Here is a 225,915-nt window from a genome sequence, read left to right as displayed (position 1 = left end):
GATCGTGATGGGCAAGACCAACCTCGAGGCCGAGACCCACCGTCAGCAGTCGATGATGGTCGTCCCGATCGACACCCCCGGCGTGACCGTGGTGCGTGGCCTGCCCGTGTTCGGCTACCTGGACCGCGAGGGCCACGCCGAGATCCTGTTCGAGGACGTCCGCGTCCCCAAGACGGCGCTGCTGGCCGGTGAGGGTGACGGCTTCATGATCAGCCAGGCCCGCCTCGGGCCCGGACGCATCCACCACTGCATGCGCTCGATCGGCATGGCCGAGCGTGCACTTGACCTGATGATCGACCGGGCGCAGTCGCGGACCACGTTCGGTCAGCCGGTCGCGGACCGGTCGAACATCCAGGACTGGATCGCCGAGGCCCGCATCGAGATCGAGGCGACCCGCCTGCTGGTGCTGAAGACGGCGTGGCTGATGGACACCGTGGGCAACCAGAAGGCCCGCGTCGAGATCGCCGCGATCAAGGTCAAGGCGCCCGAGATCGCGCTGAAGATCATCGACCGCGCGATCCAGGTCCACGGCGGCGGCGGCGTCACCGACGACTTCCCGCTCGCGTCGTTCTACGCCCACCAGCGGACCCTGCGGATCGCCGACGGACCCGACGAGGTCCACAAGCGCACCCTCGCCCGCGTCGAGCTGCGCCGCCGCGCTTCGGAGCGTGGTCTCTGATGGATCTCGGACTCGCCGGTCGTACCGCCGTGGTGACGGGCGCGTCGCGAGGCATCGGCCTCGCGATCGCCCACGCCCTGCACGAGGAGGGCGCCAACGTCGTCCTGACCGCACGCAAGCAGGAGGACGCCGAGTCGGCCGCCCGTGAGGTGGGCGAGCGCGCCCTCGGCATCGGGGCCCACGTCACCGACGAGGACGCGTCCCGGGCCTGCCTCGAGCGCACGCTCGAGCAGTTCGGCAGCATCGACGTCCTCGTCAACAACGCCGGCACCAACCCGGCGTTCGGCTCCCTCGTCGAGCAGCAGCACTCGCGGTTCGCCAAGACGCTCGACGTGAACCTGTGGGGCCCGACGCTGTGGACCCAGCTGGCGTACGAGCTCTGGATGGGCGAGCACGGCGGCTCGGTGGTGCACACCGCGTCGCTCGGCGCGTTCGCCGTGGGCCCGAACCTCGCGGTCTACCACGCCTCGAAGGCCGCCCTGGTCCACCTGACCCGCCACCAGGCGCAGGAGCTGGGCCCGGGCATCAGGGTCAACGCGGTCGCCCCAGGCGTCGTGCGGACCCGCCTGGCCGAGGAGCTGTGGAAGGAGCACGAGGAGGCCGTCGCGGCGAACACGCCGCTGCGCCGGATCGGCGAGCCGGAGGACATCGGCTCGGCCGTCGCGTTCCTCGCGGGCTCGACCGCGAGCTGGATCACGGGCGAGACCCTCGTGATCGACGGCGGACAGCGCTTCGGGAGCGGTAAGTGACGGTCGCACTCGACCTGACCGCCCTCGGCGGCTGGATGCGTGGCCGCGGCGTCGACGTGGGCGGGACGATCTCCGCGACCCGCGTCGGCCGCGGCCAGTCCAACCTGACGTACCGCCTCGAGGACGAGGGGGGCCGGACGTGGATCGCGCGCCGGCCCCCGCTCGGCGAGCTGCTCGCGTCGGCGCACGACGTGGTGCGCGAGCACCGCATCCTCGCTGCGCTGCAGGACACTCCCGTCCCCGTCCCCGGGCTCGTCGGGGTGTGCGAGGACGAGCGGGTCGCCGACGTGCCCGTCGTCGTGATGGAGCACGTCGACGGCATCGTGCTGGACCAGATGGAGATCGCCGAGTCGCTCACTCTCGACGCCCGTCGCCGGCTGGGACTCGAGATCGCCCGCACGCTCGCGGCGATCCACGCGGTCGACGTCGACGCGGTCGGGCTCGGCGACCTGGCGTCGCGCTCGCCCTATGCGGAGCGCCAGCTCAAGCGCTGGTCCCGCCAGTTCGAGGCGAGCAGAACCGTCGAGCGACCCGACCTCGACGCGCTGACCGCGCTGCTGCACGACCACGTCCCGCCGCCGGGCGACCTGTCCCTCGTGCACGGGGACTTCCACATCCGCAACGTGATCGTCGACGGCGAGGACGGCACGGTGCGCACCGTCCTGGACTGGGAGCTGTCGACCCTGGGCGACCCGATGGCCGACATCGGCAGCACCCTGGCGTACTGGCCCGAGGCCGGCGAGGCCCCCAGCGGGCTGTTCGCGGCCTCGACCCTGCCGGGCTTCCCGACCCGCGACGAGCTGGCACAGGCCTACCTCGACGCCTCCGGGCGGGACGGCGGGACGCTCGCCTTCTGGCACGTCCTGGGCATCTGGAAGGTCGCGATCATCAGCGAGGGCGTCTACCGGCGCACCCTCGACAACCCGGCGAACACCGCCGAGGGCGGCGCACCCACCCCCGAACGCATCCAGGGCGTCATCGACCACGCCTGGCACGTCGCCGAGACGACCGGACTCGCCGGTCGCCTCACCACCCCGAGAGGACGTCCATGACCGAGAACGCCGCCCCCGACACCGAGGCCGTCCTGGCCGACTCGCCCAAGAACTGGGGCAAGTGGGGCCCCGACGACGAGGTGGGCTCGCTGAACTACCTCGGCCCGCAGGAGGCCGTCCGCGGCGCGGCGGCCATCGTCTCGGGCGAGAGCTTCACGCTGCAGGTCCCGATGGGCGACCCCGGTGGCGATCCCGTGTGGCCGGGGCGCGAGCCGATCCAGCGCCAGAACATCATGGACGAGGGATTCTTCCAGCGAGGCGAGGGCGACGAGACGCCCGGCGGCGCGCACTACGCCGACGACAAGGCGACGATCTTCCTGCAGGCGTCCACGCAGTACGACGCCCTCGGCCACGTCTGGATCGGCGGCAAGATCTGGAACGGCTTCGACGCCACCGAGACCGTCGGCGAGATGCGCAAGGCCTCGGTGCTGCCCATCGCGCAGAAGGGCATCGTCGGTCGCGGCATCCTCATCGACATGGCCCGCCACCGCGGGAAGGCGCACCTGGACAAGGGCGAGACGTTCACGCACGAGGACCTCCTCGAGGCAGCGAAGGCCCAGGGTCAGGAGATCGAGCCGCGTGACGTCCTGCTGATCCGGACCGGTTTCATCGGGCACTGGTACGAGACGACCCCCGAGGACTTCTACGCCGACTTCTGCGAGCCGGGCCTGACCTACTCGCCCGAGCTCGTCGAGTGGTTCCAGCAGATGGAGATCCCCAACCTCGTCACCGACACGATCGCGAACGAGGTCACGATGGATCCGAACCACGGCGTGGTGCTGCCGCTGCACAGTGCGCTGATGCGGAACCTCGGCGTCACCTTCACCGAGATCGCCTGGCTGGACGACCTCGCCGCCGCGTGCGCGGCGGACGGACGGTGGACGTTCCTCTACACGGCCGCGCCGCTCAAGGTGGTCGGCGGCACCGGTGCCCCCGTGAACCCGGTGGTGATCCGGTGAGCCCGGTCACGTCGAGCACTACCGCACAGTAGGATCGGTGACGTCATGAGCGAAGTGGAAGCAGAGGACGTCGTCCGCGAGCTGCCGACCCTGGTCGACACCTCCCGCGTCCGGGAGATGCCCACCACGGCCCGCGGCGTGCGCACGCGCGCCGCCCTGGTCGCCACCGCCCGGAGCGTGTTCGAGCGGGACGGGTTCATCAACTCGCGCCTCGCCGACATCACCGCCGGGGCGAACTGCTCGATCGGCACGTTCTACACCTACTTCGACAGCAAGGAGGAGATCTTCACCGCTGTCATGCAGGCGGCGGCCGACGACATGCTCCACCCCGGGCTGCCGCGGGTGGACGACGACCTCAGCAACGTGGCGGCGATCCTCGACGCCAGCAACCGGGCGTACGTCGAGGCGTACAAGCGCAACGCCAAGCTGAACCTGCTGCTCGAGCAGGTCGCGACGATCGACCCGAACTTCCGCCAGCTGCGCCTCGAGCGGGCCAAGGCGTTCGCCGAGCGCAACGCGCGGTGGATCAAGCGGCTCCAGGACGCGGGCTACGCCAACCCCGAGCTCGATCCGTACATGACGGCGCGGGCGCTCTCGCCCATCCTCGGCCGCCTGGCGTACCACGTGTACGCCCTCGAGGAGCCGGGCATGAGCGACGACGCGATCGTCCAGACCGCGACGCGGGTCTGGCTCGACGCGCTGGGCGTCCCGCTCGACGGCTCCAAGCGGGCCTGACGCGGCTCGGTCGAATCCGACGCTCAGTCGAATCCGACGAACCTGGCGACGTCGTCCACGGACTCTCGCGCCGAGCGCACGTGGTTGGCGGCGAAGTCCTCGTCGGGGTAGCCCAGGGCGACGGCCGTGAAGATCACGTGGTCGTCGGGGATGCCGGCCTCGCGGCGGACCGCGGCGCCCTGCATGATGCCCTGGCTGTTGATGACGGTGCCGAGCCCGCGCGACCACGCCGACAGCACGAGGGCGTGGACGACGGCGCCGAGGTCGAAGTGCGCGATGGGGCTCACGGCCTCGAGGCTGCGATCGTGCGCGATGACGATCGACACGGGCGCGTCGAACTGACGGAACCCCCGCATCGTCCAGTCGAGGCGGGCCTCCTGGTCCTCGCGGGCGATCCCCATCGCGCCGAAGAGGCGCTTGGCGATGTCGACCTGGCGGTCGCGGTGCACCCCCTCGTAGCGCTCGGCCACGGTCACGTCGCGCTGGATCGGGGCGCCGGCCAGCATGAGCCGCGTGTTCTCCTCGCGGATGCGGTCGAGGACATCGCCGGTCAGGACGTGGAACTTCCACGGCTGGGTGTTCATCGACGACGGCGAGAGGACGGCCTCCGCGAGGATCTCGCGGATGACCTCGCGGGGCACGGGGTCGGGACGGTAGCCGCGGATGCTGCGCCGGCTGCGCAGCAGCTCGCCCAGGGAGGCGTCCGTTCCGGCGCCGGTGCTGCCCTCGAGGAGGGATGAGGGCGCGCGGGTGGCCGAGGCCGCTTCGGAAGTCATAGGTGAAATCATATTCGGTTTCAGGTTAGTGTGGCGCGAGACAGTGACGCAGGTCACACGAGAGGATCCCCCCACATGACGACGATCAACGCAGCAGGCACGACCTTCAACGTCGAGGACACCGGAGAGGACGACCTCCCCGTGGTGGTCTGCCTCCACTCGCTCTTCCTCGACCACCGCATGTTCGACGGCCTGGTGGAGGCCGGCCGTGGCCGGTTCCGGTTCGTCCGCCCGGAGTTTCGCGGCCAGGGCGCGAGCGCGCCGGCGGAGTCCGACGAGGTCACGATGGAACAGGCCGCGGGTGACACGGCCGCCGTGATGGACGCGCTCGGCCTGCAGGACTCCCTCGTGGTGGCGTCGTCCATGGGCGGCGACGTCGCGGCCCGGCTGGCCGCCTACCGGCCCGACCTGGTGCGGGCGCTCGTCTTCGTCGGCTCGTCCGTCCGCGGCGAGCCCGCCGAGAAGGTCGAGGAGTACGTGGCGTTCGCGACGAACGCCGCGCAGCAGGGCTTCGCCGACGACCGGCTGGAGTTTCTCCAGCAGGTCATGCTCGGCCGGTCGACGCTGGCGGACCCGCAGAAGAAGGACGTCGTGGACCTGTGGTCCGGGCGGATGAGCGAGCTCCCGCCCGAGCTGCTGCCCGCGATGGTGGGGGTCATGCGGCGCAAGGACGCCACACCGTTGCTGCCCTCGATCGGCGTCCCGGCCCTCGTGGTGTCGGGCGAGGAGTGCCCGGTGCGGCCGCCGGACTGGGCCGCCGAGCTGGCCGACGGCCTGCCCGACTCGGAGCTGGTGATGGTGCCGCGGTGCGGGCACAGCCCGCTGCTCGAGGCGCCCGACACGGTGGAGCCGAAGGTGCTGGACTTCCTCGCCGCCCACGCCTGACGCAGGACGGCGCCGGAGCGAACTCTCGCTCCGGCGCCGTTCGCGGGGGTCGGTCAGGCGACCTGGAGGACCAGCTTGCCGGTGTTGCGACCCTCGAAGAGGCCGAGCAGCGTCTCGCCGAACTTCTCGACGCCACCCTCCACGACCGTCTCGCGGGCGACGAGCTTGCCCGAGGAGATCAGCTCGGACATGTCGGCGATGGCCGCCGCGTCCTTCTCCGGGTAGTCGAACACGAGGAAGCCCTGCATCTTCGCGCGGAAGACCAGCAGCGACATGTAGCGCTTCGGGCCGGGCGCCAGCTTCTCGTCGTTGTAGGTCGAGACGGCGCCGCAGATGATCACGCGGGCACCGTGGCGCAGGTTCGCCAGCGCGGCGTCGAGGATGTCGCCACCGACGTTGTCGAAGAAGATGTCGATGCCCTTCGGAGCGATCTCGCGCAGGCGCTTGAGCACGTTCTCGTTCTTGTAGTCGATCGCCTCGTCGAAGCCGATCTCCTTGAGCCACGCGCACTTCTCGGCGCCACCGGCGATGCCGATGACGGTGCAGCCCTTGGCCTTGGCCAGCTGGCCGGCCACGCTGCCGACCGCGCCTGCGGCGGCGGAGATGACGACGATGTCGCCCTCCTTCATCTCGCCGACCTCGTGGAGGCCGTGGTAGGCCGTGAGGCCGGGCATGCCCAGGGCGCCGAGCCACGTGGCGGGACCCACCTGCGAGGTGTCGATCTTCTGGACGCCGTCGCCGTTGCTGATGGCGTACTCGGTGACGCCGAAGGTGCCGGTGACGGCGTCGCCCACCGCGAAGTCGGGGTGGTTCGACTCGACGACCGTGCCGGTGCCGGCCGCGCGCATGACCTCACCGATCTGGACGGGAGGCACGTACGAGCGCACGTCGTTCAGCCAGCCGCGCATCGCGGGGTCGAGCGAGATGTGGTCGATCTTCACCAGGAACTCGCCGTCCGCGGGTGCGGGGAGGTCGACCTCCTCGGTCGCCCAGGTGCTGTCGTCGGGCAGTCCCGAGGGGCGCTGGGCGAGGGTGGTGCGCTTGGTGGTGGTCATGCTTCACGACCGTACTCGGTCGCACGGACGGGGCCCATGGGAGTGGAAATAGCAGGCGTTGCGCGGGGTCGCAGCGCGGAGGAGGCGGCCATCGGGAATTCCTCTCGAAAGACAGTTGAAACCGGACTCAAATTCAGTACGCTGTGATCCTAAGGGTGTGACACAAGCCACATCAACTGATCATCCAAGGAGTGCGCATGGCGACTGTCCAGACCGTCAAGGGTCCGATCGACAGCTCTGAGCTGGGCCGGACCCTGGTCCACGAGCACGTCTTCGTCCTGGGCGAGGAGTTCCGCATCAACTACGCCGGGGACTGGGACGAGGACCAGAAGGTCGCCGATGCCGTGCGCGACCTCAACGACCTCAAGTCGGCGGGGATCGACACGATCTTCGATCCCACCGTGCTCGGCCTGGGCCGGTACATCCCGCGCATCCAGAAGGTCGCCGCCCAGACCGACCTCAACATCGTCGTGGCGACCGGCCTCTACACCTACAACGACCTCCCGCACCAGTTCGAGCACCGCGGCCCCGGCCTGCTGTTCGACCAGCCGGAGCCCCTCGTCGAGATGTTCCTCAAGGACATCAACGAGGGCATCGCCGACACAGGCGTGAAGGCGGCGTTCCTCAAGTGCGTCATCGAGGAGCCCGGCCTGACGCCGGGCGTCGAGCGCGTCATGCGCGCCGTCGGGCAGACCAGCTCGCAGACCGGCGCCCCCGTCACGGTGCACACCAACCCGCACACCCGCTCGGGCCTCGTGGCCCAGAAGGTCCTGGGGGAGGAGGGCGTCGATCCCAGCAAGATCGTGCTCGGCCACTCCGGTGACTCCGACGACGTCGACTACCTGTCGGAGCTGGCGGAGAACGGCTCGCTGCTGGGCATGGACCGCTTCGGCCTGGACGTCTACCTGTCCACCGAGAAGCGCGTCGACACGATCGTCGAGCTGGTGCGCCGCGGCTACGTCGAGAAGATCACGCTCGCCCACGACGCGTCGTGCTACATCGACTACTTCAAGCCCGAGGACAAGGTCGAGATGCAGCCGAACTGGAACTTCCGGCACATCCCCGACGACGTCGTGCCGATGCTGCTGGAGAAGGGCCTCAGCGAGGACGACGTCGACACGATGCTGGTGAAGAACCCGCGCCGCTACTTCGAGTGATCCTCCCACTCGGATCGGCAGGGCCCCGGCGACGAGCCGGGGCCCTGCTGTGCGGGGAGTCGAGGGTCACGTCGTCAGGATGGGGCCTCCGGGGCGCCCGGCTGCTAGGCTCGAAAGGTGAACGCGCCCTTCGCGCGCTGTTCCGGCCCGACGATGTAGCGCGGAAATCGCGTCCCTGGCAAGCGGGCACCCTTCAGTGATTGAGACCCCTTGACCCAGATTGACCGCAGCCCTGCGCTGCCCACGTTCAACGACTTCAACCTCCCCGACGGCCTCGTGCGCAAGCTCGCACAGCAGGAGATCGTCAACCCCAGCCCCATCCAGCAGGCCGTCCTCCCGGCCGCACTCGAGGGCCGCAACGTCCTCGGCCGCGCCCGTACGGGCTCGGGCAAGACGCTCGCGTTCGGCCTGCCCGTGCTGGCTCGCCTCGCCGGCCGCACGAGCCGCCCCAAGGCGCCGCGCGCGCTGATCCTGCTGCCCACCCGTGAGCTCGCGATCCAGGTGCACACCGCCCTGCTGCCGCTGGCGCAGAAGATGGGCCTGAAGCACACCACCGTCTACGGCGGCGTGCCGATCAACAAGCAGATCAACGCGCTCAAGGGCGGCATCGACATCGTCATCGCCACCCCGGGCCGCCTCACCGACCTGCTCGACCGTCGCTGCCTGACGCTCGACGGCATCGAGATCACCGTCCTCGACGAGGCCGACCACCTGTGCGACCTCGGCTTCTTCAAGCCGATCGACGCGCTACTCGCCCGCACCCCGGCGAACAGCCAGCGCCTGCTGCTCTCGGCCACGCTCGACGGCGACGTCGACAAGCTGGTGCGCCGTCACCTGCCCCAGCACGCGCTGTTCGAGGTCGACTCGACCGACGACAACGTCGAGACGATGGAGCACCACGTGCTCGTCACCGAGGCCACCGAGAAGACGCGCGCCGCGTACGACCTGCTCAGCGTGAACCCGCGCAGCATCGTCTTCACGCGCACCCGCCGCGGCGCCACGCGCCTGGCGAAGCAGCTCACGCAGAAGGGCGTCTCCGCGGTCGACATGCACGGCGACCTCTCGCAGCGCAACCGTGAGCGGAACCTGGCCCAGTTCACCCGTGGCGAGGCCACCGTCATCGTCGCCACCGACGTCGCCGCCCGCGGCATCCACGTCGACGGCATCGGCCTGGTCGTGCACTACGACGCGCCCGCCGAGCACAAGGCGTACCTCCACCGCTCGGGCCGCACCGCCCGCGCCGGCGAGTCGGGCTCGGTCGTCACGATGACCACCCCCGACGCGCTCAAGGAGGTCATGACCCTCCAGCGCAAGGCGGGCGTGACCGCTCGTCACCACTACGCGTCCTCGGCCCCGTCGCCGATGACCGTGGCGTCGCTGACGACCGCGGGCACCGAGGCGCCCGAGCTGCCGGCCGACGGACGCTCGCGCTCCGGCTCCGGCCAGGGTCGCGGCGGTCGCGGTCGCGGTCAGGGCGCCGGTGGCCAGGGCCGTGGTGGTCAGGGTCGCGGTGGCCAGGGTCGCGGTGGGCCGGGCGGACGCCCGCAGGGCTCGCGCAGTCCCGGTCGTCGCCGTGATGGTGCGCCCACGAGCGCGCCCACCAGCTCGCGGAGCAACTGACCTCCGACGCACGACATCCACGAGGGCCCCGGCATCGCGCCGGGGCCCTCGTGTCATGTCCTGGTCAGACCGGTGCGACCTCGGCGAGGTGACGCTCGAGGACCTCGTTGACCGCCTCGGGGTTCTCCAGCGCGTGCACGTGGCCGGTGTGCTCCATCCGGATCAGCTGGGCGTGCGGCACGCCGGCGACGATCTGCTCGGACTTCTCGGGCGGGTAGGTCGCGTCCTCCGTTCCGGCCACCACGACCAGCGGGACGCGGATGTCGCCGAGCTCGTCGAGCACACCGGGGCGGTGGGCGATGTTCCAGGCGGCGTCGGCGTACTCCGGGCCGCGGCTCAGCAGGAGCTCGCGCACACCGGCCAGGACGTCGGCCCGGGCCGGGTCGGTCAGCGTGGTGGTGCCCATCATGAACTGCAGCACGCCGTCGAGCACCGGCTCCATCCCGTGCTCGGCCAGGACCTCGATCAGCTGGTCCATCTGGTCGGCCTGCTCCTCCACGTCCGCCGAGGTGCCCATCACGACGGCCGAGCTCAGCAGGTCGCCGTGGCGGGCGGCCAGGCGCAGGCCGATGAAGCCGCCCATCGAGTTCCCGACGAAGACGACGGGGGCCAGGTCCAGCGCGTCGATCAGGGCCACGACGTCGGCGGTGTGGGTGTCGTAGTCGAGCTGCTCACGCGGCGCGCGAGCACTGCGTCCCTGTCCCCGGTGGTCGTAGCGGACCACGCGGTAGCGGTCGGCGAAGCGGTCCGCCTGCGCCTGGAACATCCGCGCGTCGAAGAACATCGAGGCGCTCATGAGCAGGGCCGGCGCGTCGCGTGGGCCCTCGTCCTCGTAGTGCAGGGTCGTGCCGTTGACATCGATCGTGGGCATGGGGGGACTCCCGTCATTTCCTGAAATTGAACTCACCTTAACGGAATGTGGCGTGGCTCACATTCACCTCTTGACAGGAGGTGTCGGCGTCACGCATCGTGAGGGCACCAACTATCCGCACAAGGTGTGCAGATACCTTGGATCGGCCCGTCATCGGGGGGCAAGCCGCTGCGTTTGGACGAGCTCGTCCCAACGGTTCGATCCAGACCGTCGAAGGAGACGAGCATGAAACTGTCCAGACTGATCGCGATGGCATTCGCCGGCGCGGCACTCACCGTCGGCGCCGCGACCCAGCCGGTCGTCGCCGCCGACAACCCGTACGAGCGGGGGCCGGCTCCCACGAACAGCAGCATTGAGGCGACCCGCGGCCCGTACGCGGTGAGCTCCAAGACGATCTCGTCGCTGTCGGCGCGCGGCTTCGGTGGTGGCACGATCTACTACCCGACCTCCACGGCCGACGGCACGTTCGGCGTGATCGCGGTGTCGCCGGGCTACACGGCGGCGCAGTCGACGATCTCGTGGCTGGGCCCGCGGATCGCCTCGCAGGGCTTCGTCGTCATCACGATCGACACCAACAGCCGGTTCGACCAGCCGGGCTCGCGCGGCACGCAGCTGCTCGCGGCGCTCGACCAGACGATCGCCGACACGACCGTCCGCAGCCGCATCGACGCCTCGCGCCAGGCCGTGATCGGTCACTCGATGGGTGGCGGTGGAACGCTCGAGGCCGCCAAGACGCGTCGCTCCCTGGAGGCGACGATCGGCCTGACGCCGTGGAACCTCGACAAGTCGTGGCCCGAGGTCGAGGCCGCCTCGCTCGAGATCGGTGCGCAGAACGACACGGTGGCGCCCCCCGGATCGCACGCCATCCCGTTCTACAACTCGCTGACGAACGCCGAGCGGCGCTCGTACCTGGAGCTGCGCGGCGCGAGCCACTTCGCTCCGAACACCAGCAACACGACGATCGCGAAGTACTCGATCGCCTGGCTCAAGCGCTACGTCGACAACGACACGCGCTACGAGCAGTTCATCAGCCCCGGGCCGAGCCCGTCGCTGACGAACGGCATCTCGGACTACCGCATCAACTGACCGAGGACCTCGGGGCCGGCCTTCGGGCCGGTCCCGAGGCACGTCAGGAGTTGCGCAGGGAGTCGATCAGCTCGGACTTCCTCTGGCTGGAGTAGCCGGACAGGCCGATCTCCTTGGCGCGCTTGCGCAGGTCGGCGACGGTCCAGTCCTCGTAGGCCGGCGACTTCCCGCCGCGCTTGCCGACGGTCTTCTTGCCGTCGCGGGCCGCGGCGTTCGAGATGCGCGCCGCCTTCGACTTCGATGCGCCGTCGTCGCGGAGCTCCTCGTAGAGGTCGGGATTCTTCAGGCTCGACGGTGCCTTCTTCTTCGGTGCCATGGGATCTCCTCTCGATCCCACGACACCACGAACCGCGCGCTGTCGCGACCGGACGGGCTCAGTGCTCTAGGAGCTCCCGGGCGAGCGCGCCCACTTGCTCGTGTTCGATGAGGAAGCCGTCGTGCCCGTGCGGCGAGCGCACCACGGCGAGCGGCTCGGCCGTGGGGATGAGGTCGGCCAGCTCCTGCTGCTGGTACGGCGGGTACAGCCGGTCGGAGTCGATCGCGGCGACGACGGTGCGTGCCGTGACCCGGCCGAGGGCCGCCTCGAGGCCACCGCGGTCGCGCCCCACGTCGTGGCTGTTCATGGCGTCGCCGAGGGCGATGTACGACCACGCGTCGAAGCGCTTGACCAGCTTGTCGCCGTGGTGCTGCAGGTACGACTGCACCGCGAAGCGGCCGTCGGACTGCACCGTGCGACCGAACCGCTCCGCCAGCTCGGCCTCGCTGCGGTAGGTCGTGTGGGCGATCCGCCGCGCCAGCTCGAGGCCCGCCTCGGGGCCCGCGGCGCGGATGATGTCGGCCTGCGTGGACGTCCAGGCGATCTGCTCGGCCGACGCGTAGGCCGACGAGGCGAGCAGGAAGAGGCGCTCCACGCGCTCGGGGTGCGTGACGGCCCACTCGACCGCGCGCATCCCGCCCGCCGAGCCGCCGATCACGGCGTGCCAGCGGTCGATGCCGAGGTGGTCGGCCAGCATCGCCTCGGCGGCCACCTGGTCGCGGACGGTGATGGCGGGGAAGCGGTTGCCCCAGACGCGACCGTCGGGGCCGGCGGAGGCCGGGCCGGTGGTGCCCTTGCACCCACCCAGGATGTTGGCGGCGACGACGAAGAACCGGTCGGTGTCGATACCCAGGCCGGGTCCGACGACCTCGTTCCACCAGCCGTCGGGGCCGGCGACGATCGAGTCTCCGGTGAGGGCGTGCAGCACGAGCACGGCGTTGTCGCCGGTGAACTCTCCCCACGTGTCGTACGCGACCTCCAGACGCGGGAGGACCTCACCCCCTTCGAGGGTGAGGTCTCCCAGCGGCTGAACGGTGGTCACGGCTTACTTGGCCGCCCGGAACCCGGCGTCGAGGTCGGCGAGGATGTCGTCGATGCCCTCGATGCCGACCGCGAGGCGGACGAGTCCGGGAGTGACGCCGGTGGCGGCATGCTCCTCGGGCGTGCCCTGCGAGTGGGTGGTGCTGGCCGGGTGGATCGCCAGCGAGCGGACGTCGCCGATGTTCGCGACGTGGCTGAACAGCTCCAGCGCGTCGATGAAGCGGCGGCCGGCGTCGACGCCTCCGGGCAGCTCGAACGTGAGCACCGCGCCCGAGCCGCGGGGCGTGTACTTGTCGGCCAGCTCCTTGTAGGGGTTGCCGTCGAGCGACGCCCAGGTGACCTTCGCGACGTCCTCGCGCGCCTGGAGCCACTCGGCCACCTTGCGGGTGTTCTCGATGTGGCGCTCGAGGCGCAGGCTCAGGGTCTCGAGGCCCTGGGCGATGAGGAACGCGTTGAAGGGGGAGACGGCCGGGCCGACGTTGCGCAGGTACTGCACCCGCAGCTTGGCGATGTACGCCGCCGGGCCGAGGGCCTCGCTGAAGACCAGGCCGTGGTAGCTCGCGTCGGGGGTGGTGAAGCCCGGGAACTTGTCGCCGTGGGCGGCGTAGTCGAACGTGCCGCCGTCGATCACGACGCCCGCGATCGCGGTGCCGTGGCCGCCGATGTACTTCGTGGCCGAGTGGACCACGGTGTCGGCGCCGTGCTTGAGCGGGTTCAGCAGGTACGGCGTGGCGACGGTGTTGTCGACGATGAACGGGACGCCGACCTCCTTCGCGACCGCGCTGATGGCCTCGAGGTCGAGGATGTCGCCCTTCGGGTTGCCGATGGTCTCGCCGAAGAACACCTTCGTGTTCTCGCGAGCCGCGGCACGCCATGCGTCGGGGTTGTTGCTGTCCTCGACGAATGTGACCTCGATGCCGAGCTTGGGGAACGTGTGGCGCAGCAGCGAGTCGGTGCCGCCGTAGAGGCTGGCCGACGCGACGATGTGGTCGCCGGCCTCGGCCACGTTGGTGAGAGCGCCGGTGGTGGCGGCCTGGCCCGAGGCCACGAGCAGCGCACCCACGCCACCCTCGAGCGCGGCGAGTCGCTGCTCGACGACGTCCTGCGTCGGGTTCATGATGCGCGTGTAGATGTTGCCCGGCTCGGCGAGCGCGAACAGGTCGGCGGCGTGCTGGGTGTCCCGGAACTGGTACGAGGTCGTCTGGTAGATCGGCAGCGCGCGCGCACCCGTGGCGGGGTCGGGCGTCTGGCCGGCGTGGATCTGCTTGGTCTCGAACGACCAGTGCTCGCTCATGGGTGCTCCTTCGGCATCGGGTGTCAGTGCGAGCCTGTCACCGTTCGGCGCGTCCTTCCGGCCGTCTCACCATGCGAGAGTCGCGTCCGCGATCAGGACATGTTGAAGGGCTGCGCCGTCGATTCGAGCACCGAGAGCCACAGGTCGCCGTCGGGATTGACGTTCTGCGTGTTCTTGACGACCACCGAGATGGGCACATGGGCGAAGCGGTGCCGGGGGCGGCCGATCACCATGTCGGTGCGGCCCGCCATCGCGGCGTGGACGGCGGCCTGGGCCAGCCGGGTGCAGTAGACCGAGTCGGCGGCGTCGGCCGGGACCGAGCGGATCATGTAGCCGGGGTCGAAGTACCGCAGCGTGAGCGGCTCGTCGTGGTCCTTGAAGTCACGGGCGATCTGGGCGCGCAGGAAGCCCGCGAAGTCGCCCAGCACGGTGTTGCCGCTGGCGTCGGTGCGACGGCTGGCGGGGATGAGGTGCTGCCCTGCCCCCTCGGCCAGCACGATGACGGCGCTGCCGCGCTCCTTCACGCGCTTGCGCAACGTGGCGAGCAGGCCGTTCTCCCCCTGGAGGTTGAACGGCACCTCGGGGATCAGCACGAAGTCGGCGTCGTGGTTGGCCAGGGCGGCGTAGCAGGCGATGAACCCGGCGGCGCGACCCATGACCTTGACGACGCCGACGCCGCCGATGGCCGCCTCGACCTCGACGCGGGCGCCCTTGATCGACTCGGCGGCCTTCGCGTAGGCCGTCTGGAAGCCGAAGCTGGTGCCGATCAGTGGGATGTCGTTGTCGATCGTCTTCGGGACCCCGACGACCGCGATCGGCAGCTCGCGCGCGAGGGCCTCCTCGGCGATTGCGTGGGCACCGCGCATCGAGCCGTCGCCGCCGATGACGAAGAGGATGTCGATCTCGCGGTGCACGAGGTTGTCGACGATCTGCGGGATGTTCTGGCTGCCGCGGGATGAGCCGAGCACGGTGCCGCCACGGTCGGTGATGGTCTCGACGAAGGCCGGCGTCAGGGTGATGGGGTCGGGCGCCTTGCCGGGCACGAGTCCCGCGTAGCCGTTCTTGAAGCCGGTGATGTCGGTGACGCCGTAGTGCTCGAACAGCTCGAGGACGATCGCGCGGATCACGTCGTTGAGGCCGGGGCACAGGCCGCCGCACGTGACGATGCCGACCTTGGTCTTCTTGGGATCGAAGAAGATCTTGCGGCGCGGCCCGCCGGGCTCGAACGAGGGGACCTCGGTCAAGGGGGTGTCGCCGCGCGCCGACAGCAAGGAGATCGTGTCGTCGATGAGGACGCGATCGGTCTCGGCGACGTAGTAGGCGTTGGTGGCGCGAGCCGCGACATAGTCGGACAGCGGCGAGTCGTACCTGCACTCGCCGAGGGTGCGAACCTGCAGTTCCTCGAGCGTCACCACGCTGACAGGCTATCGGAGCCCAGGATCTGCGATCGGCACGCGGATGTCCGCCCGGTCGTTAAACTCGGGGCGTGGACACGCAGGCCGGTTCCCGATCCGGACGCGGGCGCCGCCGCCCGATGCGGGCGGTGCACACCGCGGCGGTCCTGCACGACAGTCCCACGCCCCTCGCCCGCATGGTCGGTCGCGGCGCGCGGATGACCGTGAAGCCACTGCTGAGGATGGCCCCGGTCGACGTCCGCACCATCCGCCGCATCCAGCGGTTCTCCGAGGTCGTGAACCGTGGCGCGTCGGAGGACATCGCGGTCGAGGTGTGCGAGATCGGCGGCGTCCCGGGCGAGGTGATGACGCCCGGCGACGGGCCCACCACGGGGCTGCACCTGCTCTACCTGCACGGAGGCGGCTTCTTCACCGGCAGCGTCCACTCCTACCGCTCGATGCTCGAGGAGATCGTGCGCGCCACCGGCGGCACGATCTACGCGATCGACTACCGCCAGCTGCCCGAGGCCGGGATCGCCGAGTCGGTGCAGGACGCGATCGCCGCGTACGCCGGTGTGCTCGACCGCGCGGCCGACGCCTCGAAGGTGGTCGTCGCGGGCGACTCCGCCGGTGGCTACCTCACGATGAAGGTGGCCGAGCTGGCCACGCGCCGTGGACTGCCCGCGCCCGCCGCGCTCGTCGCGTTCTCTCCGCTGCTCAGCCTCGAGCCCGACCGCCAGGACAAGAACGTCATGCGCGTCGACAAGGTGCGCGAGGCCGTGCTGCCGATCGCGCGAGTCGCCGCGCTGCGCCGGCTGTGGCTGCCCGAGGACGGCGAGGCCATCGAGGGCTTCGCCGACCCGCTCCACGCGAGTGCCTACATCCACTCGCCCACGCAGCTGGTGGCCGTCGAGGACGAGTTCCTGCGCCCCGAGGTGGAGGCGTTCGCGCTGCTGCTCGACGACAAGGGCGTCGAGGTTGACGTGCACCTGTGGCGCGGGCAGTTGCACGCCTTCCCGATCATGGCCGGGCACCTGCCCGACGCCGACCTCGCGATCGAGCTCGCCGCCGAGTTCGCCCTCACCCACATCGGCGAGCCCCCGGCCGTCGAGGTCGAGGACGCCGACGCGCGTCCCGAGACCCTCGAGGGCGAGATGGCCTGACGGTTTCCCCGGTTAACCGGGGAAACCGTCACTTCGCGAGGTTCGCGAACCTCGCGAAGTGACAGGAAACCTCCGTCAGTGAGTGGCGGTCAGCCGACGACCTTCACCTTGATCACGTGCAACTTGCCGTGCTGCGTGTAGCCGAGGTTCCACGAGCGGGTACGGCTCGTCGTCATCGACATCTTCACGCCGAGGGCCCAGCGGTCCTTCCCGGCCTTCTTGAATGGGACCGAGCCGCGGTGCGGCTTGCCGGGCGCCGGCGTCGCGTAGACGTAGCGGGCCTTCGAGCCGCGGACGACGATCGTGTAGGTCTCGCCGTGGCGGACCTGGTAGACGCCGTTCTTCAGCTTCGCGCCCTCGATCTTGTAGCCCGCGAGGCGGTACGCGACGCGCTTCGTGCGGACGTTGTCCGCGACGTCGGTGGCCTTGGCGGTGACGACGACCCGGCTGCCGCTGCGCTTCGTGGTGACCTTGCAGGTCTTCACGCCCGAGAGCGAGTCCTTCGCCGAGCAGGTCGGCTTCGCTGCGTCGAAGTAGCTGCGACCGGACTTCACGCCGCGGATGCCGACGCTCGGCGCGCTGCGATCGAGCTTGACCGAGGCGGTGACGGTGGCGACGCCGCCGTCGGCGGTGTGGATGGTGCGGGTCACGCTGCTGGCGCCCTGGCGGGACACCGTGACGGGCTTCGGGCAGGCGGTGGCCAGCTCGGCGCCCTTGGCGTCGCAGGTGAACGAGACCGTGACCGGCGTGCGGTACCAGCCGCCGCGCGACTTCTGGGCCGAGCTCACGCGGCTCGTGATGGTCGGGTTCGAGCGCGAGGTCGACGCGGAGGAGGCGTTGAAGTCCGTGCTGCCGGTGTACTCGGCCGAGACGCCGTGCGCCGTGTCGGTCGGCACGGTGAAGTCGAGCTTCGCGATGCCGTCCGCGAGGGCGGCGGTGCCGACCTTCGTGCCGTCGACGCGGAACGTGACGTCACCGGTGGGGGTGCCAGCGCCAGGCGCGACCGGGGCGACGGTGGCCGAGAGCTCGGTCGGCTTCACCGAGACCTTCGTGGTGGTGTTCGCGGCCGCGACGGTCAGCGAGGCGCTGCTCGTGGAGCCGAGGTGGTGAGCGCTCGCGGGGACGTAGGTGGCGGTGACCTGGTGCGAGCCGACGCCCGCGCCGAGCTCGGGGCTGGACGCGAGGCCGTCGGAGTCGATGGCGACCGGGGCACCGACGTCGGTGCCGTCGACCGCGAACTGGACCGAGCCGCCCGCCGCGGCGACCGTGCCCGCGACGACGTCGACGGTGGCCCGTGCGGTGGTGGTCTGGCCGGTCACGACGGCGGCGTCAGCGAGGTCGAGTGCGACCGAGCTGGCGATCGCGCTGACGGCGATGTCCTGGCTCACCGTCGGGGCGGCCGAGTAGCCCGTGGCCGCGGCCTGGTTCGCGTCGATCGTGCAGGTGCCGACGGCGTCGAACGTCACCGTGGTGCCGTCGACCGAGCAGACGTCGGAGGTCGCCGACGAGAAGCTGACCGCGTTCTCGGACGCGCCGCCGGTCGCCGCGACCGTGTACGTCTGGCCGGGGTACGCGGGGCTCGGCGCAGACGAGGTGAACGTGATGGCTTGCGCTTCATCGACCTGCACGAGACCGGAGCAGGCCTCACCGAGGCGCAAGGTGGCCTGGCGCGCCATCGAGAACTCGTTCGCCACGGCAGCGAAGTTGGGGGTGAGGGAGATGAAGTACTCGTGCCCGAACGTGTGGGCCGTCATGTCCAGGACGGTGAGGTCATCGCGCACGTAGGCCGCGGAGAGATCCATCGTGGCCGGATCGACCGACCAGATCGCGCTCTGACGCCGCGCGACCGACGGTGAACCCGCGGCGAGGGGCTCCTGCATGCTGAGGAAGGTGTACTGCGGATCCGTCCCGGTCATCGGGTAGGCGGCCGCGGAGTCGTCCACGCCGAGCACGCTTCCGTCCCGACCCTCGATCGCCATCTGCTGCTGGGTCCCTGCCGAGACGGAGACGCGCAGTGCTCCGTCGGTGGACTGGCTGATCCCCGGGAGGTCGCCGTAGGCCTGGATCTGGGTGGACGCGCAGCCGATGATGGTGTCGCCGACGATCACCTGGACGCGTCCGGTGAACGTCTCGGGGGCCGCTTGGGCGCTGGCGGGCATGAGGGCCACAGCGGCAGCGAGGCCGACGGCCGCACTGGTCGCGACGGAGGTGACGCGTCGATACATGGAGATTCGCTCTCGAGTGGGGGTACGGAGCGCTCACCCCGCGTGTGCGACTCTAGGTTTCCCCGCCGGCCCCAGAAGGTTGTATACGTATCAACCGTCACAAGTGACTACGCCTCCAGTCCGGGGAGGGAAGAAACCAACAGGCTTGACTGTAAGTGAGGGGTCGAGGATGCTGGGCCAGTGACCGAAAGCCCCACGAGGACCCCGCAGCCCGAGCGCACGCGGCTCATGCGCCAGCGGCTCCTCGAGGCCACGGTCGACTCGCTGGTGGAGGTCGGCTGGGCCGGCACGTCCACGACGGTCGTGAGTCAGCGCGCCGGGGTCAGTCGCGGTGCGCAGCTGCACCACTTCCCCAGCAAGCAGGACCTCGTCGTCGCGGCCGTGGAGTACATCGCCGAGCGCCGCCGCGAGGAGCTGGCGATCGACCCGGACGAGCTGCCCGAGAGCGGTCGCACCCGGGTGGTCCTGGGCCTGCTGTCCCACCTCGTCACCTCGCCGGCGTTCCTCGCTGCACTGGAGCTGTGGGTCGCGGCGCGGACCGACCCCGACCTGCTGGAGAAGGTGGCGCCGTTCGAGCGCCGGCTGGGCCGCGAGACGCACGCGCGCGCCGTGGAGCTGCTGGAGGTCGACGAGTCGCGCGGCCGCAACCGCCAGCTGGTCCAGGCCACGCTCGACCTCCTGCGCGGCTTGGGCCTGGCCGCCACCCTCACCGACGACTCCGCACGCCGGGCCTCGATCCTCGACGCCTGGGCCGACACCCTCGACCGAGAACTGGAACGATGAGCAAACTCGACACTGTCCTGGACGATCTCGCCGCGGAATCGCTGCAGCTGGACGGGTGGGTCGCCGGCCTGACGCCCGACCAGTGGGGCACCGTCACCACGCCTGAGGGCTGGACCGTCGCCCACCAGGTGGCTCACCTGCACTGGACCGACGTCACCTCGACCTACGCGATCAACGACAAGGCTGCGTTCGACGCTTTGATCGTGGCGGCGCTGGAGGATCCCGAGGGCTACATCGACCAGGCCACCGACGAGCTGGCGCAGGAGCCGCCGGAGTCGCTGCTGCCGGCGTGGCGCCAGGGTCGCAGCGACCTCGTCGATGCCCTGCAGTCGGTCCCCGACGGCAACAAGATCCCGTGGTTCGGGCCGCCGATGAGTCCGGTCTCGATGGCCACCGCGCGGCTGATGGAGACGTGGGCCCACGGGCACGACGTCGCCGAGGCCCTCGGCATCGCGGTGCCGCGCACCGACCGCGCCAAGCACGTCTGCCACATCGGCGTGCGCACGTTCGCCTTCACGCACCAGATGCGCGGCGAGGAGCCGCCGGCCGTCGAGCCGCGCGTCGAACTGACCGGGCCGTCGGGCGAGCTGTGGACGTGGGGCCCCGAGGACTCCGAGGAGCGGGTCACCGGCGACGGCTGGGACTTCGCCCTCCTGGCCACCCGGCGCCGCCACCGCTCCGACGTCGACGTCACCGCCACCGGCCCCGCCGCCGACCACTGGCTCGACATCGTCCAGGCCTTCGCCGGCCTCCCGGGCAACGACCCCCGGCCGCTGGCCGAGCGCTGAAGTTTCCCCCCATAGTCAGGGGAAGCCCCGCTCGTTTGGCGACCTCGTCAGGCGGAGGCCTTCTTGACCTTCTTCACGGCGGTGCGCGCCACGGCCTCGAACTCCTGGGTTCCCGTGCCGCCGCCCAGCTGGAATGTCGCCAGCATGACCAAGGTGTGGTCGACCCGGACGATCGCCATCGGCAGGTCGATGGTCTGCCCCTCCGTGGTGGCGCGCATCGTCAGCGCCACCGTGTCGTCGCCCAGGTCAGGGAAGGGCAGGTCGGAGATCACGTAGTCGGTCCTCACGCCTCCGGCGCCGTCGATCATGGTGTAGAAGTCGCAGCCCTTCAGCGCGCTCTTGAACGACTTCATCGACTTCACCGCGTCGTCACCGCCCTTCGAGCGGATCGTCTGGGTGAGGAAGGGGCCGTACTCGCTCTTGGAGAAGGTGACCTCGGCCTCGCCGGCTGTCAGGGTGCCGTCGGTGTTGGTCAGGCCGGCCGTGAACTCCTCGCACCCGGGGTCCTCCGAGGTCGTGCGCGAATCGTCCTCGCCGCCACCCTCGAAGTCGGAGTTGAAGCTCCATCCGTCGGGAAGGTCGTTGACGGTGAGCAGCGCCTTCTGGATCTGGGCCTCCGTCAGCAGTTCGGAGGGCGCTTCCTCGACGACGGCTCCGTAGTCGTCCGGGTCGACGCCCGGGCCCGAGGGTCCGCACCCCGCGAGGACCAGCGCGGACGAGACGACGAGGGCGAGGACAACGGACCTCACGTACGAGAGCCTAGGCAACCAGCGTCCGCTCGTTCGCGGATTGCGCCGTTCCGCACGAGGGCCCGACCGATGGCCGGGCCCTCGTGCTTCTGCGGGGTCAGCTCCGCGAGTACTTCACCCACGGCGTGAACTTGCCCTTGTACGGCAGGTGGTCGACGCGGGCCGGCGTGAACGGCTCGTAGCCACTGGCGTCGATGTAGCCGGACTGGATGGTCCGCACGTTGACGCGCACGTGCTTCGGGTGGAAGAGGCAGCCCTTCTTGGGCTTGACGTGGACGACGACCAGGCCGTGCTCGAGGTCGTACCGCTCGCGCACCGTCTTGCCGCACGTTCCGGGGAACGGGTACGTCACCCAGCTCTTGCGGTGCTTCTTCGACCCCTTGAGCGCACGGAAGCCGCCGTCGCCCGGGATGCCGACCTCTTCGGCGAACTCCGCGCCGGGCGACGAGGCGTTCGTGTCGAGCAGCAGACGGAACTCGCCGACGGGTGTCGACTCCGCCTCCCAGTCGACGGCCTTCATCCTCACGGTGATCCGCACGCCCTTGGCGTTGTTGACGACCTTGACCTTGTGGAGGTCGAGTGCGCTGGAGCCGCCGCCTGCGGGATCCGGTGTGGTGGCCTCGCGCGCCTGGGCGCCCGGCGCCGCGGCGAGCAGGCCAACCACCAGCCCGAGGGACAGCAGGAGTCCGCGGGCGCGACGGTTCCTCCCGGAGACGTGGTGGGTGTTCGTGGTCGTTCGATCCCTGGGCATGGGTCTCTCCATCTGTCGAGCCGCTGGTTCTCCAGTGGAGAGCGGCGGACGGTCGAATCCGTACCTGGGTCGCGTGACGACTTTCGCCGCCGAGCAGGACTGGCGAGATGCTCGGCGCGTTGACAGAGTGCCGTCCATGACCACCCAGACCCGGCTCGAGGTCCTCGACCGCTATCTGGAGGGCTTTCGTCGCAGCGACCACGCGATGGTGCTCGGCTGCCTGACGGACGACGTGGTGTGGCACGTGCACGGCCTGCGCACCACGCGCGGCAGGGCTGAGTTCGACACCGAGATCGAGAACCCGGACTTCGAGGGCAGCCCGGAGCTGACCGTGAACCGGACGACCGAGGCGGGCGACGTCCTCGTGATCACCGGGACGGGAGCCGGCCGTCACCGGCAGGCCGGGCGGTTCTCCTTCGTCTTCTGTGACCTGTTCACGTTCCGCGGCGACCTCATCGCCGAGGTCGAGTCGTACGTCGTCCCGGTCGGCTGAGCATGGTCGACATCCTCCCCACGAGCGAAGCGGATCGGCTGCGGGCCGCTCCGTTCACCTATGCGCCCGTGGGCGCGACGCCCGAGCCGCAGCCGGGCTTCCACCACTTCACGAGGCAGCGCACGCTGGCTCGGCGGGACTTCGCCGGAGCCGTCGAGGACCTCATGGCGTGGCGCGTGCAGGAGCGGTCGGGGCTCCACGTGAGGGCGTCCGACGCCCGAGCGCAGGTCGGAACGGTCGTGCAGATGACCCTGGGCCTCGGCACGGTCGGCGTGAAGATCCCCTGCCGCGTGGTCCATGTCATCGAGGAGCCCGACCGCGTGGGCTTCGCCTACGGATCCCTGCCGGGACACCCGGAGTCGGGGGAGGAGTCCTTCGTCGTGGAGCGCCGCACGGACGGATCGCTGACCTTCACGATCGCTGCCTACTCACGGCCCGCCACCCGGCTGGCGCGGCTGGGCGGGCCCCTGACGACGGCGGTCCAGACCGCGATGACGCGCCGGTACCTCCGGGTCCTCGACCGGGTCTGAGCCCGGCGTCCCGCGGTCGGTAGCCTGCTGGCCCATGGACCCAGTGAGCGACGCGACGGCCTCCTCCTCGAGGATGCGCACGCTCCTGGTGGACGACATCGGCGCGCCGATCGAGGGGACCATCGTCAGCGCGGCGACCGTGACCGTGGCCGGCGCGCACGCCGAGCACACCTCCGGAGTCTTCCTCGCGTGGGCGGTCGTGCTCGTCGTCTACTGGCTCACCCACGTCTACCTGCATGCGCTGCGCGACCAGCTCCGCCGCCAGGCCGACCCGCTGCACCGGCGCCTCGCCCGCCACGCCGGGCTCCAGGCCGGCGTCCTGCTCGGCGGCGTGCCGGTGATCGTCGCCTACCTGCTGGCCGTCGCCCTCGGTGCCTCAGGCAGCACCGCGATCTACCTGTGCCTGATCTGGACGATCCTGCAGCTGGGCGTGGGAGTGCTGCTCGCCTCGCTGAGCGCGGGGCTGAGCGTTCGCCGCGCGTCGGTCGAGGCCTTCATGGCCGGCCTGCTGGGGTTGTTCCTGGTGGCGGCAAAGGCCCTGCTGCACTGAGCGCGGCTCAGGAGACCGGGACGAGCGCGGGCACCTTCCACGTGCCGTCGTGGATCTCGGGGCGGGGCCGATAGAGGCGCACGAGGAAGTTCCAGCCCTCCGGCGTGGGGATCGCGTTCGGCACGTCGGGTCCGAAGTCGCCGAAGCGCACGGTCACGGACCCGTCCTCGTTCGGGACGCCGACGATGTTGTTGATGCTGTAGGAGTCGCGGTCGTTCTGGGCGAAGAAGCCCTTCGCGTCGTAGACCGAGATCGACCAGAAGCCGTCGACGGGCACGTCGGCCATCGTGAGCTCGTACGGGCCGTCGCCGTCGGGCTGCACGCCCACGTAGGCCGCTTCGGAGGACGGCAGGCCACCCCAGCCGGCGGCCGTGCCGATGAGGTGTCGGACGGGGTCGACCTCGTCGGGCCGGCCGAACGTCCGATCGAAGCTGGAGAGCCCGGCGGCGAGCTTCAGGAGCGCGTCACGGGTGGCGTCGAAGCTGGCCTTGTCGTAGTCGTCGAGCGCGAAGGGCACCGCCGAGCCGGCCTGGATCGAGAGCGTGTCCTGCAGGCGGTTGACCTCGGCGACGTCATCGGGGTCCTGCGAGTCGACGAGGATCCGGATCGCGAGCGCCGCGTAGCGGCTCCCGACCTCGTTCTGGGCGAGCCGGTGCGGGCCGGCGGCGTGCAGCACGAGCGGGACGAAGTGACCCTCGTTCACGAGCATCGCCGACAGGTAGCGCTCGCCGCAGTCGGGCAGGGTGAGCACCACGTCCTGCGCGAGATCGACGACCGCGAAGCTGTAGAGCGTGTCGCGGTTGAGCCGCACCACGAGCTGGTTCTCGATGGGGGAGGGCTCCCGCACGTGCGAGAACACGTTGACCGCACCGGCCTCCGCCTGGAAGTCGTGGAACATGCGGGCGGTCTCGGCGCCGACGAAGTTGTCGGCGTTCACGTGGAGGGCCATGGTGGCTCCGGCGATCAGGCGCGGCGCGTGGAGAGCGCGCCCCAGGCCGCGGTGACGACGATGGCGCCGAGGAAGGAGCCGATCAGTCCGCTCGCGCGGAGCTCCAGGCCGTCGCCCGCGATCAGGCTGGCGACGAGTCCGCCGAGCAGCGAGCCGATGAGGCCGGCAGCGATCGCCAGGGTCCAGTTCACCGACTCCATGCGGCGGCCGAGCGCCATCTGGGCGAGGCCGCCGACGAGGATTCCGAACACGATGATCGCGAGGATGAGCATGGCGCAAGGCTAGGGCCTCCCCGGGGTCCAGGGACAGAGGGCCGTGTTCCGCGGTTCTCCGGCGCTCGACGGCTCGTCGTCGAACCCTCGCGGACCTACGCTGAACGCATGTCCCACGCGCCGGTGGAAGCTCCCGGGCCGGTGCTGACGCGCTCGGCGCGGATCGGCGGTGTCGTCGTCGGAATGCTCGTCCTGGTGGCCGGCGGCGTGGCCGTGTTCCTCACCGACAACGAGCTCGGCTCCACCGCCCTGGTCGCGGCGGGCGTCGCGATCTGCGCGCTGTCGGTGTTCGGCAACCGGCTCGAGGCGATCGAGGCAGCAGGCGTCCGCTTCGAGCTGGAGCGCCGTGCGCGCAGCGTGCGTCAGCAGGCGGCCCGGGCCCGGGCGGCCGGCGACGCCGAGCAGGCGCAACAGCTCGAGCGGCGTGCGGAAGGACTCCTCGCGGCGGCCTCCCTGGTGGGGTCGCGCTACGAGCGCCTTCGGGAGACCGAGCCGTCCGGGTGGGACCGCACCTCCCGCATGGAGGGCATCCTGCGCGAGGCCCGCGCCCTCGACACCGACGCGCTCTCGGCCGACGACGTGGCTCGGATCTTCGCGAGCGGCTCCGACGGCGACCGGATCACCGCCCTGGCGCTCATCGAGGCCGACCCACGGCTGGCGAGCGCCGGCGTCCTGGCCGACGCGATCGGGGACAGCCGCTCGACCTTCGAGCAATACCACGCACTGGTCGCGACCGAGCGCGCGCTGACGCACCTGTCGTCGGCGGAGCGGACGCGCCTCGGCGCCGCGGTGGAGACCCTGCTGGCGGGCCCAGTCGGAGAGCGGACCTCCGACCGCCGCACGGTCGCGCGACGCATCCTCGAGGACCTCCGCCCGGCTGACGACCGCTGATATAGGCATTTTCCAGCCGTAGCGAGTATTGCCGGAGTAACGACGCACGTCACCCTGTCGAACAGCTCGAACGTCTTCAGTCGCGTGTTGCCAGAGGCAAGGACGCCCCGACGTATCTCAATCGTCTGCGGAGTCGCCCCTGCAGCGTCGCTTGGCGGGAACCCACTCAGAGTTCGCGTCGATGTCGTGAGCCCCACCGGGAATCCCCGGCCTGAGGCACGCGCACCGTAGCCCCGCATGTGCTCGGACGAGTGATGCCGGCTCGAACCATGGGCGAGCAGGTCGATCGAGACGGTCGAGGTCGCCCCGCAGTCATGGTTCGGACGACCGCAAAGTACCCCTTTGCGTGTGCCTCAAAGAACATGTGCTGCTCAAGCGGGCACAGGCGCGGATCCCCAGAAGTCGAGGTCAAACCCCTCGGCCTCCACATATGATCCATGTGCGAGCGAAGCCGCTTCGCTTGGATGAGCGGTTGTTCCAGGCAGTACTGATAAGCGGGCCAAGTGCCTACGTCCGGAGCGAGAGCATCGGCGAAGAGCTCCACCAATTGGGGTTGAGATAGACAGCAGAGTTCCTAGGAGGAATAAGTGGCTTCGCCCGCACCCACGCCAGATCAGTTGATGAAAAGGCTCGAGGATAACGCTTACACCACGTATAAGTCCCGACTGGAAGCGTACGAGCGGATTCGGGGCCGTGCAGTTGCTTGGAATCTTGCGCTCGTCTCGCTTGCAGTCGCGACGACAATTGCCTCGGTAGGTCTTCTGGTGGATGGCGCGATGTACGGCACTTCGGGGGAGACCCTTCTGGTCGCTTGCGCTGTCCTATCTCTAGCGCTTTCCCTGCTGGTCTCGTCCCTTGCCTACCCGTCTCGGGCCGTTGCTATGGAGAACTCTTATAAAGAGTGCCAGCGACTGTCTTATGAGATGGAAGCTACGCGCACTACGTCCGTTAGCCAAGACATCTACGAAAAGCACCTGCGCCGGTTCACGGCGTACCTTAGGGATTCCGAAAACCATACGACTGCCGATTTTCATGCGTACCGGCACCAGTTTAGTTCTGTATGGTTGAAGAGCGTAATGACTTCCTGGCTGCCATACGCATTCCTCCTCGTTCCTCTGTGGTTTCTGATCCGTTTCATCAACTGGATAATTGTGGGGTTGTGACCTCCGATGTCCGAATTGAGCGCATCGGCCCCCTTGGGCGCCTGGAGGGGAGGAAAAAGGAAACGAGTCAGCGCATCCTCGGCATTCCGCTCCGCGACGAGCAAGCGCAACTTGCGGAGGATCTTCCGTGAGCGCTTCGAGTCCACGAACGTCCGCGGTCGCGACGGGGTCGCGGGGAAACATTTTGCCGCTGATTTGGAGCGGGAACTCGCGCTAATCCAAACTCGCGCTAGGGCGGGGACGTATCGATTCTCAATGTACCGCGAGAGGCTCGTCCTTAAGGGAGCGAGAAAGCATCCTCGGCAGTTGTCCGTTCCGACGTTGCGAGACCGGCTTGCGCTTAGAGTCCTCGCGGACGTCCTCGGGGCGGCATTCCCGGAGTGCCAGCCAAAATTGCCGCAATCCGTCGTTCAAGCTGTCGCCGGTGATCTTTCGCGGTCTGTCTTTAGTGCTTTCGTGCGAGTGGATGTTCAAGACTTCTATGGTTCTGTGGACCACAGCCTCCTGGCCCTTGAACTACGAAAGCGAGTGAGAAAGCGGGAAGTTCACAGGCTCATTGACTCCGCGGTAACAACGCCAACTGTTCCGGACGGACGAGCTCATAACGCGGAAATCCTCCGTACAGGAGTGCCGCAAGGTTTGCCAATCTCGAACGTTCTCGCTGAGATATATATGCGCTCGGTCGACGAGGAGCTCCGGTCGATGTCAGTGGCCGCCCCGGAAAGGGGCCAATCGTCCGATGCGGGCGGGGCCGCCAAGTCGATCGCGTATCACCGGTACGTGGACGACATCCTGATCCTCTGCGACTCTGTGGCCGTCGATCAAGTGAAAGAGGCGTGCCGTGAGGTGTTGGGCAAGATGGCGCTCTCACCCCATCCGGATGACGTCCCGGGAAAGTCTGGGCATGGCGCACTTGACGGAGGGTTCGAGTACCTGGGGTACGCCTTCAAGGGAACGCGGGTCAGCGTCAAGGTTGAAAGCGTTGCACGACTGGAGGCTCGGCTCGCTCGACATTTTGCGAACTGGAGAGCGGATCGTGCAAGCCCCTACGCCGATCAGCGTCTAGAGTGGCACTTAAACTTGACGATAACTGGGTGCATCTTTGACAACCGTGCTTATGGATGGCTCCAGTACTTCCGCGAATTGAACGATCGAACCCTCCTAAAGAAGCTTGATTGGACTGTGGCTCGACTCCAAGCGCGGTTCGGCGCACCCGTCGGCCTTCAGCCTAAGAAATTCATGCGCGCTCACTGGTCAGTGACCCGACCTACGTCACGCAACAGCCGGTACGTTCCGAACTTCGACTTGATGGACGTATCGAAGCAAAGGTTGGTGCTTCAAGACCTAGGTACCCCGGGCATTCAGAAGATGTCGGATGCGGACGTACGCACCAGCTTCGTACATGTTGTGAGCAAGGCCGTTCGAGAACTGGAGGCCGATATTGGCGACCTTTCGTAGTTCTTTTCGATTCGATCGCTTTGCAATAACACCGAAGAAGTTGGACCGAGCTGTGCACATCCTCGAGGAACTCCAACCGGCCCACGACCGCTGAAGCCGTCCAGATCCGCGAGACTGCCGTCGCCAGCCGCGCGCCTCCCGCGGTAGCGTCCAGCGAGCAGACGTGGCTGATCGACGAGGAGCAGAAGTGAAGATTCGTGGCGCCGTCCTGGAGACCATCGGGGCATCGAGCCCCTTCGAGCAGTCCCGGCCCCTGCGGGTGGCCGAGCTCGACCTTGCCGAGCCCGGGCCCACCGAGGTGCTCGTGCGGGTCGAGGCGGCGGGGGTGTGCCACTCCGACCTCTCGGTCGTCGACGGCAAGCGCCCGCGCCCCGTGCCGATGCTGCTCGGGCACGAGGCCGCCGGTCGGGTCGAGCAGGTCGGCGCCGACGTCACCGACCTCGCCGTGGGCCAGCGGGTCATCATGACGTTCCTGCCGCGCTGCGGCGAGTGCGCGGGCTGCGCCACCGACGGCATGGCTCCGTGCGTGCCGGGCTCGGTGGCCAACGGTGGCGGCGAGCTGCTCGCCGGTGGCAGCCGGCTCACCCGCGACGGCTCGCCCGTCACGCACCACCTCGGCGTCTCGGCGTTCGCCACCCACGCCGTCGTGGACCATCGCTCGCTCGTCCCCGTCGACGACGACGTGCCGCCGAACATGGCCGCCGTCCTCGGCTGCGCGGTGCTCACCGGCGGCGGTGCGATCATCAACGTCGCGAAGCCGACGCCCGGCCAGACCGTGGCCGTGGTCGGCCTCGGCGGTGTCGGCCTGGCGGCCGCGCTGACCGCGCTGTCGTATGAGGGCGTGCGCGTCGTCGGCATCGACCCGCTCGAGCACAAGCGCGCCGCCGCGCTGCAGGCCGGCGTGCACGAGGCGCTCACGCCAGCAGAGGCGGCCGAGTCGGGCTTCAAGGCCGACGCCGTGATCGAGGCCGTCGGCAGTGGCCGCGTCTTCGCCGCCGCGATCGCCCTCACTGCGCCGGGCGGCAAGACGATCACCGTGGGACTGCCCGCGCCCGACGACACGATCGAGCTCTCGCCGCTGGCCCTGGTGGCCGAGGGCAAGACGCTGGTCGGCAGCTACCTCGGCTCGGCCGTGCCGAAGCGTGACATCCCCGTGTTCGTCGAGCTGTGGCGTGCCGGACGCCTGCAGCTGGAGCACCTCGTCAGCTCCACGATCGCGCTGGACGACATCAACCGCGCCATGGATGACCTGGCCGACGGGTCCGAGCTGCGCCAGATCATCGACTTCACGAAGGAGTGAGCGTGAGCGTCGCCGACTTCATCGAGTCCCTGCTCTCCGGCCACCCGGCCGACCTCTACCTCGACGGGCGCTGGACCCCGGCCTCGGGCGGTGCCACCTTCGCCGTCGAGGACCCCGCCACGGGCAAGGTCATCACCGAGGTCGCCGAGGGCACCCCCGCCGACGGCCAGGCTGCACTCGCCGCGGCCGACGCGGCCCAGGAGTCGTGGGGCGCCACCACGCCGCGCGAGCGGGCCGACCTGCTGCGCGGCGCGTTCGACCTCATCACCGCGCACGCCGACGACTTCGCCCGGCTGATCACCGCCGAGATGGGCAAGTCGCTGGCCGAGGCGCGCGGCGAGGTCACGTACGGCGCGGAGTTCCTGCGCTGGTTCTCCGAGGAGGCCGTGCGCATCGACGGCCGCTACGGCACGCTGCCGTCCGGCAAGCTGCAGATGATGGTCGACCGGCGTCCGGTCGGGCCGTCGCTGCTGATCACGCCGTGGAACTTCCCGCTGGCGATGGCCACCCGCAAGCTCGGCCCCGCCCTCGCCGCCGGCTGCACCTCGATCGTGAAGCCGGCCGAGCTGACGCCCCTGACCACCCTCGCCGTGGCGAAGGTGTTCGAGGAGGTCGGCGTACCGGCCGGCGTGATCAACGTGCTCACCACCACCGATCCCGCGGCCACGACCGGGCCGCTGCTGTCCGATCCGCGCCTGCGCAAGCTCTCGTTCACCGGCTCCACGCCCGTGGGCAAGGCGCTGCTGGCCCAGGCCGCCGCGGGGGTGCTGCGGTGCTCGATGGAGCTCGGTGGCAGCGCCCCGTTCATCGTGTTCGAGGACGCCGATCTCGACGCGGCCGTGGACGGCGCGATCGCCGCCAAGACCCGCAACATCGGCGAGGCCTGCACCGCGGCCAACCGCTTCCTCGTGCACCGCGACGTGCACGACGAGTTCGTCACGCGCTTCGCCGCGCGCATGGGCGACCTGCGCGTGGGTGCCGGCGACGAGCCCGGAACCGACCTCGGTCCCTTGATCGACGACCGCAGCCGCGAGCGCGTGCACGGCCTGGTCTCCGACGCGGTCGAGCGCGGGGCGCGGGTCGTCGTGGGCGGCGAGCTGCCCGACGGCCCCGGTCACTTCTACCCCGCGACGGTCCTGTCGGGTGTGGATGCGCGGTCCCGCGTCGTCACCGAGGAGATCTTCGGCCCGGTCGCGCCCGTGCAGTCGTTCGCCGACGAGGACGAGGCCGTCGCGCTGGCGAACTCCACCGAGTACGGACTGGTCGGCTACGTCTACGCGAAGGACCTCGACCGGGTCATGCGGATCGCGCCCCGGCTGCAGTTCGGGATGCTCGGCGTCAACGCCGGCGTCGTGTCCGACCCGGCCGCCCCGTTCGGTGGCGTGAAGCACTCCGGTCTCGGCCGCGAGGGCGGTCGCGAGGGCATCGACGAGTACCTCGAGTACCAGTACGTGGGCATCGCCCGCTGACTCAGGACAGGGCGACGACGCCCGACAGCAGGGCCAGGACGACGCAGGCCGGCGCCATCACCAGGCGCTCTGGCCGGCTGCGCGATGCGAGGTTCATGGCGATGCCCAGGGTGAAGTAGCCCGTCACTACCCAGGCCGCGATCTCGACGGTGCGGTCGGAGACGCCGAGCGAGATCAACCCCGCCCGCGCCAGCAGGATCGCGCCGATCACGACGTAGATCGCGACCGAGAGCGCGCTGCCCACGCGCAGTGAGGTCGGCAGCACGGTGTGCTGGCCGCCCCACGCGAACCGGCCCCACGGCGCCCCGAGGGCGAGCGCGACCTGGAAGGCGGCCAGGGCTGCGAGCAGGAGGCAGGCCGCGAGCGCGGCGGTGGTCACCATGGCGCGAGCCTAGAGGTGGCCGGGGGACGGCGGCTGCGACGACTCCTCGATGAACTTACAATCAGGCTTGACTGTTTCTATGTGAGGCACGACACTGGTCAGGTGCGTACCCTTCGTGTCGGCAACTGCTCGGGCTTCTACGGCGACCGCCTCTCCGCGATGCGCGAGATGCTCGAAGGCGGCGAGCTCGACTACCTGACCGGCGACTACCTCGCCGAGCTGACGATGCTGATCCTTGGCCGCGACCGGATGAAGAGCGCCGACCTGGGCTACGCGAAGACCTTCCTCACGCAGGTCACCGAGAACCTCGCGCTGGCGAAGGAGCGCGGGGTGAGGATCGTCGCGAACGCAGGCGGTCTCAACCCCGCCGGTCTCGCCGCCGCGATCCGCGAGGTGGCCGCCGAGCAGGGCGTCGAGGTCTCCGTCGCGAACGTCGAGGGTGACGATCTCGTCGCCCGGGCGGCCGAGCTCGGCTTCGGCGACGCGCTCACCGCCAACGCCTACCTCGGAGCGTTCGGCATCGCCGAGGCGCTGCGGGCCGGTGCAGACATCGTGGTCACCGGCCGCGTCACCGACGCCTCCGTGGTGGTCGGCCCCGCGATTGCCGAGTTCGGCTGGGACCGCGAGGACCACGACCGGCTCGCCGGCGCCGTGGTCGCGGGACACGTGATCGAGTGCGGCGCCCAGGCCACCGGCGGCAACTTCAGCGGCTTCCGCGACATCGACACCTCGCGACCCCTCGGCTTCCCGATCGCCGAGATCGCCGAGGACGGCGGGGTCGTGGTCACCAAGCACGAGGGCACCGGCGGCGCGGTCACCGTGGACACCGTCACGGCCCAGCTGGTCTACGAGATCCAGGACCAGCGGTACCTGAACCCTGACGTCATCGTCGACCTGACCAGCATCGACCTCGCCCCCGACGGCGATGACCGGGTGCGGATCTCGGGCGTCCGCGGCACCGCGCCGCCGGCCACCACGAAGGTCTGCCTCAACGCGTTCGGTGGCTTCCGCAACAGCGTCGAGTTCGTGCTGACCGGCCTCGACATCGAGGACAAGGCCGCGTGGGTGCGGGCGCAGATCGAGTCCGCTCTCGCGCCGAGCCCGCCGGCCGAGATCGTGTGGGACCTCGCCCGCACCGACAAGGCCGACCCCGCCTCGCAGCCCGAGGCCGCGGCGATCCTGCGCTGCCACGTGAAGGACGCCGACCAGAACGCGGTGGGCCGCGCGTTCAGCGGCGCCGCCGTCGAGATCGCCCTCGCGTCGTACCCCGGCTTCACGATGACCGCCCCTCCCGGCCGCGGCGCCCCCTACGGCATCTACCGCGCCGCCCACGTGCCCCAGGCCGAGGTGCCTCACGTCGTCGTCCACGCCGACGGCTCGCGGGCCGAGGTCGCGCCGCCGGCCGTGACCGCTGATCTCGATACGTCGTCTCGCAAGCTCGCCGACACTCGATCGGCGGTCCCCGGTGATCGAGTAGCACGCGACGAAGGAGCGGCGTATCGAGATCACGTCGAGATCCCCCTCGGACGCCTCGTCCACGCGCGCTCGGGCGACAAGGGCGGCAACGCGAACGTCGGCGTGTGGATCCCGGCGGCGCACCCGCGACGCGACGAGGCCTACGTCTGGCTCGAGGAGCTCCTCACCGAGGAGCGGATCCGCGAGCTGCTCCCCGAGGCGGCCGACCTGGAGATCGACGTCCACCCGCTGCCGAACCTGGCGGGCGTGAACGTGATCCTGCACGGACTGCTCGGCGAGGGCGTCGCCTCGTCCACCCGCTTCGACCCGCAGGCCAAGGCGCTCGGTGAGTGGCTGCGCGCCCGCGTCGTGCCCATCCCCGAGGAGCTGCTCGCATGAACGCCTGGAACACGCCCGAGCGCGACGCGCTCCGCACCGCGGTCGAGGACTTCACCCGCGCCGAGATCGCGCCGCACCTGCCGCAGTGGGAGGACGACGGCGAGCTCCCGCGCGAGCTGCACCGCCGCACCGCGAAGGCGGGGTTCCTGGCGATCGGCTTCCCGGAGGAGGTCGGCGGCGACGGCGGCGACATGATCGACTCGGTCATCGCCACCGAGGCGATCATGGCCGCCGGCGGCTCGACCGGCCTGCAGGCCAGCCTGTTCACCCACTCGATCGCGACGCCGCACATCATCGACTCGGGCGATACCGACCTCATCGACCGGTACGTCCGGCCCACGCTGGCCGGCGAGATGATCGGCTCGCTCGGCGTCACCGAGCCCGGCGGCGGGTCGGACGTGGCTAACATCCGCACCCGCGCCGTGCGCGACGGCGACCACTACGTCGTCAACGGCGCGAAGACGTTCATCACCAGCGGCGTCCGCGCCGACTTCGTGACCACCGCCGTCCGCACGGGCGGCGAGGGCCACGGCGGCATCAGCCTGCTCGTCGTCGAGAAGGGCACGCCGGGCTTCACGGTGGGCCGCAGCCTGCGCAAGATGGGCTGGCACTGCTCCGACACCGCCGAGCTCTCCTTCGAGGACGTGCGGGTGCCGGCCGAGAACCTCGTCGGCGAAGAGAACGCCGGCTTCTACTACATCGCGCAGCAGTTCGTCGGCGAGCGCATCAACCTCGCCACCCAGGCCTACGCCACGGCGCAGCGCGCCCTCGACCTCGCCGTCGCGTACGCGAAGGAGCGCGAGACGTTCGGGAAGCCGCTCATCGCGCGCCAGGTGATCCGCCACAAGCTCGTGGAGATGCACTCGCGCACGGCCGCCGCACGGGCCCTCACCCGCCAGGTCGTCGAGCGCTCGCTCGACACCCCGAAGTCCGATCCCACGCTGATCCTCGACGCCGTCGTCGCGAAGAACGAGGCCGTCGCGTGCGTGGAGTTCGTCGTGCACGAGGCCGTGCAGATCTTCGGCGGCATGGGCTACATGCGCGAGTCCGAGATCGACCGCCACTACCGCGACGCCCGCATCCTCGGCATCGGCGGCGGCGCCACGGAGGTCATGAAAGACCTCGCCGCGAAGCTGCTGGGGTACTGACGTGACCCGCACCCGGCCGCCCTCGTGCGACTTTTGGAAACGGATGCACGCAATTTCGTCCGCGGACGGTGCAACGCTCTCCAAAAGTGGAGAGGGGTGGCGGTCATGAGCCCAGCACAGGTCCGCGGCGAGCGGATGGCGCGCCAGCGGCTGATCGGTGAGCCGTTCCCCGACCTGATCTCGTGCGTCAGCGCGCTGGGCGCGGTGCAGTTCCAGGAGTTCGAGGACTCGCTGTGGTCGCTCGCGCGCCGCACGCAGGACCGCCCCGCGCGGGAGGCCATCGCAGCCGAGATCGCGGAGGGCGACCTCGTGCGCCACCACGTGCTGCGCCCGACCTGGCACGTGGTCCGCACGCAGGACCTCGACTGGATGCTCGACCTCACCGCCGACCGGATCCGGGCGCAGTCCCGCCCGCAGCTGCGCACGACCGGACTGCTCGAGGACCGCGACCGCTTCGTCGCGATGGTCGGCGAGATCGTCGAGGCGGCGCAGGCGCCGCTGACCCGCAAGGAGATCGGCGAGGCCCTCGCCCTGCGCGGGGTCGACCTCAAGGGTCAGGCCCTCGGGCACGTCACCGTCAGCGCCGAGCTCGACAAGGTGGTCACCACCGGAGCGCGCCGAGGTCACTGGGACACCTTCGTCCCCTACGCGTCCCGCATCCCCACGGTCGAGCTCGACCATGAGGAGGCGCTCCTGCGGCTGGCCACGATGTACCTCGCCGGCCACGCCCCCGCCACGGCGCACGACTTCGCGTGGTGGGCCGGGATCACCGTCACCGACGCGAAGCGCGCCTACGAGGTGGCGGAGGTCGAGCCGGTCGCGCCGGTCTCCTCCGACGGCACGGCCCTCATCCTGAGCCTCTTCGACGAGCTCGTCATCGCCTACGCGGACCGCTCGCACTACGAGGTGCCCATCGCGGAGCGCGGCACGATCGACGTCTGGGGCGGCAACCTCGTCCTGCTCGACGGCGTCGTCGCGGCCACCTGGCGCAGCCTCAAGGCGAAGCGCAAGGACGGCCCGGGCCTCTTCGAGATCACCCCCGTGCGACCCCTCGCACCCTCCGACCGCGACCGCATCCACGCCGATGCCGCCGCCTTCATCGAACACCTCGACACCCCCGTCGAACTGCAGTGGAAGGACCGAGCATGACCGGAGCCAGGACGGCCGTCGACCCGACGACGGGCGCGTACGCCGAGAACCGGGAGGCGGCGCTCGCGCGCGTCGCCGACCTCGCCGAGCAGCACGCGAAGGCGCTGGCCGGCGGCGGCGAGAAGTACGTCGCCCGTCACCACGGCCGCGGCAAGCTGACCGCCCGGGAGCGCATCGAGCTGCTCGTCGACCAGGACTCGCCGTTCCTCGAGCTGGGCGCCCTGGCCGGCTGGGGCACCGACTTCACGGTGGGCGGATCGATCATCACGGGCATCGGCGTCGTCGAGGGCGTCGAGTGCATGATCATCGCGAACGACCCCACGGTGAAGGGCGGCTCATCGAACCCCGTCACGGTCAAGAAGGGGTTCCGCGCGGCGCAGGTCGCGGCCGAGAACCGGCTGCCCACGATCAACCTCGTGGAGTCCGGCGGCGCCGACCTCCCGACCCAGAAGGACATCTTCATCCCCGGCGGGGCCAGCTTCCGCAACATCACGCAGGCCAGCGAGGACCGCCGCCCGACGGTGGCCCTCGTCTTCGGCAACTCCACCGCCGGCGGCGCCTACGTGCCGGGCATGAGCGACTACGTCGTCATGGTCGACGGCGGCGCGAAGGTCTTCCTCGGCGGTCCGCCGCTGGTGAAGATGGCCACGGGCGAGGAGTCCGACGACGAGTCGCTCGGTGGCGCGCAGATGCACGCGAAGCAGTCCGGCCTGGCCGACTACCTCGCCGTGGACGAGCGCGACGCGATCCGCCTCGGCCGCCAGATCATCCGGCGCATCAACTGGCGCAAGGCCGGCCCCGTGCCGGCCTCCGTCTACGCCGAGCCGGTGCTCGACGCCGAGGAGCTGCTGGGCATCGTCCCGACCGACCTCAAGGTGCCGTTCGACCCGCGCGAGGTCATCGCGAGGCTCGTCGACGGCAGCGAGTTCGACGAGTTCAAGCCGCTGTACGGCCAGAGCCTCGTCACCGGCTTCGCGCAGCTGCACGGCTACCCGATCGGCATCCTCGCCAACGCGCAGGGCGTGCTGTTCAGCCAGGAGGCGCAGAAGGCCGCGCAGTTCATCCAGCTGGCGAACCAGACCGACACGCCACTGCTGTTCCTGCACAACACCACCGGCTACATGGTCGGCGCGGAGTACGAGCAGGGCGGCATCATCAAGCACGGCGCCCAGATGATCAACGCGGTCTCGAACAGCAAGGTGCCGCACATCTCGATCGTGATGGGCGCGTCCTACGGCGCGGGCCACTACGGGATGAGCGGCCGCGCGTACGACCCGCGCTTCATGTTCAGCTGGACGGGCGCGAAGTCGGCCGTGATGGGCCCGGCGCAGCTGGCCGGCGTGATGGAGATCGTCGCGCGCCAGTCGTCGGAGTCGAAGGGCATCCCGTTCGACGCCGAGGGGTTCCAAGGCATCAAGGACCTCGTCGAGGCCCAGATCGAGGAGCAGTCGCTGGCGTACTTCACCAGCGGCCTGGGCTACGACGACGGGGTCATCGACCCGCGCGACACCCGCACCATCCTGGGCATCTGCCTGTCCGCGATCGCCAACGCACCCGTCGAGGGCGCCCGCGGCTACGGGGTGTTCCGCCTGTGACGGATCTGCGCGCGAAGAGGAGCGATCTTGATACGCCCTCTCGCTCCGCTCGGCGGCACTCGATCAACGAGCGCACCGGTGGTCGAGTAGCTCGCGAGCGCAGCGAGCGGCGTATCGAGACCACAGCCAATCAAGGAGCCACCGCATGACCATCAAGAGAGTCCTGGTCGCCAACCGCGGCGAGATCGCGCGGCGGATCTTCCGCACGTGCCGCGACCTCGGCATCGAGACGGTGGCGGTGTTCTCCGACGCCGACGCCGGCATGCCGTTCGTGGCCGAGGCCGACGTGTCGGTGCGGCTGCCCGGCAGCGCCCCGTCGGACACGTACCTGCGCGGCGACCTCGTGATCGAGGCGGCCCGCCGCAGTGGCGCTGACGCGATCCACCCCGGCTACGGCTTCCTGTCCGAGAACGCTGGCTTCGCCCGGGACGTGGAGAGCGCCGGACTGGTCTGGATCGGGCCGAGCCCCGAGTCCATCGACGAGATGGGCAGCAAGATCCGCGCGAAGGAGATCATGGCCGCCGCGGGCGTGCCGATCCTCGCGGTCGACCTCGACGGCGTCACGCCCGGTGAGCTGCCGCTGCTCGTCAAGGCCAGTGCCGGCGGCGGCGGTCGCGGCATGCGCGTCGTGGAGCGGCTCGACGACCTCGACGCCGAGCTCGCGAAGGCCCGGGCGGAGGCCGAGTCCGCGTTCGGCGACGGCACGGTGTTCGTCGAGCCCTACCTGCCCCGGGCCCGTCACGTCGAGGTGCAGATCCTCGCGGACACCCACGGCACGGTGTGGGCCGTCGGCGATCGCGACTGCTCGATCCAGCGCCGCCACCAGAAGGTCGTGGAGGAGGCGCCGGCGCCCGGGCTCTCCGACCGCGCCCGGACGACGCTGCACATCGCCGCCCGCGAGGCCGCGAAGGCCGTGAGCTACCGCGGCGCCGGCACCGTGGAGTTCCTCGTCGACGGCGACCGCGTGTTCTTCCTGGAGATGAACACCCGTCTGCAGGTGGAGCACCCGGTCACGGAGGAGGTGCACGGGCTCGACCTGGTCGCGGAGCAGATCCGCATCGCCGAGGGTGGCGCACTGGTGGGCAGCGTCCCCGAGCCGAACGGCCACGCGATCGAGGTCCGCCTCTACGCCGAGGACCCCGCCGAGGACTGGTCGCCCCAGACCGGCACGATCCGCGCGTTCGACTTCCCCGACTCGGTGCGCGTCGACTCGGCCGTCGAGGTGGGCAGCGTCGTGGGCATCCACTACGACGCGATGATCGCCAAGGTCATCGCCCACGGTCCCGACCGGGCCACGGCCCTGCGCACGCTGGTCGATGCACTGCGTCGGTCCCGCGTGCACGGCGTCACGACGAACCGGTCGGCGCTGCGGCAGATCCTCGAGGCGCCGCAGGTGCGGGACGCCGACCTGTGGACCTCGATGCTGGAGGAGCACGCCGACGACTGGTTCGGTGCCGAGAAGCCGGACCCGCTGGTGCCGGTCGCGGCCGCGCTGGCCGAGGCCACGCTCGCGGCCTCCTCGGCGAGGGTGCTGTCCCGCATCCCCGCCGGCTTCCGCAACGTGCCCAGTCAGCCCCTCACGCGCGAGTACGAGGGCCACGAGCCCGTCGCGTACCGCAGCGCCCAGGGTCGCCTGGTGGTCGACGGAGTCGACGTCGTCTCCGTCGCGGTCGACGGCTCCACCGTCGAGATCATGCTCGAGGTCGAGGGCGTCACCCGCCGCTACCGCGTCGCGGTGGCGCCGGGCCACGTCGACGTGGACGGCCCGGACGGCTCGACGAGCCTCGTCCCCGTGCCCCGCTTCGTCGACCCGGCGGACGTGGTGGCCGAGGGCTCGCTGCTGGCGCCCATGCCGGCGGCGGTCACGGCGGTGAAGGTCGCCGACGGCGATCGCGTCGCGAAGGGCGACCCCGTGGTCGTCCTCGAGGCGATGAAGATGCAGCACACGATCGCGGCGCCCTCCGACGGCGTCGTCAGCGGCCTGGCCGTGAGCGTCGGGCAACAGGTCGAGGCCGGAGCGGTCCTCGCCGTCATCGAGGAGGAGACCGAATGAGCAACTTTGTGGAGTCCGAGGAGCGACGCGAGCTGCGCAAGGCGGTCGCGTCGCTCGGCGCCAAGTACGGCGAGCACTACTTCTACGACGCCGCGAAGGAGGGCCGCAAGACCACGGAGCTGTGGTCCGAGGCCGGCAAGCTCGGCTACCTCGGCGTCTCGATCCCCGAGGAGTTCGGCGGCGGGGGCGGCGACATCGGCGACCTCGCGGCGGTATGCGAGGAGCTCGCGATCGCCGGCTGCCCGCTGCTGCTGATGGTGGTCTCGCCCGCGATCGTCGGCACGGTCATCGCCCAGTACGGGACGCAGGAGCAGAAGCAGCGCTGGCTGCCCGGCCTGGCCGACGGCACTGCGACCTACGCGTTCAGCATCACCGAGCCGGACGCCGGGTCGAACTCGCACCACCTGGTCACGACGGCCACGAAGTCCGAGGACGGCTGGATCCTCAAGGGCGGCAAGACCTACATCTCGGGCGTGGACGAGGCCAGCCACGTGCTGGTCGTGGGCCGCACCGCCGACTCCCGCAGCGGCAAGCTCAAGCCCGCGCTGTTCATGGTGCCCACCGACGCCGAGGGCTTCAGCGCCCAGGAGATCGACATGGGCCTCACCAGCCCGGAGAAGCAGTTCACGCTGTTCTTCGACGACATTCGGCTGCCGGCCGACGCGCTGGTCGGCAGCGAGGACGCCGGGCTCGAGCAGCTTTTCGCGGGCCTGAACCCCGAGCGGATCATGGCCGCGTCCATGGGCACGGGCACCGCGCGCTGGGCGCTGAACAAGGCCGTCGCCTACGCCAAGGAGCGCGACGTCTGGGGCAAGCCGATCGGCGCGCACCAGGCCATCGCCCACCCGCTCGCGCAGCTGCACATCGACATCGAGATGACGCGCCTGCTCACCCAGAAGGCCGCCGCGCTCTACGCCGCGGGCGACCTGATGGGTGCGGGTGAGGCGGCCAACATGGCCAAGGTCGCCGCCGGCGACGCCGCCGCCAAGGCCGTCGACACCGCCATCCAGACGCACGGCGGCAACGGTCTGGCGAACGAGTACGGTCTGGTGCAGGCGCTCGCCTCGTCGCGACTGTCGAACATCGCGCCCGTCAGCAAGCAGATGGCCCTCAACTTCGTCGCCCAGTTCTCGCTGGGCCTGCCGAAGTCCTACTGATCTCGATACGCCGTCTCGCTTCGCTCGCCGCCACTCGATCACCGAGCCCGGTGGTTGAGTAGCGGGCGAGGCACGAGCCGCGTATCGAAACCACCGCAGCGGAACGGAGCACCATGACCGAACTCGTCCATCTGGACGTCGCCGACGGCGTCGCGACGATCACGCTCGACAGCGAGCACAACCGCAACGCGCTCAGCCGCCAGCTCGTGACGGAGCTGGGGGCGCACCTGGGCACCGCGGAGGCCGACGCCGACGCCAAGGTGATCGTGCTGCGCTCGGCCCACCGGGTGTTCTGCTCGGGCGCCGACCTGTCCGAGGCCGCGGAGGGGGCGATGCAGGAGGGCGCCAGCGCCCTGGTCGACCTGCAGCGCCGCATCGCGACGAGCGCCAAGCCCGTCGTGGTCGTGCTGGGCGGCCCGGTCCGCGCGGGCGGCCTGGGGCTCGTGGGCGCAGCCGACATCGTGCTCGCCACGGCGTCGGTCACGTTCGCGCTGACCGAGGTCCGGCTGGCGCTCGCGCCGGCCGTCATCAGCCTGTCGCTGCTGCCGCGACTCGCGCCGCGAGCGGCGTCCGATCTCTTCCTCACCGGCCGGAAGTTCGACGCCGACGAGGCCCAGCGCATCGGCCTGGTCACGCGGGTCGTGGAGGACGACGGGCTCGACGCCGGACTGGAAGCGGTGCTCGCCGACCTCGCGCAGGGCTACCCGCAGGGGTTCCGCGAGACGAAGGCCCTGCTCAACCACGACCTCGTGGCGCGCATCGACGCACTCGGCGACCAGGTGGCCCAGCAGTCGGCTCAGCTGTTCGGCAGCGACGAGGCGCGCGAGGCGATGCTCGCGTTCCTGTCTCGCCCCCGCTGAACGACGAACGCCCCTCCCCGGCGGGGAGGGGCGTTCGTCGTGGTGGTCAGCGCGGAAGCGCGAAGGACGGGAGCGAGTTCGTCCGGCACAGCACCTGCGGCGACACGGCGGCGACGGAGCCTCCGCCGAACGCGATCACCTGGGATCCCGCGACGGACGTGCGCAGCGGCAGCGGAGCCGCGTCCTGCCGGACGTCCAGCTCGATGAGGGTCGGCTCGTCGGAGAGGTCGGCCTTCTTGAACTCGAGGAAGCTCAGGCCGCCGTCGAAGCTCTCGGTGTCAGGAACGCCGACGCTCGTGCGGAAGGTGCTGCAGGCACCGTTCGTCTTGAAGTAGCGACCGCCCGCGAAGCGGATGGCCTTCGGGTACGTCCGGCCGGCGATGCTGACGGAGCCGACCGAGTTCGTGCCCTCGTCGGCGTGGCCCTGCGTGGTCAGGTCGATCCAGCGCCATCCGGTGAAGCCGCGGACCCGGCTGCTGCCGGCGCGGGCCTTCGAGGACTTCGGCGCCACGACGCGCAGCGAGTGCTTCCCGGCGGTCCTGACCTTGACGCGCACGGCGTACTTGCGGCTCTTCGTGGTGCGGACCTTGGCGACGGTCGTCCAGCGGCCGGCGCCGACCTTGCGCTGGACGAGCAGGCGCTTCTTCGCGGCCTTGGGTCCCTTGACCTTGCCGGTGACCTTGACGGTCGCGCCGACGGTCGGGTTGGCCGTGCTGGTGGAGATCGAGACCTTGTAGGCCGGCTTCCTGGCCGCCTCGGCCGCGGTGGCCGGTGCCAGGGTGAGCACCAGGCCGGTGGCCGTGGCGAGGGCGAGAGCGCGCAGGCGCATGGGACGGTCCTTCGGTTCGGGGGATTCGGCCCGGCCAGCGTAGTGGCTGGAGTGGCTGGTGGTACGTGAATCGACCCAAGCGGGGCGCCTTCGTCCGGCGTCAGAGCGAGGGCAGGACCATCCTCGGCAGGGCGTTGACCGAGCAGCGCAGCTTCGGCGCGACCATCGAGACGCGCTTCCGGCTGTTGTCGTCGCCGAACGCGACCACCTTCCGGCCCGTGACGGGGTAGCTGACCGCCTTCGGAGCGGCACCGGCCGCGGCGTGGGCGTGGTACTCGCGCTCGTCGTCGAAGTCGGCGTTGGCGGCCGTGAGGACCACGAGGCGGCCGGCGGCGTTGTCCGGCGTGCCGACCGAGCCGCGGAGCGTCGTGCACTTCCCGCCGGTGTTGAAGTAGACGCCGGAGTCGCGGAACGTGAAGGCCTTGCGGTACCGCTTCCCCGCGATGGTGACGGGGCCGTTCACGGGCTCACCGCCCGTCGCGTGGCGCTGCTTGGTGAGGTCGAGCCAGCGGAAGCCCGTGTAGCGGCGCGCGGGACTCGTGCCGGCGCCTGCCGACGACGACCTCGGCGCGACGACGCGCACGTACTGCCGGCCGGCGGTGGTCACCTTCACCCGTGCCGCGTAGGTGCGCCGTGCCGTGGTGCGCACCTTCGCCACCGTCCTCCACGCTCCGCTGCCGATCTTGCGCTGCACGAGCAGCTGCTTCCCGGCCGCCTGCGGACCGGAGACCGTTCCGGAGAGCTTGAGCTTCGTGCCGACCGTCGGCCTGCTGGCGTTGATGGAGAGGGACACGGAGTAGGTCGATGCCGCCTGAGCCGCGAGGGGCGCCAGGGCGAGGACCAGTCCGGTCGCCACGGCGATGGCGATGACGCGCACGCGCATGCGGTTCTTCCTTACGTCGTCGAAATGGCGGCCACGTCAGCGTAGTGGCGCAGGAGTGGCTGATGTTGCGCGAAACGGTAGTCACTTCTGACCACTTGTGGCCGTTCGGCCACCAGGACGCGAAGGCGACCCTCGTGGTCGGAACCGTCGGTGCCGGTGCCGGTGCCTTCGGCGAGTCGCCGACGGTGACGATCCCGGGCTGGACCGCGGTCGGCGTGGAGGCGTCCGCCTCCGTGACCGGTGGCGACCCGGCGGATGCCGAGCGCACCTACCAGTGGAACCTCGACGGCGAGCCGATCGAGGGCGCCACGGCCACGACCTACACGCCGAAGGGCGCGCAGCGCGGTCACGACCTCTCGGTCACCGTGACGTCCACGGCCCGCGGCTACGTCGCCGACGTGACGACCTCCGGCGAGGTCGAGATCGGCTCGGGCTCGCTGCAGGTGAACGAGCCCGCGTTCAGCACGGTTCGCCCGACGGTGGGCGAGGAGATCTCGCTGCCGCTCGACCTGTCCGAGGCGCCCGAGGGCGCCGAGGGTCACTGGCAGTGGGGAGTGCAGCAGGGTGAGGTCTGTGTCGCCATCTCGGGTGCGACGTCGGACTCCTTCACGCCCACGGCCGCTGAGGTCGGCGAGGTGCTGTGTGTCGAGGTGGGCGTCACGGCCGAGGGCTATGAGTCCCTCTCCGGGACGTTCCTCCACGAGCACCCGGTCCTGCGCGGCACGCTGCCCGTCCTGCGGGGGGTGCTCAGCAGCACGAGCCCGAAGATCGGCGCCACCCTGACGGCGTCGCTGCTCTCGGGCCCGCTGCCCGAGGGTGCGAAGACGACCACCACGTGGGGCTTCGCCCCCGCCGCGGCCGACTGCCGTCCGTCGAAGGTCGCGAGCTCGTTCCGTGTCACCGCGGGCATGGTCGGACGCGTGGTCTGCGCACGGATCACCGTCACGGCGCCGGGTCACACCGAGTGGTCGACGACCCTGCGGACGAACGTGATCAAGGAGACGGCGAAGGCCACGGCCTCGCGCCTGACCGTTCGTGGCACGCAGGCCTTCACGATCCGTGCCCAGGGCCTGGCCTCGGGCCAGCGCTACCGGATCTCGCTGCGCCACCAGATGGTGACCGGCAAGGCCGACTCGTACGGCCGCGTGGTGCGCAAGGTCCGGTACGACAAGGGCCTGCGGTCGGCGAAGCGGACGATCGTGGTCCGCGGCTTCGACGGCAAGGGCAAGGTCACGTACCTGAAGAAGCTCAAGGTCACGTACCGGGCCCGCTGAATCGCTGGACGCACCCGCGGGCGCCGGCCGACCCCCGTTTGGCGGTCGGCGCCCGCGCGGCGCTTGCGTCGGCCGCGAACGGCCGACGCCCCCCACGAGCCGCCTGGCCACGCCCTGATACATCCGCCGGCGAGGGGTTCTCGGAGGCGCCCTGCGCGTGTAGGTTCCGGTGTGTAACTCACAGTGACAGGTGGGCTCGGGGGCCTGCGGAGCCAGGGGGCCGTCATGCCACGCTTCATTCCATCCGTCGCGGTCGCGACGTCGGTCGGCGCCCTCGTGGCCGCCCTCGTCGTCGCGTCGCCGGCGTTCGCCGAGTCCACCGATCCGACCGTGGTCCCCACCACGGCGCCGACGTCGACTCCGGTTGCCTCGGTGCCCGTCGGGCCGGGCGAGCTCGAGCGGACCTTCGCTTACCAGTGCGAGAGCATCTTCTGGGGCCTGAACCTCGGAACGCACTCCGTGAGCGTCCGGGCGACTGCGGACTACCCCGAGGTGGCTGCGCCGGGTGATGTCCTCGCGCCGCGCTCTGCCTCGGTCGAGCTCGAGTTGTCCGAGCTGCTGCGCCAGTCGGTCCACCTCCTCCTCAACGGCACGTCCTACGAGGGGACGGCCGACGCCGACTGGACGCTCACCACGGCGGGCCGCGCCACCGCCTGGGACACCGGGGACCTCGTCTTCCCCCGCGCAGCGGTCCCCGAGGGGATGAACGAGTCGTGGCGGCTGCCGGGTCGGGTCGACCTGCCCGCGGTGACGGTGCCCGACGACGCCGAGGGAGCGCTGTGGCTGAGTCTTCCCCAGCGCTTCACCCTGGCGGGCCAGATGCACACGACAAGCGGCGAGACCCACGACGGCGAGTTCACCTGCACGGCACCGGCCGACCGCGTCCTCGGGGGAGTCGCCCTCGAGGGCTCGACGGATCCCACCCCGCCCACGCCCGACCCCACGACGGACCCCACGCCCGACCCCGATCCGACGACGGACCCCACGCCGGATCCGACGCCCGACCCGACCGATCCCACCCCCGATCCGACGTTCGGCCCGTTCCCCGACCCCTCGTCCCCGGCCCCTGCAGGGCCGGGAACCCTGACGAGGACCGTGACCTACTGGTGCGCCACCGTCACCGGGGGGCTCGGCCTGGGCGTGCAGCGGGTGGACGTCCGGGCGACCGTCGACTACCCCGAGGTGGCAGCGCCCGGTGACGTGCTTCCCGCCCGCCCGGCAGAGCTGGTGCTGAGGCCGCAGGAGCTGCTCCGCCAGAGCACGACCCTGCTGCTGGGCGCCCGGGAGTTCGAGGCCTCCTCGCAGGGCAGCGCGTGGTCGCTCACGACAGCGGACCGGACCACCGCCCTGCAGGCCGGCGACATCGTCGCGCCGCGCAGCGGGATCCCGCAGGAAGCCGGCCGCGTCTGGAACTTCGGGGCACAGGTCGCGCTGCCGGCCCTCACCGTCCCGGGCGACGTCGCGGGAGGCCTCTGGCTGAACGCACCCGACCAGTTCAGGCTCGACGGCACGTTCCGCAAGGCCGACCACAGCACGATCCCGGCCACGATGGACTGCACCGCCTCCGGCGACAGAAGGGTGGGTGGCATAGCGCTGGAGGGCTGGACGTACCCGACCCATCCGCCCACCACGATCCCGACGACTCCGACGCCGCCCACCGCGCCCGTGCCAACGGACCCGACCGACCCGACGGAGCCGACGGACCCGACGAGCAACCCCTACCCCGACCCCGCCGGGCCCGCCCCGATCGGTCCCGGAGTGCTCTCGAGGTCCTTCGAGTACGCCTGCCGGGTGAACACCGGTGGGATCGACCTCGGCGTCCAGCGCGTGGTCGCCGACGTGAGCGCGGAATATGAGGACGTCGGCCGGCCCGGGTGGGCCCTGCCTCCCCGCTCGGCCAAGTTCGCGCTGACGGTCGACGAAATCCTGCGCGACGCGGTCTTCGACCTGATCGGGGCCCGCCAGTTCGACGGCTCCACCACGTCGGGCACCGAGTGGGAGCTGGAGAACGCCGGTGGCGAGACGGCCCTGGCCGCCGGTGGCCTCTTCGTCGAGCGCGGTCCGGTGCCGCAGGAGGCGAACGTGCCGTGGGTGATGCGTGGACAGGTCGAGCTGCCCGAGATCGTGGTGGGGCTCGACGCAAACCCCCTGGATCCGCTGTGGCTGAGCGTTCCTGAGCGGTTCACGCTGCGAGGCTCGCTGGAGAAGGCGGACCACACCCTGATCCCCACCTCGCTGCAGTGCCTCGCCCCGGGTGACCACCGTCTCGGTGGCATCGCGCTGGGGTTCGTGCCGAGTCCGCCCACCACCCTTCCGACCACGACGCCGACGGCCGGGCCCACCGTCGAGCCGACGACCCAGCCGACGGTCGAGCCGACCACCGCGCCCACGACCGGACCCGTCCTGCTCCAACCGTCGGTGAAGGTGGGCGCGCTGGGCCTGTGGCGCTCGGCGGTGTTCACCGTCGGGGTGTCCGCCAAGGGCACGTTGCCCAGCGGGAACGTCACGGTCCGCCTGGGGGACAGGACCGTCGCGAAGGGGCGGCTGTTCCTCGGCGTCACCGTCCTCACGGCGTCGAACCTGCCCAAGGGACAGCACACGTTCACGATCACCTACGAGGGGGACGCGAAGGTCGCGGGGAGGACGGTGACGAAGGTCCTGCGCATCAACTGAGCCCGAAGCGTGGCGATGGGGCGTACCGGCTGGTGTCCGGTGCCTAGAATGGAGAGTTCCCCCACGCCACCGAAGGACGTCGATGAGCAAGCCCTCGCCCGATGAACGCGAGCTCCAGCACGAGCAGGCGTATGTCGACACGGTCTACGAGCGACTGGAGGAGTCCACCAAGGTGGCCAAGTCCCTCGTCGCCGAGGGGCTGGCGCGCGGGCACATCGGCCACGAGGGCGGACTCGTCGAGCGCGACGCGATGGTCTACCAGGCCTCGCGCCGGCTGAGCGCGCTGCACGCCGCCCACGACGGTCTCGTGTTCGGTCGCCTCGACCTCGGCACCGGCGACGCCCGCTACATCGGCCGCATCGGCGTGCGCGACGAGGACCGCGAGATCATCCTCATCGACTGGCGCGCCCCGGCCGCCGCCGTCTTCTACCAGGCCACCGCGCAGGACCCGGCCGGCGTCGTGCGCCGTCGGGTGCTGCGCTGCCGCGGCGACCGCGTGATCGGCATCGAGGACGAGCTGCTCGACGCCGACGCGGCCCCCGACGACATGGTCGTGATCGGCGAGGGCGCGCTGCTGGCCAGCCTGAGCCGGGCCCGCGACAGCTCGATGCACTCGGTCGTGGCCACGATCCAGAAGGAGCAGGACGAGGCCATCCGCGCGCCCGCGCGCGGCGCCACGATCATCGGCGGCGGTCCCGGCACCGGCAAGACGGTCGTCGCGCTGCACCGCGCGGCCTTCCTGCTCTACACCGACCGGCGCCGCTTCGAGTCCGGCGGCGTGCTCGTCGTCGGCCCGTCCGGCGTCTTCATGAACTACATCGAGCGCGTGCTGCCCAGCCTCGGCGAGACCAGCGTGGTGCTGCGCTCGATCGGCGAGGTCGTCAACGGCATCCGCGCCACGCAGCACGCCGTGCCCGAGGCCGCCGCGCTGCTCGGCTCGGCCAACATGGCCAAGGCGCTGGCCCGCATCGCCAAGTCGCCGCAGCCGGGTACGCCGAACCGGTTCGACCTGTTCTACCGTGACGACCGGCTCGTGCTCGAGGCCTCCGACCTCGCGCGGATCCGCCGCAAGGTGCTGTCGAACGGCCTGCCCAACACCACGCTGGGAGTCGTGCGCGAGGAGCTCGTGAAGGCGTTGTGGGAGCGTGTCACCGGCGACCGCGGGCTCGATCGCGGCGAGGAGGCGTTCGCCGACCACCTCGACGGCGACCTGACGTTCGAGACCTTCGTCGACGCGTGGTGGCCCGAGCTCGACCCGGTGGAGGTCTGGCGCACCGTCCCGTCCCGCCTCGGCGAGGTGGCCTCCGACCTGTTCACCTCGTTCGAGCAACAGGTGCTGCGCCGCGAGTGGGCCGACCAGCCCACGATCGAGGACATCCCGCTGATCGACGAGCTGCGGCACCTCCTGGGCGAGGCGCCGGTCCGCACCGAGGACGACTGGGCCACGCCGAAGCAGATGATGAGCTTCGAGGAGCGTGAGCGCGAGGACCGGGTTCACGCCACCGGCAGCATCGACGACGAGGGCTTCGCCCACGTGCTCGTCGACGAGGCACAGGACCTCTCGCCCATGCAGTGGCGGATGCTCGGCCGTCGCGGTCGCACCGCCAGCTGGACGATCGTCGGCGACGAGGCCCAGTCCTCGTGGCCCGTCCCGGCCGAGTCGGCCGCGGCGCGCGACGAGGCGCTCGGCACGATGCCCGTCCACCGCTTCCGGCTGTCCACGAACTACCGCAACTCCGCCGAGATCTACGAGTTCGCCGCGCAGGTGGCTCGCCAGGCGATCGCGAATCCCGACCTCGCCGAGGCCGTGCGGCGCACCGGCGTCGACCCGCGCCACGAGGCCGTCGAGGGCGACCGGCTGGTCGAGCGGGCCGTCGCCGAGGCCACCGAGATGCTGGAGCAGGTGGAGGGCACGGTCGCCGTGGTCGCCCCCGCGAGCCGGCTCGCCGCGCTGGCGGAGGCGATGCCGGCCGACGACCGGCTCCGTGTGCTCGACCCGCTCGACACCAAGGGACTCGAGTTCGACGGCGTCGTGCTCGTGGACGCCGACGGCGTCGTCGGCGAGTCCGCGGCGGGCTGGCGCACCCTCTACGTCGTGCTCACCCGCGCCACGCAGGGCCTCGTCACCGTCGGTACGAGCCGTTCGTGGCTCGATAGGGTCGACGGGTGAGACGACTCCCCGCCGCGATCGGCCTCGTGCTGGTCGGGCTGGCCGTCGCCGTGCCCGTCGCCGCGACCACGTTCGTCGACACCGAGCGCACCGTCACGATCGGTGCCCACAACGCCACGGCGCGGCCCACCTTCGACGGGCACGTCAGGATCGTGGCCGGTCCGCTGCTGCCCGAGCTGCGCATGCCGTCGGACGCGCTGCTGGGCATCGGGGCCGAGGTCGTGCTGCGCGACAGCCCCGACACCGACCTCGAGCGGGTGCTCGCCCAGGACGCGGCGATCGCCAGCCAGCCCGAGGGCGAGATCGCGGCGATGACGTCGGAGATCACTGAGATGGGCCTCGCGGCGCTGCAACGCGGCGTCGCCGCCGGAGTCATCGCGATGGTCGTGGTGGGCGTCGGCTGGTGGGCGGTCGGCCCGCGCCGGCGGCGCGAGCTGCGCGAGCAGTGGCCGCCCGAGCCGCGCACTGCGCTCGTCGGCGGCGTGCTCGCCGTCGTGGTGCTGGGCGCCGTGATGGCCTACGCGCCCGACCCCGGAACGAAGCGCGAGGTCGCCTGGGTGCCGCTGCGCCAGGAGTTCCCCGAGCTGCCCGACGAGCCGCGGCTCGCGAAGGTGGAGATCTCGCGCGGTGCCGCGACGGCCACCAGCAAGGCGATCGTGCAGGGCGCCTTCGACACCTACGAGGAGTCGCTGGAGTTCTACACCGCACTCGCCGAGAAGACCAAGGACGTCCCGGTGCGCGCGCCCGAGGACGGCCAGACCACCGCGCTGGTCGTCACCGACCGCCACAACAACGTGGGCATGGACCCGGTCGCCCGCGAGGTGGCTCGCGCCGCCGACGCGTCCTTCGTGCTGGACCTCGGCGACGACACCTCGAACGGCGCCTCGTGGGAGGCCTTCAGCATCAAGTCGCTGCGTGAGACCTTCGAGGACCTGCCGATCGTCGCGGTCGCGGGCAACCACGACACCGGCCGCTACATCCGGCGCGAGATGGAGCGCAACGACTTCACCGTGCTCGACGGCGAGCCCACCGAGATCGAGGGTGTGCGCATGCTCGGCGAGAGCGACCCGCGCAGCTCGGGCCTCACGGCCGGCTACAACGGCAACGAGGGCGACAACATCGCCGCGATCACCGACCAGAGCGAGGCCCTCGCCGAGGCGGCGTGCGAGGACGGCGAGGTCAGTCTGCTGGCCACCCACAGCGCGGCGTCGGCCAAGCAGGCCGTCGCGCAGGGCTGCGTCGACCTGGCGATCAGCGGGCACCTGCACCGCCAGGTGGGCCCCACCAGCACCGAGGGCCCGAACGGCACCTCCACCGAGGTCTCGATCGGCTCCACCGGTGGCGCCGTCTACGCCTTCGCGCTCGGCACGAAGCTGCGCCGCGACGCCCAGGTGGCCGTGCTGACCTTCGAGGCCGGCCGCGTGGTCGGCCTGCAGATCGTCACCTTCAAGCCCGGCAGCGTCATCGACGTCGGCGACTACACGACCCTGCCGGTCCCGGTCGCCGCCGGCTGACCCTGATCTCGATACGCGTCTCGCAAGCTCGCCAGCTACTCGATCACCGAGGCCGGTGGTCGAGTGCCGGCGAGCGCAGCGAGACGGTGTATCGAGACCACACGAGCGTGATCTCGATACGTGTCTCGCAAGCTCGCCGACTACTCGATCACCGGGGCCGGTGGTCGAGTGCCGGCGAGCGCAGCGAGACGGTGTATCGAGACCATGGCGCACTCGATCCCGAACCCGCCCGCTACGCTGTGCGCATGTCGACGACCAGCACCTGGTGGCCCCTCCGCTGAGGAGGACTGTCGACGTACCCACGCCCAGACCCCCACATGGCGGTCTGGGCGTTGCTCGTCCGACCGCGGGAAGAAGACCACGATGACGCAAGAGCTCCTCGACGACGTGCTGGCCCAGCCCGCGTTCGCGCTGATCCGCGGACGCGAGGCCGACCGGGTCGCGCTCATCGGCGGCCCCCGGTCCGACATCGAGAGGCTCGCGGACATCCCGCTGGCCGAGGGTTCCGGACCGGCGTGGGACCACCTCGTGCTCGTGCCGTTCGCGCAGGTCGCCGAGCGCGGCTTCGAGGCCCACCAGGACGGCACGCCCCTCTCGGTGATCGAGGCACGCTCGAACCACGACGTCGCCCTCGCCGATCTGCTCGAGGTGCTGCCCGACGGCCCGATCGATCTCGCCGACCGCGGCGGCTTCGAGACCTCCGACGAGGACTACGCGGCCATGGTGCGCCGCATCATCGACGACGAGATCGGCCAGGGCGAGGGCGCGAACCTCGTCATCGGTCGCCGCTACCGCGCCACCGTCGCCGACTGGGACCACACGAAGGCGCTAGCCGTCTTCCGCCGCCTGCTCGAGCGCGAGCGCGGCGCGTTCTGGACCTTCTGCATCTTCACCGGCGACCGCTACCTCATCGGCGCCAGCCCCGAGCGGCACGTCAGCCTCGACGACGGCCAGCTGCGGATGAACCCGATCAGCGGCACGTTCCGCATGCGCGGTCTCGAGACCCACGCCGACCGCAAGCGCGAGCTGCTGAAGTTCCTCTCCGACGAGAAGGAGATCTACGAGCTCTTCATGGTCGTGGACGAGGAGCTCAAGATGATGTGCGACCTGTGCCACGAGGGTGGCCTGGTCCTGGGCCCGTACCTCAAGCCGATGAGCCACCTCGTGCACACCGAGTACCTGCTGGCCGGCCGCACGGATCGCGACCCGCGCGAGATCCTGCGCGACTCGATGTTTGCCGCCACGGTCACGGGCAGCCCCGTGGAGAACGCCTGCCGTCTGATCAAGCAGTACGAGCCGCAGGGTCGCGGCTACTACGCCAGTGTGGCGGCGCTCGTCGGCCGCGACGAGAACGGCACGCCCCGCCTCGACGCGCCCATCCTCATTCGCACGGCCGACGTCGACCTCGAGGGCAACCTCACGGTCACCGCCGGTGCCACGCTCGTGCGCGACTCCGACGCCGAGTACGAGACGAACGAGACCTGGGCCAAGGCGTCGGGCGTGCTCAGCGCGTTCGGCCTGGTCGCGGCCGCCCCCGAGCCGGTGGAGGGCTTCGACGCCTTCACCCGCGAGGACGACGTGCTCATCGCGCTCGGCTCACGCAACCAGCGACTGAGCCAGTTCTGGCTGAGCGACCAGTCCGGCACGCGCCCGACGCCCGCCCTGGAGGCCAAGCGCGTCGTGGTGCTCGACGGCGAGGACGACTTCGTCAACATGCTGTCCCACGTCTTCGGCGTGATGGGCATGACCACCGACGTGATCCGCCACGACGAGTGGACCGAGTCCGCACTCGACGGCCATGACCTCGTGGTGATCGGTCCCGGCCCGGGTGATCCGCGCGACGGCGACGACGCGAAGATCGCCACCCTGCGGGCCGCCACGCGTCGGCTGCTCGACCGCGGCCAGTCGTTCCTCGCGATCTGCCTGGGCCACCAGACGCTGTGCCACGAGCTCGGCCTCGACCTGGGCTACAAGGACATCGTCTTCCAGGGCACGCAGAGCGCCCTTCCAGTCCTGGACCGCACAGAGACCGTGGGCTTCTACAACACCTTCGTCGGCCGGGTCCCGGAGTCGGGCCTGCCGGACGGGGTGACGGTGCAGACGGACCCGGCCACCGGTGACATCCACCTGGTGGCCGGGCCTCACTACCGCGGGATCCAGTTCCACGCCGAGTCGGTGCTCACCCAGAACGGCTACGCCATCCTGCGCGATCTCACCGAGGCGCTGCTGGGCTGACGCTCAGTTCTGCTCGCGGGCGAGGGCGCCCTCGTCGCTGCCGAGCTCGACCTTGATCTCCTGGGTCTTGTCGCCGCGCAGCACGGTCAGCGTGATCGTGTCGCCCGGCTTGTAGCCGCGCACCGTCGCGACGAGCGCGTCGTTGCTGGAGATCGGGTTGCCGTCGACCTGGGTGACGATGTCGCCGGCCTTGAGGCCCGCCTTCTCGCCCGCCGTGCCTGCGCGAACTTCGCCGATCTCGGCGCCGATCGAGGTCACCTGGTCGTCGCCCGTGGCGTTGCGGACCTGGACGCCGATCTGGGCGTGCTCGACCGTCTGGTCGTCGAGGATCTGCTTCGCGACGTTGTTGACCAGGTTGATCGGGATGGCGAAGCCGAGGCCGACCGAGCCGTTGCCGTTGCCGCCGGTGTTGATCGCCGAGTTGATGCCGATGACCTGCCCCTCGAGGTTGACCAGCGGGCCGCCGGAGTTGCCGGGGTTGATCGCGGCGTCGGTCTGGATCGCGGGGAACGTGGTGGCGCCACCGTCGGAGCCGTCGCCGGGGGAGACCGGGCGGTTGAGCGCGGACACGATGCCGGTGGTCACGGTGGACTCCAGGCCGAACGGCGAGCCGATCGCGACGACGGTCTGTCCGACCTTGACGTCCTTGGAGTTGCCGAGCGTCGCCGCCGGGAGGTCGCTGACGCCCTCGGCCTTGATCACGGCGACGTCGGTGGCGACGTCACGGCCCAGGATCTCGGCCTTGGCGATCTTGCCGTCGTTGAACGCGACGGTGATCGAGCCGCCGTCGGCCGCGGCCTCGATGACGTGGTTGTTCGTCAGGATGGTGCCGTCCTTGCTGATCACGACGCCGGTGCCCGTGCCGGACTCGCCGCCGCCGGTGACGTTGATCTTCACCGTGGCGGGAAGGACCGCCGTGGCGACCGCGGAGACGTCGCTCTGCGAGCCCGACGAGGACGCCGGCCGGTCGAGGGACGTGCCGGTGACCGTGGTGCCCGTGCTCTGGTCGTCCTGCATCGCGTCGTAGATCGCGGCGCCGCCGGCGGCGGAGGCGCCCGCCAGCAGGACGATGCCGGTGGCGGCGGCCACGAGGCGGCCGGCGCGGCGCTTCTTGCGCGGCTGGGGCGCCGGGGTGGTCCCGTAGAACGGCGTCGTGGGTCCGCCCGGGTCGCCCGGGCCACCGGCGAACGTGCGGGTGGGCTCGTTCACGGCCACGGTGGGCTCGGTGTCCGAGCTGGGGGCGTCGGCGTACGACGGACGCTCTTCGGCGCGCGGCTCGGAGAACGGCCAACCGCTCTCGGCCTGCGCGGGCTGCTGCGGCTCGTGCGGCGACGTCGGGGGCACGTAGGGGCGGTCGGCGTACGGATCACGCTGGTCTGTCATGGTTCAACCTTCCCGCGAGGACCTGAGAATCGCTTGTGAACAGGCTGGAGGAGCGCCCAGAAGCGCCCGCCGAACGACCGGATTCTCGACCACAGCCTTCTCGGTTTCACACCCAGATGTGTCACGTGAGTGACACGCTACGGTGACGGTCGTCATGTGAGGGTTCGAGGGGAGCTGCTGGTGTCCGCTGGCTTCAGCGTCCGTGACGTGCTCGACGTCCTGGGTGGCGTTGCCGAGTGGTCCGACGACGGCTCCACCGTCGTCATACGAAACTCGCCCTCGTCTGGTCGAACCTTCGAGGTGCGCCTTCCGGGCGCGGTGGACTATCTCGCGACTTTCGCTTCGACGCCGCTCGACGCGCGTCCCGAGGCGAAGAGTGATGCGATCTCCTACTTCGACCTCGACATCCTGGAGTTCACCGGAACGACCCGCAGAGAGGGTGATCCGATCATCATCGATGAACTTGGTCCGCGGTTGACCATCAACGTCCCCAACGAGTACCCGCCCGGGGTGTTGGAGGGTACGGCGGAGATCTACGCGATCAGGCCGGAGCCGGGCGCCACCACGCAGTGACGTCCCGCGAGATGGATCACGGCTCGTCGAGGGGGACGCTGAACGTGAACGTCGCACCCCGTCCGGGCTCGGAGGTGACGTCCACGGTGCCGCCGTGGCGGTCGGCCGCGCGCCGGACGATGGCCAGGCCGAGACCGGAGCCGGGCAGCGTCCGGGCCTCGGTGGAGCGGTAGAAGCGGTCGAAGACGTGGGGGAGGTCCTCCGCGGCGATGCCCGGTCCCTCGTCGGCGACGGTCACGGAGCCGTTGTGCAGGCGGACCCGCACCGTGCCGCCGGGAGGGCTCCACTTCACGGCGTTGTCGAGCAGGTTGGTCACCGCGCGCTCGAGCAGCAGGCTGTCGCCGATGATCCACGTGGGCTCGAGCAGCACGTCGAACGTGGCGTTCGCCGCGCGCAGCTCGACCCGCTCCACCGCGCGCCGCACCACGTCGGCGAGGTCGAGCGGCTCCGGGTCGCGGTGCAGCGGCTCGTCCCGGGCCAGCTCGGTGAGGTCGCTGACGAGGGTCGTGAGCTCGTCGAGCTGGGCGCCGACGTCGTCGAGCAGCTCGCGATGGGCGGTGGCGTCGAGCTGCCGCTCCGGCTGGCTGCTGGCCTGGCGCAGCAGGTCGATGTTGGTGCGCAGACTCGTGAGGGGAGTGCGCAGCTCGTGGCCGGCGTCGGCGATCAGCTGGCGCTCGCGGCGCTGGGCGTCGGACAGGGCCAGCAGCATCGCGTTGAAGGAGCGGGTCAGCCGGGCCAGCTCGTCCTCCTTGCCGCTCACGTGGATCGGCGTCAGCTCGCGGGTGACCGCCACCCGCTCGATGGCGCTGGTGAGCCGCCGCACGGGTCGCAGTCCGTTGCTGGCCACCGCCCAGCCCGCCACGCCCGCCAGGATCATGCCGGACAGGGTGGAGAGGATCAGTACGACCGTGAGCCGCTCCAGGGCGCGCCGCGTGGACTCCATCGACTGCGCCAGCATGAACGCCTGCCCGGGCCCGGCCTGGACCGCCACGACGCGGTAGGTCACGCCGTCGACGTGGGCGGTGCGGGCCGAGTTCTCCTCGATGCCCAGCGCCACCTCGCGCTCGCGGTTGTCGTAGGGGAACGCGTCGTCGGAGTGGACGAGGAACTCGCCGCCGCCGCTCTTGATCGAGAGCAGCTGGATCCCCGCGAAGGCCAGCAGGTTGGCCTCGTCGGGGGTGAGGTTCTGCGGTGTGTAGCCGGCGTCTACGGCCTGGTTCGCCCGCTTCAGCATCGAGTCGTCGAGCGCGCCCACGATCTCCTGGCGCACCAGCACGAAGATGCTGATGCTGATGATCGTCAGGACGGTGGCCACGGCCGCGGTCGTCAGCAGGGCGACCCGGCCGGCCAGCGACAGCCGCTTGGTGATCGGCTCGAGCAGCGTGTGAGCGACTGCGTGGACCCGATCGACGAGCATCACGGAGGCGTCTCCCGCAGCACGTAGCCCACGCCCCGCACGGTGTGCAGCAGGCGGGACTCGCCCTCGGCCTCGAGCTTGCGCCGCACGTAGCCGACGTAGACCTCGAGCGAGTTCGCGGTGGTGGGAAAGTCGAAGCCCCAGACCTCCTCGAGGATGAACGAGCGCTCCAGCACGCGCTTGGGACGCTGCATGAACAGCTCGAGCAGGGCGAACTCGGTGCGGGTCAACGAGATGGAGCGCTCGCCGCGCCGCACCTCGCGGGTGTTCGGGTCGAGCGTGAGGTCGGCGAACGTGAGCGCGGGCTCGTCGTCGAGCTCGTCGCGCGCCCGGCCACCGCGGCGCAAGAGGGCGCGCACGCGCGCCAGCAGCTCCTCGAGGGCGAAGGGCTTCGTCAGGTAGTCGTCGGCGCCGGCGTCGAGTCCGTCGACCCGGTCGCTCACGGCGTCGCGGGCGGTGAGCACGAGGATCGGCACGTCGTTGCCGGCCGCGCGCAGCGCGCGGGTGGCGTCGAGGCCGCCGAGCCGCGGCATCATCACGTCCATGACGATCGCGTCGGGGCCGGACTGGGCCACCTTCGCCAGGGCCTCGGCGCCGTCGCCGGCCACCTCCACCGTGTAGCCGTTGAACTCCAGCGACCGCCGCAGGGAGTCGCGCACCGCGCGGTCGTCGTCGACGACGAGGATTCGCATGCCCGGCCGCCCCTACGCCGCGCCGTCGAGCAGGCTCTGGGCCGCGGCCGCCGCGCGCGCACCGTAGGCGCCGCCGAACATCACGGCGTGGACGAGCAGCGGGTGCAGCTGGTGCAGCGGCACGCGGTCGAGCCAGCCGTCCTGCAGCGGCGCGGCCTCGTGGTAGGCGTCGAGGATGCGCTGGAGGTGGGGCGCGCCGAACAGGGCGAGCATCGCCAGGTCGGTCTCGCGGTGACCGCCGTGCGCGGCCGGGTCGACCAGGTGCACCCCCTCGGTGGACCAGACGAGGTTTCCTGACCAGAGGTCGCCGTGCAGCAGGGACGGGGGCTCGGGGTCGGGCGTGAGCGAGGGCAGCCGCTTCATGACCTGCTCGATGACGCGCGCCTGCTCGAGGGAGAGCGAGCCGCGGTCGGCGGCGGCCTTGACGTAGGGCATCACGCGGCGGCTCGCGTAGAACTCCTCCCACGTCGGGGAGGGACGGTTGGGCAGCGGCGCCAGGCCGATCCAGCCGTCGTGGTCGGCGCCGAACCCGCCGGTGCCGGAGGCGTGCAGGGCCGCGAGACCGCGGCCGAACGACTCGGCCAGGTCGACCGAGGGCTTGGTGGGCTCGACCCACGCCAGGATGATGCACTCGTCGTCGGCCGCGAGGACCTCGGGCACCTTGACCCCGCCGGCCGCGCGCAGGCGGCGCAGCCCCTCGGCCTCGGTGGTGAAGAAGCCCGCGGGGGCCTGGGGCCGGGTCTTGATGATGGCGGAGCGGCCGTCGGTCAGCCGCAGCCGCGTGGTGGTGCAGATGTCGCCGCCGGCCACCGACGTGGTCGACACCACGGCGACATCCAGCAGCTTCTCCGCGAGCGCTGCGGTCCCCGCCATTCGTGCCATGTCCCTGAACTTACCGGCTGGAGTCCAGTGGGCGGACGACAGCGGTCACGTCACGGAGTCGCCGGATCGCGGAAGGCGTTGAAGAGCAGGTGGTCCTCGGCGTCGTCGGCAGTGGTGAGGCGGAGGCTGCGCGCGGTCACGAGTCGTCGGAGAGGTGCCGGACGATCTCGCGGGTGGTGCGCTCGACCATGGCCAGGACCTCGTCGAAGCCCTCGGGTCCGCCGTACCAGGGGTCGGGCACCTCGGCGTCCGGGGCGTCGGCCTCCGGGTCGAACGAGCGGTACATGCGAACCTTGGCGCGCTGCTCGTCGGAGGTGGCCAGCGCCAGCACGTCGCTGTGGTTCGACGCGTCCATCACGAGGATGAGGTCCTGCTCGTCGAACCAGTCGGGCGTGAACGTGCGGGCCCGGTGGCGCGTGGCGTCGTAGCCCGCGGCGGTCAGGGTGGCGGCCGCGCGCTCGTCCATCGGCTGGCCGACGTGCCAGTCGCCGGTGCCCGACGAGGACACCTCGACGTCGTCGATGCCGGCCTGCGCCAGCTGGTGCTCCAGCACGACGTCGGCCATGGGGGAGCGGCAGATGTTGCCCAGGCAGACCAGGGCGACGCGGCGGGACATCAGTCGATGATCGCCGAGAGGATCGACTGGCACACCGAGATGACGACGGCGCCCAGGATCGCCCACCAGAACCCGTCGACGCCGAACTCGACGCCGAACGCCGAGGTGATCCACTCGGTCAGCAGCAGAAGCAGGGCGTTGATGACGACGAGCAGGATGCCGAGCGTCAGGACGATGAACGGCAGCGCGATGAGCTTGACGACCTGACCCACGAACAGGTGGACGATCGTGAAGACCAAGCCGACGATCGCCAGGGCCAGGACACGGTTCAGGGTCGTCTCGTCGGCGTCGCCGATGGTCATGTGGCTGCCCAGCAGGAGAGCCGCGAGCGCGAGCGCGACGCTGCTGACGAACCAGGAGGACAGGAAGCGTTCCATGCGTCTCACCCTAGAGGGGCGGCGGCAGCTCGTCGGCCGGGACGTGCCGGGCCGTCTGCGCCAGGACGATGCCGGCCAGCACCGCCAGGACGCCGATCACCTGCACCGCGTCGAGGGTCTCGGAGAACCACAGCCACCCCACGATCACCGCGACGACGGGCTCGAGCATGGCCGTCACCGAGGCCTTCGAGCTGGACAGGTCGCGCAGCGAGGCGAGGTACAGGAAGAAGGGCAGCACCGTGCCGAGCAGTACGACCGACGCCATCGCGAGCCAGGCCGGCACGGTGAACTCCGCGAGGCGCCCCAGCATCGAGGCGTCGTTCGCCAGGGCGCTCGTGCCCTCCCAGCCGCCGAGGACGTTCATCACGATGGCGCCCACGCCGAACGACCAGACCACGGTGCGCAGGGCGGTCAGCGGCTCGGCCGCCGAGGATGTCAGCTCCTCGCCGAGCAGGAAGTAGGCGGCGAAGCAGACGGCCGCAGCGAGGGCCATCAGCACGCCGATCCCGTCGAGGCTCAGCCCGTCCCAGACCTGTCCCACGAGTGCGAGGCCCAGCAGCGCCAGCGCGATCGCGGGCCACACGCGCGGGTGCACGGGCTCGCGGCGCACGAACCTCACCCACAGCACCACCAGCACCGGCGCCAGGTACTCCAGCAGCAGCGCGACGCCGATCGGCAGCCGCATGATCGCGATGTTGTAGGTCCACTGGACGAACGCGACGCCCACGACGCCGAGCGCGAGGACGAGCAGCAGGTCGCGTCCCCGCGGCCGGCGCAGCGCCGACCGGTCGAACGCGACCGCGATCAGGAGGAAGGTCAGGAACGCGAACGTGACGCGGATGGTCGTGTACGTCGCGGTCGGCAGGCCCGCCTCCATCGGTATCCGGGTGACCCCGGCGTTGATCCCGAAGAAGACCGCGGCGGTGACGACGAGCGCGTAGCCGCGGCGCACGTGGGGCTGGGGCACCGAACGATCATCGCACCGCCGGTCGTCAGGGGCCGGACGGCCCGGCGGTCGTACGCTCGAGCCATGACCGACCCCCGTCCTCGACACGTGCTGGCCGCGATCCCCGCCTACCGGCCGGGCCGGCCCGCGCACGCCGAGAGCCACAAGCTCTCCAGCAACGAGAACCCGTTCGAGCCCCTGCCCGGGGTCGTGGAGCGCGCGGCCGCCGGGCTGCTGCGGATGAACCGGTACCCCGACCCGGGCGTCACCGCGCTGGGCGAGGCGCTGGCGAAGCGGACGGGCCTCACGACCGACCACTTCGCGTTCGGCACCGGCTCGGTCTCGGTGCTGTTCGGCCTGCTCGACGCGTGGTGCGGCCCCGGCGACGAGGTCGTCTACCCGTGGCGCTCGTTCGAGGCCTACCCGATCGCGGTGGACCTGCCCGGCGCGACCTCGGTGCGCGTGCCGCTGACGGCCGATCACCGGCACGACCTCCCGGCGATGGCCGACGCGATCACCGAACGCACGAAGGTCGTGCTCGTCTGCACGCCCAACAACCCCACCGGGCCGATCGTCACCGACGCCGAGTTCGAGGCGTTCATGGCGCGCGTCCCGTCGCGCGTGCTCGTGGTGGTGGACGAGGCCTACCTCGAGTTCGTCCGCGACCCCGAGGCGCTGTCGGGTGCCGCGGCGCTGGAGCGCCACCCGAACGTCGTGGTGCTGCGCACGTTCTCGAAGGCCTACGGTCTCGCGGGGCTGCGGATCGGCTACTCGATGGCGCACCCGGCGATCACCGAGGCGATCCGCAAGGCGCTGCCGCCGTTCGGCGTCACCGACGTCGCGCAGGCGGCCGCGCTGGCCTCCCTCGACGCCATCGACGCGCTGACCGAGCGGGTGGAGGCGATCGTCGCCGAGCGCACCCGCGTGTTCGACGCGCTGCGCGAGCAGGGCTGGGACGTCCCGGCGACCCACGCGAACTTCGTCTGGCTCCCGCTGGGCGACCGCTCCGCCGAGTTCGCCGACCACGCGCACCCGATCTCGGTGCGCCCCTTCCCCGAGGGCGTCCGCGTCACCATCGGCTCCCCGGAGATCAACGACGCCTTCCTGGCCCGCGCGGCGGCGTTCCGGCACTGAGTACGGCGCCGGACACTCCGGCCGCCTGATAGCCTCTGAACAGATGTGATGCCTGTCACATCGACGGCCCTACGCTCACCACCCCGAGCCGCGGCCGTGTCACTGGGGCGGTGATCCCGCCCCCGGCAAGGAGGCAGTCATGGGCCTACCCATCTCCCAGACCCTGGCGCCCGACGGCGAGCTCGTCGCGGCGCACGACTTCACCCCCGAGGAGCTGCGCGGGTTCCACCGAGACCTCGTGCTCGCCCGGCGCATCGACTCCGAGGCGTTCGCGCTGCAGCGGCACGGCGAGCTGGGCCTGTGGGCCCCGATGCTCGGCCAGGAGGCCGCCCAGATCGGCAGCGGACGCGCGCTGGCCCCGAACGACTTCGTCTTCCCGTCCTACCGCGAGCACGCCGTCGCGTGGTGCCGCGGACTCGACCCCGCCCTGCTGCTCAGCCTGTTCCGCGGCACGAGCCTCGGCGGCTGGGACCCCGCCAAGTACGGGTACGCGCTGCCCGCGATCATCATCGGCGCGCAGACCCTGCACGCGGTCGGCTACGGCATCGGCCTGACCCTGGAGGGCAAGGAGGACGCGGTCGTCACGTACTTCGGCGACGGCGCCACCAGCCAGGGCGACACGAACGAGGCGTTCGCGTGGGCCGCGTCCTACAACGCGCCGGTCGTCTTCTTCTGCCAGAACAACCACTACGCGATCAGCATCCCGCTCGAGCGCCAGACCCGGGTGCCGATCGCCCAGCGCGCCGCCGGCTTCGGGTTCCCCGGCGTCCGTGTGGACGGCAACGACGTGCTGGCCGTGCACCAGGTCACCAGCGAGGCGCTCGCGAAGGCGCGCTCGGGTGGCGGGCCCACCCTCATCGAGGCGATCACCTACCGGATGGGCGCGCACACCACGTCCGACGACCCCAGCCGCTACCGCGACCCGCACGAGGCCGACGAGTGGGCCGAGCGCGATCCGCTGCTGCGCCTGCGGATCCTGCTCGAGCGCACCGATCCGGGCTTCGCGGAGTTCGACGCCGAGGTCAAGGCCGAGGCCGACGAGCTCGGCGCCCACCTGCGCGAGGTCTGCGGCAACCTGCCCGATCCCGACCTCGCCGACCTGTTCGAGCACGTGTACGCCGACCTGCCACCGGAGCTGGTGGCCCAGCGCGAGGAGGTGCGGTCATGGAGCTGAGCATCGGCAAGGCCCTCAACGCGGGCCTGCGAGCAGCCATGGACGACGACGCGAAGGTCGTCCTGATGGGCGAGGACATCGGCCGTCTCGGCGGCGTCTTCCGGGTCACCGACGGACTGCAGAAGGACTTCGGCGACCAGCGGGTCATGGACACGCCGCTGGCGGAGTCCGCCATCGTCGGCGCGGCGGTCGGCATGGCCTACCGCGGCTTCCGGCCGGTGGTCGAGATCCAGTTCGATGGGTTCGTCTACCCGGCCTACGACCAGATCGTGAACCAGGTGGCGCGGCTGCGCTTCCGCAGCAGCGGCTTCGTCAAGGTTCCGATGGTCATCCGCATCCCCTACGGCGGCGGCATCGGTGCAGTGGAGCACCACTCGGAGAGCCCCGAGGCGCAGTTCGTCATGACGCCCGGCCTCACGGTGGTGACGCCGTCGAACGCGCACGACGCGTTCTGGATGATGCGCCAGGCCATCGCGTCGGACGACCCGGTGATCTTCCTGGAGCCGAAGCAGCGCTACTGGGACACCAGCGAGGTGCGCGACGAGGCGGACCTGGGCCTGCACGAGAGCCGCGTCGCGCGGCAGGGGGACGACGTGACGGTCGTCGGTTACGGCCCGGTCGTCAAGACGTGCCTGGCCGCGGCCGACGAGGCCGATGCGTCGCTGGAGGTCATCGACCTGCGCTCGCTGTCGCCGCTGGACCTCGGTCCGGTGATGGAGTCGGTCAAGCGCACCGGTCGTGTCGTGGTGGTGCACGAGGCCGCGCGGACCCTCGGCCTCGGTGCCGAGCTGGCCACGCGGATCACGCAGGAGTGCTTCTACTCGCTGGAGGCGCCAGTGCAGCGCGTCACGGGCTACGACATGCCCTACCCGCCGTGCCGCGTGGAGCACGACCACCTGCCGAGCGTCGAGCGGATCCTCGACGCCGTCGACGTCACGGGGGAGTTCTGATGAGCACGGTCACGAGCGGCGAGTTCCGCCTGCCCGACGTCGGCGAGGGCCTCACCGAGGCCGAGATCGTCTCCTGGCACGTCAGCGTCGGTGACGAGATCGAGGTCAACGCGCCGCTGGTCGACATCGAGACGGCCAAGTCGATCGTCGAGCTGCCCAGCCCGTTCGCGGGCCGCGTGGAGGAGCTGCTCGTCTCCGAGGGCGACACCGTCGCCGTGGGCAGCCCTATCGTCCGGATCGGGTCCGGTGACGCATCGGCCTCGGCCCCGGCGAAGGTCGCCGACCGCGAGCCGGCCCCCGAGGTCCCGGAGAAGAAGCTCGAGGTTCTCGTCGGCTACGGCCCCAGCACGGGCCGGCGCCGCACGCGGAACCGAGCGGCCCCGGTGGACGCCGGCGCCGCCCGCGCCGCGGTCCGCGTGCTGGCGAAGCCGCCGGTGCGCAAGCTCGCCAAGGACCTCGGCATCGACCTCTCGAAGGTCCCGGCCAGCGGCGACGTGGTGACGCGCGCCGAGGTCGAGGCCTTCGCCCGCGGTCACGGCGCGGACGCCGTCACCGCGGCGCCAGTTTCGGGGGTGCGGCGGGCGACGGCCGAGGCGATGATCGCCTCGGTCGCCGTTCCGCAGGCCACCGAGTGGATCACGGTCGACGTCTCGGCCTCGGTCGACCTGGTCGAGCGGCTCAAGCGCGACCGGCGCTTCGAGGGCGTCCGGGTCACCACGACGCTGCTCACGGCACGGGCGATCTGCCTCGCGCTGCGGCGCACGCCCGACCTGCACGCGCGCTGGAACGAGTCGACGATCGAGCACCCGGCGTCCGTGGGCCTGGGCATCGCCGCCGCCACCGAGCGCGGCCTGGTCGTCCCGGTCGTGCGCGAGGCGGAGGGGCTGTCGCTGCCCGACCTGGGGCGGGCGATCGACGACCTCGTGGCCACGGCGCGCGCCGGTCGCATCCAGCCCGACCAGATGTCCGGCGGCACGTTCACGCTGACGAACATCGGCGTGTTCGGGATCGATGGCGGGACGCCGATCCTGCCGCCCGGCCAGTCGGGGATCCTCGCGCTCGGCCAGGTCGCCCGGCGGCCGTGGGTCGTGGGCGACGAGGTCGTGCCGCGCTGGGTCACCACGCTGGCGGTCACGTTCGACCACCGCGTGGCCGACGGCGAGCAGGCGTCGAGGTTCCTGGCGGACGTCGCGGCGATCCTCGAGGACCCCGCGATGGCGCTGGCGTTCTGAAACGCTGGCAGTGACGTTCGCGGGGTCGACACGCCGTTTCATGCCCCCCGAACGTCACTGCCAGCGCTGCAGGGGCACACTGGATCGGTGAACGACCAGGGCCAGCAGTACCGCGGCGCCTGGACCGTCTGGATCGTCGGGCTGGCGGCCTACCTGCTGGCGGTCTTCCATCGATCGTCCCTCGCGGTCGCGGGCCTGGTGGCCGGCGAGCGGTTCGACATCAGTGCCGCCCAGCTCTCCACGTTCGTGATGCTGCAGCTGCTGGTCTACGCCGGCATGCAGATCCCCGTGGGCCTGGCGGTCGACCGGTTCGGCCCGCGCGCGGTGATGCTCGCCGGCGCCGCGGTGCTGACGCTGTCGCAGGCCGGGTTCGCGTTCGCGGAGTCCTACGCCACGGCGCTGACCGCGCGCTTCTTCGTCGGCATGGGCGACGCGATGACGTTCGTGTGCCTGCTGCGCCTCGTCAACGCGTGGTTCTCGCCCGGTCGGATCCCGCAGATCACGCTGCTCACGGGGCCGATCGGCCAGCTCGGCGGGATCATCGCCGCGGTGCCCATGACGTGGGCCTTCAGCAACCTGGGCTGGACCAAGGCCTACCTGGTCGCCGCGGGGCTCGGTCTGATCGTGACGATCGCAGTGCTCCTGCTGGTGCGCGACGAGCCGCACGCGCGGTCGGTCCGCGGGCCGGCCCTGTCGTGGACCCGCATCCGGACGTCACTGGCCGCGTCCTGGGAGCACCCCGGCACGCGGCTCGGCTTCTGGATGCACTTCGTGACCCAGTTCAGCTCCACCGTCCTGGGCCTGCTGTGGGGGTATCCGTTCTTCGTTCGCGGCGAGCACACCTCCGAGGCCTTCGCGGGCACGCTGCTGACGCTGATGGTCGTCGCAGTCATGTTCGCCGGGCCCGTGCTCGGCCGGCTCATCGGCAACCATCCGTGGCACCGCTCCACGATCGTGCTGACGATCGTGTCATCGATCGTGGTGGCCTGGACGGCCGTGCTGGCGTGGCCAGGCGACGCGCCGGGCTGGCTGCTGGTGGTCCTGGTGATCGTCGTCGGGGTGGGAGGACCGGCCTCGATGATCGGGTTCGACCTCGTGCGCACGTCGAACCCGATCGACCGCCTCTCCACCGCCACGGGCATCGTCAACCAGGCGGGCTTCCTCGCGAGCCTCATCACCGTGATCGCGGTGGGCGTGATCCTCGACGCCACCGGCCAGAACTTCAAGGCCGCGATGAGCTTCCAGTACGTGCTGTGGGCCCTCGGCCTCGCCCAGGTGTGGCGCTACCGCGTGAAGACCCGCGCCCGCCTCGTGCGCGACGACCCTGACCGCTGGGCGCGCCACGCCGGCCTCGGCTGATTCCGGCAGGGACGGCGGTCAGGAGACGTCGAAGACCACCCCGGTGGCGGTCTCGCTGGCGGCCCAGACCTCGGCCGCGAGGCGCGGGTCGCGGGCCGCGGAGGTCATGCCGACCTTGGTCGGGCGCCCGCGGGTCTGGCGCAGGCCGGCCGGCCCGATGTACTCACCACCGGTGAGGGTGGGGTCCGAGGCGGCCCGCAACGTGGGCCACGCCCCTGCGTGAGCGGGCTGGCTGAACGCGCCGCCGAGGAAGTGCAGGGCACCGCTCGAGCGAGTCAGGTTCGTCGCGCTGAGTCCCGGGTGCGCCGCCACCGAGACCAGGCCGAGTCCGGCCGTCTTGGCGCGCCGGTCGAGCTCCTTCATGAAGAGCAGGTTGGCCAGCTTCGACTCCGCGTACGAGCGCCAGCGCCTGTACCGCCGCGGATCCCCGTTCGGATCGAGGGACCTCAGGTCGACCCCCTTCGTCATCGAGTGGGCGAGTGAGGAGACCGTGACGACGCGCGTGGCGCCCTCGCGCAGGAGCGGCCACAGCGTGGCCGTCCAGGCGAAGTGGCCGAGGTGGTTCGTCGCGATCTGCAGCTCGAAGCCGTCCATCGTGCGGGTGAACGGCGGCACCATCACACCGGCGTTGTTGATCACGATGTCGAAGCGCTCACCCACGTCCACCACGCCCTGGGCCGCGGCGATCGTGCCGGGCAGGTCGGCCAGGTCGAGGGTGATCACGTCGACGTCGCCGAGGTCGGCCACGGTGTCCGCCGCCTTGCGCTCGTCGCGCGCGGTGATGACCACTTCCGCCCCGTGCCGCAGCAGCACGCGCGCGGTCTCGGTGCCGATGCCGCTCGTGGCGCCCGTGACGAGGGCGCGCTTTCCGGTCAGGTCGCCGATGGCCGACGTCTCCCAGCCCATGTGTCCTCCGATCTCAGCGGGGCAGCACCGCGAACCACGGCACCGACCAACCACCGAGCCTGAACCTACCGGCGGCGAACGCGTCGCGCCCGACGCGAACCATCCGGCCGGCGCTCGGCTCGAAGAGCTCGAGCTGCTCCCCGCTGGTCCGCACGGCGAGTACGACGTGGGCCGGGCGCACCTCGTCGCCGACGTAGAGCGGCACGGTGTGACCCGCCTGCACGGCCGCCAGCACGAGGTCGAACTCGCCGGCGAGGTCGTCGGGGTCGAGCGTGCGCGCCTCGTACTCGTGACCCGGCAAGCCCGATCCGCCGGCTCCTGTCATCTGCCGGGCGGCGCCCCACGGCGAGGTCCCGAAGAGTCGCAACCACGGCCACTGCAGGTCGCCGTCGTGGTCGCGCAGGCCCGTCACGCGCCGGTGCATCCTGACGACCTCGGCCTTCCACCGCTCGGCGAAGCTGGTCGAGTCCGAGGAGTCGGCCGCGGCGTCATAGCCGGTGGTCAGCCACAGCGCGTAGGGGTCGTCGTGGAGCATCCGAGAGACCGCCAGCGAGGCCGCACCGCACGAGGTGTCGTCCGGCTGGCGGAAGTCGCGAGGGTGGGACGTCGGATCGAGCACTCGACGCTCGGCCGGTGACATCGCGCCGGTCCGGGCCTCGAGCCGCAGGGCGACCTCCGTCGGAACGGTTGCGGCCACCGCGGCGGTGAACGTGCGCGGACCGGTCCGCCGCTGAAGCCGGGCGAGACCGCGTCGTGCCAGGCGGACGAGCCGCACGACGGGGACTGCCGGCCCGGGGCGCATCAGGTGGTGACGGCCATGGCGCGCAGCACGCGCTCGGCCAGCTCCCGGTCTCCCTCGATCTCGACCTCGACATCGTCGGGCGTGCGTCGCCCGGCGCCGAGGATCGTGAACGCGGCGGTGTCCATGCGGACGGTGGCTGTCGGGTCGGCCTCGGTGGGGCGGGCGCGGCCGTCGTCGCCGACCCCGATCGTGCTGTCGAGCGGGACCGGCCCGGTGACGACCCAGCGCACCACGGTGCCCGCCGGCGCTTTGACCTTGCGCCCCAGCACGTAGGGCAGGGCCGCCGCGAAGGTGGCGGTGGTGACGTGCGCGCCGAGCGCGTCGAGCCCGCCGGGCAGCCCGGTGGCGCGACGGATGTCCTGCTCGTGCGACCAGAGGTCGATCACCCGGTTCCGCAGTCCGACCTCCCAGGTCCACTCGACCCCGGCGGGCGTGTTCACGGCGGGCGCCTGCGGGTCGGGCAGGTCGGCGAGTGTCTCGGCGCGGCGGGCGACCAGGTCGGCGAGATCGGCGCGCAGCTGGTCGACCGGCACGCCGCGCAGCGCCGCGACGCCGGCATTCGTGTACTCGGCCGGGACGGCGCCGCCGCCGACAGGCTCCGGCTCGCCCTCGACCATGACGCGCTCGAGGTGCACGAGGTGCGCGAGGACGTCGCGAGCCGTCCAGCCGGGCAGGTCGGTGGGCACCTCCCAGTCGTCGGGCTCGAGGGCGAGGACGGCGTCGGCCGACTCGCGCCACGCGTCGATGTAGAGCTTCAGGTCAGTCATGGGCAAGGATCCTGCGCGTTCGGGCGGTCAGGGTGGCACCTGCCAGCCCCAGTCCCGCGACGAGTCCGGTCCAGGCGATCGCCCGTCCGGTTCCGGCTCGGCTCGACAGGTCCACCAAGGCGGTCCCGTAGCGAGCGGTGTCGGTCTGCTTGTCCGCCGGACGGCACACGATGCGCGTCTCGTCGGGGGCGTCGGGAAGGACGCCGATGAGGTGCCAGCGGCTGCCGTCGCTGTCGACGACGATGTCGACCGTGGCGGCGGGCACGGGGGTGCGCTTCTTTCCGTTGCGCGCGGCGCACGTGACGGCGCGCTCGGGTTGCGGCAGGTCGGTGAGGACGGCGAGGTCGTCGGTGCCGTTGGTCTGGATCGGCTGGCCAACGGGAACCACCTCAGCCTCGCGCAGCGGGTCCCACGCCGAGGCGGCGAACGCGGTGCCGGCGACCCATGCGAGTGCGGCCACGAACGCGGCGACGAGGTACCAGCGTCGTCGGGTCAGGTCCACCCCGACAGCCTAGACGCGCGCGTGCGCCGACGGCCGGAGCCTCCGCCACCGCCGGCCACTTTTGGAAACGGTTGCACCGTCTGACGTCGTATCGACGTGCATCCGTTTCCAAAAGTGGAGCTGGGGGGCGGGCGTGAACGCACGAACGGCGCGGACCCAGCCGGGTCCGCGCCGCTCGAGAGTGAGTCAGCGACTCAGAAGGCAGCCTCGTCGAGCTCCATGACGTCGAGGTCGACGGCCTCGGCCATCGCGCGCTCGGCGGCCAGGCGGGGCAGGACGTTCTTGGCGAAGAAGGACGCCGCGGCGACCTTGCCCTCGTAGAACGACTTGTCCGCACCCGAGGCACCGGCGTCGAGCTTGGCCTGCGCCACCTCGGCGCCGCGCAGCAGCAGCCACGAGACGACCAGGTCGCCGAGGACGTACACGAGGCGCGTCGTGTTCAGCGCGACCTTGTAGACGTTGCGGGCGTCGCCGTTCTCGTCGGCCGGGTTGGAGGCCATGAGGTCGTTGAACATCGCGGTGATGACGGCGGTCGCGTCGTCGAGGCCGCGGGCGAGCAGGTCGCGCTCGACCTTCAGGCGACCGTTGCCGGCCTCGTTGTCGATGAACGACTTGATCTGCTCGGACAGGTAGCCCAGCGCACGGCCCTGGTCCTTCACGATCTTGCGGAAGAACAGGTCCTGGCCCTGGATCGCCGTGGTGCCCTCGTAGAGCGTGTCGATCTTCGCGTCGCGGACGTACTGCTCCAGCGGGTACTCCTGCAGGAAGCCCGAGCCGCCGAACGTCTGCAGCGCCTCGGTGCCCAGCAGGACCCACGAGCGCTCGGAGCCGTAGCCCTTGACGAGCGGCAGCAGCAGGTCGTTGACCGAGGCCGCGAGGCTGGCGTCCTCGCCCGAGACCTTCTTGATCTGTACCTCGTCCTGGAACGTGGCCGCGTAGATCATCAGCGAGCGCAGGCCCTCGGCGAACGCCTTCTGCGTGAGCAGCGAGCGACGCACGTCGGGGTGGTGCGTGATCGTGACGCGCGGCGCGTCCTTCGCGGGGTTGGTCAGGTCGGCGCCCTGCACGCGCTCCTTGGCGTACTCCAGCGCGTTGAGGTAGCCGGTCGACAGCGTCGCGATGGCCTTGGCGCCCACCATCATGCGGGCGTTCTCGATGACACGGAACATCTGGTTGATGCCGTCGTGCACCTCGCCGAGCAGCCAGCCGGTGGCCGGGCCGCCGAGCTGCGCGTCGCCGAAGGTGACCTCGCACGTGGCCGAGACCTTGATGCCCATCTTCTTCTCGACGTTCGTCACGTAGACGCCGTTGCGCTCGCCGGTCAGCTCGCCGGTCTCGAGGTCGAAGTGGTGCTCGGGGACCAGGAAGAGCGACAGGCCCTTCGTGCCCGGGCCGCCGGCGCCCTCGACGCCCACCGGACGGGCCAGCACCAGGTGCATGGTGTTCTCGCCGAGGTCGCTCACGGCGGAGGTGATGAAGCGCTTGACGCCCTCGATGCGCCACGTGCCGTCCTCGTTCGGGAAGGCCTTGGTGCGGCCGGCGCCGACGTCGGAGCCCGCGTCGGGCTCGGTGAGCACCATCGTGGTCAGCCACTGGCGCTCGATCATGATCTCGGCGATCTTCTGGTCGCGGTCGGTGCCGTTCTCCCACACGACGCGGCTGAAGGCCGGGCCGGCGCCATACATCCAGATGGCGGGGTTGGCGCCGAGGACGAACTCGCCCATGGACCACACGAGGGAGGAGGGGGCGGGCTGGCCGCCGAGCTCGGTCGGCAGCTGCAGGCGCCACCACTCGGCGTCCATCCAGGCCTTGTAGCTCTTGGCGAAGGCGGGGTTCTGCTGCAGCGAGTGCGTGGCGGGGTCGTAGACCGGCGGGTTGCGGTCGGCGTCGGCGAAGGACGCGGCGAGGTCCTCGCGCGACAGGCGCTCGACCTCGGAGAGGATGCTCTTCGCCGTGTCGACGTCGACCTCGTCGAACGGGCCGGTGCCCAGGACGGACTGCCGGTCGAACAGCTCGAAGAGGTTGAACTCGACGTCGCGCAGGTTGCTCTTGTAGTGGCTCATGGGCCGTGGGACCTCCGGGAAAGGGGACTGCCAGTGTTACTGGCGGGTTCTACTGGCCAGTAACTAGATACTACTCCAGCCACCGTCGAGCACAAAGGCCGTTCGGGGAAAAGAAAAACGACCCGCTCCTCAGGGGGAGGCGGGTCGGTTCCGTGAAGGGGTTCAGGCGCGACGGGCGGGGATGCGCGTCAGGCCGTCGGTGGCGACCAGGTAGGCCGTGTGGATCGTGCCGGCGGCGACGGCGACGATGCCGGAGAGTGCGAGGAAGGTCATGAGCGTGCTCCTTTCGTTCCCTTCCATTGTGAGACGTTCAACTGTCAAGGACAATCCAACGGAACTACGCCCAACGTGTAGTTTGACTACATGGACACCCGACGCCTTGCGATGCTGCGCGAATTGGCCGAGCGGGGCACCGTCGGCGCGGTCGCCGACGAGATGAACGTCACACCCTCCGCGGTGTCGCAGCAGCTGAAACTGCTGGAGGCGGAGGCGGGTGTGCCCCTGCTGGAGCCCGCCGGCCGCGGCGTGCGCCTCACCGCGGCCGGGCGTGCCCTGGCCGAGACGGCCACCGAGGTCGCCGTCGCGCTCGAACGGGCCGAGTCCCGGTGGCGCGAGTACCTCGGCGGCCCCGCAGGAGACGTCACCCTGACGGTCTTTCCCACGGGCGGCGAGATGCTGCTGCCCGGACTGCTCACGCGCGTGGTCGCCGAGCCCGCCGTGAACCTCATCTGCACCGACCGCGACCCCACCCAGCGGTTCGACGTGCTCGACATGGTGGCGAACTTCGACATCGTGGTCGCCGACTCGCCCGCCGCGACCGAGGAGTGGCACGACCGCGGGCTCCAGCTCGTGTCGCTGCTGCGCGAGCCCCTCGACGTGGCACTGCCGGAGAGCCACCGCCTCGCGGCGAAGCAGAGCCTGTCGCCGAAGGACGTCATCGGCGAGACGTGGATCGGGGCGCCGCACGGCTATCCCTACGACCGGGTGCTGCAGCAGCTCGTGGCGGTGACCGGCGAGTCGGTGCGGATCGCACAGCGCTTCGACGACAACGGCGTGGTCGAGGCCGTCGTCGCCGCTGGCCACGGCATCGCGATCCTGCCGCGCTTCACGACGCGGACGCGCGACAACGGGCTCGTGACCCGCCCGCTCGTCGGCATCCGGGCGCGACGCGACATCACGGCGGTGCTGCGGCCCGACCGGTTCGAGCGACCCAGCGTGCGCTTCTGCGTCCAGGCTCTGCGCGAGGAGGCCCGCACGGTCGCCGACCGGCACGCCGCCGTCTGAGCCCTTGCGCCGGGCGCCGTGGCGATTACGCTGAGCCCACTCACGCCATCGGGGGCAGCAGAGTGCCGACCCCCGCGTCTCGTTCAGGGGGAACAGATGACGACTGTCCACGACCGTCCCACCCACCGCCGCGCTCGCCGCCGACTGCGCCTCGCCCTCGCCGCGGCCGCCGTGCTCACGATCGGAGCCGTCGCCCCGGCGCACGCGGCCAGGATCACCGGCACCGAAGGGCCGGACTGGCTCGACGGCACGACCGGGAACGACAGCATCTTCCTGTTCGGAGGGGACGACCACGTGACCGCGCTCGATGGCGACGACTTCGTCGACGGAGGACCGGGCCACGACACGCTCGTGGGCGACGCCGACAGCGACGCGGTCGTGGGTGGCAGCGACCGGCTGTACGGCGGTGACGGGAACGACGCGCTCCTGGGCAGTGGCGGTGGGGACGTGCTCCACGGCGATGGCGGCAACGACAGCATCGGCGGTGAGCACGGCGACGACGACATCTGGGGCGACGAGGGTGACGACTGGCTGCGCGGCGACGCGGGCCACGACATGATCGACGGGGGTCGTGGCAACGACTCCATCTCCGGTGGTCCCGGCAACGACGAGATCGGCGGGGGCATCGGCGTGGACACCCTGAGCGGCGGCGAGGGGAACGACCTGATCGGTGTCACCGACTCCGACCGCGCCGACGCCGGATCGGGCGACGACGAGGTGCTCATCAGCCAGGTGGCGAGCGGCGCCTCCGTCTACTGCGGCGACGGCTACGACTCCGTGACCTTCCTGACCTACGGCTGGCTCGTCGGCAGCGCCCAGGTCGATGCCTCCTGCGAGCGGGTCACGTCGAGGCCGCTCAAGGGCGACACCTCCTACCCGACCCCGCCCGGACCGGAGGCCAGCTGAGCGCGGTCAGCGCAGCGCGTCGACCAGCAGCCACGCCGCGACGAGCGTGATCGCCACGAGGTAGATCCGGTCGAAGCGGCGCTCGGGCATCCGGTCGAGGACGCGACTGCCCACCCAGGTCCCGGTGATGACGCCGACGATGCCGACGGCGGCCGCCGGGGCCTGGGCGGCGGGTAGCAGCCCGACCGCGCCGAAGATCACGAGCTTGGCGGCGTGACCCGCCACCTGCGACGCGGCGAAGGTGCCGACGAACCCCATCCGGTCCTTGGTGCCGGCCCGGAAGAACGGGGCGGCCAGCGTGCCGGTCGCCCCGACCACCGGGTTCAGGGCACCGAGCACGCCGCCCATCGCGATCCACCCGCCCGGGCTCGGCGCGGGCAGCGGACGCGAGAGCCACTCGGGCAGCCACGTCGCCACGAGGACCGCGATGGCGATGGCTGCCTGCAGCGCGGCGTCCGGTGCCTGGCGCGCCAGCGACAGGGTCAGCGCGCCCGCGGGCAGCAGGAGCAGGGAGGTGCGCCACACGATCCGCCAGTCGACGTCACGGCGGCGGACCAGCGTCCGGGTGCCGTTCGACACCACCTGGATGGCGGCGTGCAGCGGCAGCGCGACGAGCGGGTCGAGGAACGCGACGAGCACGGCCAGCAGGACGACGCCGCCGCCGAAGCCCAGCACCGCGGTGAGTGCCGACGTCGCGAACGCGCACGCGCCGACGAGCAGCACCAGGGTGGGATCCACCCGCCCATGTCTACAGGGTCAGGCTCCCGGGTCGACGCTCTCGGTGGCCACCTCGGCGTCGGGATCGCGCTGGACGATCCGCATCACGTGGTAGATCACGATCGCGGCGACCGAGCCCAGCGTGATGCCTGACAGCGACACGTCGCCGCGCGTGATCGTGAGGTTGCCGATGCCGATGATGAGAGCCGCGGCAGCCGTGTAGAGGTTGATCGGGTTGGCGAAGTCGACGTGGTGGTCCATCCAGATGCGCACGCCGATCAGGCCGATGAGGCCGTAGAGCGCGACCGTGACGCCCCCGATGACGCCCTCGGGGATCGTCCCCAGGAGTGCCCCGAACTTGGGGGAGAGGCTCAGCAGCATCGCCACGACGCCGGCCACCACATAGGCGGCGCTGGAGAAGACACGGGTCGCGGTCATGACGCCGATGTTCTCGCCGTAGGTGGTGGTCGCCGAGCCGCCGAAGCCGCCGGCGATCGTGGTGGCCAGGCCGTCGGCGATGAGGGCGCGGCCGGTCTCCTCGTTGATGGCCGGCCGGTCGGTGAGGTGGGCGACGCTGCGGACGTGGCCGATGTTCTCGGCGATCAGTGCGAGCACGATCGGCAGGAACATCGGCAGCACGGACCACTCGACCGTGGGGGTGTGGAACTCGGGAAAGCCGACCCAGTCGGCCTTCTCGACCTTGCTGAAGTCGATCTCCCCCGAGGCGAGTGCCACGAGGTAGCCCGCGACGATGCCGAAGAGGATCGACAGCCGCGCGGCGAACCCGGTGAGCAGCACGGCCGAGAGGCAGATGACCGCCAGGGTGATCGTGGCGAGCCACGGCGCCTTCGCGAAGTTGTCGGTGGCGGCGCCGGCCAGCGCGAAGCCGATGAGCGCGACGATCGCGCCCGTGACGACCGGGGGCATCAGCGTCTCGAGCCACGCCCGTCCGGTGGCCTGCACGAGGAAGCCGAACGCGGCCAGCGTGATGCCCGTGCACATGATGCCGAACAGGGCGGCGCCCATGTTGTCGTCGAGGACGAGCGCGTGGACCGGGGAGATGAACGCGAACGACGACCCGAGGTAGCTGGGCAGCCGGCCGCGGGTGATCGCCAGGAAGAGCAGGGTGCCGAAGCCGGAGAAGAACAGCGTCGTCGTCGGCGGCATCTCGGTGAGCAGCGGCACGAGGAACGTCGCGCCGAACATCGCCACGACGTGCTGGGCGCCGAAGCCCAGGGTGCGCGGCCAGGAGAGGCGCTCTTCGGGCAGGACGATCGCGCCGGGGGAGACGTTCGAGCCGTCACCATGCAGGGTCCACATGGGAACTGACCTTCTCACGCCCCTCGGCCGGAGTCGACGGGCGTCCGGTGTCAGCGTGAGGCGTCAGCGTCCGGCGAACCTCGCGGCGAACGCCGCGAACTCCGGGCTGCTGAGCGACTCGGCCTGCGCCCACGACTCGAAGTTGAGCGACTCGTGGAGGTCGTCGCGCGCCGCGATCGCGACCGACTTCTTGATGTCGGACATCAACTTGGGGTTGCGTATGCTCCACGACGCGGCGAGTTCGGCGGCACGGGCCTTCGGGTCGTCGGCGATCTCCTGGGCGATGCCCAGCCGCAGGGCGGCCTCGGCCTTGATGATGTCGCCGTTGAAGAGGGCTGCGGCCGTGTTGGCCGAGCCGATGCGCTGGGTGAGCATCCACGTGCAGCCGCCGCCGGGGTGCAGGCCGATCTTGCTGAAGGTGGGCCCGAAGCCGCCCTCGGGTCCCGCCACGATGACGTCGCACGCGAGGGCGATGTTCAGCCCGGCGCCGACCGCCGCGCCGTGCACTGCTGCGACCGTGGGGATCGAGAGGTTCCGGATGCCCAGGAACGAGGCGTAGACGTTCATCAGGTGCTCGCGCAGGACGTCGGCCGGGCGGCCGGTGTCGCCGAAGAGGCTCTCGAGATTGGCGCCCGAGCAGAAGGCCTTGCCGGCGCCCGTGACCACGAGGGCGCGGGCCTCGTCGTCGGCGGCGACGGACTCGACGGCCGCGCGCAGCTCCTCCAATAGCGGCCAGTCGAGGGCGTTGAGGCGCTCGGGGGCGTTCAGCGTGATCGTGCGGACGGAGTCTTCGCGCGTGAGCTCGACGAGTGTCATGCGGATCACCCTACGATCAATCCATGACCGAACGGACCCTGCCTGTGGTGCCCGGAGTCGAGCACCGGTGGATCGATGTCGACGGCGTGAGCCTGCACGTGGCGGAGGCCGGAACGGCTCACCGATCGGCCGACCGTCCCACCCTCGTCCTGCTGCACGGCTGGCCGCAGCACTGGTTCTGCTGGCGTCACGTGATGCCGGCCCTGGCGGAGACCCACCACGTCATCGCGCTCGACCTGCGCGGTGCGGGCTGGAGCGACGTGCCGGAAGGAACGGACGCCTACGACAAGCGCGTCATCGCCGACGAGGTCGCCCGCGCCCTCGAGGTCCTCGGGCTCGAACGGCCGGTGCTCGTCGGTCACGACTGGGGCGCCTGGACCTCGCTGCTCGTCGCGAGCCGCCACCCGGGTTCCGTGCGGGGCGTCGTCGCCGCCGCGATCGTCGCGCCGTGGCAGGACGTGCCGCTGCACCAGATGTGGCGCTTCGCGTACCAGCCGATCGCCGGTGGTCCCGGTGGTGCGTTCCTGCAGCGCCGCGCGGGCCAGGTGCTGCTGAAGACGGTCTTCCGCGCCGGTGCGACCCGACGCTTCCACTGGCCGCGCTCCGTGCGCGAGGAGTACCTGGCGCGGTTCCGCGACCCGGCGCGCGCCCGCGCCGGCCAGGCGATGTACCGCTCCTTCCTGCTGAAGGAGATCCCGAAGATCGGCCGCGGTTACGCCCGCCGGGTCGACGACGTGCCGCTGCTCTTCCTGCCGGGCACGGGCGACCTCGTGCTGGCGCCCAGCCTCGTGCGCCGCGTGGAGGGCCCGCCGAACGTCACGGTCACCGAGATCTCGGGCACCGGCCACTGGATCCCCGAGGAGCGCCCCGCCGAGCTGGTGGGCCAGGTCCGCGAGTTCCTGCGCCAGTTCTGAGGCCGCGCTGCGTCATACGATGCGGTCGCTCCAGCAGCCGTTCCGTATGACGTTGCGAGGCCGGCGAGCGTGCCTAGTACGATCGGGGCACACCGCCGGTGTAGCTCAATGGCAGAGCGCTTGCTTCCCAAGCAAGATACGCGGGTTCGATTCCCGTCACCGGCTCCACCAGCGGCGTTCGCTCCCGCTCAGACCGTCTTCACGATGTACACGTCGCAGGGCGCGTGGTGCGCCACGTCGGTGGCCACGCTGCCGAGCAGGCGGCTGATCCCCTGCACGCGACGGTTGCCCACCACGATGAGGTCGGCGCCGATCTCCTTCGCGACGTGCACGAGGGCGTCGGCGGGCTTCCCGGGCGCGGGGCTCGCCTCGACGGTCCCTTGGTAGGAGAGGCCCTCGGCGACCTGGCGCGCGATGGCCTCGGCCCGTTCGCCCGGGCTCAGGGGGTGCATGCCCGGAGGCAGGTCGGTGGCCGCGGCGGCCTTCTCGTCGACCGCCGTGACGATGTGGAGCGCGGCGCCGGTGGCGGAGGCGAGCCCGGCCGCGACCTCCGCGGCGCGGGACGCGGTGTCGCTGCCGTCGACGCCGACGAGGATGGTCTTGTACACGTCTGACTCCTCAGGGTTGGCTTGCCAGCACCCTCGCACACGAAAGGGCCAGGCGTCACCGGTCAGAACGGCTCCGCGACCAGGGCGGCAGGCGTGCGTTAGGTTCTACTCGTGCTGCTTTCGGACCGCGACATCCTCGCCGAGATCGACGCCGGACGGGTCGCGCTCGACCCCTACGAGCCCTCGATGATCCAGCCGTCGAGCATCGACGTGCGCCTCGACAAGTTCTTCCGCGTCTTCGACAACCACAAGTACCCGCACATCGACCCGGCGCAGGACCAGTCCGACCTGACGCGCGAGGTCGAGGTCAACGGCGAGGACGCGTTCATCCTGCACCCGGGAGAGTTCGTGCTCGGCTCCACGTACGAGTACGTGACGCTGCCCGACGACGTGGCCGCCCGGCTCGAGGGCAAGTCCTCGCTCGGCCGTCTCGGCCTGATGACGCACTCGACCGCCGGCTTCATCGACCCCGGCTTCCAGGGCCACATCACGCTCGAGCTCGCCAACGTCGCGACGCTGCCCATCAAGCTCTACCCCGGCATGAAGATCGGCCAGCTGTGCTTCTTCCGGCTGACGTCGGCCGCGGAGAACCCCTACGGCTCGGAGAAGTACGGGTCCCGTTATCAGGGCCAGCGCGGACCGACGGCATCGCGGTCCCACGCGAACTTCCACCGGAGTGTGATCGACTGAGGGCATGACCGCGCCCGACATCAAGCTCGTCGTGGCCGACCTGGACGGCACCCTCCTCGACGAGCGCAAGCAGATGCCCGCCGAGACCTTCGGCCTCATTCGCGAGCTGCAGGCGGCCGGCGTCGCCTTCGCTCCCGCCAGCGGACGCCAGTGGGCGACCATCGAGTCGATGTTCCACGAGGTCGCCGACGAGCTCGTCATCATCGCCGAGAACGGCGCCTACGTGACCCACCGAGGCGTCGAGGTGGCAGTGCACCCGCTGGACCCGGCCTGGGTGTCCACGGCCGTCGCGAAGACGCAGGGACTGCTCGACCGGGGCGTCGACCTCGGCATCGTGGTCTGCGGCGTCGAGTCGGCGTGGATCGACCGCACCGACCAGCCCTTCCTCGACCAGGTCGAGCCGTACTACCGGCGGCTCAAGGTGGTCGACGACCTCACCGCCGTCGACGACACGATCATCAAGCTGGCCGTGCACGACTTCGGCGACCTCGAGGCCGTCACCGCACCGTTCCTCATCGAGCACGCGGAGAAGAACCCGGTCGCGCTCTCGGGCGCCCACTGGGTCGACGTGATGGCCGAGGGCGTCAACAAGGGCCTGGCCGTCCGAGAACTCCAGTCCGAGATGGGTATCGACGCCACCCAGACGATGGTGTTCGGCGACTACCTCAACGACTACGAGATGCTCGAGGCGGCCGACTGGTCGTTCGCGATGGGCAACGCCCACCCGGACATCCTCGACCTGGCGAACTACACCGCCCCGCCGAACTCCGAGAACGGCGTCATCACCACCGTGCGCGCCGTCCTCGGGCTCTGAGCCAACCTCTCCGGCACCACCTGACCCATCAGCGGTCGCAGGTCACGAATTCGCTGGTAAGTGAACGTTTTCCATCACGCGCTCCGACCGCGGGTGTGACCCTGAGGATCTTGGGGGGTCGTTCGCGGAGGTGTGGCGATGACTCGGTCGGTCCGGTGGGTGCTCGGCGCGATCCTCGCGCTCGTGTTGGGCCTCGTGGCGGCTCCGGCCGTGGCGGCTCCGCCCGAGCCGTACCGCGTGGCGACGGGCCTCGAGGGTGGGACGAGCGCGGCTCACGTCGCGATCGGCGATCGGATCTTCTGGGTCAATCACGGCAACAGCGGGACCAGCTCGAACGACAGTGAGCTGTGGACCTCCGACGGCACCAGCGAGGGAACGCACGAGTTCTTCGACCCGAACCCGGGCGGGCGTGGCCTGGTGGGCTCGCTCCTGAAGTTCGGCAGCGGCTTCGTCTTCACCGCCACGGGCCCGGCAGGTGGCGCGGAGGTCTGGTACTCCGACGGGACGACCGAGGGCACGGAGATGATCGCCGACCTCACGGTCGACGACGCCGGTTCGACATGGCTGCTCGAGGCAGGGCCCGGAGCGGTCTACCTCGCGGCCGACGACGGCGCGCACGGGCGTGAGCTGTACCGGTGGACCGGACCCGGGGCGGCGCCCCAGCTGCTGGACGTCAACCCGACGGCGCGCATGACCTCCGACGAGGAGCTGCAGGACCAGTGGCGGACGGACTGGACGGACTCCAGCCCGGTCGCACTGGGGATGGTCGGCGACGCGTTCGTGTTCACGGCCGACCAGACGATCAGGACCGCGGACGCCAGCGAGTGGGGCGATCACTACGTCGCGACGTCCGGAACGGGGAGAGAGCTGTGGAGGGTCGGCCCCACCGGCCCTCCGCAGCTCGTCAAGGACATCTCGCAGACCGATGCCTGGGGCGACCCGTCGCCGCAGCAGAGCACGCCGTTCGCCGAGCGGACCGGGACGGCGGTGATGGGGGGATCGCTGTACTTCCTCCTCGACAGCACCGAGCCCGGCGTCGCCGAGCCCGAGCTGTGGAGGACGAACGGCGTCTCTGAGGGGACCACCAAGGTCGCGCACCTGCCGCTCGCGTACCTCGACGACCAGTGGGACTTCGAACCCGCCGTCGCAGGCGGCCGGCTGTTCTACCGGGCCTGGAGCGGTGACTGGGACGGGATGTGGGCGACCGATGGCACGGGCGCTGGTCAGCGCGTGAGCCCGGCGGGAGACGCCACCGATCCGGTGACGCTGGGCTCCGGGGTGGTCTTCGGGCTCGAGCAGGACGACACCGGCCGGGAGCCGTGGTTCTCCGGCGGGACGTCCTCGGTCCGCCTCGGGGACCTGCGTGCCGGGGCGGCCGGGGCGCATCCGTTCCCGATCACCACGTGGGGCTCCCACGCGTACTTCGGGGCCAACGGCGGCTCGGGTCGCGACCTCTACCGGACCGACGGCACTCCCGCCGGGACCGAGCGGGTGATGGACCTGCCGAACGCGGCGGGAGCGGTGCTCGACGGACCGATGGTGTTCTACGGCACGGAAGGGGTGCTCTACTTCGTCAACAGTCCCGATGACGACCGCAACGTCGGGAACGAGCTGTGGGCGTTCGACCCGAACCGAGCCGTCACGGCCACCTCGACCGTGCTGCGCGCGCCAGCCACCGTCGCCTACGGTGCCGCGGCGACCGTCACGATCGCGGTCACGGGCGCGGGTGGACCGCCCACGGGGACCGTGACGATCCGCGACGGCCAGCGCGTACTCGGCACGGCCGAGCTGGCGAACGGCGCCGCGACCTTCGCCCTGCCCCGCAACCTCGCCCTGGGTGACCACGTGCTGACCGCCACCTACAGCGGAGACGCACAGTTCTCGTCCTCGACCTCGGCGCCGGTCACCGTGCGGGTCAAGGCCGCGACGAGGCTCGGGGGCCGGGTCAACGACCTCACCTTCCTCACGACGGAGCGCATCCGCGTCACCGCCACCCTCAGGACGACGCCGGCGATCAACGCGACAGGGCGCCTCCAGCTCCTCGTGGACGGTCGCGTGCGGGCCACGGCCACCCTCGCCGCACGGCACCGGAACACCCTGACGCTCGTCAGCCCGCCCCTCGCGCGGGGCCGGCACCGGCTCCAGGTCGTCTTCTCCCAGTCACCCAACGCCATGGACGCACGGACCGGCGTCGTCACGATCACGGTCTACCGATGAGAGGAAGCCCCATGAGGACGAGACGCATCACGCTGGTCGTGACCCTGCTCGCGGCGCTGATCCTGGGATTCGCGCCGGCTGCGCAGGCCGGCACGTTCCGGATCACCACGCGGTGGAAGAGCTGCGACACCTTCAAGTCGGCCATCGCCGTGCGGGTGACCTTCAAGGATCCCGCCTACCTGTACGGCTCCGGCAAGTACATGGTGAAGCGCTGGATCGAGTGGGAGGTCTACAAGAGCGGGATGTGGAGGGAGGAGGATCGCTACTACTCCGAGTCCAACTGGGTCAAGGTCACCAACAAGAACTACGACTGGACCACGACCCCGGGCGACAGGACCGGATGGGGAAACACGGGCCTCTACTACAGCCACTGGCGCGCGAAGGTCACCGTGAAGCTGATCAAGAACCGCAAGGGCCCCCGTGACAAGAAGGTCGACGAGGTCCAGATCTTCCCGATGAAGGGCTCGTTCCGGGAGATCGGCTCGAACTGCGGCTACGAGTTCTGACGTCGCGCCTCGATAGAGTCGCCGGGTGAGAGTCCAGTCGTCCCCCGAAGTCGCCGCTGCCCTGGACGAGGGGCGGCCCGTCGTCGCCCTCGAGTCCACGATCATCAGCCACGGCCTGCCCCGTCCCGACAACCTCGAGGCGGCGCAGGAGTTCGAGGAGATCCTGCGGTCGCAGGGCGTCACGCCCGCGACGATCGCGGTGCTCGACGGTGAGCTCAAGGCCGGGCTCACCGCCGACGAGCTCGCCCGGATCGCGAACGAGGACGTCCCGAAGCTCACGGTGCGCGACCTGCCCGTGGTGCTCGGCATGGCCGGCAGCGGCGCCACCACGGTGGCCGCCACGTCGTGGATCGCCGACCGCGCCGGGATCCGCGTCTTCGCGACCGGCGGCCTGGGCGGCGTGCACCGCGGGGCATCGGAGTCGTTCGACGAGTCCGCCGACCTCACGGTGCTGGGCCAGGTGCCGATCACGGTCGTGTCGGCGGGCGTGAAGTCGATCCTCGACATCCCCGCCACGCTCGAGCGTCTCGAGACGCTCGGCGTCATCGTCCTGGGCTTCCGCACGAAGGACTTCCCCAGCTTCTGGCTGACGTCGTCGGGCCACGAGCTCGACTGGCGGGCCGAGGACGCGTTCGCCGTGGCCGCCGTCATGCACAGCCGCGACGAGCTGGGCCTGAAGTCGGGCATTGTCGTGGCCAACCCGCTGCCGGAGGAGAAGCAGCTCGACCCCGTGGTCCACGACGAGGCGCTCGAGCGCGCACTGGCCGAGGCCGACGCGAAGGGCCTGTCGGGCAAGGAGGTCACGCCGTTCCTCCTGCAGCGCATCGTCGAGCTGACCGGCGGCGACAGCCTCGCGGTCAACCTCGACATCGCGCGCAACAACATCGCGGTCGCCGCGCGCATCGCGATCGCCGCGGCGGAGTACCCGTGATCCTCGTCGTGGGTGACGTGGTCGACGACATCGGCGTGCTGCCGCTCGAGCCCGTCGCGCCGCGCAGTGACACCCGCGCCCAGATCCGGATGACACCCGGCGGCTCGGCCGCGAACACCGCGGCGTGGCTGGGGTTCCTCGGCGCCGACACCCGGTTCTTCGGCAAGGTCGGCAACGACGGGGTGCAGCGGCACGGCGCCGCTCTGCGCGACCATCAGGTGGAGCCGCGGCTCGTCGCCGACCCGCTGCTGCCCACGGCCACGATCGTGCTGACCCTCGATGACGACGCCGACCGCACGATGTACGTCGACCGCGCCGCGAACGGCACCCTGGCCTCCGCCGACCTGCCCGAGGACCTGTGGGACGGGGTCGACTGGCTGCACCTCACCGGCTACACGTTCTTCGACCCGCAGACGCGCGACGTCGCGATCGAGCTGATCGCCGAGGCCAAGCGGCGCGGAGCCGGCGTGAGCGTCGACCCGAGCACCACCGCGTTCCTGCGCGAGGTCACGCCCGACGCGTTCGCCGCGTGGACCCGCGGTGTCGACCTGCTGGTGCCCAACCTCGACGAGGCGCGCCTGCTGGTGGGGGCCACCGGCCCGTTCGTCGACTTCGACACCCTCACGGCCATGTACCCGCACGTCGTCGTGACGCTCGGCTCGATGGGAGCCGCCTACGTGGCCGGGAGCGCGCGCGAGCAGGTGGCGGCGCCGCGCGTGCAGGTGGTCGACACCACCGGCGCCGGCGACGCGTTCACCGCGGGGTTCCTGGCCTCGTGGCTGGAGACGAAGGATGCCCGCGCCGCGCTCACCGGCGGCATCGGTGCGGCCAGCCGCTGCGTGCAGCAGCGCGGTGCCCGTCCGTAGGTCCTCCCCGCGGAGACGACGACGCGCCAGCACCCGTGAGGGGGCTGGCGCGTCGTCGTGAGTGAGGGCCGTCAGGCCTTCGTGTCGTCGGCCTCGTCGTCCTGGGCGGCCTGCTGGGCGGACTCGCTCAGCTCGGCGCCCGAGGGGTTGGCGTCGCTGAGCGGGACCGCGTCGTCCGAGACCGGATCCGGGGCGGGGGCGTCCTCGACCGGCGTGATCGCGGCGAGCTCCTCCTGCTCCGAGGACGGCTCGGCGTGCTTCTCGGCCGGCAGCTCGGGCTCGGAGTCGTCGTACACGACGGACTCGGCGTCCGGGTTCGTCGTGTCACCGCTCTCGGGGTGCGGCTCCGGCTTGGGCTCGTCCTCGGCCGCCGTGTGCGGCTTCGGCTCGTCGTCCTCCAGCGCGTCGAGCAGCGACGGCTGCTCGTTCGCGGCGGGGGCGTCCTCGGTGGCCTCGGGCTCGGTGGCCTCCGGCTCCTCGGCGGCGGGCTCGGCCTCGGCGGGCTCGGCCTCGGTCTCGGGCGCCTCGGCGGGAGCCTCGGACACCTCGGCCACTGCGTCGGCGTCAGGCTGGCCGAGGCCCTCCTGGCGCTCGTTCTGGGCCGGACCGTCCTCGGACTCCGAGCCGAGCTCCGGGTTCGACACCGCATCGCCCGTGGCCTCGGGCTCGGGGTCGGACTGGGCCGGCTCGTCCTCGGGCTCGGTGGCCACGGAGACCGGCTTGGTGCCCTCGTGGTCGGCCGCGCCCTCCGGCGTGGCGTCGCCCTTCTCGAAGATGCCGCCGGCGGTGCCCTTGTCGTCGACCGCGATGTTGTGCTTCGCGGCCATCTCGGCGTCCTCGGCGCGGCTGTCGCCCTCGGGGTTGTCGAGGTCGTCGCCGGCGTCCGTGGGAGCCTCGGCCGAGTCGTGCGCGTCCGCGGCGGCGCCCACCGACTCGGTGTCGGTCAGCGTGCCGGGATCGGCCTCGGCCGCGGGGCCGGGCTCGGCGTCCTCGGGCTCGTCACCGGAGGCGTGCGACTCCTCGGCCGCCATGACCAGGGCCTCCGCCTCGGCCACGACGTCCTCCTCGGAGCGCTTGACCGCCTGCAGCAGCAGCTGCGCGACGTCGAGCACCTCGACGTTGACCAGGGACTCGTCCTCGGCCTGCTTCGCCGTGAGGCCGTCGGCCAGCATGACGCGGCAGAACGGGCAGCCCACGGCGATCTTCTCCGCGCCCGTGCCGATGGCCTCCTCGGTGCGGTTGATGTTGATGCGGGAGCCGATCTTCTCCTCCATCCACATGCGGGCGCCGCCGGCGCCACAGCAGAAGGAGGTCTCCTTGCTGCGGTCCATCTCGACGTAGTCCGCGCCCGTCGCACCGATCAGCTCGCGCGGCGGCGAGTAGACCTGGTTGTGACGGCCCAGGAAGCAGGGGTCGTGGTACGTGACCTTGGCGGCCGGAGCGGCGGGCGCGACCGGCTTGAGCTTCTTCTCGCGCACGAGGCGGTTGAGCAGCTGCGTGTGGTGCACGACCTCGAGCTCGATGCCGAGCTCCTTGTACTCGTTCTTGAGCGTGTTGAAGCAGTGGGCGCAGGTCGAGACGACCTTCTTGACCTTGGTCTCCTGGAAGACCGCGACGTTCTCCATCGCGAGCTGCTTGAAGACGATCTCGTTGCCGGCACGGCGGGCGGAGTCGCCCGAGCAGGTCTCACCGTCACCGAGGACGGCGAAGGTGACGCCGGCGATGTCCAGCAGCTCGGCGACCGCCTGCGTGGTCTTCTTGGCGCGGTCCTCGAAGGCACCGGCGCAGCCGACCCAGAACAGCCACTCGACCTCGTCGAGGGACTCCACGTCGACGCCGACCTGCTTGACCTCGAAGTCGAGGTCCTCGGCCCACTTCATGCGGTCGCGCGGGTTCATGCCCCACGGGTTCCCCTTGCGCTCGAGGCCCTTGAAGATGTTGTTGAGCTCGGCGGGGAAGTTGGACTCGACGAGCACTTGGTAGCGGCGCATGTTGTCGATGTGGTCGACGTGCTCGATGTCGACCGGGCACTGCTGGACGCAGGCGCCACAGTTGGTGCACGACCACAGGACGTCGGGGTCGATGACGCCGAAGAGGTCCTCGCTCCCGATCAGCGGACGCTCCAGCTCGCGCTGCTGCTCCTCGGTGAGGGTCTCGGGATCGGCGCCGAGCAGCGGCACCTTCGCGTAGGCGTGCTCACGCAGGCCCATCATGAGCAGCTTCGGCGAGAGCGGCTTCTCGGTGTTCCACGCGGGGCACTGGCTCTGGCAGCGACCGCACTCGGTGCAGGTGGAGAAGTCCAGGATGGACTTCCAGCTGAAGTCCTCGACCTTGCCGACGCCGAGCTTCTCGAACTCCTCCTCCTCCATGTCCTCCATGGTCTCGAGGTCGAGCGGCTTGCCGGCGACGTAGAGCGGGACGAGGGCACCGAGGGCGGTGCCGCCGTCGGCCTCGCGCTTGAAGTAGATGTTGAACCAGGCCAGGAAGCGGTGCCAGGCGACGCCCATCGTGAGGTTCTTGCCGATCACCATCAGCCAGACGGTGGCCGAGACGACCTTGACGACGGCCAGGATGGTGATGGTGGCCTCGAGGCCGGTGACCGACAGGCCCGACCACAGCGTCTCGCCGATCCAGGCGGTGGTGGGGAAGTGGAAGGCACTCGCGTTGCTGTCGCCCTGGAGGCTCATCAGCTGGTACTCGGCGCCGCGGATCAGGATGCCGGCGGCGCACTCGAGCGCGACCATCGCCTCGACGAAGTAGGCCTGGCCGAAGCGCGAGCCGAAGAAGCGGCTCTTGCGGCCCAGGGTGCGCGGGTGGTTGCGCTGGCGGATCACGACGAGCGCGGCGATGCCGATCAGGCCGAGCCAGGCGATGAGCTCGCTGACCCACTCGAACAGGAAGAAGTGGCCGATCAGCGGCAGCACGAGGTGCGGGTTCCAGACCTGCAGGTACGCCGTCGCGACCGCCGTGCTGAGGATGATGAAGCTGAAGAAGACGGCCCAGTGCAGGATGCCGACCCACTGCCACTGGAGCATGCGCGTGTGGCCGAGCGTCTCGACCAGCATGTTCTTCGTGCGGCTCTTGGGGTTGTCGGTGCGCCCGTAGGCCGGCGTGCCGGCGCGGATGACTCCGAGCATCCGCTTGATCCCGGGTGCCAGGTAGTACACCGCCAACGCCGTGGAGACCAGCGTGATCACTCCGGCGATGATGTTGATCGGTTCCATGCCGATTCCTCTCGCGGTTCAAGCAGTTTGTGCTGACCCTAATCTGCGGCGAAGCGGGCTGCTCAGTTAGGCCAGCCAAAGCCGTGCCTTGATGTTACCTACGAGTAGCAACGGGCACGCAGGCGATGGCTGCGAGGGGGAAGACCGCCGCGGCCGCGAACGCCCAGCCGTAGCCCGCGTACTGCACGATCGCGCCCACCACGGGAGGGACGGCGGCCGATGTGAGGTACTGCCCGGTGTTCTGGATCCCGAACGCCCGGCCCGACCAGCGCGACCCGGCGATCTCGGCCACCGCCGTGAAGGCCAGCCCGTTGTCGGCCACTGTGATCATCGTCGCCGCGACCATGATGGCGACCGCGACGGGCGAGCCCTCGAGGAGCGCCAGCAGCAGCATCACCGCGGTGGCCGCGACCGCGACCTGTCGCATGGGACCGAGCCGGTCGCCGACGCGGTCGGACCACCAGCCGGCCCCGATGCGGCCGGCGGCGCCGAGCACCTGCGAGACGGCGTAGAGGACGCCCGCGGCGGCGGCGCTCCAGCCGTGCCGGTCGATCAGCCACAGCAGCATGAACGTCCACACCACGTACTGCGGGATGACGAGCAGTGCGGAGGCGGCGTGGATCCGGGCCAGCCGTCGATCGCCTCGGTAGGGGTTGGCGCCGCCGCTCGGGTCCTCGCTCGCGTGGCGGGGCGGGTCGACCACGGTCACGGCGATGAAGACGGTGGCGACGGCCGCGACGACGAGACACAGCGTGACGATCCACGCGACGCCGCGGGTCTGCACCGCCGCCGGCACGACGAGGGCGGCGAGCCCGACGCCCAGCGGGAGACCGGTCTGACGGATGCCCATCGCGAGTCCGCGCCGGTGGGCCGGGAACCAGCCCACGACGAGGCGGCCGCTGGCCGAGTTGGAACTGGCGGCGGCCACGCCGCAGAGGCCGAAGCCGAGAGCCAGGACGATCGCGTCGTCGGCACGGGCGCCCGCGAGCGCCACGGCGCACCCCGCCACGAGGAGGGCGAGACCGGAGGACAGGGCGATCCGCTCACCGACGCGGTCGACGATCGCTCCCCACGCCACGAGGGTGAGCAGCGTGCCCACCAGGGGCGCGGCGGCGAGCGCGCCGCTGGCCACGAGGGAGAGGCCCTCGTCGAGGTGCAGGTGGGGAATGAGGAGCAGCGGCGTGCTCACGACGGCGGTGGCGGTGACCTGGGCCACCATCGCCGCGACGAGCATGAGCCACGGGCTCGGGTGACGGGTCCCCGGCGGGGCCGCCCGGCGGCTCACGCCAGGGCGCCGACGTGCGCCATCGCCTGCTGGAGCAGGACGCCACGGCCTCCCTCGAGCTCGTCGAGGACCGCCGGGGCGAGGGCCTCGCGCGGGGTCAGCCACGAGAGCTCGAGCGCGTCCTGGCGGGGGTCGCACTCACCCGTGACCGCCACGACGTAGGCCAGCGCGACGGCGTGCTGGCGCGCGTCGTGCAAGGGCGTCACGCCGGGCAACGGAAAGTACTCGGCCACCGTGAACGGCACGATGTCGGCGGGCAGCTGCGGGAACGCGGTGGGGCCGAGGTCCTTCTCCAGGTTGCGCATCAGCGCGGTGCGGATGGGCTCGCCGTGCAGCACGCGTCCCGAGACGAACGACCGCGCCATGGTGCCGGTGGTGGCGGACCCACGCAGCAGCAGACCGACCTGCTCGACCTGGCCGAGACTGTCCAGGCGGACCGGGATCGCCTCCACGTAGAGGATCGGGACGCGGCCGCGGGTCTCCTCCAGTTCAAACTCGGAGAGCCAGCCGGGGTTCGGGTCGGGGGTGCGCACGGAGGGCATGGGCCCATTGTGGTCGATGGGCGGTCGTCGGCAGCGCAAGTCGTTCGCGAACACCGGTTGTCACTACGAGTTACAGCACTTAGGGTGAGGTGGATCACACGCAGGTCGGCGTGCGCCAGATGGAGTGCTCGCCACAACGAGGGGAACCATCTGTGCGCTTCACACGTCTACCGTCCCGACGCGCGACCGCCGCTGTCGCCGCCCTGGGCCTGGCCGCCGCCGGCGTCGTCGGTGCCGGCTTCCTCAGCCCGGCGGCCGCCGACCAGACGCTCGAGAAGGACTTCCCCTTCAAGTGCGAGGTCATCGCCGGCGGTCTGAATCTCGGCATCCAGGACATCGGCGTCAAGGCCACGACGGTGGTCCCGGACTCGGTGACTCCCGGCGAGACCATCCCCTCCACCGCCGTGAGCATCACGCTCACGATGCCGGAGCTCCTGCGCCAGTCCACCGCGCTGCTGCTCGGAGGACGTGAGGCAGCGGGTGCGTCCACCGACTCCGCCGTCACCCTCACCTCGGGCGGTCAGACGATGACGGTCGCGATCCCCGAGCTGGGCTCGGCCCGCACGCCGATCCCGCAGGTGGCGAACGAGCCGTGGCTCATCCCGGCCACCGGCATGGTGCCGCCCATCACGGTGCCGGACTACGCCACCGACACGGTGGTCGTGGGCATGCCCCAGGCCTTCAACATCACCGCCACCATCTACAAGGCGGACGACTCCACGATCCCGTCGACGCTCTCGTGCACCGGTCCCGCTGACCTGGCCCTGGGTTCGATCGCGGTGACCGAGCCGACGACGGAGCCGACGACCGAGCCGACCACGGAGCCGACGACGGAGCCGACGACGGAGCCGACGACGGAGCCGACGACCGAGCCGACCACGGAACCGACGACGGAGCCGACGACGGAGCCGACGACCGAGCCGACGACGGAGCCGACGACGGAGCCGACGACGGAGCCGACGACGGAGCCGACGACGGAGCCGACCACGGAACCGACGACGGAGCCCACCACGGAGCCGACGACGGAGCCCACCACGGAGCCGACGACGGAGCCGACCGAGCCCACGCCGACTGAGCCGGTCGACCTCTCGAAGAGCTTCACGTACGTGTGCGAGGTCGTCGCTGGCGGACTCAACCTGGGCAACCACGACATCGGCGTCCTGGCCGAGACGACGGTTCCCGGCTCAGTGCGCCCCGGTGAGACCATCGCGGAGCGCGGGGTCAGCATCACGCTGACGATGCCGGAGCTGCTGCGCGAGTCGACCGTGCTCCTGTTGGGTGGCCGGTCGGCCGAGGGCGGCTCGACCGATGCCGCCATCACGCTCACCACCGGCGGTCAGACGTCGACGGTCGCGATCCCGAACCTGAGCTCCCCCCGCACGGACATCCCGCAGCAGGCCGGCTCCCCGTGGCTGATCCCGGCCTCGGGCACGGTGCCCTCGATCACCGTCCCGGCCTACGCGGCCGAGTCGGTGGCGCTGGGCATGCCGCAGGACTTCACCATTGCGGCGACGATCCACACCACGAGCACCACGCTGCCGGCGGCACTGACCTGCGCGGGTCCGTCCGCGCTGGATCTCGGCAGCATCCCGGTCTCGGGCGACCCCGTCACCAACCCGACGACCGAGCCGACCTCGGAGCCGACGACCGAGCCGACTTCGGAGCCAACCTCGGAGCCGACGAGCGAACCGACCTCGGAGCCGACGAGCGAACCGACCGCGGAGCCGACGTCCGAGCCCACGACCGACCCGGGCGAGGAGCCCGCCGACGATGAGGTCGAGCTGCTCAGCTCCGACGTGCTGTCGCCCGGCGACACGATCACCTTCGCGTTCGGGCCGGACTGGATCGGCAAGGAGCTGGCCTTCGAGCTGCACTCCGACCCGATCGCGATGGGCACGCGAGTGGTGAGCACCTCGGGCGAGGCCTCGGTGCGCATCCCGACCAACGCGCCGCTGGGCTCCCACACGGTGAAGGTGCTCAGCCGGGGCGTCGTCATCGCCGAGGTCCCGGTGGAGATCGTCGCCGCCGACGCCGGCGGCGACGCGTCGGACGACGACTGGGCCAGCGACGACTACCTGGCCGCCGCCGGTGGCCCAGGGCTCGGTGTCGCAGTCCTCGGCGGTGCCCTGGTCGTGGCTGGTGCAGCCGTGATGCTGCAACGTCGCCGCACGCGTCGCGACTGAGTGCCGCCGGGGGAGCGGGGGCGGGTCTCTGCGGACCCGCCCCCGCCCTTGGCGTGCCCGGGGGTTGAGAGGATCCTCCGGTGCCCACCGTCGAGATCCCCATGCTCCCCGTGCTGATCCCGGCGACGATCGCCGCGATCGCCGCGTCGCTCGGGTGGCTGCACCGTCGCGGGCGCCTCACACCGCTGCGCGCCGCGGTCGGCGTGGTCGCGTGCGTCTACGGCGCCGCCGTCCTGGCGCACGTGCTCCTGCCGTTCCCCGTCGCCACGGAGGACCCGCGGCCGTGGCGCGTCCTGGTCCACCTCACGCCGTTCATCGATGTCCTGGACGACCCCGCCGGGATGCTCCTGAACATCCTGCTCTTCGTGCCCCTCGGAATGCTCCTGCCGCTCGTCACCCGAGTCCGGACGGTGCGCCGGGCGGCGGCCGTGGGTTTGCTGGTCAGCGTGGCCATCGAGGCGGTGCAGCTGGCCGGAGTGCTCGTGGTGGGCACCGGCCGGATCGCCGATGTCGACGACCTCGTCGGCAACACCCTGGGCACCGCGATCGGCTGGACCGCCTGCGTGCTGCTGATGCAGCTCCCACCGCTGGGCCGGCTCGCGGCTCGGGCCTCCTGGGCAGAGGACGGAATCGCCTCGGGGGCCGCCCCCGGTGCCGCGCCCGCCACGGGAGGCTAGGCTGGCTGCACACGACAGGGGAGCGCCATGCAGAGGGCGCTGAGAGTGCGGAACAGCCGCAGACCCTTGAACCTGCTCCGGTTAGCACCGGCGAAGGGAGTCACGATGACATCTGCTGTCCGTTCCACCACGAGGTATCGCACGCTCGACCTGGTGACCATCACGATGCTCGGCGTCGCGTTCGGCGTCGTCTTCTGGGGCTGGGGGAAGCTCTACGCCCTCGTCGACATCGGTGCGGCCGTGGGATTCAAGCCGGCTGCGGCCCTCCTCGCCGGGATGTGGCTCATCGCCGGCGTCGTCGGCGGCCTGATCGTCCGCCGCCCAGGTGCGGCGCTCGCCACCGAGCTCGTCGCCGCGCTCGTGTCCACGATCGTCCTCGGCGGCACCGAGTGGGGCAGCGCGGTGCTGATCTCGGGCCTCGTCCAAGGGCTCGGGGCCGAGCTCGCGTTCGCGATCTTCCTGTACCGGAGGTTCGACCTGCCGACTGCCGTCCTCGCGGGCGCGTTGTCGGCGGTCTTCGCAGCCTTCTACGAATGGAACTACTACTACGCGGACTGGGACCTGACGTGGCGGCTGTTCCACCTGGGCTTCTTCGTCACGTCCGGCATCATCATCGCCGGGTTGGGTGGCTGGCTCCTGGTGCGTGCGCTCGCACAGGCAGGTGCGCTCGACTCGTTCGCTGCCGGCCGGCAGTGACGGTCGCGTTCCACGACTACTCCTGGACGCCGCTGCACGCCCGCCGCCCGGCGCTCGACCGGCTTGACCTGCGCATCGACCCCGGTGAGCGCGTCCTGCTGGTCGGGCCCAGCGGCAGTGGCAAGTCGACCGCCCTGCATGCGATCGCCGGCGCACTCGGCACGACGCTGGTCGGCGAGGCCAGCGGATCGGTCGAGGTGCACGGGCGCATCGGGATGGTCACCCAGAACCCGTCCTCGTCGATCGTCGCGGACCGGATCGGGCGCGACGTGGCGTTCGGCCCGGAGAACCTGGGTCTGCCGCGCGAGGAGATCTGGCGACGGGTCGACGCCGCGCTCGAGGCGGTGGGCCTGGATCAGGGGCGTGAGCGCTTCACCAGTGCACTGTCGGGCGGAGAGCGGCACCGTCTCGCGCTCGCGGGCGCCCTGGCGACGGAGCCGGACCTGCTCCTGCTGGACGAGCCGACGTCCATGCTGGACGCCGAGCTGGCGGCGGAGGTCCGCGACGCCGTCCTGCGCGTCGTCGGTGACCGCTCGCTCCTCGTGGTCGAGCACCGCTTCGAGCTCTGGCTCGACCATGTCGACCGGGTCGTCGTGCTCGAGGAGGGGCGACCGGTCTTCGACGGGTCCGTGCCGTCGTTCCGTGGCGCTGCCGTGCCGGAGGCGCTATGGATGCCGGGGCGCCCGGCGCCCGAGCCGGCCTGGATCCCTGAGGAACTGGTGCACCCGTTCGCCCCGGCCGGCGTCACCGCGCGTGCGCTGGTGATCGACCGGGTCACGCGCACGCTGCGGGGCACCGAGCGCACGCGGGCGGTCGACGGGCTGACGCTCGAGCTGGCACCCGGCACCCTGACAGCGCTCGTGGGCCGCAGCGGAGCGGGCAAGTCCACGGCGCTGCTGGCGCTGGGCGGACTCCTGGAGCCCGTCTCGGGGGAAGTCGACGCACCGGCCGAGCTCGGCTGGTGCCCCCAGGACCCCGAGCTCGGCTTCGTCGCGCGGACGGTGCGCGAGGAGCTGGAGGCCAGCCCTGCGGCGTTCGGGCGCACCGTCGACGTCGACGCGGTGCTCGAGGTCATCGGCCTGGTCGGCCGTGGTGACGATCACCCCTACCGGCTGTCGGGCGGAGAGCAGCGCCGGCTGGCGCTCGCGGCCAGCTGCGCGCACCGGCCGGGGCTGGTCCTCGCGGACGAGCCCACCGTCGGACAGGACCGAGGCACGTGGGCGACCGTCGCCGGCTGGCTGGGGGCGTCGGCGCAGGCAGGTGCCACGGTGGCCGTCTCCACGCACGATCCGGACCTGCCGCGCGACCGCGACGTGGTCCTGCATGAGGGAGTCGTCGTGCGATGACTGGCCTGATCACGCGACTCAACCCGCTCGTCCTGCTGGCGATCGGCGTCGCCGCGGCCCTCGGCTCACCGGCGATCCGCACGATGCCGATCGCCGTGACGTGCGCCGCCGTCTACGTCGTGGCGGTCGTGGCGGTGGTGCCCTCGTGGCGGTATCCGGTGGTGTGCCTGGCCTTCGTGGCGCTCCCGGTCGCCACGATCGTGTGGAGCACGTGGCTGTTCGGCGGTCGCGACCTCGAGGTCGCGGCGGTCGCGGGAGTGCGGACCTTCGTCATGGCGTGGCCGGGCGCCGTGGCCGCCGGCTACATCGACGTCGCGCGCCTCGGCGACTACCTGGCCCAGACGCTGCACGTTCCCAGTCGGTTCGCCGCTGCGCTGTCCGCCGCGCTGCAACGGGTCGGCGGGGCGTGGCAGGCCTGGCACGACCTCGACCGGGCCCGCAGGGCGCGCGGGCTGCGGCGCCGCCCGTGGCCGATGGCCTTCGCGCTGCTGGTCCACACGATGAGGGACGCGAGCCGAACGTCGATCGCGATGGACGCCCGCGGCTTCGCCACGGCCGGGCGTCGGACGTGGGCCGAGGCGGCGACCTGGCCGCCGATCGACCTGCTCGCGCTGGCCTTCGCGGCCGCCGCAGGCGCCCTTCCCGTGCTCTTGTTACTCGCGAGTCGGGTGTGATCCCTCGACGGACGAGAGTGGCTTGCATCACAGTGCAACTAGAGGTTACAGTCGACGCGATTGCGACCCGGGGGTGGCAATCAGCCGGGTCTGTCCAGTCGTGAAGCGAGGAAACCATGCGCTTGAGCGCTCATGTACGTCGAGGCCTTCGCCTCGCGGTGGCCAGTGCCGTGGTCGGTGGCGGCGCCATCGCCTTCTCCGCGCCCGCGCAGGCCGTGCCGGCCAGCATCGACCGTGTCCCCTACGTCTGCAAGGCGCTGAACTCCACGATCGACCTCTCGCTCCAAGGGCCCAAGCAGTTCTACGTGACGTCGCAGACCGATCTGCCTGCGAGCGTCGAAGCCGGTGCAACTGTGCCCGCGACCGAGACGTCGCTGACGCTCGCGCTGTCGACCGCGCTCGTCGATCGGCTCTACGGACCGATGAAGGTGCGCCGGGTCAAGGGTTCCTCGACCACGAAGGTCGACCTTCAGGCCGTGGCGCCCGGGGGCGAGCTCGTCGAGACGATGAGCCCCGACGTCAAGGGACCCAACGGCGAGCCGGGACCCCTGGTCAACGACTGGGTCGACCTGACCGAGGGCAGCGAGGTGTCGATCGTCGCTCGCGGCAGGGTCGACGCCGTCGACGTGCCGCAGGCCGCTGACGGCAACGGCCTCATCTACGTCCAGATGCCCCTCAGCTTCACGCTCCACTCGGAGATGGACCCGCCGGTCGTCGGATCGATCTCCAAGGCCGACCTGCGGTGCACCCGCGGAGTGTTGAACTCGGCCGGGGACGGCGTCGTTCCCGACAAGGAGCAGCGCATCATCGGCACCATCGCGGTCGGAGCGGGCTGCTCCCAGACCGAGTGCCCGCCGCCGCCTGTCGGGTCCGGGACCGAGACACCTGAAGATCCCGACGTTCCCGACGGAAGCGGAACCGACCCCGAGGTGATCGACCCGGTCAACCCCGACGATCCCACCGACGTCAGCGACAGCGGGTACACCTGGGAGGACAGCGACGGCGACGGCGTGGCGGACACCACGACCAGCGTCTCCGCCGAGACGGCCGAGCTCCCTGCGACCGGGTCCCCGTTCGCTGCCGGCCTGGCCGCCCTCTTCGGCCTTCTCGTGGCGATCCGCCTGGCGCTCGCGGTGAGGGAGCGGCGCGCCGGCGCGTGATCCGGACGAGTTCCTCCAGGTGCCCGCGAACGCGCGGGCTCCGTCCCCCTGACAAGGAGCCCCATGGGTGTCGAAGTTCGCGTCGAAGGCCTGACCAAGACGTTCGGTCAGCAGACGATCTGGCGTGACGTGTCGCTGACGCTGCCCGCCGGGCAGATCAGCGTCATGCTCGGCCCGTCGGGCACCGGCAAGTCGGTGTTCCTCAAGGCGCTCATCGGCCTGCTCAAGCCCGACGAGGGACACATCTTCATCGAGGGCACCGACATCGCCACCTGCAGCGAGCGCGAGCTCTACGAGATCCGCAAGCTGTTCGGCGTGCTGTTCCAGGACGGGGCCATGTTCGGGTCGATGACCCTGTTCGACAACGTGGCCTTCCCCCTGCGCGAGCACACCCGCAAGAACGAGACCGAGATTCGCGACATCGTCATGGAGAAGATGTCGATGGTCGGCCTCGTGGGCGCCGAGATGAAGCTCCCCGGTGAGATCTCCGGCGGTATGCGCAAGCGAGCCGGCCTCGCTCGTGCGCTGGTGCTCGAGCCCGAGATCATCCTGTTCGACGAGCCGGACTCCGGCCTGGATCCGGTGCGCACCGCGTTCATCAACCAGCTCATGGTCGACCTGAACGCCCAGACCGAGGCCACCTTCCTCATCGTCACCCACGACATCAACACCGCGCGCACGGTGCCCGACAACATCGGCCTGCTCTACCACCGCCACCTCTCGATGTTCGGTCCCCGCGAGATGCTGCTCTCGAGCGAGGAGCCGGCGGTGCGCCAGTTCCTCAACGCCCAGACCGTGGGGCCCATCGGCATGAGCGAGGAGAAGGACGCAGACGAGCTCGCCGCCGAGGACCACACCACGCTGCCGCCGCTGCCGCCCATCCCGCTCCAGCTCTTCCCGTCGGACGGCCGCCCTCGCGCCACGCAGGCCGAGCCGGGGGCCTGGTGCGCCGCCCACGGTGTCATCCCGCCGCCGGGCTCCTTCGAGAACGACGGCTCGGGGTTCATGTCCCCGTCGCCGCAGTCCGTCGGCGGTGCCCGTTGAGCCTGATCGCCACCGTCACGGCGCCGCTGGCGACCGCAGGACGACTCTTCGCCTTCGGCACTGACGTGCTGATCGCCGTCTTCCGCCGGCCGTTCCAGTTCCGCGAGTTCATCCAGCAGGCGTGGTTCATCGCCTCGATCACGATCATCCCGATCGCCCTGGTGGCCATCCCGTTCGGTGCCGTCGTGGCGCTGCAGACCGGCAGCCTCGTCCAGCAGTTCGGCGCGCAGTCGTTCGTGGGCTCGGCCGCGGTCCTGGCGGTGCTGCGCGAGGCTGCCCCGATCGCCACGGCGCTGCTGGTGGCGGGTGCCGGTGGGTCCGCGATCGCTGCCGACCTCGGAGCCCGCAAGATCCGTGAGGAACTCGACGCGATGATGGTGCTGGGTATCGACCCGATCCAGCGTCTCGTCGTGCCGCGGGTCCTGGCCTGCATGCTCGTGGCCGTCTTCCTCAACGGACTGGTCAGCGTCGTCGGCGTGCTCGGCGGCTACATCTTCAACGTCGTGCTCCAAGGGGGCACCCCGGGCGCCTACCTGGCCTCGTTCACGGCGCTCGCCCAGACGCCCGACCTCTACCAGGGCATGGCGAAGGCCCTCGTGTTCGGCCTGATCGCCGCGCTCGTGTCCACCTACATGGGGATGCACGCCGACGGCGGTCCGCAGGGCGTCGGCCAGGCCGTCATGGAGTCGGTCGTCATCACCTTCCTCCTCCTGTTCATGGCGAACTTCGTCATGAGCGCGCTGTACTTCCAGCTCGTCCCGGCGAAGGCGTTGTGACGTGGTCGACGTCAAGAGCGCCTACCGGCGGCCCCTGAGCACGCTGGACGACCTCGGACTCCAGCTCGCGTTCTACATCCGCACGATCGCGTGGATGCCCCGCGTGGTCATGAGGTACCCGCGGGAGATCCTGCGCCTGCTCTCCGAGGTCACCTTCGGGCGCGGCTCGCTCGCAGTGATCGGCGGCACGGTCGGCGTCATCACGACGATGTCGTTCTTCACCGGCGTCGAGGTCGGCATGCAGGGCCACAGTGCCCTGGAGCAGCTGGGCACCAGTGCGTTCTCCGGCTTCTTCTCGGCGTACTTCAACACGCGCGAGATCGCGCCGCTCGTCGCCGGCATCGCGCTGGCCGCCACCGTGGGCTGCGGCTTCACGGCGCAGCTGGGCGCCATGCGGATCTCCGAGGAGGTCGACGCGCTCGAGGTCATGGCCATCCCGTCGCTCCCCTACCTGGTGACGACGCGCGTGATCGCCGGGCTCATCGCGATCATCCCGCTGTACATGCTCGGACTGATGGCCTCGTACTTCGCGACCAAGCTCACGGTGACGGCCATCTATGGTCAGAGCGAGGGCACCTACGACCACTACTTCAACCTGTTCCTCCCGCCGGAGGACGTGCTCTGGTCGTTCTTCAAGGTGCTGGTGTTCGCGTTCCTCGTGATCCTCATCCACTGCTACTACGGCTACTACGCCAGCGGTGGCCCCGTCGGCGTCGGCGTGGCGGTGGGTCGCGCCGTCCGCACGTCGATCGTCGTCATCAACGTCGCGGACCTCATGATGTCGATGGCGATCTGGGGCACCACCACGACCGTCAGGCTGGCCGGCTGATGCCCCGCGTCTCGACGATGGACCGTCCTGCCGTGGTCCGCGGCCTCGGCGTCGTCATGGTCGCCCTGGTCGCCGGGTCGGTGTTCCTCACCTACGCGATGTTCACGAAGCTGTTCTCCGACGACGTCCCCGTCACGATCCGCAGCTCGAGCGCCGGCCTGCAGCTCAATGCCAACGCCGACGTCAAGCTGCGCGGGGTGATCGTCGGCCGGGTCGACGAGATCACCTCGGAAGAGGGCCAAGCGGTGATCCACCTGGCACTCGATCCCGAGCAGCAGCCACTGATCGCCGCCGACGTCCAGGCGTTCGTCGTCCCCAAGACGCTGTTCGGCGAGAAGTACGTCGACCTGCAACCGGTCGCTCAGTCGTCGGGACAGCCGATCGAGGCGGGGGACGAGATCGTCCAGGCGGCGCTGCCGTCGGACGTGGAGAACCTGCTGACCGACCTCGACCCCCTGCTGACGGCACTCAATCCCGAAGACCTGTCGTACGTTCTCACGGCGCTGTCCGACGCGCTCTCCGGCCAGGGCGAGACGCTCGGCACGGGCCTGGAGACGCTGTCGGCCTACCTGCAGAAGATGACCCCACTGGCTCCCGAGCTCGTCGAGGACATCACGCTGCTCGGCGACACGGCAAGGACGTATGCCGACGCGATGCCCGAGATCGGCACGACCCTGCGCAACGCCGTGGTCACGGGCAACACGCTCACGGCTCGCCGGGCGCAGCTGCAGTCCCTGTTCGTGGAGACCGCCGCCTTCGCGACGTCGGCCGAAGCGCTCTTCGACCGCTCGGGCGACGACTTCATCACGCTCGCGCGTGACTCCCGGCCCACGCTCGAGCTGCTGGCCGACTACTCGCCGACCATCGGCTGCGTGCTCCAGGGCATCGACCGGCTCATGCCCGCCATCGACAGCACGTTCCGCAACAACCGCGCCAACGTGTCGATCGAGTTCGCGCCGCGTTCGCCGCGCGAGTACGACGGCCGTGACACGCCGCGCCTGCCCGCCGCCACCGGCGGCCCGGGCTCCTTGTCTCCCAGTTGCGCCACGCTGCCGGGCACGCGGTACACGAAGAAGCGCCCCGCGCCGGGCATGAGCGACTCACTGCTCGAGGAGCTCGGCGTGGGCGGCGACCTCGGAAAGCGAGCGCCGCTGACGGCGCCGACCGTCGTACGCTCCGGCGGCAGTGCCGCCGAGGCCGAACAGGTCAAGGCGATCGTGGCGGCGTCCCTCGGCGTCGAGCCGAAGGACGTTCCCGATGTGGCGACCGCGCTCTACGGGCCGGTCCTGCGCGGAGCGGAGGTGAGCCTCGGATGAGCCGTACCGGACTCGACCGCGCGACCGCGCGCTCGTTCGTGAAGCTGATGGTCTTCCTGGTCGTCACCGGGCTCCTGACGGCCCTGCTGGCGGCGGTCATCGGGAATCGCTCGTTCAGTCGCACGCACGAGTACCGCGCCGTCTTCAGCGACGTCACCAGCCTCGTGGTGGGCGACGACGTGCGCATCGCGGGGGTGCGCGTCGGCAACGTCTCCGACGTCGAGGTGCACTCGGGCAACTCGGCGATCGTGACGCTCAACGTCGACACCGACATCGCGCTCACCCAGGGGACACAGGCCTCCCTGCGCTACCGCAACATGATCGGCCAGCGCTACATCTCGCTCAGCGAGGGCGACGGCCCCGCCGCGCGACTGAAGGAAGGCGAGACGATCGGCCTCGACCGCACCACCCCCGCGCTGGACTTGACCGACCTGTTCGGCGGCTTCCAGCCGCTGTTCGAGGCGCTGTCGCCCGAGGACACGAACCAGCTCGCCTACGAGCTGATCCAGGTGTTCCAGGGTGAGAGCGGCACGGTCGAGTCGCTGTTGGCGCACACCGCCTCCCTCACCGGCACCCTGGCCGAGCGCGACGAGCTGATCGGGTCGGTGATCGACAACCTCACGGTCGTCCTGACCTCGTTCAACGAGCGCGATGACGAGCTGTCCACCGCGATCTCCACCCTGCAACAGCTGATCACCGGGCTGAAGGACGACCGCGGTGTGCTGACCGGGTCGCTCGACGACATCGCCGTGCTGACCGGTGAGACGGCCGGCCTGCTCGACGACGCGGGCCCCGCGATGACGGCGGACATCAAGAACCTGCGCAAGCTGACATCCCAGATCGGCACCCAGAAGGCTCGACGCGACCTGGATCGCACGCTCGGAATCCTGCCGATCAAGATCGATCGCATCGGCCGCACGGGTCAGTACGGGTCCTTCTTCAACTTCTACGTGTGCGAACTCGGGGTCAACGGCAAGGTTCCCTCGCTCAGCGGGGTGCCCGGATGGGAGAAGACCCGTCCGTTCAAGACCACCAGGCGCGTCACCGTGACCGGAGCGGGGGTGAGTCGATGCCGTTGAGGGACATGAAGCCGTTCCGCGAGCGCAATCCTGTGATCGTGGGCGCCGTCTCGTTGGCGATCATCGCCGCGATCCTGCTGCTCGCCAGCCAGGCCGCGCGGCTGCCGATCATCGGTGGCGGCGCCGAGTACGCCGCCGAGTTCACCGAGGTCGGTGGCCTCAAGAAGGGCGACGACGTGCGGCTGGCCGGCGTGCGCGTGGGCGAGGTCGCGGACCTGGAGCTGCACGGCGACAAGGTGCGGGTGGTCTTCCGCGTGAAGAAGGACCGCGATCGGCTCGGCAGCCAGACCGGCGCGTCCGTGCGGATCAAGTCCCTGCTCGGGACGATGTACGTCAGCCTTGAACCCGATGGCTCAGGCACCCTGGCGAAGGGCGCGGTCATCCCGGTCACGCGCACGCAGGCTCCGTACGACATCGTCCAGGCGTTCTCCGGCCTCACCGAGACCACGCAGCAGATCGACAACGACCAACTCGCGCAGGCGCTGGACACGATCAACGACGTGGCCGCGAAGACGCCGGACGAGTTCCGCGAGGCCGTCACCAGTGTCACCGCGCTGTCCAACAGCCTCGCCTCGCGCGATGCCGAGATCAAGACGCTGCTCGAGAACATCGACGGCATCTCCACGGTCCTGGCCGATCGCAACACCGAGTTCGCCAAGCTGTTCGAGGACGGCTCGGTGCTGTTCGAGGCGCTCACCGCACGGCGCGACGCGATCCATGCCGTGCTGGTCGGCGTCACGGACATGTCCCAGGAGATCTCGACCCTGGTCACCGAGACCCGTGCCGACCTCAAGCCTGCCCTCGACCGGCTCGCCGGCGTGGTGGCGGTGCTGCGCAAGAACGAGGCCAACATCACCAGCGCCATCGACCAGCTGCCCGCGTACTACGCGATGGTCGCGAACAACAGCTCCAACGGCCCGTGGCTGGACGCGTACGTCTACAACCTGCTGAGCATCTTCGGCCTGGAGGAGGGTCTGTGAGCGCCTCGACCCGGAACCGCGTCCCGCGCGCCGTCCTCGCCGTCGTCCTCGCCGCGGTGGTCCTGGCGGTCGTGATCGTGCTCGCGATCGTCGGGGGGTCGCGTGCCGAGACCAAGACGATCACGGTCGACTTCGAGCGGTCCGTCTCGCTGTACGAGGGTTCCAAGGTTCGCATCCTCGGCGTCGACGTCGGCACGGTCGAGAAGCTCACCCCGCGCGGTCAGAACGTTCGGGCGCGGATCGCGTGGGACGGCGACTACGACGTGCCGGCCGACGCCCAGGCGGTCATCGTCTCGCCGTCGGTCGTCGGCGACCGCTTCGTGCAACTCGTGCCGGCCTACACCGGAGGAGCCAAGATGCCGGACGGTGCGCACCTCGATCAGTCGAGGACGGGCACGCCGACCGAGCTCGACGAGACGTTCGCGGCGCTCGATCGCGTGGCCACCACGCTGGGGCCCGACGGCCTCAACGAGGACGGCGCCGTGAGCGACCTGCTGGCGAGCTCGGCCAAGAACCTCGACGGGAAGGGTGCCGAGATCCGAGAGAGCATCGAGGCGCTGTCGAAGCTGACGAAGACCGCCGACGGCTCGAAGGACGAGCTGTTCGCCTCGGTCGAGCAGATCGAGCGCTTCGTCTCGGCGCTCGAGGCCAACGACGCCAGCGTCCAGCGGTTCAACGCCAGCCTGGCGGGGGTCTCGGACGTCCTGGCCGACGAAGGCGACGACCTGCAGCTCGCCGTGCGGGAGCTGGCGAGCGCACTCCAGCAGGTCCAGTCGTACGTCGCCGAGAACCGCACGGGACTGCGCCGGAACGTCGATGGGCTCAGCAAGGTCACCAGGTCGCTGGCCAAGCAGCGCAAGGAGCTGGCCGACATCCTCGAGTCCGGGCCGAAGGCACTGTCGAACCTCGCCACGGCGTACAACCCCACCACCGGCACGCTCGATTCACGGACGTCGCTCAAGGGTGCCCGGGACGGGAAGTTCACCGTGATGACCACGCCCGAGCAGGTGGCCGCCTTCTGCGCGCCCGCCAGCGAGCAGAACTCCAAGTACACCTCGGCGTGCTATGCCATGGCCGACGTGCTCACGTGGCTCGGCCGGCAGGCCGACCCGTCCTCGGGAGCCGCGACGAGCGCGCCGACCTCGCTCTCGGACCTGATGGGGGTGGCGTGATGAGTCGGGTCCGCCTCCTCCACGCAGCGGTGGGCACCCTCGGCTCACTCGCCCTGGTGTCCGGCTGTGTGTCGAGCGTCGGCGACCTGCCGCTGCCGGGCGGAGCCGACCTGGGTGACGATCCCTACACGGTCGTCATCGAGTTCGCCGACGTCCTGGACCTCGTGCCCCAGAGCGCGGTCAAGGTCAACGACGTCTCGGTCGGCCGCGTCACGAAGGTCGAGCTCGAGGGCTGGCGCGCGCAGGTCACGGTCAAGATGAACCGCGACGTCGACCTGCCCGACCAGGCCACGGCGTCGATCCGTCAGACCTCGATCCTGGGCGAGAAGTTCGTGTCCCTGGCCGCGCCGGTCGAGGGCGGCGGCGGCCGGCTCGACGAGGGCGACGTCATCCCGATCGAACGGACCGGCAACGCGCCCGAGATCGAGAAGGTCCTGGGGTCGCTCTCGCTCGTCCTCAACGGCGGTGCGCTGAGCAAGGCGCAGGTGATCAGTCGCGAGCTCAACACGGCACTGTCCGGTCGCGAGGCCGACATGCGCACGCTGGTGCGCCGGCTCGACGAGTTCGTCGAGGTCGCCGACGACTCCAAGGACGACATCGTCGAGGCGATCGAGCAGATCGACCGCCTCGCCCGCACCACGAACGACCAGAAGCAGGCGATCGACGCCGCGCTCGACGACCTCCCGGCCGCGCTGGCCACGGTCAACGAGCAGCGGGCCAACCTGGTGAAGATGCTCGCCGCCCTCTCCGAGCTCGGCGACGTCGGCTCCGACGTGATCATCGCCAGCAAGGACGCGCTCACCGCCGACCTCCAGGCACTCGCGCCGGTCCTGGACAGTCTCGGCTCGGCGGGCGACGCGCTCATCACCTCCCTGGAGGTCCTGCCGACCTTCCCGTTCCCGGACTCCCTGCTGGGCGAGACGCCGAAGGAAGCGCGGAACTACCAGATGGGCAACTTCCTCAACGTGTCGATCGACTTCGAGACCGACTTCGCCAAGACGGTCGGGCTCATGACCGAGCGCGAGCGCGCGGCTCTCAAGGAGAGCCTGCGCGAGGAGGACGTCTCCGGCGTCCTGGCCCGAACGGTGGTGACGCCGTGATCACCCGCCGTGTTCGCATCCAGCTGGTGCTCTTCGTGGTGGGCACCCTCATCGCCGCGACCTACATCGGCGCCAACTACGCCCGCGTCGACCGGCTGTTCGGCAGCGGCTACACCGTGACGGTCGAGATGGCCGAGTCCGGCGGCATCTTCACGACCGCCGACGTCACGTACCGCGGCGTCAGCGTCGGTCGAGTGACGGACATGTGGCTCGACGGGGACGGAGTCAAGGTCGAGGTCCACATCGACGAGAAGTCCACGGAGATCCCGGCCGACACCAAGGTGGTCATCGCCAACCGCTCCGCCGTCGGCGAGCAGTTCCTGGACTTCCAGCCACGCAGCGACCGGGGGCCGTTCCTCGACGACGACGCGGTCGTCGCGCGCGAGAACACCGAGGTGCCCATCGACACTCGCACGCTGCTCACGAACGTCAGCGAGCTGCTGTCCTCGGTGAATCCCGAGGACCTCAGCACGGTCATCGCCGAGCTGGGCGACGCCTTCGAGGGCTCCGGCGACGACCTCCGCACGATCATCGACAGCGGCAACTCGTTCATCACGGAGGCCGATCAGAAGTACGAGGTCACCGCGGCGCTCATCCGCAGCTCCTCCACCGTGCTGCAGACCCAGGTCGACTCGCAGGACGACATCCGCACCTTCGCCACCAACCTGCGAGAGCTGTCGACAGCCGTGCGGGCCTCCGACGCCGACCTGCGCCGGGTGATCGACGTCGGAGCGCCCACGGCCACGACGCTGCGCACGGTCGTCGACGAGAACTCGGACCAGATCTCGGCGCTCGTGGAGGACGCCATCACCCTCAACGCCACGGTGAAGGCGAATCTCGGCGGTGTCCGTGGCGTCCTGGTGATCGCGCCCCACGGCGTCGAGAGCGCCTACTCCATCATTGCGAAGGACTCGCGCACCGGTCAGTACGCCGCCCGACTCAGCCTCTCGCTCGAGCCCGAGAACGCGCCGTGCCTCAGCGGCTACGTCCCGTCGGGCCGGCAGCGCACCCCCTTCGATCGCACGGTCGAGAAGTGGGACCGCTCCAAGACCTGCGCCGCGACCAGTCCGCGTGGATCCAAGGCCGGGCCCGCCCGCGTCTCGGGAGCGTCCACGAACTCCACGCCGGACCAGCCCTTGGTCCTGGGCACGTACGATGTGGCGACCAACCGGCTTGAGGTGGGCGATGCGCAGTCGACGATCCCTCAGGCGCTCGATCTCGGCGAGGAGTCGTGGAAATGGATGATGCTCGGGCCCGCGGTGGCGCAGTGACGCGGGGTCGTCTCCTCGATGCCGCCCTGGTCGTCATCGCCGTGCTCGGGCTCGTGGCGGGCATCGCCGTCCTGGCCCGGGGAGCCGAGGTGCCCGCGTACGCCGACACCTCGGCCCGGCAGGACGTGCGGGCCGCGACCGAGCGGTTCGCCGCGGGGATCAACACCTACGACGTCACCGATCTCGACCCCTACGTCGAGCGCATGACCCCGCTCATGACCGACGACCTCGCCGAGCAGTTCGAGGTCTCGACGCAGGATCTGCTGGCCCGCTTCGCCGAGGCGAAGATCGTCACCAAGGGCACCGTCGACCAGGTCGCGATCGACAGCATCGACGCCGACAGCGCCGAGTCCCTCGCCGCGATCACGGTCACCACGAAGCCTGAGAACGTGGCCTACGGCAAGCCACGCCTGCGGTGGCGCGTGTCGCTCGTGCGCGAGGACGGCGAGTGGCTCGTCGACAGCTTCGCCGACGTCGCCGTCGAGGACGAGCCGGCCCAGGACGGGAGTGATCAGTGAGGATCCGCCGCCCCGCGCGCCGCACCGCACTGGTGTGCCTGGCACTTGCCGCTGTCGTGTTCGCCCTCGTGGTGGTGCTGGTGATCCAGCGCGAGGAGGCGTCGGCCGTCGAGCAGTTCGACGTCCAGGACGCCGCCACCGCCGCTGCTTCCGAGGCCATCCCGCGCATGCTGGGCTATGAGCACGCCACGATCGCGGCCGACCTGGACGACGCCACCGAGGTCATGACCAAGCGGTTCGCCAAGAAGTACTCCGAGCTCACGCCGCAGCTCACCGCGACGGCACAGCAGCGCAAGATCGACGTGACCGCGACGGTGCGCATGATCGCCGCCCTGGAGTGCGGTCAGGAGTGCTCCACCACCTCGGTCCGGCTGCTGGCCTTCGTCGACCAGAACCGCACCATCGCGACGAAGCCCGCCTCGCCCGCGGCGCTCTCGATCGTGGTGCGGATGAAGCAGGTCGACGGCGACTGGCTGGTCGACGACCTCACCACCAGCTGATCGAGGTGCCCCTGGGGCGCCCCGATCAGCCGCTGGGTGCCTACGAGATCGTCTCGCAGTTCTGCGGGTCGACGATCGTGTCGCCGGGGTCGGCGCTCACCCAGTCGTCGCCGCCTCCGCACGTGATGCGGTCTCCGGCGGCTCGTCCTTGGCGAAGAACCAGTCCACCCCCGACCCGCCGACGAGGTGGTCGTTCCCCGGTCCGCCCTCGAAGTAGTTGTTGGGCCCGCGCGCGAGCAGCTGGTCGTTGCCGGTGCCGCCGACCAGCGCCGAGCCGTTCGGGCCTCCGCCCAGCGTGTCGTCGCCGGCGGCGCCGTCGACCCGGCCGAGTGGGTGGGCGCCGCCGATCAGGACGTCAGCCGCCGACCCACCGAGGAGGTTCTCGACGTCCGCGTTGATCGAGCCGCTCGTGCCACCGCTGATCCCTGCGCTGCTGCCGATGGCGGCCGACACGGACTTCGTCACACCGGCGTAGGACACGGTGTCGTTCCCGGCTCCGCCCATGAAGGTGGACTTGCTCGTCCCCACGGAACGAAGGAGGTCATCGCCGGTGTTGCCGGCGAGGACCACGGGCATCGAGACCGTCACGCTGACGGAGTCGTTCCCGTCCCTCGCGTCGATGATCACCGAACCACTGGTGACCTGGCACAGCGTGACGTCCGCTGACGTGCCGCAGAGGGGAGTGCCCGCCGGAACGGAGAAGGGCGCCCCAGACGCGTCCTTGAACGTGACCAGGGTCGAGGTTCCGCTGGCGAGGACGGTGTACGAGTTCGCGACACCACTTCCGGCGGTGAGGAAGGTGTCGTCGGTCGACTGTCGCAGCGTGCTGGGGGCGCCGGCGGCGTGGGCGACGCCAGACGTCGAGACGGCGAGGCCGAGTGCGAGCGCAGCGCCGGACGCGAGCACGAGACGGTGATGTGGGTGGTTCATGTCTTCTCCCCGATCGGTATGGAACGGGCGAAAAGTAACACGGAGTTACACCATGCGTCGTGGAGCGGTCTCGGACGCTGGGATCAGACGTGCTCGGTCTTCACGAGCGTCCCGAACACCGCTGAGCGGTTGTCGGTGTGGAAGATCTCCGAGCACGTGGTGAGGGTCAGCAGTGACTCGGTGGGGCGGGCCTTCGTCCTCTGGTCCTTCGACTCCCGGGCCTTCTCGGGCACGGGCTGGACCACCCAGATGTCGGTGAAGTCGACGATGGTGTCGGTGCCGGAGTTCTGCAGCTCGTACGTGTAGACGTGCGTGCGCGTCTCGACCTCGACGAGGTCCCCGGCGCGCAGCTTCGGGAAGTCCTTGAACGGCTGGCCGTTCGTGACGCGGTGGCCGGCGACGGCGAAGTTGCCCTTCTGGCCCGGGCGCTGGGTGTCGGTGAACCAGCCCACGCCCGAGGTGAGCGCGGTGTCGTCGATGCCGGCCACCACCGGCACCTCGAAGTCGTCGCCCCACCGCGGGGCGCGCAGCACGGCGAACACCTGGCCCATGCGGATCTCGTCGCGGGTGGCGTCGCCCTCGCGGTTGCCCTTCCAGTCGTCGGCCAGCGCGACCGCCATCTCGCCCTGGCGCTGCTTCGCGACGATGTTGGTGCCGATGTAGTTCCACGCGGCCCAGCCGAGCCCGAGCACCAGCACGAGGCTCAGCAGGCTCGCCACGAGGCGCGCCGGCCGCAGCTGCGGGGTCGGCTTCAGCTCGGGACGCTCGCGGCGCGGCGGGCCGACGGGGGCGTTCATGTAACCGAGTGTCACATCTGCGCGGCGGCGCGACAATCGAGTCCGCCGAACCCGCGCACCACGGGTCGAGCAGGACCGTTGCCGGTGACCTCGTCCTCGCGGTACGGTGCAGACTAAGCAAGCGCTTAGTCACCCCAGGAGACCCCGATGACCCGTGAGTTCGAGACGATCGCCGACCTGAAGGCCGCCACCGGCCAGGAGCTGGGCACCAGCGACTGGGTCACGGTGACCCAGGAGAAGATCAACCTCTTCGCCGATGCCACCGGCGACCACCAGTGGATCCACGTCGACCCCGACGCGGCCGCGAAGGGCCCCTTCGGCAAGCCGATCGCCCACGGGTACCTCACGCTGAGCCTGCTGCCGGTGTTCACCGCGCAGATCTACAGCGTCAAGAGCGCGGTCATGGGCGTCAACTACGGCGCCAACAAGGTGCGCTTCCCGCACCCCGTGCCCGTCGACTCCCGCGTGCGCGCCACCGCCACGCTGAAGGAGACGCAGGACATCTCGATCGGCACCCAGGTCGTGCTCACCGTCGTCGTCGAGATCGACGGCGTCGAGAAGCCGGCCTGCATCGCCGACGTCGTCTACGTCATCGCCGAGGGCTGATCCGATGGACTTCGCCTTCGACGACAGGACCCAGGACCTCATCGCGCAGATGCGTGCCTTCATGGACGAGGTCGTCCACCCGGCCGAGGCGCTCGCGCACGAGCAGATCGAGGCCAACTACGCGAACGACTCGTGGGACATCCCCGCGGTCATCGAGGACCTGAAGGTCGAGGCGAAGAAGCGCGGGCTGTGGAACCTGTTCCTGCCCGGCGAGGGGGGAGCAGGGCTGTCCAACCTCCAGTACGCGCCGCTGGCCGAGATCCAGGGCCGCAGCATCCAGCTGGCCCCGCCGGCCACGAACTGCGCGGCCCCGGACACCGGCAACATGGAGGTGCTGAACGAGTTCGGCACCGACGAGCAGAAGAAGCAGTGGCTCGAGCCGCTGCTGGCCGGCGAGATCCGCTCGGCGTTCGCGATGACCGAGCCCGACGTGGCCTCCAGCGACGCCACCAACATCGAGACCTCGATCGTGCGCGACGGTGACGAGTACGTCATCAACGGCCGCAAGTGGTGGATCACCGGCGCGATGAACCCGAACGCCAAGGTCTTCATCGTCATGGGCAAGACCGATCCGACGGCCGCCCGCCACCGCCAGCAGTCGCAGATCCTCGTGCCGCGGGACACCCCGGGCCTGGAGATCGTGCGCGGCATGCACGTGTTCGGCTACCACGACCGCGACCACGGCGGCCACGCCGAGCTGCGGTTCACCGACGTGCGCGTGCCGGTCACGAACCTCATCGCCGGCGAGGGCGACGGGTTCGCGATCGCCCAGGCGCGTCTCGGGCCGGGCCGGATCCACCACTGCATGCGCTCGATCGGCATCGCCGAGCGAGCCATCGAGCTGATGTGCCAGCGCGCGCAGGACCGCACCGCGTTCGGCAAGCCGCTGGCCGACCAGGGCGTCGTGCGCGACTGGATCGCCGAGTCGCGGGTGCGGATCGAGCAGCTGCGCCTCCTCGTGCTGAAGACCGCGTGGCTGATGGACACGGTGGGCAACAAGGGCGCGCACACCGAGATCCAGGCGATCAAGATCGCCACGCCGCAGACCGTGCAGTGGATCCTCGACAAGGCGATCCAGGTCCACGGCGGCGGAGGCCTCAGCCAGGACTTCCCGCTCGCGGAGATGTACGCCGGGATCCGCACGCTGCGGTTCGCCGACGGTCCCGACGAGGTGCACAAGAACTCCTTGGCCAAGGCCGAGCTGAAGAGGCAGGGACTCCGATGACCGGGCGTCGTTGCGTCGTCACCGGTGCGGCCGGTGGCATCGGCCTGGCGATCGCGGAGGCCCTGGTCGAGCGCGGTGACCGCGTCCTGCTGGCCGACCTCGACGAGCAGCGCGTGTCCGAGGCCGGCGAGCGGCTCGGGCACCCGTGGTTCGCCGGCGACGTGGCGTCCGAGGCGGGCGTCACCGACCTCATCGCCCGCGCGGACGAGGAGCTGGGCGGCGTCGACGTCTTCGTCGCCAACGCCGGCATCTTCCGCGGCTTCGGTCTCGACGCCGACGAGTTCGACTGGTCGCTGTCGCTGGACGTCAACCTCATGGCGCACGTGCGTGCAGCCCGTGCGCTCGTGCCTCGGTGGAGCGTCGATAACCCCGGCGTCTTCGCGGTCACGGCGTCGGCGGCGGGCCTGCTGACACAGCTCGGCTCGCCGACCTACTCGGTCTCCAAGCGGGCCGCCGTGGGCTTCGCCGAGTGGCTCGCCGCCACGTACGGCGACCGTGGCGTCAGGGTCACGGCGCTGTGCCCCATGGGGGTCGCGACGCCGATGGCCGAGGCCGGCGAGACGGCCACCGAGCCCGACGCGCGGCTGGCCCACGCGTCGGTCGCGGCGGCGGGCGAGACGCTGGCGCCGAGCGAGGCCGCGCGGGTCCTGCTCGAGGCCATCGACGAGGGCCGCTTTATCGCGCTCCCTCACGAGTCCGTCGGCACGATGTACGGCCGCAAGGCCCAGGACACCGACCACTGGCTGTCGGGGATGCAGCGCTTCCGGACGTCGCTCGGAGGCTGATTCGGGTATCACCCCCGGTGGGACGGACTCTGTGGATACGATCATCCGACTCAAGTCCTTCAACCGGGGGTACCCGATGCATCGTCCGACCCTGCGCTGGCTGTCCGCCGCCGCCATCAGCGGCGTGGCCGCGACCGCGCTGGTCGCCCCCGCCTCGCCCGCCGTCGCGGCTCCCGCGGCGTTCTGCTCCGACGGCAGCGTGCCGATGATCACCCAGGACGAGGTGGTCGACACGTTCGACGAGAACACCGCCGTCACGGGCCTCACGGTCGTCAAGGGCACGCAGCCCGTGCAGTTCACGGGCCGCTACACCGGCCACCTGGAGAACGCGCTCGGCCAGGGCGTCGACATGCTCCTCTTCGAGCTCTCGGGCGCCGGGATCGACACGGGCAGCCCGAGGGCCGGCATCTGGTCGGGCATGTCGGGCTCGCCCGTCTACGCCCAGGACGGCCGCCTCATCGGTGCGGTCGCGTACGGCCTCAACGCCGACAACATCCCGATCGCGGGCGTGACCCCGGCCGACCACATGAAGCGCACGGGCGTCGACCGCCTGGGCCCGGCGGCGGTCCCGATCACCCGCCGCGGCCTGAGCGGCGTCTCGGCCGCCACCGAGGTGGACCTCGCGGGTGCGACGCTGCCCCTGCTCAGGACGCGCAAGGTCGTGGCGGGCGGCGCCAAGGCCAACCGCCTCGCGAACCGCACGCTGGCCCGGGTCCCGGGCGCCTCGCCGGCCGCCCGCTCGGCGCGCGCCGGTGGCTTCGCGGCGGTCGCGACGCCCACGGTCATCGACGACCCGCTCGTCCCGGGCGGCAACATCGCGGTCGGCTACTCCACCGGCGACCTGTTCTCCGGCGGCGTCGGCACGGTCACGGCGATCTGCGGCTCCACGGTGTGGGCCTTCGGCCACCCGATGGACTTCGCCGGTGAGACCTCGCTGTCGATCCACAACGCCTCGGCGGCGCTCATCGTCCCCGACGCCACGGGCGAGGTCGGCTCGTACAAGCAGGTCTCGCGGATCGGTCAGCAGATCGGCACGATCACGCACGACGGCTACGCGGCCATCCGCGGCGAGCTCGGCCTGATCAAGGGCTTCGGCGTGACCACCCACGTCTACAACGCGTCCGCCCAGCGCATCCGCACGTACAGCGGCACGGTCGTCAACCCCGACATGGCGGCGTTCGCCGCGAGCTACGCGCCCGCCTTCGCCGCCGTCGACACGCTCGACAACCTCGGCATCGGCACGGCGCGTCACGTCTGGCGGATCTCGTACCGCCTGCGCGACGGCCGTACGGGCACCCTGACGAACGAGCAGGTCTACTCCGATCGCGGCGAGCTGGGCGACCAGCTGGCCGGTGACATCGGTGGCGACGTCGCCTCCATCGTGGGCACCGACCTGGCCGACGCGACCATCACCTCGGTCACCTCGCACCTCACGCTGCGCAGCGCGAAGGCGATCGAGTACCGGTTCAGCGGTGCCCAGAAGTGGAACGGCAAGGCCTGGGTGACGCTCGGCGGCTCGTCGGTCAAGGCCGGCCGCGGCGTGCTCGTGCGTCCCGTCTACCGCGAGTACGTGAACGGCAAGCCGCAGGGCCTGCGCACCGGCCCGTCGAAGAAGTTCACGATCGGCAGGAACGCGGTGGGTCGCGGCAAGGTCACCTACGCGCCGAAGGCTGCGGCCTCGAAGCCGGAGTGCATGGAGGACGAGGACGGCGAGATCTACTGCCCCGAGTTCGGTGGCGACGACGACGGGCCCCGGACGTTCGCGGCCCTGCTCGAGCAGCTGGACGCCTTGATTCCCTCCGACCGCGCCGCCGTGACGGCGGGCTGGAAGTGGAAGGTCGGCCGGTCCAAGGGAGCCTCGCAGCGCCGTGGTGCGCTGGTCGCCCCCGGCAAGGTCAGCGGGTCGTACACCGCGACCTTCCGGGTCCGCCGCTGACGCGGGTCCGTAGGCTGGCCGCATGGCGATCGAGCTGCTGAACCCCACCCAACTCGACGAGATGCGGCCGGCCGGCCGGTTCGTCGCGGAGGTCCTCACGACCCTGGCCGAGACGGCCGACGTCGGGATGGACCTGCTCGAGCTCGACGCCCTGGCCCACCGGATGATCAAGGACCGCGGCGCCGAGTCCTGCTACATCGACTACGCGCCCTCGTTCGGCCGTGGCCCGTTCGGCAAGGTGCTGTGCACGAGCGTCAACGACGCGGTGCTGCACGGCCTCCCGCACCGGTACAAGCTGCGCGACGGCGACCTCGTCAGCCTGGACTTCGCGGTCAGCGTCGACGGGTGGGTGTGCGACTCGGCCCTGAGCGTCGTCGTCGGCGCGCCGCGCGACGAGGACCTGCGCCTCATCGAGGCCACCGAGGTGGCCCTCGCACGGGCGATCGAGGTGGCCCGTCCCGGTGGGAAGATCGGCGACATCAGCGCCACGATCGGCGAGACCGCCCGCGAGTACGGCTACACGGTCAACACGCAGTTCGGCGGCCACGGCGTCGGCCGCACGATGCACGGCGACCCGCACATCTCGAACGACGGCGTGGCGGGTCGTGGCTTCCCGCTGAAGCCTGGCCTGGTCATCGCGATCGAGCCGTGGCTGCTGGCCTCGACCGACGAGATCCGCATGGACGACGACGGCTGGACGATCCGCAGCGCCGACGGCTCCCGCGGCGCCCACAGCGAGCACACCATCGCCATCACCGACGGTGACCCCATCGTCATGACCGCCCGCTGACCTCCATCAGCTGATCGACGGCGCGCAGGACGAGGGCGTCGGCGCCCACGTGGCCGGCCAGCATGACGCCCACGGGCAGGCCGTCGTGCACGTGGCCCGGCACGCTCGCGGCCGGCTGGCCGCTCATGTTCATGAGTGCCGTGTAGGGCGTGAAGAGCAGCTCGCGCCGGTGGTCCTCGGTGGGGTCGCCCGACTCCGTGAACCACGCGTGGGGCTGCGGCGGCAGGGCCAGGGTCGGCGTGAGGAACAGGTCGAACGACGCCAGTGAGGCGTTGACCGCCGCCGTGGTCAGCTCGAGGAACGTCAGCGCCGCGGCGAGTGCCGGGGCGGACGCCTGCCCGCCGCGCTCGTACCAGTAGCGCGTGGTCGGGCGCAGCGTCCCGATCGCCTCCGGGGGGAGCGGCACCGAGGCCATGCCCGCGGACCAGACCACGTTGAACTGCGGCTCGAGCTCGGCCGGCCACGGGTTCGCGATCTCGACCACCTCGTGGCCCAGCCCGGCGAGGGCCTCGCGCGCGGCGGCGACCGCGGCCACCGAGCCGGGCGACGCGTCGACGAAGTCGAGGTACGGGTCGGTCCAGGTGGCGATCCGGAGCCGGCCGGTCTCGCGGCGGATCTCCTCGGCGAACGGTGTCGCCGGAGCCGGCCACACGCGCGACGAGCCGGGGACCGGACGGGCGAGCAGGTCGAGGACCGCGGCGACGTCGCGCACCGAGCGCGCGAGCACTCCGTCGGTGGCGAGACCGCTCCAGGTGGGGGAGTCCGGTCCGGCCCCGACGCGCCCGCGCGAGGGCTTGAACCCGAGCACACCGCAGCACGACGCCGGGATCCGGATCGAGCCGCCGCCGTCGCTGCCCGGAGCGAGGGGCAGCAGCTGCGCGGCCACGGCCGCGGCGGCGCCACCGCTGGAGCCCCCGGCGTTGAGCGCCGGATCGGCTGGGGTCCCGGTGGGCCCGACGACGTCGTTGTCGGTGTAGGAGCTCAGGCCGAACTCGGGCGTGTTCGTCTTGCCGAGGCTGATGAACCCGGCCTCCTCGACGAGACCGACCAGGTCGGCGCTGTGGTCGGGGACCTGGTCGGCCAGCAGGCGCGAGCCCATCGTGGTGCGGACGCCCGCGGTGGGCGTGAGGTCCTTGAAGGCGGTAGGAACGCCGGCGAAGGGCGGGCGCTCGTCGAGGGAGTCCAGCTCGGCGGCGCGGGCGAGCGCGCGCTCGGGTGTCACGGTGACGAACGCGCCGAGGTGGTCGGCCTCGACGCGATCGAGGAAGTGGTGCGTCACCTCGACGCACGACACCTCGCGGGCGGCGATCGTGGCAGCGAGGTCGTGGGCGTCCAGCTCGTGCAGTGCGGTCACCCCGCCACCGTCTCGTGCACGCGGGTGGTTCGACAACCCGGGTCCTCGCCGCCCTTGACGCCGCGGAGGGGGAGCGGTCGACTGGGAGCCTCGTGTCGTCGACCGTCGGAGGATCCGTGTCCGCATCTCATCCCGGGGCGTCGAAGCCCCTGGCCGAACGCCATGCCCGCGTCACCGACGGGTTCACGTCCGTGGTCGACCGCGTCGCGGACTGGGACGCGCCCACGCCGGTACCCGAGTGGGCGGCGCGCGACGTCGTGGAGCACCTGGTCACGTGGTCGCAGGGCTTTCTCGCCTCCGGGGGCGTCCACCTCCGTCGCGAAGTCGACCTCGCGGATCCCGTCGCGGCCTGGCGCGCCCACGCCGCCGAGATCCAGGAGCTGCTCGACTCGCCGGCGACCGAGGACGACTTCACGCACCCGCAGCTGGGCACCGAGCCGCTGGGCGGCATCATCGACCGGTTCTACTCGACCGACGTCCTCATGCACACGTGGGACCTGGCCGAGTCGGCCGGCGTGCCGTCGGGCCTGGACCCGCAGGAGTGCGAGAACCTGCTGCAGGGGATGAGCCTGCACGAGCAGATCCTGCGCGACTCCGGTCAGTACGGGCCGGCTGTCCCGGTGCCGCCCGACGCCGACGGGGTGCTCAGGCTGATGGGCTTCATCGGTCGCGACCCCGAGTGGAGGGCGAGCCGATGAGCGGCCGGGAGACCAGCCTGCGCTACCTGCAGCGGGGCCACCGCGCCGTGCTCCGTGCCGTGCACGGCGTGGACGAGTACGACGCGCGGCGGCCGTTGACGCCGACGGGGACGAACCTGCTGGGCCTGGTCAAGCACCTGGCCATCGTCGAGCTCGAGTACGTCGCGAGCTGCTGCGGCTTCCCGAGCGACCTCGGGACCCCGTGGGAGACCACCACGGGTGAGGAGGACAACTCCGACCTGTGGCTGACGGCCGACGAGAGCGCCCAGTCGGTGGTCGACCTCTACGTCGCCGTGGGCGAGCACACCGCGCGAGCCTGCGCGGAGCTGCCGGCGGACTCACCGGCGAAGGTGCCGTGGTGGGGCGAGCCCGACACGTCCTTCGACTACCTGCTCGTCCACCTGGTGTCCGAGACCGCGCAGCACGCCGGGCACCTGGAGATCCTGCGCGAGGGCCTCGACGGCCAGGGCGACACGTGGGACGAGTCGCGCTCCGAGCGCGATGCGGCCTGGTGGGCTGCGCTGAACGAGCGGATCACCGCTGCCGCCGAGCCGTTCCGCGGGTCCGGCTGCGTGGTGACGGCGCCCGCGGGCGCGTTCTGACGCACCCCTCACGCCACTTGTGGAACGGGATCCACCTTCCGAAGCGTGTTCGGCGTGGATCCCGTTCCACAAGTGGGCTGGTGGTGCGGAGCGTCAGGAGTCGATCGAGACGATCTCCACCACGAACAGCAGCGTCTTGCCGCCGAGCTCGTTGCCCTCGGAGGCCTCGGTGCCGTAGCCGTACTCGGCGGGGATGTTGATCAGCACCGTGGAGCCCTCCTTCTGGCCCACGACGCCGGCCTTGAAGCCCTGGACGACCTGGTCGGTGGACAGCTGCGCGGGCTGACCGTCCTTGCCGAACGTCTGCTGGAAGACCTTGCCCTTGTCCTCCCAGGTGCTGCCCTGGTAGTTCACGGTGAGGGCGTCACCCGCCTTGACGGTCTTGCCGTCGCCCTCCTCGAGGACCTTGACCAGGACGTCCTTCGGCGGGTCGGTCTTCGGCAGCTCGACCTTGGGCTCGTCGCCCTCGAGGCTCACCTCCGGGACGTCCTTCTTCCAGTCCTTGGCCTTGACCTCCTCGCGCACGTCGACGACGTCGGTCACGATCACGAGCGAGTCGGTGCCCTTGATGGCGAGGTCGGCGTAGCCCTCGGCGCCGTAGACGTCGGACGCGGCCACCGTGGTGACGACGCGCGAGCCGGTGGGGACGCACTCGATGCCGGCGCGGAAGGCCTCGAAGGTCTTGTCGTCGCCGGCGGTCAGGGTGGCCTGCTCGCTGAGCGCCTGCTTGCCGTCACGACCGTTGAAGACCGTGATGACGGCCTCGACCTGGTCGCCCTTCGAGGTGTCGTCGCCGTCACCGTCGTCGACGACGGTGCGCTGCAGGTCGTCGGCCTTCGCGGCCAACGGCGAGGTGAAGGTGGCCTTGGGGCCGGTCTTGCCGAACTCGCCCGAGACCTTCACGGCGTCGCTCGAGGCGCCCGAGTCGTACTCCGTGCAGCTCTCCTTCTTCGAGTCCTTCGCGTCGTCGTCGCCGGAGCCGCAGGCCGCCAGGGGCGCCACGGACAGCAGCAGGACGAGGGGCAGGGTCTTCAGGTTCCGCATGGTTCTCATTTCGTCGAGGGAGTCGCCCGGACAGTCTGCCGAGCGTACCTGTCCGTTTCCTGAGAGCCTCCGATGAGCCCGCCGTGCCGGGACGCTCGCGCGCTTGGCAGGATGGGGACCCGTGACGACTACCCTCGATCGCTACTTCAAGATCTCGCAGCGCGGCTCGTCGGTCGGACAGGAGGTCCGCGGCGGCGTCGTGACCTTCCTGACGATGGCGTACATCATCGTCCTCAACCCGATCATCCTCAGCGGGGTGGCCGACGCGGACGGCAAGTTCCTCGGCGGAGGCACCGAGCCGGGCTCGGGCTTCGCGACGATCGCGGCCTGCACCGCGCTCGTGGCCGGCGTGCTGACGATCCTGATGGGCGTGGTCGCGAACTTCCCGATCGCGCTGGCGACCGGCCTGGGCCTGAACGCCTTCGTCGCGTTCTCCGTGGCCACCCAGATGACGTGGGCCGACGCGATGGGTCTGGTCGTGCTCGAGGGCATCGTGATCCTCGTGCTGGTGCTGACCGGCTTCCGCAAGGCGGTCTTCGACGCGGTGCCCGGGCAGCTGAAGACCGCGATCGCGGTGGGCATCGGCCTCTTCCTGACCCTGATCGGCCTGATCGACGCGGGCTTCGTGCGTGCCACCGGCAACGCCGCCCCGCCCATCGGCATGGGCATCGCCGGCGAGCTGTCGGGCTGGCCCGTGCTGGTGTTCTGCTTCGGCCTGCTGCTGATGATCAGCCTGCACACGCGCCGGGTCCCCGGAGCGATCCTCATCGGCATCGTCGTGACCACGATCGTGGCGATCGTCGTCCAGGCGATCACCGACACCCCGGGCTCCGGCGGCGACCCGACGTCGAAGGGCTGGAACCTCAACGTCCCCGCGTGGCCCGACAAGATCGTCGAGACGCCCGACCTCTCGCTGCTCGGCGACTTCAACCTGCTCGGCTCGTTCGACCGCGTCGGCGTCGTCGCGGCGGTGCTGCTCGTCTTCACCCTCATGCTCGCGGACTTCTTCGACACGATGGGCACGATGACGGCCGTCGGCGCCGAGGCCGGCCTGAACGACGAGGACGGCGCGCCCGAGGGCGCGCAGCGCATCCTCATCGTCGACTCCGTCGCCGCCGCGGTGGGCGGTGCCGCCGGCGTCTCGAGCAACACGTCCTACGTGGAGTCCACGGCCGGCGTCGCCGACGGCGCGCGCACCGGCCTGGCCAGTGTGGTCACGGGCCTGTGCTTCCTGCTGGCCACGATCTTCACGCCCGTCGTGCAGATCATCCCGAACGAGGCCGCCGTGGCCGCGCTCGTGCTCGTGGGCTTCCTGATGATGACGCAGGTGACCGAGATCGACTGGAAGGACCCCGAGATCGCGATCCCGGCGTTCCTGACGATCGCCTTCATGCCGTTCACGTACTCGATCACGGCCGGCATCGGCGCGGGCTTCCTGGCCTACGTCGTGCTCAAGGTCGTGATGGGCCGCATCCGCGAGGTCCACGTCCTGCTGTGGATCATCGCGGCGCTGTTCGTCGTCTACTTCGCGATCGACCCGATCACGCGCGCGCTCACCTGAGCCGAAGAACCGCACGCCCGACTTTTGTGACGCCCTTCGGCTTCTGAGCCTCGATCCGGCCGACTCCCGTCACAAAAGTGGGGCGTGCGCGGGTCCGCGGGGGTCAGCTGGTGGGCGGGCCCACCACGAGGGCCGCGCCGGTGAGGGCCACGACGGCCAGCACGCCGACGGCCAGGCCCTGCAGGGGCTTGCGCACGAGCCACGCGACGAGGCGGTCAAGGGTGCCGGCCGGCTCGCCGGTCGTCAGGCGCCACCGCTCGGGCAGCGCGCCCTGGCGCTCGCTGACGACGTCGAACCAGATCGTGAAGAACGGCGGCACGGCGGCGAGCAGGCCGAGCGCCGAGCGCTTGAGGCTCCACTGCGCGTCGATCGCGACGACCACGGTGGTGACCACGTAGGCCACGAAGACGACGCCGTGCAGCATGCCGCCGATCCGCACCCCCAGCTCGGTGGTCTCGGTGACGTACTTGAGGAACATGCCAGTCAGCAGCAGGGCCCAGGTGATGGCCTCGGCGACGGCGACGATGCGGAACAGGCGGCGGGGGGACATGCCTCCATTGTCCCCGCCCGGCTCAACCTCCGGCACGGCGGCTCAGGCCCACGCGAAGTCCTCGTCGTGCACCTGCGAGACCACGCTCTCGTACGCCCACGTGCCGCCGGGCCAGTTCGAGGTGATGCGACCGGTCTCGGGATGGCGGTACCAGCTGGAGCACGACGCCCAGGCCGACCGGGCGAGGTGGTCCTGCACCCGTGCGTCCCACCGCTGCTCCGCCTCGGGCCGGGCCTGGACCTGCTGCGCCCCGCGGTCCCGCATCCGGTCGAGGGTCGCGCGGATGTGGCGGGCCTGCGCCTCGAGCATCGTGATGATCGACCCGCCGCCGAGGTTGGTGTTGGGGCCGTAGGCCAGGAAGAGGTTCGGGAAGCCGGGCACGTGGATCCCGAGGTGCGCGCGGGCACCGTCGCGCCACTGCTCGTGGAGACTGCCTCCCGGACCGGTGACCTCGATCCCGTGCAGGAAGTCCTGCGTGTCGAAACCGGTGGCGAAGCACATCGCGTCCACGTCGTGCCAGGTGCCGTCGGCGGTGCGGACCGACTCCGGACGCACCTCGGTGAGCGCGTGCGGCACGAGGCGCACGTGGTCGCGCATCAGGGCGGGGTAGTACTCGTTGGAGAAGAGGATCCGCTTGCAGCCCACCTGGTGGCGCGGGACGAGGTCGCGCCGCAGGCCCGCGTCGCGCACCTGCACGCGGCGGTGCGTGGCGGCCAGGCGCTCGATGAACGTGGCGACCCCCGACTCGGGATCGAGCCCGCGCGAGAACTGCTGGGTGATCCAGTCGATCGGCCGCCGTTCGCGGGCGGCGAGGTCGCGGTACCAGGCCGGGTACGCGCCGTCGAGCTTCGGCAGCACGTGCTGGGCGGACCGCTGCACCACGACGAGCTCGCGCGCGACCTCGGCCAGCCGCGGCACCAGCTGCACGGCGGACGCGCCCGTGCCCACCACGGCCACGCGCCGACCGGCGAGGTCCACCGAGGCGTCCCACGAGCCGGCGTGCAGCACCGGTCCGGCGAAGGACTCCCAGCCCGGGACCTGGGGCGCACTCGGCTCGGACAACTGGCCCACCGCGCTCACCAGGACGTCGACGGTCTCGGCGGTGCCGTCGTCGAAGGCGACGCGCCAGCCGCTCGCGTCCCGGTGCGCGGACACGACCCGCGCGCCGAAGCGGCACCGCGGGGCGACGCCGAACCGGTCGGCGACGTCGCGCAGGTAGGCGAGAATCTCGGCCTGCACGGGGTAGCGGCGCGACCACCGGTCGCTCGGCGCGAAGGAGAAGGAGTAGAGCGGGGCCGGCACGTCGCAGCCCGAGCCCGGGTAGGTGTTGTCGCGCCACACGCCGCCGAGCTCGTCGGCCCGCTCCCACAGCCGCACGTCGTCGTACCCGTGCGTGAGCAGCTCGACCGCCGTGCCGATGCCGCCGAAGCCGGTGCCGATGATCCCGATCGACGTCATGGCGCCGTCACCGTGAGGACGGCCGCGCACACGTCGGCGTGGACGTCCTCGCGCTCGAGCGTGCCCTGCACCAGCCACTCGCGGCACAGCGCCTTCACGTAGGCCGCCACAGGGCGGAGCCGCGCGCGCAGGGCGGCGTCGTCGGGCAGCGCCAGCGCGTCGAGCACGAGGCGGGCAGCGCGGTCGTCGGCCTCGTCGACGATCGCCTGGACGTCGGAGGGGCCGTGGAGGTTCGCCGCTCCCGAGGCCGCGACCCACGCCTGCCCGTAGGTGGTCGCCGCGTCCAGGATCCAGTCGATCGTGCGGCTCACGCGCTCGGGCAGCGGCAGGCCGGAGAGGTCGGGGAGCGCGGCCTCGGGCATCTGCACCGACTCGCGCATGACCGCCAGGAACAGCGCGCGCTTGCTGCCGAAGTAGTGGTGGACGAGGCCGCGCGTCACGCCCGCCGCGCGGGCCAGCTCGGTGGTCGAGACCTGGTCGTACGGGCGGGAGGCGTAGAGCACGGCCGCGGCGTCGAGGATCGACCGGCGTCGGAAGTCGGGGGCGAGGCGGGTGCGCGCCGCTGGAGTCATGAGGACAGTGTCGGCGGCCTATTGGCAGACTGTCAACAGTCCCCTACGGTGAGGTCGCGTGAGCGATTTCGACTACGACGTGGCGATCGTCGGATCCGGGTTCGGCGGCAGCGTCACGGCACTGCGGCTGCGCGAGAAGGGCTACTCCGTCGTCGTGCTCGAGGCCGGCCGCCGGTTCGCCGACGCCGAGTTCGCCACCTCGTCGTGGGACGTGCGCCGCTACCTGTGGGCGCCGTGGGCCCGGTGCTTCGGGATCCTGCGGCTCACCCCGCTGCGTGACGTGCTCATCGCCAGCGGCGTGGGCGTGGGCGGCGGCTCGCTGGTCTACGCCAACACGCTCTACCAGCCGGGCGACGAGTACTTCCAGGACTCGCGCTGGGCCCACATCACCGATTGGAGGGCCGAGCTGGAGCCGCACTTCGACCAGGCGAGGCGGATGCTGGGCGTCGTCACCTACCCCGGCTCGACGGCGGCCGACCGGTTGTTGGCCGAGGTCGCCGACGAGCTGGGCGTGGCCGAGACGGTGCACCCGGCCGACGTCGGCGTGCTGTTCGCCGACCGGCCCTCCCTGCCGCTGGCCGATCCGTTCTTCGGAGGCCGGGGCCCGGACCGCACGTCGTGCACCCAGTGCGGCGCCTGCCTGACGGGGTGCCGGATCGGCGCGAAGAACACCCTCGTGAAGAACTACCTGCACTTGGCCGAGCAGGCCGGGGCCGAGGTTCGCCCGCTGACGACCGTGACCGACGTGCGCCCGCGCGGACGCGGCTACCGGGTGTCCACTCGAGGGACCGGGACCCCGTGGAAGCGGGGTGGCCTCACCGCCGAGCAGGTGGTCTTCTCGGGCAACTCGCTCAACACGCAGGACCTGCTCCACCGCCTGCGGCGCCGCTCGCTGCCCCGGATCTCGCCGCTGCTTGGCACGCTGGCGCGCACCAACTCCGAGTCCGTGCTGTCCGCGCGCGACGGCGACCGCCGCGCCGACCACACGCCGGGGCTCGCGATCACCTCGTCCTTCCATCCCGACCCGCAGACGCACGTCGAGCCCGTCCGGTACGGCCCCGGCTCCGGGCTGATCGGGCTGCTCAACGCGCACCTGGTCGATCCGGTCGAGGGGATGCCGCGGTGGCGCGCCACGCTGCGGACCTACCGTCGGCTGGGCGTGCGGAGAGCGTTCCGCCTCCACGACCCGCGGCGCTGGGCCGAGCAGTCGATCGTGATCCTGACGATGCAGACCCTCGACAACTCGGTCACGACCTTCCTCCGGCGCCGTCCGTGGGGCCTGCGAATGACCACGCGCGAGGGGATCGGCGAGCCGAATCCCGAGTGGATCCCCGTCTCGCACCGTGTGGCCAGGAGCCTCGCCCGGCGCGTGGGCGGCGTGGCCGGAGGCTCGGTGGCCGACCTGGTGGGCGTGCCGGTCACGGCCCACTTCATCGGCGGCTGTGTCATCGGAGCGACGCCCGAGGAGGGCGTGGTCGACCCGTACCAGCGACTCTTCGGGCACCCCGGCCTGCACGTGGTCGACGGATCGACGATCAGCGCCAACCTCGGCGTGAACCCCTCGCTGACGATCACCGCGCAGGCCGAGCGCGCGCTGTCGCTCTGGCCCAATCGCGGCGAGCCCGACGCCCGGCCGGCGCTCGGCGAGCCCTACCGCCGGCTCCCCGCCGTGCCCCCACGGGACCCGCAGGTGCCGGTCGGCGCTCCCGGTGAGCTGCGCTGGGCCCGCTGATCCAGGGTCCCTGACGCCGAGTGGCGCAAAGACGCCCGCCACTCGGTGAGTGGCGGGCGAATCTGCGCCACTCGCCGAACCGGGGGAGTGGCGGGCGCGACTCAGTCGAGCGTCAGCCCCTCGGCCGGCATGACCCGCGCGCCCCGGCGGGCCGGGAGGGTGGCCGCGGCCAGCCCGGCGGCCGTCGCGACGACCAGCACGGCGGCCAGCTGGCCCCACGGCACCACGAGGCGCGCGTCGGGCATGACGTCGGCCACCACCGTGGCCACGCCGAACGTCGCGTAGACCGTGCCGAGCACGACCCCCATGACCGACGCGACGAGCGCCAGCAGCATCCCCTCGGCGGCCAGCACGCGGCTCAGGCCGCGGCGGGTCAGCCCGAGGGCACGCATCAGGGCGTGCTCGCGGGACCGCTCCAGGATGGAGAGCCCGACCGTGTTCGCGATCCCCACCAGGGCGATGAGGATGCCGACGCCCAGCAGGCCGAGGACCGCCCACACCAGCACGTCCAGCTGCGTCGCGACCCACTGCTGGTCCTTCAGGTTGTTGGCCACCTCGCCGTCGGCGTCGCGGGTGAGCGCGCCGAGCGCCCCGGCGAGGTCGTCCGCGTCGGCGCCGTCCTCGGCCAGGACCCAGAGCACGCGCACGGCGGCGTCCGGTGCCACCTGCTCGAGGGCGTCAGTCGGGACAATCGCCGCCTGACCCCACTCGGAGCCGACGACGCGGGTCGCGAGGGTGACCGCGCCGTCGCCGGTCCGCAGGGTGAGCTCCTCGGGCACGCCGTCGGCGAACTCCTGGGCCACCGCGGCGGGGATGAGCACCTCGTCGCCCTTCGGGCTGATGGCGGCCGGGTCCAGCGTCGCGGCCCGGTCGGCCTCGCTCGCGGCGATCACCGTGAGCCGTCCGGCCTCCGACGAGACGGTCGCACCCTTCACGCCCCGGACGTCGGCGACGTCGGGGATCCCACCGACCGCCTCGACCAGGTCGGGGTCGAAGGCGCGCGCTCCGCTGACGGCGAAGTCGACGGGGTACTCCGCGTCCATCTCGGTCGTGACGGCGTCGCGGGCGCTGGCCATGCCGGTGAGGATCGCCGTCGCCAGCGTGACGCCGACGAGCAGCGACGCCGTGGTCGCGGCACTGCGACGTGGGTGACGCACGGCGTTGGCCGCGGCGACCCGGAACGGCCCGCCGGCGCGGCCGACCCGTCCGAAGAGCCGCAGCAGTCGCGGCACGACGACGGGTCCGAGCAGGAGCACGCCGATGAACGAGACCATCCCGCCGGCGAGCATGAGCGGCATCGAGGACCCCCACGCGGCCAGGCCGAGCGCTGCGAATCCCGCGAGCGTCGTCAGGACGCCGACGGCGATGCGGACCCGGCCCGCGGTCGTGCGGGCGGTCGGGTCGGCGGCGGGCCGCAGGGCCGCGAGCGGGCTGACGCGCACCACGGCCCGCGTCGGCAGCCAGGCCGCGACGATCGTCGTGAGCACGCCGCCGACGAACGCGGCCACGAGCCAGGTTGGGGAGTGGCTGACGGGCCCGAAGGCCTCCTCCCCGGCGAAGGCGCGGATCACCCAGCCGAGCACCTGCCCCGTGACGATGCCCGCCGCGACGCCGGTCGCCCCGGCGACGAGCGCCAGCACGAGCGCCTCGGCGCGCACCGACCTCAGGACCTGGCGCCCCGTGGCGCCGACGCACCGCAGCAGGGCGAAGTCGCGACTGCGCTGGGCGAACAGGATCGTGAAGGTGTTCGCGATGACGAGCACGGCGACGAAGCCGGCGATCGCCGCGAAGAGCAGCAGCAGGTAGGACAGGACGTCGGCGCCCTGGTTCATCAGCACGATGCGGGCCTGCACGTACTCGTCGCGGGTCTGCACCGGCGACTCGGTCACCGCGGTGAGCGCCTCCTGCGCCCCGGCCACGTCGTCGCGCGCGTCGTAGGCGACGGCGTCGGGGATCGCCAGGCCGACCGCGGCCATGGCTGGCCACGTGATGTCGACGTCCGCGTCGAGGTAGCTGGAGGAGCCGGCGAGGCCGACGACGGTGACGTCCACCGTCTCGCGGCCGACCCCCACGGTCAGGCTGTCGCCGAGGGCGATGCCTTCCGCCTTCGCGGTGTCGGTGGAGACGAGCGCCTCGCGGTCGGAGCTCGGGGCGCGGCCGCTCGCGATCTCCTGCGAGCGCAGCTGCGGATCGAGCGCGACGGTGCCGACCCGGACGTCGTCCCCGATCGCCCCGTCGGGCCCTTCCACCGTGGTCCACGTGGAGGCGATCACGGCGGCCCGGTCGCCCCGGCTCTCGGCCACCCGCAGGACGCGGTCGGGATCGGACTCGGCGATCCCGTACTCCTCGCCCACGACGAGTTCGGCCTCCGGGTAGGCCGCCTCCACGCTCGCGGCGATGCCGCTGCGAGCACCCGAGCCGATGGCGTCGATCACGACGACGAACGCCACCGCGATCGCGACGGCGACGAGCGCCGAGACGTAGCGCCGCGTGTGAGTCCGCAGCGACGCGAACAGGACGGTCCTCATCGGGCACCGCCCTCGAGGGCGTGGACGATCTCGTCGCGCGACGGGGTGTCGAGGTGGGCCCGGACGCGACCGTCGGCCAGCACGACCACGTCGTCGGCGTAGGCGGCTGCGTCGAGCTCGTGCGTGACCATGACGACCGTGTGGCCCATCTCGATGACGCTGCGGCGCAGGTAGGACAGCACCTCGGAGGACGCGGTGCTGTCGAGGTTGCCGGTGGGCTCGTCGGCGAAGACCACGTCGGCGTCCGCGGCGAGCGCCCGGGCGATCGCGACGCGCTGCTGCTGACCGCCCGAGAGCTCGCCGGGGCGGTGGTCGAGTCGGTCGCGCAGCCCGAGGACGTCGATGACCTGCTCGATCCGCTCGGTGGCACCCGGCTCGAGGCGGCGGCCGGCCAGCTCGAACGGCAGCATGATGTTCTGCCGCGCCGTCAGCATCGGCAGCAGGTTGAACGCCTGGAACACGAAGCCGAGGTGGTCGCGGCGGAAGTGCGTCAGCCGGTCGTCGTCGAGCGCGGTGATGTCGGTGCCCGCGATCGCGACCGTGCCCTCGGTGGGGCGGTCGAGACCCGCGAGGCAGTGCATCAGCGTCGACTTGCCCGAGCCGGACGGTCCCATGATCGCGGTGAACCGGCCGGGCGCCAGGTCGAGGTCGACCGAGCGCAGCGCGTGCACGGTGGTGTCGCCGTGGCCGTAGGTCTTGGACAGGCCGCGCACGGACGCGGCGGGCATGACGCCGCGCTCGGTGGCGGCGCCGGGAAGGGAGGTCGAAGTCATGCCTCGACGCTATTTCCGGGGCGGGGCCCGGGGCGTCGCCTCACGGGCGGATCTTCGGCGTCCGCCCACGGTATGACGCGGGGCGGGAAGCCCCGCACGGTCAGCCGACGAGGCCCGCCTCGAAGGCCAGCAGCACGAGGTGCACGCGGTCGCGCGACCCGGTCTTCGCGAGCAGTCGGCTCACGTGCGTCTTGACCGTCGCCTCCGACACGACGAGCGTCGTGGCGATCTCGGGGTTGCTCAGGCCGCGGGCGATCAGGCCGAGGACCTCGAGCTCGCGCTCCGTGACGCCGGACAGGCGCCGGTCGGCGGCGGCCGAGGCCCGTGGGGCGGACGGTGCCGCGAGGAAGTGGTCGAGCAGTCGCCGAGTGGTCGACGGGGCGACCACGGCGTCGCCGGCGTGCACGGCGCGGATCGCCGCGAGCAGGTCCGGGGGAGCGGCGTCCTTCAGCAGGAAGGCCGAGGCGCCGGCGCGGAGCGCGGCGAACGCGTACTCGTCGAGGTCGAAGGTGGTCAGCACGATGACGCGGGGGCCGTCGTCGCCGGGCGCGATCCGGCGCGTGGCCTCCACGCCGTCGAGGCGCGGCATGCGCACGTCCATCAGGACGACGTCGGCCTCCACCTCGGCGAGCAGCCGCAGCGCCTCCTCGCCGTCGCCGGCCTCACCCACCACCGTGAGGTCGTCCTGGCTCTCCACGAGCATGCGGAACCCGGCGCGCACCATCTGCTGGTCGTCGACGAGCGCCACCCGGATCACGTGGGGATCCTCGCACGCACGGCCCATCCGCCGCCGGGCGCGGGCCCGACCTCGAGCGTGCCGTCGTGGACCTCCACCCGTTCGCGCATGCCCAGCAGGCCGAGGCCGCCGGAGCCGTCGGCGGAGGAGCCGCGGCCGTCGTCGACGACCTCGATGTCCAGGGCGTCGTCGCTCGCCGCGAGGCGCACGACCGCACGCGCCTGCGGGCCCGCGTGCTTCCGGACGTTGGTGAGGGACTCCTGCACGAGGCGGTAGGCGGTCAGCGCGACGCCGGCCGGAACCGAGGGGACGGGGTCGGGGAGGACGAGATCGACCCGGTCGTCCGCCGTGACGAGTGAGGGGATGTCCTCGAGCCGTGGCTGCGGCGTGAGCGCGGGGTCTTCGGTGCCGCGCAGCAGGCCGAGCAGCCGCCGCATCTCGGTGAGCGCTTCCCGGCCGACCGAGGCGACGGCGCCGAGGGTCGCGACCGCGACCTGCGGGTCCTTCGCCGCCGCGTAGCGCGCGCCGTCGGCCTGCACGATCACCACGGAGAGGCCGTGCGCGACGACGTCGTGCATCTCGCGGGCGATCCGGGTGCGCTCCTCGGCGGCGGCCAGCACCGCGCGCTGCTCGGCCTCGAGAGCCAGCTGCCGCCCACGCTCCACCAGGCTCGCCTCGTAGGCCCGCCGGATCCGTGCCTGGCTGCCGAGCGCCCACGCGGCCAGGACGATCGCGGCGATGCTGAAGAAGTAGGGCGACAGGTCGTCGAGGCCGATGTCGTAGTCGACGTACTCGAGGCCCGGCGGGTACGCGGCGATCGACGAGGAGGTCCACACCCAGGAGGCGACGGCCGCTCCACAGATGCCCACGCCGAGGCCCACGAGGGCCGCCCGGCCCGAGCTGTACCGCGCGAGGGCGTACAGCGCGGCGGGGAACGCCACCTGTCCCCACGTCGGGATGTCGTACGTCGCGGCCTGCAGCACGCTGGCCGCGGCGACGAGCCCGAACACGAGCGCGGAGTGCCGCCGGCGCCAGAACAGTGGCACGGTCTGCAGCAGCGAGAGCGTCAGCGCCCACAGCGACTGCCCCGCCAGCACGGCGAACGGGAAGGACGGCAGCACCAGCGCCGAGGCGAGGGCGAGGTCGAAGAGCCGCGTCGCGCGCGGGCCCAGGCGCCACGGCCCCGCGGGCGCGATCCGGCTGTCCTCCATGGGCCCGAGCCTAGGGGCGCCCCGGACGCGCGTCGTCAGACCAGGGTCTGGTCCTGCAGATCGATGGCGGGAGGGGGAATGGAACGGCCTTGATCGAAGTTGATAACGTATGACTCAAGTCTTTTGACCCACAGTTTTCAAGGCACAGATCTCAAGCAGAGACACTGCGATCCCCAGGAGGAACCATGGCCCGTGCAGTCGGCATCGACCTCGGCACGACGAACTCCGTCGTGGCCGTGCTCGAAGGTGGAGAGCCCACCGTCATCGCGAACGCCGAAGGCGCTCGCACCACCCCGTCCGTCGTCGCGTTCGCGAAGGACGGTGAGGTCCTGACCGGCGAGGTCGCCAAGCGTCAGGGCGTCACCAACGTCGACCGCACCATCCGCTCGGTCAAGCGCCACATGGGCACGGACTGGTCGGTGGAGATCGACGACAAGAAGTTCAACCCCCAGCAGATCAGCGCGTTCGTGCTGCAGAAGCTCAAGCGCGACGCCGAGGCCTACCTGGGCGAGCCGGTCACCGACGCGGTCATCACCGTGCCGGCGTACTTCAACGACCACCAGCGCCAGGCCACCAAGGAGGCCGGCGAGATCGCGGGCCTCAACGTCAGCCGCATCATCAACGAGCCCACCGCGGCCGCGCTGGCCTACGGCCTGGACAAGGGCGACGACCAGACGATCCTGGTGTTCGACCTCGGCGGCGGCACGTTCGACGTGTCCCTGCTCGAGATCGGCGAGGGCGTCATCGAGGTCAAGGCCACCAGCGGTGACAACCACCTCGGCGGCGACGACTGGGACAACGCGGTCGTCGACTGGCTGGTCAACAAGTTCAAGGCGTCCACGGGCGTCGACCTGACCAAGGACAAGATGGCCATGCCCCGCATCCGCGAGGCCGCCGAGCGCGCGAAGATCGAGCTCTCCAGCTCGTCCTCGACGTCGATCAACCTGCCCTACATCACGGTCGTCGACGGCAACCCCGTCTTCCTCGACGAGACGCTGACCCGCGCGGAGTTCGAGAAGATCACCGCCGACCTGCTCGAGCGCACGAAGGCGCCGTTCAACAACGTCATCCGTGACGCGGGCGTCACCGTCAAGGAGATCGACCACGTCGTGCTGGTGGGCGGCTCCACCCGCATGCCCGCGGTCTCCGAGCTCGTGAAGAGCCTCACCGGTGGACAGGAGCCCAACAAGGGCGTCAACCCCGACGAGGTCGTCGCCATCGGCGCCAGCCTGCAGGCCGGCGTGCTGAAGGGCGAGGTCAAGGACGTCCTGCTGCTCGACGTGACCCCGCTGTCGCTGGGCATCGAGACCAAGGGCGGCGTCATGACGAAGCTCATCGAGCGCAACACGACGATCCCGACCAAGCGCTCCGAGGTCTTCACGACGGCCGACGACAACCAGCCGTCCGTGGCGATCCAGGTCTACCAGGGCGAGCGCGAGATGGCCGCCGGCAACCAGCTGCTGGCGACGTTCGAGCTCACCGGCCTGCCGCCGGCGCCCCGCGGCGTCCCGCAGATCGAGGTCACGTTCGACATCGATGCCAACGGCATCGTGAACGTCTCGGCGAAGGACCGCGGCACCGGCAAGGAGCAGTCGATGACGATCACCGGCGGCTCCGCGCTGTCGAAGGACGACATCGACAAGATGGTCAAGGACGCCGAGCAGTACGCCGAGGAGGACCGCAAGCGCCGCGAGTCCGTCGAGGTCCGCAACCAGGCCGAGACGCTCGTCCACTCGACCGAGAAGTTCCTCGCCGAGAACGGCGACAAGGTCGGCGACGACGTCAAGACCGAGGTCCAGGCCGACGTCGACGCGCTGAAGTCGGCCCTCGAGGGCGACGACACCGACGCCATCCAGGCGGCCGTCACGAAGCTCGGCACGTCCAGCTCGAAGATGGGCGAGGCGATGTACGCCGCCGCCGCGGCCGAGGCCGGCGCCGAGGGCGCGGCCCCGACCGGCGACGCCCCGGCCGATGACGACGACGTCGTCGAGGCCGAGATCGTCGACGACGAGGGTGAGCAGAAGTGACCGAGAAGCCGTTCGACGACGAGGCGACCTCCCCCGAGGGGGAGGCGCCCGCCGCCGGCGCGGAGCAGGAGCAGGCCTCCGAGGAGGCCGCTCCCGACCCGGTCGCCGAGCTCGAGGCGAAGGTCGCCGAGCTGACGAACGACCTCCAGCGCAAGCAGGCGGAGTTCATCAACTACAAGCGACGGGTCGAGGACGATCGCGTCCGCGCGGTCGAGACGGGCAAGCAGAAGGTCCTCACGGAGCTGCTGACGGTGCTCGACGACCTCGGCCGCGCCGAGGAGCACGGTGAGCTGACCGGTGGCTTCAAGGCCGTGGCCGACCAGCTGCGCGGCACGCTGGGCAAGTTCGACCTGGTCTCGTTCGGCGAGGCCGGCGAGCCGTTCGACCCGAACCTGCACGAGGCCGTCTTCCACGCGGGCGAGGACCCGAACGTGGCGGTGCAGAGCATCGCGCAGGTGATGCGCACCGGCTACCGCGTCGGCGACCGCGTCCTGCGGCCGGCCGTGGTCGGCGTCGTCGACCCCGGTGCCGCCGCCGCGGCCACCGAGCAGCCGACGACGCAGGACTGAATCACTGGGAACACGAGAGGGAGGAGGGGTGAATGAGCGCACCGACTGACTGGGCGACGAAGGACTTCTACGCGGTCCTGGGCGTCAAGAAGGATGCCTCGGCCGACGAGATCAAGAAGGCGTACCGGAAGCTGGCGCGGGACAACCACCCCGACTCCAACCCCGGCAACACCCAGGCCGAGGAGCGCTTCAAGGCGATCTCCGAGGCCTACGGGGTCGTCGGCAACGCCGAGAAGCGCAAGCAGTACGACGAGCAGCGCTCGCTGTTCGGCCAGTTCAAGGGCGGCTTCCCGCCCGGCGGTGGCGGCGGCTCGTACCCGAACGGCGGGGTCGACTTCGACCTCAGCGACATCCTCGGCGGCATCTTCGGCGGGGGTGCCCGCGGCGGTCGCCGCCGCGCGCCCCAGCCGCGCCGCGGTGACGACCTCGAGACCGAGGCGACGATCACCTTCCGGCAGGCCGTCGAGGGCGTCACGCTCCCGCTGCGGCTCACCAGCGACGAGCCGTGCACGATGTGCCACGGCACGGGCGCGAAGCCCGGCACCGTCCCGAAGGTGTGCGGCAACTGCCAGGGCAGCGGCATGCAGACCAGTGCCTCGGGCGGCGTCTTCGCGATGACCGAGCCCTGCGCGCAGTGCCGAGGTCGCGGGCTGATCGTCGAGCACCCGTGCGAGGTCTGCACGGGGACCGGCCGCGCGCCGTCGAGCCGCACCATCAACGTCAAGGTGCCGGCCGGCGTCAAGGACGGCCAGCGGATCAAGATCCGCGGCAAGGGCGCGAAGGGCGACACCGGAGCTCCCGCGGGCGACCTGTTCCTGCTGGTGCACGTCGAGGGTGACGAGCGCTTCGGGCGCAAGGGCGACGACCTCACGGTCACCGTGCCGCTGCCGTTCGACGACGCGGTGCTCGGCGGCGAGGTCAGCGCGCCCACGATCGACGGTCCGTCGGTCAAGCTCAAGGTGCCGCCGGGCACGCCCAACGGCCGTACGTTCCGCGCGCGCGGCAAGGGCGGCACGCGGCGCGACGGGTCGCGCGGCGACCTGCTGATCACGGTCGAGGTGCAGGTGCCCCACGAGCCGTCGCCCGAGGAACGGGCCGCGGTGGAGGCGTTCCGCGCCGCGAGAACGGGGAGCGCCTGATGAACGAGTTCGTCCCCCCGGGCCCGGAGGCGAAGGTCTTCGTGATCAGCGTCGCCGCCGAGCTGTCGGGACTGCACCCGCAGACCCTGCGCACGTACGACCGGATGGGCCTGGTCGAGGCCGGTCGCACCTCCGGCGGGGGCCGCCGCTACTCGCTGCGCGACGTCGAGCTGCTCCGGATGGTCGCGCACCTGACCGCCGAGGGCCTGGGCCTCGAGGGCGTCAAGCGCGTCATCGCCCTGGAGAACCAGGTGGCGGCACTGCAGGCGAAGGTCGCCGAGCTGCAGGCCGAGCTGGTGCAGGCGCGCACGCCGCAGAACCTGCCCGCGCTCTACGGCGGCCGTCAGGTCACCATCTGGCGCCGCCAGCCCTGACCCAATCCCCTCGCCGTCCGCCCCGGTTCGCCGAGTGGCGCAGAATCGCCCGCCACTCGCCGAGTGGCGGGCGTTCTTGCGCCACTCGCGACCCCGGTTTGCGCCACTCGACGTCAGTCGACGCCGAGGCCGCCCCTCACTCGTCGTCGGTGCGCTCCTCGCGCTCCTTGCGGGCGCGGTGCTTCTCGTACTCGCCCCACGCGATGCCGCTGGCCACGACGAGCGGGACGATGATGCCCCACGGCAGGTCGGCGAACCAGCCCAGATCCCAGTCCGGGGTGATTCGCCGCAGCCAGTAGAACGGGTTCAGGTACCGGAGCCAGTCCGGCGGATCGATGTCCGGTGGGTCGACGTCGGGCAGCCACGACCAGTCGACGGCGGGCAGCAGCCGACCGAGGATCGCCGACACGGCCGCGCCGATGCCCAGGAAGCCGACGAGCGTGAACACCACGTGCCGTGCCGCGTAGAGCTTCGGGTGGGACTCCTTGAGCTCGTACAGCCGGCGGGCGCGGGTGTTGGGCGGTGGGACGAACGGCACCCGGACGGGGCTCAGGTCGCGCTGCTCCACGAGGGTGACGGCCCGCAGGCGCTTCAGTCCGTTCGCGACCTTGACGTGCTCCACGGGGTCGCCGTCGCCGGGGAGGTCGAACTTCGCGTCGTCGAGGGTGCCGAGCGTCCTGGATCCCACCTCGGTGCCGTCGATGGTGAGCGTCACGGTGTGGTCGGCGTCCTCGTGCACGGCCAGGTCGCGACCGCGGTCGCGCAGGGTCCAGGAGGGCATGCCGGCACGCTAACCGGTGAGTCGGCGTCCTCGGGACGACCGAACGGCTACTTCCGGTGGCCGGATGGCGCGCCTCGTCTCACGTGGCAGTCGTCGCCGCGCGCGATGTCGGTGCCGGGCCCTACGGTCGGGGCATGGAAACGATTCGGGGGATCGTCCCGCCCTACCTGCTCCGTCAGATCGCCTCGCTGGAGGACGACCGCTACGCCACGGCCGCCCGCGCGGCCCAGCACGCGCTGTCCGAGCGGCCCGGGCACGGCGGCCACAGGCACCCGTCGGCGCGCCCGCCGGCGGTCGACACGCCCCTACGGCGCCGGGTGAGCGATGCCGAGAACCGCACCGAGCTGCCGGGTCGCGTGGTCCGCTCCGAAGGTGATCCGCCCACGGGCGACGTCGCCGTCGACGAGGCCTACGACGGCTTCGGAGCCACGGACGGGCTGCTCCGCTCCGTGTACGGACGGCAGTCGATCGACGACGCCGGGCTCACGCTGGCGGGCACCGTGCACTACGGCGTCGCCTACGACAACGCCTTCTGGGACGGCTCCCAGATGGTCTTCGGCGACGGCGACGGTGAGATCTTCGGGCGCTTCACGGCCTCCCTCTCGGTCATCGGCCACGAGCTGGCGCACGGGGTGGTCGAGTACACGGCCGGGCTGGTCTACCGCGACCAGTCCGGGGCGCTCAACGAGTCCGTCGCCGACGTCTTCGGCGCCCTGGTCGAGCAGCATGCCGCGGGGCAGAGTGCCGACGAGGCGTCGTGGCTCATCGGCGAGGGCCTGTTCACCGAGGCGGTCCAGGGCCGGGCCCTGCGGTCGATGAGTGCCCCGGGCACCGCCTACGACGACGACGTCCTGGGCAAGGACCCGCAGCCGGCCCACATGGACGACTTCGTCGAGACCACGCAGGACAGCGGCGGCGTGCACCTCAACTCCGGGATCCCCAACAAGGCGTTCCACCTCGTCGCCACCGGGCTCGGTGGCAACGCCTGGGAGGTCGCCGGCCGGATCTGGTACGAGACCCTGCTCGGCGACCTGTCCCCGCGGGCGACGTTCGAGCAGTTCGCCCGGGCCACGGTGGCGGTCGCCGAGAATCACGACGCTGCTGACGTGGTGCGCTCCGCGTGGCAGTCTGTGGGGGTATGGACGGAATCGACCAGCCCCTCCTCGTCGTCCGGGTGACCCGCACCGGCGGCTTCGCCGGGCTGCGCCGGCAGTGGGAGGTCGAGGCCACGTCCGAGGACGAGGCGCAGGCCTGGTGGCCGCTCGTCGAGGCGTGCCCGTGGGACGCCACTCCCGGCGACGGCTACCCCGACGGCTTCGTCTACGAGCTGCAGGCCAACGACCGCGAGGCCACCCTGCCCGAGCGCCAGGTCGACGGCCCGTGGCGCGAGCTCGTCGACGCCGTCGTCCACCATGCGCCCTGAGCCGCGCGTCACTCCCACGCCGCCGCGGATCTGACTAGGCTGGTCGCGGGCAACGGCGCCCCACGACTTTCGCCAGCCGAGGGGAGCTCCATGACCGACTCCGAGTTCGATGCCATTGCCCGATCCAAGGACGAGTCGCTGCGCACCGACGTGCGCCGCGTCGGCGACCTGCTGGGCCAGACGCTGCGGCGCCTGGAGGGCCAGCACCTCTTCGACCAGGTCGAGCTCGTGCGCGCCCAGGGCAAGGTCATCGAGGAGTCCGACGACCCCGACGAGCGCCACGAGGCCGCCTCGCGGATCCGCGCGCTGCTCGCCGATCTCGACGCGCCCACCGTGGGCAAGCTCGTGCGGGCGTTCAGCGTCTACTTCAACCTCGCCAACGTGGCCGAGCAGGTGGCCCGCGTGCGCGGCATCGAGGCCCGCCCCGACGACCAGGGCTGGCTGGCCCGCGCGATCGACGACATCGTCGCCGAGCAGGGCGTCGACGCGCTGCGCGAGGGGGTCGAGCGGATCGACGTCCGCGCGATCTTCACCGCCCACCCCACGGAGGTCAGCCGCCGCACCGTGCTGACGAAGCTGCGCCGGATCGCCGACATCCTCGTCGACTCCGCCGAGCCCGGCACCCGCCGCCGCGCCGCGCAGGACCGCGACCTGGCCCAGCTGATCGACCTCATCTGGCAGACCGATGCCGTCCGCCGCACGCGTCCCACGCCGCTCGACGAGGCGCGCCACCTCGTGTTCTTCCTCCAGCAGATCCTCGAGGAGGCGCTGCCCGACATCGGCACCGACCTCGCGGACCGGCTCGCCGAGCACGGCATCTCGCTCGACCCCGCCCGGCGGCCGCTGTCGTTCGGCACCTGGATCGGCGGCGACCGCGACGGCAACCCGAACGTCACGCCCGAGGTCACGCTCAGCATCCTGCAGCTGCAGAATCGCATCGCCACCCGCATCGTCGACACCAATCTCGACCTGCTGATCCGCGAGCTGTCGTCGTCCGACGAGCTGGTCGAGGTCAGTGCCGAGCTGACCAAGTCGCTGCAGGCCGACCTCGTGGCGCTGCCCGATCTCGACCCCCGGTTGCTGAACGTCAACGCGCACGAGCCCTACCGGCTCAAGCTGTCGTGCGTGAAGCTGAAGGTCGCCAACTCGGCGGCGCGCGTCGCCGAGGGCACCCCCCACGTCCCGGGGCGCGACTACGCCAATCGCGACGAGCTGCTGGCCGACCTGGCCGTGGTCGACACGTCGCTGCGCGAGCACGGTGGCGAGCTCATCGCCGACCGGATGCTGGCGCGGGGGATCCGCGCCATCTCGTCGGTCGGCCTGCACCTGGCCACGATGGACATCCGCGAGCACGCCGAGGCTCACCACCATGCGCTCGGGCTCCTCTTCGACCGTCTCGACGAGTCCGAGACCTCCTACGACGACCTCAGCCGCGACGAGCGGTTCGCCCTGCTCTCGCGCGAGCTCGGCCGGCTGCGCCCGCTGGCCGCCGACCCGCCGTCGCTCGACGAGTGGGGCGCGCGCACCTACGGCGTCTTCGCCGCGGTCCGTGAGCTGAAGGAGGCCTTCGGCGAGGACGTCATCGAGTCCTACATCGTCTCGATGACCGTCAGCGGCGACGACCTGCTCGCGCCGGTCGTCCTCGCCCGACAGGCCGGGCTGGTCGACCTCGTCGGCAGCGAGGAGACGCCGCCGTTCGCGCGCCTGGGCTTCGTGCCGCTGCTGGAGACCGTCGAAGAGATCCGCCGGGCCGGCGACGTCCTCGACGAGCTGCTCTCCGACGACCACTACCGCTCGCTGGTCCGCCTGCGCGACGACCGGCAGGAGGTCATGCTCGGCTACTCCGACTCCAACAAGGCCGGCGGCATCACCACCTCGCAGTGGGAGCTGCACCGCGCGCAGCGGGCGCTGCGCGACGTGGCGCAGAAGCACGGCGTCACCCTGCGGCTCTTCCACGGCCGCGGCGGCACGGTGGGCCGCGGTGGCGGACCCACCTACGATGCGATCCTGGCCCAGCCGTACGGGGTGCTCACCGGTGACATCAAGTTCACCGAGCAGGGCGAGGTCATCAGCGACAAGTACTCGCTGCCGCGCCTCGGCCACGAGAACCTGGAGCTGTCGTTCGCGGCGGTGCTGGAGGCCTCCACGCTGCACCTGGAGGCCCGCACGCCCGCCGAGTCGATGCAGCAGTGGGACGACACGATGACCCAGGTCAGCGACGCCGCCTACGCCGCCTACCGGCGCCTGATCGACGCGCCGGGGCTCTTCGAGTACTTCCTCGCGTCCACCCCGGTCGACCAGCTCGGCGACCTCAACATCGGCTCGCGCCCGTCGCGCCGCCCCGAGACCGGCGGCGGCATCGACGGCCTGCGCGCGATCCCCTGGGTGTTCGGCTGGACCCAGAGCCGCCAGATCGTGCCGGGCTGGTTCGGTGTCGGCAGCGGCCTGCGCGCCGCCCGCCTCGCCGGCAAGGGCGACGTGCTGGCCGAGATGCTCGACCAGTGGCACTTCTTCCGCACGTTCATCTCGAACGTGGAGATGACGCTCGCGAAGACCGACCTCGACGTCGCCGGACACTACGTGAACACGCTCGTGCCGGCCGACCTGCGCCCGATCTTCGACCGGATCCGCGCCGAGCACGCAGTCACGGTGGAGGAGGTGCTGCGGGTCACCGGCGAGCGCCACGTGCTCGACGACCAGCCCGGCCTGCGCCGCACGCTGGAGGTCCGCGACGCCTACCTGCAGCCGATCTCGTTCGCCCAGGTCGACCTGCTGGCCCGCTACCGCGAGGACCCCGACGCCGTCGACGAGGACATGCGCGCCGCGCTGCTGCAGACCGTCAACGGCATCGCCAACGGCCTGCGCAACACCGGCTGAGCAGGATCTCGATACGCCGCGACTCCGTCGCGAGCTACTCGATCACCGACCCGGTGATCGAGTAGCGGGGCGAGGAACGAGCCCGCGTATCGAGATCACGCACGCAGTTCCGTCGCCGGTGGACCGGTGATCGAGTAGCGGGGCGAGGAACGAGCCCGCGTATCGAGATCAGTTGACCTGGCGGTCGCGGCCCTCCCAGTAGGCCTCGCGGAGCTTGAACTTCTGCAGCTTGCCGGTGGCGGTGCGGGCCAGCTCCTCGCGGAACTCGACGCGCTTCGGCACCTTGTAGCCCGCGAGGCGCTCGCGCGCGTGAGCGCGCAGGTCGTCCTCGGTGACGTCGCCGTCGACCACGACGAGGGCCAGGACGAGCTCGCCCCACCTGTCGTCGGGGATGCCGATCACCGCGACCTCGCGCACGGCCGGGTGCGAGGCCAGCACGTCCTCGACCTCGATCGACGACACGTTCTCGCCGCCGGAGACGATGACGTCCTTCTTGCGGTCGGCGATCGTGACGTAGCCGTCCTCGTAGACGCCGCCGTCGCCGGTGTGGAACCAGCCGCCGGCCAGCGCGTCCTCGGTGGCCTCCGGGTTCTCCCAGTACGACTCGAGCACGGTGTTGCTGCGCACGAGGATCTCGCCCTGGTCGTCGATCATCACGCGCGTGCCGATCGTGGGGGCGCCGGCCCGGGCCAGCAGGCGCGCCTGCTCCTCGCCCTCGAGGTCGTCCCACTCCTCGCGCATGCGGCTCATCGTGAGCAGCGGCGAGGTCTCGGTGAGGCCGTAGATCTGGATGAACTCCCAGCCGAGCTCCTCGCGGACCCGCTGGATGGTGCGGGTCGGCGGGGGAGCCCCGGCGACGATGCAGCGCACCCGGTCGCGGCCCGTGTCGCCCGTCCAGTCCTCGAGCGCGTCGAGCGTCGCATTGAGTACGGCAGGAGCGCACGCCAGCACCGTGACGCCGTGCTCCTCGATGCGCCTCAGGATCTCGGTGCCGTCGATCTGGCGGATCACGACCTGCTTCGCGCCGACGCCCGTGGCCGAGTAGAGCAGCCCCCAGCCGTCGCAGTGGAACATCGGCAGCGTGTGCAGGTAGACGTCGCGGTCGGTGAGCGTGGCGTGCCAGCCGAAGGTGGTGGCGTTGACCCAGCGGGCGCGGTGCGTCTGCTGCACGCCCTTGGGCCGGGCGGTCGTGCCCGAGGTGTAGTTGATCGTGGCGGTGGCGTTCTCGTCGGGCTCCCACTCGGCCGGCTCGGCCTTCGACGCCCAGATCTTGTCGTCGTCGCGGCCCAGGACGAACACGTGCTTGGCCGACGTGCAGGACTCCGCGAGGTGCTCCAGCTCGGGATCGAGCATGACCACCTCGGCGCCGCAGTGCTCCACGATGTACTGGACCTCGGCCGGCGCCAGCCGGAAGTTCACCGGCACGAAGACGCGGCCCCAGTTGGCCACGCCGTAGAACGAGGCCAGCAGTCGCGCCGCGTTGTGCGAGACCATCGCGACCCGCGCGCCCTGCGGCACGCCGAGCTCGTCGAGCGTCGCGGCCTGGCTGCGCGCCCTCGCGTACAGCTGGGCGTAGGTCACCTCGCCCCACGAGTCCGCCACCTGGTTCGGCTCGTCGACCACGGCGACGCGGTCGGGGTAGACGGTGCGGGCGCGGTCGAGGAAGTCGCGCAGGGTGAGCGGGACGATCATGGGGCCTCCGGCGGGGTCGAAAGGTGCGTGTGGGTCACGTCACGCTGCCATTGTGTCGACTCCCGGTGGTGCCGTGCACCCCGAGTCCGGGTACGAGCGACCAGCGGTCGGCGCCTCCCGACGAGCGGAGCCGGGGGGAGCGGTGGAGGGCGTCACCCGGCGCGCTGGGTAGCCTCGGCCCGGTGAGCTGGGAAGAGATGTTCAAGGGTGACTTCGCCGCGGACGACGTCCGCGCCTACGGCGAGCTGGTGCGGAACCTGCACGCGGTGCAGGACGCGCTGGCCGCGATGCCGATGGACCGCGAGGCGATCGACGGCCTCTCCGCCGACCTCGCGCGGTGGCGCGAGCGCCTCGAGCCGTCGGTCACCGACGAGCAGCACCAGGTGAACGGTCGCGTCGCCGAGCTGCCCGTGCGCGGCCACGCGATGCTGCCCGAGCTGGACGTCACCTCACGCACCACCGACCGCGTCGAGGGGACCGTGCGCTTCGGCCGTTGGTTCATGGGCGGCGGGATGGCCGTGCACGGCGGAGCCGTCAGCCTGCTGTTCGACGAGGTGCTCGGGATCATCGCGTCGCTCGCGGCGGGCGGCATCACCCGCACCGCCTACCTCCACACCGACTACCGCGCCCTCACCCCGATCGACACCGAGCTCGAGACGATCGCGTGGATCGACCGGGTCGAGGGCCGCAAGTGGTTCATCCGCGGCGAGATCCGCCACGGCGACGTCGTGTGCGCCGAGGCCGAGGGCCTCTTCCTGCACCTGCTGCCCGACCAAGGGCTCGGCAAGCGCACCACCGACTGAGGGTCAGGGGTAGGGGTAGAAGCCCTGCCCCGACTTCTTGCCCATCAGGCCCGCGTCGACCATGCGGTCGAGCAGCGGCGGCGGCGAGTAGAGGGGCTCCTTGAACTCCTCGTACATCGACTCGCCGATCGCCTTGATCGTGTCCAGCCCGATGAGGTCGCTCAGCGCGAGCGGCCCCATCGGGTGGCCACAGCCCAGCACCATGCCGTTGTCGATGTCCTTCGCCGAGGCGTACCCGGCCTCGTACATCCGGATCGCCGACAGCAGGTACGGCACCAGGAGCGAGTTGACGATGAAGCCCGCGCGGTCGGTCGCGTCGATGGGCTGCTTGCCGAGCGTCTCCGAGACGTAGGAGCGCATCCGGTCGAGCGTTTTGTCCGAGGTCGTCAGCGACGGGATGAGCTCGACGAGCTTCATGACGGGCGCCGGGTTGAAGAAGTGCACGCCCATGACGCGGTCGGCGCGGCCGGACGCGGCGCCCAGCTTCACGATCGGGATCGACGACGTGTTGGAGGCCAGGATCGCGTCGGGGTCCTGCAGGATCTTCCCGATGCGGGTGAAGAGGTCGAGCTTGATCGACTCCTTCTCGCTCGCCGCCTCGACCACCAGCTGGCGGTCGGCGAGATCGTCGAGGTCGGTCGTGACCTTGATCGCCTCGAGGGTCACGTCGCGGTCCTGCTCGGTGAGCTTGCCGCGGTCGACGGCACGCTGCAGCGAGGTCTCGATCCGGCCGTGCGCGGCGGCTGCGGCCTCCTCGGTGACCTCGACGACGACGACCGAGATGCCGGCGCGCGCGTTCACCTCTGCGATGCCGGAGCCCATGAGGCCACCTCCGACGACTCCGATGCGTTCGATGGTCACGCGACCTCCCGGTAAAGATGATGGATTCCTCACCTTCGATCGTAACGGTCGCCGGGTGAGCCTCCGCAAGCGCTTCGAGGAGGCGTGATGGGATGGCCCCATGCGTGCGTGGCTCCCGGTGGTGCTCGTCCTCGCCCTGGCCGGCTGCGGCGGGAGCGATGATGCCCCGACCCCGTCGGCGAGCTCGGCCTCCACCACCCCCGGGAAGGTCGCCACCGAGGCCTCGGGCACGGTCGATCCGCTGGCGATCACCTCGTACGTCTGCCGCCGGAACGCCAAGGGCGTCTGGAAGGTGCAGGGCACGCTCGAGAACACCGGCAAGCAGGCCCGCGACTACAGCGTCACGGCGTTCATCGGGCAGCAGACCGGACCGGCGCGCGTCGTGGAGCTCGACCGGGTGCGGGCGGGCGCCAGCGTGCCGTTCACGATGGACCCGATCGTCGCCGCGCCCGAGGGCCCGTGCCGGCTCCGGGCGGTCATCTCCCTCTGACGCCGCGGCGCCCACGAGGCGCCCCCGACCTTTTGCCGCGTCTTAACCAAAATGTCATGGTCCGTCCGGTCTCTTGGCTGATTCTCAGGGTTACGGTGTGCCAAACCGGTTCCCCTGCGACAAAGGACACAGACCTTGAAGTCCCGACGTTCCCTCTCGGCTGTTGCGATCGGAGCGCTGCTGAGCGCACCGATCGTCGTGGCCCCGTCGGCCACCGCGGCCGACCCCGTCGACATCACCCTCGTCGACATCAACGACTTCCACGGCCGCATCGACTCGAACACCACGAAGTTCGCGACGACGGTGGAGCAGATCCGACAGACGGCGGGAGAGGCGAACACGCTCTTCCTCTCCGTCGGTGACAGCATCGGCGCCTCGCCGTTCGCCTCCTCGACGCAGCAGGACGAGCCGACGATCGACGTCCTCAACGCGCTCGACCTCGACGTCTCGTCCGTGGGCAACCACGAGTTCGACCGCGGCTTCGACGACCTCGTGGGCCGCGTCACCGACCGGGCCGACTTCCCGTACCTCGGTGCGAACGTGAAGCTCCGGGCCACCGGCGCCGCGGCACTGCCCGCGTCGGCCACCTTCACCGTCGGCGGCCTCGAGGTCGCCGTCATCGGTGCGGTCACCGACGAGACCCCGTCGCTCGTGACGCCCTCGGGCATCTCGACCCTGACGTTCACCGACCCGGTCGAGGCCGTCAACACCGAGGTCGACCGCCTGGAGGCGCTGCCGGAGGTCGACCGGCCCGACGTCATCGTCGCGGCGTTCCACGAGGGCGCCGGCGCCGGCACCCCCGACGGCTCGAGCCTGGCCGAGGAGGTCGCCCACGGCGGCGCCTTCGCCGACATCGTGAACAACACCGACGCCTCGGTGGACGCGATCTTCACCGGCCACACGCACAAGGCCTACGCGTGGGACGCCCCGATCCCCGGCCAGGCCGCCAAGACCCGCCCGATCATCCAGACGGGCAGCTACGGCGAGAACATCGGCAAGGTCACGCTGTCGGTCGATCCCGACACCGGCGACGTCGCCTCGCACACGGTCGCGAACGTCCCGCGCGTCGCCACCGCGAACGAGCAGCTGCCCCGCGTCGCCGCGGTCAAGACCATCGTCGACAACGCCCTCGCGTACGCCGCCACGATCGGCAACGAGAAGGTCGCCGACATCACGGCCGACATCACCACCGCCTACACCGGCGGCAGCTACGTCGGCGGCGTCTACACGCCGTCGAACCCGGCCGCACCCAAGACCGGTCGCGACGACCGTGCGAGCGAGTCCACGATCGGCAACCTCGTGCCCGACGCGATGCTCGCCCAGTCCAAGGCGACGAACGCACCGGCCGACCTGTCGATCAACAACCCCGGCGGCCTGCGCGACGAGCTGTTCTTCGCCGGTAACACCACCACCGGCGGCCCGAACAACACCGACGGCTCGGTGACGTTCGCCGAGGCCAACGCCGTGCTGCCGTTCACCAACAACCTCTTCACGGTCACCCTCACGGGCGAGTCGCTGAAGAAGGTCTTCGAGCAGCAGTGGCAGCGCAACCCCGACAACACGGTGCCGAGCCGCCCGTACCTGCAGCTGGGCGTGTCCGACAACGTCCGCTACACGTACGACGCGACCCGCGCCGAGGGCGACCGCATCACCAGCGTCTGGATCGACGACCAGCTGCTCGACCCGGCGAAGTCCTACAAGGTCATCGTCCCGTCGTTCCTGGCCACCGGCGGCGACAACTTCCGCGCCTTCGCCGAGGGCACCTACGTCGACACCGGTGTCGTCGACTACGAGGGCTGGATCGAGTACCTGGGCGCCAAGTCCCCGGTGACCCCCGACTTCGGCCGCCGCTCGGTGGCCGTGTCGGGCCTCGCGAGCTCCTACGAGGTCGGCGAGACGGCGACGTTCTCGCTGCCGAAGCTGAACCTGACCTCGCTGGGCAGCCCGGCGAACACGTCGGTCGAGGCCACCCTGGAGTACGGCGACGGCCAGACGCTCGACCTCGGCTCGCAGCCGGTCACCAACGGCGCCTCCGGCCAGTTCTCCTTCACCGTGCCCGCCGGCGCGATCGAGGGCGGCACGATCCGCGCCGAGGCGTCGCCGAGCGGCACCGTGGCCACCATCCCGCTGTCGGTCGAGAAGGCCGCCTCCACCACCACCGCCACGGCTCCCGCCCAGGTCACGAAGGGTGAGGCGTTCGACGTCTCGGTCGACGTCACCGCGGCGGCGGGCGACCTCGACGGCACGGTCGTCGTCCGCGACGGGGCCACCGAGGTCGGCACCGGCACCGTGACCGACGGCTCCGGGACGGTCGAGGTCCAGGCCTCCGACCTGCGGCTCGGCCAGCGCACGCTGACCGTGGCCTACCAGGGCTCCGGCACGGTGGCCGGCTCCGAGACCACCGTCTCGGTCGAGGTCATCAAGGGCGAGACGCCGTTCACCGCGCAGGGCTCGACCACGCCGTACGGCACGGGCGCGACCATCACGCTGACGGCCGCCCCCGGCACCAGCGGCATCGTCTACGTCGCGAACCAGCTGGGCATGCAGGTCGGCACGGCCTTCCTGTCCGACGGCAAGGGCACGTTCCGCTTCGGCGGCACGGCGCTCAAGCCGGGCTCGTACACCTACGGCCTGTTCTTCAACGGCAGCGCCTCGTACGAGCCGGCCGACGCCACGGCGACCGTGAAGGTCACCAAGGCCGACACCTCGGTGCGCGCCGTGGTCGCCTCGAAGATCAAGTCCAAGGGCGCGGTCCTGAAGGCCCGCGTCTCGGCCAAGGGCTTCACGCCCACCGGCACGGTCGTGGTCAAGCGCGGCACCAAGGTCGTGGGCAAGGCCACGGTCAAGGACGGCGTGGCCCGCGTGAAGCTGGCCAAGCTCCCGCGCGGCAAGGCGACGCTGCGGGTGTTCTACAAGGGCAGTTCCGTCGCGAACGGCTCCACGACGTCCGCGAAGACGTTCGTCAAGTAGTGACCTGAGCCGGGGCGGTCCGCACGCGGGCCGCCCCGGCTCACTCCATCAGCACCATTCGAGGGGAATCCCGATGTCTCGTCCTGTCCTTCGCGGTCTGACCGCGCTCGCCGTGGCGGCCGGTGCGGCCGTGGCGGTGCCGCCGGCGGCCACCGCCGCTCCCGACGGCTCCGGCCTCGTGATCAACGAGGTCTACCTGAACGGCGGCTCCGCGGGGGCCACCTACCTCAACAAGTTCGTCGAGCTCCACAACCCGACGGACGAGGACATCAGCGTCAACGGCTGGTCGGTGCAGTACCGCGCGTACAACGGCACCGCGAACTTCTCCGCCGTGATCCCCCTCGGCGACCGCCACCTCGAGCCCGGCGGCACCCTGCTCGTGAGCGGCAACTCAAACGCCGCCAACGGCGCGGCGCTGCCCACCCCCGACGTGGCCAGCACGACCGGCTTCTCGGGCAACACGAACGGCGGCACGATCGCGCTCGTCTCGTCCGAGACCGCGCTCACCGGCGACCTGGCCACCGTCCGTGCCAACGCGTCCCTGGTCGACCTCATCGGCTACGGCCTCTCGAACACCTTTGAGGGCACGCCGAAGGCCGACGGCTACACGGTGACCGCCTCGGTGACGCGCGCAGCCGGCGCGGACACCGACGTGAACTCCACCGACTTCACCACCGCGGCGCCCACCCCCGTGGCGTGCGGCGCCACCTGCGACGGCCCCGGAGACGCCGAGCCCGAGGAGCCCGAGCCCTCCGAGACGGTCACGATCGCGCAGATCCAGGGCACGGGTGCGGCCAGCCCGCGCGTCGGCCAGACGGTCACCACCACCGGCGTCGTCACGGCGCTCTACGCGTCAGGCGGCTTCAACGGCGCGTACCTCCAGACGCCCGGCACCGGCGGCACGCCCGGTCCCGCGTCGCACGGCCTGTTCGTCTTCGGCTCGTCCACCGCGTTCGCGCAGTCGGTCGACCTCGGCGACACGATCGACGTCACCGGCGCCGTGTCGGAGTTCAACGGCCTGACCCAGATCACCGCGGCGACGTGGCAGGACGCCACCACCGCCGGCACCGTCACGCCGACCCCCGTCACCTTCCCCATGACCGAGGCGCAGCGTGAGGCCCTCGAGGGCATGCTCGTCGACGCCACGGCGGGCACGTTCACGCTCACGAACAACTACGGCACGAACACCTTCGGCGAGATCGGCCTGGCCTCGGGTGACACCGTGCTGCCGCAGCCGACCAACGAGGTCCGTCCGCGCACGTCCGCCTACGACGCCTTGGTGGCGCGGAACGCGGCCCGCATGATCACGCTCGACGACGGCAAGAGCATCAACTTCACCTCGGGCGCCAACCGCGCGATCCCGGGTCCGTGGCTGACGCCGACCAACGAGGTCCGCACGGGCGCGTCGGTCACGATCGACGAGCCGCTGGTCATGGACTGGCGCAACAGCACGTGGAAGCTCCAGCCGACGCAGCCCTTCGCGGCCGGTGGCGAGTCCGCCACGATCGCGCCGCAGAGCACGCGCGAGACGGCACCGAAGGACGTCGGCGGAGCGGTCAAGCTGGCCTCGTTCAACGTCCTGAACTACTTCACCACCACCGGTGAGGACTGGGTGTCCTCGAGCCGCGGCACCTGCACCTTCTACACCGACCGCGACGGCAACCGCATCACCGTGAACACCTGCACGAACAACGGTCCGCGCGGTGCCGCCAACGACGTGAGCCTCGCCCGCCAGCAGGCGAAGATCGTCCGGGCGATCAACACGCTCGACGCCGACGTGCTGTCGCTGGAGGAGATCGAGGACACCGGATCGCTCGGCGGCGCCGATCGCGACGAGGCCCTCACGACGCTCGTCGCGGCGCTCAACGCCGACGCCGGCTCGCAGCGCTGGGCGGCGGTCCTGTCGCCGTCGACGATCCCGACCTCCGGTCGTGACGTCATCCGCACCGCGTTCATCTACCAGCGCGACGTGGTCGAGCCGGTCGGGCCGTCGGTCATCCTCGACTCGCCCGCGTTCGCCAACGCCCGCGCCCCGCTGGCGCAGGAGTTCCGCCCGGTCGACGGCGACGCCGGCCAGGACTTCCTGGCGATCGTCAACCACTTCAAGTCGAAGGGCTCGGGCGACGGCGTGAACGCCGACCAGGGCGACGGCCAGGGTGCGTCGAACCGCGCTCGCGTCGGTCAGGCCGAGGCGCTCGTCGACTTCGTGTCCTCGCTGGAGGACCAGACCGACACCGACCGGGTGTTCCTGCTCGGCGACTTCAACTCCTACGCCAAGGAGGACCCGCTGGCGATCATCGAGGACGCCGGCTTCGTGAACGTCGACCAGCGCCTCACCGACGAGGAGACCTACCAGTTCGAGGGCATGCACGGCTCGCTCGACCACGTGTTCGCCTCCTCGGCCGCGTTCGCGCGGGTCACCGGCGCCGACGTGTGGACCATCAACGCGCCCGAGTCGATCGGCCGCGAGTACAGCCGGTTCAACAACAACGTGACGAACCTGTTCGACGCGTCCACGCCGTTCCGGGCCAGCGACCACGACCCCGTGATCGTCGGCTTTGACCCCGGCGCAGCCGCCGAGGTCGCCACGACGACCACGGCGAAGGTGCCGTCCGTCGTGTGGGCCGACGAGGCGTTCGACGTCGCGGTCACGGTCGCCTCGGGCACGGGCTCGCCCCGTGGCACGGCCACCGTGTCGCTGGGCGACGAGGTGCTCGGCACGGCCGCGGTCGCCGATGGCAGGGCCACGGTCACGGTGCCGGCGGGCTCGCTGCGGGCGGGTCGTCACGTGCTCGACGTCGCCTTCGCGGGCGAGGGTCGCTACGCCGACTCGGCCGGCACCGTCACGGTCGACGTCCGTGCCGACTCGGCGATCACCGCCACGGCGGCACGCGGCACCTACGGCAGGCCCACCGCGATCGCGGTGACGGGCGCGCCCGACGCCGGCGGCCTGGTCTACGCCACGGCCGGAGGTCGGATCATCGCCTCGGCGATCATGCGCAGCGGCAAGGCGACGATCAACGTGCCGGGCACGGCCCTGCGGCCGGGCACCACGGCGGTGACCGTCTTCTACGCCGGTGACCGTGCTCACGAGCCGAGCCGCACCTCGGTCGACGTGGCGATCGCGAAGGCGAGGGCCACCGTGTCGGCGAAGGTGCTGAACGGCAAGGTCACGGAGCGGACGCGCGCCAAGGTGCGCGTCGTGGTCCGTACGCCGGGCTTCGTCGAGAGCTCCGGGAAGGTCCGGATCTACCGGGGCTCGAAGCTGCTCGCGGCGGGCAACGTCAAGGGCGGCAAGGTCACCGTGACCCTGCCGCGCCAGAAGTCCTCGGTGCGCCTGACGGCGCGGTTCAGCGGCACGTCGCTGACCTCGCCGGCGAGCCGCGCGTTCGTGCTGCGGGTGCGCTGAGGCAAGGGGGACAGGCCGGGCGGCCCCAGGATCGGAGGGAGATCCTGGGGCCGTCCTCTGTCCGGGTGCGCCGTCCGAGCTCAGCGCACCTCGGCCGTGACGAGCAGGTACTCCCACTGCATCGTGAAGCCCTCCTCCGAGCGGGAGCCCTCACGCTCGCCCAGAGCGGCCAGGTCGCGCTCGAGGTCGGCGGTGCGCTCCGGGTCGTCGGCGTGGGCGGCGAAGGCCGCGATCGTCGGGCCGTAGTGGGCCGCGAAGTAGTCGCGGAACTGCTCCCCGCCCTCGAAGTGCGTGACCGGCAGGGTCAGCCGGCGTACCCGCACGTCGCCGACCCGGTCGCCGAGCAGCGCCCGCACGTGCTCCTCGTTCCCCCACAGCGGCGGCGGTGAGGCGCCGGGCGGGGGCGGCGGCACGTACTGCTTCATCGTGGCGAAGAGCTGGCCGATCGTGCCCTCAGGCGTCCACGAGACGATGCCGATCCGGCCGCCCGGGCGGCACGTGCGCACCAGTTCGTCGGCGGCCTGCTGGTGGTGCGGCGCGAACATCACGCCGATGCACGACATGACGACGTCGAAGGCGTCGCCCTCGTAGGGCAGTGCCTCGGCGTCCGCCACGTCCCACGTGAGGTCCACGTCGGGGTGCTCGGTCCGGCCTGCCTCGAGCAGGCCGGGAGTGAGGTCGGAGGCAACCACGGTCGCGCCCCGCTGTGCCGCACGGACCGCGGCGCTCCCGGTGCCGGCGGCGACGTCGAGGACCCGCTCGCCGGGGTTCACCTCCAGCGCGTCCACGAGGACGGCGCCCAGCGGCGAGACGATCTCGCGTGCGACCCGGGGGTAGTCGCCCAGCCCCCACATGCGGCGGTGCTTGTTCTTCAGCTCGGTGTCCTGCTGCACCGCGTCGGTGGCGGTGGTGTCGGTGATTCCCATGGATCTTCCTTCGTGTGGTGTTCCTCCACCCAGAGTCCGCCCGGGGCCCGCGGTGATACCAGTTCCGTTTCTGTACCGTCCGATCGGGTGGTGGCGCCGGGAGGCCGGCGAGGCGCACGATGGTCGGGACGAAGGGGAAGACCCATGGCGACCTCCTACGGCCAGTTCTGCCCACTCGCGAAGGCGATGGAGATCCTCGACGAGCGCTGGACGATCCTGATCGTGCGCGAGCTCCTGCTGGGCAGCACGCGCTTCAACGAACTGCGGCGTGGGGTGCCACGGATGTCCCCGGCACTGCTGTCCAAGCGGCTCCAGGCGCTCGAGCGCCACGGGATCATCGAGCACGACGCGTCCGGCTACCGGCTGACCGAGTGCGGCCGCGACCTGCACACCGCCGTGATGAGCCTGGGCGTGTGGGGCCTGCGGTGGATCGAGGACTTCGGCGACGAGGACCTCGACCCGCACCTGCTGATGTGGGACGTCCGCCGCACGGTGCCGAGTGCCGCCTGGCCGCCCGGGCGCACGTGCGTGGCGGTGGAGTTCACCGACCTGGAGCGGGCGCGCCGGTGGTGGCTCGTCGTGTCGGGCGGTGTCGTGGACGCCTGCGACTACGACCCGGGCTACGAGGTCTCGGCCACGGTGCGGGCGCCGCTGCGCACGCTGACGCACGTGTGGCGCGGCGACGTCTCGTGGGAGCAGGCGATGCGGGCGCGGCAGGTCGAGATCGAGGCGCCCCGTGACACCCGCGCCGTCGTGCCCGACTGGTTCGGCCGGTCGATGCTGGCAGAGGCCCTGGCCGCGCAGGCCGCCGTCAGCGCGGGATGACGACGTCGGTCAGCGTGGCGGTGCCGACCTCGAGCGCGGCCCAGGGACCTGCGACGTCGAGGACGGCGATGGCCGAGGTGGGGAAGCCGGCACGCACGGTGTGCAGGGCATCCGGGTCGGAGTCCTCGCCCGCGAGCCGCGCGGCCAGGCCCGGGGTGCCGGGGGCGTGGCCCACCAGCAGCACGGTGGACGCGGCGTCGTCGACGGACTGGATCGCCTCCAGCAGGCTCCCGGTCCAGCCCTCGTAGATCTCGTCGAGGAAGCGCGCGGGAGCCTCGAGGCCGGTGGCGGCGAGGGTCTCGCGGGTGCGGGTGGAGGTGGAGCACAGCACGACGTCGACCGTGCCCACGTGCTCACGGATCCACTCGCCCGCCAGCGCCGCCTCGCGCCGCCCGCGGTCGGCCAGGGGTCGCTCGAAGTCCTCGACCCCGTCGGGGAACGCGGCCTTGCCGTGGCGCATCAGCAGCAGTCGGCTCATGGTCCGAGTCTAGGAGCGTGTGATCTCGATACTCCCCCGCAAGCGGGAGGTGCCCCCACGCGAGCTCGCTGGCGCTCGCCGCGGCACTCGATCACCGAGCCCGGTCATCCTGATCTCGATAGACCGCGAGCTCGCTGGCGCTCGCCGCGGCACTCGATCACCGAGCCCGGTCATCCTGATCTCGATACGCCCGCTCGTTCCTCGCGGTGCTACTCGATCACCGGGCCGAGCCGGTGGTCGAGTAGCTCGCGAGCGCAGCGAGCGGCGTATCGAGACCACGTGATCTCGACGTCGAACCTCAACCGCGCGCGATGCCGACCATCTCGTCGCGCGGGACGACCTTCTTGCGCTCGCGCGGGTGGGTGTCGCCCTCGCCGAGGGACATCTCGTGGGCGTCGAGCTTCTCCCAGCCCTCCCACGTCGTGTACTCCACGCCGCGGCTGTCGAGGTGGCGGTCGAAGGCCTCGCGGTCGGCGAACTCCGGCGCGGGCAGCTGCGGCAGGTCCTCGACGAGCATCTTGACCGTCTGGGCGGCGTCGGACTTCGTGTGGCCGATCAGGCCGACGGGGCCGCGCTTGATCCAGCCGGTGGCGTAGACGCCCTCGATCGGCGAGCCGTCGATGTCGAGCACGTGGCCGCCGTCGTTCGGCAGGACGCCGCCGTTCGAGTCGAACGGCAGGCCCGGCAGGTTGTCGGAGTAGTAGCCGATCGCGCGGTACACGGCCTGGACGGGCCAGTCCTTGAACTCGCCGGTGCCGCGCACGTTGCCGGTGCCGTCGAGCTCGGTGATCTCGGTGCGCAGGCCGACGACGCGGCCGTCCTCGCCGAGGATCTCGACCGGGTTCTGGCAGAAGTGGATGTGGATCCGGTGGGGCGCGCCCGACGGCTCCTTAGCCAGGTAGTCGCCCAGCACCTTCACGACGAGCTTCTGGCTCTTCGCGGCGGCGAGCGCCTCCATCGAGCCGTGGTCGAACTCGTAGCCCTCGGGGTGCACGACGACGTCGATCGTGGGGGAGTGGCTCAGCTCGCGCAGCTCCATCGGCGTGAACTTCACCTGGGCCGGGCCGCGACGCGCGAACACGTGCACGTCGGTGGTGGCGTTGTTCTTGAGGCCCTCGTAGACGTTGTCGGGGATCTCGGTGACGAGCAGCTCGTCGGCCGTCTTGGCCAGGATGCGCGCGACGTCGAGGCCGACGTTGCCGACGCCGAGGACGGCGACCTGCTTGGCGTGCGGCTGGAAGTCCCAGTCGCGCGGGGCGTCGGGGTGGCCGTCGTACCAGTAGACGAAGTCGGCGGCACCGTAGGAGCCGTCGAGGTCGACACCCGGGATCGAGAGCTCACGGTCGCGGCGCGCGCCGGTGGCGAACACGACGGCGTCGTAGAACCCCTTGAGGTCCTCGAGCTTGATGTCGGTGCCGAAGTTCACGTTGCCGAAGAACCGGATGTCCTCGTTCGCCATCACGCGCTTGAGCGCCTTGATGATCTCCTTGATCCGCGGGTGGTCGGGTGCCACGCCGTAGCGAATCAGGCCGAACGGGGTCGGGTCGCGGTCGAGGATGTCGACGGTCACGTCGAGGCCCTCGGTCTTGGTGAGGATGTCGGCCGCGTACACGCCAGCGGGGCCGGCGCCGACGACGGCGACGCGCACCTTCCTGTCCACAGTCATGAGGCAAGCCTAAGACTCCGGGCCCAACGGTTCCGCACCCGACCGCCATCTGGACCAGCCCGTGACGTAGGCCAGCGGCAGCGCGCCGTGATAGTGCGGGAACTCCTCCACGCCGCGGGGGCCGGCGCTCGGTTCCCACCGCAGGCGCGGGTCGTCCTGCGGGATCTCGACCTCGAGCAGCAGCAGGTCGGGGACGCCGGGGAAGGACCGTGCGGCGGTGCCGGCGACCTGGTCGCCGGTGGACAGGTGCACGAACCCCTCGGAGGCCAGCGAGGCGGGCTCGTACACCCGGCGGCCCTCGGCCGGGAGCCAGTGCGCGGCGGGAACGAGATGGAAGAGCGTCACGGGGTCGATTCTGTCGCCCGGCGGGGACAGGATGGGAGCAGGACCACCGGAACGGAGCCCCTCATGAGCCTCGACGTGCAGATCACCTTCGACGCCCGCGACACCCGTCTCCTGGCCGAGTTCTGGGCCGACGCACTCGGCTACGAGGTGCCGGGTCCGCCCGACGCCCAGCTCGAGCCCGGCGACGATCCCTGGGCCGCGTGGGACGACTTCCTCGAGCGGGTCGGCGTGCCCGAGGACCAGCGCCGTGCCCGGGCGGCCATCGAGGACCCTGACGGCTCGCGGCCCCGCGTGTTCTTCCAGCAGGTGCCCGAGGGCAAGACCGCCAAGAACCGGGTCCACCTCGACGTCCGCGCCGCACCGGGCCTGCAGGGCGACGAGCGGATGGCGGCGCTGGAGGCCGCCGCCGAGCGGCTCGTGGCCCGGGGGGCCGAGCGCGTGCGGCGGTTCGAGCCCGAGCCGCCGATGGAGGCGGGCTTCCTCGTCATGCGCGACCCCGAGGGCAACGAGTTCTGCCTCGACTAGGCCGGTGCCCACCTGAGAAGTCCCTGTGGGTCGTCCACGGGAGCCCCCCGGAGGTAGTGATCCGCGACGGGTTCGCCTACGTTGGACGCACGACGGTTGAACGAGAAACCATTTCGTGTACCGACCCAGGAGCCCCATGAACCCGACGAAGCGACGCACGTACGCCGCCCTCGCCGCCTCCACCGCCCTGCTGACCCTCGCCGCCTGTGGCAGCGACGCCGCCGAGGACGACGCGTCCTCGAGCAGCAAGACTCCCTCGGCCACCACGCCGTCCGCATCCGAGCCCGCCGCGTCGGCCCCGGCCGGCGCCGCCGCCTTCACGCCGGGCGAGTACGAGGCCACGGGCTCCTACACGACCCCTGACGGCCAGACCCAGTCGATCGACGTCGAGGTCACCCTCGCCGCCGACGGCACGATCACCGAGCTCGACGCCGACGGCAACGCCGAGGGCGGCAACTCCGAGCAGTTCCAGGGCAAGTTCGAGAGCGGCATCGACGCCCAGGTCGAGGGCCGCAAGATCACCGATCTGGACGTCGACAAGGTGTCCGGATCGTCGCTGACCAGCGGCGGCTTCAACGACGCCATCGACCAGATCATCGGCCAGGCTCAGGCCTGACCCCATGAACTCCGACTGGCGTTTCGACGCCATCGGAACCGCGTGGTCGATCGGGACCCCCGACCCGATCGCCCCCGGACTGCGAACCGCGATCACGGCCCGCATCGACTCGTTCGATCGGACGTGGTCGCGGTTCCGCGTCGGTTCGGCCGCCAACGCCCTGCGCACCGAACGCGAGGTCGACCTCGGCCCCGACGCCCCGGCCATCCTGGCCGTCTACGACCGCCTGTTCGCGCTGACCTCAGGTGCCGTCAGCCCGCTCGTCGGCGGGGCGCTGGAGCAGCTCGGCTACGGCGCCGGCTACACCCTGACTCCCTCCGGCGACCCGGTGCGCGTGCCCTCGTGGGCCGACTGCGAGCTCGTCGGCGGGGCGCTGGAGCAGCTCGGCTACGGCGCCGGCTACACCCTGACTCCCTCCGGCGACCCGGTGCGCGTGCCCTCGTGGGCCGACTGCGAGCTCGTCGGCACGGTGCTGCGCGTACCCGGCCCGGTCGTCCTCGACATCGGCGCCGTCGGCAAGGGCTGGATCGCCGGCGAGATCGCTGGGATGATCGACCAGCCGTGCGTCGTTGACGCCAGCGGCGACCTGGTGAACCGGTCGGGAGGGGTGCTGCGCGTGGCGCTGGAGGACCCCGACGACGCCGAGCTCGCGATCGCCGTCGTGGAGGTGCCGGACGGCGACTCGATCTGCGGATCGGCCAGCAACCGGAGGCGCTGGTCCGACGACCTGCACCACGTGCTCGACGCCCGGTCCGGAACGCCGACCCGCGACGTGGTGGCGGCCTGGGCCGGCGGGCCCGACGCGGCGTGGGCCGACGGGCTGGCCACCGCCGCCTTCTTCGCCTCCGACCTGTCCGGCACCGGGCACTGGTGGGCGGCCCTCGACCGTGACCGGCGACTGGTGGCCCACGGGCTGCCCGGAGAGGTGTTCGCATGACGTTCCTGGATCGCCAGCTGGGCCGGTTCACGATGTACCGGCTCGTCACCGTCGTGCTGCTCGCGCTGGCCGTCGTCGCCGTGGTGCAGTCGGCCCTCGGCGTGCTCGACTCCGACATCTTCCCGGTCGACGCGCTGCTGCTCACCCTGGCGGTGATGGTGGCGACGTCGGTGGTGGTGAACCTCGTCGTCGGACGGCTCGTCGGCGCCCAGCCCCATCTCGAGTCGTCGGTCGTCACCGCGCTGATCCTGTGGTTCCTGTACTGGCCCTCCACCCACGCCGAGCAGCTCGCCTGGCTCGCGCTCGTCGCCGCGCTGGCGCAGGTGTCGAAGTACCTCATCGCCTGGCGGGGGCGTCACCTCGTGAACCCGGCCGCCGCCGGCGTGGTGCTGTCGGTCCTGCTCGGCTGGTTCACGGACTGGCCGATCCCGTTCACGGGCTGGTGGGTGGCCAGCGAGTCGCTGTTCTGGTTCGTCCTGGTGGGTGCGGTCGTGGTGCTGTACCGAACCCGCCGGCTCGCGCTCGGTGCCGTCTTCGCCGTGGTCGCCGTGGCCGTCACGATCTGGTGGCAGGTCGGCGTCGGCGCCGGCCTCGAGGAGGCCGTCCGGTTCACGCTCTACTCGACGCCCATCGTGTTCTTCGGCGGCTTCATGCTCAGCGAGCCGCTCACCCTGCCGCCGCGTCGGCGGCAGCAGCTCGGCGTCGCCGCCCTCGCCGGCTTCCTCTTCACGTGGCCCCTGCTCACCTCGCGGATCTTCGGCGAGCCGTGGACGACCGAGCCCTTCACCAGCACGTACGAGCTGACGCTCGTCGTCACCGGACTCGTGGCCTTCGCACTGCGGCAGGGCTCGCGGACCCTGACCCTGCGTGAGCGCCGGCGCCTCGGGGACGACGTCGTGGAGTACGTCTTCGCGGCCGATCGCCCGCTGCGGTTCCGGCCGGGCCAGTACGTCGAGCTCGACGTGCCGCACGGACGCGTCGACACCCGAGGCCGGCGCCGCATGTTCAGCGTGGTGTCCGCCCCCGGATCCGAGGTCGTGGTCGCGACGCGGCATCCCGAGCCCGGCTCCTCGTTCAAGCGCGCGCTGGCCGCCGCGACCCCCGGCGACCGGATGCGCGTGACCGCGGTCCACGGCGACTTCGTGTGGCCGGCGTCCGGTCCGGTCCTCCTGGTCGGTGCGGGCATCGGCGTCACGCCGTTCCTGAGCCAGCTCGCCGCCCACCCCAGCCGCGACGTGGTCGTCGTCCTGGGGGAGCGTGAGGACCAGCCCTACGTCGCCGAGCTCGAGGCCTCGGGCGCCCGGGTCGTGCGGCTGCCGGTGGAGCAGGTCGACGGGGACGCCATCGCCGAGCTCGTCCCCGACCTGTCCGCGCGCACGGCGCTGGTGTCCGGCCGACCGGACTTCGTCGACGCCGTCTCGCGGAGCCTGCGGGGCAAGGTGCGGCGGATCAAGCGCGATCACTTCCTGGGGTACTGACCCCGGCCGCCGGGGTTGTCAGGTGACCCGCGGCGGGCGCACGATCGAAGGGTGAGGATCACCGCGACCGTGCACCACGAGCCGGGTCGTCACGAGGTGACCGTCGCGACCGACGGACGGACCACGACACTCGACCTGCCGGCTCGCGACGGCGGTCCGGGCTCGGCCGTGAACGGCGGCGAGCTGCTCGCCGCGGCGCTCGCGACGTGCTTCCTCAACGACCTCCACCGCGAGGCCGGGCGGCGTGGCATCGAGATCGGGACGGTCGAGGTGGTGGTCGAGTCCGAGTACGGCGGCCGCGGCGAGCCCGCCCGCGACCTCACCTACGAGGTGCACGTGCGGTCCCGGGCGAATGCGGGTCTGGTGGCGGACCTGGTGCGCGAGACGGACCTCCTCGCGGAGGTCCACGCCACGCTCCGCGCGGCGCGCGAGGTGGAGCTGCGCAGCGTGCAGATCAGCGCCCCCTGAGCCGACCGCCGTCCGACCCGGCACAATGGGTTACCCACGAGTACCCGAGGAGGCCGCGTGCGGATTGCACTGTTGTCGTACCGCAGCAAGCAGCACAGCGGTGGGCAGGGCGTCTACGTGCGCAACCTCAGCGCCGGACTGGCCGACCTCGGGCACGAGGTGACGATCTTCTCGGGCCAGCCGTACCCGGAGGACCTGCACCAGTCCGTGCGCCTGGAGAAGGTGCCGAGCCTCGACCTCTACCGTGACGACGACCCTTTCCGGACGCCGAGGCTGCGCGAGTTCCGCGACTGGATCGACGTCCTCGAGTACCTGCAGATGCTCACGGCGGCGTTCCCCGAGCCGCTCACCTTCAGCCTCCGCGCGCGCCGCCTCGACCTGTCGGGCTTCGACGTCGTGCACGACAACCAGTCGCTCGGCTTCGGGCTGCTCTCGATCAACCGGCGTCAGCCGTTCCTGGCCACGATCCACCACCCGATCAGCCGCGACCGCGCGCTCGACATCGCCGCCGCCCCGCTGCGCAAGCAGATCACGACGCGCCGCTGGTACGCGTTCGTGCGGATGCAGGCGTTCGTGGCGCGCCGGATCCGCACGATCCTGGGCGTCTCGTCGGCCTCCGCCGGCGACACCGTGGCCGACTTCCGGCTGCGGCCCGAGCAGATGACCGTCGTGCCGCTCGGCGTCGACACCGACCTGTTCAGCCCGTCGGACGAGCGGGTGCCCGGGCGGCTCGTCGTGGTCGCCAGCGCCGACTCCCCGCTGAAGGGCCTCTCGCACTTCCTCGACGCGGCCGCGAAGCTCAGCACCGATCGCGACATCGACGTGCAGCTGGTGTCCAACCTCGATCCGGAGGGCACCGCCCACCACCGCATCCACCGCGGCGACCTCGCCGGCACCGTCACGGTGCACAGCGGCATCTCCGACGAGGAGCTGGCCGCGCTGATCTCCTCGGCGCAGGTCATGGTCGTGCCCTCGCTCTACGAGGGCTTCAGCCTGCCCGCGGTCGAGGCCATGTCGTGCGGCACGCCGCTCGTGGCCAGTGCCGCCGGCGCCCTGCCCGAGGTGGTCGGCGACGCGGGCGTGCTCGTCGAGCCGGGCGACGTCGAGCAGCTCGTGACGCAGATCGGCCGGCTGCTGGACGACCCCGCCGAGCGCGAGCGACTCTCCTCGGTCGCCCGCCGCCGGGCGATCGAGCGCTTCAGCTGGCTCGCGGTGGCCCGAGCCACCACACAGGCCTATGAGAAGGTGATCGGCGATCACCGTGCTCGCCAGTCCCGGGACGGAAGGAACCCCCATGCTGACCGTTGACTTCGACCGACTCCGGGTGGGTCGCGGCACGCGATTCATCGACGTGGGCGCGGGCGCCGGCCGTCACTCCTACGAGGCGCTGCGCCGCGGCGCGCACGTCACCGCCTTCGACATGGACGAGGTCGAGCTGAAGGGCGTCGAGGACATGTTCGGCGCGATGGCGCTCGAGGGCGAGGTCCCACCCGGCGGCAGCGGCGAGATCAAGGTCGGCACGATCCTGGACATGCCCTACGAGGACGGCTCGTTCGACGTCGTCCTGGCCTCGGAGATCCTCGAGCACGTGCCCGAGGACGTGCAGGCCATCAGCGAGCTTGAGCGCATCCTTGCGCCCGGCGGCATCCTCGCCGTCACCGTGCCGCGCTGGATGCCCGAGGCGGTCTGCTGGGCGCTCTCGGACGAGTACCACGCCAACGAGGGTGGCCACATCCGGATCTACAAGGCCGACGAGCTGCGCGGCAAGGTCGAGGCGACGGGGCTGACGTTCACGCACCAGCACCACGCGCACGCCCTGCACGCGCCGTACTGGTGGATCAAGTGCGCGGTCGGCGTCGAGCGCGACCAGCACCCCCTCGTGCGCGGCTACCACCAGCTGCTGGTGTGGGACATGATGAAAGCCCCGCGCACCACGCGGTGGGCCGAGAAGGCCCTCAACCCGGTGCTCGGCAAGAGCGTCGCGCTGTACTTCCAGAAGCCGTTCTGATGCACGCCGCCGCAGCGCGCGCCCCACTCGCGACCCGGAATGCGCCACTCGGCGTCGTGGTGGCGCGGTGACGCCCACCGAGGCCGAGCAGACCGGGAAGTGGATCGCGTCCGTCCAGCTCACCAGCGGTGCGATCCCGTGGTTCGAGGGCGGTCACCTCGACCCGTGGGACCACGTGCAGGCCGCGATGGGGCTGGCCACGGCGGGCCTCGTCGACGAGGCCGTCGCGGGCTACGACTGGCTTCGGCACGCGCAGCGACCTGACGGCTCCTGGGGCCGCAAGTACTGGCCCGGCGCCGACGACGACGGCGTCGAGGAGCCCGAGACCGACGCGAACTACTGCGCGTACGTGGCCACCGGACTGTGGCACCTCGAGCTGCTGGGCGTCGATGGTCGTGGCTTCTTCGAGATGCTCGAGCGCGCGGTCGACGTGGTGCTCGAGCTCCAGGTCGGGAACGGTCCGGTGGCCTGGGCGCGCGGCATCGACGGCAAGGTCGCCGGCGAGTGCCTCGTCACCGGCAACGCCAGCATCGTGTTCAGCCTGCGGTGCGCCGCCCGGCTCGCCGAGCGCTGGGGCCACCCGCGCCCGCACTGGGAGCATGCCGCCGACGGCATCGCCGACGCCCTCACCCACCGGCCCGAGCTGTTCACGCCCAAGCCGCGCTTCTCGATGGACTGGTACTACCCGGTGATGACGGGCGTCCTCGACGGCGCGGCCGCGGCGGCCCGGATCGACGAGCGCTGGGACGAGTTCGTCGTGCCCGAGTTCGGCACGCGCTGTGTCACCGTGAACCCGTGGGTCACCGGCGGCGAGACGCTCGAGCTGGTCCTGGCCCTCGTGCGCGCCGGCCGCCTCGACGCGGCCACGTCGCTCTACGACGACATCCAGCACCTGCGCGATCCCGACGGCGCCTGGTGGACCGGCCTGGTCTACAACGACGGCAAGCGCTGGCCCGTCGAGCAGTCCACCTGGACCGCCGGCACCGCCCTGCTCGCCCACGACGCCCTCACCGGCGCCACCCCCGCCGCCGGCTTCATGGGCCGCTGAGCCCAGTCCTCGGATAGGCCTGACACAGGGTCACTCGCGCTGCGATCCTGCATGCGTGGAGCAGTCGGTCGGCGGGAGTTCCCGCACATCCGTGCGGGAGTGGGGACTGACCGCGCTGCTCGTGTCCCTCGGGCTGACGGCCGGGTTCCTGGTGTGGCTCGACCAGACGGCTTGGGCGATCGCCGTGATGGCGGTCCTGCTGGCGATCGCGCTCCGTCCCAACCGCGGCGAGGAAGCCTTGGCGTGGAGCCTCCGCGCCGTCCTGGGGGCGTTGCTCCTCATGGTCGTGACCGCGGACATCTTGGGCGCCGAACTCCTCTCCGATGCGCTGCTGGTCTGCACGAGCGTCGGGATCTTCCTCAGCGAGCCACTCGAGCGCCGTCTCCGTCGGTGCGCGGCCGGTCGTGACGGGAAATCGGTCACCTCGTCGGATCGATGAGGATCTTCGCGTGCCGCTCGGGGTCGGCGAGGTCGTCGAAGGCCTGCGCGACGCCGTCGAGGCCGACCGTGCCGGTGTGCAGCGGGGTGGGGTCGACGCGGCCGTCGGTGATCATCTCGAGCGTCTCGTGGAACTCGTGCGGCTGGTAGCAGAACACGAACCGCAGATCGAGCTCCTTGTTGACGGCCATCGTCGGGCGGAACGTGTCGGGCTCCATGCAGACACCCACGACGATGATGCGCGAGCGGATCGGCGCGTGGGTGACGAGGTCCTCGATCACGCCGGGCACGCCGACGCACTCGAAGACCACCGGGCCGCGCGGCGTCTGGCCCGCGCGCTCGGCCACCTTCATCACGCGCTTCCACGGCACGAGGCGGACGCGGCGCAGCATCCGCATCGCGTCGATGCCCTGGCCGAAGTAGTCGGGGGCGGAGCTCAGGTGGGTCGCCGGGCGGGAGTAGGCCTCCCACGGCGACTGGACCGCCGGGTCCACGACGACGTCGGCGCCGCAGCGCTGCGCGAGGGCGCGGCGGCCCGGTGAGTAGTCGCTCGCGACGACGGTCCTCACGCCAGCGGCCTTCAGCATGAGGATCACCGCCAGGCCGATCGGGCCGCAGCCGATCACCAGCGCGACCTCACGCTTGCGGATCTCGCTGCGGTTCACGGCGTGGTGGGCCACCGCGAGCGGCTCGGTCATGGCGACCTGGTCGGGGTCGGCACCGGCCGGGACCTCGAAGGTCATCGCCTCCTGCGCGAGGACGTACTCGGCGTACCCGCCGGGCGCCTGCTCGGACAGTCCGGTCATGTCGACCTGCCCGTCGCGCTTGAGGACGGGCAGCGCCACCACGGGCGTGCCGACGGGCCAGCGCTTGCGGCACTTCGGCCCGTAGGCGACCACCGTGCCGGTGAACTCGTGACCCATCACGACGTGGTGCGCGCGCCGCATGAAGCGGTCGTAGTCGACCTCGACGGCCACGTCGGCGCTCGCGTCGGCATGGACGCGCGCGTGCAGGTCGGAGCCGCAGATCCCCGAGCGCGTCACGGCCACGAGCACCTGCCCGGGTCCGGGCTCGGGGGTCGGCAGGTCGACGACCGTCAGCTCGCCCTCGTGGACGCTGACCGCCTTCACGCCGGGGCCTCCGCGCGGTCGGGGGCGGTCCACACCAGCCCGTCGTCGAGGTCGGCGCGGTTCGTCGACCAGGAGTCGACGAGGAAGTTCTGGCGGAACGACCACGGGTAGGAGTCCGTCGCCCGGGGCATCAGGTGGGCGCCGCGCTGCAGGTAGCCCGACTGCATGTCCATCAGTGGCGCCGTCGGGCCCGAGCCGGTGAACTCCGGCACCACCGAGCTCGCCCCGGAGTCGACGAGGCGCCGCAGCACCTTGGCGACGAGGCGGGACGTCAGGTCCGACCGCATCGTCCACGACAGGTTGATGTAGCCCACGCAGAAGGCCAGGTTCGGCAGCCCGGTGAGCATCGTGCCGTGGTAGGCGAACGAGTCGGAGGGGTCGCGCGGCTCACCGTCGACGCTCACCTTCGCGCCGCCGAGGATCTTGATGGACAGGCCCGTCGCGGTGACCACGATGTCGGCCGGGAGCACCGTGCCGTCCTCGAGCCGGACGCCCTCGGGGACGAAGCGGTCGATCCGCGCGGTGGTCACCGACGCCCGGCCGGCCTTGATGGCGGCGAAGATGTCGCCCTGCGGGGTGACGCACAGGCGCTGGTCCCACGGGTCGTACGGCGGGTTGAAGTGCTGCTCGGCGATCTCGGCCGAGCCGGTGCCGTGCGCGACGCCCTTGAGCAGCAGTGAGCGCATGGCCTTCGGCGCACGCTGGCACGCCTGGAAGAGCGCCCACTGCAGCAGCATGTTCTTGGTGCGCACCACGTGGTGGGCCACGGTGGGGGGCGCGATCCTCCGCACGACGTCGGCGATCGGGTCGCCCTTCGGCTGGGCCAGGAGGTAGCTCGGGGTGCGCTGCAGCATCGTGACGTGCTCGGCGGTCTCGGCCATCGCGGGCACGATCGTCACGGCGGTCGCGCCGCTGCCGATCACGACGACCCGCTTCCCGGTGTGGTCGAGGTCCTCGGGCCAGAACTGCGGGTGCACCAGCGTGCCGTCGAAGTCCTCCACGCCGGCGAAGCCAGGATCGTAGGGGGAGTCGTAGTCGTAGTAGCCCGTGCACGCCACGACGAACCGCGCCGACCAGGTTTCGGGGCCCTCGGGGCCGCTCGCCTCCACGCTCCAGCGGGAGTCCACCGACGACCAGTCGGCCGAGTCCACGCGCCGGCCGAAGGCGATGTGGCGGTCGATGCCGGCCTCGCGGGCCGTGTCCTCGAGGTACTCCAGGATCTGGTCGCCGTCGACGATCGCGTCCTTGCCGCGCCACGGGCGGAACGGGAACGCGAGGGTGAAGAAGTCGGAGTCGGAACGGACGCCGGGGTAGCGGAACAGGTCCCACGTCCCGCCGATCCGGTCGCGTCGCTCGACGATCGCGTAGGTCAGCCCGGGGCAGGCCTGCTGGATCCGGTAGGCCATGTTGATGCCGGAGAGGCCGGCTCCGACGATGAGGACGTCGACGTCACGCTGCAAGGTCATGGACTGATTGTGGCGTGCGTCACGTGATTGTGACAGCACTGGTGGCAGGTTCGCCCTTGCGTGCCGCTCGCGGCGGGCTCAGCGCACGGTGACGCGGCTGGTCCGCAGGGTGCGGGTGGTGCCGCGCGTGCCGGGCGCGTCGAGGGCGGTGACCTTGACGACCGCGGCGCCCTTGCGCAGGCCCGGCACCGAGAAGCGGTGGAAGAAGCCGAGCTTCGTGCGGGTGGCCGTGCGGGTCCACGTGCGACGGCCCTGCGTGACCTTGACGCGGATCTGCACGCCCTTGGTCTCCGCGTCGGTGTCCACTGCGCGGCCGCGGACGGCCACGGAGCCGCGCTTGGCGCTCAGGCCGGTGACGACGCCGCGCGGGCTGCCGTCGGTGCCGGCGAAGCGCAGGAAGGCGCGGGGGTACGACGTGCCCGCGTACCGGACCGAGCGGAAGGTGCCCCGGCTCGTGAGCTCGGTGACGACCACGTAGGAGTTGTTGCTCGCGACGCTCTCGACGACGGCCAGGTGGCCCTGCGACGGCGAGCCGGCCCCGCTGGGTGCGGCGAGCCACCAGGCGATGTCGCCCGGCCGGGCCTCCGCGACCTGCGTGGCGGCCCGCTCCTTCAGGGCTGCGGTGCGCCACGACCGCGGCGAGGTGGTGGTCAGCACCGGCGCGGACCGGCGGCCACCCGTGCTCAAGCGGTGGGCGACGTAGTGGGTCGGAGTGCCCTTCGCCGCGCCCCAGATCCGGCGCGTGACGGTGTCGTGACGCCGGGTCGAGACCCCGGCGCGACGGCAGGCGCTGACGCCGGTGCACTGGGCCAGCGCGTGGCTCGGGACGGCCCCGTGCCGCGTGCCCCGCGAGCGGATCGCAGCGGTCAGGTCGGAGCCCCGCATCGCCCACGCGGCCAGCGTGCTCGCGCCGGCGGCGGTGGGGTGGATCGCGTCGATTGTCTGGCTGCGGACGAGCGACGGGAGGGCGATCCACGTGAAGCCGCGCACCTTGGCCAGCGCCTCGTACTGCGTCGCCGTGGCGATCTTGCCCGCGCCGCCCGACGAGCCCCACGGGGTCATGACGTAGACGAAGGAGCGGGGGATGCCCTGGCGGTCGGCCAGCCGGGCGAGCGTCGCGAAGTACGCGTCGGCGGCGGCGCGTCGCTCGGCCGCGGTGGCCGGGACGCGGACGCCGGCGCGGCAGCGGTGGACGTCGTTGCGGCCGACCTCGACGATCACGAGGTCCGGGTCCGTGGTGGCGAGGTCGGTCAGCCGCTCGCCGAACGTGGTGCCGGTGCACGCCTCGAGCCGCTCGCCGTGGCCGCGGGCGAGGAGGCCGCTGCCGCCCTCGGCGCTCACCATGACCTCCGATGCCGGCAGGCCCGCCGCGTCGGCGACGTGCGCCCACCAGGCCTTGGGGCGCGTGCGCGTGCCACCGGCGCTGTAGCGGCGCGTGGCGGAGAAGGAGTCGCCGAACACGAGGACGCGCGGGTTCCGGAGGGACGGCGCGGCGGGGTTCGGGACCGTGACCTCGCCGCCCTCCTGGATGGCGCCGGGGTCGGTGCCGGAAGTCGGGGTAGTCGTCGCGGGAGCGGTCGGCTCGGGCGTGGTGACCGGGGTGGGCACGGTCTCCACCGGAGCTGCCTCGTCGGCCGTGGCGTGAGGCGCTGCGAGCAACGACACCGCGACGGCGACGGCGGCCGTCAGGATCCAGGGGCGTCGAGTCACCGGACGATGCTACGTCAGAAAATGAGTCCCTCTTGCCACTTCCGTCACACCCACTTCGGAGGTCGTAGAGTGCGGCGGGTGAACGCGCTCCCCGAGGACCTGTCCCGCATCGCCGACGAGGTCCGTGGCTTCCTCCCCGACGTCGAGGCGACGGCCCTGCGCGCCGCGGCTGCGCAGGTCGCCACGCGCGGGGGAGTCATCGTCGAGATCGGCACCTACTGCGGCAAGTCCACGGTGCATCTGGGCCACGTCGCCCGCGAGTCCGGAGCGACGCTCGTGACGATCGACCACCACCGCGGCTCCGAGGAGCACCAGGCCGGCTGGGAGTACCACGACGCCTCGCTGGTCGACCCCGAGACGGGTGCGTTCGACACCCTCCCCGTCCTGCGCCGCACCCTGTGGGCCGCGAAGCTCGAGGACGTCGTCGTGCCGATGATTGGCCGCTCCTCGACGATCTCGTCGTGGTGGCGCACCCCCGCCGACCTCGTGTTCATCGACGGCGGCCACACCGAGGAGGCCGCGCAGGCCGACTACGCGGGCTGGTCGCCGTGGGTGCGTCCGGGCGGCGCCCTGGCGATCCACGACGTGTTCCCCGACCCGAACGACGGCGGACAGGCGCCCTTCCACATCTACGAGCGCGCGCTGGCCGACGGCTTTGTCGAGGTCGGTCACACCGAGAGCCTCCGCGTCCTGCAGCGACCCGCCTGACCCTTCGCCCCGGGGTCGCGGGCGGCGACGCGCCGACATATGCCTAGGGTTAGGCAAAAGACACCCGGGGCGGGTTACGCTCCAAGCAGCCGTCCCACCGGGGACGAAAGGGGGCGTTCGTGGCACTCAACGACGAACTCACCAAGGATGCGATCGCGGTCCGTGCCCAGGCCTCGGACTGGCGCGACGCCGTCCGGCAGGCCGGTGCCCTGCTCACCGCAGTGGGCGTCGCCACCGACGACTACACCGACGAGATGGTCCAGACGGTCGAGAAGCTCGGCCCCTACATCGTGCTGGCCCCCGGCATCGCCCTGGCCCACTCGCGCCCGTCGCCCGCCGTGCAGCGCGCCGGACTGGGCTGGCTGCAGCTGGCCGAGCCGGTCGAGTTCGGCCACGAGAAGAACGACCCGGTGTGGCTCGTCGTCGCCCTGGCCGCGCTGGACCACGACGGACACCTCGGTCTGATGTCCGCCCTCGCCGCCGTCCTCGGCGACACCGAACTGCTGGACCGGCTGCGCGAGGCGGACTCCGCCGAGCGTGTCCTCGAACTCCTGACCCCCACCACTGCCAACGAAGGGCCCACCTCATGAAGATCGTCGCCGTGTGCGGAATGGGCATCGGAACCTCGGTGCTGCTGAAGATGAACGCCGAGAAGGCCCTCCGTGCGCTCGGCAAGGACGCCGACGTCGAGGCCGCCGACATCGGCACCGCCAAGGGTGCCGCCCGCACCGCCCAGATCGTCCTGACCTCGGCCGAGCTCGCGCCGGAGATCGGCGACGTGCCGGCGGAGGTCATCGTCATCGACAACTTCATGGACGTCGCCGAGATCACGGCGAAGCTGACCCCCCTCGTCTGACGGACGACGGAACCTAGAAAGAGAACGACATGGACTGGTTGGTCGACGTACTCGACTTCATCGGACAGCAGATCCTCAACGTGCCGGCGTACCTGATCGGCATCATCACGGCGGTCGGCCTCATCGCGCTCAAGCGCTCCAGCGGACAGGTGATCGGTGGCGGCCTCAAGGCGGCCCTCGGCTTCCTGATCCTCGGCGCCGGCGCGAACGTGGTCATCGGCTCGTTGGCCCCCTTGGGCGAGATCATCCTCGACGTCACCGGCGCCCAGGGCGTCATCCCGACGAACGAGGTCATCACCGCGATGGCCGCCGAGCAGTACGGCGCGCAGAGCGCCTACGTGCTGACGCTCGGCTTCCTCGTGATGCTGGCGCTGGCCCGCTTCACGCCGCTGCGCTACATCTTCCTCACGGGTCACCACATGGTCTTCATGGCCCTGATGCTGACCGTGGTGCTCTCGGTGGGCCTCGACGGCAAGAACGACTGGCTGGTCGTCCTCGTCGGCGCGTTCCTGCTCGGCGTGATCATGGTGGTCATGCCGGCGCTCGCGCAGCCGTGGACCCGCAAGATCACCGGTGACGACACGCTGGCCATCGGCCACTTCGGCACGCTGGGCTACATCGCCGCCGGTGCCTCCGGCCAGGCCGTCGGCAAGAGGAGCCGCTCCACCGAGGAGATCGACTTCCCGCAGGGCCTGAAGTTCCTGCGCGACTCGATGGTCGCCACCGCGCTGTCGATGGTCCTCATCTACGAGGTCTTCGTCATCTGGGGCCTGATCGCCAGCCCCGAGAGCACCAAGGAGCTGCTCGGCGCCGCCGACGCGGGTGCCGCGGTGATGGCCGGCTTCGCCCAGGCGCTGCAGTTCGGCGTCGGCGTCGCGATCATCCTCTACGGTGTCCGCACCGTGCTGGGTGAGCTCGTCCCCGCCTTCCAGGGCATCGCCGAGAAGGTCGTCCCCGGTGCCAAGCCGGCGCTCGACATCCCGATCGTCTTCCCGTTCGGCGCCAACGCCGTGCTGATCGGCTTCCTGGCCTCGTTCGTGGGCGGTCTGGTCACGCTCGCCCTGATCGCCGTGTGGCTGGAGCCGGCCTTCGGCCTCGCGCTGATCCTGCCCGGCATGGTGCCGCACTTCTTCACCGGCGGCGGTGCCGGCGTCTACGGCAACGCCACGGGTGGTCGCAAGGGCGCCGTCGTGGGCGGCTTCGTCAACGGCGTGCTCATCACGATCCTGCCGGCGCTGCTGCTGCAGGTCTTCGGCGCGCTCGGTGACATCAACTCCACCTTCGGCGACGCGGACTTCGGCTGGTTCGGCACGCTGCTCGGCACGAGCTTCCAGGCGGGCTCCGGCGTGGGGATCGTGCTGTGCGTCCTCATCGGTGTGGTGCTCGTGGTCGCGGCCTCGATCTACCAGGTCAAGGTCGTCGACTCCGGCTGGACGCCCGGCGCCCGGCGCGACGAGATCCTCGCGGAGGAGGACGCCGCGGCCGCCGCCGCGACGAAGGAGACTCCCGCCAAGGAGTAGCCATCCGTCCGACCATGCAGGCCCGTCCCGGAAGGGGCGGGCCTGCGTGCGTTGGGCCCACCGCTTTGGCCCAGATCACAGAACGAATCACAGGGTTGAGTGGAATGGACTCAACTTTGGGTATGTTGAAACTGACATGGACCTGAACAAACTCACCACGCGAAGCCAGCAGGCCCTCGCTGCCGCGATGCAGCAGGCCGCTGCCGCCGGCAACCCCACCGTGGAGCCGGCGCACCTGCTCCGAGCCCTGCTCACCCAGCAGGGCGGTACCGCCGCGCCGCTGCTCACGGCGGCCGGCGCCGATCCCCAGACCGTGCTGTCCGAGCTCGAGGCCGTCATCGGCCGGCTGCCCAGCGCCAGCGGGTCCACCGTCGGCAACCCGCAGCTGGCGCGCGCCACCCACGAGGTGCTGCAGCGCGCGATCGACCTCGCGGGCGAGCTGGGCGACGAGTTCGTCTCCAGCGAGCACCTCGCGGTGGGCATCGCCACCGTCGCGGGCCCGGCCCAGCAGCTGCTCGCCTCCCGGGGTGCCACGCCCGAGACGCTGACCGCGGCCTTCGAGGCCGTGCGCGGCGGCGCGCGCGTCACCAGCCAGGACGCCGAGGACCAGTACCAGTCGCTGGAGAAGTACGGCATCGACCTCACCGCGCTGGCCCGCGAGGGCAAGCTCGACCCGGTCATCGGCCGCGACGCCGAGATCCGCCGCGTCGTCCAGGTGCTCAGCCGCCGCACGAAGAACAACCCCGTGCTCATCGGCGAGCCGGGCGTCGGCAAGACCGCCGTCGTCGAGGGGCTCGCCCAGCGCATCATCGACGGCGACGTGCCCGAGTCGCTGCGCGGCCGCCGGCTCGTCAGCCTCGACCTCGGCGCGATGGTCGCCGGCGCGAAGTACCGCGGCGAGTTCGAGGAGCGGCTCAAGGCCGTCCTCGCCGAGATCAAGGAGAGCAACGGCCAGGTCGTCACGTTCATCGACGAGCTGCACACCGTCGTGGGCGCCGGCGCCACCGGCGACTCCGCGATGGACGCGGGCAACATGCTCAAGCCGATGCTGGCCCGCGGCGAGCTGCGGATGATCGGCGCCACCACGCTCGACGAGTACCGCGAGTCGATCGAGAAGGACCCCGCGTTGGAGCGCCGCTTCCAGCAGGTCTACGTCGGCGAGCCGAGCGTGGAGGACACGATCGCGATCCTGCGCGGCCTCAAGGAGAAGTACGAGGCCCACCACAAGGTCGAGATCGCCGACGCCGCCCTCGTGGCCGCCGCGAGCCTCTCGCACCGCTACATCCCGGGCCGCCAGCTGCCCGACAAGGCGATCGACCTCATCGACGAGGCGTCCAGCCGGCTGCGGATGGAGATCGACTCCAGCCCCGTCGAGATCGACGAGCTCCGCCGCGGCGTGGACCGCCTGAAGATGGAGGAGCTGCACCTGGAGAACGAGAAGGACGAGGCGAGCCAGGAGCGCCTGGCCAAGCTCCGTCAGGAGCTGGCCGACAAGCAGGAGACGCTGCGCTCGCTCGAGCAGCGGTGGGAGGCCGAGAAGCAGGGCCTCAACGCCGTCGGTGAGATCAAGGAGCGCATCGACGAGGCCCGCATCGCCGCCGACCGCGCCCAGCGCGAGGGCGACATGGCCACGGCCAGCCGCCTGCTCTACGGCGAGATCCCGCAGATGGAGCAGCAGCTCGCCGACGCCCAGGCCGCCGAGGCCTCGGTCTCGGACGACCGCATGGTTCACGAGGAGGTGGGTTCGGACGACATCGCCGAGGTGGTGGCGTCGTGGACCGGCATCCCCACCGGGCGGCTGCTCGAGGGCGAGACCGCGAAGCTCCTGCACATGGAGGACGAGCTCGGCAAGCGGCTCATCGGCCAGCGCGACGCCGTGCGTGCCGTGTCCGACGCGGTGCGCCGGGCGCGGGCGGGCGTCTCCGACCCCGACCGTCCCACCGGCTCGTTCCTGTTCCTCGGCCCGACCGGCGTCGGCAAGACCGAGCTGGCCAAGTCGCTCGCGGACTTCCTGTTCGACGACGAGCGCGCGATCGTCCGCATCGACATGAGCGAGTACGGCGAGAAGCACTCCGTCGCCCGGCTCGTCGGTGCCCCTCCGGGCTACGTCGGCTACGACGAGGGCGGCCAGCTCACCGAGGCGGTGCGGCGCCGGCCCTACTCGGTGGTGCTCCTCGACGAGGTCGAGAAGGCCCACCCCGAGGTCTTCGACATCCTGCTCCAGGTGCTCGACGACGGTCGGCTCACCGACGGCCAGGGCCGCACGGTGGACTTCCGCAACGTCCTCCTGATCCTCACGTCGAACCTGGGCTCGTCGTTCCTGGTCGACCCGGCGCTCGACGACGCGGCCAAGCGCGAGAAGGTCATGGACGTCGTGCGGATGTCCTTCAAGCCCGAGTTCCTCAACCGGCTCGACGAGGTCGTCATGTTCGACGCCCTCGGGGTGGAGGACCTGACGCACATCGTCGACCTCCAGCTGGCCTCCTTGGGCCAGCGGCTGGCGCCGCGCCGGATCACGCTCGACGTGACCTCGGCGGCGAAGGAGTGGCTCGCCCTGACCGGCTGGGACCCCGCCTACGGTGCCCGCCCGCTGCGCAGGTTGGTGCAGCAGGCCATCGGCGACCGGCTCGCCCGCGAGCTGCTCGCCGGCGAGGTCCGCGACGGCGACACGGTCCTGGTCGATCGCGAGCCGGACGCCGACGAGCTGGTGGTGCGCCGCGCCTGACGGCCGGTCGCGTCGTGCCGTGCGCCTCCCCGGGAATCCCCCGGGGAGGCGCCGTCGCGTCCGGGCCCGAACCGGCTCGGTCCGGGGGTGAGGGCGTCAGGCGCGATCTGGGAGGATCGAAGGCATGTCGACCCCCAGGCCCCGCTCGGTGACGCTCGCCTGCGTGTACGGCGGGCTCGGCGGCGTCCTGGCGGCCGTCGCGCTCTACGAGGTGCTGGCGGGTTGGGGTTCGATCGAGGTCCAGGACGGGCTCCGTCAAGTCCTCGAGCCCACCGGCGCCGATCCCGACGCCGTCCTGCCCACCCTGCGCTGGGTGGTCATGGCGCTGCTGGTCGGCGCGATCGCCGCGACCGTCTTCTCGTTCTACGCCGCGCGCGGCCACCAGTCCTCGCGCATCGGGCTCAGCGTGCTCGCGGGCGTCGGCGCGGCGGGCTTCCTGGCCACCGGGGTGGCCGGCCTGCTGCCGGCGATCCTCGGACTGCTGATCGTGTACCTGCTGTGGACCGCCCCGGCGCGTGAGTGGTTCGCGGTGATGAACGGCCGCACGCCCCTGTCGCTCGGCACCGCTCCGTCGGTGCCGTCCGCGCCCACGCAGTTCACCCCTCCCGGCCCGGCGAACCAGCCGGTGCAGCCCGGCCAGCCGGTGCAGCCGCCGCCGTACGACCCCGCCCAGCACGCCGCCGTACCGCTCTCGGGCGCCGTGCCCGGCGGCCGGCCGCGGCCCGTCGGCCTGGCACTGCTGATCTCGGGCATCGCCTACCTGGTCGGCGCGCTGGGCTCGGGCGTCGTCCTGCTGGCCCTGGTTGGCCTGCGCAACGAGGTCACCGCGCAGTACGAGCAGAACGACCTCCTGCAGCGTCAGCTCGACAGCGCCGGGATCACCGCCGCCGAGATGGTCACCCTCGGCACCTGGCTGTTCGGCGGGTGGCTCGTCCTCTCGCTCGTCGGTCTGGCCGCCACCGCGTGGGCCGCCTCCGGCGCGCCGCTGGGCTGGTGGGCGCTCGTCGTCGTGAGCGTCGTCACGGCCGGCTTCGCGGCTCTCGGGCTGCCCGTCGGCCTGGTGTGGATCCTCGGAGCCATCGTGGTGATCGTCCAGCTGTCGCGTCCTGAGGCGAAAGCGTGGTTCCGCCGGGCATGATCGTGCTCACACCGGCCACTCCGGCGTGAACCGATGAAAAAGGCTCGTTAGGCTGGATCTCATGTCCATGGTCCGAGCGTCCTATCGTCCACACGTCGTCGTCGTGGGAGGCGGATTCGGCGGACTGGCCCTGGTGCGCAAGCTCGCGCGAGCCGACGTCGACATCACCCTGATCGACCGGCACACCTACAACACGTTCCAGCCGCTGCTCTACCAGGTGGCCACGGCCAGCCTGAACCCCGGCGACATCACGTGGTTCCTGCGCGCCGTGCGCGCCAAGCAGGACAACATCCGCTTCCTCAAGGGCACCGTCGTGTCGATGGACCACGAGGCCAAGTCGGTGCTGCTCGACGGCAACATCACGGTCACCTACGACTACCTCGTGCTCGCGAACGGCGTCACGGCCAACTACTTCGGCATCCCCGGTGCCGAGGAGTTCGCGATGCCGCTCTACCGCCGCTCGCAGGCGCTCGCCCTGCGCGACCTGATCTTCGCCAACCTCGAGAACGCCGCGGTCAACGGCCAGGACCAGGACCTGCGCGTCGTCGTGGTCGGCGGTGGCGCCACCGGCGTCGAGACCGCGGGCGCGCTCGCCGAGATGCGCAACCTCGACATGCCGACCACCTACCCCGAGCTGGACTCCAAGCGCATCCACATCTCGCTGGTGGAGATGGGCGAGCACGTGCTTGCGCCCTTCCACCCGAAGCTGCGCGAGTACGCCAAGAAGGAGCTCGTCAAGCGCGGCATCGACCTGCGCCTGAAGACCGCCGTGAAGGAGGTCCGCCGCGACGGCGTGCTCATCGAGAACGACGGCCACCAGGAGTTCCTCAGTGCCGGCATCGTCGTGTGGGCCTCCGGCGTCGCCGCCCACGGCGTGGTGAAGGACTGGGGCCTGCCGCAGGGCCGTGGCGGCCGCATCGAGGTCGACGAGCACCAGCAGGTCCGCGGGATGCCGGGCGTCTTCGCGATCGGCGACATCTCGGTCAACCCCGACTCGCCGCTGCCCCAGCTGGGCCAGCCGGCGATCCAGGGCGGCAAGCACGTCGCCAAGGTGATCAAGGCGCGCGTCTCGGGCAAGAGCCTGCCCAAGCCGTTCAAGTACTTCGACAAGGGCACGATGGCCACGATCGGGCGCGCCGCCGCGATCGCCGAGGTCCGTGGCCTGCCGCGGCTCAAGGGCTTCCCGGCCTGGTTCATCTGGGTCACGGTCCACGTCGCCCTGCTGCTCGGCAACCGCAACCGCTTCGCCACCATGACGAACCTGACGCTCAAGTACCTCCTGTGGCGCAGCCACAACGCGATCGTCGGCGAGACGCCGTACGTGATCGCGCACGAGCCGAAGATCGTCTCCGGCAGCGACATCGAGACGGTGCCGCCGAAGAAGTCGGCGCGGTCGGCCCGCAAGTCGATCTCGAAGAAGGCCCAGGTGCGCAAGGCCGTCGCGCAGCAGACGATCGACGAGATCGACGAGCCGCGCGACTGATCAGGCCAGCGCGGCGGCCAGCTCGTCGCGCGCGGTCAGCAGCGACGGCCCGTACCAGGTGAGCGCCCGGCCGCTGCACAGCGCGGTGGGCACCGCCCGGAACGCCTCGGGCCCGTCGGCGCCCGTGAACACGTAGGGCTCGTCCGGCAGCAGGACGAGGTCCAGGTCGGCGGAGTCCAGGTCGCCCACCTCCACGTGGGGATACCGGTCGGCGGCGTCGGCGAAGGCGTGCACCAGCCCGAGCCGCCGCAGCAGGTCGCCGGTGAACGTGTCGCGGCCGACGACCATCCACGGATCGCGCCAGATCGCCACGGCGACGCGGCGGCCGTCGGGGGCGGCCGGCTCGCTCCACGCCCGCTCGGCCTCGTCGAGCCACGCGGGGACGTCCCAGTCGAGCGCCGTGGCGAACAGGCGACGCAGGCTGGCGAACGCCTCGTCGAGCGTGGTGATGTCGGTGACCCACACCCGCACGCCCGCCGCGCGCAGGCGTGTGACGTCGAGCTCGCGGTTCTCCTCCTTGTTCGCGATCACGAGGTCGGGGGAGAGCGCCTCGATCGCCGTGCGGTCGGGGTTCTTCGTCCCGCGCACGCGGGCGACCTCGAGCCCGGCCGGGTGGGTGCACCAGTCGGTGGCGCCGACGAGTGCCTCGGGTCGCGTGGCGGCGATCGCCTCGGTGAGGGACGGAACGAGGCTGACGACGCGCCGGGCAGGGCCGAGCGGCGGGAGGTCGAAGCCGAGGTCATCGTGCATCTCGGCCCACCCTAGGGTGGAAACCATGACTGAGTGGAACGCCGCAGGCGAGTGGACGGACATCCGGTACGAGACGACGACCGACGGGATCGCGAAGATCACGATCTGTCGCCCCGAGGTCCACAACGCGTTCCGCCCGCAGACGATCCGCGAGATCTCGCGCGCCCTCACAATCGCGCGTGACGACGAGTCGGTCGGCGTCATCGTGCTGACGGGCGAGGGCGAGAAGGCCTTCTGCTCCGGCGGCGACCAGCGGGTGCGCGGCGACTCGGGCTACAAGTCCGACGAGGGCGCCACCGGCCGGTTCGACGTCACCGACCTGCACGTGCAGATGCGTCGCACCCCCAAGCCGATCGTCGCGATGGTGGCCGGCTGGGCCATCGGCGGCGGCCACGTGCTGCACCTCGTCTGCGACCTCACGATCGCGGCCGACAACGCCCGCTTTGGCCAGGTCGGTCCCAAGGTCGGCTCGTTCGACGGCGGCTACGGCGCGAGCATCCTGTCCGACCTCGTCGGCCCGAAGAAGGCCAAGGAGATCTGGTTCCTGTGCCGCCAGTACGACGCGAACGAGGCCATGAGCATGGGCCTGGTCAACACCGTCGTGCCGCTCGCCGACCTCGAGGCCGAGACCCTGAAGTGGTGCCGCGAGATGCTGCAGCTGTCGCCGTGGGCGCTGCGCCTGTCGAAGCTCAGCTTCCACGCGCACGAGGACGGCTACGCGGGCATCCAGCAGCTCGCCCACGACGCCAACCTGCTGTTCTACGGGCAGGCCGAGGCGCAGGAGGGTCGCGACGCCTACAAGGAGAAGCGCACCCCGGACTTCAGCCGTTTCCCGCGGCGACCCTGAGGTCGGGAAACCGCAGGCGCACCACGCGTCCCGTGCGTTAAACCGTCCTGAAGGCTGACCCCCAGCGCAACATACCCTTCCGCGAACACGTCCGGAGCAAGCAAGATGGCGGGCAATCCCCCTGCCGGTGGTGCCCCACCAGACGCTCTGCCGGACCCGTCCGAAGGGAAGTCCGTCCGTGCGCACCACCCGTCTGCTGGCCTCTGCCGCGAGTATCGCGCTCCTGGCATCCGTGCTGGGCTCGAGCCCAGCCACCGCCGAGAAGCCCACCGCTCCACCGTCCGCCACCGTCCGCTCCGCTCCCGAGCCCACGACCCCCGGGTCTCTCACCGCGAAGGCCGCGCGCGCGGCCGCCGCCGAGGACGAGCCCGAGGGCGCCCTGGCGATGCCGGACTCTTACCCGGTCCAGCCGAAGCTCAAGGTGTACCCCGACGCCAAACCCCGACGCGGCCGACACGGGCAATCTCATCGGGTATGACGACATCGCCCCGCGGCTGCAGTCGCTGATGCGCGCGTCCGACCGGGTCTCGACGCAGATCGTCGGTGAGTCCACGCAGGGCCGCCAGCTGTACCTGGTCACGGTCACCGCGCCGGAGGACGATGAGCAGACCGCCCAGCAGACGGCATGGCGCAAGAAGATCCGCACGAACCCCGGCGAGGCCGCGACCGACACGGCGCTGAAGTCGGGCTACAAGACCCCGATCTGGATCAGCTCGAACATCCACGGCAACGAGTGGGAGGGCACCGACGCGTCGCTGGACTACGTCGAGGAGCTGGCCACCGCCCCGTGGAACGACGTCAAGTCGCTGATGCGCGGACACCGCCTCTACTTCAGCGTCGTGCTGAACCCCGACGGCCGCACGATCGGCCAGCGACCGACGGCGCTCAACCTGGACGCCAACCGCGACATGATCACGAACACGACGCCCGAGTCGACCTCGTTCGTCCGCACGGCGCACGCGGTGCAGGCGCTCTACGCGGCCGACTTCCACGGCTACACGAGCGTGCTGCAGATCGAGCCGTGCGGCCCGCCGCACGGTGACGACTACGAGTACGACCTGTTCATCCCGCACGCCTACGCCGCGGCGCTGAAGGTCGAGCGGGACGTCGTCGACGCCGAGATCCCCGGCAACACGTACTACAACGTGGTGACCGGCCAGGTCGTGCCCGAGAACACGAGCGACGACACCGACCACATCAAGATCCCCTACCGCGACACCCCGACCGGCTGGGACGACTTCCCGCCGATCTTCACGGCGCAGTACGCCGCGTTCGCGGGCGCCGTCAGCAACACGGTGGAGCTTCCGAAGGGCCGCCCGAACGGCAGCTCCCAGACGCCCGCGAGTGCCACCATCAACGTGGCCGTGGCGAAGAAGACGATGGAGAGCCTGGTCGACTACGTCGTGGCCAACGACGACGCGATGCTCGCCGACCAGGTCGAGTTCTTCCGGCGCGCGAACGTCGGCGCCGAGCGCGTCGCGCTCACGCAGGCGAACATCGACGCGGTCCCCGGGCCGGCCGAGTGGAAGCCGCTGTGGAACGACTCCGACGACCAGACGGCCGTGCAGTACCCCCGCGCGTTCGTCATCCCGGTCGGCGAGGGTCAGCGGTCCATCTCCGACGCGCGCTTCCTGGTGTCGCGCCTGCTGATGCACAACATCGCGGTCCGTCGCCTCGACGCGGCGACCACGATCGACGGCACGTCGTATCCCGCGGGCTCGTACGTGGTCGACATGTCGCAGCCCAACCGCAACCTGGCGCACGCCCTGCTGGCGCCGGGCTCGGACATCTCGAACAAGCCCGGGATCCTGAGCATGTACGACGTGTCGGCGTGGAGCTGGAGCCACCTCTGGGGCGTCGACGTGGACTCGTTCGGCACCACGGGCGAGGGCTCGCTGCCGGCGTCCACGAAGGTCACCACCGGCAACGCCGACGGCAAGGTCGCCTCGGGCGGCTCGTACCTCACGTTCGAGCTGGCAGGCGTCAACGACTTCCGCACGCTGAACGCGCTGCTGGAGGACGAGGTCGCGGTGTCGGTGCTGGCCGACGGCTCGGCGATCGTCGAGGCCGACGAGGCCCGCGACGCGCTCGAGGACGCCGCCGAGGAGTTCGACGTCGACGTCGACGAGGCGACGGCGACCGAGATCGCGCAGCTGTCCGACGAGTCCACCCGTGGGCTGCAGGACCTGAAGATCGGCTACACCGGCAACCAGGACGACCTGCTCTCGCTGACGCAGCTCGGCTTCGACGACCTGCAGGCGGTCACGGCCGCCACGATCACCGCCAACCCGGCGATCCTCGACGGCGTCGACGTGCTGTGGCTCGGCTCGGCGCTGAGCTTCAACGACAGCCAGGCCGCCGGCCGCGCTGCGGTGCAGGCCTTCGTCGACGCCGGTGGCAGCATCGTCGGTCGCGCGGCGGGTGCCTTCAACGCGGCGAAGACGTTCGGCCTCATCGCCGACGGCACCGCGGTGGTGGGCAACGGCTCCGGCAACGGCATCGTCACGATCGACACCACCGAGGCGGGAGTGCTGAAGCCGTACGCGCAGAAGTTCGCCTTCGTCTACCCGGCCACGTGGTTCACGGGGCTGCCGGAGTCGGTCACGGTCGAGCAGCGGTACGCCACGGGCAACCCGCTGCTGTCGGGTCACTGGCGTGACACGAACGGCTCGAACGGTCCGCTGAACGCGGCGGGCCAGCCGGCCGCGGTCTCGGCCGCGCTGCCCTCGGGTGCCAAGGCGTTCGTGTTCGGCACGTCGCCGGTCTACCGTTCGCACACCAAGGGTGGCCAGAGCCAGGCGGCGCGCGCGCTGTTCTGGGCGGCGCCCGAGGGCGAGGGTGTTCCGGCGCCTGCCCCGGTGGTGGCCACGACGACGACGCTGAAGGTCCCGGCGACGGCGACCTACGGCCGGTCGATCAGCGCCACGGTCAAGGTGACCGCGGCCGGTGCGCAGAAGCCTGCCGGAACGGTGCAGGTGCGTGAGGGCTCGAAGGTGCTCGCCTCGCGGGCGCTGCCGGCGAGCGGCACGGCGACCCTGAGCGTGTCGGGCCTCAAGCCCGGCTCGCGACGCCTGACGGCGCACTTCGTCCCGTCGGGTGCGGGCTTCGCGCCGTCGGCCTCGGCTCCGGCCACGGTCAGGGTCGCCAAGGCGACCTCGCGCACCGGCGTCAGGGCCAAGGCGCTCGGGAAGGGCCGCGTCCAGGTCACCGTCACGGTGAAGTCGTCGGCGGGCACGCCCACCGGCTCCGTGCGGGTCAAGGTCGGCTCCTCGACCAAGGTGGTGAAGCTGCGCAACGGCAAGGCCACGGTCACGCTGAAGTCGGCCAAGGGCAAGCGCACCGTCTGGGCCCGCTACGGCGGCTCGTCGCTGCTCTCGCCCAGCGCGAACGCGACCACGGTCCGCGTCCGCTGACGGGCTGACAGTTTCCCCGGTTAAGTGGGTTTCCTGTCACTTAACGAGGTTCGCGAACCTCGTTAAGTGACAGTTTCCCCGCTTAACCGGGGAAACTCCGTCCGTCAGGCCCGCACGTGGTGGCGCCCCATCGGCAGGATCATGGGGCGGCCGCTGGTGGGGTCCTCGACCACGCGGGCGTCGAGGCCGAACACGATCTTGACCGTCTCCTGCGTCAGCACCTCCTCGGCCGAGCCCTGGGCGTGGATGAGCCCGCGGTCCACGGCGACGAGGTGGTCGGCGTAGCGCGCGGCGAGGTTCAGGTCGTGCAGCACCATCGCGATCGTCGTGCCGCGCGTGCGGTTGAGGTCGGTCAGCAGGTCCAGCACCTCCACCTGGTGGCACACGTCGAGGAACGTGGTCGGCTCGTCGAGCAACAGAACCTCGGTCTGCTGGGCGAGCGCGAGGGCGATCCAGACCCGCTGGCGCTGACCGCCGGAGAGCTCGTCGACGACGCGGTCGGCCAGCTCGAGCACGCCCGTGTCCTCGAGTGCGGAGGCCACGATCGCGTCCTCGTCGGCAGTCCACCGCGCGAAGGAGCGGCGATGCGGGTGACGGCCCTGCGCCACGAGCTCGGCGACCGTGATGCCCTCGGGCGCGATGGGCGACTGGGGCAGCAGGCCGAGGCGTCGCGCGACCTGCTTGGTCGGCATCGAGTGGATGTCGCTGCCGTCGAGCAGGACGCGGCCGGACTGGGCGGGCAGCAGGCGCGCGAGACCGCGCAGGAGCGTGGACTTGCCGCACGCGTTCGCGCCGACGATCGTCGTGATCTTCCCCGCCGGCAGCGACAGGGTGAGGTCGGAGACGATCGGCCGGTCGCCGTAAGCGAGGGTCAGTGACTCGGTGGTCAGGGTGGTGGTCACAGGGAGCCTCCCGTGCGCTGGGTGCGGATGAGCAGGTAGATCAGGAACGGTGCGCCGAGCGCGCCGGTGATGACGCCGACGGGGTAGCGCGTGTCGAAGGCGTACTGGCCGATGAGGTCGGCCGCCAGCACGAGCGTGGAGCCGACCAGCGCCGAGGGCAGCATCAGCGAGCCGCGGTGGCCGACCAGGCGCGTGGCGATCGGCCCGGCCATGAACGCGACGAACAGGATGGGCCCGGTGGCTGCGGTGGCGAACGAGGCCAGTGCCACCGCGACGAGCACGAGCATCCGCCGCGTCGTCTCCACCGGGACGCCGAGTCCGGCGGCCAGGTCCTCGCCGAGCCGCAGCAGCGCCAGACGAGGCCCGAGCAGCAGCAGGACCGGCGCCAGGAAGACGAAGGGGACGGCCACGATCGCCACGGTCTCCCACGTCGCGAGGTTGAGGCTGCCGTTCAGCCAGCGCATCGCCCGCTGCAGGTCGAGCTCGTTGGCGTAGACCAGCAGGTACGACGTGACGCTGTGCAGCATCGCGGCGATGCCGATGCCGACGAGGATGAGGCGCGTGCCGACCGCCTTGCCGGAGGCGGCGAGGCCGTAGATGAGGGCGGCGGTGGCGACGCCGGCCACGACGGCGCCGAGCGAGACCGCGAGGCCGCTCGCGCCCAGCACGACGATGCCGAACAGGGCGGCGGCGTTGGCGCCGTTCGTGATGCCGATGATGTCCGGGCTCGCCAGCGGGTTGCGCAGCATCGTCTGGAAGGTGATGCCCGCCAGGCCGAACGCCGCGCCCGCGAGCACCGCGAGGACGGATCGGGGCAGGCGCAGCTCGCCGACGATGAACGAGGCGCCCGGCACCTGCTCGCCGATGATGACGCGCCAGACGTCGCCGAGCGAGTAGACGGGGTCGCCGGCGCTCAGGGAGACGACGAACAGCACGACGAGGGTGATCGCCAGGCCGACGACGGTCCAGGTGGCGCGGCGCGCGCCGCGGGTGCGGGCGGCGTGGACGATCTCGGTGCCGGTGGGGAGGGTCATGGTCATGTGGCACCCCCGGTGCGACGCAGGACGACCCAGAGGAAGACGGGTCCGCCGATGAGGGCGGTGATCACGCCGACGTCGATCTCGCCCGGGCGGCCCAGCACGCGACCGACGACGTCGGCCAGGGTCAGCAGGGTGGCGCCGACGGTGGCGCACACCGGCAGCAGCCAGCGGTGGTCGGCCCCGACCACGAGCCGGCACAGGTGCGGCACGACGAGACCGACGAAGCCGATGGGCCCGGCCAGCGCGGTGGCGGCGCCGCAGAGGATGATCGCCCCGGCGGCGGCCAGCAGGCGCGTCCGGACGACCGAGACGCCCAGTCCGGCGGCGGCCTCGTCGCCCAGGGCGAGGATGTTCAGGGAGCGGGCGCTGGCGAAGCAGATCGCCGCGCCGACGACGAGGATCGGCAGCACCATCAGGGTGTCGGAGTTCTCGGCGCGTCCCACGCTGCCCACCTGCCAGAACCGGAAGACTCGCATGACGTCGATCCGCGGCAGCAGGATCGCGCTCGAGAGCGAGGTGAAGGCGGCGGTGGTGATCGCGCCGGCCAGCGCCAGCTTGAGCGGAGTGGGCCCGCCGGGGCCCAGCGATCCGACGAGGTAGACGAAGACAGCCGCCAGCGCGGCGCCGGTGAGCGCGAAGAAGATGTACTCGGGCATCGATGCGGCGGCGAAGAACGCGATGCCGATCACGACGAGCAGCGAGGCGCCCGAGTTGATGCCGAGGATGAACGGGTCGGCGAGCGGGTTGCGGGTGACGGCCTGCAGCACGGCACCGGCGATGCCGAGGGCGGCGCCCACGAGCACGGCGAGGATCGTGCGCGGCACGCGTGAGCGGATCGCGGCGGAGGTGACGTCGTCACCGTTGCCGGTGAGCGCCTCCACGACGTCGGACAGGCTCACCACCCGCGCGCCGAACGCGACCGAGAGGAACACCGCGGCGACGAGCGCCACGATGCTGACGAGGAACCACCACGGGGGCTGCCGCGTCAGCGCGGCAGCCCCCACGGTCGGATCGGTCGTCGTGGTCACTTCACCTTCGCGGCTGCGTCCGCGAGCAGGGCGACGTAGTCGTCGATCATCCACGGGATGGACAGGGCCGAGGGCGACACGGCCGCGGCCATCGGCGTGTTGTCCTCCAGCAGGGCGGCGGAGCCGTTCTTGAACGCGGTGACCTGGCCCAGCAGCGGGTCGGCCTGGACCTTCTTCAGGGCCGCGTCGTCGCCGTAGCCCACGAACACGTCGGCGCCGTTGAGCTCGTCGGCCTTCTCGGAGCTGATCTCCAGGAAGAACTGGTCGCTCCCCTCGGAGGCCTTCGTGACGAAGTCGGGCGTCTCGAAGCCGAGGTCGTTGAGGAAGGTCGCGCGGGTGTCGGACGCGGTGTAGTAGCCGACCTTGCTCAGGTCGCTCGGGTCGATCCAGCTCATGACGGCGGTCTTGCCCTTGATCTCCGGCTGCTTCTCGGTGGCGTCGGTGATCTGCTGCTCCAGGTCGGAGATCAGCTGGGTGGCCTCGTCGGACTTGCCGAGCGCCTGGCCCGTGAGCTTGATGGCGTCGCGCCACGAGGTGCCCCAGGCCTGGCCGGGGTAGGCGACGACCGGCGCGATCTTGCTGAGGGTCTCGTACTCCTCCTTCGTCAGGCCGGAGTTGGGCGCGAGGATCAGGTCGGGCGTGGTCTTGGCGACCGCGGTCGCGTCGATGCCGTCGGTCTCGTCGAACAGCACGGGGGCCTCGCCGCCGAGCTCATCGAGCTTGTCCTTGACCCACGGGTGCAGGCCGTCGGTGTCGTCGTCGCCGTAGGTGACCTTGGGCATGCCGACCGGCACGACGCCCAGCGCCAGGGCGGTGTCCTGGTTCGACCACGCGACGGTGGCGACCCGCTTCGGCTGGCTCTTGATCGGCGTCTTGCCGAGCGCGTGCTCGATCGTCACCGGGAAGTTCTCGCCCGAGGCTCCCGAGGACTCGTTCGTGTCGTCGGAGGAGGAGCCGCAGGCGGCAAGGCTGAGCGCGAGGGTCGCGGCGGCCAGCAGGGGTGCGAGGCGCAAGGGAGTACCTTTCATGACGGGTAGGTAAGCCAAGCCTAAGCCTTCCCTCCGCGACGACACCACCGGGATCGGTCCGTGGACGCGCAGGGCGGTGCGGATGGCTACGGTGGAGCCATGCCAGGACTGGACTTCGACCCGCTCGAGCGCGCCGGCGAGCTCTGGGAGGAGCGCATCGGCGACGCGACCTCGATGCGCCTGGCGACCTCGATCATGCGGGTCCACCAGATCGTGCTGGCCCGCCTCGACGGTGCCCTGAAGCCGTTCGGCATCACCTTCGCGCGCTACGAGGTGCTGCGACTGCTGTCGTTCAGCTCCTCGGGATCGCTGCCGCTGTCGAAGATCGGCGAGCGGCTCATGGTGCACCCCACCTCGGTCACCAACGTCATCGACCGGCTCGTCGCCGACGGGCTCGTCGACCGCAACATCGACCCGCGCGACCGGCGCCGGGCGCTCGCCTCGCTCACGCCGGCCGGCACCAAGGTGCTCGACGCCGCCACCGAGGCGCTAACGGAGCTCGACTTCGGCGTGGGCGGCGTCAGCGCGCAGGACCAGCGCACGATCCACGAGCTGCTCACCCCGCTGCGCCGCGACGACTGGAGCTGAGCCCCCGAACGCGAAGCGCCGGCCCACCCGAAGGTGGACCGGCGCTCGGCGTGGATCAGATCAGATGCGGGTCGCGCGGCTGACCGCACCCTGGACGCGCGTGGTCGTCGGGATGTACACGCGGTAGGGGCGCTTCTTCTTGGACTTGAGCGAGTACTTGCCGTGGCCGTTCGCGTTGACCCGGATGGTCTTCACGGTCTTCCACTTCTTGCCCTTCTTGACCTGAAGCTTGACCTTCTTGACCGAGACCCAGCGGGTGCCGGTGAACGTCTTGAAGCCCTTGAGCTTGAACGTGACCTTGGAGCCGCGCTTGGTGATGGGGCTGTAGTTCCACTGCACGCCCTGGCGGACACGGAACGTGAGGGAGTTGGGCGCGATGTGCGTGGCGGTGCCGTCGTAGCGACGGAACGTGATGCGGTCGACGCGGTACGCGCCGGCGCCCCACGAGCTGGGGACGCGGATGGAGCTGCCGTCGAACAGGTCGACGTTGGCGCTGCGGCCGTTCATCGAGAGGCGCGCGGTGGGGATGCTGCTCCAGCCGTCGGGCACGTTGTAGTTGATCGCGGCCGGCACGTAGGTGTTGCCGGTGTAGTAGAGCGTGCCGCGGCCCACGGACAGGCGGGTCACGGACGGCGCGGCTGCCGGGTTGCGCGTGATGGCGCTGGGCGTGGCGACGGACGGCGCGGACGCGGCCTTCGGCGCCGGAGCGATGGCGCCGGACTCGGCAGCCTGGGCAGACACGGGCGTGGCCAGCGAGAGCGCCATGGCGGCCGCGGCGGCGACCGCGACCTGGGTGATGCGTCGGTTCATTTTTCTCCCCGAGACGAAATGTATGAGTTGAGCAGCGTCAGTCTGCCACGGCTGGACCGGATAGTTCCGAAGAACCATCAAGTCGCGGATGTGATCTCAGCCGAGCATCTCGGCGCCGAGGCTCTCCTCCGGCACGCCCAGTCCCTCGACGAGCGCGAGCGTGTGGGGTCGCAGCTTCTCCAGCAGGGCGTTCACCTCGGTGGTGACCGCCTTGGCGCGCGTGTCGCTGATGCGGTTGTGCTCCATGAACCAGGCCTTGTCGCGCTCGATGATGGTGAGGGCGTAGAGGGAGCAGACGTCGCGCAGGACGTCGGCCGCGGCGTCGTCCTCGGTCCGGGCGATGCCGGCGGTGAACGCCTCCAGCACGACCCGGTCGATGTGCACCTGGCCGATCTTGACCACGTGGTCCTGGGCGGCGTTGAACGCGGCGAAGGCGGCGCCCTTGTCGTTGCCGGCGCGGCGCAGGCGCCGGGCGGCCGTCTCGATGACGTGCTGCTCGCGGTCCTCGAAGAGGTCCAGCTGCGTGCCGCGGTCGAGCAGGTTGTGGTCGTCGTCGCGCGAGCGGGCGTCGATCAGCCGCTGGATCAGCTGGGCGGCGGCGGTGCGCTCCTTGACCGTCTCGGCCACGGTGCTGGCGGCGAACTTCACCATGCCGACCGGGTCGAGGCCGGTGACCTCCTGGGCGTACGAGGTCAGCAGCTCCTTGGCGACCAGCTGCAGCAGTACGACGTTGTCACCCTCGAACGTGGTGAACACGTCACTGTCGGCCTTGAGGGTCGTGAGCCGGTTCTCGGCCAGGTACCCGGCACCGCCGCAGGCCTCGCGGCACTCCTGGATCGCGCGGGTCGCGAACGAGGTGAGCGCGGCCTTCAGGCCGGCGGCACGTCCCTCGAGCTCGCGCTGCGCGTGGGCGTCGGGGTCGGCCTCGGTCTGCAGGCGGTGCATGCGCGCGACGAGCTGGTTGTGGGCGAAGCGGAACGCGTAGGCCTCGGCCAGCAGGGGCAGCAGGCGACGCTGGTGCATCCGGTAGTCCATCAGCACGGTCTCCTCGCCCGGCACACCCTCGAACTGACGCCGCTGGAGCGCGTACCGACCGGCGATGCTGAGCGCCACCTCGGCGGCGGCACGGGCGGAGCCACCCACGCTGACTCGGCCGCGGATGAGCGTGCCGATCATGGTGAAGAAGCGCGCGTTGAGGCTGTCGATGGGGGAGGAGTAGACGCCGCCCTCGTCGACGTTGCCGTACCGGTTCAGGAGGTTCTCGCGGGGGATCCGCACCTGGTCGAACATGAGGCGGCCGTTGTCGACACCGCCGAGCCCGCCCTTGAACCCGCAGTCGCTGGTGGTGACGCCCGGCAGGTCCTCGCCGGCCTCGTCGCGGATCGGCACGACGAAGCAGTGCACTCCGTGGTCCTCGCCGAGGGTGATGAGGCGGGCGAACACCGCGGCCACGCGCGCATGTTTGGCGGCGCCGCCGATGTAGTCCTTGCGCGCCGACGGCGTGGGGGAGTGGACCACGAACTCCTGCGTCGCGGGGTCGTACGTGGCCGTGGTCTCGAGGCTCTGCACGTCGCTGCCGTGACCGGTCTCGGTCATCGCGAAGCAGCCGAGCAGGTCCAGGTTGATCAGCGCGGGAATGTACTTCTCGTGGTGGCGCTCGGTGCCGAGGTTCTCGATCGCGCCGCCGAACAGGCCCCACTGCACGCCGGCCTTCACCATGAGCGACAGGTCGAACTGGGCCAGCATCTCGATGCCCGTGACTGCCATCCCCGGATCGCCGGTGCCGCCGTTCTCGGTGCGGAAGCCGGCCGCGGGGATGCCCGTGGGCACGAGCTGCTTCATCTGGTCGAGCACGCGCTCGCGGGCCTCGTCGAGGGTGAGCGAGTGGTCGTACGCCAGGTCCAGCTGCGCCAGCTCCGCCCGGCTCTGCTCACGCACGTGGCGCCACTTGCCGTCGATGGACCGTCGAAGTTCCTCACCGAGACTCATGGGCACAGGCTAGTGGCGGCGGCCCACCACGACACGGCGAAGACTGGTACTCCTGAGGCATGGCCTTCCTGTCCTCCCTGCTGCTCGCGGTGCTCGCGGCGGTCACGCCCGTCACGCTCCCGCCGGCCGGAGGGGTCGCCGACTACCAGCTCGGTGGGGCGTACCGGCCCGCCTCGAAGGTGGACGTCGTCGTGCGCGATCGCACCGAGAAGCCCGCGCCCGGCGTGTACTCGATCTGCTACGTGAACGCGTTCCAGACGCAGCCGGGCAGCCTGCGCTGGTGGAAGAAGAGGCACCCGAGCCTGCTGCTGCGCGACGGCAGGGGACGCGTCGTGCGCGACGCCGGCTGGCCCGACGAGGTGCTGCTCGACCTGCGCTCCCCGGGCAAGCGCGCGGCTGCGGCACGGGTGATGCGGACGTGGTTCGCCTCCTGCGCCGATCGCGGGTACCGGGCGGTGGAGCCGGACAACCTCGACTCGTGGACCCGGTCGAAGCGGCTCATCCGGCGATCGCAGGCGCGGGCCTACGCCAAGCGCCTCGTCACCGCCGCCCACTCCGAGGGCCTCGCCATCGCCCAGAAGAACACCGCCGAGATCAACGGCCGCAGGCTCGGCTTCGACTTCGCGGTGGCCGAGGAGTGCGAGGTGTACCGCGAGTGCGGCCGGTACACGCGGATGTACGGCCGCCACGTCATCGAGATCGAGTACACCGACAACGGCCGCCGCGCGTTCACGCGTGCCTGTCGCGCGCGCGGGTCGAGGATCTCGGTCCTGCTCCGCGATCGCGACGTCGTCCCGCGCGGCGCCAAGGGCCACGTCTACCGCACGTGCTGATCTCTGCCTCGAGGAGAGGGAAAGCGGGGGCTCCCGGCCTGTTAGAGTGCGCCTGAACAATCACCTTCCGCAGTGCCAGGGGAAGCCGGTGCGAATCCGGCGCTGACCCGCAACCGTGAGACCGCCCCTCGGGACGGCGAGCCGGAGCACCTGCCTGTCGGAACCGGCCACACGCTGTCGAGGAACGCAGCGGGCGGAGCTGATGACATCGGCCCCTTCCCGTCCTGTGCAGCGGGAAGGAAACCCCCATGAGTACATCCCTGCGTCGACGCGCCCTCGCGGTGCTCGCAGGCGGCGCGGTCGCGGTGTCCACCGCCGTCGCCGTCGCCCCGGCCGCCTCCGCAGCCCCGAACAGCTACGCCTGGTCCGCGGCCCGCTGGCTCGACGACCAGCTCACCAACGGGCTGGTCCACAACCCCAACTGGGGCGGCTTCGACGACTACGGACTGTCGCTCGACGTGTTCTTCACGCTGAACGACCTCCAGACCCGCCCCTCCACGCAGACGCGCATCATCGAGGCTGTCAGCGCCCGGGTGAGCGACTACACCACCTACGACGACGGCACGAGCGTCACGTTCTACCCCGCGTCGGCCGGGAAGCTCGCCAGCGCGGTCGCCGCGTCGGGCGGCGATCCCCGCAACGTGAACGGCACGGATCTCATCGCCGGTATCGAGAACGTCACCGACGACGCCACGGGCGAGATCGACCCGGATCTCACCTTCGGCGGGGTGGGCCAGGCCTGGGCCACGCGTGCGTTGATCCTCGGTGGGAGTGACGAGGCCGACGAGTCCGTGGCCTACCTGCTGTCGCAGCAGTGCGCGGACGGCTCGTTCAAGCAGGTGTACACCGGTGCCTGCCCGTCCGTGACCGCCATCGACTCGACGGCGTTCGCCGTGGAAACCCTCCTGTCGGCCCGGAGCGAAGGCATCGCGGGCGCCGACGCAGCGATCACCGCCGCCACCGCGGCGATGCTCAAGGCGCAGGCCCAGGACGGCTCCTTCGTCGGCGACGGCGTCCCGAACACCAACTCGACCGGCAAGGCGGCGAAGGTCCTCGCATCGGTCGGCCAGCCGGGCGCGGCCGGATCCGCCGCCGCTTGGGTCGCGAGGCACCAGGTCACCGACGCGGTCGCCGAGGACTCCCGACTGGCCACCGAGACCGGCAGCATCGCCTACGACGTGGCCGCGCTCGCGGACGGCAAGGCGGAGGGCATCACCGACGAGACGCGCGACCAGTGGATCCGAGCTACCACGCAGGCCGCGGCGGGCGTCCAGGCGCAGCTGCCGGCGGCCAGGGTCACCGTCACGAAGGCCGCGGCGTACGTCGCAGCCGGCCGCACGATCAAGGTCACCGCCGCGGGGCTCGCGGCGGGTGAGAAGGTCCGGATCGCCGTCTCCGGCGGAGGGACCGTCACGGGCACGGTCCCGGCGAGCGGCGCCGTCTCGGCCAGCGTCAAGGCTCCCGCCGGCAACGCCGCCCGGACGATCACGGTGACGGGCTCGCGTGCGAACCGAGCCGGCTCGACCACCGTGCCGGTCCTGGCCCAGCGCACGCTGACGACCAAGGTCGCCAGGACCAAGGTCAGGAAGAACAGGTTCCAGCGCGTCGTCGTGGGCGGACTCACCGCCCGCGAGCCGGTGCGCGTCTACTACCGAGGGAAGCTCGTCAAGCGCGGCACGGCCTCGTCGAACGGCACTTACTCCCACACCTTCCGTGTCGGCAAGAAGCTCGGCAAGGCGAAGGTGACGGTCTTCGGCGCGTACGCGAACCGCAGCGGGGCGAAGGTCTTCCGGGTCGTCAAGTGAGCCGACTGCTCCGTCGTGTCCTGGCGGCGACCCTCCTCGGGGTCGCCGCCGGACCCGCGTCCCTCAGCGCACCGGCCCAGGCCGCGGCGTGCAGCGGCAGCCAGGGCGTCACGGTCGTGGTGGGCTCGAGCGTCGGGTGCGACTCCGACGGTGGTGGCCGTGCCGCGAGCAACTTCACCGAGGCCGGCCACCGGCTGACCTACGCGTCGCGCGCTCCGGGATTCGTGTGCCGTGTCGACGGTGCGCCCGCGTCGGACCCCTGCGTCGAGGCCTCCCCGAGCGACGCCTACTGGGCGCTGTTCTATTCGGACGGGAAGTCCGGCTGGGCCTACTCGAGCCTGGGCGCCTCCGCGCTGAAGGTGCCGCAGGGCGGCTCCGTCGCGTTCGTGTTCCAGACCTCGTCCTCGCGCACGTGGCCGTCGGTGCAGCCCACGGTCGCACCGGAGCCCACCCGGGAGACGACGCGTCCGACCTCCGGGACGTCGAAGCCGGGTGCGAAGGACAAGCCGCGCCCGAAGGGCTCGACCGAGCGCACCACCGCGACCGCCGCGCCGAAGGCGGCCGTCCCCGGCGCCTCGGCGACCCCGTCCGCGGGGACCTCGCCGGCCACGTCGGGGCCGACCCCGTCGGCGACCCCGTCGTCCGGTGCGACGCCCAGCGCCGAGGCGCCGACGACCTCCGGTGGGGACGAGCCCGTCGCCGGAGCACCGGCGGTCCAGCCGACGGCCGGTGAGGCCGGGTCCGACTCGACGTCGCCCGCCGCGCTGGTCGCGGGAGCCGGCGTCGTGGTGCTGCTGGCCGCCGCCGGGGGCGTCACGTGGTACCGACGCCGGTCGGGCTGACGGTCGCGGGGGAGTAGACTCGCGGGCGTTGGACCAACGTCCGGCCCAGGGGAAACCGGTGAGATTCCGGTGCTGTGCCGCAACCGTGAGCCCCGCCCCACCCGGCGGAGCGAGCCGGGAACCCGCGCCGGACGGCCACCACCACATGTTGTCGCGCAACGACGGGTGGGCGATCGCCCTCGTGGACCTCGCCCCCGTACCGCGGGGAAGGGGACCGGATGACCGCCGTCGTCGACTCCACCCCCGTCAGGAGCCCCGCCACCGGGCGTCCCCGGCGCGAGCTGCACCCCGGCGCGTGGTGGCTGTGGGCGCTCGGCCTCGCGGCGGGCGCGTCGTTCACGCTCAACCCCTTCCTGCTGCTGGTCATCGTCGCGATCGCGGCGCTCGTGGTGGCGGCGTGCCGCGGCGACGCCCCGTGGGCGCTGTCGTTCCGGTACTACCTGTACTTCGGGCTGCTCATCGTGGTGATGCGCGTCGTCTTCCGCATCCTGCTCGGCGGCGGCTCGGCACCGGGCGACCCCGTGCTGTTCGGCCTGCCCGAGATCCCGCTGCCCGAGGTGGCGCGGGGCGTCCAGCTGCTCGGTGACGTCACGGTCAACGAGGTGCTGCTGGGCCTCTACGACGGCATGCGCCTGGCCACGCTGATCATCTGCATCGGCGCGGCGAACTCCCTGGCGAACCCCAAGAAGCTGCTCGCCGCCGCGCCGCCGGCGCTCTACGAGGTCGGCGCGGCCCTGGTCGTCGCCGTCTCGGTCTTCCCCCAGCTGGCCGAGAGCGTGCGCCGGGTGAACCGCGCGCGCAAGCTGCGCGGTGACGCGAGCCGCGGCACCGGCGCGATGCACCGCATCGTCATCCCCGTGCTGGAGGACGCCCTCGACCGCTCGATGACGCTCGCCGCCGGGATGGACGCGCGGGGCTACGGCCGTTCCGGCACGGTCGCGCCTCGCGACCGCTTCGCCACGGGGGTGCTGATGCTGGTGGGCCTGTTCGGCCTCAGCGTGGGCACCTACGGCTACCTCGACGGCACGGCCCCGCGCTTCCTGTCCTACCCGATGCTGGCCCTCGGCCTGGTCTTCGCGGTGCTGGCCCTGCGGTCGGCGGGACGCCGGGTGCACCGCACCCGCTACCGTCCCATCGCCTGGCAGGTGGCCGAGTACCTCACCGCGGCGTCCGGCCTCGCCGTAGCGATCGGACTCAAGGTGCTTTCGACGCAGCAGATCCCCGTGATCTACCCCGACGTCCCGGGCTGGCCGTCGCTCAGCGTGCTGTCGCTCGTGGTGGTCGCCATCGGGATCCTGCCCGTGTTCGTCGCCCCGCAGGCGCCCGTCGCCCACGACCACGTGGGAGGCGAGGACGCATGATCTCGTTCGACGACGTGACCTTCTGGTACGACGGCGCCCAGGACCCGACGCTGCGCGACGTCTCCCTCGAGATCGAGGAGGGCGAGCTCGTGCTGGTGTCCGGCCGCACCGGCTCGGGCAAGTCGACGCTGCTGGGGATGCTCAACGGCCTCGTGCCCCACTTCACCGGCGGCACGCTCGGCGGCGACATCCGCATCGACGGCTCGTCCGTCCTCGGCAGGCCGCCGCGCGAGCTGGCGCACCTCGTGGGCTACGTCGCGCAGGACCCGGCCTCGGGCTTCGTGGCCGACGTGGTCGAGGAGGAGCTCGCCTACGGCATGGAGCACCTCGGCCTCGACCCGCAGACGATGCGTCGCCGCGTCGAGGAGACGCTCGACCTGCTCGGCATCGCCGACCTGAGGCGCCGCTCGGTGCGCTCGCTGTCGGGTGGCCAGCAGCAGCGCGTCGCGATCGGCTCCGTGCTGACGATGCACCCTCGCGTGCTCGTGCTCGACGAGCCCACCTCGGCGCTCGACGCCACCGCGGCCGAGGACGTCCTGGCCACGATCGCGCGCCTCGTCGACGACCTGGCGCTCACCGTCGTCGTCGCGGAGCACCGGATGGAGCGCGTCGTGCCGTTCGCCGACCGGCTCGTCGTGGTCGAGGACGGCCGGGTCCGCATCGGCGAGACGGCGGCCCTGCTCGTGGACGCGCCGGTCGCGCCGCCGCTCGTGCACCTCGGACGCCTCGCCGACTGGAGCCCGCTGCCGCTGTCCGTCCGTGAGGCGCGGCGCCGGGTGAGGCCGCTCGCCTCGCGGCTCGGTCCGCCGCCCGTTCACGTGCCGTTCGAGCGTCCGCCGGCGCTGCGAGCGCGGGGGATCACCGTGCAGTACGGGCGCTTCGCGGCCGTGAAGGAGGTCGACCTGGAGGTCGGCCACGGTGAGGTCGTCGCGCTCATGGGCCGCAACGGGTCGGGCAAGAGCTCGCTGCTCTGGGCCGTGCAGGGCACGGGCGCGCGGGCCGCGGGCGTCGTCGACGTCGACGGGGTGGACCCGGGCGACGTGCGCCCGGCCGAGGCGCGGATGCTGGTCGGCCTGGTCCCGCAGACCTCCTCCGACCTGCTGTACCTCGAGACCGTCGACCGCGAGTGCGCCGCCGCCGACGACCAGTCCGTCGTCGACCCGGGGACCTGCCGCGCGCTGCTCGACCGTCTCGCGCCGGGCATCCCCGGCGACCGTCATCCGCGCGACCTCTCGGAGGGGCAGAAGCTGGCCCTCGTCCTGGCGATCGTCCTCACGGCCCACCCCGCGGTGGTCGCGCTGGACGAGCCGACCCGCGGCCTCGACTACCCGGGCAAGGCGGCCCTCGCGGCGATCCTGCGCGACCTCGCCGCCGAGGGTCGCGGGATCGTCGTGTCCAGCCACGACGTGGAGTTCGTCGCCACCGTGGCCGACACCGTCGCGGTGATGGCCGAGGGCGAGATCGTCTCCACGGGGCCGGTCCGCACGGTGCTGGCGGAGTCGCCCGCCTTCGCGCCCCAGGTGTCGAAGGTGCTCGGTCACGACTGGCTCACCGTCGACGAGGTGTCGGCCGCGCTGCCCACGGAGGTGGTCCGGTGAGCGGCCTGCGATCCGCCGAGGCCGTCCCGGTCACCCTGCGGTCCGCGCTCGTGCTCGGCGCCGCCAGCGTCGCGGGGCTGCTCATGCTGCTGTGGCCGCTGATCTTCGCGCCCGCGCCGGACCAGACCCGTGTGGACCAGCCCTTCATCTTCATGGTCCTGATGCCGGTGGTCGTCCTCGTGGTGATCGCGGAGCTCTCCGAGGGCGGACTGGACTCCAAGGCGCTCGCGATGCTGGGGGTGCTGAGCGCGATCAACGCCGCCGTGCGGCCCCTCGGCGCGGGCGTGGCCGGTGTCGAGCCGATCTTCTTCCTGCTGATCCTCGGCGGTCGCGTCTTCGGGCCGGGCTTCGGCTTCGTGCTCGGGTGCACGAGTCTGTTCGCGTCGGCGCTGCTCACCTCCGGCGTGGGGCCGTGGCTGCCGTTCCAGATGCTGTGCGCGGCATGGGTCGGCATGGGCGCCGGTTTGCTGCCGCGGCGGTTCACCGGGCGGTCGGAGATCGCCGTGCTCGCGGTCTACACGGTGATCGCGGCGTTCGCCTACGGGCTGCTGATGAACCTGTCGTCCTGGCCGTTCACCCTCGGCATCGCGATCCCCGGCGCGGAGGACTCGCTGGCCATGGTGCCGGGCGACCCCGTGCTGGAGAACCTCCAGCGCTTCCTCGTCTTCACCCTGCTCACCTCGTTCTGGGGCTGGGACCTCGGCCGCGCGATCACGAACTGCGTGTTGGTGCTCGTGCTCGGGCCGGCCGTCCTGGCCACGTTGAGGCGCGCCGCCCGGCGCGCCCGGTACCTCTCCAAGGAGTCCACATGAAGAGCCTGCTCGCCCGCCTCGCCGCGGTGACCCTGCTGTCGGCGAGCGTCGTCGCGCTGCCGACGACGGCCACCGCCGAGGAGTCCTGCGAGGCGGCCGGTGACGTCCCGATCGTGCTGGAGTTCGGCTCGCTCGACGGCGAGGACCGGGTCGTGTGTGCCCAGGACGCCGTGGGCACGACCGGCCTCGAGGCCCTCAACGCCGCCGGCGTCGAGACCGCGGAGACGAGCGGTGCGATGCCGATGGTGTGCCGCATCGACGGACTGCCGGCACCGGAGCAGGAGAAGTGCGGCAACGCGCTGAACGGCCCGGGCTACTGGGCGTTCCTGGTGGCCCAGGAGGGCCAGGACTGGGGCTACGCCTCGGTGGGCCTGCAGGAGTACGAGCTCGTCCCGGGCGACTTCATCGCGCTCAAGTACCACCTGATGGCCGACGGCGAGAACGTCCCGGTCGACGCCGCCGCCGACGCCTCCACGCGTGCCGATGCCGAGGTCGCGGACCACGAGAACCACGGCGACCAGGCCGTGACCGACGATGAGTCGTCCTCCCTCGCCACGGTCGCGCTGCCCATCGCGATCGTCGCCGCCCTGCTGGTGGCCGTGGCCGCCTTCGTCGTCGCGCGCCGCCGCCGCGACTGACCCTGGGAGCGGCAGGCGTCAGTCGGCCGCGGCCAGCAGCTCGGCGCTGGCCTGCTCGATCGCCTCGGGCGAGAGCACGTGCGCGATCGCCATGGCCGCGGCGCCCAGGACGCCGGACTGCTCGCCGCTGACCGACGGCACGATGCGCAGGTGCTCGGTGGCCAGCGGCAAGGAGCGCCGGTAGACCTCCTCGCGGATGCCGGCCAGCAGGTGCTCGCCGGCCTCGGCGAGGGCGCCGCCGATCACGACGACCGACGGGTTGATGAAGTTCACGATCATCGCCAGCACGTCGCCGATGTCGCGGCCCGCCTGGCGCACCGCCTGGATCGCGGCCAGGTCGCCGGAGCGGACGAGATCGACGACGTGGGTCGCCGTGGTCACCCCGGGCCGGTCCAGCACCCGCGCGATCGCGGGCCCGGCGGCCAGCGCCTCGAGGCAGCCGACGTTGCCGCAGCGGCACAGCACGTCGCTGCCGCGGGAGACGCGGATGTGCCCGATGTCCCCGGCGGTGCCCTGCCCGCCGCGCTGGAGCGCGCCGCCGGCGATGATGCCCGCGCCGATGCCCGTGGCCGCCTTGATGAGGATCAGGTCGTCCTCGTCGGGGAACTGGGTGTCCTGCTCGCCCAGCGCCATGATGTTCACGTCGTTGTCGATGAGCACGGGCACGTCGAACGAGCGCCGGACGAACTGCGGCACGTCGAACCGGTCCCACCCGGGCATGATCGGCGGGTTGATCGCGCGACCGGTCGAGTGCTCCACGGGGCCGGGCAGGCCGATGCCGATGCCGGCGAGGTCCGTGCGGGGGCGGCCGGTCTGAAGCATCAGGCGGTCGACGGTCGCGGTCACCCAACGCAGGACGGGCACGGGGCCGTCGGCGATGTCCAGGTCCTCGCGATCCTGCGCCAGCACGGCACCGGAGAGGTCGACGATCGCGGCGCGGGCGTGCCGGGCGCCGAGGTCGATCGCGGCCACCACGCGCGCCCCGGTGTTGACCGCGAGCAGCGACGGCGGACGGCCGCCCGTGGAGCTGCGGCCCCCGTACGGCGCGATCAGCCCGAGCTTCAGAAGGAGGTCCACGCGTGAGGCCACGGTGGAGCGCGCCAGACCACTCGACGCCGCCAGCTCGGCGCGGGTCATGGGCCGACCCTCGCGCTGGAGCAGTGCGAACACGTCGCTGGTCTTCACGGTGCTGATTCAACCATTCCGCCTTTTGAACGTCCAGCCGACAACTTTTACCGAATACTCGACAGAAGTGGAGATCTGTGTCACAGTGCTTGCGTGAACGAGGCTGACCCGAACGTGCGCGAGAACGCGCCGGTGCTGCGCGTCCGCGCCGTGACGAAGGCCTTCGTCGGCAACCAGGTCCTCCACGGTGTGGACCTCGATCTGGTCGCCGGACAGGTGCTCGGACTCGTGGGCGAGAACGGCGCCGGGAAGTCGACGCTGATGAAGATCCTCGCCGGCGTGCACCCGGCCGACTCCGGCTCCATCGAGCTCGACGGCGAGGCGGTGACCTTCAGCCACCCGGTCGAGGCCCAGCGCGCCGGACTCGCCACGGTCTTCCAGGAGTTCAACCTGCTGCCCGAGCGGACCATCGCCGAGAACATCCACCTCGGTCGCGAGCCCCGTGGACGCGGTGGCCTCGTCGACACGCGCCGCATGGAGCAGGAGACCACCGCGCTGCTGAGCGGGCTGGGCATCGAGGGCCTGCGCGCGTCGCGCCGGGTCCGCTCGCTCTCGGTCGCCGAGCAGCAGATCGTCGAGATCGCCAAGGCCGTCAGCTTCGACGCCCGCGTCATCCAGATGGACGAGCCGACCGCCGCGCTGGCCGACCACGAGGTCGAGCTGCTCTACGGGATCGTGCGCCGGCTGACCTCGCGCGGCGTCGCCATCGTCTACGTCTCCCACCGGCTGCGCGAGGTCCTCGACCTGTGCGACACGGTGACCGTGCTGAAGGATGGTCGCCAGGTCGACACGCGCCCCGCCTCCGAGCTGGACGAGGCCACCCTGGTGCGCCTCATGGTGGGACGCCCGATGGACTCGTTCATCCCCGACCCGACGCCCGGCACCACGGTGGGCGAGCCGCGCCTCCAGCTGCGCGGCGCCGGCAACGGCTACGTCGACGACATCGACCTGACGCTGCACGCCGGCGAGATCGTCGGCATCGCGGGCCTGCAGGGCTCCGGCCGCACCGAGCTACTCGAGGGGATCTTCGGGATCGAGCCCTTCACCCGCGGCGAGGTCACCGTCGACGGTGCTGCCACGCCGATCGGCTCCCCGCGCCGCGCCATCCGCTCCGGCCTGGCGCTCGTGACCGAGGACCGCAAGGCCACCGGCCTGGCCCTGCAGCAGTCCCTGCTCGACAACGCGCTCGGCGTGGTTCGCGCCGTCTTCCCGCGCCGCACCGACGCCGCTCGGCGCGAGGTGCCCGGCCTGTTCGGCTCGCTGTCGGTCTCGGCCCGCTCGTTGAGCCAGGAGGCCCAGTTCCTGTCCGGCGGCAACCAGCAGAAGGTCGTCCTGGCGCGCTGGCTGGTCACCGACCCGAAGATCGTGCTGCTCGACGAGCCCACGCGCGGTATCGACGTCGGCGCGAAGCACGCCATCTACGAGGTGATGCGCGAGCTGGCCGCCCGCGGGATCGCCGTGCTCATGGTGTCCAGCGAGCTGCCCGAGGTGATCGGGATGTCCGACCGCGTCCTCGTGATGCGCGACGGCCGGCTCGCCGGCGAGTTGCCCGGCGGGTCCGACGAGGAGACGATCCTGTCGCTCGCCGCCGGACTGGACGAGGAGATCGCCTCATGAGGGCACGTCTCGCGGGCCTGGACTCGACGATGATCGTGTTCGTCGTGCTGGCGGTCTCGATCGTCGCCGGCTCGATCATCACGGCACTCGAGGGCCGCAACTTCTTCAGCGTCGGCAACATCGACAACGTCCTGACCACCATGACGATCCTGGGCCTGATCGCGATCGGCCAGACCCTCGTGATCCTCGTGGGGTCGCTGGACCTCTCCGTGCCCTTCATGGTCAGCCTCGCCAGCGTGCTGGCCGGCGGGATCATGGCCGACCGCTCCGCGAACATCGCCCTCGGCGTCGCCGTGGCGCTGGGCGTCGCGGTGCTCTTCGGCCTGCTGAACGGCCTGATCGTCAGCATGCTCCACGTCCACGGCTTCATCGCCACGCTCGGCACCGGCCTGATCGTCTCGGGCTTCCTCGGGTCGAACTACCAGGGCAGCTCGGGCACGGCGCCGTACGCCTTCCGGCTGCTCGACGCGACGCGGATCGGCCCCGTGCCGGTGGCCACGCTCATCATGCTCGCGTGTGCCGGGCTGGCCGTGCTGATGCTGCGTCGCACGCGCCTCGGCCACCACATCTACGCCGTCGGCGGCAACGCCGAGGTGGCCCGCATGTCGGGCGTCCGGACGCAGGTGCCGATCGTCGCGGCGCACGTCATCTGCTCCGTGACGGCAGCCCTCGCCGGACTGCTGCTGCTCGCGCGCCTCGGCGTCGGCCAGCCGACGGTCGGCTCGCAGGCCGGCTACGACCTGATGTCCATCGCGGCGGTCGTGCTCGGCGGCACCCTGCTGTCGGGCGGCAAGGGCAGCATCGTCGGCACGATCGCGGGCGTCGGCATCTTCGCCGTCCTCGACAACGTCATGGGCGTCATGGAGCTGAACCCGTTCCTGAAGGACGTCGTGCGCGGCATCGTCATCGTCGTCGCGGTCGCCGTCTACGCGCGCCGCGAGATCGACCGGCGACCCGAGCGCTTCGGCGCGACGAAGGAGGTCGTCTCATGAGCATGAGCGTGCGCGCGCTGCCCCTCCACGAGGGCACCCCCGGCCGACGGTTCCTGGGCGTCCTGGCCACCCCCGGCGGCGCCGTCTTCCTCCTCGTCATCGCGCTGCTCCTCGCGATCATCGTGTCCAACCCGAGCTTCGCCGAGGGCAACTCGCTGATCCGGTTCGCGGGTCGCACGGCGCCGATCGCGATCGCCGCGATGGGCCAGTACTTCGTCATCGTCAGCGGCGAGTTCGACCTCTCCATGGGCGCGGTGATCGCCGCCCAGGTCGTCCTGGCCGGCAACGTCATCGGTCAGGACGAGTCGCGCATCCTGCCGGGGCTGCTGCTGATGCTGGCCGTCGGCGCCGGGATCGGGCTGCTCAACGGGCTGGCCACCACGCTGCTCAAGGTGCCGAGCTTCATCGTCACGCTCGGCATGATGCTGTCGCTGACGGGTGTCGTGCGATACGTCACCGGCGGCGCCGCGACCGGCAACCCCTCCGACCGCTTCCGCGAGATCGGCCGCGGCGGCATCGAGAACGTGCCGGTCGTCGGGATGATCCCGTACCCGCTGCTGGTGCTCATCGCCGTCGGGATCTTCGCCGTGTGGCTCATGCGCCGTCCGTTCGGTCGCACCCTGATCGCCGCCGGCGACAACCCCGAGTCCGCACGCTTCTCCGGCACGCCGCTGTGGTGGACCAAGACGCGGGCCTTCATGATCTCGTCCCTGTCCGCGACGGTCGCCGGCATCCTGCTGGTCGGCTACGCCGGCGTTCACCCCTCGGTCGGCGGCGGCTACGAGTTCGCCGCCATCACGGCGGTCGTGCTCGGCGGCGTCGTGCTCGGCGGCGGACGCGGCTGGGTCCTCTCGGCCGCGGCGGGCGCCTTCGCGCTCGAGCTGCTCTTCGTGCTGCTGACCAGCCTAGGCATCGCGTCGACGTGGCGCGACACCGTGCAGGGCCTCATCATCATCGCCGCCGTCGCCCTTGCGGGCCGGGCCTGGCAGGGCGCAGGGCGCCGCCGCGGCCCCACGACTTCTCCACCCCCATCACCCCAGCCCGCCACGGGCGCAACGACAGGAGAGAACTGATGCGCGCATCCATGAGAGGGGTACTGGTGTCGGCCGCGGCCGTCCTGGTACTGGCCGGCTGCAGCACGGACGACGTGCCCGACTCCGGCGACGACGACTCGGGATCCAAGGACACCGAGTGGTTCGTCCAGGCTGACTTCGACCGTCAGGACGAACAGCGCAGCGCCACCTTCGAGGGCGATCCCGCCACGCCGTGGATGCAGTACATCGCCGGCGACATGACCGACACCGCGAAGTTCAAGACCGAGGGCGCCAAGAAGGTCTGCTTCGCGAACGCCTCGATCAGCAACCCGTGGCGCCAGACCGGCTGGATCACGATGCAGCAGCAGCTGAAGGTGATGCAGGACGAGGGCGTCGTCTCGGAGATGGAGACCCGCGACGCTCAGGACTCCGACGACACGCAGATCGCCGACATCGACTACTTCATCAAGGAGGGCAACTGCGACGCCTTCATCATCTCGCCGAACTCCACGGCCGCGATGACCCCGGCCGTCGAGCGCGCCTGTGAGACCGGCAAGCCGGTCGTCGTGTTCGACCGCGGCGTCGACACCGACTGCGCCACCACGTTCATCCACCCGATCGGTGGCTACGCGTGGGGCATCGACACGGCCGAGTTCCTCGTGGACAACCTCGAGAAGGGCGACAAGGTCATCGCGCTGCGCATCCTGCCCGGCGTCGACGTCCTGGAGACCCGCTGGGCCGCGGCCGAGAAGATCTTCGAGGAGAACGACATCGACGCGGAGGACCAGTTCACCGACGCCGATCCCACCAAGATCAAGCAGATCATCACCGACGCGATCAACCAGGACGACATCAAGGGCGTCTGGATGGACGCCGGTGACGGTGCCGTCGCGGCCATCGAGGCCTTCGAGGACGCGGGCAAGGACTACCCGGTCATGACCGGTGAGGACGAGATGAGCTTCCTGCGCAAGTGGGAGGACACCGGGCTGACCGGCCTGGCGCCCGTGTACTCCAACTTCCAGTGGCGCACCCCGCTGCTGGCCCTGCAGAAGATCTTCGCGGGCGAGGAGGTGCCGGCCGAGTGGGTCCTGCCCCAGTCGCCGATCACCGAGGACGACCGCGCGGACTACCTGAAGGCGAACGACGGGATGCCGGACGGGCACTACGCCAAGTTCGGCGGCGAGGACCTCCCGGGCTTCCCGAAGGCCTGGCAGGACCGCTGATCGCGAACCGGGTGGCGGCGACTCGGCGCCGCCACCCGGGACCCACCCGTCCCTCTCGACAGGAGAAGTCGTGCGCAGCATCGGCATCAACACGTGGGTCTGGCAGTCGCCGCTCACCGACGCCACGGTCGAGGCTCGCCTGGAGCACGTCGCCGCCCTCGGCTTCGACGCGGTCGAGCTGCCGCTGGAGAACCTCGGCGACCTGACGGTGGACGTCGTCGGTCCGGCGCTCGAGCGCACCGGGCTGGCCCCTTCGGTCGTCGGCGCGATGGCGCCGGGACGCGACCTCGTCGGGGCCGATGACGCGGCCGTCGCGGCGACGCAGGACTACCTGCGCGGGTGCATCGACCTCGCCGCCGGCATCGGCGCCGAGGCGGTCTGCGGCCCCTTCTACGCGGCGACCGGCCGCACGTGGCGCCTGTCGCCCGACGAGCGCCGCGAGGCCTACGGGCAGTGGCGCGAGAGTCTCGCGCCGGTCGTGGAGCACGCGGCGTCCCGCGGCGTGCGGATCGGCATCGAGCCGCTGAACCGCTACGAGACGTCGCTCGTCAACACGGTCGACCAGGCGCTCGAGGGCCTCGACGGACTCCTCGGGGCGTCGCTCGGCCTCGCGCTGGACACCTATCACCTGAACATCGAGGAGCGGTCCAGCGCGGGCGCGATCCGTGCGGCGGGCGAGCACCTCGTGCACATCCAGGTCTGCGGCAGCGACCGCGGTGCGCCCGGGGGCGACCAGACCGACTGGGACGCCCTGATCGGCGCCCTCGACGAGGTCGGGCACACCGGCCCCCTCGTCATCGAGAGCTTCACGGCCGAGAACGCCTCGATCGCCACGGCGGCGTCGATCTGGCGGCCCCTCGCGCCGACGCAGGACGACCTGGCGCGCGACGGACTGGCGTTCCTGCGCGAGCTGAACCGAACGGGGGAGTCACGATGACGCGCGAGCTCGGGGTGGCCGTCATCGGCTACTCGTTCATGGGCAAGGCCCACTCCAACGCCTGGCGCAACGTCGGGGCGTTCCACCCGCACCTGCCGCCGGTCGCCCAGCAGGTCCTGGTCGGCCGCGATCCCTCGGCCGTCCGCTCGGCAGCCCACCAGTTCGGCTGGCGCGAGTCAGCCACCGACTGGCGCGACGTCGTCACCCGCGACGACGTGGACATCGTCGACATCTGCACCCCCGGGCACCTGCACCACGAGATCGCGCTGGCTGCCCTGCGCGCCGGCAAGCACGTCATCGTGGAGAAGCCGCTGACCAACACGCTCGAGGAGTCCGCGGAGCTCGTCGTCGCCGCCGAGCAGGCCCGCGCGCGCGGGGTCCGCTCGATGGTGGGGTTCAACTACCGGTGCGTGCCCGCGCTCGCCCTGGCGCGCTCGGTGATCGCCGAGGGCCGGATCGGCGAGGTCCGTCAGGTGCGGGCGTCCTACCTGCAGGACTGGCTCGTCGATCCCGAGGCCCCGATGACCTGGCGGCTGCGCAAGGAGGAGGCCGGGTCCGGGGTGCTGGGCGACCTCGGCTCGCACGTGGTCGACCAGGTGCGCTTCCTGCTGGACGACGAGGTCTCGAGCGTCGCGGGCCGGCTGGAGACGTTCGTCGGGTCCCGGCCCGGGCCCTCCGGTCCCGAGCCGGTGACGGTCGACGACGCCGCGTGGGCACTGCTGGGCACGTCGCGCGGAGCGATGGTCAGCCTCGAGGTCAGCCGGATGGCCGCCGGGCGCAAGAACGCCCTGCAGATCGAGGTGTACGGGTCCCGCGGCTCGGTCGCCTTCGACCTCGAGCGCCTCAACGAGCTGTGGATCGACACCGGCGAGGGACGCACCCGGGTGCTCGTCACCGAGCCCGACCACCCCCACCTCGAGCCGTGGTGGCCACCCGGTCACGTGCTGGGCTGGGACCACACGTTCACGACCCAGGCCGCCGGCTTCCTCGCCGCGATCGCGGACGGCACCGACCCCACGCCGTCGTTCGAGGACGGTCTGGCGGTGCAGCGGGTGCTCGACGCGATCGAGCGCAGTGCCGTCGCCGGACGCGACACGGTCGCACCCGCGAGATCCTGATCATCGAAGGAGGGACACCATGGGCAAGCGCTTCACGCTCTTCACGGGCCAGTGGGCCGACCTGACGCTCGAGGAGGTCGCCGAGCTGGCGGCCGGCTGGGGCTACGACGGCCTCGAGATCGCCGTGTCCGGCGAGCACCTCGACGCCTGGCGCTGGGACGACGACGACTACGTCGAGGGACGGCTGGAGATCCTGCGCCGGCACGGCCTCGGCTGCTGGGCGATCTCGAACCACCTCAAGGGCCAAGCCGTGTGCGACGACCCGATCGACGACCGCCACCGGTCCATCGTCGGGCCGCGGGTGTGGGGCGACGGGGAGCCCGAGGGCGTGCGCCGCCGCGCCGCCGAGGAGATGCAGCACACCGCGCGCCTCGCTCAGCGGATGGGCATCGACGTCGTGGTGGGCTTCACCGGCTCGTCGATCTGGCAGTACGTGGCGATGTTCCCGCCCGTTCCCGCCGAGCGCATCGAGGCCGGCTACCAGGACTTCGCCGACCGCTGGCACCCGATCCTCGACGTCTTCGATGAGTGCGGCGTCCGGTTCGCGCACGAGGTGCACCCCTCCGAGATCGCCTACGACCACTGGTCGACCGTGCGCACGCTCGAGGCGATCGGCCACCGCGAGGCGTTCGGCATCAACTGGGACCCCAGCCACATGCTGTGGCAGGGCCTCGACCCGGTCGCGTTCATCAGCGACTTCGCCGACCGGATCTACCACGTGGACTGCAAGGACACCCGCATGCGGATGGGCGGCGGCCGCAACGGCATCCTCTCGTCGCACCTGCCGTGGGGCGACCAGCGTCGCGGCTGGGACTTCGTCTCCACCGGTCGCGGTGACGTGCCCTGGGAGGACGCGTTCCGTGCGCTCGCGCGCATCGGCTACGACGGGCCGATCTCCGTGGAGTGGGAGGACGCCGGGATGGATCGGCTCCGGGGCGCGCCCGAGGCTCTCGAGTTCCTCAAGCGCTTCGACTTCGACCTGCCCACCGCCTCCTTCGACTCCGTGTTCGACCAAGGCTGACCGCCGCGGCTCGCGGCGGGACTAGGCTTCGAGCGTGAGGACCCTCATCACCGGAGGCGTGCGGTCGGGCAAGTCGTTCCATGCCGAGTCGATGCTCGTCGCGGCCACCGACGTCACGTACATCGCTCCCGGGCCGGCCCCCGATCCCGAGTTCGACCCCGACTGGGCGGCGCGCGTCGAGGCCCATCGCGGTCGGCGCCCCGAGCACTGGAAGACGGTCGAGACCGCCGACCTGGAGCGCGCCATCGCGATGGCCGACGGGACGGTGATCGTGGACTGCCTCGGCACGTGGGTCACCGCCCTCATCAGCGAGCTCGACGGCTGGGACCAGACGCTCGACGACTGGGAGCCCGAGTTCTGGCTCCGGGTCGAGCGCGCCGTCCAGGCCATGACGGCCCACGCCGAGGACGTCGTCGTGGTGACCAACGAGGTCGGCTGGGGAGTCGTGCCCGAGCACCGCTCCGGGCGGCTGTTCCGCGACCTGCTCGGCAAGGTCAACCAGCGCTTCGCGATGGACTGCGACGAGGTCCTGCTCGTCGTCTCGGGCCGCGTCCTGCGGCTCTGAGCCGTTCGCGGTGCTCAGGCGGGCGGCGTGAACCCCGCGCGGGCGTCGGCGGCGCGGGCGCGGACCACGCAGTCGTGCGCGTGGTCGTTGACCAGGCCCATCGCCTGCATGAACGAGAACACCGTGGTCGGGCCGACGAACTTCCAGCCGCGCCGCTTGAGGTCCTTCGACAGGGCGATCGCGGTGGGCGAGGTGGTCAGCGACTGGGGCTCCGGGATCTCGGCGGGATCGGGCTCGTGACGCCACACGAACGCCGCGAGCGAGCCCTCCGACTCGATCAGCTCCAGCGCGCGGCCGGCGTTGTTGATCGCCGCCTCGATCTTGCCTCGGTGCCGCACGATGCCCGCGTCGGCGAGCATGCGGAGCACGTCGGACTCGTCGAACGCGGCGACGGTCTCGAGCTCGAATCCCGCGAACGCCGCGCGGAAGTTCTCGCGCTTGTCCAGGATCGTGCGCCACGAGAGGCCCGACTGGAAGCCCTCGAGGCAGAACTTCTCGAACAGCCGCACGTCGTCGGAGACCGGGAAGCCCCACTCGCCGTCGTGGTACTCCACGAAGCCGGGGGCGCCGCCGGCCCAGTCGCAGCGCGGCTCGCCGTCGGGGCCGAGGAACGTCATGGGATCACCGCCGAGAAGCCGATCAGGAGGACAGCGAGGGCGACCTCGACCGAGGCGCCCACCGCATCGCCGATGATGCCACCGAGGCGGCGCACGACGTGGGCGATCAGGGCGACGACCACCACCAGTGCCACGGCCACCGCGACCACGCCCTGCAGCACGGGGGCCGAGGTCGCCGCCGTCAGCGCCGCGCCGACCGCGGCTGCCGCCAGCCACACGACGGCCAGAGCGATGGGCCCGATGCTGCCGGCGAACGTGGCGCCCATGCCGTCGCGACGTGCCGCGGGGACGCCGCGCCGCAGACCCACGGTGGCCGCGGCGCGCGCGAGGCACCACAGCCCCCCGAGGGCCACGGGGCCCCACGACCAGCATGTCGCCAGGGTCCCCGCCGCCGCGGCCTGCACCAGCAGGACGAGCACAAGGGTGGCCGCGCCGGCGGGCCCCACGTCACCCGTCCGCGCGACGGTGAGCGCCCGGTCGCGGTCGTAGGAGGAGGCGAGCGCGTCGGCGGTGTCCGCCAGCCCGTCGAGGTGGAACCCGCGGGTCGCCCACGCGCCGAGGCCGATCGCGAGCGCGCCGACGACAACTGAGGACAGCCCGAGCTCCCGCCCGCCCCAGGCGACCAGGGCCACCAGCACACCGACCGGGATGACAGCCAGCGGCGCGATCGCGACGGCGACGCCGGCGGTGGCGCGGTCCACCCGTCGCGGAGCCGGCACCGGAACGGCGCTGAACGTCCCGACGGACAGGCGGACCGCGTCCCCGAATCGGCTCACAGGAGCTCGTCGAGCCGCGCCATCTCCGACAGCAGCAGGGCCGCGGACCGCACGAGCGGCACGGCGGCGACCGCGCCCGAGCCCTCGCCGAGGCGCATGCCGAGGTCGAGCAGCGGCTCGAGCCCGAGGTCCTTCAGGGCGTGCCACTGCGCGCCCTCGGTGGAGCGGTGGCCGGCGGCGAGCCATGGGGCGACGCCGGGCGTGAGGCGCTCGGCGACGAGTGCGGCGGCCGTGGCGATCGCCCCGTCGAGCAGGACCGGGACGCCCGCCTGCGCGGCGGCGCTGATGAACCCGGCCTGGGCGGCGATGTCGGGGCTGCCGAGCGCGCTCAGCAGGTCGATCGGGTCGGAGGTGCGGTCCTGCGCGCGACGCAGGGCCGTGTCGATGACGTCGGTCTTGACCCGCAGCGCCGCGTCGTCGATGCCGGTGCCGCGCCCGACGACGTCGACGGCCGGGAGACCGAGGACCGCGGCCGTGAGGACCGCCGCCGTGGTGGTGTCGCCGATGCCCATGTCGCCGCCGATCAGCAGGTCGGCGCCGGCCGCGATCTCCTCGGCGGCGATCGCCGCGCCCGCGTCGACGGCGCGCTGCGCCTCGTCTGCGGTCATCGCGTCCGTCAGGTGCAGCGGCTCGGTGCCCCGGCGGATCTTGTACGCGCTGATCGAGGGGTCGAGGTCGGGGAAGTCGCCGTCGACGCCGAGGTCCTGGACCCGCAGGTGCACGTCGTGCTGGCGGGCCAGGACGGCCACGCCCGCGACGCCGGAGACGAAGGCCCGCACCATGGCGCCGGTGACGGCCGACGGATAGGCCGAGACGCCGTGCGCCGCGACACCGTGGTCGCCCGCGAAGACGACGGCTCGCACGTTGGAGGGAGCTGCCGGGGTGGCCTCGCCGCGGACCGACGACCACCACACCGCCAGCTCGCCGAGGCGCCCGAGGGCCCCGCCGGGAATCGCCAGTGCGGCGAGGCGGTCACGAGCTGCGGAGAGAGCGTCCTGCGAGGGCGGGGTGATCATCTGCCCATTGTCCCGCGAGATCGACGAGCTCGGCCTCGAGGGTCACCATGCGGGAAGCGGCCTCGCGGTCGAGGCCAGCGGCCACGACGCGGTCGGTGGCGTCCTCCAGTTGGGCGCGTGCGGCCCGGCCGGTCTCCGTGGCGGTGCCGTCGGGCTCGAGCCAGCCGCGCGTCACGAGTCCGGCGATCGCCTCGGCCCACTCATCCTCGGTCCAGCCGCGCATCGTGCGCTGGTCGGAGAACCAGGACCAGCCGGTGCCGACGGCCAGGGCGTTGGCCGCCGCGCCGCCGAGCCCGGCAGCCGTGAGGACGGCGAGGTGGCAGTCGCCCCGGTACTCGCGCAGGGCGGTGACGGACTGCCAGAAGTCGACGACGGGATCGTCCGAGGCGGGCAGGTCGGCGTGGGCGGCGGCCAGCGGCTTGCCGGCCCAGTCGACGCCCTGCAGCACGGATCGGACCCGCGGCGCGAGGGCCGCCGCGCCCTCGGCGACGCCCTCGAGGAGGTCGCGAGCCAGGGCGTACCGCTGCTCGAGCACGCGGTCGCGGTCGGCCATCCGCCACGCGTCGGGCAGCGCGCGCTCCACGAGGCGCGGGGCGAAGCCGTGGAACGTGGCGACGACGAGCCGGGGGCCGGGCGTCCCGAGCGCGGCGGCCCGGCTGGCGAAGTACCCCATCCAGTAGCCCTTGAGGCCGACCGACTCGTACCTGGCCTTCGAGTCGGGGGCGAAGTAGACGCCGCCGTGCAGGTTCTCGATCGCCGACCAGAGGGCTCGTGAGGTCATGGGCCGACCCTAGCGGCGTCCAAATGGGGGATTGCCGGACGACAGTCTCCCGGATTCAGATACCATCGGTATGCGAAGCCGGAAGGAGCCCGCCGTGACGCAGACCAGAGTGAGCCGTGCCGAGCGTCAGCAGCAGACGCGTGACCGCCTCGTCGAGGTGGCCACCCAGATGTTCCTGGACGTCGGGTACTCCGGCACGTCGCTGGACAAGGTGGCGGTCGAGGCCGGCTTCTCCAAGGGCGCGGTGTACTCGAACTTCGCCGGCAAGGAAGAGCTCTGCATGGCGGCGCTCGACACGATCCACGCCGAGAAGATCCGCCTCGTGCACGAGATGTTCACCGAGGACACGTCGATCGAGACGCGCCTGAAGAGCTTCGTCGAGTGGTCGCGGTCCGGCCTGGGCGAGCCCCGCTGGACGGCGCTCGAGGTGGAGTTCGCCGCCGTCGCGCGGCACAACCCCTGGGTGGCGTCGGAGCTGGTGAAGCGTCACCGCGAGGTGCGCCGCCTGATCGCGCAGCTGATCTCGGCCACGGTCGAGGACGCGGGGCTCGAGACCACGGTCCCGGTCGAGCACGTGGCCACGGCCCTGCTCGCGGTGGGCGCCGGACTCGGCGGCCTGCGCGCGCTCGACCCGAAGATCGACATGGACGTGTTCGGCGACGTGCTCGCCGGTCTCGTCAGGCCCCGGAGGGACCCCGCGGCTCAGTAGCCGCCGTTGGCCTTGAAGCGCTCGAAGCTGGCCTGGATCTCGGCCTCGGCCTCGGCGCGGCCGACCCACTCGGAGTCTTCCTCGACCGACTTGCCGGGCTCGAGGTCCTTGTAGCTGGTGAAGAAGTGCTCGATCTCGCGCAGGTCGAAGTCGGACACGTCGCCGACGTCCTGCGTGTGGTCGTGGCGCGGGTCGCCCGCGGGCACGCAGAGGATCTTGTCGTCGCCGCCGGCCTCGTCGGTCATCTTGAACATGCCGATCGCGCGGCACTCGATGACGCAGCCGGGGAACGTCGGGAAGGGAAGGATGACGAGCGCGTCGAGCGGGTCACCGTCGTTGCCGAGGGTGTTGTCGATGAACCCGTAGTCCGCCGGGTACTGCATCGACGTGAAGAGGGTGCGGTCCAGCCGGATGCGGTGGGTCTTGTGGTCGAGCTCGTACTTGTTGCGCTCGCCCTTGGGGATTTCCACGGTGACGTCGAAAAACACGGTTCCTCCGGCTTGGTGTTGATGGCTGTCACATAGTCTGACGCACGTGAAGGCCCGTGGCTCCCGCAGGGGGGAGAGAGTGCATGCGGCCTGGATGCTGCCGTTGCTCGTGGTGGTGACGCTCGCGGCGATCGGCGCGCTGTACGTGCGGGGCGACCTCAACCCCATCCTGTGCGACGGCGCGTGCGGACCCGAGTACGTCACCGCCCCCACCGGCCTGGCGTCCGCGTCGCCCGCGTCCGACCGGGCCACCGGCGTCGGCTCCGCGCCCGTCGACGCCGCCGCGCTCGCGGCCGCGGTGAAGGATCCGATGGCGTCCGACGCGCTCGGCGGTCGCACCAGCCTCGTCGCCCTCGACGCCCGCGACGGCACCGTGCTGGCCGAGTCGGGCGACGGCACGCACATTCCCGCCTCCACGACGAAGCTGCTCACCGCCGTGGCGGCCCTCGACACCCTCGGTCCCGACGCCACCTTCACCACCTCGGTGGTGCGCGACGGCGACCGACTCGTGCTGGTCGGCGGCGGCGACCCCTACCTCACCGACACCCGCACGAAGGGTTCGCCGGTCGAGCGCGCCGACCTCGCCACGCTGGCCGCCGCCACGGCGACGAAGGTCGGTCAGGCGCGGGTCACGCTCGGCTACGACGTCTCCCTGTTCTCCGGGCCGTCGGTCAGCCCGGCCTGGGAGGAGGGCTACGTCGGCAGCGTGGTCGCGCCCGTCAGTCCGCTGTGGATCGACCGCGGGCGGGTCGGCGCCGCACGCTCCACCGAGCCGGCCGCGGACGCCGCCCGTCGCTTCGCCGAGCTGCTCCGGGCCAGGGGCGTCGACGTGGCAGGCGAGCCCGCCCGGGTGGAGGCGCCCGCCGGGGCCACGAAGGTCGCGCAGGCCCGCAGCGCCCGGCTGTCGCGGATCGTCGAGCGGTTCCTGGCCGACTCCGACAACGAGGTCGCCGAGGTCCTGCTGCGCCAGGCCGCGCTCGGGGGAGGGCAGCCTGGCTCTTTCGCCGGTGGTGCGAAGGTGGCCACCGAGGTCCTCGCCAGGTCGGGCGTCAGCACCGAGGGACTGGTGCTGAACGACGGCAGCGGGCTCTCGCGCAAGAACCGGATCTCCGCCACCACGCTCGCCGAGACGATGGTCCAGGCGTCGGCCCGGCCGCGCCTGTCCTCGACACTGAGCGGCCTGCCGGTGGGCGGCTTCAGCGGCACCCTCGAGAACCGCTACGACCGCAGCGACGCGCGCGGCGTCGTGCGCGCGAAGACCGGCACCCTCACCGGCGTGCACTCCTTGGCCGGCATCGTCACCCTCGACGGTGGCCGGCCCGTGGCCTTCGCGGTGATGGCCGACGACACCGAGCAGGTCAACCCCTTCGTCACCCAGGCCGCGCTCGACCGCGTCGCCGCGTCGATGGCCACCTGCGCCTGCGGGGCCTAGCGCGCCTCTGGTCTCGATACGCCGCTCGCTGCGCTCGCGTGCTACTCGACCACCGGGCTCCTCGACCACCGGGCTCCTCGACCACCGGGCTTCTCGACCACCGGGCTTCTCGACCACCGGGCTACGCGACCACCGGGCCGGTGATCGAGTGCCGGCGAGCGAAGCGAGACGGTGTATCGAGATCGGCCCTGCGAGGTGACCTCTAGGCTGCTCAGGTGGCCTCCTCCCGTCTCGTCGACCGGCTCCCCGCCGGCACCTCCGACGACGTCGACGCGGTGCACGAGGCCATCCTTGACTGGATCCAGGACCGCGGCCTGACGCCGTACCCCGCGCAGGACGAGGCGATCCTGGAGATGGTCGCCGGGTCCAACGTCGTGCTGGCCACGCCCACCGGCTCGGGCAAGAGCCTCGTCGCCACGGCGGCGATGGGGGCGGCGCTCGCGCGCGGTGAATGCAGTGTCTACACCGCGCCGATCAAGGCGCTCGTCAGCGAGAAGTTCTTCGACCTGTGCGAGGTCTTCGGCGCCGACAACGTCGGCATGGTCACCGGTGACGCCGCCGTGAACGCCGACGCGCCGATCATCGCCGCGACGGCCGAGATCCTGGCGAACATGGCGCTGCGCGAGGGCGCCGCGGCCGACATCGGCCTGGTCGTGATGGACGAGTTCCACTTCTACGCCGACCCCGACCGCGGCTGGGCCTGGCAGGTGCCGCTGATCGAGCTGCCGCGCGCCCAGTTCCTGCTCATGTCGGCCACGCTCGGCGACACGACGCGCCTCGAGTCCGATCTCGCCCGGCGCACGGGCCGCGAGACCGTGGCGGTCACGTCGGTCGAGCGTCCGGTGCCGCTCGTCAGCGAGTACGTCACCACGCCGGTGCACGAGACGCTGGAGCAGCTCGTCGAGACGCACCAGACGCCGGTCTACGTCGTGCACTTCTCGCAGGCGGCCGCGCTGGAGCGCGCGCAGGCCCTGACCAGCGCCAAGGTGGCCACCCGCGCCGAGCGCGACGCGATCGCCGACGCGCTGGGCGACTTCCGCTTCACCTCGGCCTTCGGCAAGACCCTCTCGCGCCTGATCCGCATGGGCATCGGCGTCCACCACGCCGGCATGCTGCCGCGGTACCGCCGCCTCGTCGAGACCCTCACGCAGCAGGGCCTGCTGAAGGTGGTGTGCGGCACCGACACGCTCGGCGTGGGCATCAACGTGCCGATCCGCACCGTGCTCTTCAGCGGCCTGTCGAAGTACGACGGCACCCGCCAGCGCCACCTCCAGGTGCGCGAGTTCCAGCAGATCGCCGGGCGCGCGGGTCGCGCCGGGTTCGACACCGTGGGCCACGTCGTCGTCGAGGCGCCCGAGCACGAGATCGAGAACGCCCGGCTCGTGCGCAAGGCCGGAGACGACCCGAAGAAGCTCAAGCGCATCCAGCGCAAGAAGCCGCCCGAGGGCTTCGTCTCCTGGGGGCACGGCACGTTCGAGCGACTCGTGAACGGCACGCCCGAGCCGCTGGTCTCGCGGATGAAGGTCAGTCACGCGATGGTGCTCGACGTCATCACCCGGCCCGGCGACGCGCGCGCGGCGCTGGAGCACCTGATCCGCGAGAGCGGCGAGACCGAGGAGTCGCAGGAGCGCCTGCTGGCCGAGGTCGAGAACATCGTCGAGGCGCTGCTGGCCGGTGAGGTCGTCGAGCGGATCGACCCGCCCGACGCCCAGGGCCGCACCCTGCGCCTCACCGTCGACCTGCAGGCGAACTTCGCGTTGAACCAGCCGCTGTCGCCGTTCGCGGTCGCGGCCTTCGACCTGCTGGACCGCGAGTCGCCCACCTACGCCCTCGACGTCGTGTCGGTCGTGGAGTCCACGCTCGACGACCCGCGGCCGATCATCAGCGCCCAGCGATTCCGGGCCCGCGGCGAGGCCGTCGCGGAGATGAAGATGGACGGCATCGAGTACGACGAGCGGATGGAGCTGCTCGAGGACGTCGAGCACCCCAAGCCGCTCGAGGACCTGCTGAACGCCGCCTACGAGATGTACCGCAACGGTCACCCGTGGGTGGCCGACCACGAGCTGCGGCCGAAGTCGGTCGTGCGCGAGATGTGGGAGCGGGCGATGACGTTCTCGGAGGTCATCGCCGAGTACCGCCTGGCCCGGTCCGAGGGGCTCGTCCTGCGCTACCTCTCCGACGTCTACAAGACGCTCGTCCGCACGGTGCCCACGGCGGTGCGCAACGACGAGCTGACCGACCTCACCGAGTGGCTGGGCGAGCTGGTGCGCCAGACCGACTCCAGCCTTCTGGACGAGTGGGAGCAGCTGATCGCGCCCGGCGAGGACCCGGCCGACGTGCGCCCCCAGGCCACCGGCGCCGAGACACCGCGCCCCCTCACCGCCAACGCCCGCGCCTTCCGCGTGCTGGTGCGCAACGCGATGTTCCGCCGGGTCGAGCTGGCCGCTTTCGGCCGGTGGGACGCGCTCGGCGAGCTCGACGCGGCCTCCGGCTGGGACGCGCTGGCGTGGCGCGAGGCGATCGCCGGCTACCGCGAGGAGTACAGCGAACTGGGCAGCGGCGCCCAGGCCCGCGGCCCGCAGCTGTTCATGGTGGAGGACGAGACGCGCCGCGTCTGGCAGGTCCGGCAGGTGTTCGACGACCCCGAGGGCGATCGCGACTGGGGCATCAGCGCCGAGGTCGACCTCGACGCCTCCGACGCCGAGGGCGAGCCGGTGGTCCGCGTCCTCGACATCGGTCCGCGCTGACCGCCGCCCCGGCCCGCGGCCCGCGACTTTTGTGACGTCATTCGGTGCGGATCGCCGACGCGGACCGAACGGCGTCACAGAAGTCGGCCGTGGGGTGAGGCCGGGCGACGTAGGTTGGACGCCATGATCGACTGGAAGGTCGCCAGCTCCACGGCCCGGCGGCTCATGAAGCCCGGGCCCGACCTCAGCGCGGCGGAGGTCGAGGAGGTCGTCGCCGAGCTGCGCGAGGCCTCGGCGATCGCCGAGGGGCCGGTCCGGGAGTTCACCGGCCTCGTTCCCGCCTACCCGACGCCCGTCCTGGTGGTCGACCGTCCGCGCTGGGCCGATGCCAATCTCGCCGCGTTCGAGGTCCTGATGACCCCGTTCAACGAGAAGCTCGCCGCCGAGGGCAAGCTGCCCACGGGCCTGCCCAAGGCCGTCGGCGGGCGCGTCACCGGCGTCGAGCTGGGCGCGATCGTGGCGTTCCTCGGTGGGAAGGTGCTGGGCCAGTTCGACCCGTTCGCCGAGGGCGGCCACGGACCCGGGCGCCTCCTGCTGGTCGCGCCGAACATCGTGCACGTCGAGCGCGAGCTCAACGTCGACCCCACCGACTTCCGGCGCTGGGTGTGCCTGCACGAGGAGACGCACCGCGCGCAGTTCACCGCGGTGCCGTGGATGCGCGGCCACATGCTGAGCCAGGTCGACCAGCTGATGGATGTCACCGACGTCGGCGGGGGAGCGGTGACCGACCTGCTCTCCGAAGCGCTGCCCGAGCTGGTGCGCATCGTCCGCGGCGACTCGGACAAGTCCCTGTCGGACCTGTTCCAGAACGAGCAGCAGCGCGAGGTGGTCGACCGGCTCACCGGACTGATGTCGCTGCTCGAGGGCCACGCGGACGTCGTGATGGACGACATCGGCCCCGAGATCGTGCCGAGCGTCGCCGAGATCCGTCGCAAGTTCACCAAGCGCCGGGCCTCCGGCTCGACGCTGTCGAAGGTGTTCCGCCGGCTGCTCGGCTACGAGGCCAAGATGCGCCAGTACAGCGAGGGCGCCACGTTCGTCCGCACCGTCACCGACCAGGTCGGCAAGGACGGCTTCGACGCCGTCTGGGCCGCCCCCGAGCACCTGCCCACGCGCGCCGAGATCGTCGACCCGAAGTCCTGGGTCGCCCGCGTCCACGGCTAAGGGGCGACGTGCCCGGCCGCCTGTCGACGTGGTCTCGATACGTCGCTCGCTGCGCTCGCGTACTACTCGACCACCGGCTGGGTGACCGAGGAGTGGGCTCGCGTCGCGTCGACCCCTGCGCTCCGCTCGGTGATCGAGGAACGAGCTCGCGTCACGTCGCTCGCTGCGCTCCGCTCGGTGATCGAGTAGCAGGGCGAGGAACGAGCCCGCGTATCGAGATCAGGGTGGCCCACGCGTGACCCGGCTCGACCCGCTCGTCGCGCGGGCGCGGAACCTCGTCGAGCCCCACCTGGCCCCCGGAGCGGTCGTCGCGGTCTCCGGCGGTGCCGACTCCCTGGCCCTGGCCGCGGTCGTCGCCTTCTTCGTGCGCCGCCGCGGCGTCGAGGCGCGTGCGGTGGTCGTCGACCACGGGCTCCAGCCCGGCTCGGCCGAGGTGGCCGCCCGGGCCGCCGAGCAGTGCGCGTCGCTCGGCCTGCCCGCCTCGGTCAGCGCCGTGGAGGTCGGAGACCTCGGCACCGGACCCGAGGACGCCGCGCGCGTCGCCCGCTACCGCGCGCTGCACCACGAGGCCGGCCGCGGCGGCCTGCTGCTCGCGCACACCCTCGACGACCAGGCCGAGACGGTCCTGCTGGGCCTGGCGCGCGGCTCGGGTCCCCGCGCGATCGACGGGATGCGTTCGGTGAGCGGCCGACTGCACCGGCCCTTCCTCACGCTGCGACGCTCCGAGACCGAGCGGATCTGCGCGCTGCACGACCTCGAGTGGTGGGAGGACCCGCACAACGACGACTCCTCCTACCGCCGTGTCCGCGTGCGGCGCGAGCTGCTGCCGCTGCTGGAGGACGTGCTCGGCGGGGGCGTGGCCGAGGCGCTGGGGCGCACCGCCGACCTGGTGCGCGCGGACGCAGACCTGCTGGATGCCATGGCCTCCACCGAGACGCCGGCGACGGGTGAGATCGACGACGTCGAGTCGTTCGGCGACCTGGACCGCGCCCTGCGCCTGCGGGTGTGGCGGCGCCTCGCCGTGGCCGCCGGCGCGGCGCCGGGCGAGCTGTCGCACGCCCACACCCTCGCGCTCGACGGGCTGCTGCAGGCCCGCGGCGGCACCCGGATCGAGCTGCCCGGTCATGTCGTCGCCGTCCGCGAGGGAGCCGGGGTCCGGTTCCGCGACGAACGATGAGGCATTCCGCCCCGCTGCGGCGCCCGAATGCCTCGTCGTGCGACCTCGCCACCGGCTGAGACCGATTCCGCCGCTTGTGGCACGCTGGGCGTCGTGGACACCTCGCACGTCGAAGCCGACCTCGACCTGACCCAGACGCTCTTCACCGAGGAGCAGATCAAGGCCCGGCTGGCCGAGATGGCCCGCCAGATCGAGGCCGACTACGAAGGCCGGGACGTGCTGCTCGTCGGCGTCCTCAAGGGCGCGGTCATGGTGATGGCCGACCTCTCCCGCGAGCTGAACCGCCACGTCGAGATCGACTGGATGGCCGTGTCGTCCTACGCCGGCACCAAGTCCTCCGGCGTCGTCCGCATCCTCAAGGACCTCGACACCGACCTCGACGGCCGTCACGTGCTGATCGTCGAGGACATCATCGACACCGGCCTGACCCTGTCGTGGCTGGTCGCCAACCTGAAGTCGCGCGGCCCGGCCTCGGTCGAGATCGCCACGCTGCTGCGCAAGCCCGAGGCCCTCGAGATGCCCGTCGACGTCAAGTACGTCGGCTTCGACATCCCCAACGCCTTCGTGATCGGCTACGGACTCGACTACGACGAGAAGTACCGGAATTTGCGCAGCATCGGCACACTGGCCAAGCACATGTACTCCTGAGTACGCGGTTGTGAGCATCGAACGGAACACCACCTGCATGAACGACGAGGCGGCATGAGCATCAAGAGCGTGTTCAAGGGACCGTGGCTGTGGATCATCCTGATCGCGGGCGTGGTCATCGGCGTGCTGTCGTTCTCCGGGTCGGCCGACGGGTACCGCGAGGTCAAGACCGCCACGATGGTGGGCTACTTCAACGACGCCAAGATCAAGGACGTCACCTTCGTCGACGGCGACCAGGAGGTCCGCGCGACCCTCAAGGGCGACGACGAGAAGAAGGTCAAGGCCACGTGGCTCGGCCAGGACCAGGGGTCCCAGCTCGTCACCCAGGCGCAGAAGCTGGTCGACGACGACCAGATGAACGCCTACAACGTCAAGATCCCGCCGAAGAACACGTTCCTCTCGGTGCTGCTGAGCTTCCTGCCGTTCGTCATCTTCATCCTGATCTTCCTGTGGCTGATGAACTCGATGCAGGGCGGCGGCGGCCGGGTCATGCAGTTCGCCAAGTCCAAGGCGAAGCTGATGACCAAGGACACCCCGCAGACCACCTTCGCCGACGTCGCCGGCTGCGACGAGGCGATCGAGGAACTCGGCGAGATCAAGGAGTTCCTGCAGGAGCCCGCGAAGTTCCAGGCCGTCGGCGCGAAGATCCCCAAAGGCGTGCTGCTCTACGGGCCGCCCGGCACCGGCAAGACCCTCCTCGCGCGCGCCGTCGCCGGCGAGGCTGGCGTGCCGTTCTACTCGATCTCCGGCTCGGACTTCGTCGAGATGTTCGTCGGCGTCGGCGCCAGCCGCGTGCGCGACCTGTTCGAGCAGGCGAAGGACAACGCCCCCGCGATCGTCTTCATCGACGAGATCGACGCCGTCGGCCGTCACCGCGGCACCGGCATGGGCGGCGGCCACGACGAGCGCGAGCAGACCCTCAACCAGCTGCTCGTCGAGATGGACGGCTTCGACGTGCGCGGCGGGGTCATCCTGATCGCCGCGACGAACCGCCCCGACGTGCTCGACCCCGCGCTGCTGCGCCCGGGTCGCTTCGACCGCCAGATCGCGGTGGAGGCGCCCGACCTGGCGGGCCGCACCCAGATCCTCAAGGTGCACGCCCGGGGCAAGCCCATCGCACCCGGCGTCGACCTCGAGGCCGTCGCGCGCCGCACCCCCGGCTTCAGCGGCGCCGATCTCGCGAACGTGCTGAACGAGGCCGCGCTGCTCACCGCGCGCGGTGCCGCCACGACGATCGACAACGAGGCGCTGGACGAGGCGATCGACCGCGTCATCTCCGGCCCGCAGAAGCGCTCGCGCCTCATGAACGAGCACGAGCGCCTCGTCACCGCCTACCACGAGGGCGGCCACGCCCTGGTGGCCGCGGCGCTGCCGCAGAGCGACCCCGTGCACAAGATCACGATCCTGCCGCGCGGCCGTGCCCTCGGCTACACGATGGTGCTGCCCGACGAGGACAAGTACAGCCAGACGCGCGCCGAGCTGCTCGACAAGCTGGCCTACATGCTCGGTGGACGCGCCGCCGAGGAGCTGGTCTTCCACGACCCCACCACGGGTGCCGGCAACGACATCGAGAAGGCCACCAGCCTGGCCCGCGCGATGGTCACGCAGTACGGCATGAGCGAGCGCATCGGCGCGGTGCGGTTCGGCGAGGACAACGGCCAGCCGTTCCTGGGCCGCGACATCGGCCACTCGCGGAACTACTCCGAGGACATCGCCGCGACGATCGACGACGAGATCTCCTCGCTCATCGCGCAGGCCCACCAGGAGGCGTTCGACATCCTCGTGGACAACCGCGAGGTGCTCGACAGCCTCGTGCGCGAGCTGATGGAGAAGGAGACCCTCGACAAGGCCGAGGTCGCCCGCATCTTCGAGGCCCTGAACCGGCGCGAGATCCGTCCCGCGTGGACCGGTTCGGACACGCGCCTCCCGTCGTCGCAGCCGCCCATCGTCGTGCCGCACCGCAACGGCTCCAGCCGTGACGATCGCGAGGACGGTATCGTCGTCGGACCGGACGCCGGCCCCGACGCACCTCCTGTCGACGAGCCCCAGCCGGGCGAGTCACCCACCATCTGAGGAGCGCCGTGCCCGTCGACCAACCCCGTGCCGAGGCGGCCGTCCGCGAGCTGCTCGCGGCCATCGGTGAGGACCCCGAGCGCGACGGACTCGAGGACACCCCCGCCCGCGTCGCCCGTTCCTACACCGAGCTGCTGCGCGGCTACGACCAGGACGCCAAGGAGGTGCTCTCCGCCGTCTTCGAGGTGGGGCACCGCGAGCTGGTCCTGGTGCGCGACATCGAGCTGTGGAGCATGTGCGAGCACCACATGGTGCCGTTCTTCGGCGTCGCCCACGTGGGCTACATCCCGGGTGAGCACGGTCATGTCACCGGCCTGTCCAAGCTCGCCCGCCTCGTCGACGTCTACGCCCGGCGGCTGCAGGTGCAGGAGCGCCTCACCACGCAGATCGCCGAGTCGATCGTGGAGGTCCTGGAGCCCGAGGGCGTCATCGTCGTCATCGAGGCCGAGCACCTGTGCATGACGATGCGTGGCGTCGCCAAGGCCGGCGCCCGCACCATCACCAGCGCCGTGCGCGGCCAGCTGCTCGACCCCGCCACCCGCGCCGAGGCGATGAACCTCATCAGCAGGTGAGGCAGGAGCGCGCATGACGACCCCACCGATCCCCGGACTCCCCGAGGACCGGTGCGTCGTGATGGGGGTCGTCAACGTCACGCCGGACTCGTTCTCCGACGGAGGTCGCTGGTTCGACCCCGGCGCCGCTGCCGAGCACGGACTCGACCTGGTGCGGCGCGGGGCCGACCTCGTCGACGTCGGCGGCGAGTCCACCCGTCCGGGTGCGCTCCCGGTCGACCGCGAGGAGGAGCTGCGCCGCGTCGTCCCGGTGGTGCGCCGGCTGGCCGACGCGGGCGTCGTCGTCTCCGTCGACACGATGTGGTCCGAGACGGCCGAGCAGTCGATCGAGGCGGGCGCGGCGATCGTCAACGACGTGTCGGGCGGCCGTGCCGACCCGCAGATGGTGCCCCTCGTCGCCCGCGCCGGCGTCCCGTTCGTCGTGATGCACTGGCGCGCGCACTCGGACCGGATGCAGCAGCACACCGACTACGACGACGTCGTCGAGGACGTGGTCTCCGAGCTCCGCAGCCAGTACGCGGCGGTGTGCGAGGCCGGCGTCGACCCCGAGCGGGTCATCCTCGATCCCGGTCTGGGCTTCAGCAAGACCGGCGACCAGAACTGGACCCTGCTCGCGCACCTCGAGCGCTTCACCGACCTCGGCCGACCGCTGCTCGTCGCCGCCAGCCGCAAGGGCTTCCTCGGTGCCCTGCTGGCCGACTCCGTGGGCCCGCGCCCGGTCGACGGCCGCGAGGACGCCACCGCGGCCATCAGCACGCTCTCGGCGATGGCGGGGGCGTGGGGCGTGCGCGTCCACGACCCCCGGCCCAGCGCCGACGCCGTGCGCGTCGCGGCCCGCCTGCGCTCGGAGGCCGCCCGTGGCTGACGTCATGGCCGCCCACCGCGCGTTCTACGACGCGATCGAGACCGGCGACGTCGACCTCATGGCGTCGCTGTGGGTCGACGACGTCGCCACCACCTGCGTGCACCCGGGCGCTCCGCCGCTGAACGGGACGGGTCCGATCCTGCGGTCGTGGACCGTGCTGATGGCCGGCGTCGGCTACATCCAGTTCTTCCTGACCGACGTCGAGGTCACCCTGCTGCCCGCCACCGACCCGACCACGGCGATCGTCGTGTGCACCGAGAACATCCTGTCCGACGCGGGGTCGGTGGAGTCGTTCAACGGCGGTCGTGCGGTCGCCACGAGCATCTTGGTCCGCGATGCGGGACAATGGCGATTCTTCGCGAGGCACGCCTCGCCCCTGATCGAACCGGAGGACACGTGAGCCAGAACGTGGGGGACCGGATCGAGCTCCGAGGGCTCTCCGCGGTGGGCCACCATGGCGTTTTCGACCAGGAGCGCAGGGATGGTCAGACGTTCGTCGTCGACCTCGTGCTGTCGGTCGACCTCGAGCCTGCCGCCGTCTCGGGCGACCTGACGCAGACCGTGCACTACGGCGAACTCGCGGAGGAGGTCCACGCGATCATCACGGGGGACCCCGTGGATCTCATCGAGACGTTGGCCCTCCGTATAGTGAACGTGTGTCTGGGCCATGAGCCCGTCCGCTGGGTCAGCGTGACGGTGCACAAGCCCGAGGCGCCGATCGAGGTGGCGTTCACCGATGTCACCGTGACGATGGAGCGGAGCAAGCTGTGACCGAAGCACCCACGCCCTACGAGCTCGACGCCGACACGATGACCGGGGGAATGCGACCCATCCGCCAGGCCGTCCTGTCGATCGGCTCGAATCTCGGCGATCGTGCCGGCCGCCTGCAGGGCGCCGTCTCCGCGCTGGAGGACACTCCCGAGGTCACGGTCGTCGCGATCTCCTCGGTCTACGAGACCGAGCCGGTCGGCACCCCCGAGGGCTCGGGCTCCTTCCTCAACGCGGTCGTCCTCATCGACACCACGCTGACGGTGCACACGCTGCTGGACCGCGCCCTCGCGATCGAGGACGCCTTCGAGCGCGAGCGCAGCGAGCCGGGTGCCCCCCGCACGCTCGACGTCGACATCATCGTGGTCGGCGACCGCGTCGCCAACGACGACTCGCTCACCCTGCCGCACCCGCGCGCCCACGAGCGGGGCTTCGTGCTCGTGCCGTGGCTCGAGATCGATCCCGAGGGCGAGATCCCCGGCCACGGCTTCGTGGCCGACCTCGTGTCGGGTGTCGACACCTCGGGCGTCACCAAGCGCGAGGACGTCGAGATCATTCTGTGATCGTCCGATGAGGAAGGCCCGGCGCAGCTCGCCCCTCTACGTCGCGGTGCTCATCGCGTCGGGCCTCGTCGCCGGTCGTCTGCTGCCGCCCCTCACGGTGCGGCTCGACGGCACCTCCCCGCCGGTTCCCGGCTGGGCCGCCGCGATCGTGCTGCTGTGCGGCGCCATCGCCGTCGGAGCCCTCGCGTGGGGCACCTGGCAGAACCTGCACCGGCGCCAGCGCCGCTTCACCGCCGACCACGCGATCCGCCTGCTGGCCCTGGCCAAGGCCGCCGTGCTCGTCGGGGGCGTCTTCACCGGCGGCTACGCGGGCTACGCGCTGGCCTACGTCGGCTCGTCCACCGAGCTGGGTGAGCTGAGGTTCTGGCGCGCCGGCGCCGCCGCCGCCGCGGCCCTGCTTCTGCTGATCGCCGCGCTCGTCCTCGAGTGGACCTGCCGGCTCCCGTCGGACGACGACGAGGAGACGACGTCCGAGGCCGGCCCCGCCCCCGCGTGACGCTTGTCCACATCCTCGACGCCCACTCTGGTGGGCGCCGCCGAACTCTGGCATCGTCGCCCTCCAGTCGTCATGATGGGGGAGTGATCGAGTTGAACGAGCCGCAGGTGTGGACGCTGATGGGTGTGTTCGCCGCGACCATCTTCGGAGTGCTGGGAGTCGTGTCGAGAACCTTCACGCACGTCCTGCGTGCCGAGATCGGTGGGCTGCGTGGGGAGATCGTCGCGAAGTTCGAGCGGGTCGATGCCCAGTTCGAGCGGGTCGACGCCCAGTTCCAGCGACTCGATACGCGCATCGACCACTTGGATCGCGACGTCCAGGCGCTGACGCGGAAGGTCTTCGACCGGCCCGAGTGACCTAGCGGCCGCGCTGCCACCAGCGTCGCTGCGGCACGGGCTGCTGCCAGGAGGCGTTCCTCCACGTCAGCAGCAGCCGCTCGTGCGCGCCCTTGGGCGCGCGCCCGGCCCGGACCTCGAAGGTCGTGCCCTTTCGCTCGACCGAGGTCGTGAGGTCCGTGGGGGCGTCGTCGCCTTGGTGCCACGCCTGCCAGCGCAGCTCGACCGCGTCGAGGTCTCCCTCGCCGTCCGCCCGGACGACGGCCGAGCGGCCCGCGAAGTCCACGGCGACGTCCTGCAGGTCCACCCGCTCCGCCTTGCGAGCCTGTGCCTCGCGCGCCACCTGCGCCCAGGCGGCGAGGAACGACTCGTGGCCGTGGGCGATGGCTCCGGCCCGGGCGCGGGGGCGCATCGACTCGAGCCGCTCACGGTCGGCGAGAAGGTCCAGCGTGGCGTGCGCCAGGCGGGCCGCGTCGCCCGCGGGCACGAGCACCCCGTCCACGCCCGACTCGATCTGCTCGGCCGGGCCGTAGGGCACGTCGAACGCCAGCACCGGGCACTCGCGCATCCGCGCCTCGAGGATGAACAGCCCGTAGCCCTCGAAGCGGCTGGTCAGCCACGCGAGGTCGGCCTCCCAGAGCCGGTCGGCGGCGTCGGGCACGTGCCCGTGGAAGACCACCCGGTCGGCCACGTCGCGCTGCGCGGCGCGGGCCCGCAGCTTCTCCTCCTCGTCGCCATCCCCGTAGATCTCCAGCGTCGCGGTGGGGTGCCGGGGAGCCACGAGGGCGAACGCGTCGATGGCCCGGTCCAGCTGCTTCTGCGGGTGTAACCGGGCGATCACGACGATGCGCCCGGGCACGCGCGCCGGTGCGGGCGAGGGCGGCTCGACGGCCTCCACGGGGTTCGCGACCACGTGGAACTGCGGCAGGTCGCCGAAGCGGAGCCGCAGGTCGTGCCGCTGGCGCTCGGTGAGGGTGTTGAGCGCGTCGAACCGGTCCACGTGCTCCAGCGACGACGCGTAGGACGGCTCGAGGGGCGAGTCCCAGCGGCGGTCGCCGCGCAGGTGCGGGTTGTGCATCTGGTGCATGAGCACGAAGCGCGGGTCGTGCAGCAGGCCGAGCTCCTCGGCGACGAACCGGCTGTCGCTCACGAGGAACACCGTGCCGTCGGCCGGCGCCAGCTGCCGGGTCCACCAGCGCCATAGGTCGCCAAGTCCGTCGCCGGCCAGCACGATGCGGCCGTGGTAGTCGAGCACGCGGGTCTCGCCCTCCATGACGTCGGGCGGGGTGAACGCGTAGGTCGTGCCGTCGGGCCTCAGGTACTCCCACGTGGTCTCGGTGCCCGCGGCGTCGAGGTGGCGCCGTCGCCAGGTGTAGCCGTCCTCGACGTCTTCCTCGGTGCTCGCGCCGGGCACGATCGGAGGGGCCTCGACGGCGGGCAGTGCGCCGAGATCACGCTCGCGGAGGTCCTCGTGCAGGTTGAGCAGCCTGCTTTCGGGGAGCAGCAGGCCGTCGGCCAGCAGGCCCGTGCGGATCGGCTCGTACGACGGCACCGGGTTGTAGGTCAGGATCGGGAAGTCGAGCCCGGCCGCGACGAAGAGGCGGTGGCGCAGCAGCACCATGCGGGTCTGGCCGCCGGCGCCGAGGCGGACGTTGCCCACGACCGAGAACCAGGCTCCGTCGGGGAAGCTCGTGGCAGGCTCGCCCGGTGCAGCAGCGGAAGGCGACACGCGGCGAGCGTATAGCATCGAGGCCGTCCGGGATGTTCGGTGAAGGCGTAGGTGACATGGGCAGGCTGCGGTCGCTCTCGCGGCGGGTGCTGGACCTCGCGACAGGTCCGGCGAAGCCCCTCGACGTGTTCGTCAAGGAGTTCCCTCCGCTCGTCCGCCGACTCCCGAAGGACCTCGACGGCAGCGTCGAGGCCGACCTCCGCGCTGGGCTGCCCGAGCTGCTGGAGGGCGTCGACCGCGCCGCCCTCGTGCGTCGTGTTCCGTCGTGGGCGAAGGTCGCGCTGCACCATCTCGAGCACGGCGACGCCGATGCGCTCCACGCCGCGCTCAACCGTGGCCTGCTCGACGTGCGCCAGCACGCCGGTGGCGTGCACGAGGGCGAGCCGGTGGCCCGCCTCCCCGGCTGGGACGATCCGGCGATCCCCCGCGAGGCGTTCGTGCTGGCCGACTCCGAGACCCGCTTCGCCGGCGAGGTCGTCCGCTCCCGTGTCGTGGGCGATCGCTTCGAGGCCGTGTTCCGCGCCGGCTTCGCCCACGTCGACGCGCCGGGCGCCGTTCCCGAGCTGACCGTCGTGACTCCCGGCGTGCGGGTCGAGCGGACTGGCGAGACCTCGGGTCACCGCGGCGGTGCCGCCATGTGGCGCGAGACCTACGACCGCAGCACGTGGGCGCTCGACGTGCCCCTGTCGCGGCTCGGCCCGGAACAGGCGCTCGAGCTGGAGGTGGAGGTCCGGCTCGCCGGCCGCACCGCCTCCGGCCGGATCGGACTGATCGCGCAGCCCGAGCCGGTCGGTCCGGTCGTCGACACGATCTCGCTCGAGCGCGGCACGATCGTTGTGAGCGGGCGCGGACTCGACGCCGCACCCACCCTCGAGTCCGCCGGGCTCACCCTCCCCGCCACCGAGTTCACCCGCCTGGGCTCGAGCTTCCGCGCCGTCTTCCCGGCCACCGCAGACCGGTGGGGGCGCGGCGCCCTGCCGTTGCCGCTGGGCGACTACGCCGTCGTGTCCGACGGGACGCCGATGCCCCTCGCGGCCGAGCTCGTGGGCTGGCCCACCGACCTCGGCGACGGTCCGCTCGTCGGCCACACCACCGACCTCGGACTGCGTCTGATCAAGCCGCGGCAGCCCGACGAGAACACCATGTACGGCCAGCGGTACCTGCGCGAGGCGTACGAGGCGCTCGAGGTCGACGTGGACGCGCGCGCCGCGATGTTCCAGTGCTACTGGGCCGAGGTCGCCACCGACAGCCAGGCCGCCATCCACCGCGAGCTCCGCCGCCGCGACCCGCGGATGCGGCTCTACTGGGGCACCGTCGACCACTCCGTGCCGCTGCCCGAGGGCGCGAAGCGCGTCGTCGCCGGCACGCGCGAGTGGTACTCCACGCTGGCGTCCGCGAAGTTCCTCGTGAAGAACACCGAGGTCGGCGCGTACACCCGGCTGCGGCCGGGCCAGGTGTACCTCCAGACGTTCCACGGCCAGCCGTTCAAGCGGATGGGCCGGCCCGACTTCGTGCGCCGGATGGCGCCGTGGCGGGCGCAGTTCGAGGCCACCGACCGGCGCTCGGCGTACTGGCACGTGATCTGCCTGCCGTACCCCGAGGCGGCCGAGTTCTACCGCGAGGCCTACGACTGGGAGGGCCCGGCGTTCGACCACGGCCTGCCGCGCACCGACTCGCTGCTCGCCGAGGACGCCACGGAGGTGCGTCGCGCGACGCGCCGCCTGCTGGGCATCCGCGACGACCAGGTGGCCGTCCTGCACGCCACCACGTGGCGCGAGGACCTCTCGCGCGGCGACAACACGTCGGCCGACCCGAACCTGCTCGACGTGAAGGCGCTCGCCGAGGAGCTCGGCGACGACGTGGTCGTGCTCCAGCGCAGCCACCACTCCGTGGCGCGGTCCGACCAGCGGCACGGCACCGGGGGAGGGGTCGTCGACGTCACCGACCACCCCGAGATCAACGACCTCGTGCTCGCGTCCGACCTCGCGATCCTGGACTACTCGTCACTGCGGTTCGACTACGCGATCACCGGCAAGCCGATGGTGTTCTTCGTGCCGGACCTCGAGAAGTACGAGCAGGAGCTGCGCGGCTTCCTGTTCCCGTTCGAGGAGTCCGCACCCGGCCCCGTGGTGCGCGACTCGAGTGAGCTGCCGGCGCTGGTGCGCGACACGTCGTGGGTGGCCGAGCACGCCGCCGCGTACGCCGCCTTCAACGAGCGGTTCAACCGGTTCCACGACGGGCGCGCCGCCGAGCGGGTCGTCGACGGGCTGCTCGGGTGGGACGCGTGAGGTTGTTCCGGCGCGCGGCTCCCGAGCCGCTGCTGAGTGTCATCGTGCCCGTGTACAACGTCGAGAATTTCTTGGCGGAGTGCCTGGACTCGATCCTCGAGCAGCCGGAGGCGCCCTTCGAGGTCATCGTCGTGGATGACGGATCGCCCGATCGCAGCGCGAGGATCGCTCGAAAGTACGCACGCCGTGACCCGCGAGTGAGGGTCGTGACCCGCCCCAACGGCGGGCTCAGCGCCGCCCGCATGACCGGCATCGAGCACGCGACGGCGCCGTACCTGACCTTCGTGGATTCCGACGACCGCGTGAACGCGGTCGGTCTGAGGGACGCCGTGGAGTCGCTGCGAGGGACGGAGTCGGACTACGCGTTGCTGCCGTACCAGCAGTTCCGCGACCTGGAATCGATCAGCCCCACGCCGCCGTGGGTCGCCGACATCTACGGCGACGGCACGAGCACCGTCGTTGCGCACGAGCACCCCGAGGTCCTGGCCCAGGCGACCGCCTGGTCGAAGGTCTACCGCAGGTCGTTCTGGGACGATGCGGGCCTCGCCTTCCGCAACGGCGTCCTCTACGAGGACCAGGAGGTCACCGCGCGCGCCTTCGCCGCGGCGAACCGCGTCGATCTCGTGCCGTTCACGACCTACCTGTGGCGAGTGCGGTCCGGTTCGATCACGCGCGAGGCCACTGAGCGGTCCATCGGGGCGTTCTTCGACGCGATCACCCTGAGCCTCGGCGCGCTCGAGCCGGTACCGGGCGCGCGCGCCGCACGCGCCTCGCAGGTGCTGTCGAACGACGTGCCGCGCTACCTCCGCACGCTCGCCAAGGTCGCCGACGAGGGGTACCGCGAGCGACTCTTCCGCGGAGCGCTGGATCTCCTGGGCGAATCGGGGCTCGACCTGTCACAGGCGCCGGCCGAGGCGCGCGTGGTCTACGCGCTCCTGCAGGCCGGACGAGCGGCGGACGTGCAGACCTTCGTTGAGAGCGGTGGCTTCGACCTGCCGTCACTGAAGTCGGATGAGGTCGGGGGAGACCCGGCGCTCGTCTTCCCGTTCACGGGCGACCCTGACGTGCCCGACGCGGCGCGCGTCCTGTCCGAGCGTCAGACGCCCTTGGACGCGACCGTCCTGCGCGCGCGGCTCGACGAGTCGGGCCTGCGACTGACGATCGCGGCCTGGCTGCGACACGTGGACGCCGTGCCGACCTGCCGGGCGTGGCTGCGCGACATCACTGGCTGGGAGCGCGAGTTCGCCGTGACTCCGTCGGACGAGTTCATCGGTCACCGGGTGCGCACGACACGGCGCAGCAACGAGGACAGCGTCTGGAACCTCGAGCTCGCGCTGCCCGACCTCGACGACGTCGACTCCTCGGAACTGGTCGTGGAGTTGACCCATCACGGGCGCACCCGGCGCGAGGTGGTCACGCGGATCGACCCGCTGGGATCGGCGGCGATCCGCGAGGAGGCCGCCGGGCTCACCCTCACGGGTGAGGAGCCGTGGGCGCTCGACCGCGACGACGTCGTCCTGTGGAAGGGCGACCTCGCGGATCCGGCCGACGTGGAGATCCCGACCGAGATCGGGGAGCACGAGGTGCCCGGCCGGCTGGTCGACCAAGCGCTGGCGCTCCAGCTGCCGTGGGACTTCGAGCTGGAGGACCGGCAGGGCTACCTCGCGCTGGCCGGGCCGCGCCGGCTGAAGGTGGTCGTGCAGCCGAAGGTGCCGCGCGAGCAGCTCACGTTCTGGTGGCAGCGTGACCACGCGGGCGAGGAAGAACCTCCCAACTGATGCTTGTTTTGTTGGGCCCAATGCAGTAGACTCAGAACATTAGTTCGAGCCGTCGGGGGACGCATGCATCGGGTGTTCAGTCAGATCGAGTCGGGGCCGCGGGCCCTCGACGCGGCGCTGGGCTGCGACCTGAGCGAGCTCACTGCTGAGGAGCTGGTCCGGCTGAATCGCCTGGCGCAGGACCTGGTCCGGAAGGCCACCGCGCTGGGTCTGGCCGCGATGGCGGAGGCTTCGCGCGCCGAGGCGCACCGCACGGCTGGCGAGCTGTCGATGACGGCGCTCGTCGCGAAGGAGGCCGGCGTCTCCCGGCGCGAGGCGGCGCAGCAGGTCCGGCTCGCCCAGCAGCTCGACGCCGCGCCCGTCCTGCGGGAGTCGCTCGGTCGTGCCGGCATGTCCACCGACAAGGCGCGCATCGTGTCCGATGCCCTCGGCGACCTGCCTCGCGACCTCACAGCCGACGAGCGTCGCGCGATTGAGTGCGACCTCACCGCGGCCGCGCCCGACCTCCCGCTGGAGCAGCTTCGGCGTAAGGCGCGCCGCGCGGTGGAGGTCGTCGACGTCGACCGCGCCGATGCCGTCGAGAACCGTCAGGTCGAGCGCGACGAGCGCCACCAGGCCACGCAGGCGTCCTTCTGGATGTCGCGCCCCGACCCCGAGACCTGCATGGTCAAGGGCGGCTTCGAGGTCGACGCCGTCACGGGCGACGTCCTGCGCTCCTTCATGGACTCGGCCACTTCGCCGCGCAAGCAGGACGGCCTCCCGGATCGTCCCCACGCGCAGGGTGAGGCGTTCGTCCAGCTCGTCCGGCACCTGCCCAAGGACGGCTTCGGCAACCACGGAGGCATCCCGGCCACGCTCGTGGTCACCGTCGACGAGTCCACGCTGCGCGGCACCACCGACCGCGCCGGGGTGACCGAGCACGGCACCACGGTCTCGGCCGGGCAGCTGCGCCGGCTCGCCTGCGATTCCGGGATCCTTCCGGCCGTCATGGGCGGGGCGTCGACCGTGCTCGACCTCGGTCGCGAGGAGCGCCTCCACTCGGTGCCCCAGCGACGAGCCCTCGCGCTCCGCGACCTCGGCTGCGCGTTCCCCGGCTGCGACCGGCCGCCCGGCTGGTGCGAGAGCCACCACATCGTCCCGTGGTCGCGGGGTGGTCCCACCACGGTCGACGACGGAGTGCTGCTGTTCGCACGCCACCACCACGAGGTCCACGACCGCGGATGGCAGGTCCGGCTCCACGCGATCGACCGCATCGTCGAGTTCCGGCGGCGTCCCGGCGAGCCCTGGCGACGCAACCATCACTACCGCCCCCTGACGCTCACCGGGTGACGAGCGGGACCCCCACCGATCGGTAGGTTGAGCGGATGGACCTCGTGCGCAGGATCGTGCAGCGACTGCGCGGCCA

The 225,915-nt window shown here is 71.2% G+C and carries 207 protein-coding genes, 1 tRNA gene and 3 riboswitches (2 of these 211 cut by a window edge); of the genes, 139 read left to right on the top strand and 69 right to left on the bottom strand.

Going from position 1 to position 225,915, the window contains the following annotated elements; all coding sequences use genetic code 11:
• The 5 genes in view from ACY1JX_RS09400 to ACY1JX_RS09380 are tightly spaced (at most 45 nt apart) and all read left to right on the top strand, a layout consistent with a single transcriptional unit that may run on beyond the window.
• Positions 1-679: the 3' portion of an acyl-CoA dehydrogenase family protein gene (locus tag ACY1JX_RS09400; RefSeq protein WP_462563814.1), read on the top strand. Its footprint begins 551 nt before the window's first position; 679 of the gene's 1,230 nt are visible here — the last part of the coding sequence; its start codon lies beyond the left edge, outside the window; the stop codon is at positions 677-679.
• Positions 679-1,428, top strand: a complete 750-nt coding sequence (locus tag ACY1JX_RS09395; protein WP_206679963.1) for an SDR family oxidoreductase — start codon at positions 679-681, stop codon at positions 1,426-1,428. The genes ACY1JX_RS09400 and ACY1JX_RS09395 overlap by 1 nt, the downstream gene beginning before the upstream one ends.
• Positions 1,425-2,480 carry a phosphotransferase family protein gene (locus ACY1JX_RS09390; protein WP_462563813.1) on the top strand — a complete coding sequence of 352 codons (1,056 nt, stop codon included), beginning with the start codon at positions 1,425-1,427 and terminating at the stop codon, positions 2,478-2,480. The genes ACY1JX_RS09395 and ACY1JX_RS09390 overlap by 4 nt, the downstream gene beginning before the upstream one ends.
• A complete protein-coding gene (locus ACY1JX_RS09385; RefSeq protein ID WP_181753807.1) occupies positions 2,477-3,439 on the top strand; it encodes a cyclase family protein in 963 nt (320 codons plus the stop codon). Before ACY1JX_RS09390 ends, ACY1JX_RS09385 begins: the two co-directional genes overlap by 4 nt.
• Positions 3,440-3,484: 45 nt before the next feature.
• On the top strand, positions 3,485-4,174 hold the full coding sequence (locus ACY1JX_RS09380; RefSeq protein ID WP_181753809.1) for a TetR/AcrR family transcriptional regulator: 690 nt from the start codon (positions 3,485-3,487) through the stop codon (positions 4,172-4,174).
• 23 nt (positions 4,175-4,197) lie between these two features.
• Here ACY1JX_RS09380 and ACY1JX_RS09375 read toward each other — a convergent pair whose 3' ends face one another.
• The gene (locus tag ACY1JX_RS09375; protein WP_286930569.1) at positions 4,198-4,950 is read right to left on the bottom strand and encodes a nitroreductase; all 753 of its coding nucleotides are present in this window, start codon (positions 4,948-4,950) and stop codon (positions 4,198-4,200) included.
• A 75-nt stretch (positions 4,951-5,025) separates the two neighbouring features.
• Between ACY1JX_RS09375 and ACY1JX_RS09370 the strand changes: the two genes are divergently transcribed.
• Entirely contained in the window at positions 5,026-5,835 is an 810-nt protein-coding gene (locus tag ACY1JX_RS09370; RefSeq protein WP_462563812.1) for an alpha/beta fold hydrolase, read from the top strand.
• Between the two features lie 53 nt (positions 5,836-5,888).
• Here ACY1JX_RS09370 and ACY1JX_RS09365 read toward each other — a convergent pair whose 3' ends face one another.
• A complete protein-coding gene (locus ACY1JX_RS09365; RefSeq protein ID WP_462563811.1) occupies positions 5,889-6,890 on the bottom strand; it encodes an NADP-dependent oxidoreductase in 1,002 nt (333 codons plus the stop codon).
• A gap of 197 nt (positions 6,891-7,087) precedes the next feature.
• Between ACY1JX_RS09365 and ACY1JX_RS09360 the strand changes: the two genes are divergently transcribed.
• Together ACY1JX_RS09360 and ACY1JX_RS09355 are read left to right on the top strand one after the other, a co-directional pair.
• Positions 7,088-8,047: a phosphotriesterase family protein gene (locus ACY1JX_RS09360; RefSeq protein ID WP_462563810.1), complete on the top strand. Its 960-nt coding sequence runs from the start codon at positions 7,088-7,090 to the stop codon at positions 8,045-8,047.
• A gap of 210 nt (positions 8,048-8,257) precedes the next feature.
• A complete protein-coding gene (locus ACY1JX_RS09355) occupies positions 8,258-9,667 on the top strand; it encodes a DEAD/DEAH box helicase (protein WP_462563809.1) in 1,410 nt (469 codons plus the stop codon).
• A gap of 64 nt (positions 9,668-9,731) precedes the next feature.
• On the opposite strand, the gene ACY1JX_RS09350 is transcribed toward ACY1JX_RS09355, so the two are convergent.
• Entirely contained in the window at positions 9,732-10,538 is an 807-nt protein-coding gene (locus ACY1JX_RS09350; RefSeq protein WP_462563808.1) for an alpha/beta fold hydrolase, read from the bottom strand.
• 225 nt (positions 10,539-10,763) lie between these two features.
• Here ACY1JX_RS09350 and ACY1JX_RS09345 point away from each other — a divergent pair, with 225 nt between their 5' ends.
• The gene (locus ACY1JX_RS09345) at positions 10,764-11,624 is read left to right on the top strand and encodes a poly(ethylene terephthalate) hydrolase family protein (RefSeq protein WP_462563807.1); all 861 of its coding nucleotides are present in this window, start codon (positions 10,764-10,766) and stop codon (positions 11,622-11,624) included.
• Between the two features lie 43 nt (positions 11,625-11,667).
• Here ACY1JX_RS09345 and ACY1JX_RS09340 read toward each other — a convergent pair whose 3' ends face one another.
• The 4 genes from ACY1JX_RS09340 to ACY1JX_RS09325 all read right to left on the bottom strand — a co-directional run bounded on the left by ACY1JX_RS09340 (position 11,668) and on the right by ACY1JX_RS09325 (position 15,690).
• The gene (locus ACY1JX_RS09340) at positions 11,668-11,940 is read right to left on the bottom strand and encodes a DUF7218 family protein (RefSeq protein WP_462563806.1); all 273 of its coding nucleotides are present in this window, start codon (positions 11,938-11,940) and stop codon (positions 11,668-11,670) included.
• Between the two features lie 58 nt (positions 11,941-11,998).
• A complete protein-coding gene (gene metX / locus ACY1JX_RS09335; protein ID WP_462563805.1) occupies positions 11,999-12,982 on the bottom strand; it encodes a homoserine O-acetyltransferase MetX in 984 nt (327 codons plus the stop codon).
• A gap of 3 nt (positions 12,983-12,985) precedes the next feature.
• Positions 12,986-14,275: a bifunctional o-acetylhomoserine/o-acetylserine sulfhydrylase gene (locus ACY1JX_RS09330; protein WP_286930562.1), complete on the bottom strand. Its 1,290-nt coding sequence runs from the start codon at positions 14,273-14,275 to the stop codon at positions 12,986-12,988.
• 92 nt (positions 14,276-14,367) lie between these two features.
• On the bottom strand, positions 14,368-15,690 hold the full coding sequence (locus ACY1JX_RS09325) for an ATP-dependent 6-phosphofructokinase (RefSeq protein WP_462563804.1): 1,323 nt from the start codon (positions 15,688-15,690) through the stop codon (positions 14,368-14,370).
• A 71-nt stretch (positions 15,691-15,761) separates the two neighbouring features.
• Between ACY1JX_RS09325 and ACY1JX_RS09320 the strand changes: the two genes are divergently transcribed.
• Positions 15,762-16,832, top strand: a complete 1,071-nt coding sequence (locus ACY1JX_RS09320) for an alpha/beta hydrolase (RefSeq protein ID WP_462563803.1) — start codon at positions 15,762-15,764, stop codon at positions 16,830-16,832.
• 89 nt (positions 16,833-16,921) lie between these two features.
• On the opposite strand, the gene ACY1JX_RS09315 is transcribed toward ACY1JX_RS09320, so the two are convergent.
• Positions 16,922-19,057, bottom strand: coding sequence for an Ig-like domain-containing protein (locus ACY1JX_RS09315; RefSeq protein ID WP_462563802.1), 2,136 nt, complete (start codon positions 19,055-19,057; stop codon positions 16,922-16,924).
• Between the two features lie 180 nt (positions 19,058-19,237).
• On the opposite strand from ACY1JX_RS09315, the gene ACY1JX_RS09310 reads away from it, so the two are divergent.
• Together ACY1JX_RS09310 and ACY1JX_RS09305 are read left to right on the top strand one after the other, a co-directional pair.
• Positions 19,238-19,840 carry a TetR/AcrR family transcriptional regulator gene (locus tag ACY1JX_RS09310; protein WP_181753835.1) on the top strand — a complete coding sequence of 201 codons (603 nt, stop codon included), beginning with the start codon at positions 19,238-19,240 and terminating at the stop codon, positions 19,838-19,840.
• Entirely contained in the window at positions 19,837-20,628 is a 792-nt protein-coding gene (locus ACY1JX_RS09305) for a TIGR03084 family metal-binding protein (RefSeq protein ID WP_462563801.1), read from the top strand. Before ACY1JX_RS09310 ends, ACY1JX_RS09305 begins: the two co-directional genes overlap by 4 nt.
• A gap of 47 nt (positions 20,629-20,675) precedes the next feature.
• Here ACY1JX_RS09305 and ACY1JX_RS09300 read toward each other — a convergent pair whose 3' ends face one another.
• Positions 20,676-21,377 (bottom strand): hypothetical protein, encoded by a 702-nt coding sequence (locus ACY1JX_RS09300; RefSeq protein WP_462563800.1) that lies wholly within the window; start codon positions 21,375-21,377, stop codon positions 20,676-20,678.
• A 97-nt stretch (positions 21,378-21,474) separates the two neighbouring features.
• Positions 21,475-22,128, bottom strand: a complete 654-nt coding sequence (locus ACY1JX_RS09295; RefSeq protein ID WP_462563799.1) for a hypothetical protein — start codon at positions 22,126-22,128, stop codon at positions 21,475-21,477.
• A 136-nt stretch (positions 22,129-22,264) separates the two neighbouring features.
• Between ACY1JX_RS09295 and ACY1JX_RS09290 the strand changes: the two genes are divergently transcribed.
• Genes ACY1JX_RS09290 through ACY1JX_RS09280 form a run of 3 tightly spaced genes read left to right on the top strand, consistent with a single transcriptional unit; the run spans position 22,265 to position 23,701 of the window.
• Positions 22,265-22,621, top strand: coding sequence for a nuclear transport factor 2 family protein (locus tag ACY1JX_RS09290; protein ID WP_462563798.1), 357 nt, complete (start codon positions 22,265-22,267; stop codon positions 22,619-22,621).
• 2 nt (positions 22,622-22,623) lie between these two features.
• Positions 22,624-23,151, top strand: a complete 528-nt coding sequence (locus ACY1JX_RS09285) for a DUF1990 family protein (protein WP_462563797.1) — start codon at positions 22,624-22,626, stop codon at positions 23,149-23,151.
• Between the two features lie 34 nt (positions 23,152-23,185).
• Positions 23,186-23,701 (top strand): hypothetical protein, encoded by a 516-nt coding sequence (locus ACY1JX_RS09280; RefSeq protein ID WP_462563796.1) that lies wholly within the window; start codon positions 23,186-23,188, stop codon positions 23,699-23,701.
• Between the two features lie 7 nt (positions 23,702-23,708).
• Here ACY1JX_RS09280 and ACY1JX_RS09275 read toward each other — a convergent pair whose 3' ends face one another.
• Both ACY1JX_RS09275 and ACY1JX_RS09270 read right to left on the bottom strand, forming a co-directional pair.
• The gene (locus ACY1JX_RS09275; RefSeq protein WP_462563795.1) at positions 23,709-24,650 is read right to left on the bottom strand and encodes a DUF1214 domain-containing protein; all 942 of its coding nucleotides are present in this window, start codon (positions 24,648-24,650) and stop codon (positions 23,709-23,711) included.
• A 14-nt stretch (positions 24,651-24,664) separates the two neighbouring features.
• Positions 24,665-24,922, bottom strand: a complete 258-nt coding sequence (locus ACY1JX_RS09270) for a GlsB/YeaQ/YmgE family stress response membrane protein (protein WP_181753849.1) — start codon at positions 24,920-24,922, stop codon at positions 24,665-24,667.
• Positions 24,923-25,030: 108 nt separating this feature from the next.
• Here ACY1JX_RS09270 and ACY1JX_RS09265 point away from each other — a divergent pair, with 108 nt between their 5' ends.
• From ACY1JX_RS09265 to ACY1JX_RS09245, 5 genes are all read left to right on the top strand, one after another.
• Positions 25,031-25,813, top strand: coding sequence for a hypothetical protein (locus tag ACY1JX_RS09265; RefSeq protein ID WP_462563794.1), 783 nt, complete (start codon positions 25,031-25,033; stop codon positions 25,811-25,813).
• Between the two features lie 587 nt (positions 25,814-26,400).
• On the top strand, positions 26,401-26,976 hold the full coding sequence (locus ACY1JX_RS09260) for an SLATT domain-containing protein (RefSeq protein WP_462563793.1): 576 nt from the start codon (positions 26,401-26,403) through the stop codon (positions 26,974-26,976).
• Between the two features lie 6 nt (positions 26,977-26,982).
• Positions 26,983-28,434: a reverse transcriptase domain-containing protein gene (locus tag ACY1JX_RS09255; protein WP_462563792.1), complete on the top strand. Its 1,452-nt coding sequence runs from the start codon at positions 26,983-26,985 to the stop codon at positions 28,432-28,434.
• 187 nt (positions 28,435-28,621) lie between these two features.
• Entirely contained in the window at positions 28,622-29,734 is a 1,113-nt protein-coding gene (locus ACY1JX_RS09250; protein ID WP_462563791.1) for an alcohol dehydrogenase catalytic domain-containing protein, read from the top strand.
• A gap of 2 nt (positions 29,735-29,736) precedes the next feature.
• Positions 29,737-31,203 (top strand): NAD-dependent succinate-semialdehyde dehydrogenase, encoded by a 1,467-nt coding sequence (locus tag ACY1JX_RS09245; protein ID WP_462563790.1) that lies wholly within the window; start codon positions 29,737-29,739, stop codon positions 31,201-31,203.
• A 1-nt stretch (position 31,204) separates the two neighbouring features.
• On the opposite strand, the gene ACY1JX_RS09240 is transcribed toward ACY1JX_RS09245, so the two are convergent.
• Positions 31,205-31,585, bottom strand: coding sequence for a hypothetical protein (locus ACY1JX_RS09240; RefSeq protein ID WP_462563789.1), 381 nt, complete (start codon positions 31,583-31,585; stop codon positions 31,205-31,207).
• A 102-nt stretch (positions 31,586-31,687) separates the two neighbouring features.
• Between ACY1JX_RS09240 and ACY1JX_RS09235 the strand changes: the two genes are divergently transcribed.
• The 7 genes from ACY1JX_RS09235 (at position 31,688) to ACY1JX_RS09205 (ending at position 41,401) form a co-directional block, all read left to right on the top strand.
• The gene (locus tag ACY1JX_RS09235; protein WP_462563788.1) at positions 31,688-33,439 is read left to right on the top strand and encodes an acyclic terpene utilization AtuA family protein; all 1,752 of its coding nucleotides are present in this window, start codon (positions 31,688-31,690) and stop codon (positions 33,437-33,439) included.
• Positions 33,436-34,587, top strand: a complete 1,152-nt coding sequence (locus ACY1JX_RS09230; protein ID WP_462563787.1) for an acyl-CoA dehydrogenase family protein — start codon at positions 33,436-33,438, stop codon at positions 34,585-34,587. Before ACY1JX_RS09235 ends, ACY1JX_RS09230 begins: the two co-directional genes overlap by 4 nt.
• Positions 34,588-34,692: 105 nt before the next feature.
• Positions 34,693-35,736 carry a winged helix DNA-binding domain-containing protein gene (locus ACY1JX_RS09225; RefSeq protein WP_462563786.1) on the top strand — a complete coding sequence of 348 codons (1,044 nt, stop codon included), beginning with the start codon at positions 34,693-34,695 and terminating at the stop codon, positions 35,734-35,736.
• The gene (locus ACY1JX_RS09220) at positions 35,733-37,331 is read left to right on the top strand and encodes an acyl-CoA carboxylase subunit beta (RefSeq protein ID WP_462563785.1); all 1,599 of its coding nucleotides are present in this window, start codon (positions 35,733-35,735) and stop codon (positions 37,329-37,331) included. Before ACY1JX_RS09225 ends, ACY1JX_RS09220 begins: the two co-directional genes overlap by 4 nt.
• A gap of 145 nt (positions 37,332-37,476) precedes the next feature.
• Positions 37,477-39,384: an acetyl/propionyl/methylcrotonyl-CoA carboxylase subunit alpha gene (locus ACY1JX_RS09215; protein WP_462563784.1), complete on the top strand. Its 1,908-nt coding sequence runs from the start codon at positions 37,477-37,479 to the stop codon at positions 39,382-39,384.
• A complete protein-coding gene (locus tag ACY1JX_RS09210; protein WP_462563783.1) occupies positions 39,381-40,541 on the top strand; it encodes an acyl-CoA dehydrogenase family protein in 1,161 nt (386 codons plus the stop codon). Before ACY1JX_RS09215 ends, ACY1JX_RS09210 begins: the two co-directional genes overlap by 4 nt.
• Positions 40,542-40,654: 113 nt before the next feature.
• Entirely contained in the window at positions 40,655-41,401 is a 747-nt protein-coding gene (locus tag ACY1JX_RS09205; protein WP_462563782.1) for an enoyl-CoA hydratase-related protein, read from the top strand.
• Positions 41,402-41,447: 46 nt separating this feature from the next.
• Here the strand turns inward: ACY1JX_RS09205 and ACY1JX_RS09200 are convergent, their stop codons facing one another.
• Positions 41,448-42,230 (bottom strand): hypothetical protein, encoded by a 783-nt coding sequence (locus ACY1JX_RS09200; protein ID WP_462563781.1) that lies wholly within the window; start codon positions 42,228-42,230, stop codon positions 41,448-41,450.
• A 100-nt stretch (positions 42,231-42,330) separates the two neighbouring features.
• Positions 42,331-43,113, bottom strand: coding sequence for a hypothetical protein (locus ACY1JX_RS09195; protein ID WP_462563780.1), 783 nt, complete (start codon positions 43,111-43,113; stop codon positions 42,331-42,333).
• A gap of 134 nt (positions 43,114-43,247) precedes the next feature.
• Here ACY1JX_RS09195 and ACY1JX_RS09190 point away from each other — a divergent pair, with 134 nt between their 5' ends.
• From ACY1JX_RS09190 to ACY1JX_RS09170, 5 genes are all read left to right on the top strand, one after another.
• Positions 43,248-44,387 (top strand): hypothetical protein, encoded by a 1,140-nt coding sequence (locus tag ACY1JX_RS09190; RefSeq protein ID WP_462563779.1) that lies wholly within the window; start codon positions 43,248-43,250, stop codon positions 44,385-44,387.
• A gap of 225 nt (positions 44,388-44,612) precedes the next feature.
• Positions 44,613-47,060: a DUF6801 domain-containing protein gene (locus ACY1JX_RS09185; protein WP_462563778.1), complete on the top strand. Its 2,448-nt coding sequence runs from the start codon at positions 44,613-44,615 to the stop codon at positions 47,058-47,060.
• Positions 47,061-47,142: 82 nt separating this feature from the next.
• Positions 47,143-49,230, top strand: a complete 2,088-nt coding sequence (locus ACY1JX_RS09180; protein ID WP_462563777.1) for a HelD family protein — start codon at positions 47,143-47,145, stop codon at positions 49,228-49,230.
• The gene (locus tag ACY1JX_RS09175; RefSeq protein ID WP_462563776.1) at positions 49,227-50,744 is read left to right on the top strand and encodes a metallophosphoesterase family protein; all 1,518 of its coding nucleotides are present in this window, start codon (positions 49,227-49,229) and stop codon (positions 50,742-50,744) included. Before ACY1JX_RS09180 ends, ACY1JX_RS09175 begins: the two co-directional genes overlap by 4 nt.
• A 363-nt stretch (positions 50,745-51,107) precedes the next feature.
• Complete coding sequence (locus ACY1JX_RS09170; protein ID WP_462563775.1) at positions 51,108-52,979, top strand: anthranilate synthase family protein; 1,872 nt, start codon at positions 51,108-51,110, stop codon at positions 52,977-52,979.
• Positions 52,980-52,982: 3 nt separating this feature from the next.
• Here the strand turns inward: ACY1JX_RS09170 and ACY1JX_RS09165 are convergent, their stop codons facing one another.
• Positions 52,983-54,362 (bottom strand): S1C family serine protease, encoded by a 1,380-nt coding sequence (locus tag ACY1JX_RS09165; protein WP_462563774.1) that lies wholly within the window; start codon positions 54,360-54,362, stop codon positions 52,983-52,985.
• 207 nt (positions 54,363-54,569) lie between these two features.
• Between ACY1JX_RS09165 and ACY1JX_RS09160 the strand changes: the two genes are divergently transcribed.
• Positions 54,570-54,935, top strand: a complete 366-nt coding sequence (locus tag ACY1JX_RS09160; protein WP_462563773.1) for a hypothetical protein — start codon at positions 54,570-54,572, stop codon at positions 54,933-54,935.
• Between the two features lie 16 nt (positions 54,936-54,951).
• Here the strand turns inward: ACY1JX_RS09160 and ACY1JX_RS09155 are convergent, their stop codons facing one another.
• From ACY1JX_RS09155 to ACY1JX_RS09130, 6 genes are all read right to left on the bottom strand, one after another.
• Positions 54,952-56,352, bottom strand: a complete 1,401-nt coding sequence (locus ACY1JX_RS09155; RefSeq protein WP_462565882.1) for a sensor histidine kinase — start codon at positions 56,350-56,352, stop codon at positions 54,952-54,954.
• Positions 56,352-57,044 carry a response regulator transcription factor gene (locus tag ACY1JX_RS09150; protein ID WP_078699795.1) on the bottom strand — a complete coding sequence of 231 codons (693 nt, stop codon included), beginning with the start codon at positions 57,042-57,044 and terminating at the stop codon, positions 56,352-56,354. The genes ACY1JX_RS09155 and ACY1JX_RS09150 overlap by 1 nt, the downstream gene beginning before the upstream one ends.
• A 12-nt stretch (positions 57,045-57,056) precedes the next feature.
• A complete protein-coding gene (locus ACY1JX_RS09145) occupies positions 57,057-57,926 on the bottom strand; it encodes a fructosamine kinase family protein (protein WP_462563772.1) in 870 nt (289 codons plus the stop codon).
• 136 nt (positions 57,927-58,062) lie between these two features.
• Entirely contained in the window at positions 58,063-58,542 is a 480-nt protein-coding gene (locus tag ACY1JX_RS09140) for a low molecular weight protein-tyrosine-phosphatase (protein ID WP_286930506.1), read from the bottom strand.
• Positions 58,542-58,919: a phage holin family protein gene (locus ACY1JX_RS09135; protein WP_286930504.1), complete on the bottom strand. Its 378-nt coding sequence runs from the start codon at positions 58,917-58,919 to the stop codon at positions 58,542-58,544. Before ACY1JX_RS09135 ends, ACY1JX_RS09140 begins: the two co-directional genes overlap by 1 nt.
• Before the next feature lie 10 nt (positions 58,920-58,929).
• On the bottom strand, positions 58,930-59,886 hold the full coding sequence (locus ACY1JX_RS09130; RefSeq protein ID WP_462563771.1) for an EamA family transporter: 957 nt from the start codon (positions 59,884-59,886) through the stop codon (positions 58,930-58,932).
• 63 nt (positions 59,887-59,949) lie between these two features.
• On the opposite strand from ACY1JX_RS09130, the gene ACY1JX_RS09125 reads away from it, so the two are divergent.
• The 5 genes from ACY1JX_RS09125 to ACY1JX_RS09105 all read left to right on the top strand — a co-directional run bounded on the left by ACY1JX_RS09125 (position 59,950) and on the right by ACY1JX_RS09105 (position 65,714).
• Positions 59,950-60,999, top strand: a complete 1,050-nt coding sequence (locus tag ACY1JX_RS09125; protein ID WP_462563770.1) for a histidinol-phosphate transaminase — start codon at positions 59,950-59,952, stop codon at positions 60,997-60,999.
• 139 nt (positions 61,000-61,138) lie between these two features.
• On the top strand, positions 61,139-62,173 hold the full coding sequence (gene pdhA / locus ACY1JX_RS09120; protein WP_181753905.1) for a pyruvate dehydrogenase (acetyl-transferring) E1 component subunit alpha: 1,035 nt from the start codon (positions 61,139-61,141) through the stop codon (positions 62,171-62,173).
• Positions 62,164-63,123: an alpha-ketoacid dehydrogenase subunit beta gene (locus ACY1JX_RS09115; RefSeq protein ID WP_181753907.1), complete on the top strand. Its 960-nt coding sequence runs from the start codon at positions 62,164-62,166 to the stop codon at positions 63,121-63,123. Before pdhA ends, ACY1JX_RS09115 begins: the two co-directional genes overlap by 10 nt.
• On the top strand, positions 63,123-64,355 hold the full coding sequence (locus tag ACY1JX_RS09110; protein ID WP_462563769.1) for a dihydrolipoamide acetyltransferase family protein: 1,233 nt from the start codon (positions 63,123-63,125) through the stop codon (positions 64,353-64,355). Before ACY1JX_RS09115 ends, ACY1JX_RS09110 begins: the two co-directional genes overlap by 1 nt.
• A gap of 87 nt (positions 64,356-64,442) precedes the next feature.
• Complete coding sequence (locus tag ACY1JX_RS09105) at positions 64,443-65,714, top strand: MFS transporter (protein ID WP_462563768.1); 1,272 nt, start codon at positions 64,443-64,445, stop codon at positions 65,712-65,714.
• An 18-nt stretch (positions 65,715-65,732) separates the two neighbouring features.
• Here ACY1JX_RS09105 and ACY1JX_RS09100 read toward each other — a convergent pair whose 3' ends face one another.
• The 5 genes from ACY1JX_RS09100 to ACY1JX_RS09080 form a co-directional block, all read right to left on the bottom strand.
• The gene (locus ACY1JX_RS09100; protein ID WP_462563767.1) at positions 65,733-66,620 is read right to left on the bottom strand and encodes an oxidoreductase; all 888 of its coding nucleotides are present in this window, start codon (positions 66,618-66,620) and stop codon (positions 65,733-65,735) included.
• A 13-nt stretch (positions 66,621-66,633) separates the two neighbouring features.
• Positions 66,634-67,395 (bottom strand): hypothetical protein, encoded by a 762-nt coding sequence (locus ACY1JX_RS09095; RefSeq protein WP_462563766.1) that lies wholly within the window; start codon positions 67,393-67,395, stop codon positions 66,634-66,636.
• A 26-nt stretch (positions 67,396-67,421) separates the two neighbouring features.
• A complete protein-coding gene (locus tag ACY1JX_RS09090; RefSeq protein WP_181753916.1) occupies positions 67,422-68,189 on the bottom strand; it encodes a maleylpyruvate isomerase family mycothiol-dependent enzyme in 768 nt (255 codons plus the stop codon).
• A complete protein-coding gene (locus tag ACY1JX_RS09085) occupies positions 68,182-68,691 on the bottom strand; it encodes a hypothetical protein (protein ID WP_462563765.1) in 510 nt (169 codons plus the stop codon). Before ACY1JX_RS09085 ends, ACY1JX_RS09090 begins: the two co-directional genes overlap by 8 nt.
• A 194-nt stretch (positions 68,692-68,885) precedes the next feature.
• Positions 68,886-70,754: an acyl-CoA dehydrogenase gene (locus tag ACY1JX_RS09080; protein ID WP_181753919.1), complete on the bottom strand. Its 1,869-nt coding sequence runs from the start codon at positions 70,752-70,754 to the stop codon at positions 68,886-68,888.
• A gap of 363 nt (positions 70,755-71,117) precedes the next feature.
• Here ACY1JX_RS09080 and ACY1JX_RS09075 point away from each other — a divergent pair, with 363 nt between their 5' ends.
• Together ACY1JX_RS09075 and ACY1JX_RS09070 are read left to right on the top strand one after the other, a co-directional pair.
• Positions 71,118-72,038: a LysR family transcriptional regulator gene (locus ACY1JX_RS09075; protein WP_462563764.1), complete on the top strand. Its 921-nt coding sequence runs from the start codon at positions 71,118-71,120 to the stop codon at positions 72,036-72,038.
• Between the two features lie 96 nt (positions 72,039-72,134).
• Positions 72,135-72,944: a calcium-binding protein gene (locus tag ACY1JX_RS09070; protein ID WP_462563763.1), complete on the top strand. Its 810-nt coding sequence runs from the start codon at positions 72,135-72,137 to the stop codon at positions 72,942-72,944.
• Between the two features lie 6 nt (positions 72,945-72,950).
• Here ACY1JX_RS09070 and ACY1JX_RS09065 read toward each other — a convergent pair whose 3' ends face one another.
• From ACY1JX_RS09065 to ACY1JX_RS09055, 3 genes are all read right to left on the bottom strand, one after another.
• A complete protein-coding gene (locus ACY1JX_RS09065; RefSeq protein WP_286930467.1) occupies positions 72,951-73,682 on the bottom strand; it encodes a sulfite exporter TauE/SafE family protein in 732 nt (243 codons plus the stop codon).
• A gap of 18 nt (positions 73,683-73,700) precedes the next feature.
• Positions 73,701-74,981, bottom strand: coding sequence for a uracil-xanthine permease family protein (locus ACY1JX_RS09060; protein WP_462563762.1), 1,281 nt, complete (start codon positions 74,979-74,981; stop codon positions 73,701-73,703).
• Positions 74,982-75,044: 63 nt separating this feature from the next.
• Positions 75,045-75,797, bottom strand: a complete 753-nt coding sequence (locus ACY1JX_RS09055) for an enoyl-CoA hydratase (protein ID WP_181753929.1) — start codon at positions 75,795-75,797, stop codon at positions 75,045-75,047.
• A gap of 23 nt (positions 75,798-75,820) precedes the next feature.
• On the opposite strand from ACY1JX_RS09055, the gene ACY1JX_RS09050 reads away from it, so the two are divergent.
• Positions 75,821-76,711, top strand: a complete 891-nt coding sequence (locus ACY1JX_RS09050; protein WP_462563761.1) for an alpha/beta fold hydrolase — start codon at positions 75,821-75,823, stop codon at positions 76,709-76,711.
• A gap of 94 nt (positions 76,712-76,805) precedes the next feature.
• A tRNA-Gly gene (locus ACY1JX_RS09045) sits at positions 76,806-76,879 on the top strand.
• 20 nt (positions 76,880-76,899) lie between these two features.
• On the opposite strand, the gene ACY1JX_RS09040 is transcribed toward ACY1JX_RS09045, so the two are convergent.
• On the bottom strand, positions 76,900-77,319 hold the full coding sequence (locus tag ACY1JX_RS09040; protein WP_181753932.1) for a universal stress protein: 420 nt from the start codon (positions 77,317-77,319) through the stop codon (positions 76,900-76,902).
• A 111-nt stretch (positions 77,320-77,430) separates the two neighbouring features.
• On the opposite strand from ACY1JX_RS09040, the gene dcd reads away from it, so the two are divergent.
• The 6 genes from dcd to ACY1JX_RS09010 all read left to right on the top strand — a co-directional run bounded on the left by dcd (position 77,431) and on the right by ACY1JX_RS09010 (position 83,343).
• Positions 77,431-78,009 (top strand): dCTP deaminase, encoded by a 579-nt coding sequence (dcd, locus tag ACY1JX_RS09035; RefSeq protein WP_181753934.1) that lies wholly within the window; start codon positions 77,431-77,433, stop codon positions 78,007-78,009.
• 4 nt (positions 78,010-78,013) lie between these two features.
• On the top strand, positions 78,014-78,823 hold the full coding sequence (locus tag ACY1JX_RS09030; RefSeq protein ID WP_462563760.1) for an HAD family hydrolase: 810 nt from the start codon (positions 78,014-78,016) through the stop codon (positions 78,821-78,823).
• 138 nt (positions 78,824-78,961) lie between these two features.
• Positions 78,962-81,040 (top strand): Ig-like domain repeat protein, encoded by a 2,079-nt coding sequence (locus tag ACY1JX_RS09025; protein ID WP_462563759.1) that lies wholly within the window; start codon positions 78,962-78,964, stop codon positions 81,038-81,040.
• Between the two features lie 11 nt (positions 81,041-81,051).
• A complete protein-coding gene (locus ACY1JX_RS09020) occupies positions 81,052-81,546 on the top strand; it encodes a hypothetical protein (protein ID WP_181753940.1) in 495 nt (164 codons plus the stop codon).
• A 25-nt stretch (positions 81,547-81,571) separates the two neighbouring features.
• Complete coding sequence (locus ACY1JX_RS09015; protein ID WP_462563758.1) at positions 81,572-82,477, top strand: pseudouridine-5'-phosphate glycosidase; 906 nt, start codon at positions 81,572-81,574, stop codon at positions 82,475-82,477.
• Positions 82,474-83,343, top strand: coding sequence for a carbohydrate kinase family protein (locus ACY1JX_RS09010; protein WP_462563757.1), 870 nt, complete (start codon positions 82,474-82,476; stop codon positions 83,341-83,343). The genes ACY1JX_RS09015 and ACY1JX_RS09010 overlap by 4 nt, the downstream gene beginning before the upstream one ends.
• A 71-nt stretch (positions 83,344-83,414) precedes the next feature.
• Here ACY1JX_RS09010 and ACY1JX_RS09005 read toward each other — a convergent pair whose 3' ends face one another.
• The 3 genes from ACY1JX_RS09005 to ACY1JX_RS08995 form a co-directional block, all read right to left on the bottom strand.
• Positions 83,415-86,567, bottom strand: a complete 3,153-nt coding sequence (locus ACY1JX_RS09005; protein WP_462563756.1) for a heterodisulfide reductase-related iron-sulfur binding cluster — start codon at positions 86,565-86,567, stop codon at positions 83,415-83,417.
• Positions 86,568-86,661: 94 nt separating this feature from the next.
• Positions 86,662-87,852 (bottom strand): MFS transporter, encoded by a 1,191-nt coding sequence (locus tag ACY1JX_RS09000; RefSeq protein ID WP_462563755.1) that lies wholly within the window; start codon positions 87,850-87,852, stop codon positions 86,662-86,664.
• Entirely contained in the window at positions 87,849-88,394 is a 546-nt protein-coding gene (locus tag ACY1JX_RS08995; protein ID WP_181753948.1) for a DUF4916 domain-containing protein, read from the bottom strand. The genes ACY1JX_RS09000 and ACY1JX_RS08995 overlap by 4 nt, the downstream gene beginning before the upstream one ends.
• Before the next feature lie 152 nt (positions 88,395-88,546).
• On the opposite strand from ACY1JX_RS08995, the gene ACY1JX_RS08990 reads away from it, so the two are divergent.
• The 17 genes from ACY1JX_RS08990 to ACY1JX_RS08910 all read left to right on the top strand — a co-directional run bounded on the left by ACY1JX_RS08990 (position 88,547) and on the right by ACY1JX_RS08910 (position 105,715).
• Positions 88,547-90,577, top strand: coding sequence for a DUF6801 domain-containing protein (locus tag ACY1JX_RS08990; RefSeq protein ID WP_462563754.1), 2,031 nt, complete (start codon positions 88,547-88,549; stop codon positions 90,575-90,577).
• A gap of 80 nt (positions 90,578-90,657) precedes the next feature.
• On the top strand, positions 90,658-91,254 hold the full coding sequence (locus ACY1JX_RS08985; protein ID WP_462563753.1) for a VanZ family protein: 597 nt from the start codon (positions 90,658-90,660) through the stop codon (positions 91,252-91,254).
• Positions 91,255-91,260: 6 nt separating this feature from the next.
• Positions 91,261-91,370, top strand: a riboswitch (TPP riboswitch).
• On the top strand, positions 91,360-91,950 hold the full coding sequence (locus tag ACY1JX_RS08980) for an ECF transporter S component (RefSeq protein WP_181753954.1): 591 nt from the start codon (positions 91,360-91,362) through the stop codon (positions 91,948-91,950). Its footprint overlaps the riboswitch before it by 11 nt.
• Entirely contained in the window at positions 91,947-93,296 is a 1,350-nt protein-coding gene (locus ACY1JX_RS08975) for an ABC transporter ATP-binding protein (protein WP_286930438.1), read from the top strand. Before ACY1JX_RS08980 ends, ACY1JX_RS08975 begins: the two co-directional genes overlap by 4 nt.
• Positions 93,293-93,970 carry an energy-coupling factor transporter transmembrane component T family protein gene (locus ACY1JX_RS08970; protein WP_286930435.1) on the top strand — a complete coding sequence of 226 codons (678 nt, stop codon included), beginning with the start codon at positions 93,293-93,295 and terminating at the stop codon, positions 93,968-93,970. Before ACY1JX_RS08975 ends, ACY1JX_RS08970 begins: the two co-directional genes overlap by 4 nt.
• A gap of 158 nt (positions 93,971-94,128) precedes the next feature.
• Positions 94,129-95,130: a DUF6801 domain-containing protein gene (locus ACY1JX_RS08965; protein ID WP_462563752.1), complete on the top strand. Its 1,002-nt coding sequence runs from the start codon at positions 94,129-94,131 to the stop codon at positions 95,128-95,130.
• A 63-nt stretch (positions 95,131-95,193) separates the two neighbouring features.
• Complete coding sequence (locus tag ACY1JX_RS08960) at positions 95,194-96,174, top strand: ABC transporter ATP-binding protein (RefSeq protein ID WP_286930433.1); 981 nt, start codon at positions 95,194-95,196, stop codon at positions 96,172-96,174.
• Positions 96,175-96,176: 2 nt separating this feature from the next.
• The gene (locus ACY1JX_RS08955; RefSeq protein ID WP_181756164.1) at positions 96,177-96,950 is read left to right on the top strand and encodes an MlaE family ABC transporter permease; all 774 of its coding nucleotides are present in this window, start codon (positions 96,177-96,179) and stop codon (positions 96,948-96,950) included.
• A gap of 1 nt (position 96,951) precedes the next feature.
• A complete protein-coding gene (locus tag ACY1JX_RS08950) occupies positions 96,952-97,779 on the top strand; it encodes an MlaE family ABC transporter permease (protein ID WP_286930431.1) in 828 nt (275 codons plus the stop codon).
• On the top strand, positions 97,779-99,095 hold the full coding sequence (locus ACY1JX_RS08945; protein ID WP_286930429.1) for an MCE family protein: 1,317 nt from the start codon (positions 97,779-97,781) through the stop codon (positions 99,093-99,095). The genes ACY1JX_RS08950 and ACY1JX_RS08945 overlap by 1 nt, the downstream gene beginning before the upstream one ends.
• Positions 99,092-100,174 carry an MCE family protein gene (locus ACY1JX_RS08940; RefSeq protein ID WP_181753972.1) on the top strand — a complete coding sequence of 361 codons (1,083 nt, stop codon included), beginning with the start codon at positions 99,092-99,094 and terminating at the stop codon, positions 100,172-100,174. The genes ACY1JX_RS08945 and ACY1JX_RS08940 overlap by 4 nt, the downstream gene beginning before the upstream one ends.
• Positions 100,165-101,154 (top strand): MCE family protein, encoded by a 990-nt coding sequence (locus tag ACY1JX_RS08935; protein WP_181753974.1) that lies wholly within the window; start codon positions 100,165-100,167, stop codon positions 101,152-101,154. The genes ACY1JX_RS08940 and ACY1JX_RS08935 overlap by 10 nt, the downstream gene beginning before the upstream one ends.
• Entirely contained in the window at positions 101,151-102,326 is a 1,176-nt protein-coding gene (locus ACY1JX_RS08930; RefSeq protein ID WP_286930424.1) for an MCE family protein, read from the top strand. Before ACY1JX_RS08935 ends, ACY1JX_RS08930 begins: the two co-directional genes overlap by 4 nt.
• Positions 102,326-103,426 carry an MCE family protein gene (locus tag ACY1JX_RS08925; protein WP_181753978.1) on the top strand — a complete coding sequence of 367 codons (1,101 nt, stop codon included), beginning with the start codon at positions 102,326-102,328 and terminating at the stop codon, positions 103,424-103,426. The genes ACY1JX_RS08930 and ACY1JX_RS08925 overlap by 1 nt, the downstream gene beginning before the upstream one ends.
• Positions 103,423-104,697, top strand: a complete 1,275-nt coding sequence (locus ACY1JX_RS08920) for an MCE family protein (protein WP_181753980.1) — start codon at positions 103,423-103,425, stop codon at positions 104,695-104,697. The genes ACY1JX_RS08925 and ACY1JX_RS08920 overlap by 4 nt, the downstream gene beginning before the upstream one ends.
• On the top strand, positions 104,694-105,215 hold the full coding sequence (locus ACY1JX_RS08915) for a pilus assembly FimT family protein (protein WP_181753982.1): 522 nt from the start codon (positions 104,694-104,696) through the stop codon (positions 105,213-105,215). Before ACY1JX_RS08920 ends, ACY1JX_RS08915 begins: the two co-directional genes overlap by 4 nt.
• Positions 105,212-105,715 carry a hypothetical protein gene (locus ACY1JX_RS08910; protein WP_286930418.1) on the top strand — a complete coding sequence of 168 codons (504 nt, stop codon included), beginning with the start codon at positions 105,212-105,214 and terminating at the stop codon, positions 105,713-105,715. Before ACY1JX_RS08915 ends, ACY1JX_RS08910 begins: the two co-directional genes overlap by 4 nt.
• Positions 105,716-105,811: 96 nt before the next feature.
• On the opposite strand, the gene ACY1JX_RS08905 is transcribed toward ACY1JX_RS08910, so the two are convergent.
• Entirely contained in the window at positions 105,812-106,645 is an 834-nt protein-coding gene (locus ACY1JX_RS08905) for a calcium-binding protein (RefSeq protein WP_462563751.1), read from the bottom strand.
• A gap of 83 nt (positions 106,646-106,728) precedes the next feature.
• Positions 106,729-107,442 carry a class E sortase gene (locus ACY1JX_RS08900; protein WP_462563750.1) on the bottom strand — a complete coding sequence of 238 codons (714 nt, stop codon included), beginning with the start codon at positions 107,440-107,442 and terminating at the stop codon, positions 106,729-106,731.
• 147 nt (positions 107,443-107,589) lie between these two features.
• Between ACY1JX_RS08900 and ACY1JX_RS08895 the strand changes: the two genes are divergently transcribed.
• The 5 genes from ACY1JX_RS08895 to map all read left to right on the top strand — a co-directional run bounded on the left by ACY1JX_RS08895 (position 107,590) and on the right by map (position 112,784).
• A complete protein-coding gene (locus ACY1JX_RS08895) occupies positions 107,590-108,048 on the top strand; it encodes a MaoC family dehydratase (RefSeq protein WP_286930413.1) in 459 nt (152 codons plus the stop codon).
• A gap of 4 nt (positions 108,049-108,052) precedes the next feature.
• A complete protein-coding gene (locus tag ACY1JX_RS08890; protein ID WP_462563749.1) occupies positions 108,053-109,273 on the top strand; it encodes an acyl-CoA dehydrogenase family protein in 1,221 nt (406 codons plus the stop codon).
• Positions 109,270-110,058 carry an SDR family oxidoreductase gene (locus tag ACY1JX_RS08885; RefSeq protein ID WP_462563748.1) on the top strand — a complete coding sequence of 263 codons (789 nt, stop codon included), beginning with the start codon at positions 109,270-109,272 and terminating at the stop codon, positions 110,056-110,058. The genes ACY1JX_RS08890 and ACY1JX_RS08885 overlap by 4 nt, the downstream gene beginning before the upstream one ends.
• Positions 110,059-110,134: 76 nt before the next feature.
• Positions 110,135-111,994: a hypothetical protein gene (locus ACY1JX_RS08880; RefSeq protein ID WP_462563747.1), complete on the top strand. Its 1,860-nt coding sequence runs from the start codon at positions 110,135-110,137 to the stop codon at positions 111,992-111,994.
• A 22-nt stretch (positions 111,995-112,016) separates the two neighbouring features.
• Positions 112,017-112,784, top strand: a complete 768-nt coding sequence (map, locus tag ACY1JX_RS08875) for a type I methionyl aminopeptidase (RefSeq protein ID WP_462563746.1) — start codon at positions 112,017-112,019, stop codon at positions 112,782-112,784.
• Here the strand turns inward: map and ACY1JX_RS08870 are convergent.
• Complete coding sequence (locus ACY1JX_RS08870; RefSeq protein ID WP_462563745.1) at positions 112,768-114,138, bottom strand: amidase; 1,371 nt, start codon at positions 114,136-114,138, stop codon at positions 112,768-112,770. The two genes, map and ACY1JX_RS08870, sit on opposite strands and share 17 nt — an antisense overlap.
• A gap of 116 nt (positions 114,139-114,254) precedes the next feature.
• On the opposite strand from ACY1JX_RS08870, the gene ACY1JX_RS08865 reads away from it, so the two are divergent.
• Entirely contained in the window at positions 114,255-114,836 is a 582-nt protein-coding gene (locus tag ACY1JX_RS08865; protein ID WP_462563744.1) for a TIGR03086 family metal-binding protein, read from the top strand.
• Positions 114,833-115,438, top strand: coding sequence for a DinB family protein (locus ACY1JX_RS08860; RefSeq protein ID WP_462563743.1), 606 nt, complete (start codon positions 114,833-114,835; stop codon positions 115,436-115,438). The genes ACY1JX_RS08865 and ACY1JX_RS08860 overlap by 4 nt, the downstream gene beginning before the upstream one ends.
• A gap of 93 nt (positions 115,439-115,531) precedes the next feature.
• Here ACY1JX_RS08860 and ACY1JX_RS08855 read toward each other — a convergent pair whose 3' ends face one another.
• Positions 115,532-116,482 carry an FKBP-type peptidyl-prolyl cis-trans isomerase gene (locus ACY1JX_RS08855; protein ID WP_462563742.1) on the bottom strand — a complete coding sequence of 317 codons (951 nt, stop codon included), beginning with the start codon at positions 116,480-116,482 and terminating at the stop codon, positions 115,532-115,534.
• 121 nt (positions 116,483-116,603) lie between these two features.
• On the opposite strand from ACY1JX_RS08855, the gene ACY1JX_RS08850 reads away from it, so the two are divergent.
• Complete coding sequence (locus tag ACY1JX_RS08850; RefSeq protein WP_462563741.1) at positions 116,604-118,043, top strand: NCS2 family permease; 1,440 nt, start codon at positions 116,604-116,606, stop codon at positions 118,041-118,043.
• A 103-nt stretch (positions 118,044-118,146) separates the two neighbouring features.
• Here ACY1JX_RS08850 and ACY1JX_RS08845 read toward each other — a convergent pair whose 3' ends face one another.
• Genes ACY1JX_RS08845 through ACY1JX_RS08835 form a run of 3 tightly spaced genes read right to left on the bottom strand, consistent with a single transcriptional unit; the run spans position 118,147 to position 120,623 of the window.
• Complete coding sequence (locus ACY1JX_RS08845; RefSeq protein WP_462563740.1) at positions 118,147-118,593, bottom strand: DUF3817 domain-containing protein; 447 nt, start codon at positions 118,591-118,593, stop codon at positions 118,147-118,149.
• 42 nt (positions 118,594-118,635) lie between these two features.
• Positions 118,636-120,051 carry a flavin-containing monooxygenase gene (locus ACY1JX_RS08840; RefSeq protein ID WP_462563739.1) on the bottom strand — a complete coding sequence of 472 codons (1,416 nt, stop codon included), beginning with the start codon at positions 120,049-120,051 and terminating at the stop codon, positions 118,636-118,638.
• Positions 120,048-120,623 carry a TetR/AcrR family transcriptional regulator gene (locus tag ACY1JX_RS08835; RefSeq protein ID WP_462563738.1) on the bottom strand — a complete coding sequence of 192 codons (576 nt, stop codon included), beginning with the start codon at positions 120,621-120,623 and terminating at the stop codon, positions 120,048-120,050. Before ACY1JX_RS08835 ends, ACY1JX_RS08840 begins: the two co-directional genes overlap by 4 nt.
• A 58-nt stretch (positions 120,624-120,681) precedes the next feature.
• Between ACY1JX_RS08835 and ACY1JX_RS08830 the strand changes: the two genes are divergently transcribed.
• Positions 120,682-122,355, top strand: a complete 1,674-nt coding sequence (locus ACY1JX_RS08830) for an FAD-dependent oxidoreductase (protein ID WP_181754014.1) — start codon at positions 120,682-120,684, stop codon at positions 122,353-122,355.
• 101 nt (positions 122,356-122,456) lie between these two features.
• Here ACY1JX_RS08830 and ACY1JX_RS08825 read toward each other — a convergent pair whose 3' ends face one another.
• From ACY1JX_RS08825 to ACY1JX_RS08810, 4 genes are all read right to left on the bottom strand, one after another.
• Positions 122,457-124,883, bottom strand: a complete 2,427-nt coding sequence (locus tag ACY1JX_RS08825; RefSeq protein ID WP_462563737.1) for an ABC transporter permease — start codon at positions 124,881-124,883, stop codon at positions 122,457-122,459.
• Positions 124,880-125,656 (bottom strand): ABC transporter ATP-binding protein, encoded by a 777-nt coding sequence (locus ACY1JX_RS08820; RefSeq protein WP_181754017.1) that lies wholly within the window; start codon positions 125,654-125,656, stop codon positions 124,880-124,882. The genes ACY1JX_RS08825 and ACY1JX_RS08820 overlap by 4 nt, the downstream gene beginning before the upstream one ends.
• A 100-nt stretch (positions 125,657-125,756) precedes the next feature.
• Positions 125,757-126,440: a response regulator gene (locus ACY1JX_RS08815; protein ID WP_462563736.1), complete on the bottom strand. Its 684-nt coding sequence runs from the start codon at positions 126,438-126,440 to the stop codon at positions 125,757-125,759.
• Complete coding sequence (locus ACY1JX_RS08810; protein WP_462563735.1) at positions 126,410-127,603, bottom strand: histidine kinase; 1,194 nt, start codon at positions 127,601-127,603, stop codon at positions 126,410-126,412. Before ACY1JX_RS08810 ends, ACY1JX_RS08815 begins: the two co-directional genes overlap by 31 nt.
• 185 nt (positions 127,604-127,788) lie before the next feature.
• Between ACY1JX_RS08810 and dnaK the strand changes: the two genes are divergently transcribed.
• The 4 genes from dnaK to ACY1JX_RS08790 are packed head-to-tail and all read left to right on the top strand — an operon-like array spanning position 127,789 to position 131,712.
• A complete protein-coding gene (dnaK, locus tag ACY1JX_RS08805; RefSeq protein WP_462563734.1) occupies positions 127,789-129,630 on the top strand; it encodes a molecular chaperone DnaK in 1,842 nt (613 codons plus the stop codon).
• Entirely contained in the window at positions 129,627-130,199 is a 573-nt protein-coding gene (locus ACY1JX_RS08800) for a nucleotide exchange factor GrpE (protein WP_462563733.1), read from the top strand. The genes dnaK and ACY1JX_RS08800 overlap by 4 nt, the downstream gene beginning before the upstream one ends.
• A 32-nt stretch (positions 130,200-130,231) precedes the next feature.
• Positions 130,232-131,338, top strand: a complete 1,107-nt coding sequence (dnaJ, locus tag ACY1JX_RS08795; RefSeq protein ID WP_462563732.1) for a molecular chaperone DnaJ — start codon at positions 130,232-130,234, stop codon at positions 131,336-131,338.
• Positions 131,338-131,712 carry a heat shock protein transcriptional repressor HspR gene (locus ACY1JX_RS08790; protein ID WP_286930374.1) on the top strand — a complete coding sequence of 125 codons (375 nt, stop codon included), beginning with the start codon at positions 131,338-131,340 and terminating at the stop codon, positions 131,710-131,712. The genes dnaJ and ACY1JX_RS08790 overlap by 1 nt, the downstream gene beginning before the upstream one ends.
• Positions 131,713-131,848: 136 nt before the next feature.
• On the opposite strand, the gene ACY1JX_RS08785 is transcribed toward ACY1JX_RS08790, so the two are convergent.
• On the bottom strand, positions 131,849-132,493 hold the full coding sequence (locus ACY1JX_RS08785) for a hypothetical protein (protein ID WP_462563731.1): 645 nt from the start codon (positions 132,491-132,493) through the stop codon (positions 131,849-131,851).
• A 134-nt stretch (positions 132,494-132,627) separates the two neighbouring features.
• Between ACY1JX_RS08785 and ACY1JX_RS08780 the strand changes: the two genes are divergently transcribed.
• From ACY1JX_RS08780 to ppc, 3 genes are all read left to right on the top strand, one after another.
• A complete protein-coding gene (locus ACY1JX_RS08780; RefSeq protein ID WP_462563730.1) occupies positions 132,628-133,671 on the top strand; it encodes a M4 family metallopeptidase in 1,044 nt (347 codons plus the stop codon).
• A complete protein-coding gene (locus ACY1JX_RS08775) occupies positions 133,632-133,916 on the top strand; it encodes a protealysin inhibitor emfourin (protein ID WP_286930367.1) in 285 nt (94 codons plus the stop codon). Before ACY1JX_RS08780 ends, ACY1JX_RS08775 begins: the two co-directional genes overlap by 40 nt.
• Before the next feature lie 90 nt (positions 133,917-134,006).
• Positions 134,007-136,793, top strand: a complete 2,787-nt coding sequence (ppc, locus tag ACY1JX_RS08770) for a phosphoenolpyruvate carboxylase (RefSeq protein WP_462563729.1) — start codon at positions 134,007-134,009, stop codon at positions 136,791-136,793.
• Positions 136,794-136,961: 168 nt separating this feature from the next.
• On the opposite strand, the gene ACY1JX_RS08765 is transcribed toward ppc, so the two are convergent.
• Positions 136,962-138,485 (bottom strand): AMP-binding protein, encoded by a 1,524-nt coding sequence (locus ACY1JX_RS08765; RefSeq protein WP_462563728.1) that lies wholly within the window; start codon positions 138,483-138,485, stop codon positions 136,962-136,964.
• Between the two features lie 182 nt (positions 138,486-138,667).
• Between ACY1JX_RS08765 and ACY1JX_RS08760 the strand changes: the two genes are divergently transcribed.
• Positions 138,668-139,288 carry a PaaI family thioesterase gene (locus ACY1JX_RS08760; RefSeq protein ID WP_462563727.1) on the top strand — a complete coding sequence of 207 codons (621 nt, stop codon included), beginning with the start codon at positions 138,668-138,670 and terminating at the stop codon, positions 139,286-139,288.
• Positions 139,289-139,291: 3 nt separating this feature from the next.
• Here the strand turns inward: ACY1JX_RS08760 and ACY1JX_RS08755 are convergent, their stop codons facing one another.
• Positions 139,292-140,143 (bottom strand): 3-hydroxybutyryl-CoA dehydrogenase, encoded by an 852-nt coding sequence (locus ACY1JX_RS08755; RefSeq protein WP_286931526.1) that lies wholly within the window; start codon positions 140,141-140,143, stop codon positions 139,292-139,294.
• A 106-nt stretch (positions 140,144-140,249) separates the two neighbouring features.
• Between ACY1JX_RS08755 and ACY1JX_RS08750 the strand changes: the two genes are divergently transcribed.
• From ACY1JX_RS08750 to ACY1JX_RS08740, 3 genes are all read left to right on the top strand, one after another.
• The gene (locus ACY1JX_RS08750; RefSeq protein WP_286930358.1) at positions 140,250-140,639 is read left to right on the top strand and encodes a hypothetical protein; all 390 of its coding nucleotides are present in this window, start codon (positions 140,250-140,252) and stop codon (positions 140,637-140,639) included.
• 135 nt (positions 140,640-140,774) lie between these two features.
• Positions 140,775-143,609 carry a 5'-nucleotidase C-terminal domain-containing protein gene (locus tag ACY1JX_RS08745; protein WP_462563726.1) on the top strand — a complete coding sequence of 945 codons (2,835 nt, stop codon included), beginning with the start codon at positions 140,775-140,777 and terminating at the stop codon, positions 143,607-143,609.
• A gap of 73 nt (positions 143,610-143,682) precedes the next feature.
• Complete coding sequence (locus ACY1JX_RS08740; RefSeq protein WP_462563725.1) at positions 143,683-147,018, top strand: ExeM/NucH family extracellular endonuclease; 3,336 nt, start codon at positions 143,683-143,685, stop codon at positions 147,016-147,018.
• 80 nt (positions 147,019-147,098) lie between these two features.
• Here ACY1JX_RS08740 and ACY1JX_RS08735 read toward each other — a convergent pair whose 3' ends face one another.
• Positions 147,099-147,944: a class I SAM-dependent methyltransferase gene (locus ACY1JX_RS08735; protein WP_181754065.1), complete on the bottom strand. Its 846-nt coding sequence runs from the start codon at positions 147,942-147,944 to the stop codon at positions 147,099-147,101.
• A gap of 144 nt (positions 147,945-148,088) precedes the next feature.
• Between ACY1JX_RS08735 and ACY1JX_RS08730 the strand changes: the two genes are divergently transcribed.
• Positions 148,089-148,769, top strand: coding sequence for a winged helix-turn-helix transcriptional regulator (locus ACY1JX_RS08730; protein ID WP_462563724.1), 681 nt, complete (start codon positions 148,089-148,091; stop codon positions 148,767-148,769).
• On the opposite strand, the gene ACY1JX_RS08725 is transcribed toward ACY1JX_RS08730, so the two are convergent.
• The 3 genes from ACY1JX_RS08725 to ACY1JX_RS08715 form a co-directional block, all read right to left on the bottom strand.
• A complete protein-coding gene (locus tag ACY1JX_RS08725) occupies positions 148,756-149,247 on the bottom strand; it encodes a SixA phosphatase family protein (protein ID WP_181754068.1) in 492 nt (163 codons plus the stop codon). The two genes, ACY1JX_RS08730 and ACY1JX_RS08725, sit on opposite strands and share 14 nt — an antisense overlap.
• A 298-nt stretch (positions 149,248-149,545) precedes the next feature.
• Positions 149,546-150,913, bottom strand: coding sequence for an FAD-dependent oxidoreductase (locus tag ACY1JX_RS08720; protein WP_286930345.1), 1,368 nt, complete (start codon positions 150,911-150,913; stop codon positions 149,546-149,548).
• Positions 150,914-150,922: 9 nt separating this feature from the next.
• Positions 150,923-151,258, bottom strand: a complete 336-nt coding sequence (locus ACY1JX_RS08715) for a DUF952 domain-containing protein (RefSeq protein WP_286930343.1) — start codon at positions 151,256-151,258, stop codon at positions 150,923-150,925.
• A 63-nt stretch (positions 151,259-151,321) separates the two neighbouring features.
• On the opposite strand from ACY1JX_RS08715, the gene ACY1JX_RS08710 reads away from it, so the two are divergent.
• The 9 genes from ACY1JX_RS08710 (at position 151,322) to ACY1JX_RS08670 (ending at position 158,777) form a co-directional block, all read left to right on the top strand.
• A complete protein-coding gene (locus ACY1JX_RS08710; RefSeq protein ID WP_286930341.1) occupies positions 151,322-151,783 on the top strand; it encodes a VOC family protein in 462 nt (153 codons plus the stop codon).
• Between the two features lie 136 nt (positions 151,784-151,919).
• Positions 151,920-152,399 (top strand): FMN-binding protein, encoded by a 480-nt coding sequence (locus tag ACY1JX_RS08705; protein WP_181754077.1) that lies wholly within the window; start codon positions 151,920-151,922, stop codon positions 152,397-152,399.
• Between the two features lie 4 nt (positions 152,400-152,403).
• A complete protein-coding gene (locus tag ACY1JX_RS08700) occupies positions 152,404-153,336 on the top strand; it encodes an FAD:protein FMN transferase (RefSeq protein ID WP_286930337.1) in 933 nt (310 codons plus the stop codon).
• Positions 153,333-154,814, top strand: coding sequence for an FAD-dependent oxidoreductase (locus ACY1JX_RS08695; protein WP_286930335.1), 1,482 nt, complete (start codon positions 153,333-153,335; stop codon positions 154,812-154,814). The genes ACY1JX_RS08700 and ACY1JX_RS08695 overlap by 4 nt, the downstream gene beginning before the upstream one ends.
• A 51-nt stretch (positions 154,815-154,865) precedes the next feature.
• On the top strand, positions 154,866-155,282 hold the full coding sequence (locus ACY1JX_RS08690) for an OsmC family protein (RefSeq protein WP_286930333.1): 417 nt from the start codon (positions 154,866-154,868) through the stop codon (positions 155,280-155,282).
• 57 nt (positions 155,283-155,339) lie between these two features.
• Complete coding sequence (locus ACY1JX_RS08685; RefSeq protein ID WP_462563723.1) at positions 155,340-156,590, top strand: glycosyltransferase family 4 protein; 1,251 nt, start codon at positions 155,340-155,342, stop codon at positions 156,588-156,590.
• Complete coding sequence (locus tag ACY1JX_RS08680; protein WP_181754091.1) at positions 156,577-157,290, top strand: class I SAM-dependent methyltransferase; 714 nt, start codon at positions 156,577-156,579, stop codon at positions 157,288-157,290. Before ACY1JX_RS08685 ends, ACY1JX_RS08680 begins: the two co-directional genes overlap by 14 nt.
• Before the next feature lie 67 nt (positions 157,291-157,357).
• The gene (locus tag ACY1JX_RS08675; RefSeq protein ID WP_181754093.1) at positions 157,358-158,338 is read left to right on the top strand and encodes a prenyltransferase/squalene oxidase repeat-containing protein; all 981 of its coding nucleotides are present in this window, start codon (positions 157,358-157,360) and stop codon (positions 158,336-158,338) included.
• A 55-nt stretch (positions 158,339-158,393) separates the two neighbouring features.
• The gene (locus ACY1JX_RS08670; protein ID WP_181754095.1) at positions 158,394-158,777 is read left to right on the top strand and encodes a hypothetical protein; all 384 of its coding nucleotides are present in this window, start codon (positions 158,394-158,396) and stop codon (positions 158,775-158,777) included.
• Here ACY1JX_RS08670 and ACY1JX_RS08665 read toward each other — a convergent pair.
• The 3 genes from ACY1JX_RS08665 to ACY1JX_RS08655 form a co-directional block, all read right to left on the bottom strand.
• On the bottom strand, positions 158,758-159,906 hold the full coding sequence (locus tag ACY1JX_RS08665) for a zinc-binding dehydrogenase (protein WP_181754097.1): 1,149 nt from the start codon (positions 159,904-159,906) through the stop codon (positions 158,758-158,760). The genes ACY1JX_RS08670 and ACY1JX_RS08665 overlap by 20 nt on opposite strands.
• On the bottom strand, positions 159,903-161,372 hold the full coding sequence (locus tag ACY1JX_RS08660) for a flavin-containing monooxygenase (protein ID WP_286930325.1): 1,470 nt from the start codon (positions 161,370-161,372) through the stop codon (positions 159,903-159,905). Before ACY1JX_RS08660 ends, ACY1JX_RS08665 begins: the two co-directional genes overlap by 4 nt.
• Before the next feature lie 78 nt (positions 161,373-161,450).
• Positions 161,451-163,082 carry a GDSL-type esterase/lipase family protein gene (locus tag ACY1JX_RS08655; RefSeq protein WP_286930322.1) on the bottom strand — a complete coding sequence of 544 codons (1,632 nt, stop codon included), beginning with the start codon at positions 163,080-163,082 and terminating at the stop codon, positions 161,451-161,453.
• 78 nt (positions 163,083-163,160) lie between these two features.
• Here ACY1JX_RS08655 and ACY1JX_RS08650 point away from each other — a divergent pair, with 78 nt between their 5' ends.
• The 7 genes from ACY1JX_RS08650 (at position 163,161) to ACY1JX_RS08620 (ending at position 171,512) form a co-directional block, all read left to right on the top strand.
• Entirely contained in the window at positions 163,161-163,790 is a 630-nt protein-coding gene (locus ACY1JX_RS08650; protein WP_462563722.1) for a class I SAM-dependent methyltransferase, read from the top strand.
• 119 nt (positions 163,791-163,909) lie between these two features.
• Positions 163,910-164,380, top strand: coding sequence for a PTS sugar transporter subunit IIA (locus ACY1JX_RS08645; RefSeq protein ID WP_286930318.1), 471 nt, complete (start codon positions 163,910-163,912; stop codon positions 164,378-164,380).
• Complete coding sequence (locus tag ACY1JX_RS08640; RefSeq protein WP_181754106.1) at positions 164,377-164,646, top strand: PTS sugar transporter subunit IIB; 270 nt, start codon at positions 164,377-164,379, stop codon at positions 164,644-164,646. The genes ACY1JX_RS08645 and ACY1JX_RS08640 overlap by 4 nt, the downstream gene beginning before the upstream one ends.
• A gap of 29 nt (positions 164,647-164,675) precedes the next feature.
• Positions 164,676-166,166, top strand: coding sequence for a PTS ascorbate transporter subunit IIC (locus tag ACY1JX_RS08635; RefSeq protein WP_462565858.1), 1,491 nt, complete (start codon positions 164,676-164,678; stop codon positions 166,164-166,166).
• 136 nt (positions 166,167-166,302) lie between these two features.
• Positions 166,303-168,891, top strand: a complete 2,589-nt coding sequence (gene clpB, locus ACY1JX_RS08630) for an ATP-dependent chaperone ClpB (RefSeq protein WP_462565857.1) — start codon at positions 166,303-166,305, stop codon at positions 168,889-168,891.
• Between the two features lie 124 nt (positions 168,892-169,015).
• Positions 169,016-170,029 (top strand): hypothetical protein, encoded by a 1,014-nt coding sequence (locus ACY1JX_RS08625; protein WP_462565856.1) that lies wholly within the window; start codon positions 169,016-169,018, stop codon positions 170,027-170,029.
• Positions 170,030-170,090: 61 nt separating this feature from the next.
• Positions 170,091-171,512, top strand: coding sequence for an NAD(P)/FAD-dependent oxidoreductase (locus ACY1JX_RS08620; RefSeq protein ID WP_462565855.1), 1,422 nt, complete (start codon positions 170,091-170,093; stop codon positions 171,510-171,512).
• Here ACY1JX_RS08620 and ACY1JX_RS08615 read toward each other — a convergent pair whose 3' ends face one another.
• Entirely contained in the window at positions 171,513-172,262 is a 750-nt protein-coding gene (locus ACY1JX_RS08615; protein ID WP_462565854.1) for a helical backbone metal receptor, read from the bottom strand. It abuts the gene before it with no gap.
• A 25-nt stretch (positions 172,263-172,287) separates the two neighbouring features.
• Here ACY1JX_RS08615 and menB point away from each other — a divergent pair, with 25 nt between their 5' ends.
• From menB to ACY1JX_RS08600, 3 genes are all read left to right on the top strand, one after another.
• Positions 172,288-173,109, top strand: coding sequence for a 1,4-dihydroxy-2-naphthoyl-CoA synthase (gene menB / locus ACY1JX_RS08610; protein WP_462565853.1), 822 nt, complete (start codon positions 172,288-172,290; stop codon positions 173,107-173,109).
• Positions 173,110-173,287: 178 nt separating this feature from the next.
• A complete protein-coding gene (locus ACY1JX_RS08605) occupies positions 173,288-173,587 on the top strand; it encodes a hypothetical protein (protein WP_462565852.1) in 300 nt (99 codons plus the stop codon).
• A 28-nt stretch (positions 173,588-173,615) separates the two neighbouring features.
• Complete coding sequence (locus ACY1JX_RS08600; RefSeq protein ID WP_462565851.1) at positions 173,616-176,522, top strand: M14 family metallopeptidase; 2,907 nt, start codon at positions 173,616-173,618, stop codon at positions 176,520-176,522.
• A 104-nt stretch (positions 176,523-176,626) separates the two neighbouring features.
• Here ACY1JX_RS08600 and ACY1JX_RS08595 read toward each other — a convergent pair whose 3' ends face one another.
• From ACY1JX_RS08595 to ACY1JX_RS08580, 4 genes are read right to left on the bottom strand one after another with little or no spacing between them, the layout of a single operon-like run.
• Positions 176,627-177,424, bottom strand: coding sequence for an ABC transporter ATP-binding protein (locus ACY1JX_RS08595; RefSeq protein ID WP_462565850.1), 798 nt, complete (start codon positions 177,422-177,424; stop codon positions 176,627-176,629).
• A complete protein-coding gene (locus ACY1JX_RS08590) occupies positions 177,421-178,464 on the bottom strand; it encodes a FecCD family ABC transporter permease (protein ID WP_286930298.1) in 1,044 nt (347 codons plus the stop codon). The genes ACY1JX_RS08595 and ACY1JX_RS08590 overlap by 4 nt, the downstream gene beginning before the upstream one ends.
• The gene (locus ACY1JX_RS08585; protein WP_286930296.1) at positions 178,461-179,492 is read right to left on the bottom strand and encodes a FecCD family ABC transporter permease; all 1,032 of its coding nucleotides are present in this window, start codon (positions 179,490-179,492) and stop codon (positions 178,461-178,463) included. The genes ACY1JX_RS08590 and ACY1JX_RS08585 overlap by 4 nt, the downstream gene beginning before the upstream one ends.
• The gene (locus ACY1JX_RS08580; protein ID WP_286930294.1) at positions 179,489-180,505 is read right to left on the bottom strand and encodes an iron-siderophore ABC transporter substrate-binding protein; all 1,017 of its coding nucleotides are present in this window, start codon (positions 180,503-180,505) and stop codon (positions 179,489-179,491) included. The genes ACY1JX_RS08585 and ACY1JX_RS08580 overlap by 4 nt, the downstream gene beginning before the upstream one ends.
• A 114-nt stretch (positions 180,506-180,619) precedes the next feature.
• Here ACY1JX_RS08580 and ACY1JX_RS08575 point away from each other — a divergent pair, with 114 nt between their 5' ends.
• Positions 180,620-181,108 carry a MarR family winged helix-turn-helix transcriptional regulator gene (locus tag ACY1JX_RS08575; RefSeq protein ID WP_462565849.1) on the top strand — a complete coding sequence of 163 codons (489 nt, stop codon included), beginning with the start codon at positions 180,620-180,622 and terminating at the stop codon, positions 181,106-181,108.
• A gap of 60 nt (positions 181,109-181,168) precedes the next feature.
• Here ACY1JX_RS08575 and ACY1JX_RS08570 read toward each other — a convergent pair whose 3' ends face one another.
• Both ACY1JX_RS08570 and ACY1JX_RS08565 read right to left on the bottom strand, forming a co-directional pair.
• Complete coding sequence (locus ACY1JX_RS08570) at positions 181,169-181,918, bottom strand: hypothetical protein (protein WP_286930292.1); 750 nt, start codon at positions 181,916-181,918, stop codon at positions 181,169-181,171.
• Between the two features lie 96 nt (positions 181,919-182,014).
• Complete coding sequence (locus tag ACY1JX_RS08565) at positions 182,015-183,907, bottom strand: acyl-CoA dehydrogenase family protein (protein WP_286930289.1); 1,893 nt, start codon at positions 183,905-183,907, stop codon at positions 182,015-182,017.
• 59 nt (positions 183,908-183,966) lie between these two features.
• Between ACY1JX_RS08565 and ACY1JX_RS08560 the strand changes: the two genes are divergently transcribed.
• From ACY1JX_RS08560 to ACY1JX_RS08530, 7 genes are all read left to right on the top strand, one after another.
• On the top strand, positions 183,967-184,740 hold the full coding sequence (locus ACY1JX_RS08560) for an endo alpha-1,4 polygalactosaminidase (protein WP_462565848.1): 774 nt from the start codon (positions 183,967-183,969) through the stop codon (positions 184,738-184,740).
• Between the two features lie 17 nt (positions 184,741-184,757).
• Positions 184,758-184,912, top strand: a riboswitch (cobalamin riboswitch).
• Positions 184,913-184,988: 76 nt separating this feature from the next.
• Complete coding sequence (locus tag ACY1JX_RS08555) at positions 184,989-186,545, top strand: prenyltransferase/squalene oxidase repeat-containing protein (protein WP_462565847.1); 1,557 nt, start codon at positions 184,989-184,991, stop codon at positions 186,543-186,545.
• Entirely contained in the window at positions 186,542-187,387 is an 846-nt protein-coding gene (locus tag ACY1JX_RS08550; protein WP_462565846.1) for a hypothetical protein, read from the top strand. The genes ACY1JX_RS08555 and ACY1JX_RS08550 overlap by 4 nt, the downstream gene beginning before the upstream one ends.
• An 8-nt stretch (positions 187,388-187,395) precedes the next feature.
• A riboswitch (cobalamin riboswitch) is annotated at positions 187,396-187,531 on the top strand.
• A 74-nt stretch (positions 187,532-187,605) separates the two neighbouring features.
• Entirely contained in the window at positions 187,606-188,748 is a 1,143-nt protein-coding gene (locus ACY1JX_RS08545; RefSeq protein WP_462565845.1) for an energy-coupling factor transporter transmembrane component T, read from the top strand.
• Entirely contained in the window at positions 188,745-190,346 is a 1,602-nt protein-coding gene (locus ACY1JX_RS08540; protein ID WP_462565844.1) for an ABC transporter ATP-binding protein, read from the top strand. Before ACY1JX_RS08545 ends, ACY1JX_RS08540 begins: the two co-directional genes overlap by 4 nt.
• Complete coding sequence (locus ACY1JX_RS08535) at positions 190,343-191,158, top strand: ECF transporter S component (protein WP_286930281.1); 816 nt, start codon at positions 190,343-190,345, stop codon at positions 191,156-191,158. The genes ACY1JX_RS08540 and ACY1JX_RS08535 overlap by 4 nt, the downstream gene beginning before the upstream one ends.
• A complete protein-coding gene (locus tag ACY1JX_RS08530) occupies positions 191,155-191,796 on the top strand; it encodes a hypothetical protein (RefSeq protein WP_462565843.1) in 642 nt (213 codons plus the stop codon). Before ACY1JX_RS08535 ends, ACY1JX_RS08530 begins: the two co-directional genes overlap by 4 nt.
• An 18-nt stretch (positions 191,797-191,814) precedes the next feature.
• Here the strand turns inward: ACY1JX_RS08530 and ACY1JX_RS08525 are convergent, their stop codons facing one another.
• Positions 191,815-192,981: an ROK family transcriptional regulator gene (locus ACY1JX_RS08525; protein ID WP_462565842.1), complete on the bottom strand. Its 1,167-nt coding sequence runs from the start codon at positions 192,979-192,981 to the stop codon at positions 191,815-191,817.
• A gap of 93 nt (positions 192,982-193,074) precedes the next feature.
• Here ACY1JX_RS08525 and ACY1JX_RS08520 point away from each other — a divergent pair, with 93 nt between their 5' ends.
• From ACY1JX_RS08520 to cobU, 8 genes are all read left to right on the top strand, one after another.
• On the top strand, positions 193,075-194,598 hold the full coding sequence (locus tag ACY1JX_RS08520; RefSeq protein ID WP_462565841.1) for a sugar ABC transporter ATP-binding protein: 1,524 nt from the start codon (positions 193,075-193,077) through the stop codon (positions 194,596-194,598).
• The gene (locus ACY1JX_RS08515; RefSeq protein ID WP_462565840.1) at positions 194,595-195,590 is read left to right on the top strand and encodes an ABC transporter permease; all 996 of its coding nucleotides are present in this window, start codon (positions 194,595-194,597) and stop codon (positions 195,588-195,590) included. The genes ACY1JX_RS08520 and ACY1JX_RS08515 overlap by 4 nt, the downstream gene beginning before the upstream one ends.
• Entirely contained in the window at positions 195,587-196,663 is a 1,077-nt protein-coding gene (locus tag ACY1JX_RS08510; RefSeq protein WP_462565839.1) for an ABC transporter permease, read from the top strand. Before ACY1JX_RS08515 ends, ACY1JX_RS08510 begins: the two co-directional genes overlap by 4 nt.
• An 11-nt stretch (positions 196,664-196,674) precedes the next feature.
• Positions 196,675-197,847, top strand: a complete 1,173-nt coding sequence (locus ACY1JX_RS08505) for a substrate-binding domain-containing protein (protein ID WP_462565838.1) — start codon at positions 196,675-196,677, stop codon at positions 197,845-197,847.
• 70 nt (positions 197,848-197,917) lie between these two features.
• Positions 197,918-198,784: a sugar phosphate isomerase/epimerase family protein gene (locus tag ACY1JX_RS08500; protein ID WP_462565837.1), complete on the top strand. Its 867-nt coding sequence runs from the start codon at positions 197,918-197,920 to the stop codon at positions 198,782-198,784.
• The gene (locus ACY1JX_RS08495; RefSeq protein WP_462565836.1) at positions 198,781-199,902 is read left to right on the top strand and encodes a Gfo/Idh/MocA family protein; all 1,122 of its coding nucleotides are present in this window, start codon (positions 198,781-198,783) and stop codon (positions 199,900-199,902) included. Before ACY1JX_RS08500 ends, ACY1JX_RS08495 begins: the two co-directional genes overlap by 4 nt.
• Before the next feature lie 19 nt (positions 199,903-199,921).
• Positions 199,922-200,923 carry a sugar phosphate isomerase/epimerase family protein gene (locus ACY1JX_RS08490; protein ID WP_181754164.1) on the top strand — a complete coding sequence of 334 codons (1,002 nt, stop codon included), beginning with the start codon at positions 199,922-199,924 and terminating at the stop codon, positions 200,921-200,923.
• 34 nt (positions 200,924-200,957) lie between these two features.
• On the top strand, positions 200,958-201,488 hold the full coding sequence (cobU, locus tag ACY1JX_RS08485; protein ID WP_181754166.1) for a bifunctional adenosylcobinamide kinase/adenosylcobinamide-phosphate guanylyltransferase: 531 nt from the start codon (positions 200,958-200,960) through the stop codon (positions 201,486-201,488).
• 14 nt (positions 201,489-201,502) lie between these two features.
• On the opposite strand, the gene ACY1JX_RS08480 is transcribed toward cobU, so the two are convergent.
• Genes ACY1JX_RS08480 through ACY1JX_RS08465 form a run of 4 tightly spaced genes read right to left on the bottom strand, consistent with a single transcriptional unit; the run spans position 201,503 to position 204,678 of the window.
• Positions 201,503-202,105, bottom strand: coding sequence for a DNA-3-methyladenine glycosylase I (locus tag ACY1JX_RS08480; RefSeq protein ID WP_462565835.1), 603 nt, complete (start codon positions 202,103-202,105; stop codon positions 201,503-201,505).
• On the bottom strand, positions 202,102-202,881 hold the full coding sequence (locus ACY1JX_RS08475) for an adenosylcobinamide-GDP ribazoletransferase (protein ID WP_462565834.1): 780 nt from the start codon (positions 202,879-202,881) through the stop codon (positions 202,102-202,104). The genes ACY1JX_RS08480 and ACY1JX_RS08475 overlap by 4 nt, the downstream gene beginning before the upstream one ends.
• Positions 202,878-203,897, bottom strand: a complete 1,020-nt coding sequence (gene cobT / locus ACY1JX_RS08470; protein WP_462565833.1) for a nicotinate-nucleotide--dimethylbenzimidazole phosphoribosyltransferase — start codon at positions 203,895-203,897, stop codon at positions 202,878-202,880. Before cobT ends, ACY1JX_RS08475 begins: the two co-directional genes overlap by 4 nt.
• Positions 203,854-204,678: an SCO6745 family protein gene (locus ACY1JX_RS08465; RefSeq protein ID WP_462565832.1), complete on the bottom strand. Its 825-nt coding sequence runs from the start codon at positions 204,676-204,678 to the stop codon at positions 203,854-203,856. The genes cobT and ACY1JX_RS08465 overlap by 44 nt, the downstream gene beginning before the upstream one ends.
• A gap of 94 nt (positions 204,679-204,772) precedes the next feature.
• Between ACY1JX_RS08465 and ACY1JX_RS08460 the strand changes: the two genes are divergently transcribed.
• Positions 204,773-205,387: a TetR/AcrR family transcriptional regulator gene (locus ACY1JX_RS08460; RefSeq protein WP_231948696.1), complete on the top strand. Its 615-nt coding sequence runs from the start codon at positions 204,773-204,775 to the stop codon at positions 205,385-205,387.
• Here ACY1JX_RS08460 and ACY1JX_RS08455 read toward each other — a convergent pair.
• The gene (locus ACY1JX_RS08455; RefSeq protein WP_462565831.1) at positions 205,381-205,875 is read right to left on the bottom strand and encodes an inorganic diphosphatase; all 495 of its coding nucleotides are present in this window, start codon (positions 205,873-205,875) and stop codon (positions 205,381-205,383) included. The two genes, ACY1JX_RS08460 and ACY1JX_RS08455, sit on opposite strands and share 7 nt — an antisense overlap.
• 94 nt (positions 205,876-205,969) lie before the next feature.
• Here ACY1JX_RS08455 and dacB point away from each other — a divergent pair, with 94 nt between their 5' ends.
• The 13 genes from dacB to ACY1JX_RS08390 all read left to right on the top strand — a co-directional run bounded on the left by dacB (position 205,970) and on the right by ACY1JX_RS08390 (position 218,736).
• A complete protein-coding gene (gene dacB / locus ACY1JX_RS08450) occupies positions 205,970-207,307 on the top strand; it encodes a D-alanyl-D-alanine carboxypeptidase/D-alanyl-D-alanine endopeptidase (RefSeq protein ID WP_462565830.1) in 1,338 nt (445 codons plus the stop codon).
• 215 nt (positions 207,308-207,522) lie between these two features.
• A complete protein-coding gene (locus tag ACY1JX_RS08445) occupies positions 207,523-210,054 on the top strand; it encodes a DEAD/DEAH box helicase (RefSeq protein WP_462565829.1) in 2,532 nt (843 codons plus the stop codon).
• A 123-nt stretch (positions 210,055-210,177) separates the two neighbouring features.
• Positions 210,178-211,218 (top strand): zinc-dependent metalloprotease, encoded by a 1,041-nt coding sequence (locus tag ACY1JX_RS08440; protein ID WP_181754182.1) that lies wholly within the window; start codon positions 210,178-210,180, stop codon positions 211,216-211,218.
• A 235-nt stretch (positions 211,219-211,453) separates the two neighbouring features.
• Entirely contained in the window at positions 211,454-212,395 is a 942-nt protein-coding gene (gene tilS / locus ACY1JX_RS08435) for a tRNA lysidine(34) synthetase TilS (protein WP_462565828.1), read from the top strand.
• A 93-nt stretch (positions 212,396-212,488) separates the two neighbouring features.
• Positions 212,489-213,043: a hypoxanthine phosphoribosyltransferase gene (gene hpt / locus ACY1JX_RS08430; protein ID WP_286930255.1), complete on the top strand. Its 555-nt coding sequence runs from the start codon at positions 212,489-212,491 to the stop codon at positions 213,041-213,043.
• A 54-nt stretch (positions 213,044-213,097) separates the two neighbouring features.
• Complete coding sequence (ftsH, locus tag ACY1JX_RS08425) at positions 213,098-215,116, top strand: ATP-dependent zinc metalloprotease FtsH (RefSeq protein ID WP_462565827.1); 2,019 nt, start codon at positions 213,098-213,100, stop codon at positions 215,114-215,116.
• A gap of 8 nt (positions 215,117-215,124) precedes the next feature.
• Positions 215,125-215,688, top strand: a complete 564-nt coding sequence (gene folE / locus ACY1JX_RS08420) for a GTP cyclohydrolase I FolE (RefSeq protein WP_286930251.1) — start codon at positions 215,125-215,127, stop codon at positions 215,686-215,688.
• A 13-nt stretch (positions 215,689-215,701) separates the two neighbouring features.
• A complete protein-coding gene (folP, locus tag ACY1JX_RS08415; RefSeq protein WP_241732820.1) occupies positions 215,702-216,553 on the top strand; it encodes a dihydropteroate synthase in 852 nt (283 codons plus the stop codon).
• On the top strand, positions 216,546-216,953 hold the full coding sequence (locus tag ACY1JX_RS08410) for a nuclear transport factor 2 family protein (RefSeq protein ID WP_462565826.1): 408 nt from the start codon (positions 216,546-216,548) through the stop codon (positions 216,951-216,953). Before folP ends, ACY1JX_RS08410 begins: the two co-directional genes overlap by 8 nt.
• Entirely contained in the window at positions 216,950-217,324 is a 375-nt protein-coding gene (gene folB / locus ACY1JX_RS08405; RefSeq protein ID WP_462565825.1) for a dihydroneopterin aldolase, read from the top strand. The genes ACY1JX_RS08410 and folB overlap by 4 nt, the downstream gene beginning before the upstream one ends.
• Positions 217,321-217,884: a 2-amino-4-hydroxy-6-hydroxymethyldihydropteridine diphosphokinase gene (gene folK, locus ACY1JX_RS08400; RefSeq protein WP_181754200.1), complete on the top strand. Its 564-nt coding sequence runs from the start codon at positions 217,321-217,323 to the stop codon at positions 217,882-217,884. The genes folB and folK overlap by 4 nt, the downstream gene beginning before the upstream one ends.
• 7 nt (positions 217,885-217,891) lie before the next feature.
• Complete coding sequence (locus tag ACY1JX_RS08395; protein ID WP_462565824.1) at positions 217,892-218,380, top strand: DUF3180 family protein; 489 nt, start codon at positions 217,892-217,894, stop codon at positions 218,378-218,380.
• 83 nt (positions 218,381-218,463) lie between these two features.
• Positions 218,464-218,736: a hypothetical protein gene (locus tag ACY1JX_RS08390; RefSeq protein ID WP_462565823.1), complete on the top strand. Its 273-nt coding sequence runs from the start codon at positions 218,464-218,466 to the stop codon at positions 218,734-218,736.
• Position 218,737: 1 nt separating this feature from the next.
• On the opposite strand, the gene ACY1JX_RS08385 is transcribed toward ACY1JX_RS08390, so the two are convergent.
• Positions 218,738-220,444, bottom strand: a complete 1,707-nt coding sequence (locus tag ACY1JX_RS08385; protein WP_462565822.1) for a glycosyltransferase — start codon at positions 220,442-220,444, stop codon at positions 218,738-218,740.
• A gap of 56 nt (positions 220,445-220,500) precedes the next feature.
• Here ACY1JX_RS08385 and ACY1JX_RS08380 point away from each other — a divergent pair, with 56 nt between their 5' ends.
• The 4 genes from ACY1JX_RS08380 to ACY1JX_RS08365 form a co-directional block, all read left to right on the top strand.
• The gene (locus tag ACY1JX_RS08380; RefSeq protein ID WP_462565821.1) at positions 220,501-222,732 is read left to right on the top strand and encodes a CDP-glycerol glycerophosphotransferase family protein; all 2,232 of its coding nucleotides are present in this window, start codon (positions 220,501-220,503) and stop codon (positions 222,730-222,732) included.
• A complete protein-coding gene (locus ACY1JX_RS08375) occupies positions 222,729-224,510 on the top strand; it encodes a glycosyltransferase family 2 protein (protein WP_462565820.1) in 1,782 nt (593 codons plus the stop codon). The genes ACY1JX_RS08380 and ACY1JX_RS08375 overlap by 4 nt, the downstream gene beginning before the upstream one ends.
• 72 nt (positions 224,511-224,582) lie before the next feature.
• Positions 224,583-225,839, top strand: coding sequence for an HNH endonuclease signature motif containing protein (locus ACY1JX_RS08370; RefSeq protein ID WP_462565819.1), 1,257 nt, complete (start codon positions 224,583-224,585; stop codon positions 225,837-225,839).
• 35 nt (positions 225,840-225,874) lie between these two features.
• A protein-coding gene (locus ACY1JX_RS08365) for a CDP-glycerol glycerophosphotransferase family protein (protein ID WP_462565818.1) crosses the window boundary here: on the top strand, positions 225,875-225,915 show its 5' portion. The gene runs 2,125 nt beyond the window's last position; 41 of the gene's 2,166 nt are visible here — the first part of the coding sequence; its start codon is at positions 225,875-225,877; its stop codon lies off the right edge, out of view.

The organism is Aeromicrobium sp. JP4, assembly GCF_054957925.1.
This window is presented reverse-complemented; position numbering and strand designations above follow the sequence as displayed.

What these genes read in the sequence shown, in the direction of transcription:
- menB (WP_462565853.1), top strand. Translation starts at nt 172,288, where the DNA reads ATGACTGAGTGGAACGCCGCAGGCGAGTGGACGGACATCCGGTACGAG.
- ppc (WP_462563729.1), top strand. Translation starts at nt 134,007, where the DNA reads ATGACCGACTCCGAGTTCGATGCCATTGCCCGATCCAAGGACGAGTCG.
- ACY1JX_RS08780 (WP_462563730.1), top strand. Translation starts at nt 132,628, where the DNA reads ATGGAAACGATTCGGGGGATCGTCCCGCCCTACCTGCTCCGTCAGATC.
- ACY1JX_RS08820 (WP_181754017.1), bottom strand. Translation starts at nt 125,656, where the DNA reads ATGACTTCGACCTCCCTTCCCGGCGCCGCCACCGAGCGCGGCGTCATG.
- ACY1JX_RS09375 (WP_286930569.1), bottom strand. Translation starts at nt 4,950, where the DNA reads ATGACTTCCGAAGCGGCCTCGGCCACCCGCGCGCCCTCATCCCTCCTC.
- ACY1JX_RS08565 (WP_286930289.1), bottom strand. Translation starts at nt 183,907, where the DNA reads ATGAGTCTCGGTGAGGAACTTCGACGGTCCATCGACGGCAAGTGGCGC.
- ACY1JX_RS08625 (WP_462565856.1), top strand. Translation starts at nt 169,016, where the DNA reads ATGTCGACCCCCAGGCCCCGCTCGGTGACGCTCGCCTGCGTGTACGGC.
- ACY1JX_RS09315 (WP_462563802.1), bottom strand. Translation starts at nt 19,057, where the DNA reads ATGTATCGACGCGTCACCTCCGTCGCGACCAGTGCGGCCGTCGGCCTC.
- ACY1JX_RS08515 (WP_462565840.1), top strand. Translation starts at nt 194,595, where the DNA reads ATGAGGGCACGTCTCGCGGGCCTGGACTCGACGATGATCGTGTTCGTC.
- ACY1JX_RS08395 (WP_462565824.1), top strand. Translation starts at nt 217,892, where the DNA reads ATGAGGAAGGCCCGGCGCAGCTCGCCCCTCTACGTCGCGGTGCTCATC.
- ACY1JX_RS09305 (WP_462563801.1), top strand. Translation starts at nt 19,837, where the DNA reads ATGAGCAAACTCGACACTGTCCTGGACGATCTCGCCGCGGAATCGCTG.
- ACY1JX_RS09195 (WP_462563780.1), bottom strand. Translation starts at nt 43,113, where the DNA reads ATGCGCGTGCGCGTCATCGCCATCGCCGTGGCGACCGGACTGGTCCTC.
- ACY1JX_RS08860 (WP_462563743.1), top strand. Translation starts at nt 114,833, where the DNA reads ATGAGCGGCCGGGAGACCAGCCTGCGCTACCTGCAGCGGGGCCACCGC.
- ACY1JX_RS09265 (WP_462563794.1), top strand. Translation starts at nt 25,031, where the DNA reads ATGTCCCACGCGCCGGTGGAAGCTCCCGGGCCGGTGCTGACGCGCTCG.
- ACY1JX_RS08925 (WP_181753978.1), top strand. Translation starts at nt 102,326, where the DNA reads ATGAGTCGGGTCCGCCTCCTCCACGCAGCGGTGGGCACCCTCGGCTCA.
- dnaK (WP_462563734.1), top strand. Translation starts at nt 127,789, where the DNA reads ATGGCCCGTGCAGTCGGCATCGACCTCGGCACGACGAACTCCGTCGTG.
- ACY1JX_RS09210 (WP_462563783.1), top strand. Translation starts at nt 39,381, where the DNA reads ATGAGCAACTTTGTGGAGTCCGAGGAGCGACGCGAGCTGCGCAAGGCG.
- ACY1JX_RS08555 (WP_462565847.1), top strand. Translation starts at nt 184,989, where the DNA reads ATGAGTACATCCCTGCGTCGACGCGCCCTCGCGGTGCTCGCAGGCGGC.
- ACY1JX_RS08710 (WP_286930341.1), top strand. Translation starts at nt 151,322, where the DNA reads ATGAGCCTCGACGTGCAGATCACCTTCGACGCCCGCGACACCCGTCTC.
- ACY1JX_RS08790 (WP_286930374.1), top strand. Translation starts at nt 131,338, where the DNA reads ATGAACGAGTTCGTCCCCCCGGGCCCGGAGGCGAAGGTCTTCGTGATC.
- ACY1JX_RS09295 (WP_462563799.1), bottom strand. Translation starts at nt 22,128, where the DNA reads ATGCCCAGGGATCGAACGACCACGAACACCCACCACGTCTCCGGGAGG.
- ACY1JX_RS09110 (WP_462563769.1), top strand. Translation starts at nt 63,123, where the DNA reads ATGAGCACGGTCACGAGCGGCGAGTTCCGCCTGCCCGACGTCGGCGAG.
- ACY1JX_RS08560 (WP_462565848.1), top strand. Translation starts at nt 183,967, where the DNA reads ATGGCCTTCCTGTCCTCCCTGCTGCTCGCGGTGCTCGCGGCGGTCACG.
- ftsH (WP_462565827.1), top strand. Translation starts at nt 213,098, where the DNA reads ATGAGCATCAAGAGCGTGTTCAAGGGACCGTGGCTGTGGATCATCCTG.
- folP (WP_241732820.1), top strand. Translation starts at nt 215,702, where the DNA reads ATGACGACCCCACCGATCCCCGGACTCCCCGAGGACCGGTGCGTCGTG.
- ACY1JX_RS09275 (WP_462563795.1), bottom strand. Translation starts at nt 24,650, where the DNA reads ATGGCCCTCCACGTGAACGCCGACAACTTCGTCGGCGCCGAGACCGCC.
- ACY1JX_RS08825 (WP_462563737.1), bottom strand. Translation starts at nt 124,883, where the DNA reads ATGAGGACCGTCCTGTTCGCGTCGCTGCGGACTCACACGCGGCGCTAC.
- ACY1JX_RS09370 (WP_462563812.1), top strand. Translation starts at nt 5,026, where the DNA reads ATGACGACGATCAACGCAGCAGGCACGACCTTCAACGTCGAGGACACC.
- ACY1JX_RS09140 (WP_286930506.1), bottom strand. Translation starts at nt 58,542, where the DNA reads ATGTCCCGCCGCGTCGCCCTGGTCTGCCTGGGCAACATCTGCCGCTCC.
- ACY1JX_RS09170 (WP_462563775.1), top strand. Translation starts at nt 51,108, where the DNA reads ATGACGCAAGAGCTCCTCGACGACGTGCTGGCCCAGCCCGCGTTCGCG.
- ACY1JX_RS09285 (WP_462563797.1), top strand. Translation starts at nt 22,624, where the DNA reads ATGGTCGACATCCTCCCCACGAGCGAAGCGGATCGGCTGCGGGCCGCT.
- ACY1JX_RS08970 (WP_286930435.1), top strand. Translation starts at nt 93,293, where the DNA reads ATGACTGGCCTGATCACGCGACTCAACCCGCTCGTCCTGCTGGCGATC.
- ACY1JX_RS09240 (WP_462563789.1), bottom strand. Translation starts at nt 31,585, where the DNA reads ATGGTGACCACCGCCGCGCTCGCGGCCTGCCTCCTGCTCGCAGCCCTG.
- ACY1JX_RS09155 (WP_462565882.1), bottom strand. Translation starts at nt 56,352, where the DNA reads ATGCTCGTCGATCGGGTCCACGCAGTCGCTCACACGCTGCTCGAGCCG.
- ACY1JX_RS09055 (WP_181753929.1), bottom strand. Translation starts at nt 75,797, where the DNA reads ATGACACTCGTCGAGCTCACGCGCGAAGACTCCGTCCGCACGATCACG.
- ACY1JX_RS09230 (WP_462563787.1), top strand. Translation starts at nt 33,436, where the DNA reads ATGAACGCCTGGAACACGCCCGAGCGCGACGCGCTCCGCACCGCGGTC.
- ACY1JX_RS08895 (WP_286930413.1), top strand. Translation starts at nt 107,590, where the DNA reads ATGACCCGTGAGTTCGAGACGATCGCCGACCTGAAGGCCGCCACCGGC.
- ACY1JX_RS08840 (WP_462563739.1), bottom strand. Translation starts at nt 120,051, where the DNA reads ATGACGTCGATCGGGATCATCGGCACCGGCTTCGGCGGCATCGGCACG.
- ACY1JX_RS09150 (WP_078699795.1), bottom strand. Translation starts at nt 57,044, where the DNA reads ATGCGAATCCTCGTCGTCGACGACGACCGCGCGGTGCGCGACTCCCTG.
- ACY1JX_RS09365 (WP_462563811.1), bottom strand. Translation starts at nt 6,890, where the DNA reads ATGACCACCACCAAGCGCACCACCCTCGCCCAGCGCCCCTCGGGACTG.
- ACY1JX_RS09145 (WP_462563772.1), bottom strand. Translation starts at nt 57,926, where the DNA reads ATGGCACGAATGGCGGGGACCGCAGCGCTCGCGGAGAAGCTGCTGGAT.
- ACY1JX_RS08680 (WP_181754091.1), top strand. Translation starts at nt 156,577, where the DNA reads ATGCTGACCGTTGACTTCGACCGACTCCGGGTGGGTCGCGGCACGCGA.
- ACY1JX_RS08935 (WP_181753974.1), top strand. Translation starts at nt 100,165, where the DNA reads ATGCCGTTGAGGGACATGAAGCCGTTCCGCGAGCGCAATCCTGTGATC.
- ACY1JX_RS08905 (WP_462563751.1), bottom strand. Translation starts at nt 106,645, where the DNA reads ATGAACCACCCACATCACCGTCTCGTGCTCGCGTCCGGCGCTGCGCTC.
- ACY1JX_RS09395 (WP_206679963.1), top strand. Translation starts at nt 679, where the DNA reads ATGGATCTCGGACTCGCCGGTCGTACCGCCGTGGTGACGGGCGCGTCG.
- ACY1JX_RS08490 (WP_181754164.1), top strand. Translation starts at nt 199,922, where the DNA reads ATGGGCAAGCGCTTCACGCTCTTCACGGGCCAGTGGGCCGACCTGACG.
- ACY1JX_RS08725 (WP_181754068.1), bottom strand. Translation starts at nt 149,247, where the DNA reads ATGAGCCGACTGCTGCTGATGCGCCACGGCAAGGCCGCGTTCCCCGAC.
- cobT (WP_462565833.1), bottom strand. Translation starts at nt 203,897, where the DNA reads ATGATCACCCCGCCCTCGCAGGACGCTCTCTCCGCAGCTCGTGACCGC.
- ACY1JX_RS08735 (WP_181754065.1), bottom strand. Translation starts at nt 147,944, where the DNA reads ATGGGAATCACCGACACCACCGCCACCGACGCGGTGCAGCAGGACACC.
- ACY1JX_RS09030 (WP_462563760.1), top strand. Translation starts at nt 78,014, where the DNA reads ATGACCGCGCCCGACATCAAGCTCGTCGTGGCCGACCTGGACGGCACC.
- ACY1JX_RS09020 (WP_181753940.1), top strand. Translation starts at nt 81,052, where the DNA reads ATGAGGACGAGACGCATCACGCTGGTCGTGACCCTGCTCGCGGCGCTG.
- ACY1JX_RS09290 (WP_462563798.1), top strand. Translation starts at nt 22,265, where the DNA reads ATGACCACCCAGACCCGGCTCGAGGTCCTCGACCGCTATCTGGAGGGC.
- ACY1JX_RS09215 (WP_462563784.1), top strand. Translation starts at nt 37,477, where the DNA reads ATGACCATCAAGAGAGTCCTGGTCGCCAACCGCGGCGAGATCGCGCGG.
- ACY1JX_RS09115 (WP_181753907.1), top strand. Translation starts at nt 62,164, where the DNA reads ATGGAGCTGAGCATCGGCAAGGCCCTCAACGCGGGCCTGCGAGCAGCC.
- ACY1JX_RS09200 (WP_462563781.1), bottom strand. Translation starts at nt 42,230, where the DNA reads ATGCGCCTGCGCGCTCTCGCCCTCGCCACGGCCACCGGCCTGGTGCTC.
- ACY1JX_RS09060 (WP_462563762.1), bottom strand. Translation starts at nt 74,981, where the DNA reads ATGTGGACCCTGCATGGTGACGGCTCGAACGTCTCCCCCGGCGCGATC.
- map (WP_462563746.1), top strand. Translation starts at nt 112,017, where the DNA reads ATGGCGATCGAGCTGCTGAACCCCACCCAACTCGACGAGATGCGGCCG.
- ACY1JX_RS08945 (WP_286930429.1), top strand. Translation starts at nt 97,779, where the DNA reads ATGCCCCGCGTCTCGACGATGGACCGTCCTGCCGTGGTCCGCGGCCTC.
- ACY1JX_RS08480 (WP_462565835.1), bottom strand. Translation starts at nt 202,105, where the DNA reads ATGACGTTCCTCGGCCCCGACGGCGAGCCGCGCTGCGACTGGGCCGGC.
- ACY1JX_RS09270 (WP_181753849.1), bottom strand. Translation starts at nt 24,922, where the DNA reads ATGCTCATCCTCGCGATCATCGTGTTCGGAATCCTCGTCGGCGGCCTC.
- ACY1JX_RS08750 (WP_286930358.1), top strand. Translation starts at nt 140,250, where the DNA reads ATGCGTGCGTGGCTCCCGGTGGTGCTCGTCCTCGCCCTGGCCGGCTGC.
- ACY1JX_RS08880 (WP_462563747.1), top strand. Translation starts at nt 110,135, where the DNA reads ATGCATCGTCCGACCCTGCGCTGGCTGTCCGCCGCCGCCATCAGCGGC.
- ACY1JX_RS08890 (WP_462563749.1), top strand. Translation starts at nt 108,053, where the DNA reads ATGGACTTCGCCTTCGACGACAGGACCCAGGACCTCATCGCGCAGATG.
- ACY1JX_RS09360 (WP_462563810.1), top strand. Translation starts at nt 7,088, where the DNA reads ATGGCGACTGTCCAGACCGTCAAGGGTCCGATCGACAGCTCTGAGCTG.
- ACY1JX_RS09025 (WP_462563759.1), top strand. Translation starts at nt 78,962, where the DNA reads ATGACTCGGTCGGTCCGGTGGGTGCTCGGCGCGATCCTCGCGCTCGTG.
- ACY1JX_RS09205 (WP_462563782.1), top strand. Translation starts at nt 40,655, where the DNA reads ATGACCGAACTCGTCCATCTGGACGTCGCCGACGGCGTCGCGACGATC.
- ACY1JX_RS09380 (WP_181753809.1), top strand. Translation starts at nt 3,485, where the DNA reads ATGAGCGAAGTGGAAGCAGAGGACGTCGTCCGCGAGCTGCCGACCCTG.
- ACY1JX_RS08505 (WP_462565838.1), top strand. Translation starts at nt 196,675, where the DNA reads ATGAGAGGGGTACTGGTGTCGGCCGCGGCCGTCCTGGTACTGGCCGGC.
- ACY1JX_RS08835 (WP_462563738.1), bottom strand. Translation starts at nt 120,623, where the DNA reads ATGACTCCAGCGGCGCGCACCCGCCTCGCCCCCGACTTCCGACGCCGG.
- ACY1JX_RS08530 (WP_462565843.1), top strand. Translation starts at nt 191,155, where the DNA reads ATGAAGAGCCTGCTCGCCCGCCTCGCCGCGGTGACCCTGCTGTCGGCG.
- ACY1JX_RS08590 (WP_286930298.1), bottom strand. Translation starts at nt 178,464, where the DNA reads ATGACCATGACCCTCCCCACCGGCACCGAGATCGTCCACGCCGCCCGC.
- ACY1JX_RS08815 (WP_462563736.1), bottom strand. Translation starts at nt 126,440, where the DNA reads ATGGGCCGTGCGTGCGAGGATCCCCACGTGATCCGGGTGGCGCTCGTC.
- ACY1JX_RS08845 (WP_462563740.1), bottom strand. Translation starts at nt 118,593, where the DNA reads ATGTCCCCCCGCCGCCTGTTCCGCATCGTCGCCGTCGCCGAGGCCATC.
- ACY1JX_RS09135 (WP_286930504.1), bottom strand. Translation starts at nt 58,919, where the DNA reads ATGGAACGCTTCCTGTCCTCCTGGTTCGTCAGCAGCGTCGCGCTCGCG.
- ACY1JX_RS08695 (WP_286930335.1), top strand. Translation starts at nt 153,333, where the DNA reads ATGACGTTCCTGGATCGCCAGCTGGGCCGGTTCACGATGTACCGGCTC.
- ACY1JX_RS08785 (WP_462563731.1), bottom strand. Translation starts at nt 132,493, where the DNA reads ATGCCCTCCTGGACCCTGCGCGACCGCGGTCGCGACCTGGCCGTGCAC.
- ACY1JX_RS09165 (WP_462563774.1), bottom strand. Translation starts at nt 54,362, where the DNA reads ATGACAGACCAGCGTGATCCGTACGCCGACCGCCCCTACGTGCCCCCG.
- ACY1JX_RS09125 (WP_462563770.1), top strand. Translation starts at nt 59,950, where the DNA reads ATGACCGACCCCCGTCCTCGACACGTGCTGGCCGCGATCCCCGCCTAC.
- dacB (WP_462565830.1), top strand. Translation starts at nt 205,970, where the DNA reads ATGCTGCCGTTGCTCGTGGTGGTGACGCTCGCGGCGATCGGCGCGCTG.
- ACY1JX_RS09350 (WP_462563808.1), bottom strand. Translation starts at nt 10,538, where the DNA reads ATGCCCACGATCGATGTCAACGGCACGACCCTGCACTACGAGGACGAG.
- ACY1JX_RS08600 (WP_462565851.1), top strand. Translation starts at nt 173,616, where the DNA reads ATGCGCGCGTCCGACCGGGTCTCGACGCAGATCGTCGGTGAGTCCACG.
- ACY1JX_RS08960 (WP_286930433.1), top strand. Translation starts at nt 95,194, where the DNA reads ATGGGTGTCGAAGTTCGCGTCGAAGGCCTGACCAAGACGTTCGGTCAG.
- ACY1JX_RS08660 (WP_286930325.1), bottom strand. Translation starts at nt 161,372, where the DNA reads ATGACCTTGCAGCGTGACGTCGACGTCCTCATCGTCGGAGCCGGCCTC.
- ACY1JX_RS08810 (WP_462563735.1), bottom strand. Translation starts at nt 127,603, where the DNA reads ATGGAGGACAGCCGGATCGCGCCCGCGGGGCCGTGGCGCCTGGGCCCG.
- ACY1JX_RS08720 (WP_286930345.1), bottom strand. Translation starts at nt 150,913, where the DNA reads ATGACTGTGGACAGGAAGGTGCGCGTCGCCGTCGTCGGCGCCGGCCCC.
- ACY1JX_RS08885 (WP_462563748.1), top strand. Translation starts at nt 109,270, where the DNA reads ATGACCGGGCGTCGTTGCGTCGTCACCGGTGCGGCCGGTGGCATCGGC.
- ACY1JX_RS08855 (WP_462563742.1), bottom strand. Translation starts at nt 116,482, where the DNA reads ATGCGGAACCTGAAGACCCTGCCCCTCGTCCTGCTGCTGTCCGTGGCG.
- ACY1JX_RS08740 (WP_462563725.1), top strand. Translation starts at nt 143,683, where the DNA reads ATGTCTCGTCCTGTCCTTCGCGGTCTGACCGCGCTCGCCGTGGCGGCC.
- pdhA (WP_181753905.1), top strand. Translation starts at nt 61,139, where the DNA reads ATGGGCCTACCCATCTCCCAGACCCTGGCGCCCGACGGCGAGCTCGTC.
- ACY1JX_RS08640 (WP_181754106.1), top strand. Translation starts at nt 164,377, where the DNA reads ATGAAGATCGTCGCCGTGTGCGGAATGGGCATCGGAACCTCGGTGCTG.
- ACY1JX_RS09180 (WP_462563777.1), top strand. Translation starts at nt 47,143, where the DNA reads ATGAGCAAGCCCTCGCCCGATGAACGCGAGCTCCAGCACGAGCAGGCG.
- ACY1JX_RS08570 (WP_286930292.1), bottom strand. Translation starts at nt 181,918, where the DNA reads ATGAACCGACGCATCACCCAGGTCGCGGTCGCCGCCGCGGCCGCCATG.
- ACY1JX_RS09090 (WP_181753916.1), bottom strand. Translation starts at nt 68,189, where the DNA reads ATGACTGACCTGAAGCTCTACATCGACGCGTGGCGCGAGTCGGCCGAC.
- ACY1JX_RS09050 (WP_462563761.1), top strand. Translation starts at nt 75,821, where the DNA reads ATGACCGAACGGACCCTGCCTGTGGTGCCCGGAGTCGAGCACCGGTGG.
- ACY1JX_RS08900 (WP_462563750.1), bottom strand. Translation starts at nt 107,442, where the DNA reads ATGAACGCCCCCGTCGGCCCGCCGCGCCGCGAGCGTCCCGAGCTGAAG.
- ACY1JX_RS09185 (WP_462563778.1), top strand. Translation starts at nt 44,613, where the DNA reads ATGCCACGCTTCATTCCATCCGTCGCGGTCGCGACGTCGGTCGGCGCC.
- ACY1JX_RS08615 (WP_462565854.1), bottom strand. Translation starts at nt 172,262, where the DNA reads ATGCACGATGACCTCGGCTTCGACCTCCCGCCGCTCGGCCCTGCCCGG.
- ACY1JX_RS09070 (WP_462563763.1), top strand. Translation starts at nt 72,135, where the DNA reads ATGACGACTGTCCACGACCGTCCCACCCACCGCCGCGCTCGCCGCCGA.
- ACY1JX_RS09005 (WP_462563756.1), bottom strand. Translation starts at nt 86,567, where the DNA reads ATGGAACCGATCAACATCATCGCCGGAGTGATCACGCTGGTCTCCACG.
- ACY1JX_RS09100 (WP_462563767.1), bottom strand. Translation starts at nt 66,620, where the DNA reads ATGGGCTGGGAGACGTCGGCCATCGGCGACCTGACCGGAAAGCGCGCC.
- ACY1JX_RS08380 (WP_462565821.1), top strand. Translation starts at nt 220,501, where the DNA reads ATGGGCAGGCTGCGGTCGCTCTCGCGGCGGGTGCTGGACCTCGCGACA.
- ACY1JX_RS08465 (WP_462565832.1), bottom strand. Translation starts at nt 204,678, where the DNA reads ATGACCTCACGAGCCCTCTGGTCGGCGATCGAGAACCTGCACGGCGGC.
- ACY1JX_RS08440 (WP_181754182.1), top strand. Translation starts at nt 210,178, where the DNA reads ATGATCGACTGGAAGGTCGCCAGCTCCACGGCCCGGCGGCTCATGAAG.
- ACY1JX_RS09220 (WP_462563785.1), top strand. Translation starts at nt 35,733, where the DNA reads ATGACCGGAGCCAGGACGGCCGTCGACCCGACGACGGGCGCGTACGCC.
- ACY1JX_RS08995 (WP_181753948.1), bottom strand. Translation starts at nt 88,394, where the DNA reads ATGCCCTCCGTGCGCACCCCCGACCCGAACCCCGGCTGGCTCTCCGAG.
- ACY1JX_RS09345 (WP_462563807.1), top strand. Translation starts at nt 10,764, where the DNA reads ATGAAACTGTCCAGACTGATCGCGATGGCATTCGCCGGCGCGGCACTC.
- ACY1JX_RS08540 (WP_462565844.1), top strand. Translation starts at nt 188,745, where the DNA reads ATGATCTCGTTCGACGACGTGACCTTCTGGTACGACGGCGCCCAGGAC.
- ACY1JX_RS08635 (WP_462565858.1), top strand. Translation starts at nt 164,676, where the DNA reads ATGGACTGGTTGGTCGACGTACTCGACTTCATCGGACAGCAGATCCTC.
- ACY1JX_RS08765 (WP_462563728.1), bottom strand. Translation starts at nt 138,485, where the DNA reads ATGATCGTCCCGCTCACCCTGCGCGACTTCCTCGACCGCGCCCGCACC.
- dnaJ (WP_462563732.1), top strand. Translation starts at nt 130,232, where the DNA reads ATGAGCGCACCGACTGACTGGGCGACGAAGGACTTCTACGCGGTCCTG.
- ACY1JX_RS09225 (WP_462563786.1), top strand. Translation starts at nt 34,693, where the DNA reads ATGAGCCCAGCACAGGTCCGCGGCGAGCGGATGGCGCGCCAGCGGCTG.
- ACY1JX_RS09330 (WP_286930562.1), bottom strand. Translation starts at nt 14,275, where the DNA reads ATGAGCGAGCACTGGTCGTTCGAGACCAAGCAGATCCACGCCGGCCAG.
- ACY1JX_RS09255 (WP_462563792.1), top strand. Translation starts at nt 26,983, where the DNA reads ATGTCCGAATTGAGCGCATCGGCCCCCTTGGGCGCCTGGAGGGGAGGA.
- ACY1JX_RS08510 (WP_462565839.1), top strand. Translation starts at nt 195,587, where the DNA reads ATGAGCATGAGCGTGCGCGCGCTGCCCCTCCACGAGGGCACCCCCGGC.
- ACY1JX_RS09340 (WP_462563806.1), bottom strand. Translation starts at nt 11,940, where the DNA reads ATGGCACCGAAGAAGAAGGCACCGTCGAGCCTGAAGAATCCCGACCTC.
- clpB (WP_462565857.1), top strand. Translation starts at nt 166,303, where the DNA reads ATGGACCTGAACAAACTCACCACGCGAAGCCAGCAGGCCCTCGCTGCC.
- ACY1JX_RS08620 (WP_462565855.1), top strand. Translation starts at nt 170,091, where the DNA reads ATGTCCATGGTCCGAGCGTCCTATCGTCCACACGTCGTCGTCGTGGGA.
- ACY1JX_RS08495 (WP_462565836.1), top strand. Translation starts at nt 198,781, where the DNA reads ATGACGCGCGAGCTCGGGGTGGCCGTCATCGGCTACTCGTTCATGGGC.
- ACY1JX_RS08980 (WP_181753954.1), top strand. Translation starts at nt 91,360, where the DNA reads ATGACATCTGCTGTCCGTTCCACCACGAGGTATCGCACGCTCGACCTG.
- ACY1JX_RS08775 (WP_286930367.1), top strand. Translation starts at nt 133,632, where the DNA reads ATGGACGGAATCGACCAGCCCCTCCTCGTCGTCCGGGTGACCCGCACC.
- ACY1JX_RS08575 (WP_462565849.1), top strand. Translation starts at nt 180,620, where the DNA reads ATGCCAGGACTGGACTTCGACCCGCTCGAGCGCGCCGGCGAGCTCTGG.
- ACY1JX_RS09385 (WP_181753807.1), top strand. Translation starts at nt 2,477, where the DNA reads ATGACCGAGAACGCCGCCCCCGACACCGAGGCCGTCCTGGCCGACTCG.
- ACY1JX_RS09280 (WP_462563796.1), top strand. Translation starts at nt 23,186, where the DNA reads ATGGACCCAGTGAGCGACGCGACGGCCTCCTCCTCGAGGATGCGCACG.
- ACY1JX_RS08940 (WP_181753972.1), top strand. Translation starts at nt 99,092, where the DNA reads ATGAGCCGTACCGGACTCGACCGCGCGACCGCGCGCTCGTTCGTGAAG.
- ACY1JX_RS08730 (WP_462563724.1), top strand. Translation starts at nt 148,089, where the DNA reads ATGGCGACCTCCTACGGCCAGTTCTGCCCACTCGCGAAGGCGATGGAG.
- ACY1JX_RS09075 (WP_462563764.1), top strand. Translation starts at nt 71,118, where the DNA reads ATGGACACCCGACGCCTTGCGATGCTGCGCGAATTGGCCGAGCGGGGC.
- ACY1JX_RS08545 (WP_462565845.1), top strand. Translation starts at nt 187,606, where the DNA reads ATGACCGCCGTCGTCGACTCCACCCCCGTCAGGAGCCCCGCCACCGGG.
- ACY1JX_RS08705 (WP_181754077.1), top strand. Translation starts at nt 151,920, where the DNA reads ATGAACCCGACGAAGCGACGCACGTACGCCGCCCTCGCCGCCTCCACC.
- ACY1JX_RS08700 (WP_286930337.1), top strand. Translation starts at nt 152,404, where the DNA reads ATGAACTCCGACTGGCGTTTCGACGCCATCGGAACCGCGTGGTCGATC.
- ACY1JX_RS09080 (WP_181753919.1), bottom strand. Translation starts at nt 70,754, where the DNA reads ATGAGCCACTACAAGAGCAACCTGCGCGACGTCGAGTTCAACCTCTTC.